We start from the raw sequence: 230,686 nt of genomic DNA on the forward strand, positions 1-230,686 counted from the left end.
TAGCGCGGTGGTCCCACCTGACCCCATGCCGAACTCAGAAGTGAAACGCCGTAGCGCCGATGGTAGTGTGGGGTCTCCCCATGCGAGAGTAGGGAACTGCCAGGCATCAAATTACGAAGAATGGCACTGACCTTTGAGGCAGTTCACTACTCGATAAGAGAGTAGGACAAAAGCGAAAGCTTTTGAACGTTGCGAAGCAACGGCCCGAAGGGTGAATCGCGAAGTGATTCATAAACTGCCAGGCATCAAATTAAGCGTGCTGATATGGCTCAGTTGGTAGAGCGCACCCTTGGTAAGGGTGAGGTCCCCAGTTCGACTCTGGGTATCAGCACCACTTTTTAGGTTAAAGTTCGGCAGATTAGAAAAGAATTTGTCTGGCGGCAGTAGCGCGGTGGTCCCACCTGACCCCATGCCGAACTCAGAAGTGAAACGCCGTAGCGCCGATGGTAGTGTGGGGTCTCCCCATGCGAGAGTAGGGAACTGCCAGACATCAAATAAAACAAAAGGCTCAGTCGGAAGACTGGGCCTTTTGTTTTATCTGTTGTTTGTCGGTGAACACTCTCCCGAGTAGGACAAATCCGCCGGGAGCGGATTTGAACGTTGCGAAGCAACGGCCCGGAGGGTGGCGGGCAGGACGCCCGCCATAAACTGCCAGACATCAAATCAAGCGAAAGGCCATCCGAAAGGATGGCCTTTTTGCGTTTCGAATCCATGTACAACTTAATGGATAACCTGCGATAAAAATGCCCTCGTACGCTCCGATTTAGGATGCGCAAAAAATTCATCAGGTGTAGCTTGTTCCACTATCTCCCCACGATCCATAAAAATCACCCGATCAGCGACGGTTCGCGCAAACCCCATCTCGTGCGTTACGCACAACATTGTCATACCTGACTGCGCCAGCCCAATCATTGTATCCAGCACTTCTTTCACCATCTCCGGATCGAGCGCAGACGTAGGTTCGTCAAACAGCATGATCTTTGGTTTCATACAAAGTGAACGTGCTATGGCAACGCGTTGCTGCTGACCACCAGAAATCTGTCCCGGAAACTTCTGGGCATGTTCGGCAATTCTCACCCGCTCAAGGTAATGCATCGCCAGAGCTTCAGCCTCTTTTTTAGGCATCTTGCGTACCCAAATCGGTGCCAGGATACAGTTCTGTAGAACGGTCAGATGAGGGAAGAGATTGAAATGCTGAAAGACCATTCCCACTTCCTGCCTGACGCGCTCAATATTGCGGATATCTTCATTAAGTTCGATGCCATCCACCACGATCCGTCCCTGTTGATGTTCTTCCAGATGATTAATACAACGAATGGTTGTCGATTTACCGGAACCAGAAGGGCCACACAGAACGATCCGTTCTCCCGGTTGCACGGTTAAATTTATATTTTTCAAAACATGGAATTGCCCATACCATTTATTGACGTTTTCCAGCGTAATCATCGCGTTAGCAGGTTGCAGTAAAATTTGGCTCATAGTGTCCTCAATGCGGTGTACGCCCGGTGTTAAAACGTTTTTCCAGATGTTGGCTATAACGTGACATGCTGAAACAGAAGATCCAGTAGATCAGTGCGGCGAAAACATACCCTTCCGTCGACATACCCAACCAGGCGGGATCAACGGTTGCCTGCTGAACGCTACTGAAAAGATCGAACAACCCGATGATGATCACCAGGCTGGTATCTTTGAAGAGTGCGATGATGGTATTTACCAGCCCAGGAATCACCAGCTTCAACGCCTGTGGCAGAATAACCAGCCCCTGGGTTTTCCAGTAACCCAACGCCAGCGACTCTGCCGCTTCATATTGCCCTTTAGGCAGCGCCTGTAATCCGCCTCGCACGACTTCCGCAACATATGCTGACTGAAACAGGATCACGCCAACCAGCGCGCGGATCAATTTGTCGATACTGGTGCCTTCTGCCATAAACAACGGCAGCATGACCGAAGACATAAACAGAACGGTAATCAGCGGTACACCGCGCCAGAACTCGATAAAAATGACCGATAAGATACGCACAATCGGCATATGGGAGCGGCGACCTAACGCCAGTAAGATCCCCCACGGCAGCGCCCCCGCAATCCCAACTGATGCAATAATTAAAGTGAGCGTCAGCCCGCCCCATTGCCTGGTTTCAACCCGCTCAAGACCAAGAAACCCGCCATACATCAGCCACCAGACAATCAGTGGGTAAATCACCGCCCAGACCGCAATATAGCGACCTCGATGCGGGAGTATTTTCCAGAACATTGGCACGATAGAAACAAGGCCAATCAGTAAAGCCAGGTTAATTCGCCAGCGTTGGTCGTGTGGGTAGAGCCCATACATAAATTGACCAAATCGTTCGTGGATGAAGACCCAACAAGCCCCGGCGTTTGTGCAGTCGGCACGCGTTGAGCCAACCCAATTAGCCTGCAAAAATGCCCAGTTCAGCAATGGTGGGATCAGTTCCCACATCAACCATATGCAGCCAATAGTCAGCAGGCTATTGCTCCAGCTGGAGAACAGATTTTTCCGCACCCACACCATCGCGCGGCTTGAGTTATGGCTCGCCGGGCGCGGGGGATGAGACAGCAATACTTTTGTCATCATGACTCCTTAGCGTTCAACGATCGCGATGCGGCGGTTATAAATATTCATCAGCAGCGAGATAGTCAGACTGATAATCAGATAGACCGACATGGTCATGGCTATCGTCTCGATGGCTTGCCCAGTCTGGTTCAGCACGGTGCCAGCAAACAGCGAAACCATATCGGGATAGCCAATAGCGGCGGCAAGAGAGGAGTTTTTGACGATGTTGAGATACTGGCTGGTTAACGGTGGAATAATCACTCGCAGTGCCTGAGGAATAATGATCTGGCGTAGCGTAACCGGGTTGGGTAATCCCAGTGACCGAGCCGCTTCATGTTGACCATAAGGCACTGCCTGGATCCCCGCGCGGATAATCTCGGCGATAAATGCAGAGGTATAAACCGAAAGCGCCAGCGTTAAGGCTGCCAGTTCAGGAATTAAAACCATCCCGCCACGGAAGTTAAAGCCTCGTAGGGCTGGAACATCCCAGTGTAGTGCTGCGCCAAAAAGCCATTGCGCCAGTAAAGGCAAACCGATGATCAACACAACGGCGACCGGCCAGGTTCGGCGCAATTGTCCGGTCTTTATCTGGTACGTTTTATTAAAACGGAATATTCCAACAGAAATGGCTATAGCAATAACAACAGTTAGGATAAACGCAATAAATCCGTCTCCCAGCTGCGGCGACGGAATATAAAGCCCACGATTGCTCAAAAAGGCCAGATCAAACGCACTCACTGCCTGGCGTGGTCCGGGCAAATTGCGCAACACGGCAAAGTACCAGAAGAAGATTTGCAGTAGCGGCGGAATATTACGGAAGATCTCAATATAAATTGTGGAAAGCTTTCGTAGCAGCCAGTTATCCGAAAGTCGTGCCAGACCGATAAAGAAGCCCAGAACAGAAGCGAATACAATACACAATGCAGAAACCAGCAGCGTATTGAGTAAGCCAACAATGAAAACGCGTCCGTAGGTATCACCCTGCTGGTAATCGATCAAATGCTGGACAATACCGAAGCCAGCGCCGCGATCCAGAAAGGCAAAACCCGAAGTAATGCCACGATTACTGAGATTCGTCACAGTGTTGTGAAATAGCCAACCAACAATGCCGACAACAGCAACAACGGCAAGGATCTGGAATAACCAGGCGCGAACCGTAGGGTTGGCAAAGGAGAGTGAGCCTTTAACGGTTGAGCGGCGATGAGACATAGAAACCTCGGAAAGCATAACGCTGAAGAGAGCGCCGCCGTAGCGACGCTCGTTACCTCACACCGACTTAACGCACGGGCGGCGCGTACTGAATACCGCCGTTATTCCAGAGATTATTTTGCCCACGTTTAATCTTCAGGGGGCTTTCTGAACCTACGTTACGCTCAAAAATTTCCGAGTAATTACCCACCTGTTTGATGATGTTGTAAGCCCATTTATTATCCAGCTTCAGATCTTTACCGTAATCGCCCTCTTTACCCAGCAGATGCGCCATATCAGGCGTTGCAGGATTAGCCGCTTTTTCATCAACGTTTTGCGAATTAACGCCCATCTCTTCAGCATTCAGCATGGCGAAAAGCGTCCAGCGCACTATAGAGAACCATTCATCATCGCCACGACGAACTACCGGCCCAAGCGGTTCTTTAGAGATAACTTCCGGTAAAACAATCCATTCAGCTGGGTTGCTTAATTTGATGCGCAGGGCATACAGTTGTGATTGATCCGAGGCCAGCGTATCGCAGCGACCAGATTCCAGTGCCTTCGCGGATTCGTCAGAGCGATCGAAAGTCACTGGTGTGTACTTCATATTGTTTGCCTTGAAGTAATCGGCGACGTTGAGTTCGGTATCAGTACCCGCCTGAATACAGACTGTTGCGCCATCAAGTTCTTTCGCGCTTTTTAATCCCGCTTTATCGTGCGTCAGGAAACCAATGCCGTCATAATAAGTGACGCCAGTAAATGCCATTCCCATACCGGCATCGCGAGAGGAAGTCCAGGTCGTATTACGGGAGAGCAAATCCACCTCCCCTGACTGTAAAGCCGTGAAGCGTTCTTTTGCAGTGAGCGGGGTATATTTCACTTTCGTGTCGTCACCAAATACAGCTGCCGCAACACCACGACAAACATCTACATCAATACCTGAAAACTTACCGTCAGCATCGGCATAAGAGAACCCAGGTAATCCATCACTGATCCCGCATTGCACAAAACCTTTTTTCTGAACGGCATCAAGCGTCGCGCCAGCATGCGCCTGATTTGCAACGGCAAGCAGCACGCTGGCGGCAGCCAGTGTGGCTATCATCATCTTTTTCATAATGCTTCCTGTGAGGCGAAAATTATCGTTATAGGACGTTTGGGAAACGTCTTTTACCTGTCTGTGGCCATCCTCTTATAAGCAAAAGTAGTGCCAGCTTTTGCGCACGATTTCGCGTCGCAATAAGCTGAGTGTAGACAGGAAATAATAAAAACAGCGCCCCGCAATGGTGCGAAAATGAAACATGCGCCACATTTTGGCGCAAAATATTTACGCATTTTTACTAAGCAGAATAATGATTGTTAGCGTGAGTATATTTCTGGTAGGAAGTGTGAAAATTAAATTGATGCGTTATTTCGAAAGCAGCGAAATAACGCGATATAACATGCTAAATCAGTAGGGAATTACCCAGCAGAATATAGCAATATTTTATCTTATGGAGAGATACTGTATCGTTAAACAGAGCGCGGTACTCCGCGCCCTGTTCAGTTATTTCGACAGAGCGATGATCCCCATCGTCAGGCCAGCAACAGCTGCTGCCCCGCCAGCAATAGCCCCAGCCGTTTCCCAGTTATCCTGAGTCGTGCCTTTCATACAGGTATTGGTGTGAACCAGTCGACCCTGATCGTCATAAACCGGAACGCAGGGCGAATCGTGAGCACAGCCCGCCAGCAATGCGGTGAGCAATGCTACAGGAATTAATCTTTTCATGGTGTTACCTCAGTAATAAACGCTAACGCTTAATAAGTTAACTCTCTTATTAACGAGCTGAATGCCATTTTATCACTGGAGGTTATAAATCTTGCGGCATGAATAATGACAAATTATGTGAATTGTAAAAATAGTGAAGGGAGCGGGAACTATAGAAAGTTTTTAAAGAGTGAGTAGAAGAATATCTTATTAATTTTTATGGGTTTCACTGAAAATAATAAAGGCACCCGAAAGCGCCTTTATGTTTCTGATTTATCCTTTAAAGCAACGGCGGATAACCACAAAGAACACCGGCACGAAGAAGATTGCCAGCAACGTTGCAGAGACCATCCCGCCCATTACCCCGATACCTACTGCGTTCTGCGCGCCACTGCCGGCACCGTTACTGATAGCTAGCGGTAATACGCCGAGAATAAAGGCGAGAGAGGTCATCAGGATAGGACGCAGACGCATACGTACTGCCACCAGTGTCGCTTCAACAACACCTTTACCCTCTTTCTCCATGAGATCTTTAGCGAACTCAACAATCAAAATAGCGTTTTTGGCCGACAAGCCAATTGTCGTTAGCAAGCCCACCATAAAGTAGACGTCATTTTTTTGATTAAAGAGTGTCGCCGCCAGTAGCACGCCGACAATCCCTAACGGCACGACTAACATAACCGAGACAGGAATTGACCAGCTTTCATAGAGTGCAGCAAGGCACAGGAAAACAACCACAAAGGAAATTGCTACCAGAGCGGGAGCTTGGTTTCCCGATAAGCGTTCCTGATATGACATACCCGTCCAGTCATAACCAATGCCAGCTGGTAATTGTGCTGCAAGGTTTTCCATCAACGCCATGGCATCGCCGGAACTGGTTCCTGGCGCGGCTTCCCCCTGAATCTCCATTGACGGCAGACCGTTGTAGCGCTCCAGTCGCGGAGAGCCATACACCCAATGTGCAGTGGTAAAGGCAGAGAATGGCACCATTTCGCCGTTGGCGCTGCGGACATAAAGTTTATCGACATCTTCTGGCAGCATACGGAATTTGGCATCCGCCTGAACATACACCTTTTTCACGCGACCACGGTCAATGAAGTCGTTAACGTAAGTCCCACCCAACGCCGTTGAAATGGTCTGATTGATGTCAGAAAGTGAAACACCTAATGCCTGCGCCTTTTCCTGGTCAACTTCCAGTTTAAACTGCGCGGTGTCTTCCAGACCATTAGGACGCACGCTGACTAAGCTGGCAGGATGTTGCGCCGCCATGCCAAGCAACTGGTTACGGGCCTGGGTCAGGGCATCGTGACCCAGCCCAGCCTGATCAATTAACTCAAAGTCGAAACCCGTTGCCGTGCCCAGTTCAACAATGGCTGGCATATTGAATGGAATGACAAAACCGTCGCGGATCTTGCCCAATTCCATTTTGGCACGATGGATTACCGCTTCCGCACTGTTTTCGTCACCACTACGCTCTTCCCACGGTTTCAGACTGACGAAAGCCATACCGGCATTTTGTGCCTGGCCGCTGAAGCTAAAGCCGTTAACCGTAAAGACACTTTCTACGTTCGCTTTCTCGTTCTTCAGATAGTAATCCGTCACTTGATCCAACACTTTTTGCGTCCGCTCTTGCGTCGCGCCAGCGGGTAACTGAATCATAGTCAGAAAGACACCCTGATCCTCTTCAGGTAAGAAGGAAGACGGAAGACGTAAAAACAACACCACCATTCCAGCAACAATTAGTGCATAGATCAGTAAATATCGTCCTGTGGAACCGAGGATTTTGCCGACGCTGTTGGTGTAGTGGTTAACGCTATGATCGAAGGTGGTATTAAACCAGCCGAAGAAACCGCCCTTATTTTCGTGATGCTCAGCAGAGACGGGTTTGAGCAGTGTTGCACATAACGCTGGGGTAAGAATCAATGCCACCAGAACAGAAAGCGCCATTGCCGAAACGATGGTGATAGAGAACTGGCGGTAAATTGCCCCAGTAGAACCGCCGAAGAATGCCATTGGAATAAATACCGCTGACAGCACCATCGCGATACCCACCAGTGCGCCCTGGATTTGCGACATTGATTTTTCCGTCGCTTCTTTTGGCGGGAGCTTATCCTCCATCATCACGCGCTCGACGTTCTCCACCACCACTATCGCATCATCGACGAGCAGCCCGATGGCAAGCACCATCCCGAACATAGTTAGTGTATTGATGGAGTAACCAAAAGCGGCGAGGATGGCAAACGTCCCTAACAACACCACGGGTACCGCAATGGTGGGGATCAGCGTTGCTCGCATATTCTGCAAGAACAGATACATCACCAGGAACACCAGCATAATGGCTTCGAACAGCGTTTTTACCACTTCGTGAATAGAAAGCTGGACGAATGGTGTGGTGTCATAAGGGTAGAGAACCTTCATTCCCTGCGGGAAGAATGGCTGTAATTCCGCCAGTTTTGCCTTAATGGCTTTCGCGGTATCGAGAGCATTCGCGCCGGTTGCCAGCTTAATACCCAGGCCCGCCGCCGGTTTACCGTTGATGCGAGCGATAACGTTATAGTTTTCACCGCCAAGTTCAACCCGTGCGACATCTTTCAGGCGTACCACCGAGCCGTCACTGTTTACGCGCAGGGTCACTTTGCCGAATTCTTCCGGATTTTTTAACCGCGTCTGAGCAATAATCGAGGCGTTCAACTGTTGCCCTGGTAACGCTGGCGTTCCGCCCAACTGTCCGGCAGCGATCTGATCGTTCTGTACCTTCAACTGGTTAATCACATCAACCGGCGTCAGTTTATATTTGTTTAGCAGATCGGCGTCCAACCAGATACGCATCGCATACTGTGCGCCGAAAAGCTGTACGTCACCGACGCCATTCAGACGGCTAAGCGTATCTTTAACGTTAGAGGCCACATAGTCCGAGATATCGTCCTGTGTGGTGCCTGGGTTATCAGAGACAAAGCCCGCCACCATCAAATAGCTGCTACTGGACTTTTCAACACTGATCCCCTGCTGCTGAACCTCTTGCGGCAGCAACGGCGTGGCGAGCTGGAGTTTGTTCTGTACCTGCACTTGCGCGATATCAGGATCGGTCCCGGACTGGAAGGTAAGGGTAATTGTCACGCTACCGGCGGAATCGCTGGTGGAGGACATATACATCAGGTTATCGATACCATTCATATTCTGTTCGATAACCTGCGTCACCGTATCCTGCACGGTCTGCGCATCAGCGCCCGGATAGTTTGCCGAAACAGAAACTGCAGGCGGCGCAATGGTTGGGTATTGGGCGACGGGCAATTGTAGGATCGCCAGTACACCCGCCATCATCAGAATAATGGCCAGCACCCATGCAAATATCGGTCGTCGAATAAAAAAGTTTGCCATGTCAGATTGCCTTACTTCGATGCAGTATCTGCGGGGGTATCGGTAGTGGCTTTAACCTGCTCTCCCGGACGCGCTTTTTGCAGGCCGCTGACAATGACTTGATCGCCAGATTTCAGCCCTTCGCTAATCAACCATTTATCGCCAATCGCCTGGCTGGCAACGACAGGGCGCGCTTCAACCTGACTTTTATCGTTAACAATCAGCACGGTTGCATCACCACGCGGTGTGCGGCTAACGCCTTGTTGCGGGATAAGAATGGCATCAGGTTGGACGCCTTCATCAATCCGTGCGCGCACAAACATACCAGGTAAAAGCGTATGTTGCGGGTTAGGGAAGACGGCACGTAGGGTTATGGAGCCGGTGCTTTCATCAACGGTAACATCGGAGAATTGCAGCGTACCTTTCAGGGGATAGGTTTGACCGTTCTCCATGACCAACTCTACGTTGCTGGTGGCGTTCTCCTTATGCAAATTTCCTTGCTCTACGGATTGCTTCAGCCTCATAAAATCGTTGCTGGATTGGGTCACATCAACGTAGATAGGATCGAGCTGCTGGACAGTCGCCAGTTCAGTCGTTTGCCCATTAGTGACAAGAGCGCCTTCGGTCACAGTAGATTTGCCGATACGTCCGCTAATTGGCGCAGTCACTTTGGTATAAGCGAGATTGATGCGAGCGCTTTCGACCGTGGCTTTTGCGGCAATCACGGCGGCATCGGCCTGGCGAGCATCAGCAATGGCCTGGTCGTACTCCTGCTGACTGATGTATTTCGTACCCACGAGCGGAATGTAACGTTTTACCGTCAAATGCGCGATGGCGGCGGCGGCTTCACTTTTCGCCAGTTCGCCTTTCGCGCTGTCATAACTTGCCTGATAGGTCGCGGGATCGATCTGGTACAGAGACTGGCCTGCTTGCACATCGCTGCCTTCAGTGAAATTGCGACTCAGTACGATCCCGCTAACCTGTGGGCGAACTTCGGCTATACGGTAAGCATTGGTGCGGCCTGGTAATTCAGTCTTAACTTCTAACGGGGCCGTTTTCACAATATGAACGGTAACCTGCGGTTCACCGACGTGAGCTTTCTCTTCTCCCTTATCGTTACAACCGGCGATTAAAGCCGCGGAGATCAGAATAAAGGAGGGCAGGAGGAAAAACCTGGCATGTTTCGTCATTACTATTCCTCAAAAAACCAAAAGCGCGTTATTTACCCAAAAAGGCAACGCGTTAACTCGCAGAAAGAAAAATACAGTTCGCTATCCTACAAATTATCATTCGTCGATGTAAGGAATAGTTATGAATACTGGCGTCTCAAGGCACATAAACACAAAAAAAGATTAATATTTTACTGTTTTATTTTGACGCGGGTTGAAAGAGGTAGAATCAAATCCTCGTAAATTGAAATATATATTGATAGAGTGAATGTATTTTAGGTAAATAATAAATGTTATTTATTTGACGATTTATAGCAACTCAATATTAGCCTCTCGTATAAATATACATTAGGTGATAGATTAACCTTCGCTATTTTCTCATCCTGTGTCGAATATATTTATTTCCTGAATAATTAATCATGGCAAAAAGAACCAAAGCTGAAGCCCTGAAGACCCGGCAAGAACTGATTGAAACTGCCATCGCCCAGTTTGCGCAGCATGGCGTAAGCAAGACGACGCTCAACGACATTGCCGACGCCGCTAACGTTACGCGTGGCGCTATCTACTGGCACTTCGAGAACAAGACCCAACTGTTTAATGAGATGTGGTTGCAACAGCCTTCATTGCGGGAGTTAATCCAGGATCACTTGACTGCTGGGTTAGAGCATGACCCGTTTCAGCAATTGCGTGAAAAATTGATTGTTGGCTTGCAATATATTGCCAAAATTCCCCGCCAGCAGGCGTTGCTGAAAATCTTATATCACAAATGTGAATTTAATGATGAGATGCTGGCAGAGGGAGTGATACGCGAAAAGATGGGCTTTAATCCGCAGACTCTCCGCGAAGTATTGCAGGCATGTCAGCAACAAGGTTGTATAGCAAATAATCTCGATTTAGATGTTGTGATGATTATTATTGATGGTGCCTTCAGCGGAATTGTTCAAAACTGGTTAATGAATATGGCGGGTTATGATCTTTATAAACAAGCACCCGCATTAGTCAATAATGTATTAAGAATGTTTATGCCAGATGAAAACATAACTAAATTAATTCATGAAACAAATGAATTAGGTATCGTATAAAGTTACATTCTATTGTGAAAATCCAGTTCGTCACAGTTAACCAGTTTTAGCGGATTAACCGAGTTCATATTGCGACATTTGTCTGTTTCTGTTGCCAGCAGTTCAATCCACTGCATCAGTAAGGTATCAAACAGAAAAACAGAGATAGCGAAAACGACGAGCCACCAATACTTGCGAATCATTACCTGAGCCTGCGCATGTTTAACCAAGTCTGGCAGGAAATATACACGAAATGAATAATCTGAAAACCAGGCTTACACTTCCTTTACTTTGCAATGAGATCGGGGTCAACTTCGCTTAACCGGCTTCGTTTTGACAGGTTGCCGGTCTTTCTTTTTTTCACTTTCGCCAGTTCTTCCGCAGAGTAATGCGACGCGACATCCAGCCGTCGAAGCCCCATCTTGATGTACTCACTGTTAATCTCAATACCAATAAATTTTCGCCCGCAGGCGGCGGCTACGGCACCGGTAGTAAAGCTACCGGCAAACGGGTCGAGAACGATATCGCCTGGGTTGGAAGAGGCGAGAATAATGCGTTTCAGTAAGGCTTCCGGTTTTTGCGTCGGGTGATTCTCATATTCATCCATCAAATAACGCACGCGCGGAAAATCCCAGACGTTACCCGGTACTTTTTGATGATTGTAAGGCTGTGGAGGATTTTTGCGATAATCGATCAACGCGCGCTGCGATCCGGTTTTGGCTTCTACCAGAATAGCATCACCGTTGAACGTGTAGTTCTTTGCGTCTTTCACCATCATCAGGATGGGTTCGTACATGGAGCCGTAGTGTTTTTTCGCCTGCACTCCAGAACTGTCATATGACCAGACGATGCGACTTTTGATGGTAAAAAGCTTGCGGCACTGGAGATCGATAAAGGGCATGTTTTCCGTGCTGTTCATGATGTACATGCTGCCCTGCTTTTTCAGAACGCGGTGGCACTCTGCAATCACTTCAAACAGCCAGTCGATAAACAGATCTTCTTTCCAGGCTTCGATCAGACCATCAAAATTTTTACCGATGTTATACGGTGGGTCGGCAAAGATTAGATCTACACTTTCGGCGGGGATCTTTTTAAGTTCGGTTAATGCATCACCCTGGATGATGGTCTTTGCTTCATTACCAAATCGGGTCGGTTCACATCCTGTTCTCATGGTCACTCCCTTTGTGACACTTATAAAAAAGGCGCTTCCCCATGCCGAGTAGCGCCTTTTTAATCAAGCATTTAGCTAACCTGAATTAGTTCATGCCGTATTTTTTCAATTTTTTACGCAGCGTACCACGGTTGATGCCCATCATCAGCGCAGCACGGGTCTGGTTACCACGGGTGTATTGCATCACCATGTCCAACAGGGGCTGTTCTACTTCAGCCAGTACCAGCTCATAGAGGTCATTCACATCCTGACCATTCAGTTGAGCAAAATAGTTCTTCAGTGCCTGTTTAACCGAGTCACGCAGGGGTTTTTGGGTTACCTGATCCTGAGAGTTAACGGTAGAAACGGTCAGTACGTCAGAATTTACGCGTTGTTCGAACATAGTTCTGTCAGCTCTTTATTTCTGTTTACGCAAAATTTTCGAAGTATGCCTCCAACGCCTCCAGCTGTTCGCTGGCATCCTCAATGGCGTTGAATGTGCGCCGAAACTGGTCATTTGGAGCGTGTTCCTGGAGATACCAGGAAACGTGTTTACGTGCAATTCGGTACCCTTTTGCCGGACCATAAAAGTCATGCAGTTCCCGAACGTGCGCGCAAAGCAAGCGCTTAACCTCTGCCAAAGGCAGCGGGGGCAGCAACTCCCCAGTGTCCAGATAATGCTGGATTTCCCGAAAGATCCAGGGTCTTCCCTGAGCTGCGCGGCCTATCATCAGGGCATCCGCCCCTGTATAGTCGAGCACAGCTCTGGCTTTAAGCGGGTCAGTAATGTCGCCATTCGCGATAACCGGAATGGAAACTTTCTGCTTAACTGCCCGAATACTGTCGTACTCAGCTTCTCCATTGAACAAACAGGCGCGTGTTCGGCCATGAATGGTCAGAGCCTGAATGCCACAGTCTTCAGCCAGTTGGGCAATCTCTTCGCAGTTACGGTGTTCCGGCGCCCAGCCGGTGCGAATCTTCAGGGTAACAGGAACGTCCACTGCATTGACGACCTCGGTAAGGATCGATTTAACGACATCCGGGTACTGCAAGAGGGCTGAACCTGCGAGCTTGCGATTCACTTTTTTAGCCGGGCAACCCATATTGATATCAATAATCTGGGCACCGCTTTCCACGTTAATACGTGCTGCATCTGCCATTTCTTTCGGATCGCTACCAGCAATTTGCACGGTGCGAATACCGGGTTCATCAATGTGCACCATCCGTAAACGAGATTTGTCGCTTTCCCAAACCTGTGGGTTAGAAGACATCATCTCGGATACTGTCAATCCGGCTCCCATCTCGTAGCACAACGTCCGAAAAGGTCTGTCTGTAATGCCAGCCATGGGCGCTGCGATCAGGCGATTTCTGAGCTGATATTGTCCGATGCGCATGAGTTAAGAAATGACCATACTGTGACTGCAAGGCGGCGTATATTACGCATTTTTTGCACGAGATGAAAGGCCAAACTTTGACCAATCCTCTGAGATGGATCAAAGAATTGCATTTAAAATGAGCTTAGCGCGATAATTACTCATAAAAATCATTATATTAGAAAATAGTGACTAAAATTTACACTCCAAGAAATTTGAGTAAGTTCTCAATTTTTCTTTATGAATGAAAATTTTGGCACGCAAATCTGCGTAAATAATCGGCAAATTAACGTGCCTTTTGTGACCTTGCTCGCACTTCGCCTTGCGTCACCATACGGCGATGCGAAGGTTAATTCTTACGACCGGTAATGCGGCACCACTCTTCTTTTTCCACGACCGGGTCCAGAGCGAAGCTGTCGGCATAAGCTTCACAAACGCTCTCTGCCTGGCTTGCCAGAATACCGGAAAGGCCCAGCAAGCCACCTGAAACCGGCAGGACGCTGATTAACGGTGCCAGTTCACGTAATGGGCCTGCAAGGATGTTAGCGACCACCACGTCGGCTTTCATTTCTTCTGGCTGATCTTTAGGTAGGTAGAGCTCCAGACGGTCAGAAACGCCATTACGTTCGGCGTTGTCGCGGCTGGCCTGAATCGCCTGCGGATCAATATCAATACCAATGGCTTTTGCTGCACCCAGTTTCAGCGCCGCGATAGCCAGAATGCCGGAACCACAGCCAAAGTCGATGACCGTTTTACCGGTTAAATCGAGGCTGTCGAGCCATTGCAGGCACAGAGAGGTGGTTGGATGAGTCCCTGTACCAAACGCCAGCCCTGGGTCTAACATCACGTTAACGGCGTTTTCGTCCGGCACATCACGCCAGCTTGGGCAGATCCACAGTCGTTCACCAAAGCGCATCGGGTGGAAATTATCCATCCATTCGCGCTCCCAGTCTTTATCTTCCAGTTGTTCGATTTTGTGCGCGAAGCCTGCGCCGAGCAGCGGATGATTCTCCAGAATCGCCACTACTTCATTCATGTCGGTTTCAGCATCGAACAGACCAATCACATCGGTGTCGCCCCACAGGCGCGTTTCGCCCGGAAGCGGCTCAAATACAGGCGTATCGTGGGTATCCTGAAAAGTGATAGAAACGGCACCCGCTTCCATCAGCGCATCGCTAAGATCTTCAGCATTCGCGCCGGTAGTGTTCAGTTTCAGTTGGATCCAAGGCATGGCAAAACTCTTTATTTATCAGTAGTCAAAACGGTAGCTTGCGGGACGGACGTACCGAAACGGTTTCCGACCAGGAAAGCCAGCAAACTTAGCAGTAACGAGGGCACGATAGGGTGGAAGCCCAGGTACTGAATATTCAGGGTCGCAAGTACGGCATACAGCACGCCGCCAACGATCATCGCACTTAGCGCGCCTTTGGCGTTAGCGCGTTCCCAGTAAAGACCCAGCACCAGCGGCCACAGGAAGACAGCTTCCAGCCCACCGAAGGCCAGCAAATTCAGCCAGATGATCATTTCAGGCGGCTTCCATGCAGCAAGCAGCAGCAACGCGCCGAGAATCAACGTAATCACCGCCGACATCCGCTTCAGGCGCGTCTCGTTTTGCATTTGATCCGGACGGATATTCAGATAGAGATCTTTAATGATCGTAGCGGAACTTTGCAGCAATTGGGCGTTGATCGTCGACATGATCGCAGCCATAGGAGCTGCAAGGAAGATCCCGGCAGCAAATGGTGGCAGCACTTTTACCATCAACGTCGGGATCACCAGGTCCGGTACGGTGAGAGCGGGGATCACTGCACGACCTAATGCTCCGGCCAGGTGCATACCGAACATCAGGATTGCGACCACAATCGTACCGATGATGATCCCCCGATGTACGGCTTTGCTGTCTTTATAAGAGATACAGCGCACCGCAGTATGCGGCAGGCCAATCACGCCAAAACACACCAGCACCCAGAACGACGTCATAAACGCAGGTGACAGAATATCGTCAGCGCCTTGTGGCGTAACCAGTTGCGGATCGATGGTTTGCAGCGTCTCTACTGCATTGCTTAAGCCGCCAGCAGCATGGACCACGCCAATAAGCAGCACAATGGTGCCAATCAGCATCACCAGCCCTTGCATGGTGTCGTTCAGCACGCTGGCGCGAAAGCCGCCAAAGGCGGTGTAGAGCGCAATGCTGATGCCAAAAATCAGCAAACCTGTTTCATAAGGGATACCCGCCGCGGTTTCCAGCAGGCGCGCACCGCCGATAAACTGCACGGTCATCGCACCAACGAACGCAACCAGCAAACTCAAACTCGCCAGCCACACCAGCAGGCGACTCTGGTAGCGGGCAAACAGCATATCGTTCAGCGTCACCGCATTGTAGCGGCGCGCGAGAATCGCGAACTTCTTGCCGAGAATACCGAGCGAAAGCCAGACCGCAGGTAGCTGAATCATTGCCAGCAATACCCAACCCAGGCCGTATTTATAAGCAGCTCCTGGCCCGCCGATAAACGAACTGGCACTGATATAGGTCGCGGTGAGCGTCATCGCCAGCACAATACCGCCCATAGAACGGCTGCCGAGGAAATACTCATTGAGGAAGGTGCCGGTGTTCCGTTTACGCATTGCATAAACTGAAATCCCGAACACCACCACCAGATAGGCGACCAGCGGTAGAATCACTTCAAGCTGCATCGTCATCCTCCAGCGGGATATCGCGATAGATAAATTTCACCATCGCCCAGCACAGTCCAATAAACAGCAGCGGCGTCAGGATGCAAGCCATCTCAAACCAGCGTGGAAAGCCGGTAAAACCGGAGGTAACGCCAGGTAAGTAAGCGGCTACTAACCATACCGCCAGATACAAAAGGGTCAGCCCCAGCGCCCAGCGCGCCTCTTTATGGGCCTGAACAAAACGAGTGTCCACGGAAGGGGTCCTCCTCATGGGGGGATACGAGAAACGGGCAATTCTACGGCAACTCTTCAGGCAGGGAAAATAATCTGACAGAAAATTGCCGTTCAGTGCTCCTGCAAAAAGTCTTCAATGTCAGCCAGTGAGGATACCCCTTCCATCGGACCTTGCTGCATTACCGCGAGCGCGCCGCTGGCATTTGCATATTGCAGCGCCTTGTGTGCCGGGATACCGGATAAGAAAAGAGTGACAAACGTTGCGCCAATGCAGTCGCCTGCACCCGTTGGATCGATTATTTCGATATCGTGGCCTGCAACATGCTTGGCGTGTAATGTTCCGTTTTTAAGCTTGTAATAGCTGGCCCCACGCTGGGCGCGTTTTATCGCCACATGTTTTACGCCGCCGTGGAGAAGATCGCTAACAATCTGTTCTTCTGACAGATTTTTGTGACGCGCGAAGAAAGGGAGTTCGCTTTCGCTGGGGATAAAAATATCCGTATATTCAATCAAATAATCGAGAGCCTGCGCCATTTCAGGAATACTCAGCATCTCTTTGCGAATATTGGGATCGAAAGAAACGGTGCCGCCAGCCGATTTGATCGTCGTTATTGCTTTACGCATGACATCGATCATGCGAAATGAGAACAATGATGAGCCCACAATATGCAGATGGTTACACTGTTTTAGCAGATCCTTATCAATGTGCTCGGCAGTAAACAAACCGCAGGCGCTGTTAGGGATATTAAAGACGAAATCCCGCTGCTGTGGATTTTGATAACTTACGAACGCCGTACCTGTCACGGCATTGTTCATCACGTGGATCCCATCGGTAATGACACCTTCATGACGAAGACGTTCTACAATGAGTCGGCCAAAATCATCATTACCAACACATCCGAAGAAGATGGCCCGATGGGACAGTTTTGCCACTTGAGCTGCAAAAATTGCAGGCGCACCGCTAGGAAATGGCCCGATAAACTCCCCCGGCTGAGTGAATTTTTGATGTGGGTTGCGGGACAAAAACTCGGCCAGCAATTCGCCCATAGCGCAGATAGTTATTGTCACAAAACCCCTCTCATTCCTGAAGCCTTTCGCGATTGGACCAGGTAAAGCACTCATTACTGGTATAAAGGATAACGAAATCAGCCGACTGCAATTGTTGCTGATATTGTTCGTTAATGCTGCGGCTGACGATCACATTTTCTGCCTGATGCAAATGTCCAATGGCAGCCGTTGATGGCGCAGGATCGGCGGCAACGATAACCGTCTTATTCTGGGCATTATCGAAACAGAGCTGCCAGGCAGCGGCAAGTCTGGGAGCGTTGGTATTTAAAGTACCATCAGTATCCAGATGGCTGATTTCCAGAATGCTATGTGTAATGGTGAAATGCTGAAGTGCCTGTTCGAGCGGTTTTCCGGCCAGTGCGGTGTCGGGGCGTAGCATTTCACTGCCAGCCAGTATTATTTCGCCATCAATAAACTGATTTGCCAGCAGCGCATGTTCGGGATCGTTGGTGATCAGACGCAGTTTTTTCACTTCGCTGAGCAAGGGAATGATCTTACGGCAGATTATGCCATGTCCAAGAAATAGCGTGTCACGATCGCGAATTAACCGTGCGCAATGTCGCGCTATTTCCATTTGTTGTGCCAGAGACAACGGCGCAATCGGTTGTATCGCTTCTGGTTCAGAGGAGAGGGGGGTTGCAATAGCACCGCCAAAAGAACGCTTTAAATATCCCTGTTGCTCCAGATAACTGAGATCGCCGCGGATCGTCACGCCAGAGACACCAAGTTGAGCAGATAAGTCATCAACTTTGATTTCACCCTGGGTGGCAACAATTTCTGCAATTTTTAATCTTCGTTTCAGTAGGTTAGACGATTTTCTCGGCACGTTAACACTCTTCATTGGCCTTTAATGCGTAACACTATAGCCCCTTGTATTTTTCTTTGAAAGTTACCCTTCAATAATATCGACAATTCGAAAATAAAAGCATAGGGCAAAAATTGCAGCAAAAATAGCTTAATGCATTGAAAATAAATGAATATTTCCATATCTGTCCAAAGGCATCATTGGTTTCATTTTCAAAGTGAAAAATAAATTAAGTTATTTTTTGTAAGTTATTTTGATGATATTCGACATGCATCACGCTTTTTACCGCTTTTGCTGTGCTAGTTTGCTTTCAAAATGAAAGTGAAGATTCTCTTTCTTCATTTTGTAAGGTGAACGACAAATATCAGGAGCTGCGATGTACATCATTTCAAGCAAAAACATGCTGAAAAAAGCCCAGTCAGAGGGATATGCCGTCCCTGCTTTCAACATTCATAACCTTGAAACTTTACAGGTAGTTGTTGAGAGCGCTGCACAACTTCGCTCTCCCGTTATGCTGGCGGGAACACCGGGTACTTATCGTTATGGCGGCGTGGGAAGTTTGATTTCGTTAGTACAATCGCTGGCTCGCGAGTACAACCTACCGTTAGTCCTGCATCTCGATCATCATGAAGAGTGTGATGACATTTTTAACAAGGTCCGCGCAGGGATCCGTTCTGTCATGATTGATGGTTCCCATTTGCCATTTGAAGACAACATTGCGCGAGTGCAAGAAGTTACCGCCTTTTGCCATCGCTTTGATGTTAGCGTTGAGGCCGAGCTAGGGCGTCTTGGCGGTCAGGAGGACGATCTGCTGGTGGATGAAAAAGATTCAGCTTATACCTCACCAGCCGCAGCTGCAGAGTTTGTTCAACGTACCCAAATTGACTCTCTGGCGGTAGCAATAGGCACTGCACATGGTTTATATGCGCATGAACCACGTCTGGATTTTGTGCGGCTGGAACAAATTCGCCAGCTGGTGGAAATTCCGCTGGTGTTGCATGGAGCTTCAGGCCTATCGGAACAGGACGTTCAGCTCTGTATTCGCCACGGTATTTGTAAAGTAAATGTCGCGACAGAATTGAAAATTGCGTTTGCCGATGCATTAAAAGGATATTTCTACAACAATCCAGCGGCAAATGATCCTCGTCATTATATGCAGCCGGCAAAGGCCGCTATGAAGGAAGTTGTAACCCGCATTATTGGCGTCTGTGGCAGTGAAGGAAAAATTTAAGACGTTGTACCCTACAAAAACAATGAGGATTGTTTATGAAAAATATTAAATTACTTGGTTCAGCTATGTTGGTGAGCCTGGCATTATTCTCGCAAAGTTCATTGGCAAAAGAGTATAAAATTGGTGCGTCATTATTAACACAGCAACATCCTTTCTATATTGATCTTGCGAATGCCATGAAAGAAGAGGCAAAAAAAGACAATGTCAATTTAAGTGTCTCTATTGCCAATCAGGATTTAAACAAACAACTTTCTGATGTTGAGGATTTTATTACTAAAAAAGTGGATGCCATTATTATCTCTCCGGTTGATTCGAAAGGCGTCCAGGCGGCGATAATTAAAGCCGATAAGGCCGGTATTCCCGTTATCACCGTTGACGTCGCTGCGGAAGGCGTTCCGGTCGTATCGCACGTTGCGACCGATAACTATGCGGGAGGCGTTGAAGCAGGCAAGTTAATGGGCAAACTTTTGAATGGTAAAGGTACTGTAGCCATTATTTCTTATCCGGCACTACAATCGGTGGTTGCGCGCGTTGATGGTTTTAAGAAAGGGTTAAGCGAGACACCGGATATTAAAATTGTTGCTGAACAGCCAGGTATAACGCGGGCTGAAGCGTTAACGACTGCGCAAAACATTATGCAGGCCAACGCCAACCTGAATGGTCTGTTTGGCTTTGGTGATGATGCGGCGTTGGCAGCGGTTATCGCAGCGAAATCTGCGCATAACGACAACATCAAAATCATTGGTTTTGACGGCATGAAAGAAGCGCGTGATGCCGTTGACAGTGAAAAAACGTTTGCGGCCGTGATTCGGCAATATCCCGATCAAATGGGTGCTAAAGCCATTGATGCCGCTGTTGATCACCTCAATGGTAAACCGGTAGAAAAAATGATCCCGGTACAACCCGGCGTTTATACAGGTAAATAATAAACATCTTCATTTCACAACAAAACGTTATCGACGTTTTGTTGTGACACCGAGGTCATTATGACGGATGTTATTCTTGATGTTTCGCATATTGCGAAGACATTTGGTCATGTTCAGGCATTAAAAGATATTACACTCTCTTTACGTAAAGGGCGGGTACATACTTTATTAGGTGAGAATGGTGCCGGTAAATCGACATTAATGAAAATACTCGCCGGTGTTTATCCGCCAACCCAGGGAACGATAACACTACGTGGTGAAACCATCACCATTAATAATCCGCAGCATTCTCGCCAGTTAGGGATTGCGATTATTTTTCAGGAACTGAGCCTGAGTAATAATATGACCGTGGCGGAAAATATTTATGCCAATAATGAACCGCGACGTTTTGGCATTATTAACGATAAAAAAATGCTCGCAGATTGCCAGAGTCTCCTCACGGAACTGGGCATCCCACTGGATCCGCTGGAAATGGTCGGCAATATGTCGATGGCACATAGGCAACTGGTAGAAATTGCCAAAGCCTTAAGCTATGCAGCAGATGTCGTGATTATGGATGAACCGACATCTTCGCTAAGTGATAATGAAGCAGAGATTCTGTTTAACATTATTGAGAAATTAAAGCAGCGAGGTTGTGCGGTTATTTATATCTCTCATCGCATGGATGAAATTATGCGGATTTCAGATGATATTTCGGTGATCCGCGACGGTGAGTATATCGCTACGCATGAAAAGAAAAACAGTGATATCCAGCATTTGATTGCCCAAATGGTTGGTCGGGAAATGAAAAATATTTGGCCAGCACGTCTTGGGGAAAAGCCGGATGAAAATGTTCCTGCAAAACTGGAAGTAAAAAACCTTTCCCATCCTTCGCTTTTTAAAGAGGTCAGTTTCGCTGTGCGTCCGGGGGAAGTCCTCGGATTTTTTGGCCTGGTGGGGGCCGGGCGTTCCGATGTGATGAAGGCGCTATTTGGCCTCGTTTCGTATCACGGGACTGTGTTGATCGATGGCAAGGAAGTCAGGATCGCTAATCCCAAACAGGCCATTGATCATGGCATTGCATTTGTGACCGAAAACCGCAAGGAAGAAGGGTTAGTGCTGATGCACGACGTCAATATGAACACGCACCACGTGGCGTTTCAATATAACGCTTCGCGGATGGGACTCATCAATCACCGACAAGAAGAGGCGAAGACGCTGCAATCTATTGCCAGAATGAACACTAAAGTGAGTTCTGTACATCAGGCAGTGGGAGCGCTGAGCGGCGGTAATCAACAGAAAATCGTGTTATCGAAGTGGCTGGAGAAGACTCCGCGTATTTTATTGCTCGATGAGCCAACGCGCGGAGTGGATGTCGGCGCAAAATTTGAAATCTATAACGTGATACGTCAACTGGCTGCGGCAGGGACAGCAATTATTCTGGTGTCCTCTGAACTGCCAGAAGTCATGGCACTTAGCGATCGTCTGGTGGTAATGCGTAATAAAACGATTGCCGATATTTATTCATGTGAAAATTTAACGCAGACACAGGTAATGACCGCTGCAACAGGAGTACGTTAAATGACAGAGAAAACTCTTGCCAGTCCGAAATCTTCGGAAATTCCCATTGCAAATAATTTTAAAAAAGTCTTCAGGCAATATGGCGGTATCCTCAGTGGAATGGTGGTGTTAATCATTCTGTTCAGTCTTATTAATGACAGTTTTTTTACTGCCAATAACATTACTAATATTATTCTTCAGGTTTCGATAATTGCAATTACCGCCTATGGAATGACTTATGTGCTTTTGCTTGGCGATATTGATTTATCGGTCGGTTCAACCATTGCATTGATTGGCACATTTGCTGCGCTTGGGGCTTCATGGGGAATTCCATTTATTTTATTGGTCCCATTATCCATTATTGCAGCCCTGGCTCTGGGGATGATAAATGGTGGCTTGACGGCTATAGCGGGTATCCCTTCGTTTATTGTCACCGTTGCTACAATGGGGATCTTCCGTGGTATCGCTTATATAGTGACCGATGGTATGCCCATCATGATTAAAGATGATGCCTTTCTGGCGCTGGGGAATGGAGAATTTCTCTATATACCGATTCCTATCTGGATATTAATGATCTTATTGCTGATTAATCATTTCATCCTTACTAAAACAACCTTTGGACGAAAAATTTATATCACTGGTGGTAATAAAGAAGCGGCAGTCTATTCAGGGATAAATGTCACCCGCTTGAAAATTAAAGTCTTTATGATTACTGCAGTGCTGGCAGGTATCAGCGGGATGATCCTCGCCTCACGCCTCTATTCCGGGCAACCGAATTCCGCGTTGAGCTACGAACTGGATGCTATTGCCGCGGCTGTACTGGGAGGCACCAGCCTGAACGGCGGCTATGGAACGGTGGTGGGGACGGTGATCGGCGCATTAACCATCGGCGTTATTAATAATGGCATGAACTTAATGAATGTTCCCTATTTTTACCAGATGGTGGTTAAAGGATTAGTCATTCTTGTAGCCGTTTATTTTGACGTAAGAAATAAAAGAAAACGCAGCTAATCATTTCAAGGAATTAATCATATGAGTAAGGTCTTCACAATTGGAGAAATTCTGGTTGAAATTATGGCGAGTAAAATCGGCCAGCCATTTGATCAACCAGGTATCTGGAACGGCCCTTATCCCAGTGGTGCGCCCGCTATTTTTATCGACCAGGTGACACGTCTTGGCGTTCCGTGCGGCATCATTAGCTGTGTGGGGAATGATGGCTTTGGTGATATTAATATACATCGTCTGGCTGCTGACGGTGTGGATATCAGGGGGATTTCAGTCTTACCTCTGGAAGCCACCGGTAGTGCCTTTGTTACTTATCATAACTCTGGCGATCGCGATTTTATTTTTAATATCAAGAATGCCGCTTGCGGTAAATTATCGGCGCAGCATGTTGATGAAAATATTCTGAAGGACTGTACCCATTTTCATATTATGGGTTCATCCCTGTTTTCATTCCATATGGTAGACGCAGTAAAGAAAGCGGTAACCATTGTAAAGGAGAATGGTGGCGTTATTTCTTTCGACCCTAATATTCGGAAAGAGATGCTCGATATTCCAGAAATGCGTGACGCCCTCCACTTTGTTCTTGAGTTAACAGATATCTATATGCCCAGCGAGGGAGAAGTGTTGCTCTTGTCGCCACACTCGACACCGGAGCGTGCAATCGCTGGTTTTCTTGAAGAAGGTGTTAAAGAGGTGATTGTGAAGCGCGGCAATCAAGGTGCCAGTTACTACTCCGCGAATGAGCAGTTTCATGTTGAGAGCTATCCGGTGGAAGAAGTTGACCCGACCGGTGCGGGAGACTGCTTTGGTGGCGCGTGGATTGCCTGCCGCCAGCTAGGGTTTGACGCCCATCGGGCATTACAATATGCCAACGCCTGCGGTGCACTGGCGGTAACCCGACGTGGCCCAATGGAGGGAACGTCTCGCCTTGCGGAAATCGAAGCGTTCATCCAGCGCCATGACATGTCCATTCGGGAAGCAGCACAATGAAAAACGAAATTTGGTCGTGGATTGGCGATCTCTCGCAGGTTGCCGGAATTAAACACTATGAGTTACGTAGTGGCAGATCAAAGGGGACAGAAGCGTTTGATGTCCGTACTGGTGCGGGATTGGCATTTACGGTGGTAAAAGATCGCGCGCTGGATATTGCATGGGCCAGCTACAAGGACACTGCGCTCTCTTTTATCACCCCCAACGGCATTGTTGCCCCCGCTTTTTTTGAGTCTCAGGGCAACGGGTTTTTACGTAGCTTCTACGCGGGGTTACTGACTACCTGCGGACTTAGCTACATTGGCACGCCCTGTGAGGATAACGGAGAAACGCTGGGGTTACACGGGCGTTTGGCTGCGACTCCAGCAGAAGAGGTGGGGTATCGCACAGAACGGACCGACGACGGCATTGAATTTGTCATCAATGGCAAATTACGGGAAACGCGATTGTTCGGTGAAAATCTGACGTTGGAAAGGACCATTCGCTGCCGCTATGGCGAAAATGTGCTGCGCATTGAAGACAAGGTGACTAATCATGGTTTCACCCGCCAGCCGCTGCAAATTCTTTATCACTTTAATTACGGCTGGCCTTTATTATCGCCACAGGCAGAAATCTTGCTGTCGGCTAAAAGCGTAACGCCACGAACCCCGCATGCGGCGGAAGGGTTAACCAGTCATCTGGAGATTTGTACCCCACAGCCCGGTTTTGACGAGCAGGTTTACTATCTCACGTTGAATAGCGACAGTCAGGGGATGAGTAAAGTTGCGCTGGTGAACGCCGAACTGGGGTGGGGAATTTACGAGAAATTCGACACCATGCAGCTACCCAACTTTATCCAGTGGAAAAATTTAGGCGCGGGTGAATATGTTATGGGGCTGGAGGTCAGCAATAGTTTTCCTGACGGTCGTGATAAAGAACGAGCGCAGGGGCGTCTGCCCTTTATAGAGCCAGGGGAAACAAAGACATACTGCTTTGAGCTGGGAATTGTTGATGGCGATGCTGAAATTAGCGCGTTGAAAGCGGAAATTGCAAGCTACCGTTAGCTAACGGCAATAAAAACGCCGGGCAGCGTTAACAGGCCCGGCGTTGATTACGTTCTTTGCTAAGCGCGATGAAAACACCGCGCGTCACAAATTATTTTTCCTGAAGACCGAGTTTTTTCTCCAGATAGTGGATGTTAGTGCCACCATGCTGGAAGTTCTCGTCATTCATGATGCGGATCTGCAGATCAACGTTGGTTTTGATACCGTCGATGATCAGCTCCTGCAGCGCATTCTTCATGCGGGCAATCGCCACGTCACGGTTTTCACCGTAGCAAATCAGCTTACCGATCATTGAGTCATAGTACGGCGGTACGGTGTAGCCCGCGTAGATATGAGACTCCCAACGCACGCCAAAACCGCCAGGTGCGTGGAAACGGGTGATTTTGCCCGGGCTTGGCAGGAAGGTGTTCGGATCTTCGGCGTTAATACGGCATTCCACCGCATGGCCGCGAACGTGAACTTCTTCTTGCTTGATCGACAGTGGCTGACCAGCAGCAATACGCAGCTGTTCTTTGATCAGGTCAACACCGGTGATCATTTCAGTAACCGGGTGTTCTACCTGAATACGGGTGTTCATTTCGATGAAATAGAACTCGCCGTTTTCGAACAGGAACTCGAAAGTACCTGCACCGCGATAGCCGATATCAACACACGCTTTAGCGCAACGTTCGCCGATGTAGCGACGCAGTTCCGGGGTAATGCCCGGTGCTGGTGCTTCTTCGACCACTTTCTGGTGGCGGCGCTGCATAGAGCAGTCACGTTCCGCCAGATAGATAGCGTTGCCCTGACCGTCCGCCAGTACCTGGATCTCGACGTGGCGAGGATTTTCCAGGTATTTCTCCATGTAAACCATGTCGTTATTGAAAGCGGCTTTCGCTTCCGCACGGGTCATGGAGATGGATTGTGCCAGTTCAGCGTCGCCGCGTACTACACGCATACCACGACCGCCGCCGCCGCCGGAGGCTTTGATAATCACCGGGTAACCAATGCGTTTTGCAATGGCGCGGTTTTTATCCATATCGTCGCCCAGCGGGCCGTCAGAACCTGGTACGCAAGGAACGCCCGCTTTTTTCATCGCGGCGATTGCGGATACTTTGTCACCCATCAGGCGAATGGTGTCTGCTTTCGGGCCGATGAAGATAAAGCCGGAGCGTTCAACCTGCTCGGCAAAATTGGCGTTCTCGGAGAGGAAGCCGTAACCCGGATGGATTGCTACTGCGCCGGTGATTTCAGCGGCGCTGATGATTGCCGGGATGTTCAGATAACTTTTTACTGACGGAGCAGGACCGATACAGACCGTTTCGTCTGCCAGTAATACGTGTTTTAGATCGCGATCCGCACTGGAGTGCACAGCGACAGTCTTAATGCCCAGTTCTTTACAGGCACGAAGAATACGCAATGCAATCTCGCCGCGGTTGGCAATAACAATTTTATCCAGCATGTTCGCCTCGTTACTCGATGACGACCAGCGGCTCGTCAAATTCTACCGGTTGTCCACTTTCGACCAGAATTGCTTTCACGGTACCGGATTTATCCGCTTCGATCTGGTTCATCATTTTCATGGCTTCAACGATGCACAGGGTATCGCCCACGTTGACTTTCTGACCCACTTCGATGAACGCTTTTGCGTCCGGGCTTGGGGTGCGGTAGAAAGTACCAACCATCGGGGAACGTACGATGTGACCACTGATTTCCGCTGCTGCTGGCGCTTCCATGGAAGGAACGGTCGCCGGAGCTGCTGCGTTAGATTGAGCTGGCTGCTGCATCATTGGTGCAGCGTAAGCTTGTTGCATCACAGGGAAACTTGCGGCAGGAGCTGCACGGCTGATGCGTACTGACTCTTCGCCTTCGGAGATTTCCAGTTCGGAGATGCCTGATTCTTCAACCAGCTCGATCAGTTTTTTAATCTTACGAATATCCATGAGTGGGTTCCGTACTCTTTGTTTAGTGTGATTGTGACAGGCGTTTCACCGCCGTCTGTAAAGCGTATGCCCCGACAGCTGTATGCATAGCGATAAATTCCAGCAGGCCGGGACGCCGGTCTATTTTGCCCCAGAGTGTCAATGTTTAGACTTGACGGACATTGTGCAGCGATCTGCTGCTATCCTCCGGCAAAAAACAAAATATACCTTCGTTGCGCCAATGTCACCTTTTCCGCAGCGCAAAAACTGCGTCAGGGAGGACGAGGTCGCACATTATAACGATTTCGTAGCAATTGGCAGCTAAATACTGGTCTTATCAGGGAAGATAATCAACAGCTAACATGTAAATAACCTTCAACACCGTGTAATTTGCAACAAGCCGCACAATTCACGAAATTAGCGCTATCGTCGACGGAACTTCTTATAACGTAAGGCTAAAAGCTGTAAAGCCAGCCCTGCGAAGATGAGGGGCTGCAATGAGATAATCTTCACAGACCACAAATAATGTAGGGATGCCAGGATCGCGACAAGATAGACGACATTACGCAGCGGTTGCTGGGGATTGCCCAATTTTCACTGCATCGTCTGGATAAACATGAATGCTAAAGCGCGCAAAATCAACAAACTGACAATGCTCAGCATCAAATAGTTTTGAGTGGTTAATTTATAATCAAATAAAATCAGATTATTCACCCCATGGTACCAGAAATCAGTAACAGGTTAAGCGTAGCGCGTCGCCCTGGCAAAGCACCATAAACCTAACAGGCGACGGAGGCGTATCAATAATGGCTGTTTAGTGGAGTAACAATGCGCATCAATTTATGGTCAGTCGAAATCATGACTTTCCAGTTTGGATGATGTTGTACAACTTCATGACCAAGATGTTCGACGAAAGCTGTCCGGCTAACCGCTTTTCCCGTTAACCGATTGAATAATGATTTCAAAATGAGTTCCCTCTCTTATTATTCCCTGCTAAATGGTTAGTTAACCTTGACCAGCGTGCGACCCTGGATCTGGTTATTAATGATGGCCTCGGCAAATTTCGGTGCCTCTGCCAGAGATATCTCTTTTGCCGCCTGGGTATAGAATGATTCCGGTAAATCGGCGACCAGTCGCTGCCAGGCTTGTGCGCGGCGTGCTGGTGGCGTCATCACTGAATCCACCCCCTGTAAACGGACATTACGCAGAATAAATGGCATGACCGTGGTTGGCAGAGTAAAACCACCCGCCAGACCACAGGCCGCCACGCAGCCGCCATAATTCATTTGCGCCAGCACTTTCGCCAGCACTTTGTCGCCAACGGTGTCAATTGCCCCAGCCCAGAGTTGTTTTTCCAGAGGACGGGATTCGGCAAACTCATCGCGAGGGAGAATACGGCTGGCACCTAAACTTTTCAGATATTCATGGGTACTTTCGCGACCGGAAACGGCAACGACCTGATAACCCAACTTATGCAGCAGCGCCACGGCGGTACTGCCGACGCCACCACTGGCACCCGTTACGACAATCTCGCCGTCCTGCGGGCGAACACCGGCATCTTCCAGCGCCATCACACACAGCATGGCGGTAAAACCGGCAGTACCGATAATCATTGCTTTACGCGCGTCCAGCCCTTGCGGCATGGCAACCAGCCAGTCACCTTTCACTCGCGCCTGCTCCGCCAGCCCACCCCAGTGGTTTTCACCAACGCCCCAGCCAGTGAGTAATACGTCCTGACCGGCATGAAAACGCGGATCTTCGCTGGTGCGTACAGTTCCGGCAAAATCGATCCCAGGAATCATCGGAAAATTACGGATGATTTTTCCCTTACCGGTAATTGCCAGCGCATCTTTGTAGTTCAGGCTCGACCAGTGAACATCAACCGTGACATCGCCCTCCGGCAGGCGACTTTCGTCCAGAGTCTGTACCGATGCGAGAGTTTTGCCGTCCTGCTGTTCTAAAAGTAACGCCTGCATAAGTGGTCCTCATGTGCATGATGGATTGGAAAATAATTTCTGAAGACTATACTCGCTAATGGAAAAGCAAAGCCGATGAAGCGCAATAAATTGCGAGATAAATCTGATTTGCTAGTATGCCCGCTTCCTCACTATCGGAGTTAACACAAGGATGAGATTAACGACGAAATTTTCGGCCTTTGTTACGCTGCTCACCGGGTTAACAATTTTTGTGACTTTGTTGGGCTGTTCGCTAAGTTTCTACAACGCCATTCAGTATAAGTTTAGTCATCGCGTTCAGGCGGTGGCGACGGCGATTGATACCCACCTTGTGTCGAATGACTTCAGCGCATTAAGGCCACAAATTACCGAATTAATGATGTCAGCAGATATCGTTCGTGTAGACCTGCTGCATGGTGATAAACAGGTTTATACCCTCGCCAGAAATGGTAGTTATCGTCCGGTTGGCACCAGCGATCTGTTTCGCGAACTGAGCGTTCCGTTGATAAAGCATCCGGGGATGTCGCTGCGTCTGGTTTATCAGGATCCGATGGGCAACTATTTCCATTCGTTGATGACCACCGCGCCGCTCACGGGGGCGATTGGCTTTATCATTCTTATGCTCTTCCTGGCGGTACGCTGGTTACAACGGCAACTTGCCGGGCAAGAATTGCTGGAAACCCGGGCTACTCGTATCTTAAACGGTGAGCGTGGCTCTAATGTGTTGGGAACCATCTATGAATGGCCGCCCAGAACCAGCAGTGCGCTGGATACGCTGCTTCGTGAAATTCAGAACGCACGCGAACAACACAGCCGTCTTGATACGCTGATCCGCTCTTATGCCGCCCAGGACATGAAAACCGGCCTCAATAACCGACTCTTCTTCGATAATCAGTTAGCAACGTTACTGGAAGATCAGGAGAAAGTAGGTACCCACGGGATCGTGATGATGATTCGTCTACCGGATTTCAATATGTTGAGCGATACCTGGGGGCACAGCCAGGTTGAAGAACAGTTCTTCACTCTGACGAATCTGCTGTCGACATTTATGATGCGCTACCCTGGCGCACTGCTGGCGCGTTACCACCGCAGTGATTTTGCTGCGCTGTTGCCGCACCGGACGTTAAAAGAGGCTGAGAGCATAGCCAGTCAGTTAATCAAAGCCGTCGATACCTTGCCGAATAATAAAATGCTCGATCGCGACGATATGATCCACATTGGTATCTGTGCCTGGCGTAGTGGTCAGGATACCGAGCAGGTAATGGAACATGCAGAGTCTGCCACGCGTAATGCGGGATTGCAGGGCGGCAATAGCTGGGCTATTTACGATGACTCGTTGCCTGAAAAAGGACGCGGTAATGTTCGCTGGCGTACGCTTATCGAGCAAATGCTCAGTCGCGGCGGCCCGCGCCTTTATCAAAAACCGGCGGTTACTCGCGAAGGTCAGGTTCATCATCGAGAACTCATGTGCCGCATCTTCGATGGTAATGAAGAGGTTAGCTCGGCGGAGTATATGCCGATGGTCTTACAATTTGGCTTATCGGAAGAGTATGACCGCCTGCAAATCAGCCGTCTTATTCCACTATTGCGTTACTGGCCGGAGGAAAATCTGGCGATTCAGGTTACCGTTGAGTCGCTGATTCGCCCGCGTTTTCAGCGTTGGCTGCGCGATACGTTAATGCAATGTGAAAGATCGCAACGAAAACGCATAATTATTGAACTTGCAGAGGCCGATGTAGGTCAACATATCAGTCGTTTACAACCTGTTATTCGTTTAGTGAATGCTTTAGGGGTGCGGGTAGCCGTCAACCAGGCTGGTTTGACGCTGGTAAGCACCAGTTGGATCAAAGAACTTAATGTTGAGTTACTCAAGCTCCATCCGGGGCTGGTCAGAAACATTGAGAAGCGAACGGAGAATCAGCTGCTGGTTCAAAGCCTGGTGGAAGCCTGCTCCGGGACCAGCACCCAGGTTTACGCCACCGGCGTGCGTTCGCGAAGCGAGTGGCAGACCCTGATTCAGCGCGGTGTTACAGGTGGGCAAGGGGATTTTTTCGCGTCCTCACAGCCACTTGATACTAACGTGAAAAAATATTCACAAAGATACTCGGTTTAACCTGCCGTTTAATCCGTTTTCACGTAGAATAACGCGCGCTGCGTCTCATGGGAGTGTGCTTGTCTGCTCGCCAGATTGTTGCAGCACATATGCAGATGAATGACCTTACGCGGTTGCAAACAGGCGAGGAATGCTGCTGATGCATTAAGCCTTTCTGGACTCAGGCAGAGATTTGTAACAAAGGAAACGAACTGCACTAATTTTCACCGTAGCAGATGATTTTTGCGCCTTGTCGCTGCTGCGTGTGGTTGGTAAAGTAAGCGGATTTTCTTTTCCGCCCCAGCTTTCAGGATTATCCCTTAGTATGTTGAAAAAATTTCGTGGCATGTTTTCCAATGACTTGTCCATTGACCTGGGTACTGCGAATACCCTCATTTATGTAAAAGGACAAGGCATCGTATTGAATGAGCCTTCCGTGGTGGCCATTCGTCAGGATCGTGCCGGTTCACCGAAAAGCGTAGCTGCAGTAGGTCATGACGCGAAGCAGATGCTGGGCCGTACGCCGGGCAATATTGCTGCTATTCGCCCAATGAAAGACGGCGTTATCGCCGACTTCTTCGTGACTGAAAAAATGCTCCAGCACTTCATCAAACAAGTGCACAGCAACAGCTTTATGCGCCCAAGCCCGCGCGTTCTGGTTTGTGTGCCGGTTGGCGCAACCCAGGTTGAACGCCGCGCAATTCGTGAATCCGCGCAGGGCGCTGGTGCCCGTGAAGTCTTCCTGATTGAAGAACCGATGGCTGCCGCAATTGGTGCTGGCCTCCCGGTTTCTGAAGCGACCGGTTCTATGGTGGTTGATATCGGTGGTGGTACCACTGAAGTTGCTGTTATCTCCTTGAACGGCGTGGTTTACTCCTCTTCCGTGCGCATTGGTGGTGACCGTTTTGATGAAGCTATCATCAACTATGTGCGTCGTAATTACGGTTCTCTGATCGGTGAAGCCACCGCAGAACGTATCAAGCATGAAATCGGTTCGGCTTACCCGGGCGATGAAGTCCGTGAAATCGAAGTTCGTGGCCGTAACCTGGCAGAAGGTGTTCCACGCGGTTTTACTCTGAACTCCAACGAAATCCTCGAAGCACTGCAGGAACCGCTGACCGGTATTGTGAGCGCAGTAATGGTTGCACTGGAACAGTGTCCGCCGGAACTGGCTTCCGACATCTCCGAGCGCGGCATGGTGCTCACCGGCGGTGGCGCACTGCTGCGTAACCTTGACCGTTTGTTAATGGAAGAAACCGGCATTCCAGTCGTTGTTGCTGAAGACCCGCTGACCTGTGTGGCGCGCGGTGGCGGCAAAGCACTGGAAATGATCGACATGCACGGCGGCGACCTGTTCAGCGAAGAGTAATCGGATACAGGCAGGGGAAGCGTCTGTTTACCCTGCCTGGTCTGATACGAGAATACGCATAACTTATGAAGCCAATTTTTAGCCGTGGCCCGTCGCTACAGATTCGCCTTATTCTGGCGGTGCTGGTGGCGCTCGGCATTATTATTGCCGACAGCCGCCTGGGGACGTTCAGTCAAATCCGTACTTATATGGATACCGCCGTCAGTCCTTTCTACTTTGTTTCCAATGCTCCTCGTGAATTGCTGGATGGCGTATCGCAGACGCTGGCCTCGCGTGACCAACTAGAACTTGAAAACCGGGCGTTACGTCAGGAACTGTTGCTGAAAAACAGTGAACTGCTGATGCTTGGACAATACAAACAGGAGAACGCGCGTCTGCGCGAGCTGCTGGGTTCCCCGCTGCGTCAGGATGAGCAGAAAATGGTGACTCAGGTTATCTCTACGGTTAACGATCCTTATAGCGATCAAGTTGTTATCGATAAAGGTAGCGTTAATGGCGTTTATGAAGGCCAGCCGGTCATCAGCGACAAAGGTGTTGTTGGTCAGGTGGTGGCCGTCGCTAAACTGACCAGTCGCGTGCTGCTGATTTGTGATGCGACCCACGCGCTGCCAATCCAGGTGCTGCGCAACGATATCCGCGTAATTGCAGCCGGTAACGGTTGTACGGATGATTTGCAGCTTGAGCATCTGCCAGCGAATACGGATATTCGTGTTGGTGATGTGCTGGTGACTTCCGGTCTGGGCGGTCGTTTCCCGGAAGGCTATCCGGTGGCGGTTGTCTCTTCCGTAAAACTCGATACCCAGCGCGCTTATACTGTGATTCAGGCGCGTCCGACTGCGGGACTGCAACGTTTGCGTTATCTGCTGCTGCTGTGGGGCGCGGATCGTAACGGCGCTAACCCGATGACGCCGGAAGAGGTGCATCGTGTTGCTAATGAACGTCTGATGCAGATGATGCCGCAGGTATTGCCTTCGCCAGACGCGATGGGGCCAAAGTTACCCGAACCGGCAACGGGGATCGCTCAGCCGACTCCGCAGCAACCGGCGACAGAAAATGCAGCTACTGCGCCTGCTGCGCCGACACAGCCTGCTGCTAATCGCTCTCCACAAAGGGCTACGCCGCCGCAAAGTGGTGCTCAACCGCCTGCGCGTGCGCCGGGAGGGCAATAGTGGCGAGCTATCGTAGCCAGGGACGCTGGGTAATCTGGCTCTCTTTCCTCATTGCGCTGTTGCTGCAAATCATGCCCTGGCCGGACAACCTGATTGTTTTCCGGCCAAACTGGGTGTTGCTTATTCTGTTGTATTGGATCCTGGCCTTGCCCCATCGCGTAAATGTGGGCACAGGTTTTGTGATGGGTGCCATACTGGATCTGATTAGCGGCTCGACGCTTGGCGTACGCGTGTTGGCGATGAGCATCATTGCTTACCTGGTGGCGCTGAAATATCAGCTTTTCCGCAACCTCGCATTATGGCAGCAGGCGCTGGTCGTCATGTTGCTTTCGCTGGTGGTGGATATTATTGTTTTCTGGGCAGAGTTTTTAGTGATTAACGTCTCTTTCAGACCGGAAGTGTTCTGGAGTAGTGTAGTCAATGGAGTGCTCTGGCCGTGGATTTTCTTGCTGATGCGTAAAGTCCGTCAGCAGTTTGCAGTGCAATAAAGGTTTCTATGACTTCTCTGTATTTAGCTTCCGGTTCTCCGCGTCGTCAGGAGTTACTTGCGCAACTTGGCGTGACCTTTGAACGTATTGTTACGGGCATTGAGGAGCAGCGTCAGCCGCAGGAGAGCGCGCAGCAATATGTTGTGCGTCTGGCGCGCGAGAAAGCACAGGCGGGTGTCACGCACACGGCGCAGGATCTCCCGGTGCTGGGTGCGGATACTATCGTTATCCTGAATGGAGAAGTGCTGGAGAAACCGCGCGACGCAGAACATGCGGCGCAGATGTTGCGCAAATTATCGGGCCAGACCCATCAGGTGATGACGGCAGTGGCGTTGGCCGACAGTCAGCACATTCTCGATTGCCTGGTGGTCACCGATGTGACGTTCAGAACGTTAACAGACGAAGACATCGCGGGCTATGTCGCCAGCGGAGAACCGTTAGATAAAGCAGGTGCATACGGTATTCAGGGGTTGGGTGGCTGTTTTGTCAGGAAGATAAATGGCAGCTATCACGCCGTAGTCGGCTTACCGCTGGTTGAAACGTATGAATTATTAAGTAATTTTAACGCACTGCGTGAGAAAAGGGATAAACATGACGGCTGAATTGTTGGTAAACGTAACGCCTTCGGAAACGCGAGTGGCGTATATTGATGGCGGTATTCTGCAGGAAATTCATATTGAACGTGAGGCGCGACGCGGAATAGTAGGCAATATCTACAAGGGTCGTGTAAGTCGTGTACTTCCGGGTATGCAGGCGGCTTTTGTAGATATTGGGCTGGATAAAGCCGCGTTTCTTCATGCATCCGACATCATGCCGCATACTGAGTGTGTGGCGGGTGAAGAGCAAAAGCAATTCACGGTGCGCGACATCTCGGAACTGGTCCGTCAGGGGCAAGATCTGATGGTGCAGGTGGTGAAAGATCCGCTTGGTACTAAAGGTGCGCGCCTGACCACCGATATCACTCTGCCATCTCGCTATCTGGTTTTTATGCCAGGTGCTTCTCATGTTGGGGTTTCCCAACGTATCGAAAGCGAATCCGAACGTGAACGCCTGAAAAAAGTGGTCGCGGAGTATTGCGACGAGCAGGGCGGGTTTATCATCCGTACTGCAGCGGAAGGTGTTGGTGAGGCTGAACTGGCCTCCGATGCCGCTTATCTGAAACGTGTCTGGACCAAAGTCATGGAGCGTAAAAAGCGCCCGCAGACCCGTTATCAGCTATACGGCGAACTGGCGTTGGCGCAGCGTGTTCTGCGTGATTTCGCCGACGCCGAGCTGGACCGCATTCGCGTTGACTCGCGCCTGACTTACGAAGCATTGCTGGAGTTTACCTCGGAGTACATTCCCGAGATGACCAGCAAGCTGGAGCATTACACAGGCCGCCAGCCGATTTTCGATCTCTTTGATGTTGAAAACGAAATCCAGCGGGCGCTGGAACGCAAAGTTGAACTAAAATCCGGTGGCTATCTGATTATCGACCAGACCGAAGCGATGACCACCGTGGACATCAATACCGGGGCGTTTGTCGGTCATCGCAATCTGGACGACACCATCTTCAATACCAATATTGAAGCGACGCAGGCTATTGCTCGCCAGTTACGGTTGCGTAACCTGGGCGGGATCATCATTATTGATTTCATCGACATGAATAATGAAGATCACCGTCGCCGCGTGTTGCATTCGCTGGAGCAGGCGTTGAGCAAAGACCGGGTGAAAACCAGCGTTAATGGTTTTTCGGCGCTGGGGCTGGTGGAGATGACGCGTAAACGCACTCGCGAAAGCATTGAGCACGTACTATGTAACGAATGCCCAACCTGTCACGGTCGCGGAACGGTGAAAACCGTGGAAACGGTATGCTATGAAATCATGCGCGAGATTGTTCGTGTACACCATGCTTACGATTCCGACCGTTTCCTGGTCTATGCTTCTCCGGCAGTAGCCGAAGCCTTGAAAGGCGAAGAGTCACACTCGCTGGCGGAAGTGGAAATTTTCGTTGGCAAACAGGTTAAAGTACAAATTGAACCGCTCTATAACCAGGAGCAGTTTGACGTCGTAATGATGTAAACAGATGCTGGGCCGCCATCCGGCAAAGGGTTTTTGAGTCACATTTTTAGCAGACAAGGAGTGACGGGTGAGGCGATTGCCGGGGATTTTACTGCTTACTGGAGCCGCGCTCGTTGTGATCGCTGCCCTGCTGGTTAGCGGCCTGCGTATTGCTTTACCGCATCTTGACGCCTGGCGTCCGGAAATCCTCAACAAAATAGAATCCGCGACTGGCATGCCGGTTGAAGCCAGTCAGCTCTCAGCCAGCTGGCAGAATTTTGGCCCGACGCTTGAAGCGCACGACATCCGTGCAGAACTAAAAGATGGCGGCGAATTTTCGGTTAAACGCGTTACTCTGGCGCTGGATGTCTGGCAAAGCCTGTTACATATGCGCTGGCAGTTTCGTGATCTCACTTTCTGGCAGCTGCGCTTTCGCACCAACACTCCTATCACCAGCGGTGGTGGTAATGATAGCCTGGAAGCCAGTCACATCAGCGATCTGTTTCTTCGTCAGTTCGACCATTTCGATCTCCGCGACAGTGAAGTCAGTTTCCTGACGCCATCCGGTCAGCGTGCCGAGCTGGCGATCCCACAACTCACCTGGCTGAACGATCCACGTCGACACCGTGCGGAAGGCCTGGTAAGCCTCTCCAGCCTTACCGGACAGCACGGCGTGATGCAGGTGCGCATGGATTTGCGCGATGATGAGGGGTTGTTAAGCAATGGTCGCGTCTGGCTCCAGGCGGATGACATCGACCTGAAGCCGTGGCTCGGTAAATGGATGCAGGACAATATTGCGCTGGAAACGGCACAGTTCTCCCTTGAAGGCTGGATGACGATCGACAAAGGCGATGTAACCGGCGGTGACGTCTGGCTGAAACAGGGCGGTGCCAGCTGGTTGGGCGAGAAGCAAACGCATACGCTGTCGGTGGATAATCTTACCGCGCATATTACGCGTGAAAACCCGGGCTGGCAGTTCTCTATTCCCGACACACGGATCACGATGGACGGCAAACCCTGGCCGAGCGGAGCATTGACGCTGGCCTGGATACCGGAACAGAACGTTGGCGGCAAAGACAATAAACGCAGTGACGAACTCCGGATTCGCGCCAGTAATCTGGAGCTGGCAGGCCTGGAGGGCGTACGCCCGCTGGCCGCGAAACTTTCACCTGCGCTGGGTGATGTTTGGCGCTCCACACAACCGAGCGGCAAGATTAACACTCTGGCGCTGGATATCCCGCTTCAGGCGGCAGACAAGACCCGTTTTCAGGCATCGTGGAGCGATCTGGCCTGGAAGCAATGGAAATTATTACCGGGTGCGGAACACTTCTCCGGGACGCTTTCCGGCAGCGTAGAAAATGGTTTGCTTACCGCGTCGATGAAGCAGGCAAAGATGCCTTACGAAACGGTATTCCGTGCGCCACTGGAAATCGCAGACGGCCAGGCTACGATAAGCTGGCTGAACAATGACAAAGGTTTCCAGCTGGATGGGCGTAATATTGACGTTAAAGCCAAAGCCGTCCATGCGCGCGGCGGTTTTCGTTACCTGCAACCTGCTAACGATGAACCCTGGCTGGGTATTCTGGCTGGCATCAGTACCGATGATGGTTCACAAGCCTGGCGCTATTTCCCGGAAAACTTGATGGGTAAAGACCTGGTTGATTACTTAAGTGGCGCGATTCAGGGCGGTGAAGCGGATAACGCGACGCTGGTTTATGGTGGCAATCCGCAACTCTTCCCCTATAAACACAACGAAGGTCAGTTTGAAGTGCTGGTGCCGCTGCGCAAAGCGAAGTTTGCCTTCCAGCCGGACTGGCCTGCGTTAACGAACCTCGATATTGAACTGGACTTTATTAACGACGGTTTATGGATGAAAACCGATGGCGTTAATCTGGGCGGTGTGCGGGCCACTGATCTCACCGCAGTGATCCCTGACTACTCAAAAGAAAAACTGCTGATTGACGCTGACATTAAAGGTCCGGGTAAAGCCGTTGGCCCTTACTTTGATGAGACACCGTTGAAAGATTCTCTGGGTGCGACCCTGCAAGAACTCCAGCTCGACGGCGATGTGAATGCTCGCTTACATCTCGATATTCCGCTTAACGGCGAACTGGTTACCGCGAAAGGTGAAGTGACGCTGCGTAACAACAGTCTGTTTATCAAACCACTCGACAGCACCCTGAAAAATTTGAGTGGCAAATTTAGCTTTATCAATGGCGACCTGCAAAGTGAACCACTGACAGCGAACTGGTTTAATCAGCCGTTGAACGTGGATTTTTCCACCAAAGAAGGGGCAAAAGCCTACCAGGTCGCGGTGAATCTCAACGGTAACTGGCAACCAGCGAAAACCGGCGTTCTGCCTGCAGCGGTGAACGAAGCATTAAGTGGCAGCGTGGTGTGGGATGGTAAAGTGGGCATTGAGCTGCCTTATCATGCTGGCGCGACGTATAACGTAGAGCTAAACGGCGATTTGAAGAATGTGAGCAGTCACTTACCTTCACCGTTAGCCAAACCTGCGGGTGAACCACTGCCGGTAAACGTTAAGGTTGATGGCAATCTCAACAGTTTTGATTTAACCGGACAGGCTGGTGCGGATAACCATTTCAATAGCCGCTGGTTGCTCGGTCAAAAGCTGACGCTCGACCGTGCTATTTGGGCGGCAGACAGTAAAACGCTCCCGCCGTTGCCGGAACAAAGTGGTGTTGAACTCAATATGCCGCCGATGAATGGTGCCGAGTGGCTGGCCCTGTTCCAGAAAGGTGCGGCGGAGAGTGTCGGTGGTGCAGCGAGTTTCCCACAACACATAACGTTACGTACGCCTATGTTGTCGCTGGGAAATCAGCAATGGAATAACCTGAGTATTGTTTCGCAACCGACGGCAAATGGCACCCAGGTTGAGGCGCAAGGGCGTGAAATCAACGCCACGCTGGCGATGCGTAATAACGCGCCGTGGCTGGCGAATATCAAATATCTTTATTACAACCCGAGCGAGGCGAAAACTCGTGGTGATTCAACGAATTCATTATCTCTCCCGACAACGGAGCGCATTAGCTTCCGTGGCTGGCCGGACGCGCAAATACGTTGCGCAGAGTGTTGGTTCTGGGGGCAAAAATTCGGTCGCATTGACAGTGATATCACTATTTCTGGCGATACGTTAACACTGACTAATGGACTGATTGATACTGGTTTTTCGCGGCTCACTGCCGATGGTGAATGGGTTAACAATCCGGGAAATGAACGCACCTCGCTGAAAGGAAAACTGCGCGGGCAGAAAATTGATGCCGCCGCAGAATTTTTTGGTGTCACGACGCCCATACGCCAGTCGTCATTTAATGTGGATTACGATTTACACTGGCGCAAAGCACCCTGGCAGCCAGATGAGGCGACGTTGAATGGCATCATTCATACTCAACTGGGCAAAGGCGAAATTACCGAAATCAACACCGGACATGCCGGGCAATTGCTGCGCCTACTGAGCGTTGATGCCCTGATGCGTAAGCTGCGTTTTGATTTCAGAGACACCTTTGGCGAAGGGTTCTATTTTGACTCCATTCGCAGCACCGCGTGGATTAAAGACGGCGTTATGCACACCGACGACACGCTGGTGGATGGCCTGGAGGCGGATATCGCCATGAAAGGGTCGGTAAATCTGGTACGTCGCGACCTGAATATGGAAGCGGTTGTCGCACCAGAGATTTCTGCGACGGTGGGTGTGGCTGCGGCCTTTGCGGTTAACCCCATTGTTGGCGCGGCAGTGTTTGCCGCCAGTAAAGTGCTGGGACCGCTGTGGAGCAAAGTCTCCATTTTGCGCTATCACATTTCGGGTCCGCTGGACGATCCGCAAATCAACGAAGTGTTGCGCCAACCGCGTAAAGAAAAAGCGCAATGATTTGACGAGGGCGCGTAATTGCCCCAATCTCATATGATAATCGTTGCCAAAGGCCAACGAGCCGGAACATAACCGTAGGCCGGATAGGGCGTTCACGCCGCATCCGGCAGCCGTAAAAAATCCTCTACTGCAGTAACTAACGAGTAGCAAAAACGATGAGTCTGAACCTGGTAAGTGAACAATTGCTAGCGGCGAACGGCCTGAAACATCAGGACTTGTTCGCGATCCTCGGTCAACTGGCCGAACGTCGCCTTGATTATGGCGATCTCTATTTTCAGTCGAGCTATCACGAATCCTGGGTTTTAGAAGACCGCATTATTAAAGATGGTTCTTACAACATCGATCAGGGTGTTGGTGTGCGTGCAATCAGCGGTGAAAAAACCGGATTTGCTTACGCAGACCAAATCAGCCTGCTGGCGCTGGAACAGAGTGCGCAAGCGGCGCGCACCATCGTTCGTGATAGTGGTGATGGCAAAGTACAGACGCTGGGCGCGGTAGAGCATAGCCCGTTGTATACCTCGGTAGATCCGCTGCAAAGCATGAGCCGTGAAGAGAAGCTGGATATCCTGCGTCGAGTCGATAAGGTTGCCCGCGAAGCGGACAAGCGCGTACAGGAAGTGACTGCCAGCCTCAGCGGCGTTTATGAATTAATTCTGGTTGCGGCCACCGACGGCACGCTGGCGGCGGATGTTCGTCCGCTGGTGCGTCTTTCCGTGAGCGTTCTGGTCGAAGAAGATGGCAAACGCGAACGCGGTGCCAGTGGCGGCGGCGGTCGTTTTGGTTATGAGTTCTTCCTTGCCGATCTCGACGGTGAAGTCCGTGCGGATGCGTGGGCAAAAGAAGCAGTGCGTATGGCGCTGGTCAATCTTTCTGCCGTCGCCGCACCAGCAGGCACCATGCCGGTAGTACTTGGCGCAGGTTGGCCGGGCGTGCTGTTGCATGAAGCGGTGGGGCACGGTCTGGAAGGCGACTTCAACCGCCGTGGCACTTCAGTATTTAGTGGACAGGTCGGGGAGCTGGTGGCTTCTGAACTGTGTACCGTGGTTGATGACGGCACGATGGTCGATCGCCGTGGTTCGGTGGCGATTGATGACGAAGGTACGCCAGGCCAGTACAACGTGCTGATTGAGAATGGCATCCTGAAAGGCTATATGCAGGATAAACTCAACGCGCGTTTGATGGGAATGACGCCGACTGGCAACGGTCGCCGTGAATCTTACGCTCATCTGCCGATGCCGCGTATGACCAACACCTATATGCTGCCGGGTAAATCGACCCCGCAAGAAATTATTGAATCTGTTGAGTACGGTATCTATGCACCGAACTTTGGTGGCGGTCAGGTGGATATTACATCCGGCAAATTCGTTTTCTCCACTTCAGAAGCGTATCTGATTGAAAACGGTAAAGTAACGAAGCCGGTGAAAGGCGCGACGTTGATTGGTTCCGGTATCGAAACCATGCAGCAGATTTCGATGGTGGGCAACGACCTGAAACTGGATAACGGCGTGGGTGTCTGCGGTAAAGAAGGGCAAAGTTTACCGGTTGGCGTGGGCCAGCCAACGCTGAAAGTTGATAACCTGACTGTTGGCGGTACCGCGTAATAATTTCAGTATTTTCAGAAGGATAATTAATCCTTCCACGTGCATGAACGGTCCCCTTGCCCCTCTGTGGAGAAGGTTAGGGGAACCCGTTGGCACAGGTTTGTACAACGTAACAGTACAATATGAATTACTTCTCTTTCCCGCGCCCGTGCATTTCCTGAAACAATTTACCGACCTCAACAAAATAATCCGTCAGTGAGTTGATCACGACCTGTACCTTCAGCGGCAGCTTATCTTTTTCGGTATACAACGCATAAACCGGGCGTGGATCTGACTGGTAACGCGGCAGCAGGATCTCGAGTTCCCCGCGATTGATCTCGTTGATCACCCACATCAGCGGCACGTAGGCGATCCCAGCGCCTGCAGTCAGCCAGCGCACCAGCGTCATCGGATCATTAGTCACAAATCTCCCTTGCGGGATCAGGCGAGTCGAGATCCCTTCCGGTGCGATCAGTTCAAATTCATTGTCGGGCCGCACGCTGTATTCAAGCCATGAATGGCTACTTAAATCGGCGGGTTTTTCCGGTATGCCGTATTGTGTGAGATAGCTTTTTGCGGCGCACACCACCATTGGCATCGCGCCCAGACGGCGGGAAAACAGGCTGGAATCTTGCAACGCGCCGACGCGGATCACCACATCCAGACCGTCGGCAATCAGGTCGGGGGCAGGAATTCCGGTAACCAGATTAACGCTCAAACCTGGGTATTCTTTCAGCATTTTGGCTGTTAGCCCGGCGAGAACATTTTGTGCCATAGTTGAAGAACAGCCAATGCGCAGCGTCCCGATGGGGGTGTTATTGAAGGCATACAGTTGCTCATGAACATCCTGCACTTCATGGAGCATCCGACGGCAGCCCTGGTAGTAAATTCTACCGGCTTCGGTCAGGCCAATGCTGCGTGTGCTACGGTTTAACAGCTTTACCTGCAACTCATCTTCCAGTTTTGACACCGTCTGACTGATGGACGAAACGCTCATCTGTAGCTGTCTGGCGGCGGCGGTAAAAGAGCCAAATTCAACTACTTTGGCAAACACCGACATGCGTTTTAGTCGTTCCATTATTCACTCTGACTTAAAAGTGATTTAGATCACATAATATAGATAACAGCATAACAGTTACGTTAATATATTAAATATCAATCTACAGCAATGTTGCTCTCGCCCGGCTTTCCATGCCCTTCTCTGCGGCGACAGATGCTGAAAATAATAACGCCTGCTCTCTCTATACAACCAAGGTCAACATGAGTCTGTTTCCCGTTATCGTGGTGTTTGGGCTGTCCTTCCCACCGATATTTTTCGAATTGCTTTTATCACTGGCGATTTTCTGGCTGGTGCGCCGGGTACTTGTGCCAACAGGTATCTACGACTTTGTCTGGCATCCGGCGTTGTTCAACACCGCGCTCTATTGCTGCTTGTTTTATTTGATATCGCGACTGTTCGTTTGAGGTTGAAGTGAAAACACTAATAAGAAAATTCTCCCGTACGGCCATCACGGTCGTATTAGTCATTCTGGCCTTCATCGCAATTTTTAATGCCTGGGTCTATTACACCGAATCCCCGTGGACGCGTGACGCGCGCTTTAGCGCTGACGTCGTTGCGATCGCGCCGGACGTTTCTGGACTCATTACCCAGGTGAATGTTCATGATAACCAGCTGGTGAAAAAAGGACAGGTACTGTTCACCATCGACCAGCCGCGTTATCAAAAGGCGCTTGAGGAAGCGCAAGCCGATGTTGCTTATTATCAGGTACTGGCACAGGAGAAACGCCAGGAGGCCGGACGTCGTAACCGTCTCGGTGTGCAGGCGATGTCTCGCGAAGAGATCGATCAGGCCAACAACGTACTACAAACGGTTCTGCATCAGTTAGCGAAAGCGCAGGCGACCCGCGATCTGGCAAAACTGGATCTTGAACGCACGGTGATCCGCGCGCCAGCAGATGGCTGGGTGACCAACCTCAACGTCTATACCGGTGAGTTTATTACCCGTGGATCAACGGCGGTTGCGCTGGTGAAACAGAACTCCTTCTATGTACTGGCCTATATGGAAGAAACTAAGCTGGAAGGGGTGCGCCCTGGGTATCGTGCAGAGATCACGCCGCTTGGCAGTAACAAAGTGCTGAAAGGGACTGTTGATAGTGTTGCCGCTGGGGTCACCAACGCCAGCAGCACGCGTGACGACAAAGGGATGGCGACCATCGACTCTAACCTTGAATGGGTGCGTTTGGCGCAACGTGTTCCGGTTCGTATTCGTCTCGACAACCAGCAAGAGAACATCTGGCCTGCGGGCACCACTGCTACAGTGGTGGTCACTGGCAAACAAGATCGCGACGAAAGCCAGGATTCGTTCTTCCGTAAAATGGCCCATCGCCTGCGTGAGTTTGGTTAATCACGATGGGTATTTTCTCCATTGCTAACCAACATATTCGCTTTGCGGTAAAACTGGCGACCGCCATTGTACTGGCGCTGTTTGTTGGCTTTCACTTCCAGCTGGAAACGCCACGCTGGGCGGTACTGACAGCGGCGATTGTTGCCGCCGGTCCGGCCTTTGCTGCGGGAGGTGAACCGTATTCTGGCGCTATTCGCTATCGTGGCTTTTTGCGCATCATCGGCACATTTATTGGCTGTATTGCCGGACTGGTGATCATCATTGCGATGATCCGCGCACCATTATTGATGATTCTGGTGTGCTGTATCTGGGCCGGTTTTTGTACCTGGATATCCTCGCTGGTACGAATAGAAAACTCGTATGCGTGGGGGCTGGCCGGTTATACCGCGCTGATCATTGTGATCACCATTCAGCCGGAACCATTGCTTACGCCGCAGTTTGCCGTCGAACGTTGTAGCGAGATCGTTATCGGTATTGTGTGTGCAATTATGGCGGATTTGCTCTTTTCTCCGCGATCGATCAAACAAGAAGTGGATCGAGAGCTGGAAAGTTTGCTGGTCGCGCAATATCAATTAATGCAACTCTGTATCAAGCATGGCGATGGTGAAGTTGTCGATAAAGCCTGGGGCGATCTGGTGCGACGCACCACGGCGTTACAAGGTATGCGCAGCAACCTGAATATGGAATCTTCCCGCTGGGCGCGGGCCAATCGACGTTTAAAAGCGATCAATACGCTATCGCTGACGCTGATTACCCAATCCTGCGAAACTTATCTTATTCAGAATACGCGCCCGGAATTGATCACTGATACTTTCCGCGAATTTTTTGACACGCCGGTAGAAACCGCGCAGGACGTCCACAAGCAGCTCAAACGCCTGCGGAGAGTTATCGCCTGGACCGGGGAACGGGAAACGCCTGTCACCATTTATAGCTGGGTCGCGGCGGCAACGCGTTATCAGCTTCTCAAGCGCGGCGTTATCAGTAACACAAAAATCAACGCTACTGAAGAAGAGATCCTGCAAGGCGAACCGGAAGTCAAAGTAGAGTCAGCCGAACGTCATCATGCGATGGTTAACTTCTGGCGAACCACACTTTCCTGCATTCTGGGGACGCTTTTCTGGCTGTGGACGGGCTGGACTTCCGGCAGTGGTGCAATGGTGATGATTGCGGTAGTGACGTCACTGGCAATGCGTTTGCCGAATCCACGCATGGTGGCGATCGACTTTATTTATGGGACGCTGGCGGCGCTGCCGTTAGGGCTACTCTACTTTTTGGTGATTATCCCTAATACCCAACAAAGCATGTTATTGCTGTGTATTAGCCTGGCAGTGCTGGGATTCTTCCTTGGCATTGAAGTACAGAAACGGCGATTGGGCTCGATGGGGGCGCTGGCCAGCACCATAAACATTATCGTGCTGGATAACCCGATGACTTTCCATTTCAGTCAGTTTCTCGACAGCGCATTAGGGCAAATCGTCGGCTGTGTGCTCGCGTTCACCGTTATTTTGCTGGTGCGGGATAAATCGCGCGACAGGACTGGACGTGTACTGCTTAATCAGTTTGTTTCTGCCGCTGTTTCCGCGATGACTACCAATGTGGCACGTCGTAAAGAGAATCACCTCCCAGCACTTTATCAGCAGCTGTTTTTGCTGATGAATAAGTTCCCAGGGGATTTGCCGAAATTTCGCCTGGCACTGACGATGATTATCGCGCACCAGCGCCTGCGTGATGCGCCGATCCCGGTTAACGAGGATTTATCGGCGTTTCACCGACAAATGCGCCGCACAGCAGACCATGTGATATCTGCCCGTAGCGATGATAAACGCCGTCGGTACTTTGGCCAGTTGCTGGAAGAACTGGAAATCTACCAGGAAAAGCTACGCATCTGGCAAGCGCCTCCGCAGGTGACGGAACCGGTACATCGGCTTACGGGTATGCTCCATAAGTATCAACATGCGTTGACCGATAGTTAAGTCAAAACCGACGCCAAAAGCGTCGGTTTTTTCATGGCTATACTTAGCAATGAACGGCAGAACTCGCCGCGAAACGTGACGGTGGCAACAGATGAATATTTATACCTTTGATTTTGATGAGATTGAGAGTCAGGAGGATTTTTATCGCGACTTTAGCCAAACCTTTGGTCTGGCAAAAGATAAAGTACGCGATCTCGACTCTCTATGGGATGTGTTAATGAACGATGTCCTGCCGCTACCACTTGAGATTGAATTTGTTCATCTGGGAGAGAAAACGCGTCGCCGTTTTGGCGCATTAATATTGCTGTTTGATGAGGCAGAGGAAGAGCTGGAAGGGCATTTGCGTTTTAATGTTCGTCATTAGCGCAAAAAAAAGCCCCCGAACCGGGGGCAATATCGTCGGACAAGACGATGAGGGTTTATTTGTACAGTTCAGCCGTAGCGTGCCAGGTGTCACCGCTACGAGCTTCAGTAATCTGGTAGGCCGTTGCGCCTTTCTCTTCCGCTTTTTTGTTCAGCATTTCACGCATATCCATTGGCGAAGACGCCACACCACTTACGGATACGGTCCCGATTGCTTCACGATTTTGTGCTTGTGCAGCATCAATGGAGTCGGCAGCGAATGCACCGAAAGAGAGAACAGAAAGTACGCTTAATGCAGCAACAGTGGTTTTGATTTTCATGATTTTTACCTCGACATAATCTTTTAGCTGGGCCTTTGTTTCGTGACCCATATCACAGAATCAAGTATACACTAATTATTGAGCTAATTAATATCGCGCTAACTGTTTCGGTTGATACCAAGTGTTAAAAGTGTGAGTTTTAATAACAAAAAAGAATTAAAAACACGGTTATTTATTATTAATTCTATTATTTTCAATTAGATAATGAATTTTGCATAATGTGCTTTTTTTAACTCATGTATTCATTATGTGAATGATGTGTCGCGCTAAAACGCACTATTCGTTAAATTAATCGTAGGAGAAAGCAGGGGGATGAGAGGGAAAAGCAACATTTTCCCCGCCGCCAGAAGCGACGGGGCAGATATTAAAGCTCCTGGTCGAACAGCTCTAAAATCGCTTCGTACAGGTCTTTGACGGTGAAACCGTTAGCAGGGGTAGTAAAGATGGTGTCATCGCCAGCGATGGTGCCCAGAATACCTTCTGCTTTGCCCAGTGAGTCCAGCAGGCGAGCAATTAACTGCGCCGCGCCAGGGCTGGTATGAATCACGACAACTGCATCGTTGTAGTCTATATCCAGCACCAGATTCTTCAATGGACTGGAGGTGGTTGGTACACCCAGTTCAGCTGGCAGGCAGTAAACCATTTCCATTTTGGCATTGCGTGTACGTACAGCACCAAACTTGGTCAACATCCGCGAGACTTTAGACTGATTAATATTGTCAAAGCCTTGCTCCTGCAACGCGGCGACGATTTCGCCCTGGGAGCTAAATTTCTCTTCTTTAAGTAATGCTTTAAATGCTTTAACTAGTTCTTCTTGCTTAGCCGAGCTTCGCATAAGTCACCCGATATGGTGGTTGATACAACATTATTGTGCATACAGATGAATTTTTATGCAAACAGTCAGCCCTGAAGAAGGCTGAAATAATGTTATGAAAGAGCGGGATTTTATCAAATTTCGTTATTGAGAAACATGCCTGCGTCACGGCATGCAAATTCTGCTTAAAAGTAAATTAATTGTTATCAAATTGATGTTGTTTTGGCTGAACGGTAGGGTATATTGTCACCACCTGTTGGAATGTTGCGCTAATGCATAAGCGACTGTTAATTACGTAAGTTAGGTTCCTGATTACGGCAATTAAATGCATAAACGCTAAACTTGCGTGACTACACATTCTTGAGATGTGGTCATTGTAAACGGCAATTTTGTGGATTAAGGTCGCGGCAGCGGAGCAACATATCTTAGTTTATCAATATAATAAGGAGTTTAGGATGAAAGTCGCAGTCCTCGGCGCTGCTGGCGGTATTGGCCAGGCGCTTGCACTACTGTTAAAAACCCAACTGCCTTCAGGTTCAGAACTCTCTCTGTATGATATCGCTCCAGTGACTCCCGGTGTGGCTGTCGATTTGAGCCATATCCCTACTGCTGTGAAAATCAAAGGTTTTTCTGGTGAAGATGCGACTCCGGCGCTGGAAGGCGCAGATGTCGTTCTTATCTCTGCAGGTGTAGCGCGTAAACCGGGTATGGATCGTTCCGACCTGTTTAACGTTAACGCCGGCATCGTGAAAAATCTGGTACAGCAAGTTGCGAAAACCTGCCCAAAAGCGTGCATTGGTATTATCACTAACCCGGTTAACACCACAGTTGCGATTGCTGCTGAAGTGCTGAAAAAAGCCGGTGTTTATGACAAAAACAAACTGTTCGGCGTTACCACGCTGGATATCATTCGTTCCAACACCTTTGTTGCGGAACTGAAAGGCAAACAGCCGGGCGAAGTTGAAGTGCCGGTAATTGGCGGTCACTCTGGTGTTACCATTCTGCCGCTGCTGTCACAGGTTCCTGGCGTTAGCTTTACCGAGCAGGAAGTGGCTGAACTGACCAAACGTATCCAGAACGCGGGTACTGAGGTGGTTGAAGCGAAAGCCGGTGGCGGGTCTGCAACCCTGTCTATGGGCCAGGCAGCTGCACGTTTTGGTCTGTCTCTGGTTCGCGCACTACAGGGCGAACAAGGCGTTGTCGAATGTGCCTACGTTGAAGGCGACGGTCAGTACGCACGTTTCTTCTCTCAACCGCTGCTGCTGGGTAAAAACGGCGTGGAAGAGCGTAAATCTATCGGCACCCTGAGCGCATTTGAACAGAACGCGCTGGAAGGTATGCTGGATACGCTGAAGAAAGATATCGCCCTGGGCGAAGAGTTCGTTAATAAGTAATTGATTAGCGGATAATAAAAAACCGGAGCACAGACTCCGGTTTTTTGTCTTTCACGTTGGCCTTAATTGGTTGCCGGATATTCCTGAATGGTGACCTGCAGCGTTAACTGCTTATCATCACGCATCACTACAACCGGGATCACCGAGCCAGGGCGAATTTCCGCCACCTGATCCATCGTCTCCAGAGCAGAGATGGCCGGTTTGTTATCCACCGAAATAATCAAATCATTGACCTGAATACCCGCATTCGCCGCCGGGCCGTCAGGTGACACTTCATTAACCACGATCCCTTGCAGTTGATCTATACCACCGCCCTGCGCGTGCAGTGGTGCGATCTCACGTCCGCCGATACCAATGTAGCCGCGGATCACGCGACCATCGCGGATCAGCTTATCCATAATTTTGGTTGCTAACTGGAAAGGAATCGCAAAGCCGATACCTTCCGGCGTTTCGCCATCGTTACTCTTATCAAACGACAGCGTGTTAATGCCCATCAGTTCGCCCAGCGAGTTCACCAGCGCGCCGCCAGAGTTACCGTGGTTAATGGAAGCATCGGTTTGCAGGAAGTTTTGCCGCCCGGTCGGGTTCAGACCAATTCGACCCGTGGCACTAATAATCCCCTGGGTAATGGTCTGCCCGAGGTTGTACGGGTTACCGATCGCCAGTACCACGTCACCAATGTGCGGTACGCGACGTGCATTGATTGGAATGGTAGGTAAACCGCCAGTGGCATTAATTTTAAGTACCGCCAGATCGGTTAGAGAGTCAGATCCCACCAGTAATGCTTCAAATACACGACCATCCTGTAAGGCGACGATGATCTGATCGGCGTCGTTGATGACGTGTTTATTGGTGATGATATAACCGCGTTGATCCATGATTACACCGGATCCCAGGGTGCGGATCTCAAGCTGGTTGTGAGAGTTGGTGTTCAAACCACGGTTGTAAACGTTAACCACCGCTGGCGCGGCGCGGCGAACCGCCAGATTATAGCTGGCAGGCGTCTCATCGGTACTGTCAAATTGCGGAGTGGAAAGCGGGTTAAGGCTGCGCAGTGAAGGCATGGCAACCAGCAGAATAGCGCCGACAATTAATCCAATCGCAACGGAACGTAAGAGCTTCACAAACATGATGGAGGCGTCATTAAAAAAGGGAACGGCAGCAGCATACCACGAGTTAACCGGACATCACACGTCAGCCTGATGCCCGGTTTACCACATTAACGCATCAGCAGATAGATGCTTTCATTGCCGCGTACAATTTGCAGGGCGATGATGGCCGGTTTTGCCGCCAGCACTTTACGCATTTCAGCAATCGAGTTCACCCGATCGCGGTTGACGCCAATGATCACATCGTCTTTTTGCAAACCAGCCTGAGCGGCTGGGCTACCTTTGACTACTTCATCGATCTTAATGCCTTTGCCGCCATCTTTTAGCTGACCATCGCTCAACGTTGCACCTTCCAGCGCTGGCGTGATCATTTCAGCACTGGCTGACGAAGAGGTACTGGTATCGAGCGTCACTTCTACTTCCAGTGGTTTGCCATTACGCAGCAGGCCGAGCTTTACTTTCGTGCCCGGCTCGGTGGTTGCGATACGAGAGCGCAACTCAGCAAAGCTATTCAGTGGTTTGCCGTTGAGGCTGGTAATAATATCGCCCGCTTTGACGCCCGCTTTTGCCGAGCCAGAACCTGGCAGCACTTCGCTGACAAACGCGCCACGCTGTACGTCAAGGTTGAAGGCTTTGGCGATATCGGCACTCATCTCGGTGCCTTTGATGCCTAACAGACCGCGTTTGATTTCACCAAAGTCGATAAGCTGCTGCGCCAGTGTTCGCGCCATATTACTGGGGATGGCAAATCCAATCCCGACGCTCCCACCGCCAGGCGCAAGGATTGCAGTGTTGATGCCAATTAACTCACCGTTAAGGTTTAACAGTGCACCGCCGGAGTTACCGCGGTTAATGGAAGCATCTGTCTGGATAAAGTTTTCAAGACCTTCAAGATTCAACCCGCTGCGGCCTAATGCGGAAACAATGCCAGAGGTGGCGGTTTGCCCAAGGCCAAATGGGTTACCGACCGCCACGGCAAAATCACCGACGCGCAATTTATCGGAGTCGGCAATAGCGATTTGCGTTAATTTGCTCGGGTTTTGAATTTGTAACAGGGCGATATCGCTCTGGTCATCGCTACCAATCAGTTTTGCATCAAACTCGCGCCCATCATTGAGCTGAATACTGATTTTCTGTGCCTGATTAATCACATGGTTGTTAGTCAGCACATAGCCTTTACTGGCGTTGATGATGACACCGGAGCCTAAACCTTCGAAGGGTTGTGCAGGTTGATCCGGTAAATCATCACCAAAAAACTTTTTGAATTCTTCCGGGATTTTCTGTCCCTGACTGGCCGTTCCTTCCACCCGTACGCTCACCACTGCCGGAAGCACTTTTTCCAGCATTGGGGCCAGACTGGGAAGAGGGGCCTGATCGGCAACCTGGCCTGGAATCGACGCAACGGCCTGAAATGACGCCGAGAGAGTTAACCCGACACTTAACGCTAATGCACTCAACAGCTGGGTTTGTTTTTTCATTATTCCTGCTCTCGTACCTGAATGATAAGAAAAGAGATTCAAAACAGTTTGATGTTATTGAATTTTCAGACGGCTAACAATGAGACACCAGATTAAATGATAGTCGGGGAGGGAAAGAAGAGGAGGGCGCAATGGCTGCGCCCGAAAAATAAATTAGTCGCGCTTCGCGCCAGTACGCAGCAGGCCTGACGCGCCTTCAGAATAGTCGCGAGGCATCTGCACCGGTGCCTGATCGTTGCTGGCTTCAGACTCTGCCAGACGATTACGGAACGGGTTTGCTTCAGCAGACAGTTCCGGCAGCAGGCTGCTGGAGCTTTTCGCCATGTGTTGATACAGCTGGCGATAGTCGTGCGCCATGGTATCCAGTAATTCCGCGCTGCGGGCAAAGTGGCTAACCAGCTCTTCGCGATACTCGTCCAGTTCAGCTTTATTCTTTTCCAGTTCGTACTGCAACGCCTGTTGCTGGCGTAGTTTACGATTACCAAAACGCATGGCCACAGCACCAATAATGATGCCGACGACTAACCCAATTAGCGCATATTCCCAGGTCATGAACATCTCCCGTTGTCTTTTGTTTCCGTAGGGTGTTGGCTTCAGGCTCCATGCCTGCGGCTGATTATGCCACTATAACCGTTAATTCCACAGAAGTGGAATCCCGACTGCATATCGCGTAGTGTAGAACGGCCTTTTTTTCGTCAACCGTGAACAACGGCGCACCGATTATTCAAGGAATAACAATAAGATCATGCAAAGCGTTACCCCAACATCGCAATACCTGAAGGCGCTCAATGAAGGCAGCCATCAACCCGACGACGTTCAAAAAGAGGCCGTCAGCCGCCTGGAAATTATTTATCAGGAACTCATCAATAGTACGCCTCCAGCCCCCAGGACGAGTGGGCTAATGGCGCGGGTCGGTAAGCTGTGGGGTAAACGCGAAGACACACAGCATACGCCAGTGCGTGGCTTATATATGTGGGGCGGGGTAGGACGCGGAAAAACCTGGCTGATGGACCTTTTCTATCAAAGCCTGCCGGGAGAGCGGAAACAGCGTCTGCACTTTCACCGTTTTATGCTGCGGGTACATGAAGAGCTAACTGCTTTGCAGGGGCAGACCGATCCGCTGGAAATTATTGCCGATCGCTTTAAAGCAGAAACTGACGTGCTCTGTTTTGACGAATTTTTTGTTTCTGATATTACCGATGCCATGCTACTTGGCGGCCTGATGAAAGCCCTGTTCGCCCGCGGTATTACCCTGGTAGCGACGTCAAATATTCCGCCGGACGAACTTTATCGAAATGGCCTGCAACGTGCGCGTTTTTTGCCTGCAATCGATGCCATTAAACAGCATTGTGATGTAATGAACGTGGACGCCGGTGTTGATTATCGACTGCGTACGCTCACTCAGGCGCACCTGTGGCTTTCGCCACTCAACGATGAAACCCGGACGCAAATGGACAAACTATGGTTGGCGCTGGCGGGGGCGAAACGAGAAAATTCACCGACGTTAGAAATCAACCATCGGCCATTGGCGACAATGGGCGTCGAGAACCAGACGCTGGCGGTCTCTTTTACTACGCTGTGCGTCGACGCCCGTAGTCAGCATGACTATATTGCGCTCTCACGCCTCTTTCACACGGTCATGTTGTTTGATGTACCAGTTATGACGCGGTTGATGGAGAGCGAAGCGCGGCGCTTTATTGCGCTGGTGGATGAGTTTTACGAGCGCCATGTCAAATTAGTGGTGAGTGCAGAAGTGCCGCTGTATGAAATTTATCAGGGCGATCGGCTGAAGTTTGAGTTCCAGCGTTGCCTGTCACGTCTGCAAGAGATGCAAAGCGAAGAGTATCTGAAGCGCGAGCATTTAGCGGGTTAAAACCTGCCACAAATCACAAAAAGGGGTCGATCTTTGACCCCGACTTCTCTATAATCCTGCGACCCCACGTTACAAGAAAGTTTTTTTCCCAAAACTTTTTGTGTGCTGGCATAGGCTATTCGAAGGGGTAGGTTTGCCGGACTTTGTCGTGTGAACCTCAACAATTGAAGACGTTTGGGTGTTCACCAACGTGTAACTATTTATTGGGTAAGCTTTTAATGAAAACTTTTACAGCTAAACCAGAAACCGTAAAACGCGACTGGTATGTTGTTGACGCGACCGGTAAAACTCTGGGCCGTCTGGCTACTGAACTGGCTCGTCGCCTGCGCGGTAAGCACAAAGCGGAATACACTCCGCACGTAGATACCGGTGATTACATCATCGTTCTGAACGCTGACAAAGTTGCTGTAACCGGCAACAAGCGTACTGACAAAGTGTACTATCACCACACCGGCCACATCGGTGGTATCAAACAAGCGACCTTTGAAGAGATGATTGCTCGCCGTCCTGAGCGTGTGATTGAAATCGCGGTTAAAGGCATGTTGCCAAAAGGCCCGCTGGGTCGTGCTATGTTCCGTAAACTGAAAGTTTACGCGGGTAACGAGCACAACCACGCGGCACAGCAACCGCAAGTTCTTGACATCTAATCGGGATTATAGGCAATGGCTGAAAATCAATACTACGGCACTGGTCGCCGCAAAAGTTCCGCAGCTCGCGTTTTCATCAAACCGGGCAACGGTAAAATCGTAATCAACCAACGTTCTCTGGAACAGTACTTCGGTCGTGAAACTGCCCGCATGGTAGTTCGTCAGCCGCTGGAACTGGTCGACATGGTTGAGAAACTGGACCTGTACATCACCGTTAAAGGTGGTGGTATCTCTGGTCAGGCTGGTGCGATCCGTCACGGTATCACCCGCGCTCTGATGGAATACGACGAGTCCCTGCGTTCTGAACTGCGTAAAGCTGGCTTCGTTACTCGTGACGCTCGTCAGGTTGAACGTAAGAAAGTCGGTCTGCGTAAAGCACGTCGTCGTCCGCAGTTCTCCAAACGTTAATTGGTTTCTGCTCCGGCAGAAAACAATTTGCGAAAAAACCCGCTTCGGCGGGTTTTTTTATGGCTAAAATCTGAATCAGCGTAAAAAAAGGAATGTTGATTTTTGCTGTCGCCTGACAGACAGAAAACAAAAACCACATCGCCGATAAGGGACTAAGTCAACCATTTCAGACTAAAGCGCATCTCTTTTTCCCCATTTCCGGCATCGACTCACCACAAAGGTCACAAAATCTGGTAAACTATCATCCAATTTTCTGCCCAAATGTCGGGTATTGCTCATTTTTTGTTTGATTTTCGAACAAAGAGAGTCGTTCCTTACTGGGTAACACAACTTCTGACTGGCCACCTGGTGGCTGGTAGCAGTAAAAATTCTGACTATACCTGGAGGTTTTCATGGCTGTCGCTGCCAACAAACGTTCGGTAATGACGCTGTTTTCCGGTCCTACTGACATCTATAGCCATCAGGTCCGCATTGTGCTGGCTGAGAAAGGTGTAAGTTTCGAGATCGAACACGTGGAAAAGGACAATCCGCCTCAGGATCTGATTGACCTCAACCCGAATCAGAGCGTTCCGACCCTGGTGGATCGTGAGCTGACCCTGTGGGAATCTCGCATCATTATGGAATATCTGGATGAGCGTTTCCCGCATCCGCCACTGATGCCTGTTTACCCGGTAGCTCGCGGTGAAAGCCGTCTGTACATGCATCGCATCGAAAAAGACTGGTACACGCTGATGAACACCATCATCAACGGTTCAGCTTCTGAAGCAGATGCCGCACGTAAGCAACTGCGCGAAGAACTGCTGGCGATTGCGCCGGTCTTCGGTCAGAAGCCGTACTTCCTGAGCGATGAATTCAGCCTGGTCGATTGCTACCTTGCTCCGCTGCTGTGGCGTCTGCCGCAACTGGGCATCGAGTTCAGCGGTCCGGGTGCGAAAGAGCTGAAAGGCTATATGACCCGCGTCTTTGAACGTGACTCTTTCCTTGCTTCTTTAACTGAAGCAGAACGTGAAATGCGTCTGGGCCGGAGTTAATCTGTATGGATTTGTCACAGCTAACACCACGTCGTCCCTATCTGCTGCGTGCATTCTATGAGTGGTTGCTGGATAACCAGCTCACGCCGCACCTGGTGGTGGATGTGACGCTCCCTGGCGTGCAGGTTCCTATGGAATATGCGCGTGACGGGCAAATCGTACTCAACATTGCGCCGCGTGCTGTCGGCAATCTGGAACTGGCGAATGATGAGGTGCGTTTTAACGCGCGCTTTGGTGGCATTCCGCGTCAGGTTTCTGTGCCGCTGGCTGCCGTGCTGGCTATCTACGCTCGTGAAAATGGCGCAGGCACGATGTTTGAGCCTGAAGCTGCCTACGATGAAGATGCCAGCATCATGAATGATGAAGAGGCATCGGCAGACAACGAAACCGTTATGTCGGTTATTGATGGCGACAAGCCAGATCACGATGATGACACTCATCCTGACGATGAACCACCGCAGCCACCACGCGGTGGTCGACCAGCATTACGCGTTGTGAAGTAATACTAAAACAGGCCCTGGCGGCCTGTTTTGTCTTTTTAATCGCTTAATAAAATAGCGTGATAGTGGCAATCATATTCACCACGAAACCGACTGACATGGGGATCGCTGTCCGCTTCACCACTGCAAAAGGCGAAACACCTGCAATTCCTGATGTAACGACCACCACCGCAGTAATCGGCGAAACAGCGCGCGCTAGCGTCGTGGCAAAATGCATCGGCATAATCATTACAACCGCTGGTACATGTAGTCCGGCTGCGATATTCGGAATAAGACTGGCAAATGACATAAATGGCGCATTGCCTGAGCCCATCACAATGGCACAAATGGCAATGACCAGCGCCATAATAATCATCACGCCAATACCGCCCAGACCAGAATGCTCCGCACCCCTGATAACCGCATCGACAGTGCCAATCGTCGTTAAGCCTTTCGCAAATATTTCACCCGCGACCACCAGCGTTACCACGTTGGCAAACTGCGTACCCATGCCGTCAAAAAACGCCTGCACATCGTCCATTGTTTCGCGCAAGTTATGCTTGCGGAAAAACTCAACAAACATCGTCACCGTCAAACTCAGTAACATCACCACCACCAGATGCAGTTCTAACTGCATCAGCCCGACGTGGGCGAGGAACAGCGAGCCGAGCATCAGGATTAACGGCATCACCGGTAAAATGGCGTAATAGAGCGGCGGGACATTATCGAGAGCTTTTTGCTCTGCCTGTTCGTGATTGATATTTTTGTCTTTTTTGTCGAAAGCGCGTTGCACGAAAAAGTGGGAGATCGCCACCGAGATAATGACGCAAGAGGCGACCGGAAGCTGGTAGTGGAAGAAGTAAGTGGCAATTTTCATTCCTGCCACCTGGGCCGCAAAAATAGAGTTCGTTTCCAGAATCCCCCACTCAATGGACATCGTGGTTGCGATAACTGCCACCGCAGAGAGTCGACTTACTCCCAGACTCACTAGTGTTGGAAATAAGGTGACCATCAGCAACATACCCAGACCGGAGGCGCTGGTAATAAACTGCGCCATGATTTGGCCGATAACGTAAGTTGCCGACAGAATAAGATACGGCGAGCGAATGAGTTTTAACGGGCGGCTTAACAAGCTCACCATCGCCCGACTGGCTCCTATGCGCTCCATGTAGCGGGCATACCCGCCCACCGCCATAATCGACAACCCTAACCCGGCAATGCGGTTGGACAGCATGCGCAGGATTTCATTATAAATATCGACGATCAAGTAGCCGCTGCTTTTGGCGGGATCGAGTACTCCACCGAATCCTAACCAGACACCGCACATCATCAGGAAGATACCTGCGGCAGCCAGCACCACTTGAGGTTTGTAGTTTTTCAGGATCAAATAGCCCATCGTCATTAATACGATGACAGATATAATTATGCCGAACATTGTTGAACTCCGTGTCAAAAGAAAACGGTCAATCCCATAAACGGCAGATTGAAAACAATGATGTTATATTTTTTGCAAGGCTATTTATGGTGCGGATGTCGTGTTTTTAATTGTAGGTGAGGTGATTTTTCATTAAAAAATATGCGCTTATGATTATTTTGTAAGAACACATTCATAATATTCATAATACTTGTTAATAGTCTTATGAATAATTCAATCGTGATGTTTTTATCTGCGTTACATTAATTTTTCGCAATAGTTAATTATTACGTTAATTATGATAATAATGAGACACAAAGAGAAAAAACCGCCATTTCCCCCTACTTTCAATCCTGTGATAGGATGTCACTGATGATGTTAATCACACTGACCTTACAGAATGGGCCTTATGAACGCATTTGATTCGCAAACCGAAGATTCTTCACCTGCAATTGGTCGCAACTTGCGCAGCCGCCCGCTGGCGCGTAAAAAACTCTCCGAAATGGTGGAAGAAGAGCTGGAACAGATGATCCGCCGTCGTGAATTTGGCGAAGGTGAACAATTACCGTCTGAACGCGAACTGATGGCGTTCTTTAACGTCGGGCGTCCTTCGGTGCGTGAAGCGCTGGCAGCGTTAAAACGTAAAGGTCTGGTGCAAATAAACAACGGCGAACGCGCTCGCGTCTCACGTCCTTCTGCGGACACCATCATCGGGGAGCTTTCCGGCATGGCGAAAGATTTCCTTTCTCATCCTGGCGGAATTGCCCATTTCGAACAATTACGTCTGTTCTTTGAATCCAGCCTGGTGCGCTATGCGGCTGAACATGCCACCGATGAGCAAATTGATTTGCTGGCAAAAGCACTGGAAATCAACAGTCAATCGCTGGATAACAACGCGGCATTCATTCGTTCAGACGTTGATTTCCACCGCGTGCTGGCGGAGATCCCCGGCAATCCGATCTTCATGGCGATCCACGTTGCCCTGCTCGATTGGCTGATCGCCGCACGCCCAACCGTAGCTGATCAGGCTCTGCACGAGCATAACAACGTTAGCTATCAACAGCATATTGCGATCGTTGATGCGATCCGCCGCCACGATCCCGATGAAGCCGATCGCGCGTTGCAATCGCATCTCAACAGCGTCTCTGCTACCTGGCACGCCTTCGGTCAGACCACCAACAAAAAGAAATAATGCCACTTTAGTGAAGCAGATCGCATTATAAGCTTTCTGTATGGGGTGTTGCTTAATTGATCTGGTATAACAGGTATAAAGGTATGTCGTTTATCAGACAAGCATCACTTCAGAGGTATTTATGGCAACGAATTTACGTGGCGTAATGGCCGCACTCCTGACTCCTTTTGATCAACAACAAGCACTGGATAAAGCGAGTCTGCGTCGCCTGGTTCAGTTCAATATTCAGCAGGGCATTGACGGCTTATATGTCGGGGGGTCGACCGGTGAAGCCTTTGTACAAAGCCTTTCCGAGCGTGAACAGGTACTGGAAATCGTCGCCGAAGAGGCGAAAGGCAAGATTAAACTCATCGCTCATGTAGGTTGCGTCAGCACTGCTGAAAGCCAACAGCTTGCGTCTTCAGCCAAACGTTATGGCTTCGATGCCGTCTCCGCCGTCACGCCGTTCTACTACCCTTTCAGCTTTGAAGAACACTGCGATCACTATCGGGCAATTATTGATTCGGCGGATGGGTTGCCGATGGTGGTGTACAACATTCCGGCGTTAAGCGGCGTTAAACTGACCCTGGATCAGATTAACACTCTGGTTACGTTGCCTGGTGTCGGCGCGCTGAAACAGACCTCTGGCGATCTCTATCAGATGGAGCAGATCCGTCGTGAACATCCGGATCTGGTGCTCTATAACGGTTACGACGAAATCTTTGCTTCTGGTTTGTTGGCGGGCGCTGATGGTGGTATCGGCAGTACTTACAACATCATGGGCTGGCGTTATCAGGGTATCGTGAAGGCGCTGAAAGAAGGCGATATCCAGACCGCGCAGAAGCTGCAAACCGAATGTAATAAAGTCATTGATTTGCTGATCAAAACGGGCGTATTCCGCGGCCTGAAAACGGTCCTGCATTATATGGATGTCGTTTCTGTGCCGCTGTGCCGCAAACCGTTTGGTCCGGTAGATGAAAAATATCTGCCAGAACTGAAAGCGCTGGCCCAGCAGTTGATGCAAGAGCGCGGGTGAGTTGTTTCCCCTCGCTCGCCCCTACCGGGTGAGGGGAAATAAACGCATCTGTACCCTACAATTTTTATACCAAAGCGTGTGGGCATCGCCCACCGCGGGAGACTCACAATGAGTACTACAACCCAGAATATCCCGTGGTATCGCCATCTCAACCGCGCACAATGGCGGGCATTTTCCGCTGCCTGGTTGGGATATCTGCTTGACGGTTTTGATTTCGTTTTAATCGCCCTGGTACTCACCGAAGTACAAGGTGAATTCGGGCTGACGACGGTACAGGCAGCAAGCCTGATCTCCGCAGCCTTTATCTCTCGCTGGTTCGGCGGCCTGATGCTCGGCGCTATGGGTGACCGCTACGGACGTCGTCTGGCAATGGTCACCAGCATCGTTCTCTTCTCGGTCGGGACGCTGGCCTGCGGTTTTGCGCCAGGCTACATCACCATGTTTATCGCTCGTCTGGTCATCGGCATGGGGATGGCGGGTGAATACGGTTCCAGCGCCACCTATGTCATTGAAAGCTGGCCAAAGCATCTGCGTAACAAAGCCAGTGGTTTTCTGATTTCAGGCTTCTCGGTGGGTGCCGTCGTTGCCGCTCAGGTCTATAGCCTGGTGGTTCCGGTCTGGGGCTGGCGTGCGCTGTTCTTTATCGGCATTTTGCCAATCATCTTTGCTCTCTGGCTGCGTAAAAACATCCCGGAAGCGGAAGACTGGAAAGAGAAACACGCAGGTAAAGCACCAGTACGCACAATGGTGGATATTCTCTACCGTGGTGAACATCGTATCGCCAATATCGTGATGACACTGGCGGCGGCCACTGCGCTGTGGTTCTGCTTCGCTGGTAACCTGCAAAATGCCGCAATCGTCGCTGTTCTCGGGCTGTTATGTGCCGCAATCTTTATCAGCTTTATGGTTCAGAGTACGGGCAAACGCTGGCCAACGGGCGTAATGCTGATGGTGGTCGTGTTGTTTGCTTTCCTCTACTCATGGCCGATTCAGGCGCTGCTGCCAACGTATCTTAAAACTGAACTTGCTTATAACCCGCATACTGTCGCCAATGTGCTGTTCTTTAGTGGCTTTGGTGCGGCGGTGGGGTGCTGCGTCGGTGGCTTCCTCGGTGACTGGCTGGGAACCCGCAAAGCGTACGTTTGTAGTCTGCTGGCCTCGCAGCTGCTGATTATTCCGGTATTTGCGATTGGCGGCGCAAACGTCTGGGTGCTCGGTCTGTTACTGTTCTTCCAGCAAATGCTTGGTCAGGGCATCTCCGGGATTTTACCGAAACTGATCGGCGGTTATTTCGATACCGACCAGCGTGCGGCGGGGCTGGGCTTTACCTACAACGTTGGCGCATTGGGTGGTGCACTGGCCCCAATCCTCGGCGCGTTGATCGCTCAACGTCTGGATCTGGGCACTGCCCTGGGATCGCTTTCGTTCAGTCTTACATTTGTGGTGATCCTGCTGATTGGGCTGGATATGCCTTCTCGTGTTCAGCGTTGGCTGCGCCCGGAAGCACTGCGTACTCATGACGCTATCGATGGCAAACCATTTAGCGGTGCCGTGCCGTTTGGCAGCGCCAAAAACGATTTAGTCAAAACCAAAAGTTAATCCTGTTGCCCGGTCTCTGTACCGGGCCTTTCGCTAAGGGAAGATGTATGTCGTTACTTGCACAACTGGATCAAAAAATCGCTGCTAACGGTGGCCTGATTGTCTCCTGCCAGCCGGTTCCGGACAGCCCGCTCGATAAACCCGAAATCGTCGCCGCCATGGCATTAGCGGCAGAGCAGGCGGGCGCGGTTGCCATTCGCATTGAAGGTGTGGCAAATCTGCAAGCCACGCGTGCGGTGGTGAGCGTGCCAATTATCGGGATTGTGAAACGCGATCTGGAGGATTCTCCGGTACGCATCACGGCCTATATTGAAGATGTTGATGCGCTGGCGCAGGCGGGTGCGGACATTATCGCCATTGACGGCACCGACCGCCCGCGTCCGGTGCCTGTTGAAACGTTGCTGGCACGTATTCACCATCACGGTTTACTGGCGATGACCGACTGTTCCACGCCGGAAGACGGCCTGGCATGCCAAAAGCTGGGAGCCGAAATTATTGGCACTACGCTTTCTGGCTATACCACGCCTGAAACGCCAGAAGAGCCGGATCTGGCGCTGGTGAAAACGTTGAGCGACGCCGGATGTCGAGTGATTGCCGAAGGGCGTTACAACACGCCTGCTCAGGCGGCAGATGCGATGCGCCACGGCGCGTGGGCGGTGACGGTCGGTTCTGCCATTACGCGTCTTGAACACATTTGTCAGTGGTACAACACAGCGATGAAAAAGGCGGTGCTATGACCACACTGGCGATTGATATCGGCGGTACTAAACTTGCCGCCGCGCTGATTGGCGCTGACGGGCAGATCCGCGATCGTCGTGAACTTCCTACGCCAGCCAGCCAGACACCAGAAGCCTTGCGTGATGCCTTATCCGCATTAGTCTCTCCGTTGCAAGCTCATGCGCAGAGGGTTGCTATCGCTTCAACCGGAATTATTCGCGACGGCAGCTTATTGGCGCTAAATCCGCATAATCTCGGTGGATTGCTACACTTTCCGTTAGTCAAAACTTTGGAACAACTTACCGATTTGCCGACCATTGCCATTAACGACGCGCAGGCCGCAGCGTGGGCGGAGTATCAGGCGCTGGAAGGCGATATAACCGATATGGTGTTTATCACCGTTTCCACTGGCGTCGGCGGCGGTGTAGTGAGCGGCGGCAAACTGCTTACCGGCCCTGGAGGTCTGGCGGGGCACATCGGGCATACGCTTGCCGATCCGCATGGTCCAGTCTGCGGCTGTGGACGCACAGGTTGCGTGGAGGCGATTGCTTCTGGTCGCGGCATTGCGGCGGCAGCGCAAGGGGAGTTGGCTGGTGCGAATGCGAAAACTATTTTCACGCACGCCGGGCAGGGCGATGAGCAGGCGCAGCAACTGATTCACCGCTCCGCACATGTGCTGGCAAGGCTGATCGCTGATATTAAAGCCACAACTGATTGTCAGTGCGTAGTGGTCGGTGGCAGCGTTGGTCTGGCAGAAGGGTATCTGGCGTTGGTGGAAACGTATCTGGCGCAGGAGCCAGCGGCATTTCATGTTGATTTACTGGCGGCGCACTACCGCCATGATGCAGGTTTACTTGGGGCTGCGCTGTTGGCCCAGGGAGAAAAATTATGATGATGGGTGAAGTACAGTCATTACCGTCTGCCGGATTACATCCTGCGTTACAGGACGCGTTAACGCTGGCATTAGCTGCCAGACCGCAAGAAAAAGCGCCGGGTCGTTACGAATTACAGGGCGATAATATCTTTATGAATGTCATGACGTTTAACACTCAATCGCCCGTCGAGAAAAAAGCGGAATTGCACGAGCAGTACATTGATATCCAGCTGTTATTAAACGGTGAGGAACGGATCCTGTTTGGCATGGCAGGCACTGCGCGTCAGTGTGAAGAGTTCCACCATGAAGATGATTACCAGCTTTGCAGCGCCATTGAGAATGAGCAAACCATCATCCTGAAACCGGGAATGTTCGCCGTGTTTATGCCTGGAGAACCGCATAAGCCGGGATGCGTTGTCGGCGAACCTGGTGAGATTAAAAAGGTTGTGGTGAAGGTTAAGGCTGATTTAATGGCTTAAAACTTAGTTCGTTTTAAAGATTCTGCAGACACTGTCTGCAGAATTCGAAACCGCTGAAATTAACGGCGTCTATAGCCTTCCTCTAGCACCGCCTGTGTTCGAACGAGTTCATCCGCGAGTCGTTTTTCATCAGGTAGTTGCATCTTATATTCGCTTGCCAGAACGGTGTTAGGCAAACCTGCCAGCGCATAATGCGCTTCTCCGGCTCCTTTCTCTGCACAGAGAACCAGACCGATGGGCGGATTTTCATCCGGTAGCGTCCAGTGCTCTTTGGCGTAGTTGAGATACATATTCATCTGTCCGGCATCGCTATAGCTGAATTTGCCCACTTTTAGATCGGCGATTAGCAGGCAGCGTAAACGGCGGTGGAAAAACAGCAGATCGACACGAAACCAGTTGTCATCAATGCGTAACCTTCGCTGTCGACCAACAAAGGCAAAATCATCCCCAAGTTCCAGCATGAAATCCATCAGGTGATTGATCAGCGCCTCCTCAAAATCAGATTCTGAGTATTCATCTTTCAACTCCAGAAATTCGAGCACAAAGGGATCGCGTATCGCCTGTTGCGGAAGAATATGCATCTCGGCAGGAGCGTGTTGTTGCAGCATGGCTGATTTGTCATGTGACAGTAGTGTTCGCTCATAAAATTGGGTCGCAATTTGCCGTTCTAGCTGGCGAACAGACCAGCCACAGCGGAGCGTCTCTTTTTCATAAAAGCTGCGGGCGTCAGCGTTTTTAACGGAAAGTAGACGGACGTAGGTGGACCAGGGCAGGGGGAACGATTTGGCAGACAGCGTCTGCCAAATCTTTGCCGATGGGAATTCTGCAGACGGTGTCTGCGGAATTCCCAATGGTGTTAATTCGCCAGACACTGTCTGGCGAATTTCAACATGTTGAAAAAAGAGGTAAAAAAGCCTCATTTGGCGTAAGTTTTTTGCAGAGAACCCACGCTTATACCTTAGACTTAAATCCTTTGATAGTCGCTTGATTAGCTGCGCACCATACGCAGCTCTGGCCTCGCCACCTTGTTCAAATTCGACAATTCGTCGGCCAATTTCCCAGTATGTCGCGGTCATCAGCGCGTTAACACTACGTACCGTTTCCGTCCTGGCGCTATCGACCAGATGAATAATGCCGTCGTGGATTTGCTGGTAGCCTGCTGTGGTTCCTTCTGAGAGCGATTCCATTATCTTTCCCTTTATATGGCGCAGTGTTGAATAATGGAATCAGCTATACGCCGGGCATCTGCCGGTAACAATCCAGATGTGCGTATTACATTGGTTTTCTTCAGATTATGCGAGGCGCTTTCCAGAACGAAAGGAGAATTTCAGCGCCGACTCTTTTCTGAGGAGGCGGCGCTGGGACAGAGCTTAAACTTCCAGCCAGTTCATGATCCCATCTGCCGCCTTACGACCTTCGGCAATAGCGGTTACCACCAGATCAGAACCACGGACGATATCGCCGCCAGCAAAGATTTTCGGGTTGCTGGTCTGGAAGGCATTTTCGTTGCCTTCCGGTGCGATAATTCGGCCCTGAGAATCCAGCTCGACGCTGTGTTTCGCCAGCCATTCCATGCTGTGTGGGCGGAAACCAAACGCCATGATCACCGCATCTGCCGGAACGATATGTTCGGATCCTGCCACGATCTCTGCGCGGCGACGGCCTTTGGCATCCGGTTCGCCCATTTCTGTGCGCACCATTTTCACGCCGCTGACTTTGCCGTTGCCGTTCACTTCAATACCCAGTGGCTGGACGTTGAATTTGAACTCAACACCTTCTTCCCGCGCGTTTTTCACTTCGCGGCGGGAACCCGGCATATTCTCTTCATCACGACGATAGGCACAGGTGACGTGTTTTGCCCCCTGGCGTACAGACGTGCGTACGCAGTCCATCGCGGTATCGCCACCGCCAAGTACCACCACGCGTTTGCCTTCCATGCTGACGAACGGTTCTTCGCGGGTTTCGCCAAAGCCCATTAACTGTTTGGTGTTGGCGATGAGGAACGGCAGCGCTGCGTACACGCCATCGGCGTCTTCGTTTTCCAGTCCGCCACGCATTGATTGATAAGTCCCGACGCCAAGGAATACGGCATCATAATCACTCAGCAGATCGTCCAGCTGTACGTCGCGGCCCACTTCGGTATTGAGTTTGAATTCAATACCCATGCCAGTGAAGATTTCACGGCGGCGCGTCATTACCTCTTTTTCCAGCTTGAAGGCCGGAATACCGAAGGTCAGCAGGCCGCCGATTTCCGGGTGACGGTCGAAGACGACCGCTTTCACACCGTTGCGTGTCAGGACATCCGCACACGCCAGACCTGCCGGGCCTGCGCCGATAATCGCCACTTTTTTACCGGTTTGCTTCACGCCGGACATATCCGGACGCCAGCCCATTTCGAACGCTTTATCATTGATATAACGCTCAATGTTGCCGATGGTCACCGCGCCAAACTCATCGTTCAGAGTGCAGGAACCTTCGCACAGACGGTCCTGCGGGCAGACACGTCCGCATACTTCTGGCAGAGTGTTGGTCTGGTGCGACAGTTCTGCCGCTTCAAAAATACGCCCCTCGTTGGCGAGCTTCAGCCAGTTCGGGATGTAGTTGTGTACCGGGCATTTCCACTCGCAGTATGGGTTGCCGCACGACAGACAGCGGTCAGCCTGCGCTTTGGCCTGACCTTCGGAAAACGGCTCGTAAATTTCAACAAACTCAATTTTGCGGATCTTCAGCGGTTTCTTTGGCGGATCAACGCGCTGCAGGTCGATAAATTGATAAACATTCTGACTCATTGTTGCTACCCCTTACTGCGCCTGCACGCGCAACTCTGCTGCGCTACGACTACGGTGACCCAGCAGTGCTTTTACATCACTGGACTTCGGTTTAACCAGCGCAAATTTCGTGGCGAAGGTTGACCAGTTAGCCAGAATCTCTTCACCACGCTGGGAACCGGTATGCTGAACATGCTCGGTGATAAGACCACGCAGATGCTCTTCATGGATCGCCAGGGAGTCAACGCTTAAGACCTCGACCAGTTCCGGGTTAACGCGTTTGCGGAAATCGCCGCTTTCATCGAGAACGTAAGCGAAGCCGCCGGTCATGCCCGCGCCGAAGTTAACGCCGGTTTTACCCAGAATACAGACAATACCGCCCGTCATATATTCACAGCCGTTGTCGCCAATGCCTTCTACCACGGTGATAGCACCGGAATTACGCACGCCGAAACGTTCACCCGCGCGGCCTGCGGCATACAGACGACCACCGGTCGCGCCATACAGGCAGGTATTGCCGATAATGCTTGCTTCATGGCTGCGGAAGGCTGAGCCAACCGGAGGACGAATGGCGATTAAGCCGCCCGCCATGCCTTTACCGACATAGTCGTTGGCATCACCGGTCAGGTACAGTTCCACGCCGCCCGCGTTCCACACACCGAAGCTCTGGCCTGCGGTGCCGTTGAAGTACGCTTTGATCGGATCGGCTGCCAGACCCTGATCGCCGTGCGTCTGGGCGATATAGCCCGAAAGCGATGCACCCACGGAACGGTCGGTGTTGCGAATATCGAACCAGAAGGTTTTGCTCTGACGCTCATCGACAAACGGTTTCGCCTGTTGCAGCAACTGCGCGTTTAGCAGGCCATTATCAAACGGCGGGTTGTTTTCGGTGCAGTAGAGCGCCTTACCTGGATGCGGCTCGGCAGTCTCCAGCAGCTTCGACAGTGCCAGTTTCTGCTGTTTGGCGGTGAAACCGTCCAGCTCTTTCAGCAGGTCGGTGCGACCAATCAGATCCACCAGGCGCGTTACGCCCAGTTGCGCCATCAGCTCGCGGGTTTCACGGGCGATAAATTCAAAGTAGTTGGTCACCTTGAACGGCAAGCCGTGATAGTGGTTCTTACGCAGTTTGTCATCCTGAGTTGCTACACCGGTGGCGCAGTTGTTCAGGTGGCAGATTCGCAGGTATTTACAGCCGAGCGCCACCATCGGGCCAGTGCCGAAGCCGAAGCTTTCTGCGCCGAGAATCGCCGCTTTGATGATATCGACACCTGTTTTCAGGCCGCCATCGACCTGCAAACGGATCTTATGACGCAAGCCGTTGGCAACCAGCGCCTGTTGTGTTTCAACAAGCCCCAGTTCCCACGGGCAGCCTGCGTATTTCACCGATGAAAGCGGACTTGCGCCAGTGCCGCCGTCATAGCCTGCGATGGTGATTAAATCGGCATAAGCTTTCGCTACACCTGTGGCGATGGTACCAACGCCCGGTTCGGACACCAGCTTCACGGAGATCATCGCTTTCGGGTTAACCTGCTTGAGGTCGAAAATGAGCTGCGCTAAGTCCTCGATAGAGTAGATATCGTGGTGCGGCGGCGGGGAGATCAGCGTCACTCCGGGCACCGAATAGCGCAGTTTGGCAATGTAAGGAGTGACTTTGTCGCCCGGCAACTGACCGCCTTCGCCCGGCTTCGCGCCTTGGGCGACTTTAATCTGAATGACGTCAGCATTGACCAGATACGCCGGAGTAACACCGAAGCGACCGGACGCCACCTGCTTGATGCGCGACACTTTGTTAGTGCCGTAGCGCGCCGGATCTTCACCCCCTTCACCGGAGTTCGAGTTACCGCCGATGCTGTTCATCGCTTCCGCCAGCGCCTCGTGGGCTTCCGGGCTTAATGCGCCGATAGACATCGCGGCGGTATCGAAGCGTTTAAACAGTTCGCTTGCCGGTTCAACATCAGCAATGTTGACCGCGTTTTCACCCGGCGTAATTGCCAGCAGATCGCGCAGCGTGGTTGCCGGACGCTCATTAACCAGCTTCGCGTATTCCTGATAGTCGCTATACTCACCGCTCTGTACCGCCTGTTGCAGCGTGCGCACCACGTCCGGGTTGTAGGCGTGGTATTCGCCACCGTGCACATATTTCAATAGCCCGCCCTGGCTGATGGGCTTGCGCGCCAGCCAGGCACGTTTCGACAGATTCAGCAGATCCTGCTGGAAGTCTTCAAAGCTTGCCCCACCAATGCGGCTAACCGCGCCCTGGAAGCACAGGCCCACTACATCATCGTGCAGACCGACCGCTTCAAACAGTTTCGAGCAGCGGTAAGACGCGATGGTGGAGATGCCCATTTTGGACATGATTTTGTACAAGCCTTTGTTGATGCCGTTACGGTAGTTGAGCATCACGGTACGATAATCTTTGGCAATCGCGTGGGTGTCTACCAGGCGGCCCAGCGTTTCATAGGCCAGGTACGGATAAATAGCCGTCGCGCCGAAGCCCAGCAACACGGCGAAGTGGTGCGGGTCGCGGGCGCTGGCGGTTTCGACGATGATATTGGCATCGCAACGCAGGCTTTGATCGACCAGACGAGTCTGGATCGCGCCAACCGCCATCGGAGCCGGAACCGGCAGGCGATCTTTAGCGATATTCCGGTCAGAAAGCACCAGCAGCACGGTGCCGCTGCGCACCATCTGTTCTGCTTTGTCGCACAGCTCTTTGACCGTCGCTTCGAGCGTGGTTTTAGTGACGTCAAAGGTGATATCCAGCGTATTTGCGCGGTAGTGCTCCTCTTTCATCGTCGTGAGCTGTTTGAAATCGGAGTAGAGCAGAATCGGCGATTTAAAGCTTAAACGGTGCGCCTGGCCTTCTGCTTCACAGAAGACGTTCATTTCACGCCCGATGCTGGTGGCGAGCGACATAACATGCGCTTCACGTAGCGGGTCGATTGGCGGGTTAGTGACCTGCGCAAACTGCTGGCGGAAGTAGTCGTAAATAATGCGCGGCTGGCTGGAGAGCACGGCGAATGGGGTGTCGTCGCCCATCGAACCGACGGCTTCCTGACCGTTTTCACCCAGGACGCGGATCACCGAATCCAGCTCTTCCGCGCTGTAGTTAAACTGTTTCTGGTAGCTGGCAAGCGTGTCGTCGTCCAGTTCGCGGCTACCCACTTCTTCATCGGGCAAGTCTTCAAACGGCACCAAACGGCGGACGTTTTTCTCCATCCACTCTTTATAAGGATGGCGGCTTTTCAGGTCGTCATCGGTTTCAGCCGAGTGCAGAATACGCCCACTGCGGGTGTCGATCACCATCAGTTCACCCGGCCCTACGCGGCCTTTTTCGACCACTTCGTCAGGCTGATAATCCCAGATGCCCACTTCAGAGGCGCAGGTGATGAGCTTATCTTTGGTGATGACATAGCGCGCCGGACGCAGACCGTTACGGTCGAGGTTACAGGCGGCAAAACGACCATCGGACATCACGATGCCCGCCGGACCATCCCACGGCTCCATATGCATGGAGTTAAAGTCGAAGAAAGCGCGCAGCTCCGGGTCCATATCCGGGTTGTTCTGCCAGGCGGGTGGCACTAACAGACGCATGGCGCGGATGATATCCATCCCGCCCGCCAGCAGCAGTTCCAGCATGTTATCCATGGAACTGGAGTCAGAACCGGTTTCGTTGACGAACGGCGCGGCGTCGTGCAGGTCAGGGATCAGCGGTGTCTGGAATTTATAGGTACGCGCGCGCGCCCATTGGCGGTTACCGGTGATGGTGTTGATTTCACCGTTATGCGCCAGGTAGCGGAACGGCTGCGCCAGCGGCCAGCGCGGTACGGTGTTAGTGGAGAAGCGCTGGTGGAACAGGCAGATGGCCGATTCCAGACGCAGGTCCGCGAGGTCCAGGTAGAAGCGCGGCAGATCCGCCGGCATACACAGACCTTTATAGATGTTCACCAGATTCGACAGGCTACAGACGTAGAAGTCTTTGTCAGCTTCGAGACGCTTTTCAATGCGGCGGCGGGCGATAAACAGACGGCGCTCCATATCGCGCGGACGCCAACCTGCCGGGGCGTTCACAAAAATTTGCTCAATGCGTGGCAGAGAGGAGAGGGCGATTTCACCCAGCACGCCTTCGTTAGTGGGGACATCACGCCAGCCGACAATCGACAACGTTTCGCGTTGCAGCTCTTCTTCAACGATGCGGCGTGCGGTCGCGGCGAGTTCAGGATCTTTATTCAGGAAAAGCATCCCGACGGCGTAGTTTTTCGCTAAACGCCAGCCTCGCTCCTGCGCAACAATGCGAAAAAAGCGATCCGGTTTTTGTAACAGCAAGCCGCAACCGTCACCGGTTTTACCATCGGCGAGAATCGCGCCACGGTGCTGCATACGGGCCAGTGCGTGTATTGCAGTACGCACTACCTTGTGGCTAGGTTCGCCTTCTATGTGGGCGATCAGGCCGAAACCACAGTTATCCCTCTCAAGGGATTTATCGTACAACATATCGTGAACCTCCCCCAGGCTCTGCGGGAACCCCACTTCCGAACCGCTGCGCACGGGCACAGAAAGAGCGTGGCGACGGGGTTTGCGTTTCATACGCGCGCCTCGCATTCGCCCCCTTGTTGTCCTTTTCGCATCGATTAATACGGTGAAGAGGGGATCTCAATTACTGCATAAATATGATGAGCAGGCTGCTCATCCAGAAAGCTTCCAGCGGATTTCCAACTTATCGGGAAAGCTGATACAGGTCAAATGGCAAGCTTATTGGTACAGAAATGTGCTTTAGCGCAAAATTCTTTATTAATTGTCTGAAATTAAAATAGATTTTCTCTTTACGGCTAAAAGGGGAGTCGTTAGAGAAACTGCCAACTCCTGACTGTCATAAAGGCGTGTTAACCCTTATCCTGCCTTGAACTGATGAGAAAACCAGCATTTTATACTGCCTTAATTGGTAATGACGTTTCATGCTACTGTTTTTGCCTAAAATCCATAAGGAGATAAAAAAATCTGACACAAGATAAGCAAAAGTGATTTATGTGATTATGAATGAAATCTCGGTAATTTTGATTGATTATGCATTTGATAAAGGCAGGCCGGGACGATTGATCCAGGTCATCGCCGAATTGAGCTAAAAATGGCAGGCTTTGGCCTCTTTTCAAGGCGCGGTCTATCAGATTATGCAGTTACAGAAATTAGTCAATATGTTTGGTGGTGATCTCACCCGTCGTTATGGGCAAAAGGTGCATAAGCTGACGCTGCACGGCGGTTTTAGCTGCCCTAACCGTGACGGTACCATCGGGCGTGGTGGCTGCACATTCTGTAATGTTGCCTCGTTTGCCGATGAAGCGCAGCAGCATCATTCCATTGCCGAGCAACTGGCGCACCAGGCGAATTTAGTTAACCGCGCTAAACGCTATCTGGCCTACTTTCAGGCGTATACCAGCACCTTTGCGGAAGTTCAGGTGCTGCGTTCTATGTATCAGCAGGCGGTGAGCCAGGCCAATATTGTCGGTTTGTGTGTTGGTACCCGCCCGGACTGCGTGCCGGATGCGGTGCTGGATCTGCTTTGCGAATATAAGGACCAGGGCTACGAAGTGTGGCTGGAGCTGGGGCTACAAACCGCCCACGACAAAACGCTGCATCGCATCAATCGCGGTCATGATTTTGCCTGCTATCAGCGCACGACCCAGCTGGCGCGTGAGCGCGGGCTGAAGGTGTGTTCTCACTTAATTGTCGGCCTGCCTGGCGAAGGGCAGGCTGAATGTTTGCAAACGCTGGAGCGAGTGGTTGAAACCGGCGTGGACGGTATAAAGCTGCATCCGCTGCATATTGTGAAAGGCAGCATTATGGCGAAAGCCTGGGAAGCGGGGCGTTTGAATGGTATTGAACTGGACGATTACACGGTCACCGCCGGAGAAATGATTCGCCATACGCCACCGGAAGTGATCTACCACCGCATTTCCGCCAGCGCCCGTCGCCCGACGTTGCTTGCTCCGCTGTGGTGCGAAAATCGATGGACGGGAATGGTCGAGCTGGATCGCTATCTGAATGAACATGGCGTACAGGGATCGGCGCTGGGACGTCCGTGGCTACCTCCAACGGCGTAGGCCATTGAGGGGAATTCCGCATTTCTCACACAATTTATAACGTAACTGTCAGAATTGGGTATTATTGGGGCAGGTTGTCGTGAAGGAATTCCCTAATGAAGCAAATTCGTCTGCTGGCGCAGTATTATGTTGACCTGATGATGAAGTTAGGTCTGGTGCGCTTCTCAATGTTGCTGGCGCTGGCCCTCGTCGTTCTTGCCATTGTGGTACAAATGGCAGTGACCATGGTGCTGCATGGTCAGGTCGAAAGCATTGATGTTATTCGTTCTATCTTCTTTGGTTTGCTGATTACGCCGTGGGCGGTCTACTTTCTATCGGTGGTCGTCGAGCAACTGGAGGAGTCACGACAACGTCTGTCACGGCTGGTGCAAAAACTGGAGGAGATGCGCGAGCGCGATTTGAGCCTCAACGTTCAGTTAAAAGATAATATTGCCCAGCTAAATCAGGAAATTGCCGTTCGTGAAAAAGCGGAAGCAGAACTGCAGGAAACCTTCGGCCAACTGAAAATTGAAATTAAAGAGCGCGAAGAGACACAAATTCAGCTCGAGCAGCAATCCTCATTCTTACGTTCCTTCCTTGATGCTTCACCCGACCTAGTTTTTTATCGTAACGAAGATAAAGAGTTTTCCGGCTGTAACCGCGCGATGGAGCTGCTGACCGGAAAAAGCGAAAAACAACTGGTTCACCTGAAACCTGCTGATGTTTACTCACCGGAAGCCGCTGCGAAAGTCATTGAAACCGATGAAAAAGTGTTCCGTCATAATGTGTCACTGACCTATGAGCAGTGGCTGGATTATCCCGACGGACGCAAAGCCTGCTTTGAAATCCGTAAAGTGCCGTACTACGACCGCGTGGGTAAACGTCACGGTTTAATGGGTTTTGGTCGCGACATTACCGAGCGTAAGCGGTATCAGGATGCACTTGAACGCGCCAGCCGCGACAAAACAACGTTTATCTCCACCATCAGTCACGAATTGCGTACACCGCTGAACGGTATCGTCGGCCTGAGCCGCATTCTGCTGGATACTGAACTTACCGCTGAGCAGGAAAAATATCTCAAAACCATCCATGTTTCTGCCGTCACGCTGGGGAATATCTTCAACGATATTATCGACATGGATAAGATGGAACGGCGCAAGGTCCAGCTTGATAATCAGCCAGTTGATTTCACCAGCTTCCTTGCCGATCTGGAAAATCTCTCCGCATTGCAGGCGCAACAGAAAGGGTTGCGCTTTAATCTGGAACCGACGCTGCCATTACCGCATCAGGTCATTACTGATGGGACGCGTTTACGGCAGATCCTGTGGAACCTCATCAGTAACGCCGTCAAATTTACCCAGCAGGGCCAGGTTACCGTGCGCGTGCGCTACGATGAAGGCGATATGCTGCATTTTGAAGTGGAAGATTCCGGCATTGGCATTCCTCAGGATGAACTGGATAAAATTTTCGCCATGTATTACCAGGTGAAAGACAGTCATGGCGGTAAGCCCGCCACTGGCACCGGTATTGGTCTGGCCGTTTCTCGTCGTCTGGCGAAAAATATGGGCGGCGATATTACGGTTACCAGCGAACAGGGCAAAGGTTCCACCTTTACGTTGACGATCCACGCACCGTCGGTGGCTGAAGAGGTCGATGATGCGTTTGACGAAGACGATATGCCTTTACCGGCGCTGAATGTGCTGCTGGTGGAGGACATTGAACTGAACGTGATTGTCGCGCGTTCTGTGCTGGAAAAATTAGGAAACAGCGTTGATGTCGCAATGACCGGCAAGGCGGCGCTGGAGATGTTTAAACCGGGTGAATACGACCTGGTGTTGCTGGATATTCAGTTGCCAGATATGACCGGGCTGGATATCTCTCGTGAACTGACGAAGCGATATCCGCGCGAGGATTTACCACCGCTGGTAGCCTTAACCGCTAACGTACTGAAAGACAAACAAGAGTACCTCAATGCTGGAATGGATGATGTGCTGAGTAAGCCGCTTTCTGTTCCAGCGCTAACCGCGATGATCAAGAAATTCTGGGATACCCAGGATGATGAGGAGAGCACGGTGACGACAGAAGAGAACAGCAAATCTGAAGCATTACTCGATATTCCCATGCTGGAACAGTATCTCGAACTTGTAGGACCGAAGCTGATTACCGACGGGTTAGCGGTGTTTGAGAAGATGATGCCGGGCTATGTGAGTGTACTGGAGTCGAACCTGACGGCGCAGGATAAAAAAGGCATCGTCGAGGAAGGGCATAAAATTAAAGGCGCGGCGGGTTCAGTGGGGTTACGCCATCTGCAACAGCTGGGTCAGCAAATTCAGTCTCCTGACCTTCCTGCGTGGGAAGATAACGTCGGTGAATGGATTGAAGAGATGAAAGAAGAGTGGCGTCACGACGTAGACGTGTTGAAAGCGTGGGTGGCAAAAGCCACAAAAAAATGACCCCGGCTAGACCGGGGTGCGCGAATACTGCGCCAACACCAGGGAAATCTTGGCTGCGCCGTAAATTTTTATGATGAGTTACAAGGGCACAGCACTTTTTTTCAGGCCGCACGCAGTTAAGATAGCAAAACTTAAATGATTTGTTACATGAATCAGTTAAATGTGTGATGCGTAGCATTTTTATTAAAAAAATTAATGTGTTTCAGTCAATTGCGAAAGGATGATCACAATGAAGAAAATTGGCGTAATTCTGAGCGGATGCGGCGTCTATGACGGTTCTGAAATTCATGAAGCGGTGTTGACGTTGTTAGCTATTTCACGCAGCGGTGCGCAGGCGGTCTGCTTTGCACCGGATAAGCAGCAGGTTGATGTTATCAACCATTTAACTGGCGAAGCGATGACGGAAACGCGCAATGTGCTGATTGAAGCGGCACGAATAACGCGCGGTGAAATCCGTCCTCTGGCTCAGGCCGATGCCGCTGAACTGGATGCGTTGATTGTGCCGGGGGGGTTTGGCGCGGCGAAGAATTTAAGCAATTTTGCCAGTCTTGGTAGCGAATGCACCGTTGACCGTGAATTAAAGGCGCTGGCACAAGCGATGCATCAGGCCGGAAAACCGCTTGGTTTTATGTGTATTGCCCCGGCGATGCTGCCGAAAATTTTCGATTTCCCGCTGCGTTTGACCATCGGTACTGATATCGATACCGCAGAAGTGCTGGAAGAGATGGGCGCGGAGCATGTGCCGTGTCCTGTCGATGATATCGTGGTTGATGAAGACAATAAGATTGTCACCACCCCGGCATATATGCTGGCGCAGAACATTGCAGAAGCGGCGAGCGGCATTGATAAGCTGGTTTCCCGCGTGCTGGTTCTGACTGAATGAGTAAAAGCCGCTTAACGGTGTTTAGTTTCGTTCGCCGTTTTCTTCTACGGTCAATGGTTGTCTTCGCCGTTTTCTGGGGCGGGGGCATCGCGTTGTTTAGCGTTGCGCCTGTTCCTTTCTCAGCGGTAATGGCCGAGCGACAAGTCAGCGCCTGGCTGCATGGCAATTTTCGTTACGTGGCACATTCTGACTGGGTCAGTATGGATCAAATCTCGCCGTGGATGGGACTGGCGGTGATTGCCGCAGAAGATCAGAAGTTTCCTGAGCACTGGGGCTTTGATGTCGCTTCCATTGAGCAAGCCCTGGCGCACAACGAGCGCAATGAAAACCGTATTCGCGGCGCATCAACGATTTCTCAGCAAACAGCCAAAAATCTCTTTTTATGGGATGGACGTAGCTGGGTACGAAAAGGGTTGGAAGCCGGATTAACGCTGGGGATAGAAACAGTCTGGAGCAAAAAGCGTATCCTGACGGTTTACCTGAATATCGCCGAATTTGGCGACGGTGTGTTTGGCGTCGAAGCTGCGGCACAACGTTATTTCCACAAACCCGCGAGCAAACTTACCCGGTCGGAAGCTGCGTTACTGGCTGCCGTATTACCTAATCCACTGCGTTTCAAAGTCTCCGCGCCATCGGGCTATGTGCGTAGCCGTCAGGCGTGGATTTTACGGCAGATGTATCAGTTAGGCGGTGAGTCATTTATGCAACAACACCAGCTGAATTAAGCTTCGCGCGAAGTGAGGGCCAGCGTTTTGCTCTCACGTGGTTGCAGATCTTTCTGTAGGGCAATAGCCAGTGCCGGCTGGGCGATAAACCGTTTCCATAACCGCTCTTGCTTTCGCTGACAACACCACTTTGACCAGGTCGCCAGTGGAATCAACGTGCTTTCACCAATGTTGTCGCAGACGACGGGGATAACCTCTGACTCACTGATGCGGTGACAGAGGATATTCTGCGGCTTCAACGACATCGTCACGATATGGTTATCCTGCAAATAACGTTTCAGCTGTTTCAGTAACTGGCGCAGCTGTGCAACGTCTTCTTCGTAACGGCATTGTTCTGCAAATTCGGTCAGCGTAACGGAGGGCTTACCGTCGAAATCGGCAATCACATCGTAGACATAACCCGTTCCGCAATCCGTCTCCACGGTACCGTGATAGCGCGGTATTCCACTCCAGTCTTTTAACCGGCGACCAAGATGCGCGTAATACTTTAACTCACGGCGGATCTCTTTATCACCACCATCACCACGGTGGTAGACAATCTTGATACAGCGTTGGGCATCTTCCGGATGCGCATAGCATTTCCGATGTCTTCCGGTGCCCAGGGGATTTTGTTCAGATAAGCGAATCATACCATCTCCTGGAAATATTTTCTGACGATCTCCAGTATGGTCGAATAACTTAAACAAAACCTAAACAATGCCTCTTAAGGTTTTCTTAAGGTTCTTCTGAAAGTGAAAAGCGCACAAAATGTACAATTTCCGTCATTAATAACGATTTCAGTACGCGCTTTTTTTATTGTCGGGGGGAGCTTGAAGGGATTTGTATGTCAAAGTGATGAAAATTAATCTTCATCAAAACCAGAGTTAAAGAGGGCGATAACGGCGGCCAGTGCTTCCTCTTCCTGTGGACCGGTCGCTTCGACTTCAATCTGCCGTCCTTTGGCAGAATCCAGCATCAGCAGCGCAATAACGCTGTTGGCTTCAGCTTCAGTGCCTTCATCGTTACGTAACAGCACTTCAGCGTCAAAACCCTGCATTAATTCAAACAGCTTCATTGCAGGCCGGGCATGCATGCCCAGCTTGTTTGTGATTTCAACAGTTTGCTTGACGGTCATGGTTTACGTTTTTCCAGCGTACGATGGCGTGACTGGACGTTTTTACCGCGTGAACGGAAGTAGTCTGCCAACTGCTCTGCAATATACACCGAACGGTGCTTCCCGCCAGTACAACCAATGGCGACCGTCAGGTAGCTACGGTTGTTGGTTTCCAGCATAGGTAACCATAGCTCAAGATAGCTTCGCGTCTGGTAAATAAAATTGTGTACTTCTGTGTGGCGGTCGAGGAACGCGGCGACAGGCTTATCAAGACCTGTCATCGGACGCAGTTTTGGATCCCAGTGCGGGTTCGGCAAGAAGCGCACGTCAAAGACGTAATCTGCATCGATAGGGATACCGTGTTTGAAGCCGAAAGACTCAAAGACCATGGTCAGTTCGCGTTCACGTTTACCCAGTAAACGGGTACGCAACATTTCTGCCAGCTCGTGAACGGACATTTCTGAGGTATCGACAATCAGATCCGCTCGCGAACGCAGTGGTTCCAATAGATCGCTTTCTTTGTCGATAGCACTTTCCAGCGACAGGTTTTTGCTGGAAAGCGGATGCAGGCGGCGCGTGTCACTGTAACGACGAATTAAGGTATTACGGTCGGCATCCAGGAACAGGAGTTGCGGTGAGAAAGCGTCAGGTAGGTTACTCATCGCCTGTTCGAATATTTCTGGTGACTCCGGCATATTACGAACATCAATGCTGACGGCGGCAGAAATCTCGCGATCGGCCAGAGTTCGAGCCAGATCGGGTAACAACACTACGGGGAGGTTATCCACGCAGTAAAAACCCATATCTTCCAGCGCACGAAGGGCGACAGATTTACCTGAACCTGAACGTCCGCTGACGATCATCAGTACCATGTACTGTTTCTCCTCACAACGTCTAAAAGAGACATTACCGAATAACTACGCTTCATCCGGAGTACCTTCGGTATCCGTAATGATTTGATACAGCTCTTCATCGCTCTGGGCTGCGCGTAAACGGCGGCAGATGGTTTTATCCGCCAGACGTTTCGCCACCAGCGACAGAGTATGCAGGTGCGTTTTGGTTTGGTCAGCCGGAACCAGCAACGCAAACAGTAAATCTACCGGTTGGTTGTCAATGGCATCGAAAGCTATGGGCGTTTCGAGCTGAACGAAAACGCCAACGGCGCGCAGAGTATCTTCTTCCAGTTTGCCATGCGGAATGGCTATACCATTGCCGATACCGGTACTGCCCATTTTTTCCCGCGTCAGGATAGCTTCAAAAACCACCTGAGGCGGCAGGCTAAGTTGTTTCGCCGCCAGCTCGCTGATGATTTCCAGGGCGCGTTTTTTGCTCTGACAGTGGACGCGGCTTCGCGTACATTCCCTGTTAAGAACAGTGCTAAGCTGTAGAGTTGTATCATTATTTGTCATAATTTCACCTAAGAACCTGCTCACTCAAACGGTGGAACAGGTTCGGAGCATTAACTGTACAAATGGCCCGTTGTGCCGCACAACAGGCCGCCATGCACATGCTAATTGCCCGGACAATTAGTGTTGTTTCAGTTTATCTTTATGTTTGGTCAACTGGCGTGCCAGCTTATCAATTAAGCCATCAATGGCAGCGTACATGTCCTGACCTTCCGCGCTGGCATGAATTTCACCACCGTTTACATGCAGTGTTGCATCTGAGGTATGGGTGACTTTCTCCACTTTCAGAACAACATAGACCTGGTTGATTCGGTCAAAATATTGCTCAAGTTTGGCAAATTTAGCAGTAACAAATTCGCGCAGTGCCTCGGTGATCTCGACGTTATTTCCGGTAATGTTGAGCTGCATAGTGTCTTCCTTATCGGTTGGGTCAAACGAGCTGTTTACGCTGGTTTGACGGCGGAATGGATAAAGACTCTCGGTACTTCGCAACAGTGCGGCGTGCCACCATGATACCTTGTTCCGACAGCAAAGAGGTTAACTTGCTGTCGCTCAACGGTTTCGCTGGGTTTTCCGCCGCGATTAATTTCTTCACCAGCGCACGAATTGCCGTTGAGGAAGCTTCGCCGCCGCCCTCGGTATTGACGTGACTGGAAAAGAAATACTTCAGTTCAAAAATGCCTCGTGGACTATGCAGGTATTTTTGCGTGGTCACGCGAGATATCGTCGATTCATGCATTTCGACAGCCTGGGCGATATCGGCCAGTACCATCGGTTTCATATATTCTTCGCCTTGCTCAAAGAAGGCTTGCTGCTGTTCAACGATACAGCGACTCACGCGTAGTAGCGTATCGTTACGGCTTTCCAGACTCTTGATCAACCATTTGGCATCCTGCAGATTGCTGCGGATAAACTGGCTGTCACCGTCGTTGCGCGCGTTATTGCACATCGAGGCGTAGTGCTGGTTGATTTGCAGACGCGGAATGCTGTCGCTGTTGAGTTCTACTGTCCAGTGACCGTTATGCTTACGCACCAGTACATCTGGAATAACATACTCCGGTTCACCAGTCTGGATCGACTGTCCGGGGCGTGGATCGAGCGACTGGATCAGATTGACGGCTTCTTTCAGCACATCTTCTTTCAGTCGCGTGACGCGCATTAAGGTACGGAAGTCGTGATTGGCTAACAGATCGAGATGATCGCTAATGATCAGTCTCGCCTCTTCCAGCCACGGCGTAGTTTTATCGAATTGGGAGAGTTGGATCAGCAGGCAGTCACGCAGATCTTTCGCCGCTACGCCGACCGGATCAAACCGTTGGATCCGCTTCAGGACGGCTTCAACTTCATCGATGTCGATTTCTTCATCGCCCATACTTTCGAGAATATCTTCCAGCGGAACAGTCAGATAACCGGTGTCATCAACGGCATCGACGATAGAGGTAGCAATAGCGCGGTCAGTGTCGGAAAACGGTGTCAGCTCGACTTGCCACATCAGGTAATCTTGCAAGGTCTGCGTTGTTTCGCCCTGATAGACCGGCAGCTCGTCGTCAATGTAGTCACCGCTGGTGCCGGAGGGTGTACCAGCGGTGTAAATGGTGTCCCAACTGGCATCGAGCGGCAGCTCTTCCGGCATCTCTTTTTGTTCGAGTGCGTCGGCGGTGTCCAGTGTTTCACTGTCTTGCGTTTCGCGGGTGTCGATTTCTTCATGAGTGTCGATTTGCTCAAGCAGCGGATTACTCTCCAGCGCCTGCTGTAGCTCCTGCTGAAGTTCCAGCGTCGACAACTGCAACAGACGAATAGCCTGTTGGAGCTGTGGCGTCATCGCCAGTTGTTGGCTAAGCCTGAGTTGCAAACCTTGCTTCATGTTCAGAATCGTACTCTCCTGATAAAACGTCGCAAACTTCTACCCTATCAGAGTCTGAAGTCTTCCCCAAGGTATACACGCTTAACATGTTCGTCTTGTAAGATTTCTGTAGGCGTGCCGTGGGCGATCAAATGCCCCTGACTGACGATATAAGCGCGTTCACAAACCGCCAGCGTTTCACGCACGTTATGGTCGGTGATCAGCACGCCCAGGCCGCTGTCGCGCAAGTGCTCAATGATGCGTTTGATGTCGATAACCGAGATCGGGTCAACCCCGGCAAACGGTTCATCAAGCAGAATAAATTTCGGATTCGCAGCCAGTGCACGGGCAATTTCTACACGGCGACGTTCACCCCCGGAGAGTGACTGCCCCATGCTGTCACGCAGGTGTTCGATGTGAAACTCTTCCATCAGCTCGTTCGCGCGGTCTTCACGTTGTTCAGCAGACAAGTCGTCACGAATTTGCAGTACCGCCATCAGGTTATCGTAAACGCTGAGGCGACGAAAAATGGAGGCTTCCTGCGGCAGATAGCCGATACCGCGGCGCGCGCGCGTATGCAGAGGCAGCAGACTGATATCGTCATCATCAATAATGATATTGCCCGCATCGCGCGGCACAATGCCAACAACCATGTAGAAAGTGGTGGTCTTACCGGCACCGTTTGGCCCCAGCAGACCGACAATTTCCCCGGAGTTGACGGTCAGGCTGACGTCTTCTACCACGCGGCGGCCTTTATAGGCTTTTGCAAGGTTCTTTGCAGTTAATGTTGCCATAACGAATTAATTACCCTTCTTCTGTGCCGGGGTCTGGCCTTTGTTGTTTTTGTCCTGCAGCTGCGACGGCACCAGAACGGTGGTTACGCGCTTGCCTTTGTCGCTGAACGCCTGCATTTTCTGCTCTTTCACCAGGTAAGTGATCTTATCACCCTTAATGTTGCTATCGACCTGCTGCAGATAAGCATTACCCGTCAGAACGACAAAATCTTTTGCCAGTTCGTAGTGCATCTGGGAAGCGTGACCTTCAACGGGTTTACCGTTGTCCTGCATCTGGTAGAACGTTGCCGGTTTACCGTAGCCGTCAATCACTTCTTTACCTTGTTCGCCGCCCGGACGGGTAACGACCACTTTGTCGGCATTAATTTTGATGGTGCCCTGGGTGACGATGACATTACCGGTAAAGGTAACCACGTTGCCTTGCATATCAAGAGATTGCTGGTCCGATTCAATGTGGATCGGCTGATCAGTGTCTCCGGTTACGGCAAATGCCGGAATGCTGGCGGCCAGAAGTGAGCTGGCAAGCACAAGATTAAGGCTGAGTTTGTTTGTTTTGAATTTCATAGGATGTTCTAACCTTTTCAATCAGCTCGGCGTTCTTGCTGCGTAAGTTGCCGCGCATTTTCAGACCGCTGGAGTTAAATGTTGTTCCGTATAACGTGACAAGGTCTTCAGAGGTAACATCCTGCGTCACCAGATTGATCTGCGCGTTATCCGTCGTGATTCTGCGAAGTTGAGAGTCCGGCACGAGTGCGTTGACTTCAACGTGTCCATATAAATAGAGCATCCGGTCATTGGTCAGCTTGGCTTTATCTGCTTTTACGGACCATGTCGGGATTTTATCCTTATCAAACGTGGTAAGTACCGGCTGCGTAAACCACGAAACGGCCTGATCGGAATAATATTCAACGTGTTGAGCAATCAATCGATAGCTTAGTGCCCCTTCTGGGTTATAGACGAGCGTGTCCGTATGCTCGCTTTTATAGGTGGGATCATTATTGTTGACGACCACCTGGGCGGTATCGTCTTTTTCGGCCATATTAATGCCGATCATCACCAGAACCGCCAGTGATAGCACAATGATAACCCAACGTCTGGCTTTACTCATATCGATTGCCCTTTGGCTTCATCCAGTTTGCCCTGCGCCAGGAGTAATAAGTCGCAAACTTCTCGCACTGCGCCACGACCGCCAGCAATGCGCGTTACGTAATCGGCGCGCGGGAGCAACAGTGGATGCGCATCGGCCACGGCGACGCTTAAACCCACTTTTTCCATTACCGGCCAGTCGATGAGATCATCGCCGACATAAGCCACATTTTCCGGGGCAATCGCCAGTTTTTCCAGCAGATCGCTAAAGGCGATCAGTTTGTTTGACTGCCCCTGATACAAGTGAGTGATCCCCAATGTGGCACAACGATCTTCTACCAGTTTAGCCTTTCGCCCGGTAATGATAGCGACTTCAATATCAGAGGTGAGCGCACAACGAATGCCATAACCGTCACGAACGTTGAACGCTTTCAGCTCTTCGCCGTTATTACCCATATAAATCAGGCCATCTGACAGTACGCCATCAACGTCGAGGATCAGCAGACGAATGTTCTCTGCTTTTGCCATAACGTCGGCGCTGACAGGGCCGTAACAGGTCGCAAGCGACGCACCTGCTTTGCTCATTGTTGTTTATCCTTGAATCTTTACACTACGCCTGCACGCAGTAAATCATGCATATGTAACACACCGAGTAAATGGTCGCCATCGGCAACCATCACGGAGGTGATATGGCGGGACTGCATTAAGTTCAGTGCCTCAACGGCCAGAATGCCAGGGCGTACACGTATTCCCCCCGGCGTCATCACATCGGCAATACTTAACTGACGAACATCCACACCCATATCGAAGACACGGCGTAAATCACCGTCGGTAAAGATGCCTTCAATCATCATATTGTCATCGCAAATGACCGTCATACCAAGATTTTTGCGGGTAACTTCCAGCAACGCGTCGCGCAGGCTGGCCGTTTTCTTAACATGCGGGATCTCATCGCCCGTATGCATAATATCGTTTACGCGCAGCAGAAGTTTACGACCCAGTGCGCCGCCGGGGTGTGAGAGCGCAAAATCTTCAGCAGTAAAGCCGCGTGCTTTTAACAGCGCGACAGCGAGCGCATCGCCCATAACCAGCGTGGCGGTCGTGCTGCTGGTCGGTGCCAGCCCTAACGGACAGGCTTCTTTCGCTACTTTAACACACAGATGCACATCTGCGGCGCGCGCCATGCTGCTCTCCGGGCGACCGGTGATGCAGATTAACGGCACGTGAAGACGCTTAAGCACTGGAATTAAGGCCGTGATTTCGCTGGATTCACCGGAGTTAGAGATAGCAATCACCACGTCCTGCGGGGTGACCATACCCAAATCACCATGAGCAGCTTCACCTGGATGGACGAAAAATGAAGGTGTACCAGTGCTGGCAAACGTTGCCGCCATTTTGCGCCCAATATGCCCCGATTTCCCCATCCCCATGACGACAACTTTCCCTTTACACCAGAACATCTTTTCACAGGCAAGCGTGAAATTCTGATTGATGTATTGATCAAGCTCCGCCAGGCATTCACGTTCAATCGCCAGGACTTCTTTACCTGCTTGCTGAAAGTCAAAACCCGGTTGTAACTCTACGTGCGACATAATGCGTTTCCAGTTATTCAACGAGTATTGGCGATAACCAGTACAACATCGCCAGCCATACGATAAATCCGCCAGTTAATAATACCCCTACACCACGGCCCGGTTGCGGGGAGCGCCGCCAGCACAGCAACGCAAAAATAATGCTCACCAGCAACATCACGCTGTAGTCACGACTGTACGCCAGTGGATCAATCTCTCCAGGCGTTATCAGCGCGGGTAAACCCAGCACGATGACAATATTAAAAATGTTTGCGCCAATGATATTCCCGACAGCAATGTCGTTTTCACCTTTGCGAACCCCCGCGATTGCGGTTGCCAGTTCTGGCAGACTGGTTCCGATAGCAATTGCCGTCAGCCCCATCGTCAACTCGCTGATGTCAAAGTAATTCGCCAACACCGTGGCGTTATCAACCACCATCCGCGTGACCACTGGCATGATGATCAGCGCAATGCCGAGCCATAAAAACGCGACGGGCAATCCGCCCTCACGCGGCAGCTCTGCAAGCTGCTCTCTGGTCAGGCTGTCAGTCCCCTGACGTTCAGCCAGACGTGCAAGTTTAACAATGAACAGCAGCCATAGCACAGCCAGAAAGAGGAGAAAGATACCATCGCTGCGACTAAGTTGTCCGTCATAGAGTACGGAACCGGCCACCACACTGACCAACAACATTAAGGGTAATTCGCGGCGCAGAACATCGGAATGGACGGTAAAAGGACGTACCAGCGCAGCCAGACCGAGGATCAGCAAAATATTGATAATGTTTGATCCGAGGGCTACACCAACGGCTAAATCGCGTTGTTCGTGCAGTGATGCGGCAAGCGAAACGATGATTTCTGGTAACGATGTGCCAATACTGACCACCGTCATGCCGATGATCAGTGGCGGTATGCCAAAGGATCGGCAAAGAATGGACGCGGCAAATACCAGGCGGTCGGCACTGTAAACGACCAAAAGTAAACCAACAATTAACAGTGCCGTAGCTAAAAGCATCTAACGTCCTTTCTTCAGGTATACTCGCCGGTCCGCTGAAGATTTTCAGAAAGCCGTAACGGATTCTTAATTTTGACTTTATGCGGCTAAAAAGTAAAACAAATGCCAGCTTTCGCTAACCACGGCGGGTAATATTCTGTAAATATGTTGGGTTCAAGGTTAAATTGAGCGCCATGCTTAGAAAATCAACGCAAGACGAAGGGTGAATTATGGAGCAGTCTGTGGCGAATTTAGTCGATATGCGCGATGTCAGTTTTACGCGTGGCAATCGCTGCATCTTCGATAATATTTCCCTGACCGTGCCGCGAGGGAAGATCACGGCGATCATGGGACCATCGGGCATCGGTAAAACGACGCTACTCCGTCTGATTGGCGGGCAAATCGCACCAGATCATGGTGAGATCCTTTTCGATGGTGAGAATATTCCGGCGATGTCTCGTTCGCGACTGTATACAGTGCGCAAACGGATGAGCATGTTATTTCAGTCCGGGGCGTTGTTCACTGATATGAACGTATTTGACAACGTCGCCTATCCACTGCGCGAACATACTCAACTTCCCGCGCCATTGTTGCATAGTACGGTGATGATGAAGCTGGAGGCCGTGGGGCTGCGTGGAGCGGCTAAACTAATGCCTTCTGAACTTTCCGGTGGGATGGCGCGGCGTGCAGCGCTGGCGCGAGCAATTGCGCTGGAGCCGGATCTCATCATGTTTGATGAACCCTTTGTTGGGCAAGATCCTATCACCATGGGCGTACTGGTGAAGCTGATTTCTGAGCTGAACAGCGCGCTGGGCGTGACCTGCGTGGTGGTTTCTCACGATGTGCCGGAAGTGTTAAGTATTGCGGATCACGCCTGGATCCTGGCGGACAAAAAAATTGTCGCTCATGGCAGCGCCCAGGCGTTGCAGGCGAATCCTGATCCGCGCGTACGTCAGTTTCTGGACGGGATAGCTGACGGGCCTGTTCCGTTCCGCTATCCTGCCGGCGATTATCACGCTGATCTTTTACCAGGGAGTTAAGCCACTCATGCTGTTAAATGCGCTGGCGTCGCTCGGACATAAAGGGATTAAAACCCTGAGAATGTTCGGGCGGGCCGGGTTAATGTTATTCAATGCGCTGGTCGGCAAACCGGAATTTCGCAAACATGCGCCACTGCTGGTACGTCAGCTCTATAATGTTGGCGTCCTGTCGATGCTGATTATTGTGGTTTCTGGCGTGTTCATCGGAATGGTGCTGGGGCTGCAAGGTTATCTGGTTCTGACCACTTATAGTGCGGAAACCAGTCTGGGTATGCTGGTGGCGTTATCACTACTGCGTGAACTGGGGCCGGTGGTTGCCGCGTTGTTGTTTGCCGGACGTGCCGGTTCGGCGTTAACCGCAGAAATTGGCCTGATGCGCGCCACAGAGCAACTCTCCAGTATGGAGATGATGGCGGTGGATCCGTTGCGTCGGGTTATTTCTCCCCGTTTCTGGGCTGGGGTTATTTCATTGCCACTGCTGACGGTCATCTTCGTCGCCGTGGGGATCTGGGGCGGATCACTGGTCGGCGTCAGTTGGAAAGGTATTGATAGCGGGTTCTTCTGGTCGGCAATGCAAAATGCCGTCGACTGGCGTATGGATCTGGTCAACTGTCTGATTAAGAGCGTGGTGTTCGCCATCACGGTGACGTGGATTTCGTTGTTTAACGGCTACGACGCCATCCCGACGTCTGCCGGGATTAGCCGGGCAACCACTCGCACCGTTGTCCACTCGTCTCTGGCTGTTCTGGGGCTGGATTTTGTGCTGACCGCATTGATGTTTGGGAATTGAGTTCATGCAAACGAAAAAAAATGAAATTTGGGTGGGTATCTTTTTATTAGCAGCACTGCTGGCGGCGCTGTTTGTTTGCCTGAAGGCGGCGAACGTGACGTCCATACGTACTGAACCGACCTATACGCTTTATGCGACGTTCGATAACATTGGCGGCCTGAAAGCGCGCTCTCCGGTCAGCATTGGTGGCGTTGTTGTGGGCCGGGTGGCGGATATTACGCTGGACCCGAAAACTTATCTGCCACGCGTAACGCTGGAAATTGAACAACGTTATAACCACATTCCTGATACCAGTTCGCTGAGCATCCGTACTTCCGGCCTGCTGGGGGAACAATATCTGGCATTAAACGTCGGTTTTGAAGACCCGGAACTGGGGACTGCTATCCTGAAGGATGGCGATACAATCCAGGACACTAAGTCTGCGATGGTGCTGGAAGATCTCATTGGTCAGTTCCTTTACGGTAGTAAAGGCGATGACAATAAGAATAGTGGCGATGCGCCAGCTGCTGCGCCAGGTAATAATGAAACCACTGAACCTGTGGGTACAACGAAATAATTTCAGGAGAACCGACGCATGTTTAAACGTTTAATGATGGTCGCTTTGCTGGTGATTGCACCGCTGAGTGCGGCAACCGCGGCAGACCAGACCAATCCGTATAAGCTGATGGACGAGGCGGCGCAGAAAACGTTCGATCGCCTGAAGAATGAGCAACCGCAAATTCGGGCCAACCCGGATTATCTGCGTACCATTGTTGATCAGGAACTGCTGCCATATGTACAGGTGAAATATGCCGGGGCTCTGGTTCTGGGCCAGTATTACAAGAGTGCGACCCCAGCTCAACGTGATGCTTACTTTGCCGCTTTCCGTGAGTACCTGAAGCAGGCTTACGGTCAGGCGCTGGCGATGTATCACGGTCAAACCTATCAGATTGCGCCAGAACAGCCGCTGGGTGATAAAACCATTGTGCCTATTCGCGTGACCATTATTGACCCGAATGGCCGCCCGCCGGTGCGTCTGGACTTCCAGTGGCGTAAAAACTCCCAGACGGGCAACTGGCAGGCTTACGACATGATTGCTGAAGGCGTCAGTATGATCACCACCAAACAAAACGAGTGGGGAACGCTGCTGCGTACCAAAGGTATCGACGGCCTGACTGCGCAACTGAAATCGATTTCTCAACAGAAAATCACTCTGGAAGAGAAAAAATAATGAGCGAGTCACTGAGCTGGATGCAGACGGGTGACACGCTGGCGTTATCCGGAGAGCTGGATCAGGACGTTCTGCTACCGCTTTGGGAAATGCGTGAGGAAGCGGTGAAGGGGATTACCTGTATCGATCTTAGCCGTGTATCCCGCGTTGATACAGGTGGACTGGCGCTGCTGCTCCATCTTATCGATCTGGCGAAAAAGCAGGGCAACAATGTGACGCTTCAGGGGGTAAACGACAAAGTGTATACCCTGGCGAAATTGTATAATTTGCCTGCTGATGTTCTGCCTCGTTAAATTTTTTCAGGCCGGATAAGGCGTTAACCGCCTGTCCGGCAAACCTGCCTGCAAGTTGAGCCTTGTCTGATTTATCAGCGAGGCTTTTTGCTTATTTATGCCAGCGCAACTTTGCTCTAAGATGTTTCGCTGGTTTATTAACTGATGATTGAAGATCCCATGGAAAATAATGAAATTCAGAGCGTGTTGATGAACGCTCTCTCCCTCCAGGAAGTCCACGTTTCCGGCGATGGCAGCCACTTTCAGGTTATTGCCGTGGGTGAGTTGTTTGACGGCATGAGTCGGGTTAAAAAACAGCAGACGGTCTATGGTCCGCTGATGGAATATATTGCGGATAACCGCATTCATGCTGTGTCGATTAAAGCGTATACCCCTGCGGAGTGGGCGCGCGATCGCAAACTGAACGGCTTTTGAGCTATGGGCGATTCGCCGGTAGCGGATATGAATTGTTAACTGAGAACAAACTAAATGGATAAATTTCGTGTTCAGGGGCCAACGAAGCTCCAGGGCGAAGTCACAATTTCCGGCGCTAAAAATGCTGCTCTGCCTATTCTTTTTGCCGCACTACTGGCGGAAGAACCGGTAGAGATCCAGAACGTCCCGAAACTGAAAGACGTTGATACATCAATGAAGCTGCTAAGCCAGCTGGGTGCGAAAGTAGAGCGTAATGGTTCTGTGCATATTGATGCCCGCGAGGTTAATGTATTCTGCGCACCTTACGATCTGGTTAAAACCATGCGTGCCTCTATCTGGGCACTGGGGCCGCTGGTAGCGCGCTTTGGGCAGGGGCAAGTTTCACTGCCTGGCGGTTGTACGATCGGTGCGCGTCCGGTTGATCTACACATTTCTGGCCTCGAACAATTAGGCGCGACCATCAAACTGGAAGAAGGTTACGTTAAAGCTTCCGTCGACGGTCGTCTGAAAGGCGCACATATCGTGATGGATAAAGTCAGCGTTGGCGCAACGGTGACCATCATGTGTGCTGCAACCCTGGCGGAAGGCACCACGATTATTGAAAACGCAGCGCGTGAACCGGAAATCGTCGATACCGCGAACTTCCTGATTACGCTGGGTGCGAAAATTAGCGGTCAGGGCACCGATCGTATCATCATCGAAGGTGTGGAACGTTTAGGCGGCGGTGTCTATCGCGTGCTGCCGGATCGTATCGAAACCGGTACTTTCCTTGTGGCTGCGGCGATCTCTCGCGGCAAAATTATCTGCCGTAACGCACAGCCAGATACTCTTGACGCTGTGCTGGCGAAATTGCGTGACGCTGGAGCGGACATTGAAGTCGGCGAAGACTGGATTAGCCTGGATATGCATGGCAAACGGCCGAAAGCTGTTAACGTACGTACCGCGCCGCATCCGGCATTCCCGACCGATATGCAGGCCCAGTTCACACTGCTGAACCTGGTGGCAGAAGGCACCGGATTCATCACCGAAACGGTCTTTGAAAACCGCTTTATGCACGTACCAGAGCTGAGTCGTATGGGCGCGCATGCCGAAATTGAAAGTAATACCGTTATTTGTCACGGTGTTGAAAAACTTTCTGGCGCACAGGTTATGGCAACCGATCTACGTGCTTCAGCAAGCCTGGTGCTGGCTGGTTGTATTGCGGAAGGGACAACGGTGGTTGATCGTATTTATCACATCGATCGTGGCTACGAACGTATTGAAGACAAACTGCGCGCTTTAGGTGCAAATATTGAGCGTGTGAAAGGCGAGTAATCGTCCGAGAGCTGGCAGCCCCGTTCGCGGGGCTACCGCCAGACCACTCATTTTTTCGGTTTAGTGTAGCTACGCATCAACTGCGTTCTGTCGATAAACTCATGGGTCTGCGGATCATGGTAGCGTGATGGCCAGATAACCCAGGGGTCAGTTCCCAGTGCTTTCGCAATAATCATCTCTCCTTTTGGCCATGGGCGCGATAATGCGTTCGCCAGCGTTGAGGAACTCAAACCATTTCTGCGAGATTCCGCCGCCATTGACGTTCCTTTCTTGCGTAAACCCGCAATGATGTCAGCGGGATGCCAGTCAATGAAATTACTTTCCATCTTTCCTCACTCCTTAAGTTAGTCGCTTTCATTCAGAACACTTCTTCTGTAGAGCATCACTATACTCCTGATGGCCTATTGCTCTAAACAGTTCCTGTAAAGAGTGTGAATATTCAGAATATATAAAGATACATACACTGGTTTTTCAGGCGTTATTACGCTGAATAAGTGTTTTTATGGAACTTATTGGAATCATCCCGCGCACTGCGCGGGATGAGGGGGAGGGGATTAACGATCGCGTTGAACAGCGATGTGCGCGAGGCCGATGAGTGCTTCTCGCCACGGGGTGTCCGGGAGCACCTGTAACGCTGCGATGGCTTTGTCTGCTTCTTCCTCGGCACGCTGACGCGTCCATTCAAGAGAGCCACAAGCGTTCATTGCTTCCAGAACCGGTTCCAGAAGATGACGACCGTTACCCTGTTCGATGGCGGTACGAATCATCTGTGCCTGTTCTGGTGTGCCATGATGCATTGCATGCAGCAGCGGCAGCGTCGGTTTACCTTCGTTCAGATCGTCGCCGACGTTTTTACCTAACTGTTCGCCATCGGCATTGTAATCGAGTAAATCGTCGATCAACTGGAAAGCGGTGCCGAGATAACGCCCATAATCCTGCAGGCCTTTCTCCTCCTCCGGCGTACAGCCAGCCAGAATCCCGGAACACTGCGCGGCAGCCTCAAACAGACGCGCGGTCTTGCTGTAGATAACGCGCATGTAGTTTTCTTCAGTGATGTCCGGGTCGTTAACGTTCATCAGTTGCAGAACTTCACCTTCTGCGATGACGTTTACGGCTTCAGACATCACTTCCAGCACTTTGAGCGAACCGAGGCTGGTCATCATCTGGAACGCGCGGGTATAAATAAAATCGCCTACCAGCACACTGGCAGCATTGCCAAACGCAGCGTTGGCGGTAGCTTTACCCCTGCGCATATCTGATTCATCCACTACGTCGTCGTGTAGCAGAGTCGCCGTGTGGATAAATTCGATCAGGGCTGCAATGGTGACATGCGCATTTCCCTCATAGCCAACAGCTCGTGCAGCCAGTACAGCAATCATCGGACGAATACGTTTACCGCCGCCGCTGACGATGTAATAGCCTAACTGATTGATCAGTTGGACGTCGGAATTAAGCTGCTCGAGAATTGCCGCATTAACACCCGCCATATCTTGCGCGGTTAACTCATTGATTTTTTCTAAATTCATCGCAAAAGCCGGGCTTTTCGCCCCGATTACCTTACTGTGAACAAAGGCAACTTAGGGTTTATGGTTAGGAATATAGGGTGATTGTACTGAAAAAATGGCACAGATAAACGTTACCGTACAAGTTGTGTTTTTTTTCTTCGTGTATTGACTGTAGCACTTGTCAAAGGCGTGCGTTTTGCGTAATATTCGCGCCCTATTGTGAATATTTATAGCGCACTCTGAATCATTGAAAAGGTGTGCGCGGAAGCGGAGTTTTATATGTACGCGGTTTTCCAAAGTGGTGGTAAACAACACCGAGTAAGCGAAGGTCAGACCGTTCGCCTGGAAAAGCTGGACATCGCAACTGGCGAAACTGTTGAGTTCGCTGAAGTGCTGATGATCGCAAACGGTGAAGAAGTCAAAATCGGCGTTCCTTTCGTTGATGGCGGCGTAATCAAAGCTGAAGTTGTTGCTCATGGTCGTGGCGAGAAAGTTAAAATCGTTAAGTTTCGTCGTCGTAAACACTATCGTAAGCAGCAGGGCCATCGTCAGTGGTTCACTGATGTGAAAATTACTGGCATCAGCGCCTAAGACCTGAGGAGAGATTTCAAATGGCACATAAAAAGGCTGGCGGCTCCACACGTAACGGTCGCGATTCAGAAGCTAAACGCCTGGGCGTTAAGCGTTTCGGTGGCGAATCCGTTCTGGCGGGTAGCATCATCGTTCGTCAACGTGGTACCAAATTCCACGCAGGCGCTAACGTAGGTTGCGGTCGTGACCACACTCTGTTTGCTAAAGCAGACGGTAAAGTGAAATTCGAAGTTAAAGGCCCGAAAAACCGTAAATTTATCAGCATCGAAGCTGAATAAGTTTTTCGCGTCCCGGTAACGGATGAAAGCCCCGCAACACGTTGCGGGGCTTTTTACATTCGATAACCGGTAAAAATGCGCATTGTGCGGCGTTAACTCGCAAATGCGTTTTGCAGGGAATACGGTATGAAGCAGCAGGCAGGCATTGGCATTCTTTTGGCGCTCACCACAGCAATTTGCTGGGGGGCGTTGCCAATTGCAATGAAGCAGGTGCTGGAGGTGATGGAACCTCCGACAATCGTGTTTTACCGTTTCTTGATGGCGAGTATTGGCCTTGGCGCCATTCTTGCGGTGAAGAAGAGGTTGCCGCCATTACGCGTGTTTCGTAAGCCACGCTGGTTGATTTTGTTGGCAGTGGCGACCGCCGGGCTGTTTGGGAACTTCATCCTGTTCAGCTCTTCCTTGCAATACCTGAGTCCGACCGCTTCGCAGGTGATTGGGCAACTCTCGCCAGTTGGCATGATGGTTGCCAGCGTATTTATCCTCAAAGAGAAAATGCGCAGCACCCAGGTTGTGGGGGCATTGATGCTCCTGAGCGGCCTGGTGATGTTTTTTAACACCAGTCTGGTTGAGATATTTACAAAGCTCACCGATTACACCTGGGGAGTTATCTTTGGGGTCGGTGCGGCGACGGTTTGGGTGAGTTATGGCGTAGCGCAGAAGGTTTTATTGCGTCGGCTGGCCTCACCGCAGATCCTGTTTTTGCTGTACACTTTATGTACAATTGCGCTCTTCCCTCTGGCAAATCCTGGAGTGATAGCGCAGCTTAGCCACTGGCAGCTCGCATGTTTAATTTTTTGCGGACTGAATACATTGGTAGGATATGGCGCCCTGGCGGAAGCGATGGCTCGCTGGCAGGCAGCGCAGGTGAGCGCGATCATTACGCTCACCCCACTGTTTACGCTGTTTTTTTCAGATCTTTTATCACTGGCCTGGCCCGATTTCTTCGCCAGACCGATGTTAAACCTTTTAGGTTATCTCGGTGCGTTTGTCGTGGTTGCGGGCGCGATGTATTCCGCCATTGGTCATCGTATTTGGGGCGGTTTACGTAAGCATACAACGGTGGTATCGCAACCCCGCGCAGGCGAATGATTTACGGAGAATAAAATGAAGTTTGTTGATGAAGCATCGATTCTGGTCGTTGCAGGTGATGGCGGTAATGGTTGCGTGAGCTTCCGCCGCGAAAAGTATATTCCGAAAGGCGGCCCGGATGGCGGCGACGGCGGTGACGGTGGTGACGTATGGATGGAAGCCGACGAGAACCTGAACACGCTGATCGATTATCGTTTTGAAAAATCTTTCCGTGCAGAACGCGGTCAGAACGGCGCAAGCCGCGATTGTACCGGTAAGCGCGGTAAAGACGTCACGATTAAAGTGCCGGTAGGTACGCGTGTTATCGATCAGGGTACCGGTGAAACCATGGGCGATATGACCAAACACGGTCAGCGTCTGCTGGTTGCCAAGGGCGGCTGGCACGGTCTGGGCAATACCCGCTTCAAATCGTCCGTTAACCGTACGCCACGGCAGAAAACCAACGGTACGCCGGGCGATAAGCGCGAGCTGCTGCTGGAGCTGATGCTGCTGGCTGACGTCGGTATGCTGGGAATGCCGAATGCGGGTAAATCGACCTTTATCCGCGCGGTCTCGGCGGCTAAACCGAAAGTGGCGGATTATCCGTTTACCACTCTGGTACCGAGCCTGGGTGTGGTTCGTATGGATAACGAAAAGAGCTTCGTTGTTGCCGATATTCCAGGACTGATTGAAGGCGCTGCGGAAGGCGCAGGTCTGGGCATTCGCTTCCTGAAACACCTGGAACGTTGCCGCGTCTTGTTGCACCTCATCGATATCGATCCGATTGACGGTACCGATCCGGTTGAAAACGCGCGTATTATTATCAGCGAGCTGGAAAAATACAGCCAGGATTTGGCGGCAAAACCACGTTGGTTAGTCTTCAACAAGATCGACCTGCTGGATAAGGCAGAAGCTGAAGAGAAAGCCAAAGCGATCGCGGAGGCGCTGGGCTGGGAAGATAAATATTATCTGATCTCTGCGGCGAGCGGACTGGGCGTGAAAGATCTCTGCTGGGATGTGATGACTTTTATCATTGAAAACCCAGTTGTGCAGGCCGAAGAAGCGAAACAGCCAGAGAAAGTCGAATTCATGTGGGATGATTATCACCGTCAGCAGCTTGAAGAGATTGCTGAAGAGGATGATGAAGACTGGGATGACGACTGGGACGAAGACGACGAAGAAGGCGTTGAGTTCATTTACAAGCGTTAATCAGCTAAACCCCGGCCATGTGCCGGGGTTTCTCTTTAGACTAATTATTCTGATAAATATCTTTATACAAACGGCTTTCAAAACGCACTAACGGAATGCGGCGATTACGCTGATCCGCGGGTTCTACCGCATAGCCAGAAAGATATTGTACAAACGCCATTCGTTGCCCGCTCGCTGTGGTAATGAATCCCGCCAGGTTATATACCCCCTGCAAAGAGCCGGTTTTTGCTGAGACCTTTCCGTCCACGCCAGCCTGATGCAGGCCCGCACGGTACTGCAAAGAGCCGTCATAGCCTGCCAGCGGCAGCATAGAGATAAAGTTAAGTTCATTGTCATGTTGGGCAATGTATTGCAGCACCTGCATCATGGTGGCAGGTGCAATCAGGTTATGCCGCGAAAGCCCTGAACCATCGGCAATAATCGTGTTACCAATATCGATACCAGCTTGCTGACGCAGGATCTGACGTACGGCATCCGATCCGGCCCGCCATGTTCCGGGCACATTGAAGCGCGCATGGCCTATCATGCGGAAAACCGTATCGGCAATCATGTTGTCTGACTTTTTCAGCATAATCTTAAGCAGATCGTGCAACGGGGCCGACTGTTTACTGGCAACTACCGTTCCGGGTTCATTAACCTGAGTCTGGCGCAGTAGTGTTCCGCTCCAGGTGATACCTGCCTGTTTTAACTCATCTTTCAGAATTGCACCGGCATAGCTGGCTCCATCCTGTATGGCAAAAGCCAACGGGAGCGGCTCAGAACGTTGTGGCAGGCATCCGGTCAGCGTAAAGCGGTTCAGGTCGCCTGGCACCACATCCAGCTCGCAATATTGCGCTTCGGCAGAACCACGGGGGAGGGTGCGTACCTGGCTGAACATCGTAACAGGGTAATAAGATGCCACGCGTATAAAGGCCATATCACCGGGTTTTTGGGCACTGTAGAGCGAGACGGAGAAACAGTTGCGGTCAACTATGGCGGCGGCAGGCGGAGCGCTAAAGCATTGTGTCATGTCATTCCACGGCCAGCCGGGGGCTTTATCGTGGCTGGCAAAAATGGAGGTGTCTATCAACACATTACCATCAATTTGGTTGACGCCAGATTTTTTCAAAGTCGTGACCATATTGCGAATATCCTGACGTTTTAACGTCGGATCGGCACCAAATCGCGCCACTAAGTCACCCTTGAGTACGCCGTTTTCCACATTGCCTTTGGTTTCAAGCGTAGTAGTAAAACGAAAATCGGGGCCGAGTTGAATCAACGCCGCCAGCGCAGTAATCACTTTCTGCGTACTGGCGGGCAGCGCCATCTGCTGACTGTGGTAATCAATAGCGGGGGCCGATGCGCCGACTTTTTGCACCATCAGGGCAAGGTTGGCACCAGCGGGGAGTTGAGTAATGTACTCATCAACATTCGCGGCCTGAACACTGAACGCTATACAGCTGGTCAATCCGATGATAAATCTGGAAAATCGCATAATCTCGCGCTAACAACCTGGAATCGAGCCGTCATACTACGGCGCAACGCCCTATAAAGTAAACGATGACCCTTCGGGAACTTCAGGGTAAAATGACTATCAAAATGTGAATTGTAGCTGACCTGGGACTTGTACCCGGGTCGGTATTTTTTTGCTTCTGGTCCCGGTGAGGAGTTATGCCGGGCAGGCCGAACAGCTGGGGTGGGTGGAGACTCGCCCCATCAGGAATATTCAAGAGGTATAACAAATGCAAGCTATTCCGATGACCTTACGCGGCGCTGAAAAATTACGCGAAGAGCTGGATTTTCTGAAATCTGTGCGCCGTCCTGAAATTATTGCTGCTATCGCGGAAGCGCGCGAGCATGGCGACCTGAAAGAAAACGCCGAATACCACGCAGCTCGTGAACAGCAGGGTTTCTGCGAAGGTCGTATCAAAGATATTGAAGCCAAACTGTCGAACGCCCAGGTGATTGATGTCACCAAAATGCCTAACAATGGGCGCGTTATTTTTGGTGCTACCGTAACGGTGTTGAATCTGGATTCTGACGAAGAGCAGACTTATCGCATCGTTGGCGATGACGAAGCTGACTTTAAACAGAACCTGATTTCTGTAAACTCGCCTATTGCCCGTGGCCTGATCGGCAAAGAAGAAGATGATGTTGTGGTCATCAAAACGCCGGGCGGCGAAGTAGAATTTGAAGTAATTAAGGTGGAATACCTGTAAGAATTACCCAATACTCAAGATGTTGATGTATTGTAAAGAAAGGAAAAAGGCCGCTATGCGGCCTTTTATCAACGAACAGAGCGTGGCATTTTGCTCTCCTGCCTGCGGAAAACCCCTCGTTTTACACAGCAAATGTGTGTAACTTTAGGATAATCTTAGCGCGGCAGCGAGATTTTACGTTCTTTAGTTGGGCGATAAAGCACCAGCGTTTTACCGATGACCTGTACATTACAGGCGCCGGTTTCGCGCACGATAGCTTCCACGATCAAGGTTTTAGTTTCGCGATCTTCGGTGGCGATTTTCACCTTGATGAGTTCATGGTGCTCTAACGCTTGTTCAATCTCGGCCAGCACCCCTTCGGTCAAACCATTACTGCCAAGCAGAACAACTGGCTTGAGCGGATGTGCCAGACCTTTCAGGTGCTGTTTTTGTTTAGTACTCAGATTCATCGTATTTTTTGCTTACGTTGGGATTGAAAACGGGTCATTCTACCGCCATCTCCCATATATCACCAAATAGGCGCGTAAAAATTTACGCAATTGGTTACGATGAGTTATCCCAATGGGAAAGTTAAATGACAGGTAAGAAGCGTTCTGCCAGCTCCAGCCGCTGGCTTCAGGAACACTTTAGCGATAAATATGTTCAACAGGCACAGAAAAAGGGGTTACGTTCCCGTGCCTGGTTTAAACTTGATGAAATACAGCAAAGTGACAAACTCTTTAAACCGGGAATGACGGTTGTCGACCTTGGTGCTGCTCCGGGTGGTTGGTCACAATATGTGGTCACCCAAATTGGCGGCAAAGGCCGCATCATCGCTTGCGATCTTTTACCTATGGATCCTATCGTTGGTGTGGACTTTCTTCAGGGCGATTTTCGTGATGAACTGGTGATGAAAGCACTGCTGGAGCGCGTTGGCGACAGCAAAGTCCAGGTTGTCATGTCCGATATGGCACCAAACATGAGCGGAACACCGGCGGTGGATATCCCCCGTGCCATGTATCTGGTGGAACTGGCGTTAGAAATGTGTCGTGATGTATTAGCGCCAGGTGGCAGTTTTGTAGTGAAGGTGTTCCAGGGCGAAGGTTTCGATGAGTATCTAAGGGAAATTCGCTCCCTGTTTACGAAGGTCAAAGTTCGTAAGCCGGACTCTTCTCGTGCACGTTCGCGGGAAGTGTATATTGTAGCGACCGGGCGTAAACCCTAACCGGGAGATTTCAGACGAAAGTTTGAAAGATGCTGGATATAGAGTATCCTGACGCTGTTTTTAACACAGTTGTAATAAGAGGTTAATCCCTTGAGTGACATGGCGAAAAACCTAATACTCTGGCTGGTCATTGCCGTTGTGCTGATGTCAGTATTCCAGAGCTTTGGGCCCAGCGAGTCTAATGGCCGTAAGGTGGATTACTCTACCTTCCTACAAGAGGTCAATAACGACCAGGTTCGTGAAGCGCGTATCAACGGACGTGAAATCAACGTTACCAAGAAAGATAGTAACCGTTATACCACTTACATTCCGGTTCAGGATCCGAAATTACTGGATAACCTGTTGACCAAGAACGTCAAGGTTGTCGGTGAACCGCCTGAAGAACCAAGCCTGCTGGCTTCTATCTTCATCTCCTGGTTCCCGATGCTGTTGCTGATTGGTGTCTGGATCTTCTTCATGCGTCAAATGCAGGGCGGCGGTGGCAAAGGTGCCATGTCGTTCGGTAAGAGCAAAGCGCGCATGCTGACGGAAGATCAGATCAAAACGACCTTTGCTGACGTTGCGGGCTGCGACGAAGCAAAAGAAGAAGTTGCTGAACTGGTTGAGTATCTGCGCGAGCCGAGCCGCTTCCAGAAACTCGGCGGTAAGATCCCGAAAGGCGTCCTGATGGTCGGTCCTCCGGGTACCGGTAAAACGCTGCTGGCGAAAGCGATTGCAGGCGAAGCGAAAGTTCCGTTCTTTACTATCTCCGGTTCTGACTTCGTAGAAATGTTCGTCGGTGTGGGTGCATCCCGTGTTCGTGACATGTTCGAACAGGCGAAGAAAGCGGCTCCGTGCATCATCTTTATCGATGAAATCGACGCCGTAGGCCGCCAGCGTGGCGCAGGTCTGGGCGGTGGTCACGATGAACGTGAACAGACTCTGAACCAGATGCTGGTTGAGATGGATGGCTTCGAAGGTAACGAAGGTATCATCGTTATCGCTGCGACTAACCGTCCGGACGTTCTCGACCCGGCGCTGCTGCGTCCTGGCCGTTTCGACCGTCAGGTTGTGGTTGGCTTGCCAGATGTTCGCGGTCGTGAGCAGATTCTGAAAGTTCACATGCGTCGCGTACCATTGGCACCCGATATCGACGCGGCAATCATTGCCCGTGGTACTCCTGGTTTCTCCGGTGCTGACCTGGCGAACCTGGTGAACGAAGCGGCACTGTTCGCTGCTCGTGGCAACAAACGTGTTGTGTCGATGGTTGAGTTCGAGAAAGCGAAAGACAAAATCATGATGGGTGCGGAACGTCGCTCCATGGTGATGACGGAAGCGCAGAAAGAATCGACTGCTTACCACGAAGCAGGTCACGCGATTATCGGTCGCCTGGTGCCGGAACACGATCCGGTGCACAAAGTAACGATTATCCCGCGCGGTCGTGCGCTGGGTGTGACCTTCTTCTTGCCTGAGGGCGACGCAATCAGCGCCAGCCGTCAGAAACTGGAAAGCCAGATTTCTACGCTGTACGGCGGTCGTCTGGCAGAAGAGATCATCTACGGGCCGGAACATGTTTCTACCGGGGCGTCCAACGATATTAAAGTTGCGACCAACCTGGCGCGTAACATGGTTACCCAATGGGGCTTCTCTGAGAAACTCGGTCCGCTGCTGTATGCGGAAGAAGAAGGTGAAGTGTTCCTCGGTCGTAGCGTAGCGAAAGCGAAACATATGTCCGATGAAACGGCACGCATCATCGACCAGGAAGTGAAAGCACTGATCGAGCGTAACTATAATCGTGCGCGTCAGCTTCTGACCGACAATATGGATATTCTGCATGCGATGAAAGATGCTCTCATGAAATATGAGACTATCGACGCACCGCAGATTGATGACCTGATGGCACGTCGCGATGTACGTCCGCCAGCGGGCTGGGAAGAACCAGGCGCTTCTAACAATTCTGGCGACAATGGTAGCCCAAAGGCTCCGCGTCCGGTTGATGAACCGCGTACGCCGAACCCGGGTAACACCATGTCAGAGCAGTTAGGCGACAAGTAAGTTCCCGCATTAGATGACTGTATTTGTACTGAAAACCCCGGGGCGTGCTCCGGGGTTTTTTCTTATCAATTCATACCAGGGATAACATCATGAAACTCTTTGCCCAGGGCACTTCACTGGACCTTAGCCATCCTCACGTAATGGGGATCCTCAACGTTACGCCTGATTCCTTTTCGGATGGTGGCACGCATAACTCGCTGATAGATGCGGTGAAACATGCGAATCTGATGATCAACGCTGGCGCGACGATCATTGACGTTGGTGGCGAGTCCACGCGCCCAGGGGCGGCGGAAGTTAGCGTTGAAGAAGAGTTGCAACGTGTTATTCCTGTGGTTGAGGCAATTGCTCAACGCTTCGAAGTCTGGATCTCGGTAGATACTTCCAAACCAGAAGTCATCCGTGAGTCAGCGAAAGTTGGTGCTCACATTATTAACGATATTCGCTCTCTTTCCGAACCTGGCGCTCTGGAAGCTGCTGCAGAAACCGGTTTGCCAGTTTGCCTGATGCATATGCAGGGAAATCCAAAAACCATGCAGGAAGCCCCGAAGTATGACGATGTCTTTGCGGAAGTGAATCGCTACTTTATTGAGCAGATAGCTCGTTGTGAGCAGGCGGGTATCGCAAAAGAGAAATTGTTGCTCGACCCCGGATTCGGTTTCGGTAAAAATCTCTCCCATAACTATTCATTACTGGCGCGCCTGGCTGAATTTCACCATTTCAACCTGCCGCTGTTGGTGGGTATGTCACGAAAATCGATGATTGGGCAATTGCTGAACGTGGGGCCGTCCGAGCGCCTGAGCGGTAGTTTGGCCTGTGCGGTCATTGCCGCAATGCAAGGTGCGCACATCATTCGTGTTCATGACGTCAAAGAAACCGTAGAAGCGATGCGGGTGGTGGAAGCCACTCTGTCTGCAAAGGAAAACAAACGCTATGAGTAATCGTAAATATTTCGGTACCGATGGGATTCGTGGTCGTGTAGGGGATGCGCCGATCACCCCTGATTTTGTACTTAAGTTGGGTTGGGCCGCCGGTAAAGTGCTGGCGCGCCACGGCTCGCGTAAGATCATTATTGGTAAAGACACGCGTATTTCTGGCTATATGCTGGAGTCAGCACTGGAAGCGGGTCTGGCGGCTGCGGGCCTTTCCGCACTCTTTACAGGCCCGATGCCTACACCTGCCGTGGCTTATCTGACGCGTACCTTCCGCGCAGAGGCCGGGATTGTAATTTCTGCATCGCATAACCCATTCTACGATAACGGCATAAAATTCTTTTCTATTGACGGTACTAAGCTGCCGGATGCAGTTGAAGAAGCCATCGAAGCGGAAATGGAAAAAGAGATCAGCTGTGTTGATTCGGCAGAACTGGGTAAAGCCAGCCGTATCGTTGATGCTGCGGGTCGCTATATCGAGTTTTGCAAAGCCACGTTCCCGAACGAACTTAGCCTCAGTGAACTGAAGATTGTGGTGGATTGCGCAAATGGCGCGACTTATCACATCGCGCCGAACGTGCTGCGTGAACTGGGGGCGAACGTTATCGCTATCGGTTGTGAGCCGAACGGCGTAAACATCAATGCCGAAGTGGGGGCAACAGATGTTCGTGCGTTACAGGCGCGCGTACTGGCTGAAGAAGCAGATCTTGGGATCGCCTTTGACGGTGACGGCGACCGCGTGATTATGGTTGACCATGAAGGCAATAAAGTCGATGGCGACCAGATTATGTATATCATCGCGCGCGAAGGTCTTCGTCAGGGCCAACTGCGTGGTGGCGCGGTGGGTACATTGATGAGCAACATGGGGCTGGAACTCGCCCTGAAACAGCTAGGAATTCCGTTTGCTCGTGCGAAAGTGGGCGATCGCTACGTACTGGAAAAAATGCAGGAGAAAGGCTGGCGTATCGGTGCAGAGAACTCTGGTCATGTGATCCTGCTGGATAAAACCACAACCGGTGACGGCATCGTTGCTGGTTTGCAGGTGCTGGCGGCGATGGCGCGTAACCATATGAGCCTGCACGATCTTTGCAGCGGCATGAAAATGTTCCCGCAGATTCTGGTTAACGTGCGTTACACCGCAGGTAGTGGCGATCCGCTGGAGCATGAATCAGTCAAAGCCGTGACCGCAGAAGTTGAAGCTGCGCTGGGCAGCCGCGGACGTGTGCTGTTGCGTAAATCCGGCACCGAGCCATTAATTCGCGTGATGGTGGAAGGCGAAGACGAAGCGCAGGTGACTGAATTTGCACACCGCATCGCCGATGCAGTAAAAGCCGTTTAACGCGTTAGATAACTGGCTAAAAAGGCGGCGATTGTCGCCTTTTTTCTCAGCGAACACATCGGTTTTGCTGTTTTTTTCCGCAGTTGATACAATGCGATAAAATTGCCCTTGCGAAGGTCATTCGCTTTGGTTAGTATTCACACCCGCTTCAGTGGGAAAGATTAAAAACTCCCGCTTTATTGGTTGAAGCATTGGTACGCGGCAACTCCGCAAGGAACAGGTTGATTATGTACGAAGCTCTTTTAGTAGTTTTCCTTATTGTGGCAATTGGCCTTGTTGGTCTGATCATGCTGCAGCAAGGTAAAGGCGCTGATATGGGAGCCTCCTTCGGAGCAGGCGCTTCCGCTACGCTGTTTGGTTCAAGTGGTTCTGGTAACTTCATGACCCGCATGACGGCGCTGCTGGCAACGTTATTCTTCATCATCAGTCTGGTGCTGGGTAACATCAATAGCAACAAAACCAATAAAGGTAGTGAATGGGAAAACCTGAGTGCACCGGCCAAAACCGAACAAACTCAGCCAGCTGCTCCGGCTAAGCCGACCAGCGATATCCCGAACTAAAAAGTAGTATCCGTGCCGAGGTGGTGGAATTGGTAGACACGCTACCTTGAGGTGGTAGTGCCCAATAGGGCTTACGGGTTCAAGTCCCGTCCTCGGTACCAAATTCCAGAAAAGAGACGCTGAAAAGCGTCTTTTTTCGTTTTGGTCCTGGTCTGAGGAATGGTTGTCAGGTATCTGTATCTCGTCCAGTTGCTTTACTCGTAGCTGGTACTTTGAAACGATGGTGCCGGTACGCCTTAGTTATAAACTTTTCCCTACTGCTGACATAATTGGCACTTTATTGTGTCAACTCCAGTTCCGGTACGAATACGGATATGTTTACTTCTCGATAAACCATCCTGCTCCTGTCAGTATAACTACTGATGGCTACGTTCTGCGTAATGTTTAGAGACGCATTGATAATGTTATTTAATTACTGAGAACAATGGCCGCATCATTTAAAAAGAAAAAACTAACAGTGTTTCGGTCTGATATGGCTCAGCGTTGAAAAACATGTCTGATATAAAATTGAACATTGTTGATAATTGTTTATATTGGTTGTGAACTTGGATTTCTGGATGACAGTATTCAACAAATTTGTTAGAAGTTTTAAATCTCATTGGTTGTTGTATCTTTGTGTTATTGTTTTTGGTATTACGAACTTAGTCGCCTCTTCCGGAGCGCATATGGTTCAGCGATTGCTGTTCTTCGTTCTGACCATCCTGGTTGTTAAACGTATATCATCCCTTCCGCTTCGCCTGCTTGTTGCCGCACCATTTGTGTTACTGACAGCGGCAGACATGAGTATTAGCCTCTATTCATGGTGTACCTTTGGTACAACTTTCAATGATGGATTTGCGATTAGTGTGCTGCAGAGTGATCCGGATGAAGTTGTCAAAATGCTGGGGATGTATATCCCTTATCTATGTGCTTTTGCCTTTTTATCCCTTCTTTTTTTGGCAGTAATAATAAAATATGATGTTTCCTTGCCGACGAAAAAAGTGACAGGAATATTATTGCTGATTGTCATTTCGGGCAGTTTATTTTCCGCTTGTCAATTTGCTTATAAAGATGCAAAAAATAAAAAAGCGTTCAGTCCATATATACTAGCGTCGCGATTTGCTACCTATACACCGTTTTTCAATCTCAATTATTTTGCTTTAGCAGCGAAAGAGCATCAAAGATTACTCTCAATTGCAAACACGGTGCCGTATTTTCAATTATCAGTCAGGGATACAGGTATTGATACCTACGTGTTGATTGTGGGGGAGTCTGTACGTGTCGACAATATGTCTTTGTATGGATATACACGCTCTACGACACCGCAAGTCGAAGCACAAAGAAAACAGATCAAACTGTTTAATCAAGCAATAAGCGGTGCACCTTACACTGCGCTGTCGGTTCCCCTTTCTTTAACTGCTGATTCTGTTTTGAGTCATGACATTCATAATTACCCGGACAACATTATTAATATGGCTAATCAAGCAGGATTTCAGACTTTCTGGCTAAGCTCGCAATCCGCTTTTCGGCAGAATGGTACAGCAGTTACCAGTATCGCCATGCGCGCCATGGAAACAGTCTATGTCAGAGGATTTGATGAATTGTTGTTGCCGCATTTATCGCAAGCGTTACAGCAAAAGACGCAGCAAAAGAAACTGATTGTTCTTCATTTAAATGGAAGCCATGAACCGGCTTGTAGCGCCTATCCGCAATCCAGCGCCGTGTTTCAACCACAGGACGATCAGGATGCCTGCTATGACAACTCCATTCATTACACAGATAGTTTGCTAGGTCAGGTTTTTGAATTATTAAAAGATCGCCGAGCCTCGGTCATGTATTTTGCCGACCATGGCCTGGAACGCGACCCGACGAAGAAGAACATTTATTTTCATGGAGGCAGGGAGGCCAGCCAGCAGGCATATCATGTTCCGATGTTTATCTGGTATAGCCCCGTTCTTGGGGATGGCGTGGATCGCACAACGGAAAACGATATCTTTTCCACTGCTTACAATAATTACCTTATTAATGCGTGGATGGGGGTAACAAAGCCGGAACAGCCGCAAACGCTGGAGGAAGTGATTGCACACTATAAAGGAGATTCACGGGTTGTAGATGCAAACCATGATGTTTTCGATTTTGTGATGCTAAGAAAGGAGTTTACTGAGGATAAGCAAGGTAACCCCACCCCTGAAGGGCAGGGTTGATGTCGAATTACTGGCCTTTATTTTCCAGATTCTCCACCTGCGGCACGCCCGAAGCGGCAGAGGAGGAAAGCAGGCCAGTTTTGGCATAGCCGAAAAGTTTCTCGCGGGTATCGGTGATATCCAGGTTGCGCATGGTCAGTTGACCGATACGATCGTCTGGCGAGAACACCGAGTCGCCTTTTTCCATCGTCAGACGCTCTGGCTTGTAGGTCAGATTCTCTGAGACGGTATTAAGGATGGAGTAATCGTTCCCGCGGCGTAGCTCCAGGGTAACTTCACCAGTGATCTGACTGGCAACCCAGCGTTGCAGGGAGTCACGCAGCATCAGCGCCTGGGAATCAAACCAACGTCCCTGGTACAGCAAACGGCCCAACTGACGACCATGCGCGTGATACTGCTCAATGGTGTCTTCGTTGTGAATACCGGTCAACAGACGTTCATAAGCGATATGTAGCAGCGCCATCCCCGGAGCTTCGTAAATACCACGGCTTTTCGCTTCGATGATACGGTTTTCGATCTGGTCGCTCATGCCCAGGCCATGACGACCGCCGATGCGGTTAGCTTCCAGCATCATTTCTACGTCATCGCTAAAGGTTTTACCGTTCAGCGCCACCGGATGACCTTGCTCAAAGCGTACTGTGACTTCTTCTGCCGGGATCTTCACACTCTCATCCCAGAACTTCACGCCCATAATCGGGTTGACGATTTTGACGCTGGAGTTGAGGTATTCCAGATCCTTCGCTTCGTGTGTTGCACCAAGCATGTTAGAGTCCGTGGAGTAGGCTTTTTCGACAGACATTTTGTAGTCGAAACCGCAGGCAATCATAAATTCAGACATTTCATGACGGCCGCCCAGTTCATCAATAAAATCAGTATCAAGCCACGGTTTGTAAATCTGAAGTTCAGCATTGGTCAGCAGACCGTAACGATAGAAACGTTCGATATCGTTTCCTTTATAGGTACTGCCGTCTCCCCAGATATTCACGCCATCTTCTTTCATGGCCGCAACCAGCATTGTGCCAGTCACGGCGCGGCCCAGCGGCGTCGTGTTGAAATAGGTCAGGCCGCCGGTGGTGTTATGAAATGCGCCACACTGAATAGCGGCAATACCTTCGGCAACCAGTTGTTTGCGGCAGTCGATCAGACGTGCGTTCTCCGCGCCGTATTCCATGGCACGACGAGGGATCGCATCATAATCCTCTTCGTCTGGCTGGCCCAGGTTTGCAGTATATGCATAAGGAACCGCTCCCTTTTGTCGCATCCACAGCAGTGCGGCACTGGTGTCCAGACCGCCGGAAAAAGCGATACCAATACGTTGACCTACCGGGAGATGCTTGAGAATCGTCGTCATAAAATAACACCCTGCTTAATTAACTGATGATGAGCCTGGATTTCCGCTCTCACTGAATTTTTATGCAAAATAAATGAGTTTTCATTTAATCATCTTTTATCGGTGACAGGAAGAGTTTAGTGTGTTTTTTGTAAAATAATGCGCTTAAGGAGGAGCAGTAGAGGGCAAAAGTATTCGACAAACGAAAGTGAACTGGATATTCATTCACGCGATTAGCAATAAATGTTGACAAAATGTGGCGTGGATCACTATAATGCCTGCAGATTTTACGTCCCGTCTCGGTACACCAAATCCCAGCAGTATTTGCATTTTTTACCCAAAACGAGTAGAATTTGCCACGTTTCAGGCGCGGGGTGGAGCAGCCTGGTAGCTCGTCGGGCTCATAACCCGAAGGTCGTCGGTTCAAATCCGGCCCCCGCAACCACTTTCCCTTAGAGTCCTTTTTCAAATATACTGTGAAGACTTCGGCCTTCGTAGTGGGATTTGAAAAAATCCTTCTGGAAAGTGCTCCAGACCGCAGTTGCGGTTATAGGGTTCAGTTATATAAAGCCCCGATTTATCGGGGTTTTTTGTTATCTGACTACAGAATAACTGGGCTTTAGGCCCTTTTTTTATGTCTTGGGGGTGGGCTTGTCCACATTAGAGCAAAAATTAACAGAGATGATTACTGCGCCAGTTGAGGCCCTGGGTTTTGAACTGGTTGGCATCGAGTTTATCCGCGGTCGCACATCCACACTGCGCATCTATATTGATAGTGAAGATGGCATCAATGTTGATGATTGTGCTGATGTGAGCCACCAGGTAAGTGCTGTGCTGGATGTCGAAGATCCCATCACCGTTGCTTATAACCTGGAAGTCTCCTCACCGGGTCTCGATCGTCCACTGTTCACGGCTGAACACTACGCCCGTTTCGTCGGAGAAGAGGTGACTCTGGTTCTCCGTATGGCGGTACAAAACCGTCGTAAATGGCAGGGCGTTATCAAAGCGGTAGACGGTGAAATGATCACAGTTACCGTCGAAGGTAAAGATGAAGTGTTCGCGCTGAGTAATATCCAGAAGGCGAACCTGGTTCCCCACTTTTAATAGTCTGGATGAGGTGAAAAGCCCGCGATGAACAAAGAAATTTTGGCTGTAGTTGAAGCCGTCTCCAATGAAAAGGCGCTGCCTCGCGAGAAAATTTTCGAAGCGTTGGAAAGCGCGCTGGCTACAGCAACCAAGAAAAAATACGAACAAGAGATCGACGTTCGCGTACAAATCGATCGCAAAAGCGGTGATTTTGACACCTTCCGTCGCTGGCTGGTAGTTGATGAAGTCACCCAGCCAACGAAAGAAATCACTCTTGAAGCTGCGCGCTTTGAAGATGAAAGCCTGAATCTGGGCGATTACGTTGAAGATCAGATTGAGTCTGTTACCTTTGACCGTATCACCACCCAGACGGCAAAACAGGTTATTGTGCAGAAAGTGCGTGAAGCCGAACGTGCGATGGTGGTTGATCAGTTCCGTGAACACGAAGGTGAAATCATCACCGGCGTGGTGAAAAAAGTGAACCGCGACAACATCTCTCTGGATCTGGGCAACAACGCTGAAGCCGTGATCCTGCGTGAAGATATGCTGCCGCGTGAAAACTTCCGCCCTGGCGACCGCGTTCGTGGCGTGCTCTATTCTGTTCGCCCGGAAGCGCGTGGCGCACAACTGTTCGTCACCCGTTCCAAGCCGGAAATGCTGATCGAACTGTTCCGCATTGAAGTGCCGGAAATCGGCGAAGAAGTGATTGAAATTAAAGCAGCGGCTCGCGACCCGGGTTCTCGTGCGAAAATCGCGGTGAAAACCAACGATAAACGTATCGATCCGGTAGGTGCTTGCGTAGGTATGCGTGGCGCGCGTGTTCAGGCGGTTTCTACTGAACTGGGCGGCGAACGTATCGATATCGTCCTGTGGGATGATAACCCGGCGCAGTTCGTGATTAACGCAATGGCACCGGCAGACGTTGCTTCTATCGTGGTGGATGAAGATAAACACACCATGGATATCGCCGTTGAAGCCGGTAATCTGGCGCAGGCGATTGGCCGTAACGGTCAGAACGTGCGTCTGGCTTCGCAGCTGAGCGGTTGGGAACTCAACGTGATGACCGTTGACGACCTGCAGGCTAAGCATCAGGCAGAAGCGCACGCAGCGATCGACACCTTCACCAAATATCTCGACATCGACGAAGACTTTGCGACTGTCCTGGTAGAAGAAGGCTTCTCGACGCTGGAAGAACTGGCCTATGTGCCGATGAAAGAGCTGTTGGAAATCGAAGGCCTTGATGAGCCGACCGTTGAAGCACTGCGCGAGCGTGCTAAAAATGCACTGGCCACCATTGCACAGGCCCAGGAAGAAAGCCTCGGTGATAACAAACCGGCTGACGATCTGCTGAACCTTGAAGGGATAGATCGTGATTTGGCATTCAAACTGGCCGCCCGTGGCGTTTGTACGCTGGAAGATCTCGCCGAACAGGGCATTGATGATCTGGCTGATATCGAAGGGTTGACCGACGAAAAAGCCGGAGCACTGATTATGGCTGCCCGTAATATTTGCTGGTTCGGTGACGAAGCGTAATAAACTGTAGCAGGAAGGAACAGCATGACAGATGTAACGATTAAAACGCTGGCCGCAGAGCGACAGACCTCCGTGGAACGCCTGGTACAGCAATTTGCTGATGCAGGTATCCGGAAGTCTGCTGACGACTCTGTGTCCGCACAAGAGAAACAGACTTTAATTGACCACCTGAATCAGAAAAATTCAGGCCCGGACAAATTAACGCTGCAACGTAAAACCCGCAGCACCCTTAACATTCCTGGTACCGGTGGAAAAAGCAAATCGGTACAAATCGAAGTCCGCAAGAAACGCACCTTTGTGAAACGCGATCCGCAAGAGGCTGAACGCCTTGCTGCGGAAGAGCAGGCGCAGCGTGAAGCGGAAGAGCAAGCCCGTCGTGAGGCAGAAGAATCGGCCAAACGCGAGGCGCAACAAAAAGCTGAACGTGAGGCCGCAGAACAAGCTAAGCGTGAAGCCGCTGAACAAGCGAAACGTGAAGCTGCGGAAAAAGACAAAGTGAGCAATCAACAAGACGATATGACTAAAAACGCCCAGGCTGAAAAAGCCCGCCGTGAGCAGGAAGCTGCAGAGCTCAAGCGTAAAGCTGAAGAAGAAGCGCGTCGTAAACTCGAAGAAGAAGCACGTCGCGTTGCTGAAGAAGCACGTCGTATGGCGGAAGAAAACAAATGGACTGATAACGCGGAACCGACTGAAGATTCCAGCGATTATCACGTTACTACTTCTCAACATGCTCGCCAGGCAGAAGACGAAAGCGATCGTGAAGTCGAAGGCGGCCGTGGCCGTGGTCGTAACGCGAAAGCAGCGCGTCCGAAGAAAGGCAACAAACACTCTGAATCAAAAGCTGATCGTGAAGAAGCACGCGCAGCAGTACGTGGCGGTAAAGGCGGGAAACGTAAAGGTTCTTCGCTGCAGCAAGGCTTCCAGAAGCCAGCTCAGGCCGTTAACCGTGACGTTGTGATTGGCGAAACCATCACCGTTGGCGAACTGGCGAACAAGATGGCGGTTAAAGGTTCTCAGGTCATCAAAGCGATGATGAAACTGGGCGCAATGGCAACCATCAACCAGGTTATCGATCAGGAAACCGCACAGCTGGTTGCTGAAGAGATGGGCCACAAAGTTATCCTGCGTCGTGAAAACGAGCTGGAAGAAGCGGTAATGAGCGACCGTGACACGGGTGCTGCGGCTGAACCGCGCGCGCCGGTTGTGACCATCATGGGTCACGTTGACCACGGTAAAACCTCTTTGCTGGACTACATTCGTTCAACGAAAGTGGCCTCTGGCGAAGCGGGCGGCATTACCCAGCACATTGGTGCATACCACGTTGAAACTGAAAACGGCATGATCACCTTCCTGGACACCCCGGGGCACGCCGCGTTTACTTCAATGCGTGCACGTGGTGCGCAGGCAACGGACATCGTAGTCCTGGTTGTTGCTGCCGACGACGGCGTAATGCCGCAGACCATCGAAGCAATTCAGCACGCGAAAGCGGCAGGCGTGCCGGTTGTGGTTGCAGTGAACAAGATCGACAAACCAGAAGCCGATCCAGATCGCGTTAAGAACGAACTCTCCCAGTACGGCATCCTGCCGGAAGAGTGGGGCGGTGAAAGCCAGTTCGTACACGTGTCTGCGAAAGCAGGTACCGGTATCGATGAACTGCTGGACGCTATCCTGTTGCAGGCAGAAGTTCTGGAACTGAAAGCGGTACGTAAAGGTATGGCGAGCGGTGCGGTTATCGAATCCTTCCTCGATAAAGGTCGTGGTCCGGTTGCTACCGTTCTGGTACGTGAAGGTACTCTGCACAAGGGCGACATCGTTCTGTGTGGTTTCGAATACGGTCGTGTTCGCGCAATGCGTAACGAAATGGGTCAGGAAGTGCTGGAAGCAGGTCCGTCCATTCCAGTAGAAATCCTTGGCTTGTCCGGTGTTCCGGCTGCGGGTGACGAAGTTACCGTAGTGCGTGACGAGAAGAAAGCTCGTGAAGTTGCACTGTATCGTCAGGGCAAATTCCGTGAAGTTAAACTGGCACGTCAGCAGAAATCGAAACTCGAGAACATGTTTGCCAACATGACTGAAGGCGAAGTTCACGAAGTGAACATCGTTCTGAAGGCAGACGTTCAGGGTTCCGTGGAAGCGATCTCCGACTCCTTGCTGAAACTGTCTACTGACGAAGTTAAAGTGAAGATCATCGGTTCTGGCGTAGGTGGTATCACCGAAACCGACGCTACCCTGGCTGCGGCGTCCAACGCCATCCTGGTTGGCTTCAACGTACGTGCTGATGCCTCTGCACGTAAAGTGATTGAAGCGGAAAGCCTGGATCTGCGTTACTACTCCGTCATCTATAACCTGATCGACGAAGTGAAAGCGGCGATGAGCGGTATGCTGTCTCCGGAACTGAAACAGCAGATTATCGGTCTGGCGGAAGTTCGTGATGTGTTCAAATCACCGAAATTTGGTGCCATCGCAGGTTGTATGGTTACTGAAGGTGTGGTTAAACGTCACAATCCGATCCGCGTTCTGCGCGACAACGTGGTTATCTACGAAGGCGAGCTGGAGTCCCTGCGCCGCTTCAAAGATGACGTTAACGAAGTCCGTAACGGTATGGAATGTGGTATCGGCGTTAAGAACTACAACGACGTCCGCACTGGCGATGTGATCGAAGTATTCGAAATCATCGAGATCCAACGTTCCATCGCTTAAGGTTTTTAGGGTTCTATGCGGGATAAGGCGTTTACGCTGCATCCGGCATGGATTGCCTGATGCGACGCTGGCGCGTCTTATCAGGCCTACGTGAACAGCCCTTCCACCTGAAATTAATTTTAAAAAGGGGCTAACAGCCCCTTTTTTGTCAGGAGAATTTATTATGGCGAAAGAATTTGGTCGCCCGCAGCGCGTAGCGCAGGAAATGCAAAAAGAGATCGCTCTCATCCTGCAACGCGAAATTAAAGATCCTCGTCTGGGCATGATGACCACCGTTTCCGGTGTCGAAATGTCTCGTGACTTGGCGTATGCAAAAGTATATGTGACGTTCCTTAACGACAAAGATGAAGACGCGGTTAAAGCGGGCATCAAAGCATTACAAGAAGCCTCTGGTTTCATCCGCAGCCTGTTGGGGAAAGCGATGCGACTGCGCATCGTGCCGGAACTGACCTTCTTCTACGACAACTCACTGGTTGAAGGGATGCGTATGTCAAACCTGGTGACCAGCGTGGTCAAACATGACGAAGAACGTCGTGTTAACCCGGACGACAGCAAGGAGGACTAATGAGTCGTCCTCGTCGTCGCGGTCGCGACATTAACGGCGTTTTGTTGCTGGATAAACCACAGGGTATGTCCAGCAACGATGCGCTGCAAAAAGTGAAACGGATTTATAACGCCAACCGTGCCGGACACACTGGCGCGCTGGATCCGCTGGCGACCGGCATGCTGCCGATTTGCCTCGGGGAAGCCACCAAGTTTTCCCAGTATCTGCTGGACTCCGACAAACGCTATCGGGTGATTGCGCGTCTTGGACAGCGTACCGATACTTCTGATGCCGACGGACAAATCGTTGAAGAACGTCCGGTAACCTTTAGTGCAGAGCAACTGGCGGCGGCACTGGATACTTTCCGTGGTGATATCGAACAGATCCCATCGATGTATTCAGCACTGAAATACCAGGGCAAAAAACTGTACGAATATGCGCGTCAGGGAATTGAAGTCCCGCGTGAAGCACGCCCGATTACCGTTTATGAATTGCTGTTTATTCGCCACGAAGGCAATGAACTGGAGCTGGAAATTCACTGCTCAAAAGGCACATATATCCGCACTATCATTGACGATCTCGGCGAAAAACTCGGCTGTGGCGCGCATGTTATTTACCTGCGTCGCCAGGCTGTAAGTAAATATCCGGTTGAACGGATGGTGACTCTGGAACATCTGCGTGAACTGGTTGAGCAAGCCGAGCAGCAGGATATTCCGGCAGCGGAGTTACTTGATCCATTACTGATGCCAATGGACAGTCCAGCTTCGGACTATCCGGTGGTGAATCTTCCGTTAACGTCTTCTGTTTACTTCAAAAATGGTAACCCGGTTCGTACATCCGGTGCGCCGCTGGAAGGACTGGTTCGCGTTACAGAAGGTGAGAACGGCAAGTTTATCGGTATGGGCGAAATTGACGATGAAGGCCGCGTTGCGCCTCGTCGCCTGGTGGTTGAATACCCGGCGTAATGTTAACCGTCTTGCGATAACAAGTCGCTACGAGTAGAATACTGCCGCTTAACGTCGCGTAAATTGTTTAACACTTTGCGTAACGTACACTGGGATCGCTGAATTAGAGATCGGCGTCCTTTCATTCTATATACTTTGGAGTTTTAAAATGTCTCTAAGTACTGAAGCAACAGCTAAAATCGTTTCTGAGTTTGGTCGTGACGCAAACGACACCGGTTCTACTGAAGTTCAGGTAGCACTGCTGACTGCACAGATCAACCACCTGCAGGGCCACTTTGCAGAGCACAAAAAAGATCACCACAGCCGTCGTGGTCTGCTGCGCATGGTTTCTCAGCGTCGTAAACTGCTCGACTACCTGAAACGTAAAGACGTAGCACGTTACACCCAGCTCATCGAGCGCCTGGGTCTGCGTCGCTAATTCTTGCGAGTTTCAGAAAAGGGGCCTGAGTGGCCCCTTTTTTCAAACTGACGGCAGCAATTCACTGGAAACTAATGTATTGTTGCTATGAATGATCTTCCGTTGCAGAGGTTCGCGCGGCTAATGAGAGGCTTTACCCACATTGGGCTGGGTTAGGGTTGTCATTAGTCGCGAGGATGCGCAGAAGATCGGGTATTAACACCAGTGCCGTAAGGTGCTGTCTAAGAAAGAGAAAGGATATTACATTGCTTAATCCGATCGTTCGTAAATTCCAGTACGGCCAACACACCGTGACTCTGGAAACCGGCATGATGGCTCGTCAGGCAACTGCCGCTGTTATGGTTAGCATGGATGACACCGCGGTATTCGTTACCGTTGTTGGTCAGAAAAAAGCCAAACCAGGTCAGGACTTCTTCCCGCTGACCGTTAACTATCAGGAGCGTACCTACGCTGCTGGTCGTATCCCAGGTAGCTTCTTCCGTCGTGAAGGCCGCCCAAGCGAAGGCGAAACCTTGATTGCGCGTCTGATTGACCGCCCGATTCGCCCGCTGTTCCCGGAAGGCTTCGTCAACGAAGTTCAGGTTATCGCCACCGTGGTTTCTGTTAACCCGCAGGTTAACCCGGATATCGTTGCGATGATTGGTGCTTCCGCAGCACTTTCTCTGTCTGGTATTCCGTTCAATGGTCCGATTGGTGCTGCCCGCGTAGGTTACATCAATGACCAGTACGTACTGAACCCGACTCAGGACGAACTGAAAGAGAGCAAACTGGATCTGGTTGTTGCCGGTACAGAAGCTGCCGTGCTGATGGTTGAATCTGAAGCTGAACTGCTGAGCGAAGACCAGATGCTGGGCGCAGTGGTGTTCGGTCATGAACAACAGCAAGTTGTTATTCAGAACATCAATGAACTGGTGAAAGAAGCCGGTAAACCGCGTTGGGATTGGCAGCCGGAGCCGGTAAACGAAGCGCTGAACGCGCGCGTTGCTGCGCTGGCTGAAGCTCGTCTGAGCGATGCTTATCGCATCACCGACAAACAAGAGCGTTATGCGCAGGTTGATGTCATCAAATCTGAAACCATCGCGACGCTGCTTGCTGAAGACGAAACCCTGGACGAAAACGAACTGGGTGAAATTCTGCACGCTATCGAGAAAAATGTTGTTCGTAGCCGCGTACTGGCAGGCGAACCGCGTATCGACGGTCGTGAAAAAGATATGATCCGTGGTCTGGATGTGCGTACTGGCGTGCTGCCGCGTACTCACGGTTCTGCGTTGTTCACCCGTGGTGAAACGCAGGCACTGGTTACCGCAACGCTGGGTACTGCACGTGACGCACAGGTTCTTGATGAACTGATGGGCGAACGTACTGACACCTTCCTGTTCCACTACAACTTCCCTCCGTATTCCGTAGGTGAAACTGGCATGGTCGGTTCTCCGAAGCGTCGTGAAATTGGTCACGGTCGTCTGGCGAAGCGCGGCGTGCTGGCAGTAATGCCGGATATGGACAAATTCCCGTACACCGTACGTGTAGTGTCTGAAATTACCGAATCCAACGGTTCTTCTTCTATGGCTTCCGTGTGCGGTGCGTCTCTGGCGCTGATGGACGCAGGTGTGCCAATCAAAGCTGCTGTTGCGGGTATCGCAATGGGTCTGGTGAAAGAAGGCGACAACTACGTTGTACTGTCTGACATTTTGGGCGACGAAGATCACCTGGGCGATATGGACTTCAAAGTTGCGGGTTCCCGCGACGGTATCTCTGCACTGCAGATGGATATCAAAATTGAAGGTATCACCAAAGAGATCATGCAGGTTGCGCTGAATCAAGCTAAAGGTGCGCGTCTGCATATCCTGGGCGTCATGGAGCAGGCGATCAACGCGCCGCGTGGTGATATCTCTGAGTTCGCTCCGCGTATCCATACCATCAAGATCAATCCGGACAAGATCAAAGACGTTATCGGTAAAGGCGGTTCTGTTATCCGTGCCCTGACCGAAGAAACTGGCACCACCATCGAAATCGAAGATGACGGTACTGTGAAGATCGCAGCGACCGACGGCGAGAAAGCGAAACACGCTATTCGTCGTATCGAAGAAATCACCGCAGAAATCGAAGTGGGTCGCGTCTACAATGGTAAAGTGACCCGTATCGTTGACTTTGGCGCGTTTGTTGCCATCGGCGGCGGTAAAGAAGGTCTGGTCCACATCTCTCAAATCGCCGACAAGCGTGTTGAGAAAGTGACCGACTACCTGCAGATGGGTCAGGAAGTACCGGTGAAAGTTCTGGAAGTCGATCGCCAGGGCCGTATCCGTCTGAGCATTAAAGAAGCGACTGAGCAGTCTCAACCTGCTGCAGCACCGGAAGCTCCGGCTGCTGAACAGGGCGAGTAAGGTTGCCATTTGCCCTCCGCTGCGGCGGGGGGCTTTTAACCGGGCAGGACGCCTTGTTAGCAACCGGGAACAGGACGTTCATTCAACCGTGGTCTTCGGGAGTGGGAAATGAAGCCTTTTTTGCGCTGGTGTTTCGTTGCGACAGCACTTACGCTTGCAGGATGCAGTAATACTTCCTGGCGTAAAAGTGAAGTCCTCGCGGTACCATTGCAACCGACTTTGCAGCAGGAAGTGATTCTGGCACGTATGGAACAAATCCTTGCCAGTCGGGCTTTAACCGATGACGAACGCGCACAGCTTTTATATGAGCGCGGAGTGTTGTATGATAGTCTCGGTCTGAGGGCATTAGCGCGTAACGATTTTTCGCAAGCGCTGGCAATCCGACCGGATATGCCTGAAGTATTCAATTACTTAGGCATATATTTAACGCAGGCAGGCAATTTTGATGCTGCCTATGAAGCGTTTGATTCTGTACTTGAGCTTGATCCAACTTACAACTACGCGCACTTGAATCGCGGGATCGCATTATATTACGGCGGTCGTGACAAGTTAGCGCAAGATGATCTGCTGGCGTTTTATCAAGACGATCCCAATGATCCTTTCCGTAGTCTGTGGCTTTATCTCGCCGAGCAGAAGCTCGATGAGAAGCAGGCTAAAGAAGTGTTAAAACAGCACTTCGAAAAATCGGATAAGGAGCAGTGGGGATGGAACATTGTCGAGTTCTACCTGGGCAACATTAGCGAACAAACGTTAATGGAAAGGCTCAAGGCGGACGCAACGGATAACACCTCGCTCGCTGAGCATCTCAGTGAAACCAACTTCTATTTAGGTAAGTACTACCTAAGTCTGGGGGATTTGGACAGCGCCACGGCACTGTTCAAACTGGCGGTTGCCAACAACGTTCATAACTTTGTTGAGCACCGATACGCATTGTTGGAATTATCGCTCCTGGGCCAGGACCAAGATGACCTGGCAGAATCGGACCAGCAATAGCTGACGTACACATCAGCCCGTAATCTTTTTTGATTGCCATCACCTTAACGGGTGAGGGCGTTGTTGTTCGTTAATACACCTACTTTGAGCCGGTTCACACTTTTCAATGAAAATTGCTGATCAATTTCATGATGAGTTATGTAGACTGGCCGCCATTAATTTTGAGGCACACGTACTACATGGCTGAATTCGAAACCACTTTTGCAGATCTGGGCCTGAAGGCTCCTATCCTTGAAGCCCTTAACGATCTGGGTTACGAAAAACCATCTCCAATTCAGGCAGAGTGTATTCCACATCTGCTGAATGGCCGCGACGTTCTGGGTATGGCCCAGACGGGGAGCGGAAAAACGGCAGCATTCTCTTTACCTCTGCTGCAAAATCTTGATCCTGAGCTGAAAGCACCACAGATTCTGGTGCTGGCACCGACCCGCGAACTGGCGGTACAGGTTGCTGAGGCAATGACGGATTTCTCTAAACACATGCGCGGCGTAAACGTGGTTGCCCTATACGGCGGCCAGCGTTATGACGTGCAATTACGCGCCCTGCGTCAGGGGCCGCAGATCGTTGTCGGTACTCCTGGCCGTCTGCTGGACCACCTGAAACGTGGCACTCTGGACCTCTCTAAACTGAGCGGTCTGGTTCTGGATGAAGCTGACGAAATGCTGCGCATGGGCTTCATCGAAGACGTTGAAACCATTATGGCGCAGATCCCGGAAGGTCATCAGACCGCTCTGTTCTCTGCAACTATGCCGGAAGCGATTCGTCGTATTACCCGCCGCTTTATGAAAGAGCCGCAGGAAGTGCGCATTCAGTCCAGCGTGACTACCCGTCCTGACATCAGCCAGAGCTACTGGACTGTGTGGGGGATGCGTAAAAACGAAGCACTGGTTCGTTTCCTGGAAGCGGAAGATTTTGATGCGGCGATTATCTTCGTTCGTACAAAAAACGCGACTTTGGAAGTGGCAGAAGCTCTTGAGCGTAACGGCTACAACAGCGCTGCACTGAACGGTGACATGAACCAGGCGCTGCGTGAGCAGACGCTGGAACGCCTGAAAGATGGTCGTCTGGATATCCTGATTGCGACCGACGTTGCGGCCCGTGGCCTGGACGTTGAGCGTATCAGCCTGGTAGTTAACTACGATATCCCGATGGATTCTGAGTCTTACGTTCACCGTATTGGTCGTACCGGCCGTGCGGGGCGTGCTGGTCGTGCGCTGCTGTTCGTTGAGAACCGCGAGCGTCGTCTGCTGCGCAACATTGAACGCACCATGAAGCTGACCATTCCGGAAGTAGAACTGCCGAACGCAGAGCTGCTGGGCAAACGCCGTCTGGAAAAATTCGCCGCTAAAGTACAGCAGCAGCTGGAAAGCAGCGATCTGGATCAATACCGTGCACTGCTGAGCAAAATTCAGCCGACTGCAGAAGGTGAAGAGCTGGATCTCGAAACTCTGGCAGCCGCACTGCTGAAAATGGCACAGGGTGAACGTACTCTGATCGTGCCGCCAGATGCGCCGATGCGTCCGAAACGTGAATTCCGTGACCGTGATGACCGTGGTCCGCGCGATCGTAACGACCGTGGCCCGCGTGGCGACCGTGAAGATCGTCCGCGTCGTGAACGTCGTGATGTTGGCGATATGCAGCTGTACCGTATTGAAGTGGGCCGCGATGATGGTGTTGAAGTTCGTCATATCGTTGGCGCGATTGCTAACGAAGGCGACATCAGCAGCCGTTACATCGGTAACATCAAGCTGTTTGCTTCTCACTCCACCATCGAACTGCCGAAAGGTATGCCGGGTGAAGTGCTGCAACACTTTACGCGTACTCGCATTCTCAACAAGCCGATGAACATGCAGCTGCTGGGCGATGCACAGCCGCATACTGGTGGTGAGCGTCGTGGTGGTGGTCGTGGTTTCGGTGGCGAACGTCGTGAAGGCGGTCGTAACTTCAGCGGTGAACGCCGTGAAGGTGGTCGTGGTGATGGTCGTCGTTTTAGCGGCGAACGTCGTGAAGGCCGCGCACCGCGTCGTGATGACTCTACTGGTCGTCGTCGTTTCGGTGGTGATGCGTAATCAACGCTGAACAGCGAACACAATCTGTAAAATAATATATACAGCCCCGATTTTAACCATCGGGGCTTTTTTTCTGTCTTTTGTACTCGTGTACTGGTACAGTGCAATGCATAACAACGCAGTCGCACTATTTTTCACTGGAGAGAAGCCCTCATGGCAACACTAACCACCACCCAAACGTCACCGTCGCTACTTGGCGGCGTGGTGATCATCGGCGGCACCATTATTGGCGCAGGGATGTTTTCTCTGCCAGTGGTCATGTCCGGTGCGTGGTTCTTCTGGTCAATGGCGGCGCTGATCTTTACCTGGTTTTGTATGCTGCATTCCGGCTTGATGATTCTGGAAGCTAACCTGAATTATCGAATCGGTTCGAGTTTTGACACCATAACCAAAGATTTGCTGGGCAAAGGCTGGAACGTGGTCAACGGCATTTCCATTGCCTTTGTGCTCTACATCCTGACTTACGCCTATATTTCTGCCAGCGGTTCGATTCTGCATCACACCTTCGCGGAGATGTCGCTGAATGTTCCGGCACGAGCTGCAGGTTTTGGTTTTGCGCTACTGGTGGCGTTTGTGGTGTGGTTGAGCACCAAAGCCGTAAGCCGGATGACGGCGATTGTGCTGGGGGCGAAAGTTATTACCTTCTTCCTCACTTTCGGCAGTTTGCTGGGGCATGTGCAGCCTGCGACATTGTTTAACGTCGCGGAAAGCAATGCGTCTTATGCACCGTATCTGTTGATGACCCTGCCGTTCTGTCTGGCCTCATTTGGTTATCACGGTAACGTGCCGAGCCTGATGAAGTATTACGGCAAAGATCCGAAAACTATCGTGAAATGCCTGGTCTACGGTACGCTGATGGCGCTGGCGCTGTATACCATCTGGTTGCTGGCGACGATGGGCAACATCCCTCGTCCGGAGTTTATCGGAATCGCCGAGAAGGGCGGTAATATTGATGTGCTGGTACAGGCGTTAAGCGGCGTGCTGAACAGTCGTAGTCTGGATCTGCTACTGGTCGTGTTCTCAAACTTTGCGGTAGCGAGTTCGTTCCTCGGCGTAACGCTGGGTTTGTTTGACTATCTGGCAGATCTGTTTGGTTTTGACGACTCTGCCCTGGGCCGCTTTAAAACGGCGTTGCTGACCTTTGCACCGCCTGTCGTGGGTGGCCTGCTGTTCCCGAACGGATTCCTGTACGCCATTGGTTATGCTGGCTTAGCGGCTACCATCTGGGCTGCAATTGTTCCGGCGCTGTTGGCCCGCGCATCGCGTAAACGCTTTGGCAGCCCGAAATTCCGTGTCTGGGGCGGCAAGCCGATGATTGCACTGATTCTGGTGTTTGGTGTTGGCAACGCACTGGTGCATATTTTATCGAGCTTTAATTTGCTGCCGGTGTATCAGTAATTAGCGGTGCCTTATCCGACATTTCTACTGCCTACACAATGCCTGATGTGCTTCGCTTATCAGGCCTACGTAGGACAGCGTTGCCAGCTCGGATAAGGCTTCCCACGTTAAAACACACTATCCCAGTAACTCTTCCTTAACATCCATCGCCAGCTCAAACGAATGCAGGCGCGCCTGGTGATCGAAAATCTGCCCGTTAACCATAATCTCATCCGCGTCGGTTTCGCGCAGGATCGACTGCAAACCATGACGCACTTTCGCTTTATCACCCACCAGCGACATACTCAGCGCCTGCTGCACGCCATACTGCTCAGACGGTGACCAGAACTGATCCATATTTTGAATCGGTGGCGGCAGTTGCCCGGTTTCACCGCGGCGCAGCTTCACAAAGGCTTGCTGCATCGAGGTAAACAGGAATTCGGCGTCGCGGTTGCTGTCGGCGGCGATAATATTGATGCACACCATCGCGTACGGTTTCTCCAGCCGCGCTGACGGTTTGAAGTTGCTGCGATAAAGATGCAGCGCCTGGAACAGCATATCCGGCGCGAAGTGTGAGGCAAACGCGAACGGCAGACCAAGCTGCGCCGCCAGTTGCGCACTGTAAAGGCTGGAGCCTAACAACCACACGGGGATTTTCTCGCCATAGCCTGGTACCGGGCGCACATGCGGATTGGGATCGCGGGCGTCAAACCAGTCCACCAGCTCCGCGACATCGCGGGGGAAATTATCAATATCGCCGCTCATATGGCGACGTAGTGCCATCATTGTCCGTTGGTCACTACCTGGCGCACGACCCAGCCCCAAATCGATTCGCCCCGGATAGAGCGTATTGAGCGTGCCGAACTGTTCGGCAATCACCAACGGTGAGTGGTTTGGTAACATCACGCCGCCAGACCCCAGATGCAGCGTTGTAGTATTTGCCGCCAGATAGCCAATCAATACTGATGTTGCAGCACTGGCAATGCCGGTCATATTGTGGTGTTCCGCCAGCCAGTAGCGATGATAGCCGCGCTTTTCAGCCAGACGGGCGAGGTCGAGAGAGTGGGAGAACGCTTCTCGCGCTGAAGAGCCTTCGGGGATGGGGGCCAGATCGAGTAGCGAAAACGCAATGGTTTTATCAGTCATAACAGCTCACTTTGTTACCGATTAATCTTTAATACTGCATTAAAGAGTAGTTAAAGTTGTTAACAAAGTGAGCTATTTGCTTAGGCTTGCAGTTCCAGCCCAGCCAGCCGTCTCCAGTAGCCGTTACAGTCGCTGTTTGCCGTCAACGGGAGTGGTGCAGCGCCATTTTCATTAGCGCGGAAGGCGTCGAGCATAGCGAAAGTGTCAGTACCCTGCGGTGACAGGCGGACCACATCAACCAGCCCCTGCATGGATGCCAGCTCGTTACCGAGGTTGTACACGTAGCCGCTCATGGTCTGAATGCCATTGAGCACAAACACTTGTTGGTTTTCCTGCGACAGCACGTTGCGCCCGTTCGGATACTTAATGCAGCAGGTTTCACACTCATCTTTTGGGCGGTCTTCCGAACGCGCGGTAAAGCAGCGGGCGGAGTAGGCCAGCGGCAGATGACCGTAGCTCAAGACTTCCACTTCAAACTGGTTGCGAATGCCCAGTTCATCGCACTGATTAAGCAGATTCACCAGCCAGTCGCGGGAAAGTTCCACCGGCATACACCAGCGCATCATGCCCTGTTTGAGCAATATTTTCAGCGTCACCGCGTTGTAGCAGTTCAGCGCGTGTCCGGCGACGAACGGCAGTTTGCGCTCAGCGCACATATTCACCACACCAAGATCGCTGGCTTCAATCAGAAACTCACCGTTCTCAACATAGCGTTTCAGTTCGCCCAGTTCGGAGGATGCCTGCACCAGCGCCAGCGTGGAGAGTACAATCTGCTTGCCACTTCCGGCGAGCGATTTTGCCATCTCTAGCCAGTCGCCAACTTTGGTTGCCCGGCGTTTGCTACAGACCGCTTCACCGAGATAAATCACGTCTGCGCTGCTGGCGGCGGCCTGCTGATAAAAATCTTCCAGCGTCTCTTTTGGCCAGTACCACAGCACCGGCCCTAAGGAATATTTCATTACTTTTCTCACTGCCATTTACGGTGATACGCGCCAAGAGTGGTTTGTGTGCCTTCGGACATCGACCCGAGCGTCTCCATCCACGCGCTTTGCGGCACGAAGTTTTGCGGATCGGCCTTACAACGGTCGATAGCCTGACGCCAGACTTTCGCTACCTGGCTGACATACGCCGGGCTACGCTGGCGGCCTTCAATTTTCACCGAAGCGATATTCGCCGCCATTAACTCCGGCAGTAGCTCAAGGGTATTGAGACTGGTTGGTTCTTCCAGCGCATGATAGCGCTCGCCGTCCACCAGATAACGCCCTTTACACAGCGTCGGATAACCTGCGTTTTCGCCGTCCTGATAACGGTCGATCAGCACTTCGTTCAGGCGGGATTCCAGCCCCTGCGGCGTTTGCTGCCAGCGCACGAAACGGGCCGGAGAACATGCCCCCACGGTGTTGGGCGACTCACCCGTCAGATACGACGACAGATAGCAACGACCTTCCGACATAATGCACAGACTGCCGAAAGCGAACACTTCCAGCGGTACAGGCGTGGCCCGCGCCAGTTGTTTCACCTGATGAATCGATAACACGCGCGGCAGCACCACGCGGGCAACGTCAAAATGGCGATGATAAAAGTGAATCGCCTCTTCATTGGTCGCCGAAGCCTGCACTGACACATGACGCTCAATATGCGGGTATCGCTGGGCGGCGTACTCCAGCATGGCGAGGTCGGCGAGGATCAGCGCGTCGGCACCCAGCTGCGCCGCCATATCCACGGCGCGCTGCCAACGGGCGTAACCGTCCGGATGCGCAAAAGTGTTAATCGCGATGTGAAGTTTGCGGCGATGTTGATGGACAAAACTCACCGCTTCCTGCAATTTTTTCTCGGTAAAGTTAAGGCCGGCGAAGTGACGGGCATTGGTATCATCTTTTAGCCCGATATAAACAGCATCTGCGCCGTTTTCGATGGCCGCCTTAAGCGCCGGGAGATTTCCGGCAGGGCAGAGCAGCTCCATAATTTTTCCTGAAGGGTGCGCTATCAAAACGCAAAAATGTTAACGAACTGGGATTTTAGTTAACCTTGCAGCGACAATTTTTGATTTAAGGCAGTTAAAGTTGTATTGGTGGTAGCAGCAATTTCATATGGAATTGTTGATTTATACCGCTATGTTATTTTTCTGATATGGCAAAATAGGATGATTGTTGAAACAGGGAGTAAAACTCGTGTTGGATAAACTGCGTTCCCGTATTGTGCATTTGGGGCCATCTCTGTTGAGTGTACCGGTAAAACTGACGCCATTTGCGCTAAAACGCCAGGTTCTTGAGCAGGTCTTAAGCTGGCAATTCCGCCAGGCGCTGGATGATGGCGAGCTGGAGTTTCTTGAAGGGCGCTGGTTAAGTATTCATGTGCGTGATATTGACCTGCAATGGTTTACCTCGGTGGTGAATGGCAAACTGGTCGTTAGCCAGAACGCGCAAGCTGATGTGAGTTTTAGTGCCGACGCCAGCGATCTGCTGATGATTGCGGCGCGTAAACAAGATCCGGATACGCTCTTCTTCCAGCGTCGGCTGGTGATTGAAGGCGATACGGAGCTGGGGCTGTATGTGAAAAACCTGATGGACGCCATTGAACTGGAGCAAATGCCGAAAGCCTTACGCATGATGCTGCTGCAACTGGCGGATTTTGTTGAGGCGGGAATGAAAACCGCGCCTGAAACCAAACAGACATCGGTAGGTGAACCATGCTAATTCGAGTAGAAATTCCCATTGATGCGCCGGGTATTGATGCCCTGCTGCGTCGTTCATTCGAAAGCGATGCGGAAGCGAAGCTGGTTCACGATCTGCGTGAAGATGGCTTTCTGACGCTGGGGCTGGTGGCGACAGATGACGAAGGTCAGGTCATTGGCTATGTGGCATTTAGTCCGGTTGATGTGCAGGGCGAAGACCTGCAATGGGTCGGCATGGCACCGCTGGCGGTAGATGAAAAATACCGTGGACAGGGGCTGGCACGCCAACTGGTCTATGAAGGACTCGATTCGCTTAATGATTTCGGCTATGCCGCAGTGGTGACGCTGGGCGATCCGGCGCTGTACAGTCGTTTCGGCTTTGAGCTGGCGGCGCATCACGATCTGCGTTGTCGCTGGCCGGGCACTGAAAGCGCCTTCCAGGTACATCGTTTAGCGGATGACGCGCTGAACGGCGTAACCGGTCTGGTTGAGTATCACGAGCACTTCAATCGCTTTTAATCTTCGGGGTTTGCAGGCTGCTCAACAGTTCTGCAAACCCTGCGCCTTCCGCTACCAGACGTTCTTTTTGCCGTTTGGTCAGTTGTTTAACGCGATATTCCGCCCGTAGTGCCAGCGAACGGTCGCCCACTGGCGCGGAAAATGCCAGCGTCAGTTCACCTTTCCCACGCAGTGCTTTTGCGCCTTTGCCGCTTTGATGTTGCTGATAGCGGCGTTCGACATCCGTGGTGATCCCGGTATAAAGCTTATTGTCGGCGGTACGGATCAAGTAAAGAAACCAGGGTGTCATCGTCTGCGTCACATGTTAAGGTCAGGCCCACAGTATAAAAGAGAACAGCTATGGAAACACTCACCGCCATCAGCCGTTGGCTGGCAAAACAACATGTTGTCACCTGGTGTGTGCAGCAGGAAGGGGAATTGTGGTGCGCCAATGCCTTTTATCTTTTTGATGCACAGAAAGTTGCCTTCTACATTTTGACGGAGGAAAAAACGCGTCACGCGCAGATGAGTGGGCCGCAGGCGGCAGTTGCTGGAACGGTAAACGGTCAGCCGAAAACGGTAGCGTTAATTCGCGGCGTGCAGTTTAAAGGTGAGATCCGCAGACTGGAAGGTGAGGAAAGCGACCTTGCGCGCAAGGCGTATAATCGTCGCTTTCCGGTTGCCAGAATGCTGTCGGCGCCAGTGTGGGAAATCCGGCTTGATGAAATCAAATTCACTGACAACACGCTGGGCTTTGGTAAAAAAATGATTTGGCTACGTAGCTCAGGCACCGAGCAGGCGTAACGCCTCGCGGTTAAACGCGGGCAAATCGTCCGGTGTCCGACTGGTAACCAGCTGATCTTTATCGACCACGACTTCCTGATCGTAAAATTCCGCGCCCGCGTTTTTAACATCAATCACAATCGGTTTAACCGCAGTCAGTTTGCGTCCCCGAATCACATCGGCGCTGATCAGCAGCTGCGGACCGTGGCAAATGGCAAACACCGGTTTGCCGCTATTCACAAAATCACGGGTAAAGGTGACAAAACGGTTGTCGCCACGCAGATAATCCGGTGAATGGCCGCCCGGTAGCAGCAGGGCATCAAACTCGGCTGGCGTCACTTCATCGATGGATTTATCGATGGTCACGCTGGCTTCTCCTTTTTTCCCTTTCACCGTTTTACCCGCTTGTTTTTCAATGGTAATCACTTCGTGTCCGGCTTTACGGAACTCGTCTGCGGGTGAAGTAAATTCTGAATCCTCAAATTCATCAGTGATTAAAACGGCAATTTTCTTACTCATGCTTCCTCCGCGTTGTTGCATTGGATGAGGCGAATTTCTCACAATCGGGGATAATTACCTCATGGTCTATTAAGCCTGGTGCATGAGCCGGGGAGCGCAAGGCAGACAATTCTGTAAAGGAGCGAAGATGAGTCAGGTACTGATTACAGGCGCAACGGGGCTGGTGGGCGGTCACCTGCTGCGGATGTTGATTAACGAACCGAAAGTTAACGCTATTGCTGCACCGACGCGACGTCCGTTGGGAGATATGCCAGGAGTGTTCAATCCCCATGATCCGCAACTGACCGACGCGCTGGCACAGGTCACTGATCCTATCGACATTGTGTTTTGTTGTCTCGGCACCACGCGGCGGGAAGCGGGGAGCAAAGAAGCGTTTATTCATGCCGATTACACGCTGGTTGTGGATACCGCATTAACCGGACGGCGACTGGGTGCTCAGCATATGCTGGTAGTCAGTGCTATGGGGGCCAATCCCCACTCGCCGTTTTTCTATAACCGCGTCAAAGGGGAGATGGAAGAAGCGTTAATCGCCCAGAATTGGCCGAAACTGACCATTGCCCGTCCGTCGATGTTGCTGGGCGATCGCAGCAAGCAGCGGATGAACGAAACGCTTTTTGCACCGTTGTTTCGTCTGCTACCGGGTAACTGGAAATCCATTGATGCGCGAGACGTGGCGCGGGTCATGCTGGCAGAGGCGATGCGGCCTGAGCATGAAGGTGTGACTATTTTAAGCTCTTCAGAATTACGCAAAAGAGCTGAATAATTATTCCCAAGAATTGATAGTGAGCGTAATATTCACGCGCTCAATTATCATAACTTATTCCTGGGGAATGCTATGACTGGTCAGTCTTCATCTCAGGCGGCAACGCCCATTCAGTGGTGGAAACCCGCGCTTTTCTTTCTCGTTGTCATTGCCGGTCTCTGGTATGTGAAATGGCAACCTTACTACGGCAAAGCGTTTACCGCCGCCGAAACTCACAACATCGGTAAATCAATACTCTCACAGGCGGATGCTAATCCGTGGCAAGCTGCGTGGGACTACGCGATGGTCTATTTCCTCGCGGTATGGAAAGCGGCGGTGCTAGGGGTGATCCTCGGTTCGTTGATTCAGGTGCTGATCCCGCGTGACTGGTTGCTGCGTACGCTTGGGCAATCGCGCTTTCGCGGCACGCTGCTGGGAACGCTGTTTTCGCTGCCGGGCATGATGTGTACTTGCTGTGCGGCACCGGTCGCGGCGGGGATGCGTCGCCAACAGGTGTCGATGGGCGGGGCGCTGGCATTCTGGATGGGCAATCCGTTGTTAAACCCGGCGACGCTGGTGTTTATGGGGTTTGTCCTCGGCTGGGGCTTTGCGGCGATTCGTCTGGTGGCGGGACTGGTGATGGTGTTGCTGATTGCGACCCTGGTGCAAAAATGGGTGCGTGAAACACCGCAAACACAGCCACCGGTCGAAATTGACATGCCGGAAGTGCAGGGCGGATTCTTTAGCCGCTGGGGTAGGGCGCTATGGACGCTTTTCTGGAGTACGATCCCGGTATATATCCTTGCCGTACTGGCGTTGGGTGCCGCTCGCGTCTGGTTATTCCCCCATGCCGATGGTGCTGTCGATAACAGCCTGATGTGGGTGATTGCGATGGCGGTAGCGGGATGCTTGTTTGTCATTCCCACGGCAGCAGAAATTCCGATTGTACAAACGATGATGCTGGCAGGTATGGGAACCGCTCCGGCGCTGGCATTGTTGATGACGCTTCCTGCTGTAAGTTTGCCGTCGCTGATAATGTTGCGTAAAGCGTTCCCGGCGAAAGCCTTATGGCTGACGGGTGCGATGGTGGCGGTGTCTGGTGTGATTGTCGGCGGGCTGGCGCTGTTGTTCTGATTTGAGGGAAAACATGTCGGATGCGGCGTAAACGCCTTATCCGACCTACGGTTTGCATCGTTGTAGGCCTGATAAGACGCGGCAAGCGTCGCATCAGGCATTACAAGGTGCTGCTATTTAATAAACGTAAACGCTGTGGTTACACGTTTTACGCCGCTTACCCGGCTGGCAATATCTGCCGCCGCTTTCGCTTCACGTTCAGTCACCAGCCCCATCAGGAACACTTCACCATTTTCAGTGGTCACTTTCACGTTGGAGGATTTCACCAGATCGCTGGTTAACAGCTGCGAACGCACTTTGGTGGTGATCCACGTATCGTTAGACGCTTCGCCCAGACCAATCGGCTGGCCCTGACGAATCTCGTTATACACTTCGTTGGCACCGTCTACGCCCATAGCAATCTGTTTGGCACGAGCCGAAAGTTCAGCGTTTGGTGACTGCCCAACCAGCAGCACTTTGCCCTGATACGCCGTGACATTAATACGGGTTTCTTTCTTAATCTGTTCGTCTTTAGACAATGCGCTGTTCACGCGCACTTCCAGGGTTCCATCGTCCACCTGGGTGCCGACACTGCGTGGGTCAGTTGCGGCTTTGGTACCCACAGCCGCGGTACCCACTACGGCGGCAGCAACGCAACCTTGCAACAGCAGTGCGGAAATAAGGACTGCGATTGGCGATAATGCCTTCATGTATTCTCCTTAAACATCCTGGTGAGGGAAAAGCGTGTTATCGATCAGATCGCACAAGCAATTTACCGTCAGCATATGCATTTCCTGAATGCGAGCACTACGATGCGAAGGAATGCGGATCTCCACATCCTGTGGCCCTAACAACCCTGCAAGTTCACCGCCATCGTAGCCGGTTAATGCCACAATGGTCATATCACGCGTAACAGCAGCTTCTACTGCTTTTACGATATCGCGGCTGTTGCCACGGGTGGAAATGGCTAACAACACATCTCCCGCATGCCCCAGCGCCCGCACTTGTTTTGCATACACTTCGTCATGTAAGCGATCGTTGGCAATCGCCGTTAAGACAACATTATCAGTATTTAGTGCAATGGCAGGTAAGCTGGGCCGCTCCGTTTCGAATCGGTTGATCATGCTGGCAGCAAAATGCTGTGCATTGGCAGCGGAAGTTCCATTACCACAACAGAGGATTTTGTTGCCATTGAGCAGAGACTGAACCAGCGTCATGGCTGCACGGGAGATGGCATCCGGAAGCGCCTCTGCTGCCGCAATTTGAGTTTGAATGCTTTCAGTGAAGCAAGCTTTAATTCGTTCTTGCACGCTAATCCTTAAACCTTAATTATGAGTGGTCATTAAAGGCATCCTTAATCCACTCAACTTCATTCCCGGTGAAGGCTACCACATCGAACCGGCAATCCACAGTATCAAAACTCCCATTATGACGCGCGAGCCACAAGCGGGCAGTCTGTAATAATTTGTGTTGTTTGCTGCGGGTCACACTGGCTGCCGCACCACCGTAAAGGGCTGAGCGGCGGTAACGCACCTCGACAAAAACGGTGGTCCTGCCTTCACGCATTATCAGATCGATCTCGCCGCCACGCTCGTTCACGTTAGCGGCGACAAACCGCAGTCCTTTGCTCTCCAGCCAGCGACGCGCTTGTGCCTCCCACGCATCGCCGGTCTGTTTAGTGGTTAACTGGCGGGGACTACCTGACCTTGTTGGTACTGTAGCCATGATAACTTCCTGTTAATTACGCAATCCGGGTTAGCCGTCAGACTTCCGGTATTACCGTTGATTTCGAAACCCTGAACCTGGCGCATTTGTGAGAAATGATTTGCCAACGACCAGGCATCAACGCCCATCGCATACATGCGAGCCAGCGAATAATCGTTATTCACCGCACTGAGCGCCTGCTGCATTAATGGCAGATTACCGCCTGCCAGCATCGGGATTTCGCTATATTGCAAACCTTCCATTTCCAGACGGAAATCCGGACCCGCGGTGCCTTGTGCGCTTCGGGAGCTTGCGTACAGCGTTGCACCGCTCTGGCTACCGTTACGCATGGCGATCATCGGTTTGATAAAAGCGATTTCACCCGGCGTTGCCACAATGTACACCGCATCGACACGACCGCCATTATTGGTGAACTGATCATCGGTTGGCGTGGTTTGCAGCGTTGGATTGTTGGTCGTCATGCCGGGGTCGGTTGTTTCTCTGGGAGTAATCGGGCTACCCGTTAAAGCGATACCCGAACCGCCGTTAACACCCGCGCGTAATTCGCTGGCGGAACCAAATTTTTGTTGCAAAACGGTACCGCCGCCCAGCTTCTGCCACTCTTGCGCAAACGCATTGGCTACGCGATCGCCCAGCGAACTGCGAGGGATCAGCACCAGTGGCGCTTGTTTACCCTGGTCACGAATATGACGCGCTGCATCGCGCGCTTCGTCTTCCGGTGAAAGCGCGAAGTAACAAATATTGACGCGGTTTTCGATATTTTCTGGCTGGTTCAGTGCCAGCACGTTCAGCGGGGTGTTGCTTTTCAGTAACTCTTCAACGTTATTTTTCAGCAACGGACCGACCACAATACTCGCGCCATCCTGCTGAACCTGGTTGAGGATCTGGCTAAGCGGTTGTGATGAGGTATCATAAATTTTCAGCTCTGCGGATGGATTCGCGGGGGCGCTTACCGCCGCAGTGCTTGCCGCTGGGGCGCTTACAGGCACTGGTTGAGCCGCGGTTTCTTCGCCTGTCAGATCGCTAACCGAGGCTTGTGCCGGGCTGGCAACGCCATCCACGGTTTGCGGCTGGGGTTGTTCTGCAACGTCTGCGATTGGTGCGGCAGTTGCCTGTGCCGCCACTGGCTGAGTGCCGATATTTTTCGCCGCTTCAAAGCCTTGCTGAATAGTGCGGCCAAATACTGCGGCCTGACCATTCAACGGCAATAACAGGGCTATTTTGTTGGTTGACGCTGGTTTAAATGCTTTTACGTTTACCAACTGCGTAGGCAGCATTTTCGCGCCCGGGTTGTTCGGATAACGTTTCTGCCAGTCGGCGATCCCAGCTTTCATCATGTCGGGATCGTTACGGTTATCAAACCAGACGCGCTGCAGATCAAGCCAGCCTTGCAGAATATTTTCGTCGGCGTTGATCACCAGCGTATTCGCCTGGTCCTGAGTCATGGAGGAGAGTGCCTGCCATGTAGCATCAATATTCTGTTGCTTTTCTTTCGCGCCGAGCAGGGGTTCCTGAGCAATTAAGGCGCGCAGTAAATCAATGGAAGGACGCCCCTGACTGGCATCGATTTTTGCCTGCCAGTAACGCGCCTGCTGGTATTGATCTAAATCGGCAGGTGTGATTTTCGCCAGCAGGGTTTGTGCGCCAGCAAAATCTTTCTGCGCCAGCTTAATTTCTACTGCCAGAAGAGTTTTCTCGCGACGCTGGTAATCGTTCAGTTCCTGCGGCAGTTGGTTAAACAGCTCCACCGCCTGCCCGGTTTTACCTTCTTTCACCAGTGCACGAATGGCGAGTAATTGCCAGTTGATCCTGGTATCATCAGCGCTTTGCTGCATCTGCTGAAGATAAAAGGCAGAATCAGCCTGCGCCGTGCCCTGCATATAGGCAGTGGACTGATCGGGAGTATGGGTGCCACAACCGGCGAAAATCAGGGCTGCCAGAACAACAGGCAGACAACGTGCGGCTTTCAAACGAGAAAATGTTGAGGGTACCATAATGTATCCAGTGATATTTTTTTTACGCAATGCTCAATATTAAATCGGCAATACGGACGACACAATGAAACAACACCAATCGGCGGATAATTCTCAGGGCCAGCTTTACATTGTACCGACGCCAATCGGCAATCTGGCGGATATCACCCAGCGTGCGTTAGAGGTATTACAGGCCGTTGATCTGATTGCCGCCGAGGATACTCGTCACACCGGTTTATTGCTGCAACATTTTGGGATTAATGCCCGGTTGTTTGCGCTGCACGACCATAACGAACAACAGAAAGCCGAAACGTTACTGGCGAAGCTGCAGGAAGGGCAAAACATTGCGCTGGTGTCCGATGCCGGAACGCCACTGATTAACGATCCCGGCTATCATCTGGTGCGTACCTGCCGAGAAGCGGGGATTCGCGTGGTGCCACTACCGGGGCCGTGTGCTGCTATCACTGCATTAAGTGCTGCGGGTTTACCATCCGATCGTTTTTGTTATGAAGGTTTCCTGCCTGCCAAATCAAAAGGCCGTCGTGATGCGCTAAAAGCCATTGAAGCGGAGCCGCGTACGCTGATTTTTTATGAATCCACCCACCGTCTGTTAGATAGCCTGGAAGATATCGTTGCTGTGCTGGGTGAGTCCCGTTACGTGGTGCTGGCGCGTGAGCTCACCAAAACCTGGGAAACCATTCACGGCGCGCCCGTTGGCGAGCTGCTGGCGTGGGTAAAAGAAGATGAAAACCGTCGCAAAGGCGAAATGGTGCTGATTGTTGAAGGCCATAAAGCACAGGAAGAAGACTTACCCGCCGATGCCCTGCGCACGCTGGCGTTGTTACAGGCTGAGCTTCCGCTGAAGAAAGCGGCGGCGCTGGCGGCAGAGATTCACGGCGTGAAAAAAAACGCGCTGTATAAGTATGCGCTGGAACAGCAGGGGGAGTGATTACAGGCGTCGCAGCAAGAATAGAGCTGCAACGCCTACACCGGGCGATTTAACGACGACACATCTCATCAATCATGCATGTGAAATAGTTATGCAGCCATAAAAACGAAGCCGGGATAGCGGTAGAGACTTTAGCCGTGAGAAAACGTTCTGTCGCATCCTGCTTTCCTTCGCCAGTTATCAGTAACAAAACTTCGCGGGCATTGAGAATATCCTTCAGGCCTAAAGTGATCCCACGAGTCACGGGACGGCCCGCGGTTTTTAACATCTCATGTTGCTGTGTTCTGGTATCAAGCTGGCTGATATGGCTTGCTGGTTGCAGACTTTCTCCCGGTTCGTTCAGCCCAAGATGGCCGTTTTTTCCCAATCCGAGAACGCATAAATCCAGACCGCCTTTGCGCGCAATCAGGTTCGTTACCCGTTCGCACTCTGTCTCATTTATCTCTTCAGAGCGAAAGCTGATGAGCTGGTCTTCACGTAGCCCCAGCGGCTGCACGATATGCTGTTGAAGGAAAGTTTCGCAGGTGCCAGGCATCGTTAATGGCAGATCCACCCATTCGTCGAGCTTCACGAAGGTCAGTTGGCTGACATCAACCTGCTGCTGGTGGATTTTTTCTACCAGATAATGATACGTCAGTAATGGCGTGGCTCCGGTCGCCAGGCAAATCACAGCATCCGGTTTGCTACGGATCACGGCCAATAAATATTCGCTGGCACGTTCACTTAACGCCGTATAGTTTTCAACTTGTTGAAGGGTTTGCACAGGATGAAATTCCTTTAGTAAAGAGGCACCACCAGACGCAGTGCCTCGTTCCATTTACAAAATGCCGAATGCGGAACAAACAATAGAGAGCACAAAAGTCACGCCGATTAACAGCACCGGATGCGCTTTTTTCACCCGCAGGAAGTAATACATCAGCAGGGTGTAGGCCATCGGTAAAATGTTCGGGAAGACTTTATCGAAGAAATCCTGCTGCAGCGCGACGCTGTGGGTACTGTCGATGGCAAACGACGTCACCACGTTAATATGCACATACGAAGCGATCAGCCCGCCGATTACCGTGATCCCGAGGATGGTTGCCGAACGGGCAATCATCTGCGAGTTCTCTCGTACTTTATCGATCGCCTTCACGCCGACTGAATAACCGACGTGGGTCCAGCCGACGCGCAGGAAAAAGATAAGCAGGTAAACGGCGAAAAATAGAATCGGCCCCAGCAGGTTTCCCTGACTGGCAAACGATGAGCAAATCCCCGCCATAATCGGCAACAAAGTAAACCAGAAAATCGCATCACCAATCCCGGCGATTGGGCCAAACAGCGCCACTTTGAGGCCTTTAATGGTGTCGCGGTTTTCTCCTTTTTCTTCCATCGAAATGAGTAATCCCATCAGGAATCCGACCAGATTCGGGTGGGTATTAATAAATTCGAGGTTATCTTTCATCGCCGCGCTTAAACCCGGCTTGTCATCCTTATAAATTTTTTTCAGGATCGGCAACATCGCCCAGGTAAAGCCGCCCGCCTGCATCCTTTCGTAGTTAAAGCTCGCTTGCAGGAGTGACGAACGAAAGCCCAGACGGGTGATATCTTTTTTACTGATTTCAGATCCCATTGCTGTAGTCCTCTTCTTCATTTTTACTGGCAACGGGCTGCGGTTGCGCTTGCTGCCGGGATTTCGCATTGAAAAACTCATACACCGCAAAGCCTGCGCCCAGTACGGCAACCGGCAACAGGTTGCTGACCTGGATGTAGCAAACAAACAGGAAACCGGCGATCAGGTAAGGGATATATTGCGCTTTGAACATTACGCGCAGCAGCAAGCCAAAACCAACGGCAGGCAGAATACCGCCAGCCACTTCAAAGCCGTGGGTCAGCCAGGCGGGCATCGCTTTCACCAGCGCCTGCATCGCCCCCTGTGCCAGGTAAGTACAGAGGAAAGCAATCACCGCATACGCTGAAGCGACGATGAGCATCGTTGTCCAGTTAAGTCGGGAAAACGCTGCCGTATCCGCCTCTTTCGCACATTTATCGGCTTTGGTCATAAATAATGAGAAAGCGGAATAGAAGAACAGAATGACGTACTGCATTAACAAACTAAACGGCAGGCCAAGACCAATTGCCGTTTTGGCATCGACGCCCGTAGACCATGCAATGACGGTGGTCATCAGACCCGCCATAATTGGGTTGGGCGGCTGAACACCACCTGCGGGGGTTAATCCGGCGAAAGCCAGTTCTGTCAGGCCACCGGTAATTAAGCCAATCTGAATATCACCGAGAATAGCACCTGTAAGGGTACAAACGATTATCGGGCGGAATAAAAATAAGGCTTCCAGCCAAAAATCAATCCCCAGAACGAAAACTAACGCCGCCAGGGATAATCCCTGAATTAGGGTTATTTCATGCATTTTTATTACCTCAAACCAATATTAAGGCGATTTTAGATTTAGTCAGGGATTTGTTCTTTTTGATCGCCAGGGACGTCCTGAATAAAAATATTCACACCGCGTTGTTTAATAAAGCGTAAGTCCGCGAGATCTTGATCGTCGATATAAACTTTACTGCTGATTTGCTTTTTACCTTCCGAGAAATGCATATTGCCGACGTTGACATCTTTCAGGTCAATGCCACCTTCTATCAATTTACGTACCGTTTGCGGCGTACGGCAAATCAAGAAGATTTTCTGATGCGGTGCAGCTTTGCCGATGACGTTAATGGTTTTTTCGATAGTAAAGAAACGAATGCCAAAGCCGTAGGTTTCCGCGGTAATACCCATTAATTTCTGTTGAATATCATCGTTAGCGACAACATCATCCACGACTACCAGCAGATTTGCACCGATGGTAGATGTCCAGGTCACACCAACCTGACCGTGAACCAGACGGTTATCAATACGGGTTAAGAGAATATTTGGACTGCTCATTGTGTAATCCTCACCATAAAGTTGAATAATATAATTTTTTTAAATATATTATTGTTGCGATATTTTACTGATGTATTTATTAAGGTTTAGTTATCTCCTTTACCATTAAGGCACTCCCCGATATTAATCGGGAAGTACATTGGGATAAATCATAAAAAACTAATGATTATGCTGAAATTCGATTCGCTGAGCCACAGACATTAATTTTATTTCTGACAACTTCTTTCATCGCATCCATACCGACGCGCATATAATAACGAGGATCATTACCCTGCGGATTTTCCGCAAACCAGGCTTTAACCGCGCCAGCGAAGGCTATTTTTAATTCTGTGGCAACGTTCACTTTTGTGACGCCAAGTTCAATAGTGCGACGGACAAATTCATCCGGGACATCGCTGGCACCATGCAGCACCAGAGGAACATCCACCACTTCACGAATTTCCGCCAGCCGCTGGAAATCAATCTTCGGCGTTTTGCTGTATAAGCCGTGCGCCGTACCAATCGCTACCGCCAGGCTGTCGACGCCAGTCAGTTCGACAAAGCGTTTAGCTTCTTGTGGATCGGTCAGGAATGCACTTTCGGCGTCAACGCTCATGTCATCTTCAACACCGCCCAGGCGGCCCAGTTCTGCTTCCACGCTGCAATCCTGTGAGTGGCAGAAGTCGACAACCGATTTCACCAGCTTCACGTTCTCGTCAAACGGGAAGTGGCTGCCGTCGATCATCGCACTGCGCACGCCTGCGTGGACTTTACGGCGAATATCATCGAGTGATTCGTGGTGGTCGAGATGCAGCGCCAGTGGCATGTTGTAGGTTGTGGAATAGGCGCTACACAGGGCGTAGATCTCTTCCAGCGCGATATGTTTAAAGGTCCCCGGCGTTCCGGCGAGGATCACCGGCGATCGCATTTCACTGCACACTTCGAGGATCGCCTGGATCGTCTCGGCGTTATGAATGTTAAAAGCAGGCACCGCGTAGCCATTGGCCTGGGCGTCCTGTAACAGATATTTGGTGGAGATAATGCTCATAATGCGATCCTCTTATGCCTGCCACGGATGAATGATTACGCCTTGCACCACACGGTTAACGGTGCCGCTGGCTGATGGGGTATCCGGCGTATTGCCCATGTGCAGCGACTGCATCAGTGCAAACGTCTGGGCGTACATCAGGAAGCAAAATGCCTGCTCAACGTCGATAAAGTGACGTGACGGCGGCAGGATGATATGTGGACCGGCGGTAATAACGTCGTTGCCTTCCGCGGCGATGGCGATTACGCGCATTGCCTGGTTGTCACGGCGGAGTTCTGCCAGCAGATCAAGATCATACTGACGCGTATAGGGGTGGCTGGAGACAAACACCACCACCAGCGTTTCGTCATCGACCAGTGATTTAGGCCCATGACGGAATCCGGTCGGGGAATCATAAAAGGCCGCCAGTTTACCCGCCGTTAGTTCAAGCACTTTCAGCGCCGACTCGCGTGCTGCTCCCTGTAATCCACCACTGCCGAGATAAACGATCCGTTTCCACGGTGCGTAACCAAACACACCTTCGCTGAAATCGCCCAGTGAGGTCAGGATCGCCTGGCAACGATCCGCTACGTCGCGGAAGGTCTGGCTATTGATTGTCTCAGGTGCGAAAACCGCGAGGCAGCTGGCCATCATAGTGGTAATGCTACTTGTCATCGCAAAGCCGCGATCGTGCGTTTCTGCGGGCATCAGCAGGGCAAACGCGTTGTCGCTGTTGATCGCGTTTTGGTAAAGAGCGCCCGCTTCGTTGCAGGTGATCGGCAGGTGATAGCATTCCGGTACAAACTGATTCGCCAGTTCCACGGCGGCGACACTTTCCGGGCTGTTGCCGGATCGACCGAAGGAGATCAACAGCAGTGGATGCGCTGGGTTCAGGTATTCCATTGGATTGGTGACCAGATCGGTGGTCGGTACGGCGCTGACGTTTTTGCCGGTATGGCTGGCAAGCCACGGCGCGATGATGTCACCGATAAATGCCGAGGTTCCGGCTCCGGTCAGGATGATCCGCAGATTCTCTTTGCGCAGTAACGGTTCAAGGAAGTTATTGAGCGCTGTACGTAACGCGTCGATGTTGGTGAGTGAACGGATCCATGCGCGAGGCTGATGGCGGATCTCTTCTTCAGTCCATGTGCCGGTGGTGGCGGCCGCTGGGGTGTAATTTTCTGGCATAACTCAATCCTTAGTCTGATGAACTTGACTTCCGGCATTGCAGGTTTCGCTTGCCTTTCGTTTCATTTCACTTGGTGATTCGTTTCGTTGATTAAAATCTATAGAAAAGAAATCGAAAGTTCAATGGAGAAAAAAGAAATAAAACGAAATTTGTGATCGTTGAAAGAAAAGACAAGGGAAGATTAAAGGATTGCGTGATGACGTCGCTATGTGTACCGATTGCTGGAAGCGGCGTACCGTAGAGCGGATAAGACGCGCCAGCGTCGCATTCGACACCACTGCACAGATTAAAACGAAAGAAAAAGAAAGGCCTTACGGGGGAAGTGAAGGCCCAATAAAGGAGCAAACCATCAAAACGAAGCTAATTGACCCTGAATCCAGATTTGTTGCACATGCAGTCCGCTATCCAGCGCAACGACGCTGGCGCGTTTGCCCGGTTTAAGTGATCCCAAAACACCATCAACACCCAGCATTCGCGCCGGATGCAGCGACGCCATATGGATGGCTTCCGCTGGCGTTACGCCCGTCAGCTCGACCATATTGCGAACAGCCGCATCAACAGACAGCGTACTGCCCGCCAGTCCACCGGACGCGGTACGGACAACGCCGTCGTGCATCTGCACCTCTTCACCACATAACGTATATTGACCATCCGGCATCCCGGCTGCCTGCATCGCATCAGTTATCAGCACGATTCTCTCTTTCGCGCAGCAACAACACAGCGACATCGCCGCCGGATGTACATGATGCCCATCGGCTATCAATTCCAGCCAGGCGCGCTTGTCCGTTAAACCCGCGCCAACCATTCCCGGTTCGCGGTGATGTAATCCTGTCATCCCGTTATAGCAATGCACCAGGCCGTCGGCACCAACATCAAATGCGGCGCGGGTTTGTTGCCAGGTTGCTGCGCTATGTCCCAGCATTACCCGCACGTTCTGCTGTTTAAGATGACGAATGGCTTGTAACGCGCCCGTTTTTTCCGGTGCCAGCGCCACCACGCGCAAGGTATGCCGTGAAACAGCAATCAATTGATCCAGCTCGGCAATTTCCAGCTCGCGAAACAGCTCCGGCGGATGTGCGCCTTTATTCTGCGGCGTGAAGTACGGTCCTTCGAGATAACTCCCCAGCACTTGCGCACCAGGCCCGCCGCGCTGGCAGCGTAGAGCAATACGTTCCAGCGCCGCATGAATGGTATTAAGCGGCGCGGTTACGGTAGTCGGCAACCAACTGCCGACACCTTCCCGTGCCTTGTGCATTGCCAGCTTGTCGAGCACATCCGGCGCGTCATCCATAACATCAACGCCCGCACCACCGTGTACATGGGTATCGATATAAGCGGGGCAGAGCAGTTCCGCATCGCGTTCAGCCACGCCCACTGGAATCGGTTCGATTGCTGCAATTACACCGTCAGCAATACACAACTGATGGTCATCGAGCCATCCCTCTTCAGTCAGCAGCCTTCTGGCGCGCAGAACGTGTGTCATATTCCTTCCTCGACCGGACATTCTTCATGGCAGCGGCCTAACTCGTCTACCAGACTGGTCAGCCCACGGTGTCCACACTCCAGCGCCTGCACACGGAATTCTTCACCGCTTAACCCTTCGCGCTCCAGCACCATTTCCAGTAACAGTTGCAAATTGGTGCCGGTGATCACTTCATAGCCCGGTTTTTGCATCGCCAGCGTTGAAGCCACGCGAAACGGTGTGCCGCCCAGCAAATCTGTCAGAAAAACAATGCCGTCTTCACAATCCAGTTGGGCGATGGCCTCTTCAAGCTGCGATGTAAGCAGCGCAGTGCTTGAGGTTTCCGGAAAATCAATGGCGATAAACTGCGACTGCTCGCCGAGGATTTGCTTCATTGCTTTTTCCATGCCGCTGGCAAATCCGCCATGCCCTGTCAAAATAATACTTAACATCTAATACCTCATTGTATTTAAAGGAAATGACAGAATTTACCGACGATGCCAAGAACCACGGTAACCGCAATCAGGCGCAGCGGACTCCAGCCGCGGCGTACCAGCCAGAACATGGTCAGGGTGTAGACTAGCGGTAAGAAGGCAGGCATCAGTTTGTCGATAACGTCAGCCTGCAGCTTAACCACTGCGTCGCCCGCCGTGATTTCCAGCGTGGTGCTTAAACGAACATAGGTTGCCACCAGCGCGCCGATTACCGTCATCCCAACGATTGACGCAGCATGGCCGACTTTTTTGGTATTCGCTTTAATGAGTGGAATCGCCGCCACGCCCATGCGGTAAGCATAATGCGCCAGACCAAAACGCAGCCCCAGGTGTACCACGTTGAACAGCACAATAAACACGACTGCGCCAAGAATAGAGCCTTGTAGCGCGAGGCTTGCGCCTATCCCGCCACAAATCGGCAGTAGCGTTAGCCAGAACATCGCATCGCCAATCCCGCCGAGCGGCGCACCGACGGCAATTTTGGTGCTCTGAATACTGTTAACGTCCTGCTTAGAACGCTCCATCGCAAGGATAATGCCGATAACAAACGTCACCAGAAACGGATGGGTATTGAAGAAACCCATATGTCCCTTCATGGCGCGCGCCAGGTCGCGTTTATTAGTGTGGATCTTTTTCAGAGCAGGCAGCAGACCGTACAACCAGCCGGAAGCCTGCATACGCTCGTAGTTAAAAGAAGCTTGTAACAGCATGGAACGCCAGGCGACGCGGTTGATATCTTTTTTTGTTAGCTCCGCGCCAATGCTCTGATCTTCATACACGTTTTCATTGACGCCTGTCAGCAGTGTTTCTTCGTTTTCACTGACGTTCGGCAGGGTAGTTTGATTAGATGCCATCTTCAAATTCCTCTTTCTGTGCCGCAGGTTGAGTCGGTTCAGGAGATTTACGCAGCAAGTCGATCAGCGCCATCGCCAGCGCGGCGGCAGCAATAGCCAGCACCGGTAACTTGAGCCAGGCTGCGGCAACGAAGCCCAGGATGAAGTAGGGGATATAGACGTTTTTCATCATGATTTTCAGCAGCACGGCAAAACCGATTGCTGGCATGATGCCGCCCGCGACGCCAAGGCCGTCGATTAACCGTTGCGGCAGGACATCAATGATGGTTTTTGCATGCTCCGCGCCGAAGTAGATAGGCAGGAAAGCGCAGAGAAAATAGAACGTGCCGAGTGCCAGCAATGCCAGATAGTTCACGCGTTCAATGCCGCGAGTATCGGCGTTCTCCGCCATCCGGTCGCAGCGGGACATCACGCCAGACATCACCGAGAACAGGAAGGTAATCCCCATCTGTACTGCGACAGCGAAAGGTACGGCGACACCGACCGCGACATCCGGTTTCACGCCAGTAGTAATGGCAAACGCCGTGCCGACGATAGTTCCGATAATCACGTTAGGCGGCTGTGCGCCCGCCAGTGGTGCCAGCCCCATCCACACCAGTTCCAGCGTACCGCCGGTTAAAATACCGGTATGCAGATCGCCAAGCACCAACCCAACTAACGGGCCGAGGACCACCGGGCGGTGCATATGGGTCAAGCCGTTAAACATATCCAGGCCAGCGATAAAGGCGATAATGCCCAACGCAAATGCCTGCAACAGACTGATTTCCATAATGAATCCCTCAAAGTAATTTAAAGAGGTCCACAGCAGGTTCTGTCGGAACGCCCTGAACGAAGCATTCCACCCCAGCGGCTTTCAGGTCGTTAAATGCCGCGATATCGCTCGCATCCACAGAAACCGTTTTGGCAATTTGCTGCTTGCCATTGGCATAGTGCATGTTGCCAACGTTAATGCGACTCACCGGGACCCCACCTTTAACCAGCGTCAGGAAATCGGCAGGTGTTTTACAAACCAGCAGGATTTTCTGCCGATCGGCGGCGCGGTGGATGTTGTCGATCACCTTTTGCAGCGTCCAGAAACGTACGGCGATCCCTTCAGCCAGTACCATTTCCATCAGGTTTTGTTGTACCGGATCTTCGGCAACCTCATCATTGGCTACCAGCACCAGATTTGCCCCCGCAAATCCGACCCACTGAACGCCGACCTGACCGTGAATCAAGCGTTCATCAATCCGGCTTAAAACAATATTTGGCATAGCGTGTTCCTCTTTGTTTTGCTTATTGGCCTTCACAGGCTGTGTGGTACTGCGCCAGGATGTCCTGAATATGGTTGATAATGAGTTCCCGTGGCGTTGGCTGCAGCTCGCCGGAGCGAACTTTCACGTATTGCAGCGGCAGGTACTGACTGATGAGCGGCAGCGGAATCGGTGAATCCGCCAGATTACGAACCAGATGAGCGAAAGCGTCATCAATCTGGCTGTCCGGCCAGTAATAGCGCACGCGATCCGAGTAGCTATAACCACGCGCCAGACGACGCGCGTTGCCATCACCGTGGTAGTGGCTTTGCCAGTATTCTGGGCGGTCGAGCATCACGTTTTCCAGCACCTGACGCAGACCGGAACAGGCTTTTGCTGGCACCAGTTCTTCTTCAATCGCTGCCAGTGAAAACAGTGCTTCACGCAGGGCGAAGGTCAGCGCTGGGCCAACTTTCAGAATGGAAAAGTGGTCAATCACCAGCTGGCGCAGCGATTGCGGCGTTTGATAATCGGTAGAGTGCGCTTCGAAAATCAGCGTTTCGTAGTTTTCGACCATCTGGCTTAAGGCGGTCGCTTTAGCTGGCTGATAATCAATAACGTTGGTGTGATCGAATTCGACGCCGGGTTGTACCACCAGAGCAATGATGCGTGGCCAGATGGCATTCAGACCTTGCTTTTCAAAGGCGTGACGATGGGCTTCCAGCGTGGCGCGGGCGGCATCCGGCGTGGTGACCGCCAGCTCGCTTAAGGTTTCATGCGCGCCGCCAGGTACCGGCACTTCGGTACCAATGACATAGACCAGATCGGCTTCGCCAAAGTGTTCACGGCAGGTTTCTTCCGCGACTTTAGCCAGTCGGGCGGCGCGTTCAGCCACGATGTCATCGGTTAAGGGAACCGGATCGTCCTGACAGGACATGCTGCAATCAAGGTGAATTTTTTTGAATCCTGCCGCCACGTAGCTTTTAATCAAATCATCGGCATTGGCCATCGCCTGAGCTGCAGGCAGGTTTTGCCAGCGGTTTGGCCCCAGATGATCACCACCCAGAATCAACGCGTCTTGTGGGAAATTCAATGAGTCGGCGAGCTGACAAACAAAGCCGCGAAAATCGGCGGGTGTCATTCCGGTATAACCGCCGAACTGGTCCACCTGATTGGATGTCGCTTCAATCAGTAACGGTGTTTGGTTTGCACTGGCGTAGCGGATTGCAGCTTCCAGCACCAGCGGGTGTGCGGAACAAACGGCATAAATCCCATTTGTTTTGCCCTCTTTGTGCTGCCTCACCATTTCTGTCAGATGTTTCACTTTCCTCTCCAGTTCAGATTGCTGCGATATTAATCTTTCGTTTTGTTTCAGTTGATACTGCGTCATAGTGAGATAAAAATAAAACGAAAGATAATAGTTTTCTGATCTGATTCACAAAAGAAACATAATGAAAGTCTCTAAAACGAGAGTAGCTTGCGGCTGGGGGCAATGTGGGCTTGCATTTGCTTAATAGAAAGGCGTTAATAGGCAAAACGAAATGAAACGAAAGTTTTACGAAAGGACTTACTATGAGTAATACCGACGCTTCAGGCGAGAAGCGAGTGACAGGCACCAGCGAGCGACGAGAACAAATCATTCAGCGCCTGCGACAGCAAGGGAGTGTGCAGGTTAACGATCTGTCGGCATTGTATGGCGTATCTACTGTGACGATCCGCAACGATCTGGCGTTTCTGGAAAAGCAGGGGATCGCTGTGCGGGCCTATGGCGGCGCGTTGATCTGCGATAGCACGACGCCGTCAGTCGAGCCATCAGTGGAAGATAAAAGCGCGCTGAACACTGCGATGAAACGCAGCGTTGCTAAAGCTGCCGTTGAGTTGATTCAGCCAGGTCATCGGGTGATCCTCGATTCCGGGACCACCACGTTTGAGATTGCTCGTCTGATGCGCAAGCACACCGACGTAATTGCGATGACCAATGGTATGAACGTAGCCAATGCACTGCTGGAAGCAGAAGGCGTTGAACTTCTTATGACCGGCGGGCATCTGCGGCGTCAGTCGCAATCTTTTTACGGCGATCAGGCTGAACAATCGCTACAAAATTACCACTTTGATATGCTTTTTCTCGGCGTAGATGCTATCGATCTGGAGCGCGGCGTCAGCACGCATAATGAAGATGAAGCCCGTTTAAACCGTCGGATGTGCGAAGTTGCGGAACGGATCATTGTGGTCACCGATTCCAGTAAGTTCAATCGTTCCAGTTTACATAAGATCATTGATACTCAACGTATCGACATGATCATTGTTGATGAAGGCATTCCTGCGGATAGTCTGGAAGGACTGCGAAAGGCTGGGGTTGAAGTGATTCTGGTCGGGGAGTGAGAAAGGATGCCCGCTGGTCAACACCAATGCGTTCGGCGGGCATTGTGAACACCATCAATGGTTTTCTTCTGTCTCTTGGGCGAGGCTTTCCCAGTCGGCAGGAGGATGTCCTCTTTTTAACATTTTACTGAATACGGTATAGGCATCTGTTTTTTTACCGTAGGTGCGCAGCGTGTTTTCATCGTTCATCCATCCCAGAATGATGACTTTCTCTTTTTCACTGTAACGAAAGAAGAGACGATAGCGACCAGCACCAAATTTTACCCGTGACCAGTCTTTATTTTTCCCAGAGCCTAACGACTTGCCATGACGGAATGCCGGTGATGATGGATTGACCGTGATATGCTCCTCAATCACTTTATGGACCACCGCCAATAACTTTGTGGCAGCTTTTCTCTGATAATTTTCAGGATCTTTTCCCTTTAATGCCTCGACTTCGGCAACTAAAGCATCGTAGGTTTCCTGAAAACAGGGATGAGCATATAGCGCCCAACCATTAACCCTTTGTGGAAAATCCATTATTCGTCGTCGCCAATCTCATCGTCAATGTTGACGTCCATGCCAGCGACAAGTTTCTTTCCTTGTTGAATGTCGAATGGACGAGTTTTTTGCGGGTTGTTCTGGATATCTGCATCCAGAAAACGCAAAAATGCATTCATAGTATGATCCTCCTGTTCATCTCCCAGTCGGCACATAAATACTTGCCCACCAGGCAGAATTTCGTAATGAATGCTGTCCAGGCCTGGCTTCAGTTTTAAGGCCTCACGCACTGGCGCGGGGATAGTTGTTTGTCCGCGTATCGTGACCTTTGATTCAGTGGTCAGTACAGCGTTAGAGCGAGCATTAGCGGGCATTATTTACTGTCCTTTTACAGCCTGTTTTCTGCTCAAATTATAAGCTTGAACTAAGGTAATGCAAATGCATTATTAATGGATGTGTGGACTTTAAACAATAAAAACATGGCACTAAGGCCATGTTTTGCGAGGGACGTTCCAAAAGAAATCAAGTCACCGGTGCCGGGTTAAACACCGCCAGCTGGTTATGCAGTCCCCATTGATCTGAGAAGGTTTTCTTCTTCCCGCTGGCGACGTCGAGAATAAAATGGAACAACTTACAGCCCACCTCTTCAATAGTTTCTTCGCCGGTGGCGATAGTGCCTGCGTTGATATCCATTAAGTCAAACCAACGGTTTGCCAGTTCGGTGCGGGTCGCCATTTTAATGACGGGTACTGCCATCAGGCCATATGGCGTGCCGCGACCGGTCGTAAACACTTGCACGGTAATCCCTGATGCCACCTGTTGCGTGCCACAGACAAAATCGCTGGCTGGCGTCGCGGCGTAAATTAATCCGCGTTTAGTCGGGCGTTGACCGGGCGATAGCACTTCAACAATTGCGCTTTTACCCGATTTAGCAATGGAGCCGAGCGCTTTCTCCACCACATTTGCCAGACCGCCTTTCTTGTTGCCCGGCGAAGGGTTGGCGCTGCGGTCGGTTTTTCCCATATTGAGATAGTTATCGTACCACTCCATCTCCTCCAGCAGCCGTTTGCCGACCTCTTCGTTCACTGCGCGTGGTGTCAGCAGATGGATCGCGTCACGCACTTCTGTGACTTCTGAAAACATCACCGTTGCGCCGCAGCGCACCAGTAGATCAGACGCATACCCAACCGCCGGGTTTGCCGTTACGCCAGAAAACGCATCGCTGCCACCGCACTGCATGCCGACAACCAGTTCTGAAGCCGGACAGGTTTCTCGCTGACGTTGATTCAGTTTTTGTAGATGGCGTTCGGCGACCTGCAAAATATCCTCGACCATGGACTGAAAACCGACATGCTTTTCATCCTGCAAACTGACAATGCTGGCGCTTTCTACTGGAATAGCTTGCACATCATCCGTTCCAGTCAGCAGGCGCTCAGGCTGCAACTTTTCACAACCCAGACCAATCACCATTACTTCGCCGCCAAAGTTAGGGTTCAGCGAAATATTGTGAATGGTACGAATAGGCACAACTGCCGCCGGTGCGTTAATCGCCACGCCACAACCGTACAAATGATTCAGCCCCACCACGCCATCGACGTTCGGGTATTTCGGTAGCAGATCGCGTTCAATGATTTTTACTACGTAGTCCACCACGCCTGCCACACAGTGGACGCTGGTGGTGATGCCGAGCAGGTTTTTGGTGCCCACGCTGCCATCAGCATTGCGATAGCCCTCAAAGGTGTATCCTTCCAGCGGCGGTAAGGGTTCCGGGACTTTGGTTGCCAGTGGCAGCGTGTGTAACGGCGGCGCTTCCGGTAGTACAACCATTGATTCGTCGATCCAGCTTCCGCGTGGGATTGCGCGCACGGCGTAACCAATCACTTCACCATAACGAATAATTTCACCATTAGCCGGAATGTCCAGCAATGCGACTTTATGCCCCTGGGGAATATGTTCAATTAATTCCAGCCCATCCGGAAAACGCGTTCCTGCTTTCAGGCCATTATCATTAACAATAATTGCCACATTATCTGTGTCATGAACTTTTATATAAAACGCAGTTGGCGTTTCTTGTCTGATTTCGATGTTGGCCATTGTGCAATATTCTCCAGCCAGGGGTTATTAAAATGAGGATCTGGTCTCATTTAAAAATAAATGACTTCATTGGGTGAAATAAGAATGTCAGGAGTTTAAACGCAGAAATGTGATCAATGTCAATCATTTCAGGGATTGCAGTGCCGCCCGGCAGGGTAAAGCGCAAATCTGTGCTTTAGCGCGCAACCTTATGTGCATATGCTCAAAATAATATTTAAATAGTAATAATTAAATTAGCATTTGCACAATGATTATTATTCTCTCGCTGCTTATACTAATTCCTGAGTTCATTGTCGTAACGGCATAAATAAAACTCATAAATAACACCTTCCCCATAATAATAAAAATCAGCATAAGTACCCGAGGTAAATAAAATGATTCTGGACACCGTTGACGTAAAAAAGAAAGGCGTGCATACCCGCTATTTAATATTACTGATTATTTTTATTGTTACCGCCGTTAACTACGCCGATCGTGCAACGCTGTCTATTGCTGGTACCGAAGTGGCAAAAGAGTTGCAGTTAAGTGCGGTTTCGATGGGTTACATCTTTTCTGCTTTTGGCTGGGCCTACTTGCTGATGCAAATCCCCGGCGGCTGGCTGCTTGATAAGTTTGGCTCGAAAAAAGTTTACACCTACAGCCTCTTTTTCTGGTCGCTATTCACCTTCCTGCAAGGCTTTGTTGATATGTTCCCGCTGGCCTGGGCAGGGATCTCCATGTTCTTTATGCGCTTTATGCTCGGCTTCTCGGAAGCGCCATCATTCCCGGCGAACGCCCGTATTGTCGCCGCCTGGTTCCCGACGAAAGAACGTGGTACTGCCTCCGCCATCTTTAACTCGGCGCAATATTTCTCACTGGCGCTCTTTTCGCCTCTGCTTGGCTGGCTGACTTTCGCCTGGGGATGGGAGCACGTCTTTACCGTTATGGGGGTGATTGGTTTTGTGCTGACGGCGCTGTGGATCAAGTTGATTCATAACCCGACAGATCACCCACGTATGTCTGCGGAAGAGCTGAAGTTTATATCTGAAAATGGCGCGGTGGTCGATATGGACCACAAAAAGCCGGGCAGCGCGGCAGCAAGCGGTCCCAAACTGCATTACATCAAGCAATTGCTCTCTAACCGCATGATGTTGGGCGTATTTTTCGGACAATATTTTATCAACACCATCACCTGGTTCTTCCTCACCTGGTTCCCGATTTATCTGGTGCAGGAAAAAGGCATGTCGATTCTGAAAGTGGGTCTGGTCGCCTCGATTCCGGCACTGTGTGGTTTTGCGGGCGGCGTGCTGGGAGGTGTCTTCTCGGATTATCTGATCAAACGCGGTTTGTCCCTGACCCTGGCACGTAAGCTACCGATTGTGCTGGGAATGTTGCTGGCTTCCACCATCATCTTATGTAACTACACCAATAACACCACGCTGGTGGTCATGCTGATGGCGCTGGCTTTTTTTGGCAAAGGATTTGGTGCGCTGGGCTGGCCGGTGATTTCTGACACCGCGCCGAAAGAGATAGTTGGCCTCTGCGGCGGCGTCTTTAACGTCTTTGGCAATGTTGCCTCCATTGTCACTCCACTGGTGATTGGCTACCTGGTGAGTGAACTGCACTCCTTCAATGCGGCACTGGTCTTCGTGGGATGTTCGGCGCTGATGGCGATGGTCTGCTACCTCTTCGTAGTTGGCGACATTAAACGTATGGAATTGCAGAAATAAGCAAAGGTATAAGCGATGAATAACGATGTTTTCCCGAATAAATTCAAAGCCGCACTGGCTGCGAAACAGGTACAAATTGGTTGCTGGTCAGCACTCTCTAACCCGATTAGCACTGAAGTTCTTGGTTTGGCTGGGTTTGACTGGCTGGTGCTGGATGGCGAACATGCGCCAAACGATATCTCCACGTTTATTCCGCAGTTAATGGCCCTGAAAGGCAGCGCCAGCGCGCCAGTAGTGCGAGTGCCGACCAACGAGCCGGTAATTATAAAGCGTCTTCTGGATATCGGTTTCTATAACTTCCTGATTCCTTTTGTAGAAACAAAAGAGGAAGCAGAGCAGGCGGTGGCATCAACCCGTTACCCACCGGAAGGCATTCGCGGCGTCTCCGTTTCTCACCGCGCCAATATGTTTGGCACCGTGGCGGATTATTTCGCTCAGTCGAACAAGAACATCACCATTCTGGTCCAGATAGAAAGTCAGCAGGGCGTAGATAACGTCGATGCCATTGCCGCTACCGAAGGTGTAGACGGTATCTTCGTCGGCCCCAGCGATCTGGCTGCGGCATTAGGCCATCTCGGCAATGCCTCGCACCCGGATGTACAAAAAGCAATCCAGCATATTTTTAACCGTGCCAGTGCGCACGGCAAACCCAGCGGTATCCTCGCGCCGGTCGAAGCCGATGCGCGTCGTTATCTGGAATGGGGCGCGACGTTTGTGGCTGTCGGCAGCGATCTCGGCGTCTTCCGCTCTGCCACTCAGAAACTGGCTGATACCTTTAAAAAATAACCACCACCGCAACAAGAGAGATGATTGATATGACTATGAAAGTTGGTTTTATTGGCCTGGGGATTATGGGTAAACCAATGAGTAAAAACCTTCTGAAAGCAGGTTACTCGCTGGTGGTTGCTGACCGTAACCCAGAAGCTATTGCTGACGTGATTGCTGCAGGTGCAGAAACAGCTTCTACGGCTAAAGCGATCGCTGAACAGTGCGACGTCATCATAACCATGCTGCCAAACTCCCCTCATGTGAAAGAGGTGGCGCTGGGTGAGAATGGCATTATTGAAGGCGCGAAGCCAGGTACGGTATTGATCGATATGAGTTCTATTGCACCGCTGGCAAGCCGTGAAATAAGCGAAGCGCTGAAAGCGAAAGGCATTGATATGCTGGACGCCCCGGTGAGCGGCGGTGAACCGAAAGCCATCGACGGTACGCTGTCAGTGATGGTGGGCGGCGACAAGGCTATTTTCGACAAATACTATGATTTGATGAAAGCGATGGCGGGTTCCGTGGTGCATACCGGGGAAATCGGTGCAGGTAACGTCACCAAACTGGCAAATCAGGTCATTGTGGCGCTGAATATTGCCGCGATGTCAGAAGCGTTAACGCTGGCAACCAAAGCGGGCGTTAACCCGGATCTGGTGTATCAGGCAATTCGCGGTGGACTGGCGGGCAGTACCGTGCTAGATGCCAAAGCGCCGATGGTGATGGACCGCAACTTCAAGCCGGGCTTCCGTATTGATCTGCATATTAAGGATCTGGCAAATGCGCTGGATACTTCCCACGGCGTCGGCGCGCAACTGCCGCTCACAGCTGCGGTTATGGAGATGATGCAGGCACTGCGTGCCGATGGTTTAGGAACGGCGGATCATAGCGCCCTGGCGTGCTACTACGAAAAACTGGCGAAAGTCGAAGTTACTCGCTAATGACGTCGTGCCCGGATGGCGTATTGCAATCCGGGCCTGGAATCCAGGCCGAATAAGAGAAACGCCCTCCGGCGTCATGTGGTAACAGGCATAGATATGAAAATCGTAATCGCCCCAGACTCTTATAAAGAAAGTTTATCTGCCAGCGAGGTTGCGCAGGCGATAGAAAAAGGATTTCGGGAAATTTTTCCTGATGCACAGTATGTTTCCGTTCCGGTTGCCGACGGTGGTGAAGGAACGGTGGAAGCCATGATTGCAGCCACCCAGGGGGCTGAACGTCACGCCTGGGTTACAGGGCCGCTGGGCGAGAAAGTGAATGCCAGTTGGGGGATCTCCGGCGATGGCAAAACCGCGTTTATCGAAATGGCGGCGGCCAGTGGGCTGGAACTGGTACCTGCGGAAAAACGCGATCCACTTGTGACCACTTCACGCGGTACTGGCGAGTTAATCCTGCAGGCGCTGGAGAGCGGCGCGACAAACATTATTATCGGCATTGGCGGCAGCGCCACCAACGACGGCGGCGCAGGCATGGTGCAGGCGCTGGGGGCGAAATTATGCGATGCCAACGGCAATGAAATTGGTTTTGGCGGCGGTAGCCTTAATACTCTGAATGATATTGATATTTCCGGCCTCGATCCGCGCTTAAAAGATTGTGCTATTCGCGTCGCTTGTGATGTCACCAATCCGCTGGTGGGCGATAACGGCGCATCGCGCATCTTTGGCCCACAAAAGGGAGCCAGTGAAGCGATGATTGTCGAGCTGGACAATAACCTCTCTCACTATGCCGATGTCATTAAAAAAGCGCTGCATGTTGATGTGAAAGATGTCCCCGGCGCAGGAGCTGCGGGCGGTATGGGCGCGGCGCTGATGGCGTTTCTTGGTGCGGAACTGAAAAGTGGTATTGAAATCGTCACGACGGCGCTGAATCTGGAGGAACATATTCACGATTGTACGCTGGTGATCACCGGTGAAGGGCGTATTGACAGCCAGAGTATACACGGCAAGGTTCCGATTGGCGTCGCAAACGTGGCGAAAAAGTACCATAAACCGGTGATTGGCATTGCGGGTAGCCTGACCAATGATGTTGGCGTTGTACATCAGCATGGCATTGATGCGGTCTTCAGCGTATTGACCAGTATTGGTACGTTGGATGAAGCATTCCGTGGGGCTTATGACAATATTTACCGTGCTTCACGTAATATCGCCGCGACACTGGCGATTGGAATGCGCAACGCGGGGTGACAAGGGCGCGCAAACCCTCTATACTGCGCGCCGAAGCTGACCAGACAGTCGCCGCTTCGTCGTCGTCCTCTTCGGGGGAGACGGGCGGAGGGGAGGAAAGTCCGGGCTCCATAGGGCAGGGTGCCAGGTAACGCCTGGGGGGGAAACCCACGACCAGTGCAACAGAGAGCAAACCGCCGATGGCCCGTGCAAGCGGGATCAGGTAAGGGTGAAAGGGTGCGGTAAGAGCGCACCGCGCGGCTGGTAACAGTCCGTGGCACGGTAAACTCCACCCGGAGCAAGGCCAAATAGGGGTTCATAAGGTACGGCCCGTACTGAACCCGGGTAGGCTGCTTGAGCCAGTGAGCGATTGCTGGCCTAGATGAATGACTGTCCACGACAGAACCCGGCTTATCGGTCAGTTTCACCTATTTTAACCAAAACCCGCCAGCGTAAACTGGCGGGTTTTTGCTTTTGAGGAGGGTGGTCGGAAAGATGAACGTCTTATCTGGCCTACAAAACAACGAAAATTCAATATATTGCACAGAGGCAATGTAGGCCTGATAAGCGTAGCGCCTCAGGCAATTTTGTGTTTATCATCAGTCTCGAACCTGCTTCGGCAAGCTTTTACTTTTGGTGCAGACGGAAAGATGAACGAATATCTAAGCTATTAATAATAGACTTTGCAAGAAATCATTACATTTATATTTCATTTAAAAGATCGTAATCATACGTATATTCTTTGCTAATAAAACGACACTCGTTGAAGCTAAATTCATCGTCTGAAAAGGAATTGTCAACAGAATCTCTTTCTTCCTCCAGGCTATTATCTGAAAGCAAGTCGTTTGAGTTAGTATAATCCAGGTTGTAATCGACAGTATAATTAATTTCTGGATCGGTTTGGTAATCATTTTTTTTGACGCAATCATATTCTTCAATAATTTTATCGATATAATCATATGCTTTTTCTAATGAGAAGTTTTTCATCTCTGGTAATTTAACTTTGCTCAAATAATTATTAATTTTTGAGGAGTTTTTATATATGCTTTTTGTTAATTCTTTTTCTAATTTGTCTGTTATATTTGCTGTTGGTATGGATTTTATAATCGCATATCTCATGATTTTTAATTGATCTTCGGTTAAATCTCCAAGCTCATTTAAACAACTTTCGACAAAGTTGATTTTTTCTCTGGAATAATTATCGCTGATACTTGTTAACGCTGGGGTGATTTTTAATAAAGAATTCCATGAGATAGTACCATTGTGTGTCGAACGCATAAAATTTATATTGTACATATTGGTTTTAGTAAACTTTGTTGCAAACAATGTAAAGGGATCTAAAGTCGCGTAAGCCATATGTTTATTTGAAAAATCATAACCAGTTAAATCGACGTTATGCAAGTCCAGATAGGATAAATCTACTACATCACCTGCTCCAGAGCTAAAGATTACATTTAATCTTCTGATTTCATTGTAAATTTCCTCTAATGAACAATTTATGTTCATGATGTCTGCTGAAATTTTTATGTTATTTAACGGTTCACAAATTATAAGCTCGCAGGTATTGTCTGATCGTTGCGTTATTTGGGCATTATAACCTAAAAAGTCTATGCGAAGAGACGAGTCATTATAAAGTATTACATTTTTTAAGTATGCTAATTCTTGTTGAAAATCACCATCGATAATACATGTTCCACCAGGTTGCAACGCGCAGATTAACGTGAGCATTTGATTAGAAGTCTGTTTTAGTTTTACTACACCTGGTGCTAGTGCTTTGAGGTCATTTATTATGGGGGTTTCAGGAATGTCATTCATTTTTATACGTACTAAATCATTACCTAAGTCATTACCTATTGATGAAACCGGGAACATTATTTTATCCTTTTTAAATAATCAATGAGAATCATGATTAAAATGATCTGGTGAAAAAAAGAGAATTTGCCAACAATCTGAAACATTGTCAGTTTTATTAAAATGATTAAATTCCGTTAAGATAACTTCTTTTTGCGTGAACTTTGCGCAAAACTTAAAAATTGTCTCCTTGATACACTCCAGATCTTTTCTATTGATGGCTGAACAAGTACATTTTTCGCCAAAAGGTGAAAATGTGCCTACATCTAAAGTTTGTATTATATAATCATCATTTACTCCTGTAGAAATATCTATGATGAATGGACTTCTATTTTCCGGTTGGATTCGGATCATTACAGAAGAAACATCACCTTTATAGACATTCAATGCAGTAATCGCAGATAATATTCTCCGCAATTCATTGCTTATGCTGTAAATTTCATTAACGTCATTTGTCGATATAATCTCGGCAAATTTTATTTTTACCTTCCAATAATCAATGTTTCTATTATAAGTGTTAACAGTTTCGTACATTGGTGGTATCGAAGGGGGTAAAAAATGTGAAACCGAATAACCTTTCATTGATGCCTGCCTTGTCATCATGACAAACAATAATCAATGCTTATTTTCCTTGCACGGTTCGCTCACAACTATCAAAAAACGCTCAATTACCCGGCATTACAGTCAACGAAGCAAAATTCTGTGGTCTACAACGATGTAAAGCACAACGAAAATCCTCCTTGTTCTCTTATTCTGACCGTATAGCGATGAACATCAATTATTCGTTTTGTGATCATCAACACAAAATGCTATTTAGTAACTATGGTGACAGTAGAAACGAGGGGAAACGATTGCATTCACAAAATGACGTCCTGTAAGAAGGGTGAAAGTTGATGTTAATCAATTGTTCGAGATGATCAATATCTGTATTCGAAATTTTAAAACATTGATAAAATAAATGTTTGCCCTCCAACAAATAGCGAGAAAAAATGTGACGTGCCGCATTATTTATCGCTGAAAATGATTTATTTATAATAAAATTTGATAACTTGCTCATAAAATTTAACTCAAAATTTGCCTGGTAATTATCCGCTAATTGCTTGAAATATGGTCGCAGCTGCTTTTTTTTATTAACCACATAACGAATGATGTTATCGCCATAAAATATGGTTATCCCTGTCATTTTTTTTGACAAAAATCAGGGTTTATGCTGATTTATATACTTTAACTTATTGATATATAAAAGCATTTAATTGATACAGTGATATCCAGAAAAGTATTGAAAGTTAATTTGTGAGTGGTCGCACATATCCTGTTCATTTCATTTTGATACACTTCATGCCGTCAATGAGGTTATTAACGTAGGTAGTTATGAGCACTATTCTTCTTCCGAAAACGCAGCATCTGGTAGTCTTTCAGGAAGTCATTAGAAGTGGCTCTATCGGCTCGGCTGCAAAAGAATTAGGGTTAACTCAACCCGCCGTCAGTAAAATCATTAACGATATTGAAGACTATTTTGGTGTGGAATTAGTGGTGCGGAAAAATACCGGTGTAACATTAACACCTGCCGGTCAATTGTTACTCTCCCGTTCCGAATCCATTACCCGTGAAATGAAAAATATGGTGAATGAGATAAGCGGTATGTCTTCTGAGGCGGTGGTGGAAGTCTCGTTTGGTTTTCCTTCATTGATTGGTTTTACTTTTATGTCCGGGATGATCAACAAGTTCAAAGAGGTGTTCCCGAAAGCGCAGGTTTCTATGTATGAAGCGCAACTGTCTTCGTTCCTACCGGCAATCCGCGACGGTCGCCTGGATTTTGCGATTGGTACGTTAAGCGCAGAAATGAAGCTTCAGGATTTACATGTTGAGCCGCTGTTCGAGTCCGAGTTTGTGCTGGTAGCCAGTAAGTCCCGAACATGCACCGGCACCACCACGCTGGAGTCGTTGAAGAACGAACAGTGGGTGTTGCCACAAACCAATATGGGGTACTACAGCGAGCTGCTCACCACGTTACAAAGAAATGGCATCAGTATTGAAAACATCGTTAAAACCGACTCAGTCGTGACAATTTATAATCTTGTTCTCAATGCTGATTTCTTAACTGTAATTCCTTGTGATATGACGTCACCTTTTGGTTCTAATCAATTTATTACTATTCCGGTTGAAGAAACATTACCTGTGGCACAATATGCCGCGGTATGGTCGAAAAATTATCGTATTAAAAAAGCAGCATCGGTTTTGGTGGAATTAGCCAAAGAGTATTCATCTTATAATGGGTGTAGACGAAGGCAATTAATTGAAGTTGGTTAGTTATTTGTTTTTATTTAAACATAAATAATCCACCTGTCTGTTTTGCAGGTGTCGGTTACGGTTACCTACATATTTAATTCAGGCTAAGAGGTTTTATAATGCATATTACATACGATCTCCCGGTTGCTATTGATGACATCATTGAAGCAAAACAACGACTGGCTGGGCGAATTTATAAAACAGGCATGCCTCGCTCCAACTATTTTAGTGAACGTTGCAAAGGTGAAATATTCCTCAAATTCGAAAACATGCAGCGTACCGGTTCATTTAAAATTCGTGGCGCATTTAATAAATTAAGTTCACTGACCGATGCGGAAAAACGTAAAGGTGTAGTGGCCTGCTCTGCGGGCAACCATGCGCAAGGGGTTTCGCTCTCCTGCGCGATGCTGGGTATCGACGGTAAAGTGGTGATGCCAAAAGGCGCGCCGAAATCCAAAGTAGCGGCAACGTGCGACTACTCCGCTGAAGTTGTTTTGCATGGTGATAACTTCAACGACACTATCGCTAAAGTGAGCGAAATTGTCGAAATGGAAGGCCGTATTTTTATCCCACCTTATGATGATCCGAAAGTGATTGCCGGTCAGGGAACGATTGGTCTGGAAATTATGGAAGATCTCTATGATGTCGATAACGTGATTGTGCCAATTGGCGGTGGCGGTTTAATTGCTGGTATTGCGGTAGCGATTAAATCAATTAACCCGACTATTCGTGTTATTGGCGTACAGTCAGAAAACGTTCACGGCATGGCGGCTTCTTTCCACTCCGGAGAAATAACCACGCACCGAACTACCGGCACCCTGGCGGATGGTTGTGATGTCGCCCGCCCGGGTAATTTAACTTACGAAATCGTTCGTGAATTAGTCGATGACATCGTGCTGGTCAGCGAAGACGAAATCAGAAACAGTATGATTGCCTTAATTCAGCGCAATAAAGTCGTCACCGAAGGCGCAGGCGCTCTGGCATGTGCTGCATTATTAAGCGGTAAATTAGACCAATATATTCAAAACAGAAAAACCGTCAGTATTATTTCCGGCGGCAATATCGATCTTTCTCGCGTCTCTCAAATCACCGGTTTCGTTGACGCTTAATTAATTCGTTGAGGATAGGATATGAGTACTTCAGATAGCATTGTATCCAGCCAGACAAAACAATCGTCCTGGCGTAAATCAGATACCACATGGACGTTAGGCTTGTTTGGTACGGCAATCGGCGCCGGGGTGCTGTTCTTCCCTATCCGCGCAGGTTTTGGCGGACTGATCCCGATTCTTCTGATGTTGGTATTGGCATACCCCATCGCATTTTATTGCCACCGGGCGCTGGCGCGTCTGTGTCTTTCTGGCTCTAACCCTTCCGGCAACATTACGGAAACGGTGGAAGAGCATTTTGGTAAAACTGGCGGCGTGGTTATCACGTTCCTGTACTTCTTCGCGATTTGCCCACTGCTGTGGATTTATGGCGTTACTATTACCAATACCTTTATGACGTTCTGGGAAAACCAGCTCGGCTTTGCACCGCTGAATCGCGGCTTTGTGGCGCTGTTCCTGTTGCTGCTGATGGCTTTCGTCATCTGGTTTGGTAAGGATCTGATGGTTAAAGTGATGAGCTACCTGGTATGGCCGTTTATCGCCAGCCTGGTGCTGATTTCTCTATCGCTGATCCCTTACTGGAACTCTGCAGTTATCGACCAGGTTGACCTCGGTTCGCTGTCGTTAACCGGCCATGACGGTATCCTGATCACTGTCTGGCTGGGGATTTCCATCATGGTTTTCTCCTTTAACTTCTCGCCAATCGTCTCTTCCTTCGTGGTTTCTAAACGTGAAGAGTATGAGAAAGACTTCGGTCGCGACTTCACCGAGCGTAAATGTTCACAAATCATCTCTCGCGCCAGTATGCTGATGGTTGCAGTGGTGATGTTCTTTGCCTTTAGCTGCCTGTTTACGCTGTCTCCGGCGAATATGGCTGAAGCGAAAGCGCAGAATATTCCAGTGCTTTCTTATCTGGCTAACCACTTTGCGTCCATGACCGGTACCAAAACAACGTTTGCAATTACACTTGAATATGCAGCTTCCATTATCGCACTCGTGGCTATTTTCAAATCTTTCTTCGGTCACTATCTGGGGACGCTGGAAGGTCTGAATGGTTTGATTCTGAAGTTCGGTTATAAAGGTGACAAAACCAAAGTGTCGCTGGGTAAACTGAATACTCTCAGCATGGTTTTCATCATGGGATCCACCTGGGTTGTTGCCTACGCCAACCCGAACATCCTCGACCTGATTGAAGCTATGGGCGCGCCGATTATCGCATCCCTGTTGTGCCTGTTGCCGATGTATGCCATCCGTAAAGCGCCGTCTCTGGCGAAATACCGTGGTCGTCTGGATAACGTGTTTGTTACCGTGATTGGTCTGCTGACCATCCTGAACATCGTATACAAACTGTTTTAATCCGTAACTCAGGATGAGAAAAGAGATGAATGAATTTCCGGTTGTTTTGGTTATTAACTGTGGTTCGTCTTCGATTAAGTTTTCCGTGCTCGATGCCAGCGACTGTGAAGTATTAATGTCAGGTATTGCCGACGGTATTAACTCGGAAAATGCATTCTTATCCGTAAATGGGGGAGAGCCAGCACCGCTGGCTCACCACAGCTACGAAGGTGCATTGAAGGCAATTGCATTTGAACTGGAAAAACGGAATTTAAATGACAGCGTGGCCTTAATTGGCCACCGCATCGCTCACGGCGGCAGTATTTTTACCGAGTCTGCCATTATTACCGATGAAGTCATTGATAATATCCGTCGCGTTTCTCCACTGGCACCCCTGCATAATTACGCCAATTTAAGTGGTATTGAATCGGCGCAGCAATTATTCCCGGGCGTAACTCAGGTGGCGGTATTTGATACCAGTTTCCACCAGACGATGGCGCCGGAAGCTTATTTATACGGCCTGCCGTGGAAATATTATGAAGAGTTAGGTGTACGCCGTTATGGTTTCCACGGTACGTCGCACCGCTATGTTTCCCAGCGCGCACATTCTTTGCTGAATCTGGCGGAAGATGACTCCGGCCTGGTCGTGGCGCATCTTGGCAATGGCGCGTCAATCTGCGCAGTTCGCAACGGTCAGAGTGTTGACACTTCAATGGGAATGACGCCGCTGGAAGGCTTGATGATGGGTACCCGCAGTGGTGATGTCGACTTCGGGGCGATGTCCTGGGTCGCCAGCCAAACCAACCAGAGCCTGGGTGACCTGGAACGCGTAGTGAATAAAGAGTCGGGATTATTAGGTATTTCCGGTCTTTCTTCGGATTTACGTGTTCTGGAAGAAGCCTGGCATGAAGGTCACGAACGCGCGCAACTGGCAATTAAAACCTTTGTTCACCGAATTGCCCGTCATATTGCCGGACACGCAGCTTCATTACGTCGCCTGGATGGAATTATATTCACCGGCGGAATAGGAGAGAACTCAAGTTTAATTCGTCGTTTGGTCATGGAGCATTTGGCTGTATTAGGCGTAGAGATTGATACAGAAATGAATAATCGCTCTAACTCCTTTGGAGAGCGAATTGTTTCTAGTGAAAATGCGCGTGTCATTTGCGCCGTTATTCCGACTAACGAAGAAAAAATGATTGCTTTGGATGCCATTCATTTAGGCAAAGTGAACGCGCCCGCAGAATTTGCATAATTTAGTTGAAGTATTGTAGAGAGATTATTTTTCATGAAGGTAGATATTGATACCAGCGATAAGCTGTACGCCGACGCATGGCTTGGCTTTAAAGGTACGGACTGGAAAAACGAAATTAATGTCCGCGATTTTATTCAACATAACTATACACCGTATGAAGGCGATGAATCTTTTCTCGCCGAAGCAACGCCAGCCACCACGGAATTGTGGGAAAAAGTGATGGAAGGCATTCGTATCGAAAACGCAACCCACGCGCCGGTTGATTTCGATACTAATATTGCTACCACCATTACCGCTCATGATGCGGGATATATTAACCAGCCGCTGGAAAAAATAGTTGGCCTGCAAACGGATGCGCCATTAAAGCGCGCGCTGCATCCGTTCGGCGGTATTAATATGATTAAAAGTTCATTCCACGCATATGGCCGTGAAATGGACAGCGAATTTGAGTACATCTTTACCGATCTGCGTAAAACCCATAATCAGGGCGTATTTGATGCGTACTCACCGGATATGCTGCGCTGCCGTAAATCGGGTGTACTGACTGGTTTGCCAGACGGTTATGGTCGTGGGCGTATTATCGGTGACTACCGCCGCGTGGCGCTTTACGGCATCAGTTATCTGGTACGTGAACGCGAACTGCAATTTGCCGATCTCCAGTCTCGTCTGGAAAAAGGCGAAGATCTCGAAGCCACTATCCGTCTGCGTGAGGAGCTGGCGGAACATCGTCGTGCGCTGTTGCAGATTCAGGAAATGGCGGCGAAATACGGTTTTGATATCTCCCGTCCGGCGCAGAATGCGCAGGAAGCGGTGCAGTGGCTCTACTTCGCTTACCTGGCGGCAGTGAAATCACAGAACGGCGGCGCAATGTCTCTTGGCCGTACGGCATCGTTCCTCGATATCTACATTGAGCGCGACTTTAAAGCTGGCGTGCTCAATGAGCAGCAGGCACAAGAACTGATCGACCACTTCATTATGAAGATCCGTATGGTGCGCTTCCTGCGTACGCCGGAATTTGATTCGCTGTTCTCTGGCGACCCGATCTGGGCGACGGAAGTGATCGGTGGGATGGGGCTGGACGGTCGTACGCTGGTGACCAAAAACTCTTTCCGTTATCTGCACACCCTGCACACTATGGGGCCAGCACCGGAACCAAACCTGACCATTCTGTGGTCGGAAGAATTACCGATCGCCTTCAAAAAATATGCCGCGCAGGTGTCTATCGTCACCTCTTCCTTGCAGTATGAAAACGACGATCTGATGCGTACTGACTTCAACAGCGACGATTACGCGATTGCCTGCTGCGTTAGCCCGATGGTGATTGGTAAGCAAATGCAGTTCTTTGGTGCACGCGCTAACCTGGCGAAAACGCTGCTCTACGCAATTAACGGCGGGGTGGACGAGAAGCTGAAGATTCAGGTCGGCCCAAAAACAGCACCGCTGATGGACGACGTGTTGGACTACGACAAAGTGATGGACAGCCTCGACCACTTTATGGACTGGCTGGCGGTGCAGTACATCAGCGCGCTGAACATCATCCACTACATGCACGACAAGTACAGCTACGAAGCCTCGCTGATGGCGCTGCACGATCGTGATGTCTATCGCACTATGGCGTGTGGCATCGCGGGCCTGTCAGTGGCGACGGACTCCCTGTCTGCCATCAAATATGCCCGCGTGAAACCAATCCGTGACGAAAACGGCCTGGCGGTGGATTTCGAAATCGACGGTGAATATCCGCAGTACGGCAACAACGACGAGCGCGTAGACAGTATTGCCTGCGACCTGGTTGAACGTTTTATGAAGAAAATTAAAGCGCTGCCGACCTATCGCAACGCCGTCCCTACCCAGTCGATTCTGACTATCACTTCTAACGTGGTGTACGGGCAGAAAACCGGTAACACGCCGGACGGTCGTCGCGCCGGAACACCGTTCGCACCGGGCGCTAACCCGATGCACGGTCGTGACCGTAAAGGTGCCGTGGCCTCGCTGACGTCGGTGGCGAAACTGCCGTTCACTTACGCCAAAGACGGTATCTCGTACACCTTCTCAATTGTCCCGGCGGCGTTGGGCAAAGAAGATCCAGTACGTAAAACCAACCTTGTCGGCCTGCTGGATGGGTATTTCCACCACGAAGCGGATGTCGAAGGCGGTCAACACCTCAACGTCAACGTAATGAATCGGGAAATGCTGCTGGATGCCATCGAGCACCCGGAAAAATATCCTAACCTGACAATCCGTGTCTCTGGCTACGCCGTGCGCTTCAACGCACTGACCCGTGAACAGCAACAGGATGTTATTTCACGTACTTTTACCCAGGCGCTCTGACGCCGGAGGATGTATGAAAAAGATTATCGAAACGCAACGTGCCCCAGGCGCAATCGGCCCTTATGTTCAGGGTGTTGATTTAGGCAGCATGGTCTTCACCTCCGGGCAAATTCCGGTTTGCCCGCAGACAGGTGAGATCCCGGCTGATGTGCAAGATCAGGCGCGTTTAAGCCTCGAAAACGTCAAAGCGATCGTGGTTGCTGCCGGGCTGAGCGTGGGCGATATCATCAAGATGACCGTGTTCATCACCGATCTGAATGATTTTGCCACCATCAATGAAGTCTATAAGCAGTTCTTCGATGAGCATCAGGCGACCTACCCGACCCGGAGCTGTGTGCAGGTCGCGCGTTTGCCGAAAGATGTGAAGCTGGAAATTGAAGCCATCGCAGTACGTAGTGCGTAAAGCCTCGTGAGCGGGACGGTCGCAAGGTCGTTCCGCTCCACTTCACTGAACGGCAATCCGAGGGTGTGGATATGATTAGTGCATTCGATATTTTCAAAATTGGGATTGGACCCTCCAGTTCGCATACCGTGGGGCCGATGAATGCCGGAAAAAGTTTTATTGATCGGCTGGAAAATAGCGGCTTATTAACCGCGACGAGCCATATTATGGTCGATCTGTACGGGTCGTTGTCACTGACGGGCAAAGGCCATGCCACGGATGTCGCCATCATCATGGGACTAGCAGGAAACAGTCCGCAGGATGTTGTTATTGATGAGATCCCTGCATTTATTGAGTTAGTGACGCGCAGCGGGCGGTTGCCGGTGGCTTCTGGGGCGCATGTTGTTGATTTTCCTGTAGCAAAGAACATTGTTTTCCATCCTGAAATGTTGCCTCGTCATGAGAACGGGATGCGGATTACTGCCTGGAATGGGCAGAAAGAGCTATTAAGCAAAACTTACTACTCAGTCGGTGGCGGATTTATCGTTGAAGAAGAACACTTCGGTCTGTCGCACGCTGTCGAAACCCTCGTACCTTACGATTTTCACTCAGCAGGTGAACTGCTGAAAATGTGTGATTACAACGGCCTGTCTATTTCTGGCCTAATGATGCACAACGAGCTGGCGCTGCGCAGCAAAGCGGAAATTGATGCCGGGTTTGCCCGTATCTGGCAAGTGATGCACGACGGCATTGAACGCGGGATGAATACCGAAGGCGTGCTGCCAGGACCGCTTAATGTGCCTCGTCGTGCCGTTGCGTTGCGTCGCCAGCTGGTTTCCAGCGATAACATCTCTAACGATCCGATGAACGTCATCGACTGGATCAACATGTACGCGCTGGCAGTGAGTGAAGAAAACGCAGCCGGTGGGCGCGTAGTAACAGCGCCGACCAATGGGGCGTGCGGCATTATTCCGGCTGTGCTGGCTTATTATGATAAGTTCCGTCGCCCAGTAAATGAGCGGTCGATTGCCCGCTATCTACTGGCAGCGGGGGCTATTGGCGCGCTGTATAAAATGAACGCTTCCATTTCTGGCGCGGAAGTCGGCTGTCAGGGGGAAATTGGCGTGGCCTGTTCAATGGCGGCGGCAGGGTTAACTGAACTACTGGGCGGCAGTCCTGCGCAGGTATGCAATGCGGCGGAAATTGCTATGGAGCATAACCTTGGGCTGACCTGCGATCCGGTTGCCGGACAGGTGCAAATCCCATGTATTGAACGTAATGCCATTAATGCCGTGAAAGCAGTAAACGCTGCGCGGATGGCGATGCGCCGCACCTCGGCACCGCGTGTTTCACTCGATAAAGTTATCGAGACGATGTATGAAACCGGCAAAGATATGAACGATAAATACCGCGAAACATCACGCGGAGGACTGGCCATTAAAGTGGTCTGCGGCTGACATTGCTGTCAGCTTTCATCCTTGGGTGCACAAATGTGCACCTTTTTTTTTGTGATCTGCCGCAAATAGAGAATGAATATTCTCTTGTGATTAATTTAGTAGAAAATTCTTATCCATCTCCGTTATTTCAAAGTCTTGATTGTGAAGATTTTCTCTGACCTCGCGCGTATCATTTCTTTATTCTAATAACTCGCCTGCAAAAACGTAGACCGCATATCGCCTTGATGCGGCTCGGAAAAAAATAATAAGCCCTACAAAATATTGAGCGAGAAATTATGGAAATTGCATCGAATAAAGGCGTCATTGCAGACGCTTCGACCCCGGCAGGTCGTGCTGGAATGAGTGAGAGCGAGTGGCGAGAAGCGATCAAATTCGACAGTACTGACACCGGCTGGGTGATTATGAGTATCGGGATGGCGATTGGCGCAGGGATTGTTTTTCTCCCGGTGCAGGTCGGTTTGATGGGATTGTGGGTATTTTTGCTCTCATCGGTGATTGGTTACCCGGCAATGTATCTGTTTCAGCGGTTGTTTATTAATACGCTGGCAGAATCACCAGAGTGTAAAGATTACCCCAGCGTCATCAGCGGTTATTTAGGTAAAAACTGGGGCATCCTGTTAGGTGCGCTCTATTTCGTGATGCTGGTGATCTGGATGTTCGTCTATTCCACTGCCATCACCAACGATAGTGCTTCCTACCTGCATACCTTCGGCGTGACGGAAGGGTTGCTGTCAGACAGTCCCTTTTATGGTCTGGTACTGATTTGCATTCTGGTGGCGATCTCCTCACGCGGCGAGAAATTGTTATTCAAAATTTCGACCGGCATGGTGCTGACTAAGCTGCTGGTGGTTGCGGCGCTGGGCGTGTCGATGGTCGGAATGTGGCATCTGTACAACGTCGGTTCGCTGCCGCCGCTGGGGCTGCTGGTGAAAAACGCCATTATTACGCTGCCGTTTACCCTGACGTCGATTCTGTTTATCCAGACGTTAAGCCCGATGGTGATCTCTTATCGCTCACGGGAAAAATCCATTGAAGTGGCGCGGCATAAAGCATTGCGGGCAATGAATATCGCGTTTGGCATTTTGTTTGTCACCGTCTTTTTCTACGCCGTGTCGTTCACGCTGGCGATGGGACATGACGAAGCGGTAAAAGCCTACGAGCAGAATATTTCTGCGCTGGCAATTGCCGCACAGTTTATTAGCGGTGACGGCGCAGCGTGGGTGAAAGTGGTCAGCGTCATTCTCAATATCTTTGCAGTAATGACCGCGTTTTTTGGCGTCTATTTAGGCTTTCGCGAAGCAACGCAAGGGATCGTAATGAACATCCTGCGTCGCAAGATGCCTGCCGAGAAGATTAACGCAAATCTCGTTCAGCGCGGCATCATGATTTTCGCCATTTTACTGGCCTGGAGCGCCATCGTACTGAACGCACCGGTGTTGAGCTTCACCTCTATCTGTAGCCCGATTTTCGGCATGGTAGGGTGCTTGATCCCGGCGTGGCTGGTTTACAAAGTACCGGCATTGCACAAATACAAAGGGATGTCTCTGTACCTGATTATCGTCACTGGTTTGTTGCTTTGTGTATCTCCGTTCCTGGCATTTTCTTGATTTACCTGAAATTTTAAGGTTTTTATAATGTTTGATTCGACTTTAAATCCGTTATGGCAGCGTTACATCCTCGCCGTTCAGGAGGAAGTAAAACCGGCGCTGGGATGTACTGAACCGATTTCACTGGCGCTGGCGGCGGCGGTTGCTGCGGCAAAACTGGAAGGTCCGGTTGAACGTGTAGAAGCCTGGGTTTCGCCAAATCTGATGAAGAACGGTCTGGGCGTCACCGTTCCTGGCACGGGAATGGTGGGGCTGCCGATTGCGGCGGCGCTGGGAGCGTTAGGTGGAAATGCCAACGCCGGGCTGGAAGTGCTGAAAGACGCAACGGCGCAGGCAATTGCCGATGCCAAAGCGTTGCTGGCGGCGGGGAAAGTCTCGGTTAAAATCCAGGAACCTTGCGATGAAATCCTCTTCTCACGCGCCAAAGTCTGGAACGGTGAGAAGTGGGCGTGTGTCACCATCGTTGGCGGGCATACCAACATTGTGCATATTGAAACGCACAATGGCGTGGTTTTTACCCAGCAGGCAAGTGTTACAGAAGGTGAGCAAGAGTCGCCGCTGGCAGTGCTCTCCAGAACGACGCTGGCTGAGATCCTGAAGTTTGTCAATGAAGTGCCGTTTTCGGCGATCCGCTTTATTCTCGATTCCGCGAAGTTAAATTGCGCGTTATCGCAGGAAGGTTTGAGTGGTAACTGGGGGCTACATATTGGCGCGACGCTGGAAAAACAGTGTGAACGCGGTTTGCTGGCGAAAGATCTCTCTTCATCCATTGTGATTCGTACCAGCGCGGCATCCGATGCGCGTATGGGCGGTGCTACGCTTCCGGCAATGAGTAACTCCGGTTCTGGCAATCAGGGGATCACCGCAACAATGCCTGTGGTGGTGGTCGCAGAACACTTCGGGGCCGATGATGAACGGCTGGCGCGTGCGCTGATGCTTTCGCATTTGAGCGCGATTTACATCCATAACCAGTTACCGCGTTTGTCTGCGCTTTGTGCCGCAACGACCGCAGCAATGGGGGCCGCCGCCGGGATGGCATGGCTGGTGGATGGGCGTTATGAAACCATCTCGATGGCGATCAGCAGTATGATCGGCGATGTCAGCGGCATGATTTGCGATGGTGCGTCCAACAGCTGCGCGATGAAGGTTTCGACCAGTGCTTCGGCTGCGTGGAAAGCAGTGTTAATGGCGCTGGATGATACCGCTGTGACCGGTAATGAAGGTATTGTGGCGCATGATGTTGAGCAGTCGATTGCCAACCTGTGTGCGCTGGCAAGCCATTCGATGCAGCAAACGGATCGGCAGATTATCGAGATTATGGCGAGCAAGGCCAGATAAACACCTGGTTTTGGGTATCGTGTCGGATGCGATGCTGGTGCATCTTATTTGGCCTACGAGTTGTGCAATTTGTTGATGTTGCTGGTTTTGTAGGCCGGATAAGGCGTTTACGCCGCATCCGGCAACCTGTCTTTACGCGGTAGCTTCATCCTCGGCTAAACGCGTTTCAGCATCCGCGACAATGGCTTCCAGTTCGCTCAACATCTCTTCATAGCCAAAATTATTGGCGGTGCGAGCCGGTTCCTTCGCCACCACGGGCTTCACCGGCTGACGCTTTTTGGCCGATTTTTTACTCATCTTCATCTCCCTGTAAAAACAACTAGACAGGCAAATCTATCAGCAAAGCGCGCAGTGGGGAATCGGCAACCAGCGTAATGTTAGCCTCGTCACGAATAAACGCCCCATCACCGCAGGTCAGCGCCGCTTTCTCTTCATGATGCGTAAGCGCATGAAATTGCCCGTGAATCGATTGCAAATACGCGCGTGGCCCATGCAACTGGAAATTCGCACTTTCGCCTTTGTCTAGCACGATATGATGCAGCCACACTTGCTGGCGCAACTGCAGGCTTCCCATCGCCCCCTCTGGCGAGGCGATTAATTGCTGCTTGCCCATATCAAGCGCCAGTTTTTGAATCAGCGGATTCTCTCGCTGCGGGCAGGCATCCAGCCAAAGCTGCATCCGTGTTAACGGTTTGTCTTTGCTGAGATTGTGTTCGCTATAGCTGATACCCGGCTGGGTAGAGAGCAGCAACGCTTCACCTGCGTAGGCCTGAATATGATTGCCTTCGCTGTCACGATACTCAGCTTCTCCATCCAGAATCACATTTAAAATATCGACTTTAGGATAGGTACGCGGCTGGAAGGCGGCACCTGGGGCCAGAACTTCCTGGTTAAGCACACGCAGGGAGGCATAACCTAACAATTTCGGGTCGAAGTAGTGTCCAAAGGAAAAAGTATACCGGGCCTGCAACCATCCGTAGTCTGCTTGTCCACACTGCCTGGCAGTTCGGGTAGTAATCATAATTCTTGACCTCTCTTTACTTCCTTTTATGGTAAGGGGCTGGACGCTACATTGTTAGCCAGATATTCTGCCCGGTATGTTCAAATTTCCTGAATGAGAACGAAATGGCCAAAGAAAGGGCATTAACGCTGGAAGCACTACGGGTTATGGATGCGATCGATCGCCGGGGCAGTTTTGCGGCGGCGGCGGATGAGCTGGGACGCGTGCCTTCCGCACTTAGCTACACCATGCAAAAACTAGAAGAAGAGCTGGATGTGGTGTTGTTTGACCGCTCGGGCCATCGCACCAAATTCACCAATGTCGGGCGAATGTTGCTGGAGCGAGGGCGCGTTTTGCTGGAAGCCGCAGATAAACTGACTACCGATGCGGAAGCCCTCGCGCGCGGTTGGGAAACGCATCTCACCATTGTGACTGAGGCGCTGGTACCGACACCCGCCTTTTTCCCGTTAATCGACAAACTGGCGGCAAAAGCCAATACCCAACTGGCAATCATCACCGAAGTGCTGGCGGGGGCGTGGGAACGGCTGGAGCAGGGGCGCGCGGATATTGTTATCGCGCCGGATATGCATTTTCGCTCCTCGTCGGAGATCAACTCGCGCAAACTCTATACCTTAATGAACGTCTATGTTGCCGCGCCTGATCACCCGATTCATCAGGAGCCGGAACCGTTATCTGAAGTGACGCGCGTGAAATATCGTGGAATTGCGGTGGCGGATACCGCTCGTGAGCGCCCGGTGTTGACCGTACAGCTGCTGGACAAACAGCCGCGCTTAACGGTGAGCACGATTGAAGATAAACGTCAGGCATTACTGGCGGGGCTTGGCGTGGCGACGATGCCGTATCCGATGGTTGAAAAAGATATTGCGGAAGGACGGTTGCGTGTCGTCAGCCCGGAATCGACCAGCGAGATCGATATTATTATGGCCTGGCGTCGTGACAGTATGGGGGAAGCGAAATCCTGGTGTCTGCGGGAAATTCCCAAACTTTTTAGCGGAAAATAATATTTGTTATTTTTAATAAAAAGGGGCGAAATATCGCCCCAATTCTAAGATTAATTTGAACCAAACTTCGGATCGTTTCCGTAACGATTGCTGCCAGAATTGCCTTCTAAACAGGCAAATACAAACAGAACTAACCAGCCAATGACCGGTACCAGATAGAGAAGCGCCCACGCACCTGAACGGTCAGTATCGTGCAGACGACGAACGCACAGAGCAATGACCGGAATGATTGTTGCTGCCAGGTAAATGAGAGAAAGGAATGGAAACTCTAAACCTAAAATCAATTGAATGACATTGATAATAGTGCCGACGATGGCGTTAATCAGAGTAAACATCCAGTACTCTTTACGACGTGCACGACCAGAGAAACCAACATAATTTTTTAATACGGCTAAATACCACTGCATAAAAACATCCCTTTAATTAAAAGTTGCGAAAGTCTATTCCGGGGATGGAGTAAATGCTATTCGTATCTTTCTTTTTCGGATGTTATAAAGGTTTTGATATTTAAGATAAATACATGGCCGTTTTTTATATGTAATTTATATAACGACATTGAAATAATTTAAATAAACATTAGTAGATTATTTATTCATCAACATGATGATAAAAGCCGGATGAGTCAGACATCCGGCGAGGAGATTTGTTTTAAGGTTCCAGTTTCGGATCTGGTCCAAAGCGGTTTTCGCCTGGCGTACCTGCCTGGCAGTTAAAGACGATGATAATCAGCCAGCCGATAAACGGAATTAAGAACAGCAGTGCCCACCACGCCGAGCGGTCGGTGTCGTGCAGGCGGCGGAACTGAACTGCCCACCATGGTAAAAACACCAGAATACCGTAGATTGTCGTCAGGATGCCTTCGCCACCGGCGCGTTGCCAGCCTAACATTTTATCCAGCAGCCCCAGCACGAACGTAAAGATGATGTTGACCAGAATAAACATCCAGTACTCTTTGCGCCGCGCACGGCCCCGGAAACCGACATATTTTTTTAGTACTTTCAGATACCAGTCCATTTTTGCCTCAATTTTGCTCAATCACTTGTTTTTAAAGCAGCAAATTAAGAATAGACGTGAATGAAATGGCAGTAAATATTATCTCGATGAATTAATAAGGCGCTGTGAAGGATAAGGGCAAGCGCAAAATTGCCAGATGCGCTACGCTTATCTGGCCTGCGCGGTCATTGCAACATATTGAATATAAATGTTTTGTAGGTTTGATAAGGCGTTTACGCCACATCCGACATGAACAACACGCACTTAGCTAATTATCAGAGGCACCTCGTAAGGTGCCTTTTTTTAACCGAAGCGAACATCTCGTCCGTGCGGTTCATCGAGATCCTGCCACGGACCAATTGAAATAATCCCCGTAGGGTTGATGGTCTTATGGCTGCAGAAGTAGTGATTACGGATGTGAGCGAAATTGACTGTTTCGGCAATTCCCGGCATCTGGTAGATATCGCGCAGGAAGCCATACAGATTCAGGTAATCGCTGATGCGGTGCTTATCACACTTAAAGTGGGTCACATACACTGGATCAAAACGCACCAGTGTGGTCCACAGGCGAATATCGGCTTCGGTTAGCTGGTTGCCGGTCAGGTAACGATGCTGACCTAAAATCTGTTCCAGCCGCGCCAGCGATTCAAACACTTTCACCACTGCCTCGTCGTAGGCTTCCTGGCTGGTGGCAAAACCGGCTTTATACACGCCATTGTTAACGGTGTCGTAAATCCAGCCATTAAGTTCGTCAATTTTCGTTTGCAGGGCTGAAGGGTAGTAATCACCGGCTTTCGCGCCCAGCGCATCAAATGCAGTATTGAACATGCGGATGATTTCCGCTGATTCGTTGCTGACAATGGTGTGGTTCTTCTTGTCCCAGAGTACGGGAACAGTGACACGTCCGCTATAGTGTGGATCGGCGTGGAGATAAAGCTGATACAGAAACTCATGTTGATAGAGTGTATCGCCGGTTGCTCCCGGAAAACTGTCATCAAAGGTCCAGCCGTTTTCCAGCATTAACGGGTTCACTACGGAAACGGAAATAAACGGTTCCAGTCCTTTGAGTTTACGCATGATCAGCGTGCGGTGCGCCCACGGGCAGGCGAGTGAAACATAGAGATGATAACGATCTTTCTCTGCGGCAAAACCGCCTTTGCCAGTGGGGCCTGGCGCGCCATCGGCAGTGAGCCAGTTACGAAATGCGGAAGCTGAACGTTGAAATTTACCGCCGGTGGATTTGGTGTCGTACCAGGTGTCATGCCAGACGCCGTCAATCAGTTGACCCATTTTTCTCTCCTCCAATAGCAAAAACGAGGAGCGTTTCTCCTCGTTTGAGACTGATGGCAAACGCAAAACTGCCTGATGCGCTATGCTTATCAGGCCTACGAGGTTTCTGCAATGTATTGAATTTGCATGTTTTTGTAGGCCGGATAAGGCGTTCACGCCGCATCCGGCATGAACAACGCGCACTTTGTCAACAATCTGAAACGAGGAGTGTTTCTCCTCGTTTGAGACTGATGGCAAACGCAAAACTGCCTGATGCGCTATGCTTATCAGGCCTACGAGGTTTCTGCAATGTATTGAATTTGCATGTTTTTGTAGGCCGGATAAGGCGTTCACGCCGAATCCGGCATGAACAACGCGCACTTTGTCAACAATCTGAAACGAGGAGTGTTCCCCCTCGTTTTTTATCGTTAAGTATAGCGCGTACTTACCACTTTTTATTCAACAGACGGTCGATGCTATACGCGCCCGGACCGGTAATCGCCAGCAGCAGGAATCCGCCAGAAATAGTCAGGTTTTTCATAAACATCAGCGAGTTCATGCCTTCTGCAAAATTGCTGTGAAATAAAAATGCCGTCAGCAGCGTAAAGCCCGCAGTAAACAGGGCAGTGGTACGTGTCAGGAAACCGAACAGGATTGCCAGACCACCACCAAACTCAAGCAGAATCACCAGTGGCAACATAAAGCCAGGGACACCCATCGCTTCCATATATTGTTGCGTACCCGCGTAGCCAGTAATTTTTCCCCAACCTGCCGTAATAAACAGAATCGGCATTAAAATGCGTGCGACCAGTACCCCAACATCTTCTAATTTTTTCATCTTACTCTCCACTGCGCCGCTCAGGCTGCTGATTGTTTTTTTGTGCAAGGGCGCGGTATTAGCGTCGTTGCTTTCGATGGAGAGAATCATAAACGTGGCGAAGCGTGATTGTTAGCAAGGAAAACTGTCAAATATTTTCAAAAAATTTGAGGAATAAGGCCGGAATGTCTCCGGCCAGAGAGGAAGTTAACCGCGAAGCTGTTGTTGCTTGAGGGTTGTTTTCACCAGACGCCAGGCGCTCCATACACCAAAACCGCGTCTGGCCCAGCGGACCAACATATTGGGATGACGAATCGTCCAGATAGCCATCACACTACTGCCAACCAGCGCCCAGGAGCGCAGACTCAGCAGCATATTCCAGCGACGATCATAAGCGCCTGTCGCCTCCAGCCATTCACGACGACTGGCGGAAAGATCCAGCCGTTGTTGCTGGATCTGGCTAAGCAGTTGCGCCTTACGTCGTTCACGTTCGACTTTACTGCTCACGGGACTCCTCCTCGAGCAGTTGCCGATCGTTTGCCAGCTCATGGCGCGTATGGCGCAGTAAGGTGGATTTACGCGATTTACGTAACGTCCAGATACCGCCAATGAGTGCCAGTAGCAGCAACACCACGGTGGTGGCAATCATCGCATTCAGGCGATATTGCGGATCAACCGCCCAGATAATCAGCACCATCAGGCTCATAAGACCAAATGCAGCGAAAAGCATCGTCAGGCCCAGCATCAGTAAAAGCTGAAAGAGATTGGCTTTTTCCTCTTCCAGCTCCACCACCGCCAGCCGCAGACGTGTCTCCACCATTTCAACCATGATGGAAACAATTCGCTGCCCGATGCCCAGAACGCTTTTACCGGGCCCTTGCGCGTGATGAGTGTCCGCCATAATTAACGACGCGACAGCAGAACGCCGAGCACTACACCGATTGCAGCGCCAATGCCCACGCCCGTCCACGGATTTTCACGCACATACTCATCGGCACGCGCCGCCGCGACACGGGTTTGTTTGGCAATGGCATCACCGGTTTCACCCAGGCGATAACGGCTCTGTTTCAGTGCCTGCTCCGCTTTGCTACGAATCTTACTCAACTCTTCTTTCGACTTCTCGCCAGATGAGCTAAGCACCTCTTCCAGCGTATCGGAAAGGGATTTCAACTCAGCACGCAGATGTTCCGTAGTGTGTTCTTTCGACATAGTTTTCTCCAGGTGAGTAAGTAGTGACTATTGTGAGTTAGTAGTCGCGCGCTTCCAGCTTTTTCAGCTCTTCCTGCGCTTCTGCCAGTTTCCGTTCGCGTTTGGCAATCTTATCGGCATCGCCTTTTTGCTTCGCCTCGGCTAAATCTTGCTGGCGTTCCGCCACCTCATCTTTCTGCTTTGCGATTTTCTTCTGATGATCGGCACGCAGCTGGCTATCTGAACAGTTGGCCCGGACTTCACTCAGGGCTTTATTCAGACCGTCAATACGATTCTGGTTTTGGTGTTTTTCGGCATAGCTGATCTCCTTAAGGATATTTTGCTCCTTTTCCTGACACAGGGTAGTGGCATAACTACCGGTACTAAGAGCAAAAAGAGAAACAGCTAAAGCGATGCGGTATTTCATTCTTGAACCTTCCATTGTGATTCGGACCTATTACAAAGGAACGATTGTCCAGACAACGAAGCGGTAGTGTTGACCACCGCCTCATTAATCATAGACAGTTACGGTGAAATCACCAAAGTGAGTGATCTGTTTCGGATAACAGGAAGTTATCCGAAGCGATGAGAGTTATCCCGCAATCGGGTTAGCCACTGCATAGCCTGACTATTATTGTCCTGCTGCGCAATGATGTAGCCATGGGGCAATGTTCTGTCGAGAACCGCTTTTGCTGCGGCACTCTGGTCGCTGGAGTCAAACGTAATTAACAGAGTGTCGTTTTTAGGGGTGATGCTTTTGAAAGGAATGCCGTGAGCGTCAAGGTGATGCCAGATTGAAAAACCGTCTGGCATCGTTGTGCCTTGATGAACGGCACGAATCGCCAGCGTAGACTCTTGCTGGCGAACCGCGGACCAGGCCAGCAACAGCGTGCCGACCAGAAGTAAAACAGCGCCGGACCAGGTTAGCTGGCGAAGCGACATGCGAGGTATTTGCATCCCTTACCCCCGATTTCCATATTTCTTTTTCCATAACACGACCAGAGAACCTGCCAGGCCAAACACCAGCAGCACCACCGGGAGCAGCATCAGGCATGACATCAGCTGGTCCTCGTACTTTAAAAATACCGGCGTTTTGCCGAGCATGTAACCCAGAGTTGTCAGGATTAATACCCACAGCAGACCGCTCATCCAGTTGAAGAACTGAAAGCGCGCGTTATTCAGCCCTGATAACCCGGCAATCGTCGGCAGCAGTGTTCTGACAAACGCAATAAAGCGACCAATTAACAGCGCCGATAAACCGTGTTTATGAAAAAGATGGTGTGCGCGTTGATGATAATGCGCGGGTAAATGAGATAGCCAGTTTTGTACGGTGCGGGTATTGCCCAGCCATCGCCCCTGAATATAGCTGACCCAGCAGCCGAGGCTGGCGGCAACGGTCAGTAGCAGAATTGTTTGCGGATAGCCCATCGCGCCTTTCGCAATCAATACGCCGACCAACACCAGTAAACTGTCGCCCGGTAAAAAGGCTGCCGGAAGCAAGCCGTTTTCAAGGAACAAAATTACAAATAAAACAAAATAGAGCATGCCAATCATCGACGGATTGGCCAGGGTTTCAAAATCCTGCGCCCACAGGGCTTGCAGCAATTGGGTCAAAAGTTCCATTCATTATTCCTGGTGAATCGGTTAACGCCACGCTGGTTTTAAAAGATGCACTACCGCAATGTTATTGCTGTTTTGGTATGTTCTGCGGGTTTGATACATCAACACAGCCTGAACTATTCCCTGTTAAATCGTGAGATAAGAAAGCATTCAAAAGCATAAATTCAAATTGAATCTAATTGTAACAAAGGTCAACGTTGTTCGTTATCAAAATTACATGTCCGTGGAGTCTGATTTTGCTGAATGCAGGGGAGGGAGGCGAGAGGATTTACACAGGCTGACACTTTATACTTTTCGCTTACCGACGAGGCAAACAGGCGCGTCGTTGCGCCTGCCGAATGGGGATTTCATTTGCTGCCGCTGGTGGCCGTATCAAGATGCACAACGGGATTTTCGGCGAACAGATAGCGGTCGGCATTGAACTCGAAATCGTCGCTGGTTTCGTTAAATAACATGATCTTGGTGTTTTCCAGATGCTGCCACATTGCCAGCTTCGCGGCATGGGGATCTTTACGAATTAACGCTTTGAGGATCTGATCGTGGTCATCGCACCAGTTATCGACAGTACGGGCATCAATATGCTCGTGCAGTTTTTTCCAGTATGGGTTATGGCTACGTTGGGTCCACATTTTTTCAACGATGGCTGCCAGGGCGGAGTTCTGCGTCGCCAGGGCAACCTGAATATGGAACTGCAAATCCCATTCGGAATCACGGAAGCATTGTTCGCCGCGCGCCTGCTCCTGGATGGCCATCAGTTTCATGATGTCCTGTTTGGTTACCTGGGTCGCTGCGAACTCGGCAATATTACTTTCGATGAGCTGACGTGCCTGAAGCAGCTCAAACGGACCGTAATTGGCGAATTCCATATTAGTGTCAGCAGACTGCTGATGGCGCGGCTGGTTGGAAACCACATGAATACCCGAGCCTTTACGCACCTCTACATAGCCTTCAACTTCAAGCATGATGATGGCTTCACGAACCACGGTGCGACTGACGTTCTTTTCATCGGCAATAAAGCGTTCAGCAGGCAGTTTATCACCCACCAGATAGACGCCCTGTTCGATGCGCTCTTTCAGATCAGCGGCAAGTTGTTGATACAAACGGCGTGGTTCAGTGATTTCCATATGCGCTCCAGGCATGATACGGCAGACTATATTTGTTATACCACTTTTGCGAGTTTAGCTCTACTCGCAGTGATGAAAAAGCCGCCTGAGAAGGCGGCTTTGAAGGGAAACTAAAACTTACACGAAGCCTTAATGTTGCGGTGCGGGATCGTTATGTGATTCCTGCGCCACCTCAATCGCCGGTTTGTTCTGCAACACAGTCCAGATAACCAGCGCACCCAGCAGGTCGAATACTGCCAGAACTGCGAACAGCGGGCTGAAGCCGATGGTGTCAGCCAGTGCACCGACTACCAGTGCAAACAGCGTACTTGCCAGCCATGCGGACATCCCGGTTAAACCGTTCGCCGTCGCCACTTCGTTACGACCGAACACGTCAGAAGAGAGCGTAATCAGTGCGCCAGACAGGGCCTGGTGAGCAAAACCACCGATACACAGCAGCATAATCGCGACATACGGGTTAGTGAACAGACCGATCATACCTGGGCCAATCATCAGCACCGCACCCAGCGTTACTACCATCTTACGGGAAACGATCAGGTTCACGCCAAACCAACGCTGGAACAGCGGCGGCAGGTAACCACCGAGGATACAACCGAGGTCAGCAAACAGCATCGGCATCCAGGCGAACATCGCGATCTCTTTCAGGTTAAAGCCGTAAACTTTAAACATGAACAGCGGGATCCACGCGTTAAAAGTACCCCAGGCAGGTTCAGCCAGGAAACGCGGTAGCGCGATACCCCAGAACTGACGGTTACGCAGGATCTGACCAACGGACATTTTCTTCGCTGTGTCAACCTGGTGCTGGGCTTCCTGACCATTAATAATGTAGTCACGTTCTTCATCGGTCAGATGTTTCTGGTCGCGCGGATGCTTGTAGAAAATCAGCCATGCCATCGCCCAGATAAAGCTCAACGCACCGGAGATGATAAATGCCATCTGCCAGCTGTGCATCACGATTGCCCATACCACCAGCGGCGGCGCAATCATCGCACCAATCGAAGAACCTACGTTAAAGTAGCCGACCGCGATGGAGCGCTCTTTTGCCGGGAACCATTCGGAACTGGCTTTCAGACCCGCCGGGATCATCGCCGCCTCTGCAGCACCTACCGCACCACGAGCAACCGCCAGGCCACCCCAGCTACCTGCCAGCGCGGTTGCGCCACAGAACACAGCCCACAGTACAGCAAACATTGCGTAACCGATTTTCGTACCCAGCACATCCAGTACATAACCTGCTACCGGTTGCATGACCGTATAAGCAGCAGAATAGGCTGCGATGATATAGGAATACTGTTGGGTGGAGATGTTTAACTCTTCCATCAGAGTTGGCGCAGCTGCCGCCACAGTGTTACGCGTCAGGTAACCAAGCACGGTGCCGAGCGTCACCAGTGCGATCATATACCAACGTAACCCTTTAATTTTACGCATGTAAAACCTCATCGTTTTGTTATATCCGCAGGAAGCGCGGCCATCATCCCGCCAGAGGCTGAAGATGTTAGTTACGACCGGGTAACCGAAAAAAAACCGGCACGCCCCGAACGTTGCCATGAAAGTTTCGTGCTAATTCGGCTTCCGTACCGGTTAACCCGATTCATCTAACAAATGAATGAATCGGCAATTTGCATTCCGTCGACTTATGATTTGCGACGGCAGAAAGATAACTTGTCATACAACTTTAAAAGGTGAGAGCCATCACAAATGTGGGAATATTTGTAGGGACATTACCTGATGACAGCGAGGCCAGTACTGGCGCGGCTTGCAGCGAGATTTACCACTTTGAGAGTAATTTTTTTAACTACGTTTATTGATCTATCTCACGAAAATATCTTCGGACTCTGGAAATTGGTGTGATAACTTTGTCAGCATCGCACCATAAGCAAGCTAGCTCACTCGTTGAGAGGAAGACGAAAATGACTCCGTTTATGACTGAAGATTTCCTGTTAGATACCGAATTTGCCCGCCGTCTGTATCACGACTACGCAAAAGACCAGCCGATTTTCGATTACCATTGCCATTTGCCGCCGCAGCAGATTGCGGAAGACTATCGTTTTAAAAACCTGTATGACATCTGGCTGAAAGGTGATCATTACAAATGGCGTGCTATGCGCACTAATGGCGTGGCTGAGCGTCTGTGTACCGGTGATGCGTCTGACCGTGAAAAATTTGACGCCTGGGCGGCGACCGTTCCGCACACTATCGGCAACCCGTTATACCACTGGACGCACCTCGAACTGCGTCGTCCATTTGGTATTACCGGCAAATTGCTTTCCCCGTCTACCGCTGACGAAATCTGGAACGAATGTAACGAACTGCTGGCGCAGGATAATTTCTCTGCGCGCGGCATCATGCAGCAGATGAACGTGAAAATGGTCGGCACTACCGATGACCCGATCGATTCACTGGAGCATCACGCTGAGATCGCCAAAGACGGCTCTTTCACCATTAAAGTGCTACCGAGCTGGCGTCCGGACAAAGCCTTCAACATCGAACAGGCGACCTTTAACGACTACATGGCGAAGCTGGGTGAAGTCTCTGATACCGACATCCGTCGTTTTGCTGACCTGCAAACTGCCCTGACCAAGCGTCTGGATCACTTCGCCGCTCACGGCTGTAAAGTGTCTGATCATGCGCTGGACGTGGTGATGTTTGCCGAAGCGAACGAAGCGGAACTGGATAGCATTCTGGCGCGCCGTCTGGCAGGCGAAACCCTGAGCGAGCACGAAGTGGCACAGTTCAAAACTGCGGTGCTGGTGTTCCTTGGCGCTGAATATGCACGTCGCGGCTGGGTACAGCAGTACCACATTGGCGCACTGCGTAATAACAACTTGCGTCAGTTCAAACTGCTGGGGCCGGATGTAGGCTTTGACTCCATCAACGATCGTCCGATGGCAGAAGAGCTGTCTAAGTTGCTGAGCAAGCAGAACGAAGAAAACCTGCTGCCGAAAACCATTCTCTACTGCCTGAACCCGCGCGATAACGAAGTGCTGGGCACCATGATCGGTAACTTCCAGGGCGAAGGTATGCCGGGCAAAATGCAGTTCGGTTCCGGCTGGTGGTTTAACGATCAGAAAGACGGTATGGAACGTCAGATGACCCAACTGGCGCAGCTCGGTCTGCTGAGCCGCTTTGTCGGTATGCTGACTGACAGCCGTAGCTTCCTGTCATACACCCGTCACGAATACTTCCGCCGCATTCTGTGCCAGATGATTGGCCGCTGGGTGGAAGCGGGCGAAGCACCGGCGGACATCAACCTGCTGGGCGAGATGGTGAAAAATATTTGCTTTAACAATGCGCGTGACTACTTCGCCATTGAACTGAACTAAGGTCTGGGGTTGATATGCAATACATCAAGATCCATGCGCTGGATAACGTCGCGGTTGCTTTAGCAGATTTGGCGGAAGGCACAGAAGTCAGTGTCGATAACCAGATTGTTACGCTGCGCCAGGATGTTGCTCGTGGACATAAATTTGCGTTAACGGATATCGCAAAAGGGGCCAACGTCATTAAATATGGCCTGCCGATTGGTTATGCATTGGCGGATATTGCGGCGGGGGAACACGTTCACGCCCACAATACGCGCACGAATCTGAGCGATCTGGATCAGTATCGCTATCAACCTGATTTTCAGGATCTGCCTGCGCAAGCGGCAGATCGTGAAGTGCAGATCTATCGTCGCGCGAACGGCGATGTCGGGGTGCGTAATGAGCTGTGGATCCTGCCAACCGTGGGTTGTGTTAACGGCATCGCGCGGCAGATCCAGAACCGTTTCCTGAAAGAGACCAACAACGCCGAAGGTACTGACGGCGTGTTCCTCTTCAGCCACACCTACGGCTGCTCGCAGCTGGGCGACGATCACATCAATACCCGCACCATGCTGCAAAATATGGTGCGCCACCCGAACGCGGGCGCAGTGCTGGTGATTGGTCTGGGCTGTGAAAACAACCAGGTTGCCGCATTCCGTGAAACGTTGGGCGATATCGATCCTGAACGCGTTCATTTCATGATCTGCCAACAGCAGGATGATGAGATCGAAGCCGGGATCGAGCATTTGCATCAGCTGTATAACGTGATGCGCAACGACAAGCGCGAGCCAGGCAAACTCAGCGAACTGAAGTTTGGTCTGGAGTGCGGTGGTTCTGACGGTCTTTCTGGTATTACTGCTAACCCGATGCTGGGGCGTTTCTCTGACTACGTGATTGCTAACGGTGGTACTACCGTACTGACCGAAGTGCCGGAGATGTTCGGCGCAGAGCAGTTGCTGATGGACCATTGTCGTGACGAAGCAACGTTTGAAAAACTGGTCACCATGGTCAATGACTTCAAGCAGTACTTTATTGCCCATGACCAGCCGATCTACGAAAACCCATCACCGGGGAACAAAGCGGGTGGTATCACCACGCTGGAAGATAAATCCCTTGGCTGTACGCAAAAAGCCGGTTCCAGTGTCGTGGTTGACGTGCTGCGTTACGGCGAGCGTCTGAAAACGCCGGGGCTGAACTTGTTAAGTGCGCCAGGTAACGATGCCGTAGCGACCAGCGCCCTGGCGGGTGCGGGCTGCCATATGGTGCTGTTCAGTACTGGTCGTGGCACGCCGTATGGTGGATTTGTGCCGACGGTGAAAATCGCCACCAACAGTGAACTGGCGGCGAAGAAAAAACACTGGATCGACTTTGACGCGGGTCAGCTGATCCACGGTAAAGCGATGCCGCAGTTGCTGGAAGAATTTATCGATACCATCGTTGAGTTTGCCAACGGTAAGCAAACCTGCAACGAGCGTAACGACTTCCGTGAACTGGCGATCTTTAAAAGCGGCGTAACGCTATAAAGTCGAAATGAGTTGTTAATAAAAAACGGCGTTTCATAATGTGAAGCGCCGTTTGCTTTTCCATACCTGCTAAGGATTTATCATGACCGCGTATTGGCTGGCCCAGGGCGTGGGTGTCATCGCCTTTCTGATTGGTATCACAACATTTTTCAACCGTGACGAACGTCGCTTCAAAAAGCAGCTTTCGGTCTATAGCGCCGTTATTGGCGTGCATTTTTTTCTTATGGGCACCTATCCCGCTGGTGCCAGTGCCATTCTTAATGCCATTCGTACGCTGATTACCTTACGCACGCGCAGCTTATGGATAATGGCGATCTTCATCGTGCTGACTGGCGGAGTTGGCCTGGCGAAGTTCCATCATCCCATGGAGCTGCTGCCGGTTATCGGCACGATTGTCAGTACCTGGGCGCTGTTCCGTTGTAAAGGGCTGACCATGCGCTGCGTGATGTGGTTTTCTACTTGTTGCTGGTTAACTCACAACATTTGGGCCGGGTCGATTGGTGGCACAATGATTGAAGGCAGTTTTCTGCTGATGAATGGCCTGAATATCATTCGTTTTTGGCGTATGCAGAGAAGGGGAATTGATCCGTTTAAAGTGGAGAAAACCCCTTCCGCCGTAGACGAAAGGGGCTAAGTATTAGTTACGCAGGGCGCTATTTGCCAGACGATCGTCTTCCGCCTGGCAAGCTGCTGCAGTGAACAGCACGTCAGTTGAAGAGTTCAGCGCGGTTTCGCAAGAGTCCTGCAATACGCCGATGATAAAGCCGACGGCAACCACCTGCATGGCGATATCGTTCGAAATACCGAACATATTACAGGCCAGCGGGATCAGCAGCAGAGAACCACCTGCCACGCCGGACGCACCACAGGCGCACAGAGAAGCCACTACGCTCAACAGCAGCGCCGTTGGTAGATCCACCGGAATACCCAGCGTATTAACCGCAGCCAGCGTCAACACGGTAATGGTGATTGCTGCGCCCGCCATATTGATCGTTGCACCTAGCGGAATAGAAACGGAATAGGTATCACGATCCAGATTCAGCTTTTCACACAGCGCCATATTCACCGGAATGTTCGCCGCAGAGCTGCGGGTGAAGAAGGCGTACACGCCGCTTTCGCGCAGGCACAGCAGCACCAGCGGGAACGGGTTACGACGAATTTTCCACCACACCAGCAATGGGTTAACCACCAGCGCCACCAGTAACATACAGCCAACCAGCACCACCAGCAGTTGCGCGTAGCCCCACAGTGTGGAGAAACCGGTGGTTGCCAGGGTAGAAGAAACCAGACCAAAAATACCGATCGGTGCGAAACGAATGACCAGTTTCACCATAAAGGTGACGGCATTCGACATATCATTGACCAGGTTTTTAGTGGTTTCGTTACCGTGACGCAGTGCAAAACCGAGGCCAATTGCCCACACCAGAATCCCGATGTAGTTACCTTTCAGCAACGCGTCGATGGGGTTGGAAACCATGCTCATTACCAGCCCACGCATCACTTCTACAATGCCTGACGGTGGCGAAATATCACTCGCGCTACTGGACAAGTGCAGGGTAGAAGGGAAGGCAAAGCTGAAGACTACCGCGGCCAGAGCAGCAGAGAAGGTGCCCAGCAGATAGAGGAACAGAATAGGGCGAATGTTGGTTTTCTGCCCGTGCTGGTGGTTAGCAATAGATGCCATTACCAGCATCAGCACCAGAATCGGCGCTACAGCTTTCAGGGCACCAACGAACAAAGTACCTAACAGACCGACAGCTTCAGCCGCCGGTTTTGAGATCCATGCCAGAAGAATCCCCAGAACAAGGCCGACCAGAATTTGTTTTACCAGGCTGCCATGAGCCAGACGCCGGAATAGCCCCGGTGAACGTTGCGTAGTCATTTTTCGATCCTTTCATTGTGTTGTCGCACATCCCTGGTGCGTTCTGTCGACGCATCTTTCAGGATGTAACAAAGTGTTTGCAAGGTCGAGTATAAGGAAAGTTACAGCTTCGGGAAGCGAAAAATGCTGGATTTTAAAGAGAGGTCATATTTTGCAACTTAATGGTTACATTTATTTGACATAAACAGAGGGAAGGACTGGTTACTGAGACTGATTAGATAACATATAGGCAAAACTATTTGGCATATGAGAACTGTTGCGCTCCTGTGATGTGCGATGCCACATAAAGTCACTGGCGCAGGGAGCGGCCAATCGCCGCTGCCCCGGCCTCCAGGGAACGCTTCGGTGATATTGACGCCACTAACACCCAAGCGATCTTTTTGTAAAGAGCTATAAGTCGGTTACATACTTAATCGCTCATCTTTGTCTGGAATGAGTTATCACCCGTAGTGGCTTAATATACAGCGAATTATCCCACCCGCTGCTTATCATGCCGATAATTCACCCAGGCGTTGATAATAAACGTCATCACCAGAATGCCAAACACCACGCCCAGCGAAACGGCGATCGGAATATGGTAGAAATCGACAATCAGCATCTTGATACCGATAAACACCAGAATTACCGCCAGACCATATTTGAGCATCGAGAAACGTTCTGCTACGCCCGCCAACAGGAAATACATCGCACGCAGGCCGAGGATCGCAAACAGGTTTGAGGTCAGCACAATAAACGGATCGGTGGTCACGGCGAAGATAGCCGGAATGCTATCCACGGCGAAAATCACGTCGCTCAACTCCACCAGAATCAGTACCAGCATCAGCGGCGTGGCATACAACAAACCATTCTTACGCACAAAGAAATGCTCGTTGTCGATGGTGTCGGTCATGCGCAAATGACCGCGCAGCCAACGCACCAGCGGCTTGTCACCAATACCTGATTCATCTTCATGAGCCAGCGCCATCTTCACGCCAGTAAACAGCAGGAAGGCACCGAAGATATACAGGATCCAGTCGAACTGCGAAATCAGCCAGCTGCCAGTGAAGATCATGATGGTACGCAGAACAATCGCCCCGAGTACGCCATACACGAGCACGCGGCGTTGTAATGCCGCCGGAACAGAGAAATAGCTGAACAACATCAGCCAGACGAAGACGTTATCGACCGCCAGTGATTTCTCAATCAGATAACCCGTGAGGAAGGCCAATGCCTGAGGGTCCGCGACTTCGCGCCCCTGTGTCTGCGCCAGATACCACCAGAAAGCGGCATTAAACAATAACGACAATGTCACCCAGACCAGCGACCAGGCCGCAGCCTGTTTCATGGTCATGGCATGTGCCCCGCGACGCCCCTGCAACAACAGGTCGATAGCCAGCATAATGACGACAACAACAGCGAATCCGCCCCATAGCAACGGCGTGCCGACAGTATTCATAGAAGTTCCTTACACATAAAAAAACGGCCAACGTCGGAAGACGTCAGCCGCTGCTTTTTATGCATAGACCTCGCCTTCCGGCAAGGTCTCACTTACAACAAAAAAGGAATACGTCTGCGTATTCCTTTCGGGTTGCCCGGTGACCGGATGTGGTTTTTCACACATCGTAATGACGATCGACCGGCAATGAAGTTACTCCCCTTTGCAGGTAACAAAGTATGACAGACCATTCGGTCAGTCAATGGTCTGTTACATCCCTTTTACACTGTTTTACTTTGGCTATTATAGTTTTACGCTATCTGCCGGAAAAATCACCCCGGTCTGGCGGCGGATCTCGGTCAGCAGCCTGGCGGTGATACGACTGACCGCCAGCCCTGGATGATCTACCAGATGTTCATCCACCAGGGTAGCGAACAGCTCTGCTTCGTACAGCATGGTATTAATATGCTGCGGTTGGGTAAGATCCTGCATCTGGCTGCCGCGCGGCACATAGCAAACTTTCTGGCATTCAGACAGTTTTTCAATCACCAGCGATCCCGCTTCGCCCTGAATCTCACTTGCCAGCACAGAATCACTGACCTTTGAGTGCTGCAAGGTAACGCTGAAATCACCGTAATCCATCACCACCACGCCGTGGGCATCCACACCACTTGCCAGCAAACTGGCGGTTGCCTGCACGCTTTTCGGTTCACCAAATAACGCCACCGCCGACGCCAGACAGTAAAAGCCGATATCCATAATTGAACCGTTGGAGAATGCCGGATTGAAGGTGTTGGGATTCTCGCCGTCCAGATAACGTTGATATCGCGAGGAATATTGGCAATAGTTGAAAAAGACTTTACGCAATTTGCCAACTTTCGGCAGTACCTGGCGTAACAAATGGAAATTCGGCAGGCTGGCGGTTTTAAATGCCTCAAACAGCACCACCTGATTTTCCCGCGCACAGGCAATGGCGGCATCCACTTCCGCCAGATTCGACGCCAGCGGTTTCTCGCAAATCACATGAATTTTATGGCTAAGGAAAAGTTGTGTCTGGGAAAAGTGCAGGGAATTCGGGCTGGCAATATACACCGCGTCAATGGCATCGCTTTCAGCCATCGCTTCCAGCGATGTAAACAGATGCTCGACAGAAAAATCATTGGCGAAGTGCTGGGCCTGTTCAAGGCTGCGGGAATAGACAGCGGTTAACTTGTATTTACCGCTCTCATGGGCGGCCTCGACGAACTGGCGGGTGATCCAGTTCGTGCCAATCACAGCGAAACGTATCATAACGCGTGGATACTCCATAAAGGGATTCTGCCGTCAATGTAGCACGCCTTTTTCATCTTCGACGTGCGCAGATACGCATTATTCTTTCGCCGGACAGCCATGCTCGCTAAACGGCCCAATCATGACCGACGGCCCGAGATATTTCGGCTGTCGATGGAGGATTTTCGCGTCAATCACTGCGCTGACGCGAGCGAGTTTCTCCCGCAGCTGAGTATAAAAACCATGTTTCATATTCAGGTCTGGTGCGTTAAACTCGATGGCATCGATGCCGTACTGTTTTGCCAGCCAGATGGCGCGTTGGTTATGAAATTCTTGCGAAATAATAGTGATATGGCTTTCACCAAACACCTTTTTGGCACGCACCACCGAATCAAGCGTTGAGAATCCGGCATAGTCGCAGAAGATGACTTTTGCGGGTACGCCTTTAGCGATCAAAGCCTGCTGCATGCCTGAGGCTTCATCGTAATTTTTACGTCCGTTATCGCCGCTCACTAGTAGCCATTTCACTTTTCCGGCGTGGTACAACTCTGCTGCGGTATCAATACGTCGGGTAAAGTAGCGATTACCCGGCCTCGCCCCCAGCAATAAACCCACGTTACGCGCCGGAACGGCGTTAACATCGTTCCAGGTCAGCTGCTTGCTGGCGTTGACCATTGCGCGATCGGCGATAAAAATTGTCGCTCCTGCCACAAGTAACAGTAAGCAGGCAAGCTTTAGAGTCCGGCGAGAAAAACAAATACGGAGAAGAAGGCGGGCAAAGGCGCGCAGCATGGTCGTTATCCTTAACGAAAGGGGGGAGGTCGATTTTAGGCGCTAAAGGAAGAAAAGATAACGCCTGACATCATTTTCAGATTTTGTCCTGCCCAAGCGACAACTGCGTTAGCCACAGCCGGGTGTCGAACTCAAGCTGGTGGTACTGCGGTTCCATATGACAGCACAACTGGTAAAACGCTTTGTTGTGCTCTTTCTCCTTCAGGTGCGCCAACTCGTGCACCACGATCATGCGCAAAAACGGTTCCGGCGCGTTGCGAAACACGGTAGCGACGCGGATCTCTGCTTTTGCTTTCAGCTTGCCGCCCTGCACACGCGAAACAGCGGTATGTAACCCGAGCGCGTTTTTCAGCACATGGATCTTGTTGTCATACATCACTTTATTGATCGGCGGGGCATTGCGCAGAAACTGATTCTTCAGATCCTGAGTATATTGCCAGAGGGCTTTATCGGTGGCGTAGTCGTGCGTTCCTGGATAGCGTTTTGCCAGCACATCGCCCAGACGCTGTTCATTAATCAGCGTGCGCACCTGGGAAAGCAACTGTTCGGGATAACCCTGAAGATAAGTAAGATTGCTCATAACCGCCCACGAAAAAGAGAAAAAGGGTATACTCACGCACCCTTTTCAGGGGCAACGTCGAAATTTTATCATTCAGGAGGGCCGATGAGCCACTTAGACAACGGTTTCCGTTCACTGACACTACAACGTTTTCCGGCGACGGATGACGTTAACCCGCTACAGGCGTGGGAAGCGGCAGATGAATATTTGCTGCAACAGTTGGACGACACAGAAATCCGCGGCCCGGTGTTAATCCTGAATGATGCCTTTGGGGCGTTAAGTTGTGCGCTGGCGGAACATAAGCCATACAGCATTGGCGACTCATACATCAGCGAACTGGCGACGCGCGAGAATTTACGCCTCAACGGGATTGATGAATCGAGCGTGAAGTTTCTCGACAGCACCGCTGACTACCCGCAGCAGCCGGGGGTGGTACTGATCAAAGTGCCGAAAACACTGGCATTGCTGGAACAGCAACTGCGCGCATTGCGCAAAGTAGTCACGCCGGATACACGTATTATTGCCGGTGCTAAAGCCCGTGACATTCACACCTCCACGCTGGAACTGTTCGAAAAAGTGCTCGGCCCGACCACCACCACGCTGGCATGGAAGAAAGCGCGCCTGATTAACTGCACTTTCAACGAGCCGCCGCTGGTTGATGCACCGCAGACCGTTAGCTGGAAGCTGGAGGGTACTGACTGGACTATCCACAACCATGCGAATGTCTTCTCACGCACCGGGCTTGATATTGGCGCGCGCTTCTTTATGCAGCATCTGCCAGAGAATCTCGAGGGTGAGGTTGTCGATCTCGGTTGTGGTAACGGCGTTATTGGCCTGACGCTGCTTGATAAAAACCCGCAGGCGAAAGTGGTGTTTGTCGATGAATCACCGATGGCGGTTGCTTCCAGCCGTTTGAATGTTGAAACCAACATGCCAGAGGCGTTGGATCGCTGCGAGTTTATGATCAACAACGCGCTCTCCGGCGTGGAGCCGTTCCGCTTTAATGCTGTGCTCTGCAACCCGCCGTTTCACCAGCAACATGCACTGACCGATAACGTTGCCTGGGAAATGTTCCACCACGCGCGCCGCTGCCTGAAAATCAACGGCGAGCTGTATATCGTTGCCAACCGTCACCTGGATTACTTCCATAAACTGAAGAAAATTTTTGGCAACTGCACCACCATTGCCACCAATAATAAATTTGTGGTGCTGAAAGCGGTGAAGCTGGGGCGTCGTCGGTAAGTCTTGTTTGTAATGCCGGATTGCGGTTGAAATGCCCGATCCGGTAAATAAGTTCATCGCTATATCATTATTTCTAATCTATTTTTCAGAATAAAATTGTTCTAAATACGAAAGGTCCGTTTAAGGACTTTTTTGTCAATTTGCTACTCTATATTATTAACAATCTTTTTCAGCATTACATCGAACGGAATAATTATGGATAAATATACTTTGCTAGGACTTGCTGTTACTGTTCCTGTTGCTCTTACATGGGCTTGGTTAGATGTAAAAAGAAAACGTAAAAAAAGAGATAATGCTCCGTTGTTAAATGATACGATGCGATTTGTTAATGGAACGCACCTTGTAATCACTGTATTAAACGGCGGTGATTATCGGTTATTAGCGGGCCATGAGTATAATAAAGATAACCGCCTTACTGCAAAAGGTCGTTGTAAACGCTTCTGGGGAGTAGAAGACATATCAGCGGGTATGGAGATGCTCCAGTCGCTTGTTGATGGTCGACATAACGAACAATTTCTTCAAGAGCTTAAACACATAACTGAAAATGTCATAAATTTAGAGACAGAGCAAAACTGGCAAACATTATTCACAAATATCACTGATAAAAAAATGCTTACTAAAATGAGAGTAATGCATGATGCGCATCTTGATTTTGGCAATAATGCGATTCTTGCATGGGATTTAAGTCGGGCAAATCATTTATTAGCAGATTATTATTTGGCTGGGTGGATAGATGAACAACGTTATATAAAAGAAGTCTTTGATGTAACATCGAAAATTCAGAAAAATTTTTCTTCATGGGACGAGTTTAATAAAAGCTATTTATATGGTTATCTTTGGTGGAGTGGGGAAGATCAACAACATGAACTTAAAAAATTAGGCTGCTATCATAATAGGGTAATGATTATAAATAAACAGAAGGATGTGGCTAATAGTCCCTTTAAATTAGACTGGGATACACCATTAAAAATAGAAACGTCACCCTACGCTTGAGCCAATTACATAAGGGCGAAAATGATTGCGATTGCCGACATCTTGCAAGCAGGAGAAAAGCTAACTGCTGTGGCACCTTTTTTGGCGGGTATTCAGAACGAGGAACAATACACCCAGGCGCTGGAACTGGTAGATCATCTGCTGCTCAACGATCCTGAAAACCCCTTGCTGGATCTGGTGTGTGCCAAAATAACCGCGTGGGAAGAATCAGCGCCCGAATTTGCTGAATTTAATGCCATGGCTCAAGCCATGCCTGGCGGTATAGCTGTGATTCGTACCCTTATGGATCAATATGGTTTAACCCTTTCCGATCTGCCGGAAATTGGCAGTAAATCGATGGTGTCACGCGTTTTGAGCGGGAAGAGGAAATTAACGCTGGAACACGCTAAAAAACTGGCAACGAGATTCGGCATTTCTCCCGCCTTGTTTATTGATTAACGCGACGTGCCGGATGCGGCGCATCCGGCGCTTCAAACAACGATTTAAATCTCCAGCGCCAACCGTGTTCCCTGGGCAATTGCCCGTCGAGCGTCCAGCTCCATAGCCACATCGCAGCCGCCAATTAAATGCACGGTTTTCCCGCTATCAATGAGCGGTTGTGCCAGCGTGCGGTTTGGCTCCTGCCCCGCGCAGATCACCACATGATCTACCGCCAAAATTTGCGGTTCGCCGTTGATCACCACATGCAGCCCGTCATCGTCGATCTTCTGGTAACTTACGCCTGGGATCATTTTCACGCCGCGCGCGAGCAGGGTGGTGCGATGGATCCAGCCCGTAGTTTTGCCCAACCCTTGCCCTGGTTTGCTGGCTTTGCGTTGAAGCATCACAATCTGTCGCGGGCTACGGGGGATCTGCATTCCCTGCGGGCTTAACCCACCACCCTGTTGCAGGCTACTGTCGATTCCCCACTCATTACAAAACTCGGTGATATTCTGGCTGGTGGACTCCCCTGGCTGACTTAAATACATCGCTGTATCAAAGCCAATCCCACCACAACCAATGATGGCGACGTTGTTGCCCACCGGCGCTTTGTCGCGCAGTGCGTCGAGATAACTCAACACCTTCGGATGATCGATCCCGTCGATGGGCGGAATGCGCGGTACGATCCCACTGGCGAGGATCGTTTCATCGAACGCCTTTAACTGATCTGCGGTCACGGTGTGATTAAGTTTCAGTGTCACGCCAGTCACTTCGATCATCCGGCGGTAGTAGCGCAATGTTTCGTAAAATTCCTCTTTGCCGGGGATCTGTTTGGCGATATTAAACTGCCCGCCGATCTCGCTATGTGCATCAAACAACGTTACCTGATGACCACGCGCTGCCGCATTGATGGCAAACGCCAGCCCCGCCGGACCTGCGCCGACCACCGCCAGATTTTTTTTCTGCACGGCGGGAAGGATCGGCATTTTGGTTTCGTGGCAGGCGCGAGGATTCACCAGGCACGAGGTGACTTTGCCGACAAAGATCTGATCGAGACAGGCCTGATTGCAGCCAATGCAGGTGTTGATCTCATCGGCTCGCCCCGATTGCGCTTTTGACAGCAGCTCCGCATCAGCAAGAAACGGTCGCGCCATCGATACCATATCGGCATCACCGCGCGAGAGAATATCGTCGGCAACCTGCGGATCGTTAATCCGGTTGGTGGTCACCAGCGGCAATGAGACGTGACCTTTCAGTTTGCGTGTGACCCAGCTAAATGCGCCGCGCGGCACTGGCGTAGCGATGGTCGGAATCCGCGCTTCGTGCCAGCCTATTCCAGTGTTGATAATGGTTGCGCCCGCCGCTTCAATGACCTGCGCCAGTTCTACCGTTTCGGTAAAAGTCCCGCCGCCTTCTACCAGGTCGAGCATCGACAGCCGATAGATAATAATGAAGTCGTTGCCGACGCGCTCGCGCACCGCACGCACTACTTCGACGGCAAACCGCATCCGGTTGCGGTAATCGCCGCCCCACTGGTCGCTACGCTGGTTGGTGCGCAGAGTCAGAAATTCGTTGATCAAATACCCTTCGGAACCCATCACTTCGACGCCATCGTATCCGGCCTCCCGCGCCAGTTGCGCGCAGCGGGCGAAATCGTCGATCAGTCGCAGGATCTCTTCATGGGTGAGTTCATGAGGAACGAAACGGTTGATGGGGGCCTGCAACGCGGAGGGCGCTACCAGATGCGGTTGGTAGCTGTAGCGTCCGGTATGCAAAATTTGCAGGGCGATTTTGCCGCCTTCCTGATGTACCGCTTCGGTAATGGTGCGATGGTGCGGGATCTGGCTGACGTCATTGAGCATTGCACCGCCTTCCATGCCAACGCCTGTTAAATCAGGTGCAATACCGCCGCTAACGATCAGCGCCACGCCGTGACGGGCGCGTTCAGCATAAAACGCCGCCAGCCGCTCGGCACCGTCCGGGTATTCCTCCAGCCCGGTGTGCATTGAACCCATCAACACGCGGTTTTTTAACGTGGTAAAACCTAAATCAAGCGGGGCAAACAGCGACGGGTAGCTCATAAATTATCCAGTATGTAAAATAATTGTTATGTGGTCGGATGAGTTCTAATTTAGCCGTCGCCGGGGAAAAGGGAAAAGGGGAATGCGGGGTTTGTGATGGGAATCAAAAAGAATAGGCTGGTGGTAATGCCGGATGCGACGCTTGCCGCGTCTTATCCGGCCAGGGGGAACGCACATGTAGGGCGGATAAGGTGTCCACGCCGCATCCGCCAGTGGCGCGGTGCAGATGCCGGATGCGACGCTTGCCGCGTCTTATCCGGCCTACGGAACGCACATGTAGTGCGGATAAGGTGTTTACGCCGCATCCGCCAGTGGCGCGGTGCAGATGCCGGATGCGACGCTTGCCGCGTCTTATCCGGCCTACGGAACGCACATGTAGTGCGGATAAGGCGTCCACGCCGCATCCGCCAGTGGCGCGGTGCAATTGCCGGATGCGATGCGTGCCGCGTCCTATCCGACCAGGGGGATTGCACATGTAGGGCGGATAAGGCGTTTACGCCGCATCCGCCAGCCGTTGCAAATTACTGCTTACGGAAAAAATCGTTATACAACATATACAAATGTGCGGCACTCCAGGAGAAATTGGGTGCCCCTTGCTGCGCACCAGTCAGAGGGTTGTAATTTTCCTGAATCGGACCGTCGGCGGTTAATCCTTTGGCATGCTGGAAGAACGTATCCGCCAGTTTCAGGGCATCATCGCGATAACCGTAACGCTCCATTCCTTTCAGACCAAACCAGAACTGATCTACCCATACGCGCCCGCGCCAGTAGATATCCGCGCCAAAAGCCGGGTTGGTTAACGCCGCCGTTCCCAGCGGTACAAAGGTGTTGAACTCTTTGGTGTCCAGCATCACCTTCACCACCGCGTCGGCATTGGCCTGCGTTGCAGCACCGTTAAACAGCGGCGACCAGCCTTCAGGCCCTTTACCGCGCTCAACAATCGGTTTGCCCGCACAGCCGTTCGCCAGCGGTTTATCTTCAATGCGCACGTCATAGTAGAACTGCGTGGTCGGGTCGAACATACAGGTATTGATGTAGTCCGCGAGCTGCTGCGCCAACTGGCGATAGCGTTTGGCCTCTGCCGGCTTACCGAGGATAGTTGCCATCTCTGCCAAATAATGGTTATCGCTGTACATATAGCTGGCCTGATCCACCGACTCCTGCAATAGCGAGTAGCCCAGCAACGTTCCGTCCTGGCTGCGGTTCTCGGCGAATTTCACCGTCCAGTCGCTACGTTTGCCGCCGTTAGCGACATATTTATCCAGCTGTTCCTTGTCGATAAACCCAAAGACGGCGGCGTCATCACGGCCCGATTCCCACGACGCAGCAACTTGTGCCGGAATTTCCAGACTGTCGTACTGGCCTTTCTCCACCACGCGGGCGTAGTTGTTCAGCCCAGACAGCGTCTCTTCTTTATCGCCTTTTTTCACCGTAAACAGCATCTCGCCGCTCTTGGTGTTATGGGCTTTATCGTGGGTCGCGCCATATTCCGGCACGCCGTTGCCGTTATGATCGCGGTTACGTAACCACCAGTCGTGATAGGCCACCAGTTTCGGGTACATCTCTGCCAGCCAGGTTTTATCCTGGGTGACGTTGTACACTTCCATCACCGACCAGGCGGCAAGGCTGGGCTTGGTATTGCGTTCGTTCCAGTTGCCGCCATCGCCGCCACGCTCGGGGCTAAGGTTCCACGCAATCAGGTCGGGGACAAATCCCACATCCTGTGGACGCACGGTGTCGCCAGGTTGGATCTGCCAGGAGAAGACCGCGCGGATATTCTCTTTGGCGATCTCCGGATTGAAATGCGCCATCGCAAACGCCTGTTTCCAGGTATCCCACGGCCAGGTCTGATTGCCGGAGAACCAGCGCCCGGTCACCGACGGTGTGACGGTATTAAATTTCACCGCCCCGCCCGGTGAGCGCCAGTTACCGTTGAGTGTTTCGATGGCTTTCACCGCGACGCGCGTCTGTTCCGGCGTCGCATCCGGATTGGTTAACCCTTTCTTCAGGTACTCTTCCCAGCGTTGCTGCGAGGCGGTGAGATAAAACGCCGGACGCGCCAGAATATCGCGGATCTGCATTTGCTCTTTGCTAACTTCCTGAGCGGTCAGCAGGTGGGAGTAGGTGGTATAGAGCGTCGTCGACCCGTTGATATGCGCCTTATTGGTAAAGTGATTACCGTTGATTTCAGTCTGCACTGGCAGGGATTTATGCACCTGATATTCTGATTCGCCGGAGGTCAGCAGATCCCAGGTGGCGCGCACTTTGCCAAAGGTGACTTTCAGGCCATCACGGGTGGCGCTGATTTTGCGCTGATAATCAGGGTACTCGCCAGCAATGGTTTTATCGGAAATCGGTTTCCCTTCATTCGCTTCCAGTTTTTCCAGCAGCTCGCCGTCCCACACCAGATCCAGCGGTTTATTGCTGGTGATTTTGGTTTCCAGTAGTGACGTGCGCGGCGTGGCGAAGCGAAGAGTCATTTCAACCTGCACATCTTTTGCTGTCAGTTTTTGCACCAGCGCGCCGGGAATACTGTATGCCTCCAGCGTGAAGTCGACTTTCTTGCCGTCCTGCCAGACGGTCAGGCGGTCGAAATTGCTGGCCATAAAGTTGATGTATTCTTCTGTCAGCAGCGCAACGCCTGGAAAACCGCCCATGGTGTTCGGGCCGTCTGGCAACAGATGGCCATGCCAGGATCCGAGATCGAAAAACGGATTAAAACGCTGGTGATCGTCGTAATCGTAATCCTTCATGTACTGCGGTGCGCCGATACGGTTAATCACGTTTTTGTAATTGTCGGCATTAGCGGCATGGGCGGAAAAACTCATCAGTAGAGCGCAGGCTACTGGCGTTAAAATAGTTTTGATTTTCATGAGATTATTGTCCTTTTACCAGTAGAAATATTGCATCAGGAAGAGTTGGTCGCTGGGATCGTTAGAGGCATTTTTCATGTAGAAGCGGCTATCAAAAGCCGTTGCGAAACGTCCGCCGCCGTATTCGTACCAGATACCAAACTGCATGAAAGAGGTGGTTTCATCGTCAGCGTGGTCAGGGCGATGTTTGGCGTACGTGTAAGCGGTAGAGAGATAAATCCCCTTGAACGCTTCATACATGGCGCTCACCATCATCCCACTTTCACTTCCCGGTACGTCCAGCCCGTCGGCGCGTCCGGTATGGTGCCAGGCGCGAGCGGCAAAGTTAGGGGTAAGCAGGCCAGTGAGATAGAGTTGTCCGGTACCGTCGGTGATTTCCAGACCGTTCATCCAGGTGATGCCTTCGGCAAGATCATACTGGATGTAACCGTTCATCATTGCCGGATAGGTGTATTTGTCGTCGTAGCGATCGTATTTGCCAAAATGTAGCCAGGCTTTGCTTTCGTCATGATGTCCGGCTGGTGTGGCGGTGACGCTATAACGAAAGTTGCCGGTTAAGTTCTGCACCTTCAGCGCGGTCATAATGTCGCGGGTATTGGGAATGACGTAGCCCAGATCGGGCGTGAAATCGCCCCACCATTGCAGGTCATCCAGCGAGGAATCCTGACGCAGACTGAGCATGATTTCGGTGCCATTGTGGGTACGATAACCACCATAGAAACGATTAATTCCGCCCTCGAAACCACCCCAGCTATGGTCAGGCACCCAGGCATTGCCGTCGTGGTCGGCCTGCACGGTCCAGCCTTCGCCGTAAATCAGGCCGAACCAGGAGCCGTACTTCATCTCCAGGCCACCCTCTATATAGGTGCCATCGCTGTATTTATGTTTATTCTCACCCTCTAAATCCATATACCCACCAACCCCTAATTCACCGTAAAAACGAAATGAAGGAGAAGATGTCGAGGTAATTGCGGGTGTTTTTGTGTCGTCATGTTCTGCCGGACGTGCTTCTTCAGCGGCCGCAGAAAAGGCGTAGCAAAACGGCAGAGCAAGTAATGCTCTGCATGGTGCAGTGATTAATTTCATTGTGTTAATCCATGAGCTAAAGAAAAAGTACAGTCTTTTATCGTTGTAATTATAAAAATATAAAGGCATAAACTATTTTCCCTCTCCCCATCCAGGAAGAGGGAAAATGCCTGCTCATTTTTTATTATTCTGCTTAATCAACATTGCTGGCTGGCGTCGCTTCAATATGGCGCTCTTCAGCCGTTAATCCCTTTATATATTTACTGTATTTCCACCACGCAAAGCCGAGGAAGATAACAATACCGCCGACGTTATAAAAAATGATGGTCAGAATATTCGCGCCAGTCGGGAATGTCGAAGCGACAAACCCTACGGCAAATATCGCAATCAGCATTGAAACAACGATAATACCTGTGCGGCGGGAGCCCATACGGAAATCGCGTGGCAGGTGATCTAATTTGGCGCGTAAATTCAGGTAAGCCAACATGATGAATAACGGTGGAAGCATGGATGCTGCGGCAGTCATATTAATAATAGTATTCATCAGATCCTGCACGGTATTGGAACCGAGCATCGGGATAATCATCAGCGGGATGACGATCAGGAACTGGATCCACGCTGCGCGCGCCGGAACGCCGTTTTCGTTCAGTTCGACGGTTTTCTTACCAAAGATGCCTTCCGGGATTTCGGAGAAGAAAATTTTTACCGGCGTAGCGGTCCACATCAGCAGGGAGCCGAACATCGCGGTAAAGGACACCAGGCCAACAAAGCGATTCATCAATGCTTCCGGCAGACCAAAATACGCCGCCATGCCATGGAATACCTGCACCGATCCGCCGGTAAACTTCAACTCTTTGCTGCTGACGAAGACGTTAATTAGCACCGAGGAGACGGAATACAGTACACCGATAAAAATCCCGGCGAGAATGATCACTTTAACAAACGATTTTGAACCGCCTTTGACGTCGTTAACGTACACCGCGACAGATTCCGCGCCACCTGCGGCCATAAAGATCCAGGTAGTAACGCCGAGGAACGCCCAGTTAAAGTTCGGGATCATCGCGTCAACGGTGATCGGATCGGCAGGCTGTACGCCGCCAACCAGCGCCGTGCCTGCCAGTAAAATGTAGGAGAGCGTTAACAGCAGCATCAGCGTTGAAGTGACGGAGGTGATTGGCCCCAGCATTTTCGCCCCGTTGGTGGAAACCCAGGTGGAGAAGGCGAACAGCACCATACTGATAATGGTGGTGGCAACCGGTGTCATAATATATTCGTAGCCGAGGAAAGCATACGAGGCGTAAGCAATAACGCGCGGCAATAATGAGGTGAAAAAGAACAAGTTTACGAACCAGTAGGTATAGGCAGTAATAAATGCCCAACGTCCGCCCAGCGAACTTTTTACCCACGCGTAGACACCGGCTTCCGAGTTTTTATTTAACGAAACAAATTCTGCGATGATCAGACAGAAGGGAATAAAATAAAAAATCGTCGCGAGGAAAAACATTGGTGCCGAGGCCAGTCCAAGCTCAATATTATTATTGATAACGTTGTTAAAGCTGTAAACGGCGGCAAAAGTCAGCGAGAGCAAGCCGAATTTGCCGATTGTATTACGTTTGGTATCAGACATAACACATCTCCGAAAATGAGTAGGGTAGCGGTGGCGGCAAACTCCTTATGCCGCCGTAATTGTTATTTGTTATGGAAATAACCATCTTCGATGGTGACTTTGAGAACGACTTTTTTGACCGCGTTATTACAGATAAATCGATACGCTTCATGGATATCACAAATAACGATTTGCCCTTCGTGGACCTCAACGGCTTCTCCGCAGCCTTTTAGATATTCACGGTCAGTTTCATCACGATAATATTCCACTACCTGTAATGTCTCTTTCGGCGCATATTCAATTTTTTGTTGTCCTTGCAGGTAGTAATGTACTTCAAAATAGCGTCGATGCCCGGTAAATAGCGCATCGGTCGCGGAGTCTGTCTCCACGCGGTAAGTCAATGAGTCACCGATGGAGTGGGCGACGCCAGGCTGAATGTTGTCGATATTTTCAATCGCTTCAACGCAGCGTTGCCACTTTTTGCCAGAGGCGTAAATCTGGCGGAACTGTTCTAAGTTATCGATGATCCTCATTGCTTATTCTCGCTGTGCAAATTCGTGGAAAAGAACCCTGCGCCGAACTCATACGACGCCAGGCTTTGCGCGGTAGCTTCCCCGCCAGAAACTGGCAGCAACGTAAAGCCGTAGCTGAAGTCACGGAACCTGACGCGCCAGGTGTCCAGCACTTCGCTGCCCCAGGAGTTAGAGCCGAGGCCAAGCAGTTGGTGGTCAAGATTCAGGGTGATGTCATCACTGCGCTGCAGTTCGTTACAGTGCTGGGCAGCGTGGATGTTTTCCTGGGTGTAGTGCCAGGCGCTGAAGTTAATGGGGCGCTGCGGAACCACCAGCAGACCGTTGCCGTGGCGATTAGTGAGTGCCGTCCAGCGGACATGCTGACGGTTGCCGTTGTTCTGCGGGAAGGGATAGTTCTCGAACATGGCATCGACGGTACTGCGCCAGATATCAATGATGTTAGCCTGCTGGCTGTCGGCGTAGTTTTCGCCCGGTCCACGTCCGTAATATGCTACCTGGTCGTATTCGCCGTTAATCCCCATGGTGAAACCGATGCACGGAATGATGTGCGGATAGTCGCCGTAACGTTCGCCGGAAAGCGCCACATTAACCTGACCATCGGCAGCGATGCGCCAGATGTAGGTACAGCGCATCCCGAAGTCAAACACCGGCGGGGCAATAACCGTGCGGCTGATGATCAACACTTCATCATCACTTTGCTCAACGGCAAAGTCGCGCAGATGTTCCTGCATAATCTGCAAATGGTTCGGTTGCCACAGTCCTTCGTACTCCTGCTTGTGGTTGTCGATCATTGGCTTGAAGAAGTTGATCTTTGGTTCGCGGGTCAGCAGTGACTCGCCATTCACCTGCCAGGATGTCGGTTTGCCACTCATTTTTGAGAAGGTGATCGCGAAGTTGTAGCCGCGAATGGTGCAGCCCAAGCGATCGTCTTCCAGCGTCAGCGGACGCGCATTATTTGGTGCGAAAGGCACTGGCTGCGCGGTATTTTCCTTCAGCGGGAACTGATAAGTGGCGATAGGGTGCCCGGCGTCGCTGTAGCGGGTGCGGGAATCCTTGGTCACTGTAATGTTGAGGAACGCTTCACGGGCGTCCAGTTGCGGCAGCGTAATGTGCAAGGGCGCTTCGCTGTTCGGTGCAACGTCGCGCAGTTTAATCTGCTGCGTCGCGAGTGTTTCACCTTCGGCGCGCACTTCTGCGTGCAGAGTGTAGTCATCAAGCGTGGTAAACCACAGTTTATTTTCTACTTTCAGCTCGCCGCGAGTCAGATCCAGCGCGTGGATTTTTACCGGCGCGATAACCTGTTTGTACTCTTTCAGTCCCGGCCCCGGCGTCTGATCGGAATAGATCAAACCATCAAGACAGAAGTTATAGTTGTTGGGATAGTCGCCGTAGTCACCGCCGAATTTATACCAGACATTGCCGTTGTCATCCTGCGCCTGGATCCCGTGGTCGCACCATTCCCAAACATAATGTCCCTGAATGCAATCGTGCTTATAGAATACGTTTTGGTACTCCGTCAGCCCGCCCGGACCGTTCCCCATCGCATGGGCGTATTCACAGATGATGCGCGGCTTCGGATGCGGATATTCACCAAACTCATTCATCAGCGGCACGCGGGTGTACATGGTGGAAATAATATCGACCACTTCAGCATCGCGATCTTCTTCGTAATGCACCAGTCGCGTGTCATCCAGCGCCTTCGCTGCGTGGTACATCGCGCGGATGTTACAGCCATAGCCGGATTCATTGCCCAGCGACCAGATGATGATCGACGGATGGTTTTTCTGCGCGTGGATATGGCGAACAATGCGCTCGACGTAGACTTTTTCCCACTGCGGATCGTCGGTAATACGGCTGATATCGCCGACATTAGCAAAGCCGTGCGATTCGACGTCGGTTTCCGCCATCACAAACAGGCCGTAGATATCACACAGTTCGTAAAAACGCGGATCGTTCGGGTAGTGAGCGGTACGCACGGAGTTGATGTTGTGCTGCTTCATCAACTGGAGATCTTTCTCGACGCGATCCATTCCAACGGCGCGGCCTTTGCGATGATCGTTGTCGTGACGGTTGACGCCGTGCAGCATCACATAACGGTTATTGATCCAGAACAGACCGTCGCGCACTTTGATATCACGGAAGCCAACGCGTTGTGGCACCACTTCCAGAACGTTGCCGTCGGCGTCTTTCAGCGTCATGACCAGATGGTAAAGATAAGGGGATTCTGCTGACCATTGCTGCGGCTGTTCGACAGTAAAAGCAAAGCTGGCGCTGGTCAGTTTTTCAATTGCCAAATGATCAATGGTGCTGCTGTGCACCACGCGTTCGCCATCAAACAGGGTATATTCCAGCGTCGTTACGACAGGGGAGGCGGCGAGATTTTCCAGCACCACTTCGCAGGAAAGCGTGGCATCGCAATAGGCTTCGTCAAAGTCGGTACGCACGGTGAAATCGTTAATATGCGTGAGTTGTTTACCGACCAGATAAACATCGCGGAAGATCCCCGCCGACCACCACATATCCTGGTCTTCCACGTAGGTAGAGTCCGCCCACTGCATCACGCGCACACACAACAGGTTGTCGCCGGTTTTAACCATCGCGCTGATGTCAAACTCTGCGGTCAGGCGACTGCCCTTGCTGAAACCCACATACTGACCGTTAACGTAGACTTCAAAATAGGTTTCGACGCCGTCAAATTTAATCAGCGTCTGTTTACTCTGCCAGCCGTCACTGAGGGTGAAAATACGTTGATAGGCACCGGTTGGGTTATCGCTGGGAACAAACGGCACATCGATAGGGAACGGAAAACCTTCGTCGGTATATTGCAGTTTGCCGTGGCCTTCCATTTGCCACATGGCGGGGACGGTAATATGCCCCCAGTCAGCCATTAACTCAGAGGTGAAGGCTTCTGGCACTTGCAGCGGATGGTCAAAAAAGTGGAAATTCCACTGACCACTTAAGGGCAGAAACAGGCTGCTGGTTTCGCGGGCAAAGGTACGCGCTTGCGCAACAGAATCATATGAGAAAAAGTACGCACGCGGCGCAAGTCGGTTTTCGTGGGTGAGCTGAATGTTTTCCCAGCGATTCATAGGGCCTCCCGGTAGAGAGAAATCGGAACCATTCATGGTGATGGTAGTTTGTGTAATTGCTGGGGAGTTTAGTAAAATTTTTACTAAAATATAGCGAGTAAATGCATTTACTTTAACTGGATCACGAAAATAAACGGCAGCGCTGTCCGGCAAAAACGATTGCCGGACAGTGTGTAAGGGGATTTAACGGGTCGTGCCGCGCAGTTTTAATTTGCTGGGAACGAAGACTAACAGCGGCAGCGCGCGACCATCCCGGGCTTTTTCATACACCAGGTTAACGCCCTGGCTTCCCATCATCTCGGAGTGGATGCGCACGGTGGAGAGCGGCGGAAAGGTAAATCGCGCGGTGGGGATGTCGTTAACGCTGATAAGTGAAATATCCTGCGGGATGTTCAGACCACGTTCATGAATTGCCCGCAGTACGCCAATAGCAATGGAATCGGAAGCAACAAACAGTGCCTTCGGATAGTCTTCCTGCGCCAGCATCTGTTTTGCCAGTTCATAGCCCGACGAACTGGAAAAACCGCCGCGCCAGATATCCTCTTCGCGTACCACTTGTTTCAGTCGGCCATATTCCGCAAAGGCGACCTCACGAATATCCGCCTTGCCAGGCTCATCTTCACCGCCAATAAAACCAATACGATTAACGCCCTGGTTGATATAGAAGTCGATGATTTCTTTACTGATACGTGCCAGATCGATATCCACCGCATCGTAACCGCTGCCGGGTTCGTGAAAGTCGATAAAACAGATATTGTCGGTCAACGCGCTGGCAGCGGCGCGCAGGGCGGGCGTGGGTTTGCCGACAATTAAAATACCGGTGACGTTTTTAATGTCTGGTAAGCCGCTGTGTTCATAACAGTTGGTGAGCTCGATGCCCAGCTTTTCGCACTGGGTTTCAATGCCGTGGCGGATCGCCAGATAGTAAGGATCGTTGATCTCCAGCTCCTGCTGGTAGCTATAGATAGCCAGAATATGGTGCTGGTTGACTGCACCTGTCTGGAGTTTACGGGCACTACTGGTCTTGTACTCCAGCTTTTCGGCGATCTCGAGAATGCGATGTTTCGTCTCTTCTTTCACATTCAATGTCGGATCGTCATTTAAGACCCTGGATACTGTCGCCAGGGATACGCCAGCTTCGATTGCGATGTCTTTTAGTGTTGCCATGTTTACCTTTTTTACTTTCCCTGATGTGCGCCCCCATTGTAGAGGAAGTGCTTATCGGGTCACCTGTTTTCAGTAAATAAAGCGCGTTTCTTTGACGCTGTAACGGTAACACAGCGGCTCACGAATGTGATCACGCCTGCATTCTCCATTTTTAGCCTACAGGATTGAGAAAATTTTTTGCTATAGTTTAGTAAAATTTTACTTGAAGAGGGATAACAATGGAAACCGTGGCTTATACCGATTTCGCGCGTCTGGAAATGCGCGTTGGAAAGATTGTGGAAGTTAAACGCCATGAAAACGCCGACAAGCTGTACATCGTACAGGTTGATGTTGGTGAAAAAACGCTGCAAACCGTGACCAGCCTGGTGCCGTACTACAGCGAAGAAGAGCTGATGGGGAAAACGGTGGTGGTCTTATGCAATCTGCAAAAAGCAAAAATGCGTGGTGAAACATCGGAATGCATGCTGTTGTGTGCGGAAACCGATGATGGCAGTGAAAGCGTGCTGTTAACGCCGGAGCGGATGATGCCTGCGGGCGTACGTATCGTATAAAACAATCGGATGGCGACATCGTATCGCCATCCGATTTGATATTACGCTTCTTCGACACTTACTCGCATGGCCGCCAGCGCCTTACGCGCCGCTTTGATCACCAGTTCGCACTGTTCAATGGTCAGTGTCAGTGGCGGTTCAATGCGGATCGTTTTGGCGTTATTGAGCGTTCCGGCCACCAGGACGCGCTGGCGGAACATCTCGCTGGCAAAGTTATAGCCGATTTCGTTATCAACAAACTCAATCGCCATCAACATCCCTTTACCACGCGCTTCCTGTACCAGATCGGGATATTCCCGCGCCAGTTGACGGAAACCGTCCAGCAACATATCGCCTTTTTGCTCAGCCTGAGCCGGTAAGTTCTGCTCCAGCAACACATTGATGGTCGCCAGCGCCGCCGCACAGGCCAGCGGGTTGCCGCCAAAGGTGGTGGTATGCAGGAACGGGTTGTCGAACAGAACTGAGAACACCTCTTCAGTGGCGATGGTTGCGCCAATCGGCATCACGCCGCCGCCGAGGGCTTTTGCCAGACACAGAATGTCCGGCTGAACGTTCTCATGCTCGCAGGCGAACATCTTGCCCGTGCGCCCCATGCCCGTTTGTACTTCATCGAGGATCATCAGTGCGCCGAACTCATCGCACAGCTTACGCACGGCGGTGAGATAGCCCGGCGGCGGCAGAATTACGCCACCTTCGCCCTGAATCGGCTCAAGGATCACTGCGGCAACATCGTCACCGGTTTTTTTGCACTCGTTAAGAGCCGTGCGCATGGCTTCGATATTGCCAAACTGTACATGACGGAAGCCCGGCAGTAACGGCATAAACGGTTTGCGGAAGGTCGATTTCGCCGTGGCCGACAGCGCGCCAAGCGATTTACCGTGGAACGCGCCGCTGGTGGCAATAAAAGTAAACTTGCCGCGCGGCGACTGATAAGCCTTCGCCAGCTTCAGCGCTGCTTCAACGGACTCGGTGCCGCTATTACAGAAGAAGCTGTATTTCAGTTTACCTGGCGTTAGCGCAGCAAGGGTTTTCGCCAGCATCGCCCGTAACGGATCGAGCAGCTCCTGGCTGTGCAACGGTTGTTTCGCAAGTTGATTCTGTACGGCGGAAACCACAACTGGATTACGGTGCCCCACGTTGAAAATTCCAAAACCTCCAAGGCAGTCGATAAACTCCTGTCCCTGGGTGTCGACAAGCGTATTTAAACCTCCCGCTTGCCACTCTACGGCTCCGTAATCCCCGCCGGCGGTAACAGATTTGCGATACTCTAAAAACCCCGGATTGACATGCTCTTTGAAGTATTCAATGACCTCTCGGTTAAGTGCTTTCATCTCCTCATGATCCAGCGTTCGCTTCTCAATGAGATTCAGGGCGTGGGCGCTGCACGCTAAAGCCGATGCGCTCGAAGGTAACCTGTTCAAAATATGCTCCGGAGGCTCGCGTATCACATGATACCGATTTAAGTATTGCAGGGATTGCGCCACTCCGGCTGCAATCGCGAAAATCGGGATAAACACAAATGTGGTTATCATTTACGCAATATTTAATGCTATTTGTTAACATTTGCTGTTATTTTGCACGGTCTATATTGGGTATGGATGTGGCGATCGCTGCGCAAATGCACGCTTTCAGGACAATAAATGCCTGATTTTTGGGCAAGATAATTAACGTTTTCGTATAGTAACAGAGTGAAAGTATTTTAAATCAAGGAATTAGATTTGTGCTTTAATCGCAAATTGCGATCTAAATCAAATTAATCGGTTAAAGATAACCGCAGCGGGGCCGACATAAACTCTGACAAGAAGTTAACAACCATATAACCTGCACAGGACGCGAACATGTCTTCTCATCCGTATGTCACCCAGCAAAATACCCCGCTGGCGGACGATACCACTCTGATGTCCACTACCGATCTGCAAAGCTATATCACTCATGCTAATGACACTTTTGTGCAGGTGAGCGGCTATACCTTGCAGGAGTTACAGGGGCAGCCGCACAATATGGTGCGTCATCCCGATATGCCAAAAGCGGCGTTTGCGGATATGTGGTTCACCCTGAAAAAAGGGGAGCCCTGGAGCGGCATCGTGAAAAATCGCCGCAAAAATGGCGACCATTATTGGGTGCGGGCCAATGCGGTACCGATGGTGCGCGAGGGAAAAATCAGTGGCTATATGTCGATTCGTACCCGGGCGACGGATGAAGAGATTGCGGCGGTGGAGCCACTGTACAAAGCGTTGAACGCCGGACGTACCAGTAAGCGTATTCATAAAGGCCTGGTGGTGCGTAAAGGCTGGCTGGGAAAACTGCCTTCATTGCCGCTTCGCTGGCGGGCGCGTGGAGTGATGACGCTGATGTTTATCTTGTTGGCGGCTATGCTTTGGTTTGTTGCTGCCCCGGTGGTGTCGTATTTCCTCTGTGCATTAGTGGTATTGTTAGTAAGCGCCTGTTTTGAATGGCAGATTGTGCGCCCGATAGAAAATGTCGCCCGTCAGGCACTGAAGGTGGCGACCGGAGAACGTAATAGTGTTGAGCATCTGAATCGCAGCGATGAGCTGGGGCTGACATTACGCGCGGTAGGGCAGCTTGGCCTGATGTGCCGTTGGCTAATTAACGATGTCTCGAGCCAGGTGTCCAGTGTCAGAAACGGCAGCGAGACGCTGGCGAAAGGCACTGATGAACTGAACGAACATACCCAACAGACGGTTGATAATGTTCAGCAAACGGTGGCGACCATGAACCAGATGGCGGCGTCGGTGAAACAGAACTCTGCCACGGCGTCGGCTGCCGATAAACTTTCGATCACCGCCAGTAATGCGGCCGTGCAGGGCGGGGAGGCGATGTCCACGGTGATCAAAACGATGGACGATATTGCTGACAGTACCCAGCGCATTGGCACCATTACTTCGCTGATTAACGATATTGCGTTTCAGACCAATATTCTCGCCCTGAATGCGGCGGTGGAAGCGGCGCGTGCCGGAGAACAAGGCAAAGGTTTTGCAGTGGTGGCAGGGGAAGTGCGTCATTTAGCCAGCCGCAGTGCTAATGCCGCCAACGATATTCGCAAGCTGATTGATGCCAGTGCTGATAAGGTGCAATCCGGTTCGCAGCAGGTACACGCCGCCGGACGGACGATGGAAGATATTGTGGCGCAGGTAAAAAACGTCACCCAGTTGATAGCTCAGATTAGCCATTCAACGCTGGAACAGGCCGATGGGCTTTCCAGCCTGACCCGTGCGGTGGATGAGCTTAACCTGATCACCCAGAAAAACGCCGAGTTAGTGGAAGAGAGTGCGCAGGTGTCGGCGATGGTGAAACACCGCGCCAGCCGACTGGAAGACGCGGTGACGGTGCTGCATTAATCGATATGCCGCATCCGGCGGTTGGCGAACAATGCCTGATGCGATGCTGGCGCATCTTATCAGGCCTACGGGGGCGTAGGCGGATACGGCGTTCATGCTGCATCCGGTGGTTGGCGATTAATCCAGTTGGGTAATATCAAAAGCGGCGCGGTCGATCACCGCAATGATCTTTTTTATTTGTGCATCAGTGATATCGCTCTGGTTGACGCGTAAATCCAGCACCGCTTTAAAATTATCCAGCGCCCGCTTCATTTGCGGGTTCTGGCGCAGCGCAGCGCCAACGCAACGCGCTTTGATGCGCTCTTCAATCATCTCCACCTGTTCGCGGTTTTCTTCCAGCCACTGCGCGCCTTGTTCGGTCAGCGCAATCTGCTTCTTACCACCTTCCTCTTCGCGGATGGTAATCAGCGACTGCTCCTGCAGAAAATCCAGCGTCGGGTAGATGACGCCCGGGCTTGGGGTGTAATTTCCCTGGGTCAGATTTTCAATCGCTTTAATCAATTCGTAACCGTGGCTGTCATCGCGCGAGAGAATATCCAGAATCACCAGACGCAATTCGCCGTGACCAAAGAAACGTTGCCGACGACCGCCGCCGCGACCGTGGCGACCACCACAGCATTGACCGTGTTCATGCTGGTGACCGTGTCCACAGTGTTCATGTTCTGATTTCTCACCTTTGCAGCAGCCTTCATGGCGTGGCTGGCCTTCATGTTTACAACACCCTTCGTGATGATGGCTCATATCAGCCTCCTTTTGCTTAATTAGATATATCTAATTTATATCTGATGTAAGCATTAGTGCAAGTGTAAAAATGATTTTTAAACGTGGACTCATCTCACACGTAGGCCGGATAAGGCGTTCACGCCGCATCCGGCGTTGAGTAATGATGCCTGAGAAGAGGCGGTTCGTCTTATCAGACTATAGACATATCAGTTCTACAAATCGCTTGCATTTATCACGATTAACAATCATTATCATTTAATAATTTTATTTAGATATATCTGATTATCATCACGAAGGCGATAACAATGAATAACACCCCCAGCTACCCACAGCGCGTTCGCAATGATCTGCGCTTCCGTGAACTGACTGTGTTACGCGTTGAGCGTATCAGTGCCGGTTTTCAGCGCATTGTCCTCGGCGGCGAGGCGCTGGACGGTTTTACATCGCGCGGCTTTGACGATCACAGCAAACTCTTCTTTCCTCAATCTGACGTTCACTTTGTGCCGCCAACGGTAACGGAAGAGGGGATCGTCTGGCCGGAAGGACCACGCCCACCGTCGCGTGACTATACGCCACTGTATGACGAACAACGTCATGAACTGGCGATCGATTTCTTTATTCACGACGGCGGAGTCGCCAGCAGCTGGGCAATGCAGGCGCAACCGGGCGATAAACTCACGGTGGCAGGTCCGCGCGGTTCGCTGGTGGTGCCGGAAGATTACGCGTATCAGGTGTATGTTTGCGATGAGTCCGGAATGCCGGCACTGCGCCGCCGCCTGGAAACGTTGAGTAAACTTGCCGTTAAACCGCAAGTTACCGCGCTGGTCAGCGTACAGGATAACGCCTGTCAGGATTATCTCGCGCACCTTGATGGTTTTAATATCGAATGGTTGGCGCATGATGAGCAGGCGGTAGACGCACGCCTGGCGCAGCTGCAAATCCCTGCCGATGATTACTTCATCTGGATAACCGGCGAAGGCAAAGTCGTTAAGAATTTAAGCAGCCGCTTTGAAGCGGAACAGTATGACCCACAGCGGGTACGCGCAGCGGCTTACTGGCACGAAAAGTAACTGATATATAAAAAGAAAAAGGCTGACGATTTCTCGTCAGCCTTTGCTATATCTGGTGGCCCCTGCTGGACTTGAACCAGCGACCAAGCGATTATGAGTCGCCTGCTCTAACCACTGAGCTAAGGGGCCATGGTAGCGGATTATAAAGTAACTCCGTGTCGCAATCCAGCCATTACCGCTCGCCTGCTGTTTTTATAAACAATGTATTTTCAATCCGTTATACTTTTCCTGGTGATGTTAGAAAGGAGTAAATATGGTTGAGGATATTTTGGCTCCAGGGTTACGGGTTGTGTTTTGCGGTATCAATCCTGGTCTTTCATCCGCCGGAACTGGTTTTCCCTTTGCTCATCCGGCAAATCGCTTCTGGAAGGTGATATATCAGGCTGGGTTTACCGACCGTCAGTTGAAGCCGCAGGAGGCACAGCATCTGCTGGATTATCGTTGTGGTGTCACCAAACTGGTAGACCGTCCAACGGTGCAAGCCAATGAAGTTTCAAAGCAGGAGCTGCACGCAGGCGGGCGTAAGCTGATTGAAAAAATTGAGGATTATCAACCACAAGCGTTGGCGATCCTCGGCAAACAGGCTTATGAGCAGGGCTTTAGCCAGCGCGGCACGCACTGGGGGAAACAAACGCTCACTATTGGTTCGACGCAGATTTGGGTACTGCCAAATCCCAGCGGTTTAAGTCGCGTTTCACTGGAGAAACTGGTTGAGGCGTATCGGGAACTGGACCAGGCGTTGGTAGTGCGTGGGCGATAAAAAACGCCACCGAAAAGGTGGCGTTTGTGCAAAGGGAAAAGTGCCGGATGTGGCGTAACGCCTGATCCGACCTACCGATTAATCGTCCAGGAAGCTACGCAGCACTTCAGAACGGCTCGGGTGACGCAGTTTACGCAGCGCCTTCGCTTCGATCTGACGGATACGTTCGCGGGTAACGTCGAACTGTTTACCCACTTCTTCCAGCGTGTGGTCGGTGTTCATGTCGATACCGAAACGCATACGCAGAACTTTCGCTTCACGCGCGGTCAGGCCAGCCAGCACGTCGTGCGTTGCCGCACGCAGGCTTTCAGTGGTCGCAGAATCCAGCGGCAGCTCGAGGGTGGTATCCTCGATGAAATCCCCCAGATGCGAATCTTCATCATCACCGATCGGCGTTTCCATGGAGATTGGCTCTTTGGCGATTTTCAGCACTTTGCGGATCTTGTCTTCCGGCATCAGCATACGTTCAGCCAGTTCTTCCGGCGTCGGCTCGCGGCCCATCTCTTGCAGCATCTGGCGAGAAATACGGTTGAGCTTGTTGATAGTCTCAATCATATGCACCGGAATACGGATGGTGCGCGCCTGATCCGCGATAGAGCGGGTGATCGCCTGACGGATCCACCAGGTTGCGTAGGTGGAGAACTTGTAACCACGGCGATATTCGAACTTATCTACCGCTTTCATCAGGCCGATGTTACCTTCCTGAATCAGGTCAAGGAACTGCAAGCCACGGTTGGTGTATTTCTTGGCGATAGAAATAACCAGACGTAAGTTCGCTTCAACCATCTCTTTCTTCGCACGGCGGGCTTTCGCTTCACCGATGGACATACGACGGTTGATATCTTTAACCTGCTCGATGGTCAGGCCTGTTTCTTCTTCAATCTGCTGCAGTTTCTGCAGGGCGCGATGCACTTCTTCAGAGACATCGTGCAGTTTTTCCGACCACGGCTTGTTCATTGCAATTGCCGCGTTGAACCAGGTATCGCTGGTTTCGTTGCCGGTAAACAGGGTAATGAAGTTTTTCTTCGGCATTTTGCACTGTTCAACGCAGAGCTTCATGATCAGACGTTCTTGCGTACGAACGCGGTCCATCATGACGCGCATGCTGTTGACCAGGTAGTCAAACTGCTTCGGCACCAGGCGGAACTGTTTGAATACTTCAGACAGTTTCAGGATCTCTTCCTGAGCGGCAGCGTGACTGCGACCTTTCGCTTTGATGGTGTCACGCGTTACAACGTACTGAGCGCGCAGTTCCGCAAATTTTTCGCGAGCCAGTTCCGGGTCGATGCTGTTGTCATCATCGGCGCTATCGTCATCGCCATCTTCTTCGTCTTCATCTTCGTCATCGTCCAGATCTTCCTGGGAAAGCTCAGAACCGACGTGAGTGGCGGTAGGTGCCAGATCTTCTTCTGCGTTCGGGTCAACAAAGCCGGTGATCAGATCGGACAGACGCGCTTCTTCTGCTTCAACACGATCGTACTGTTCCAGCAGATAGGTGATCGCTTCCGGATATTCAGCAACGGAGCATTGAACCTGGTTGATCCCGTCTTCAATGCGCTTAGCGATGTCAATTTCGCCTTCGCGGGTCAACAGTTCAACGGTGCCCATTTCACGCATGTACATGCGTACCGGGTCAGTCGTGCGCCCGATTTCAGATTCCACGCTGGAAAGCACCTGCGCGGCGGCTTCGGCAGCATCTTCGTCCGCGGTGTTTTCAGCCAGCATCAGATCATCGGCATCCGGTGCTTCTTCCATCACCTGAATGCCCATGTCGTTGATCATTTGGATGATGTCTTCGATCTGATCTGAATCGACGATATCTTCCGGCAGATGGTCATTGACCTCGGCATAGGTCAGATAGCCTTGCTCCTTACCACGGGTGACAAGAAGTTTCAGCTGTGACTGCGGGTTTTGCTCCATAAGACGGTATCCACACTTATTTCATGAGGTTGGTGTTGGGCGATTGACCCGCTGTCCTTCAGCCGTTAACGCTGAAATCCAACGGTTATTTACCGCCAACGATAATTACGAGGGCGTACTTATATATTTGCCGCTGCCTCTCAGTGCGGCTGTCGGGGGCTTCCCGATCGCTCTTCGGCACTTAAGCCGTTAAATTACTTTTTCGCCAGCTCTTGGTTTAATGTCCAGAGCTCCAGGCGTTCTTCGTTGCTTAAACCATGCGTGCGCTCACGAGCGATTAACTCTTCCTGGCGCAGTTCAAGCAGCGAATCAAACATATGGTTGAGTGAGTCGGTGAAGGTTTGCTCAGCAATATTCCTATCTGCTATATCGTCCCACATCGACAGTTTTTCAAGGGTGGCAGCATTATTTGTACCACGATAGTGCTCTAAAAGTTGCCCGGTGGTCAGACCTGGCTGAGAGAGACAAGTGTTGACCAGTTCTCTGAATAAGCCAAGTCCAGGGAGCTTATTTTCATCCAGATTCTCAAGCGGCGGGACCAACGTCGCTAATTCTGGATTTTGCACCAGCAACCCTATAAGTATACGCATGGTCGTGCGTTTTAGCTGTGGAACAGGGCGAGAAACGCTGCTCTCCGCCGCTTTTGGCATTAATCGTTCAAGCTGGCTGTCATCAAGTATGCCTAATTTGTTGCCTAATTCCTGACGAAGATATATTCGCAGCGTTTCGCCCGGCACCTGCGATATCAATGGCAGTGCCAGCGTACTCAAACGTGCGCGCCCGTCAGGGGTACTCAGATCAACTTGCGGCATCAGACTGTTAAACAGAAAAGCGGAGAGCGGCATCGCCTGCTCCATCCGCGCTTCAAACGCTTCTTTACCTTCTTTGCGCACCAGCGTGTCAGGGTCTTCGCCATCAGGCAAAAACATAAAACGTAGCTGCCGTCCGTCTGTCATGTAAGGCAACGCCGTTTCCAACGCTCGCCAGGCAGCATCGCGACCTGCACGGTCGCCGTCATAACAGCAAATGACATTGTTGGTCGCGCGGAACAACAACTGAATGTGATCGGCAGTGGTTGACGTGCCTAACGACGCGACAGCGTAATTAATGCCGTATTGCGCCAGCGCCACCACGTCCATATAGCCTTCGACCACAAGCAGACGATTGGGTTCAGCGTTATCCTGCTGCGCCTCATAAAGACCGTATAGCTGGCGGCCTTTATGGAAAATATCGGTTTCCGGCGAGTTCAGGTATTTGGGGGTATCGTTGCCCAGCACGCGCCCGCCAAAACCAATTACCCGACCGCGTTTATCGCGAATGGGGAACATCACCCGCTCGCGGAAACGATCGTAACTACGCCCCTGATCGTTGGTGACCAACATGCCCGCATCAATCAATGACTGACGATTTTCTGGATTACCGCCAAACCGTTTCAGGACGTTGTCCCAGCCGGGGGGCGCAAAACCAATCGCAAAGCGGGCGATAACCTCGTGGCTTAGTCCGCGTTTTTCCAGATACTGGCGCGCAGACGTGGCAACAGGTTGCTGTAAAGATTGTTGGTAAAACGTATTCAGACCGTCCATCAACTGATAAAGCGTTTGCCGTTGATGGCGTTCGATCTGACTGGGGCCGCTGCCTGCTTCAAATGGCACTTCAAGATTGTGCATTGCCGCCAGCTCTTCGACCGTTTCGACGAACTCGAGCTTGTCATAGTTCATCAGGAAGTCGATCGCGTTGCCGTGCGCGCCACATCCAAAGCAGTGGTAAAACTGTTTCTCACCGTTAACGGTGAATGACGGGGTTTTCTCGTTGTGGAATGGACAACACGCGTGAAAATTCTTGCCCTGCTTTTTCAGCTTTACACGGGCATCGATCAGATCGACGATGTCAGTGCGTGCCAGCAGATCATTAATGAATACGCGTGGGATTCGTCCAGCCATAGGCCCCGATTTTTAGCAATTCATAAACGAAAATAAGCCGCGCATTCCTTTCGGAAGCACGGCCTTACAACTACAACTCGGTCTGATCGGAGAGCAACGCTCTCGGGGAATTAGTACAGACGAGTGCGGCGTGCGTTTTCGCGAGCCAGTTTCTTCGCGTGACGTTTCACTGCAGAAGCTTTAGCGCGCTTACGTTCGGTAGTCGGTTTTTCATAGAACTCACGACGACGAACTTCCGCCAGAACACCTGCTTTTTCGCAGGAACGCTTGAAGCGACGCAGAGCTACGTCGAACGGCTCGTTTTCACGTACTTTAATTACCGGCATGTGCCTCTCACCTTTGATTAATTCGGTTTGCCGCTGGCATCAACGCCAGCTTATTTCAAAATGGTGCGGAATTTTACTGCAATTGCTGCTGCTTTGTAAAGCACCGCGGCCTTTTTTGAAAGGGACTTTTATAAGGGTGAGGAGTATACACGAGGCTTTCTCCAGGGGCGAACAAAGTTTTACATCAACCCGCATTGGTCCTACACTGCGCGGTAATAAAGCGAGGTAAAACAAGTCATGCGTGTACTGGGTATTGAAACTTCCTGCGATGAAACCGGCATCGCCATTTACGACGATGAAAAAGGTTTGTTAGCCAACCAATTGTATAGTCAGGTGAAATTGCACGCTGACTACGGCGGCGTCGTGCCTGAACTGGCCTCCCGCGATCACGTGCGTAAAACCGTACCGTTGATCCAGGCGGCGCTGAAAGAGTCCGGTTTAACGGCAAAAGACATTGACGCCGTGGCCTATACTGCAGGCCCTGGATTAGTCGGTGCGCTGTTGGTTGGCGCAACGGTCGGGCGTTCGCTGGCATTTGCCTGGGGCGCTCCGGCGATCCCGGTACACCATATGGAAGGGCATCTGTTAGCGCCGATGCTGGAAGATAACCCACCGGAATTTCCGTTTGTCGCGCTGCTGGTTTCCGGCGGTCATACGCAGTTAATCAGCGTGACTGGCATTGGTCAGTACGAGCTGCTCGGAGAGTCTATCGATGATGCCGCCGGGGAAGCGTTTGATAAAACCGCGAAGCTGCTGGGGCTGGATTATCCTGGCGGGCCATTACTGTCGAAAATGGCGGCTCAGGGTACTGCCGGGCGCTTTGTCTTCCCGCGTCCGATGACCGACCGTCCGGGGCTGGATTTCAGCTTTTCTGGTCTGAAAACCTTTGCGGCGAACACGATTCGTGACAACGGCACCGACGACCAGACGCGTGCTGATATCGCCCGCGCCTTTGAAGATGCGGTGGTCGATACGTTGATGATTAAGTGTAAGCGAGCGCTGGATCAGACAGGCTTTAAGCGACTGGTAATGGCAGGCGGCGTGAGTGCTAACCGCACGTTACGGGCGAAGCTGGCTGAAATGATGAAAAAACGCCGTGGCGAAGTGTTCTACGCGCGTCCGGAATTTTGTACTGATAACGGCGCGATGATCGCCTATGCCGGAATGGTGCGGTTTAAAGCAGGCGCGACGGCGGATCTCGGCGTTAGCGTGCGTCCGCGCTGGCCGCTGGCAGAGTTACCGGCCGCGTAAAACTATTAGGTGCCGGAGAGTCACTTCCGGCACCGTCCTCACTTAAAGCAACACCACGGGCATCCACAGTAAGCCGGTAATCACCAGCAACACGAGGAATATCAGCCCAAAAATTGCACCCAGTCGCCAGTAATCCACCGTTGGCAGATAACCACTACCGTAGTAAATTGGACTGGGTCCGGTGGCGTATGGCGTAAGAATGCTCCCCAGACCAATTGCCGCGCCAACCATCAGGCAGAACACGGGAAGCGGGATTTCCGGCATCGCCAGCGCGGCGGCAATCATCATCGGCGCGAGAGCGGAGGTATACGCCGTGGCGCTGGCAAAGAAGTAGCGTAGCAGATAAAAGACCACAATCAACGCCACCATCACCATCGTTGGCGAATAACCGCTTAAGCTGCCTGCTAACAGTTTGCCAAACCAGCTAATAAAACCGGTGTTGTTGAGTCCGGTAGCGAGGGTGATAAGCGAGGCCAGCCAGAAGAAAACGTTCCACGCCGCTTTATTACTGACAATATCGTCCCAGCAGATAATGCGCAGAAGCAGCATCAGTGCCACCACGCTGTAACCGACCATCGCGGCATCGATATAATCACCGCCGAAAATCCACAGCACCAGTGCGCCTACCATCAGCCCCAGCATCCGTTTTTCACGAGAACAGAGCGGGCCCATTGCGTGCAGTTCCGTCTCTGCCCAGCGCGGCACCTGATCACCAGACTTCAGTACCGGCGGGTACAGCACGTAAGCCAGCCAGGGAACCAGCAGAACCAGTAAAATGCTGAGCGGCAACATGCCGAGAAACCAGTCGCCCCAACTCAGCGTGGCGTGAGATGCGCTTTTCATCAGTCCAATTAACAGCAAGTTTGGTGCCATCGCCGTCAGGAAAATGGCGCTGGTCACGCAGTCGGCAACAATCCCCATCCACATGATGTACGAGCCAATGCTGCGCGAACTGCTGTCGTTTGGTTGTGATTGATAGAGCGGTGGCAGGTTACGGATGATGGGATAGATAATCCCCGCACCGCGCGCCGAGTTGGACGGTGTTACAGGTGCCAGGATCAGCTCGGAGAACATCACCGCATAGCCGAGAAACAGCGTACTATGCCCCATCTTTTTCACCAGAATCAGCGCGATACGTCGCCCCAGCCCGGTTTTTTCATAGCCTGTGCCAAACATAAAGGCGGCGAAAATCAGCCAGATAACCGAATTAGAAAAACCAGAAACCGCCCAGGAGAGGGATTTGGCGGTGAACTTAAAACCTGGCTGGGCGAGCTGCTCCGGGCTAAACAGCAGCCACGGCGAGAGAATGGCGATAATGGAGATACCCACCATCGCCACCACGGCACCCGGCACGGGTTCGAGGATCAGTCCAACGATCACGCCAGTAAAAACGGCAAAGTAGAGCCAGGTATGACTCTCCAGCCCTGCGGGAACCGGAATTAGAGCAATAATGGCGATGACCGCCAGCGGCGCAAGGTATCGCCACCATTCAGTGGAAGGTTTCATCGTGTTATGCCTGCGAAAAAGGAGAGGGGGTGAGCCTCTCCGGGAGGGTTATTTGATGTAGTGGACGTGCTCGCAAATCTCTTCCACGATGGGATCGCGGCGTTCGGCGAACAGCTTTTTGTTTTCGGCTATCAGGTTGTTGCCGTGGGTATCAATAGAGACAATCAGCGGACCGAACTCTTTGACCCGGCAGACCCACAGCGACTCCGGCATCCCGAGTTCTGTCCAGTGCACCTCTTCAATCTCTTCCACCTGGGTTGCCGCCAGTACTGCGCAGCCTGCCGGGAAAATCACATGCAGCGCCTTGAATTTCTGGCAGCCTTCTTCGGTCAGCGGCCCCATTCCGCCTTTGCCGACCACCAGTTTCACGCCGGTCTGTTCGATAAATTCACGTTCAAAACTTTCCATACGCATACTGGTTGTCGGGCCGACGGATACCATCTCCCATTTGTCGCCGTTTTTGCGCACGATGGGGCCAGCGTGGAAAATCGCTTTGCCGTTGAGATCGTAAGGGATCGGACGTTTGAGTTCGATCAAGCGACGGTGACAAACGTCACGGCAGGTTACCAGCGTACCGGTCAGGTAGATCACATCGCCGACGCGAATATCTTGCAGATCTTCAGCTTTGATCGGGGTTGTCAGGATCTTTTTCATAACGCGCTCCGGGTGTGAGACAGATTTTCAAAGGTGAGATCGGCATGAACCAGCAGTGTGCCGCGACGATGCGCCCAGCAGCCGGTAGAAACAGCAACGCCGATGGTTGACGGATGGCGGGCGGCAGATTCGATATGTACGCCCATCACTGAACTGTTGCCAGTCAGCCCCTGTGGACCAATCCCCAGATGGTTGAGTCCTTCTTCCAGGCGTAGTTCCAGCTCTGCCGCTTTTGGATTGGGATGGCGGCTGCCAATCGGGCGCAAAATGGCTTTACGTGAGAGCACAGCGGCGGTTTCCACCGAGGTGGCGATGCCCACGCCTACCAGTACCGGTGGACAGGCGTTTACGGCGAGGGTGGAGATATTTTCGAAGACGAATTTCACTACGCCTTCGTAGCCTTCCGACGGCATTAACACTTTCGAACGACCAGGCAACGTGCAGCCGCCGCCTGCCATGTAAACTTCGATTTCCGCATCGTCACCGTCGGGGACGATATCCCAGGTGACCCACGGTACGCCGCTGCCGGTATTTTTGCCGGTGTTCACTTCGTCAAAAATTTCTACCGCATTGTGACGCAGTGGCGCTTTGACGGTTGCCTCTTCCACGGCTTGCTTAAGAATGCTTTGCAGCTCGCCAAGCAGTGGGAAACGGGAACCGACCTTAACAAAAAACATGATTTCGCCGGTGTCCTGACAGGCAGGACGATTCAGGTCGATTGCTTTTTGCATGTTGTCGAACATCGTGTGGTAGATGATTTTCCCCATCGACGACGTTTCGGCATCCTTTAGCTGTTTTAGTTTGTCCACCACGTCATCGGGCATTCGGGTAGAAATCATGGCGGTAAAGTTAGCGACAATCTCCGTCAACTTATTCACTGCCTGTTGCTTATTACTTTCGCTCATCATGGCAACTCCAGTTTATGTATTTGTCTGGAAAAATTCACTGCTACAAACTACCACTAAAAATGTGGTTTTATATTTTTTGCCGCCGTGAATATGTAATTCACAGTTCGTGAATCAACGCGAAAATAAGAATGAATATTGCGCCAGAGCAGGGAATGGCAATGTTTTGCGAAATACACTGCGCTTATCACAACTGCGGATAATTAACGATGCTGAATAGCTGGCCTTTAGCCAAAGATTTGCAGGTACTGGTAGAAATCGTCCACAGCGGGAGTTTTAGTGCTGCAGCGGCGACGCTTGGGCAAACGCCTGCATTTGTCACCAAGCGGATCCAACTCCTTGAAAATACGCTGGCAACAACGCTGCTGAACCGCTCCGCCCGCGGCGTGGCGCTGACTGAAAGTGGCCAACGTTGTTACGAGCATGCGCTGGAAATCCTCACCCAATATCAGCGACTGGTCGATGACGTCACGCAAATCAAAACGCGCCCGGAGGGGATGATTCGTATTGGCTGTAGTTTTGGTTTTGGGCGCAGCCATATTGCGCCAGCTATTACCGAACTGATGCGCAATTATCCTGAGTTACAGGTGCATTTTGAATTGTTCGATCGGCAAATTGATTTAGTGCAGGATAATATTGATCTGGATATTCGTATTAATGACGAAATTCCTGATTATTATATTGCGCATCTTTTGACAAAAAATAAACGAATATTATGTGCAGCGCCTGAGTATCTGCAAAAATATCCGCAGCCACAATCCTTGCAGGAATTAAGTCGTCATGACTGTCTGGTGACCAAAGAGCGCGATATGACCCACGGAATATGGGAGTTGGGGAACGGTCAGGAGAAAAAATCGGTGAAGGTAAGCGGGCACCTTTCCTCCAATAGCGGCGAGATTGTGCTGCAATGGGCGCTGGAAGGAAAAGGAATTATGCTGCGTTCTGAGTGGGATGTTTTACCGTTTCTGGAGAGTGGCAAACTGGTGCGAGTATTGCCGGAGTATGCACAAAGCGCCAATATCTGGGCTGTTTACCGGGAGCCGCTCTATCGCAGCATGAAATTACGTGTCTGCGTGGAATTTCTGGCGGCATGGTGCCAGCAGCGGCTGGGCAAGCCCGACGAAGGCTATCAGGTTATGTAGACTCGCGAAAAATCACTCAGGATCCTTTTCGCGCTTTCTTTTGAATTTCGTCCAGATTTTTGTCTCCTGACGACGCCACAGACGCTGGATGTTGTCATGATGGCGCAGCAGGATCAGGCATGAGAGCATCGAAACCGGGAAGGTGAATTGTGGCTTAAACCACCAGACGTAAAATGGAGCAATCAGTGCGCTGACAATCGCTCCCAGCGACGAGTATCCGCTCAATAGCACGGTCAGTAACCAGGTTCCCGCCATTACTCCGGTGAGATCCCAGCCAATTGGTGCGATGGCACCAAAAGCGGTAGCAACGCCTTTTCCTCCTTTAAAACCGAAGAAAACGGGCCAGATGTGTCCAAGGCAGGCGGCGATGGCAATTAAGCCTAGCCAGAAGGGGCTGACACCTAATTCATACGCGCCCCAGACGGGCAACATTCCTTTCAGAACGTCGAAAATCAGTACTGCTACGGCTGCTCCCTTGCCACCGATACGTAACACATTGGTTGCGCCAGGATTACCGGAGCCGCTGGTTCGCGGATCGGGCAGCCCACACAAGCGGCAAACCAGAATGGCACTGGAAATGGAGCCGCAGAGGTACGCGATGAGGATCATTCCAGGCGCGATTGCACTCATAAGCTGTTCCGTTTTGAAAATTCGTGTTCAACGATGAATCTGTGGATAATACGCACATTTCGCCGGAAGTGGTATCCGGTTAGCCAAAAAGCAGGCAGGACGTGATGGATATTGTATTTATAGAGCAACTTTCGGTAATCACCACTATTGGTGTTTACGACTGGGAGCAGACCATCGAACAGAAGTTAGTGTTCGATATCGAAATGGCGTGGGATAACCGTAAAGCGGCGAAAAGTGATGATGTGGCGGATTGCCTCAGTTACGCTGACATTGCAGAAACGGTAGTCAGCCACGTCGAGGGCGCGCGTTTTGCGCTGGTGGAACGTGTGGCGGAAGAGGTGGCGGAGCTGCTGTTAGCACGCTTCAACTCGCCGTGGGTGCGTATCAAACTCAGCAAGCCAGGCGCAGTGGCGCGGGCGGCGAATGTTGGCGTCATCATTGAGCGTGGCAATAATCTGAAAGAAAATAATTAATTTTACAGCTGTTAAACCAAACGGTTATAACCTGGTCATACTGCAGTAGTTTGGACAAGCGTTACATTTTTATAATTTAGGGGTTTATTGATGAGCGATATGCACTCGCTGCTGATAGCGGCAATATTGGGTGTGGTCGAAGGATTGACAGAATTTCTGCCGGTATCCAGCACGGGCCATATGATTATTGTCGGTCACTTGTTGGGATTTGAGGGCGACACGGCGAAAACCTTTGAAGTCGTGATCCAGTTAGGATCAATTCTGGCGGTAGTAGTGATGTTCTGGCGGCGTCTGTTTGGCCTGATTGGCATTCACTTTGGTCGTCCGCTGCAACACGAAGGAGAAAGCAAAGGCCGTTTAACGCTGATCCACATTCTGCTTGGCATGATCCCAGCGGTAGTACTGGGGCTGTTGTTCCACGACACGATTAAGTCGTTGTTTAATCCAATAAATGTGATGTATGCGCTGGTCGTTGGCGGTCTGTTGCTGATTGCCGCCGAATGCCTGAAACCAAAAGAACCGCGTGCGCCGGGTCTCGATGATATGACCTATCGTCAGGCGTTTATGATTGGCTGCTTCCAGTGTCTGGCGCTGTGGCCAGGTTTCTCCCGTTCCGGGGCGACCATTTCAGGTGGGATGCTGATGGGTGTGAGCCGTTATGCGGCTTCTGAGTTCTCGTTCCTGCTGGCGGTGCCGATGATGATGGGCGCAACGGCGCTCGATCTCTACAAAAGCTGGGGCTTCCTGACAACCGGCGATATCCCGATGTTTGCCGTTGGGTTTATCACCGCTTTTGTGGTGGCGCTGATAGCGATTAAAACCTTCCTGCAATTGATTAAGCGCATTTCGTTTATCCCTTTCGCCATTTATCGCTTTATTGTGGCGGCTGCGGTGTATGTCGTGTTCTTTTGATTGAGGAATAGTGTCGGATATGACGCTTGTGCGTCTTATCCGACCTGGCCGGTGTTTGCAATAAATTGAAATTCAAGTGCTTAATCAGGCTTTGGACAACGTTGTTCCTTCCAGCTGGCTACCGCCGCAATCCGCCGTCGGGTCAGCTCTTCGCGAATCTCCACACCTTTAAATCCCGCTTCAACGACGGCTTTTGTCGGCACTGACTGTGCCACTTCCCAGGCTTCGCGCAACCAGCGGCCTTGCGGGTAGTCCGCTGATTCAAAACCGGTTCTGCCGCGCACATCAGCCTCGCTGGTCAGCGCCAGTTGCTCGACACGCTGCGGTTTACGCCAGGCGTCGATGGAATCAAATAGTTTGACGATGGTTTTTGGGTTCAGCATTGGGAAGGTGTGGATGAGATCGTGAAACTCAGCCACCAGTCTGGCTAAATCGCGAATTTCATTTGGCACGCGCAGACGCTGGCATAGTTGTTCCACTAACTTCACACCCGCCGGGCCATGACCATGATGACGCGGCCAAAGTTCTGGCGGCGTCAGTCCTTTACCGAGATCGTGGCATAGCGTTGCGAAACGGACATCGACCTGCGGACTTAGCATCGTCGCCATTGAGAGCGTCATTAAGGTGTGAATACCGGTGTCGATTTCCGGATGCCACTTGGCAGGGGCCGGAACGCCAAACAGGGCGTCAATTTCCGGGAATAAAACGCGCAGTGCGCCGCAATCGCGCAGTACCTGGAAGAACACCTGGGGATTGCGGGTAGTGAGGGCGCTTTCCGTCTCTTTCCACACCCGTTCAGGCGTCAGGTGTTCCAGTTCACCCGCGTGGGTCATCTCGCGCATCAGCGCCAGAGTTTCATCGGCAATACGAAAACCGAGGTGGGCATAACGCGCAGCAAAACGCGCCACGCGCAATACGCGTAACGGATCTTCGCCAAAAGCGGGGGAAACATGGCGCAACAGACGATTTTGCAGATCGCCCAGACCGTTGTACGGGTCGATAATCTCGCCGTTATCGTCCTGGGCCAGCGCATTAATGGTCAGATCGCGCCGCTTAAGATCATCTTCCAGCGTGACATCCGGTGCGGCATAGCAGGTAAAACCGGTGTAACCGGAACCGGATTTCCGTTCGGTACGTGCCAGCGCATACTCTTCATGCGTTTGCGGATGCAGAAAAACAGGAAAATCGCGGCCTACCTGCTGGTAGCCCGCGTCGAGCATCTCCTGTGGCGTACTACCGACTACCACCCAATCTCTGTCTTTGACCGGTAGCCCTAACAATACATCCCGAACAGCACCACCGACCAGATAAATCTTCACGCCATCTTCCCTTCGTCAAATACACAATTCCTAATAATAAGACAGTGCAACGAAGAAGGCGATTTAGTTCATCCAGCGATCTTTACGTTTGCGCGTTGGGATCAGGTGCGGCAGTACCAGACCGAGCAGCAAGCCAAGCCCCAGCACGCCGCCACCATACATAAACCACTGCATGATGATGGTGCGCTGTTTGTCATCCAGCTGTACGCTGGCGGCATCGACCTTTTTCTGCGCGACAATCAGCTCGTTTTTCAGTTTCTGGTTTTCTTCTTTTAACCCGTTGATCACGCTGTCGCTCTGCGCCACTTTTTGCTGCATTTCTGCGGTGCGCTGATTCCAGGTGTTATCGATATTGGTGAGCTTATCGGTCAGGGTTTTGACCTGATTTTCCAGATCTGGCACACGGGAGCGCAGGCTTGGCTCTGTGCTAAGTTGTTTCAACGGGATCCAGGCGGTACGGCCAGAGCTGTCTTTCACCTGGGCATAATTGGTGTTGGCGTCAGTTTGTAATAAGGTCACTTCCTCGCCGGCGTTAACCGTGCCCACGAGGCGATAATGGTCTCCCGGACCGCTACGGACCCAGGTATTCAGTTCGTCAGAAACATAGCGCGTTTCTTCAGCGTGTGAGACGGCAGTCGCGCTAAGTGCGAGTAAAGTTAATCCGATCAGGCGTAATTTTGGCATCAGGCTGTCGTTATTGTCATGGAAAGTGGAACGATAGTAGTGGCATCAGTGTCGCTACGCAAAGCATTCGACATCAATCGGAATCCTCTGTGTCAGGTCTTGCCACTGCTTCAAACTTTTACGCCCGTCAAATTGCCCGTTGCATGGCAATTTGGCGCAAAATACTATCTACTGACAAAAAAGATCGCATTAAGTTCGCCGTTCATCGTCACTTATGTGACATAACCGATAAGTAAAGGCCTTGACATCCTCCCCCACCTTCGCGCAAAGCGACTCAGGAGGGGGATTCCCTTGTCAGGGTAGCAATACGTTGCCGCATTGCCCGGTTCATCGCTCGACGGCTTACGCCGCCTTACGGGCGCGTCCTTTACGGACTGACGGCAATATTTGTCCTGCCGCCATGACTTCAAAACCTGCTGTTAATATATTTCGAGCGCCGTTTACATCGGCGTTTGCCGTATAGCCGCACGCGGTACAGATAAAGCTCGCCTGCGCCCTGCGGTTATTTTTCGATGTATGCCCACAACATGCGCATTTCTGACTGGTGTACGCCGGATTAATCGCCAGCACATCACCGCCGCGCCATGCCTGCTTATATTCGAGCTGGCGGCGCATTTCTGCCCAGCCCTGATCCAGTATCGCCCGGTTAAGACCTGATTTTGCCGCGACGTTGCGCCCCGGCTGGTCTACCGTACCCGTTGCTGATTTTGACATGTTCGAAACCTTTAAATCCTCAATGACTATCATCGCGTGGTTTTTGCTGATCGTCGTCGTGGTTTTATGAAGGTAATCGCGGCGGATGTTTGCGATATGAGAGTGGAAACGGGAAATCTTCGCTTTCTGCTTTTTCCAGTTGGCGGAGAATTTAACCTTCCGGGCCAGATGGCGCTGTAAGCGAGCCAGCTTATCCTGATTTTTTTTAAAGCTGTTTACCGGTTCAAAGACCGTGCCGTCTGAAAGTGTTGCCAGCTTCGTTATACCTGCATCCAGGCCTATTGCGCTGGTCGATGCGTGAATCGGATCGGTAACAGCTAATTCGACCTGAAAAGACACATACCAGTGTCCGGCATGCTGGCTGATGGTGCAATTTTTAATGACGCCTTCAATCTTCCGGGACTGACGAAATTTAACCCAGACCAGTCCTGACGGGAGTTTCACACGGCCATAATCCAGCTCACAATATTTGCTGAAATTGACGAACCGGATAGAGTCGCAGCCTTTGGTTTTCTTTTTGAAAACGGGCTTTTCAGCCGTCAGGGATTTATCAAAACAGCGATCCCATGCGCTCCGCAGGTCTTTCAGTTTCTGCTGGAGGTTGTCAGTGTAACCCTCAGCAAGAAAGGCCAGCTCAGGGAGTTTTTTCCAGCCCGTAAGTCGTTTATTCAGGTCGAAAGCTGACGGAATTTTTCCGCCCGCGTCATGAATGCTCAGTGTTTCATTCAGTGCATAGTTCCAGACAAAGCGAGCGCAACCGCACAACTGACGCAACCTTTGCGCCTGCTGGTCAGTGGGGTAGAGCCTGTATTTATATGCTTTCTGGATTAACATTTTGCATTCAGTATGTGGTTATTTAGAATGTACAATATATCCACATTTTTTTGGGAGGATCAATACGTGTGCGAAATCAATCGTTCACGCTATTCAGCTTACCTGTTGCATGTTCACGTTGTTTTTATGACAAAATACCGCCGTCCAGTTTTTGGTGAATTGCATCATGCAAACATGCGTCAGTATGTAGCGGAGGTATGCGCGGACTTTGGCGCCGAGTTAAAGGAATGTGACGGCGAGGCAGATCATGTTCACATGCTGATTGAATACCCACCGTTGGTGCAACTCACAAAGCTGGTAAACAGCCTTAAGTCCGTTACCAGTAGGCGGCTGCGGAATGATTTTATTGATTTGCGCGCCGCGTATTCAAAGCCCGTACTCTGGTCACGCTCTTATTTCATCGGTTCATGTGGTGGAGCACCGCTGGAAGTTGTGAAAAAGTATATTCAGAATCAGCGTGGCTGATAAACTGCGGGCTTAACAGCCCAAATTCCCCTCCCGCCTACGTTGGGGGGGAGTACCCAGTGGAGGAAGGATGGCTCAGGAAATCGAATTAAAGTTTATTGTTAATCACAGTGCCGTTGAGGCGTTGCGTGACCATCTCAATACGCTGGGCGGCGAGCACCATGACCCCGTGCAGTTGCTGAATATTTACTACGAAACGCTGGATAACTGGCTGCGTGGGCACGACATGGGCTTACGTATCCGTGGCGAAAACGGTCGCTATGAGATGACCATGAAAGTTGCAGGAAGAGTGACAGGCGGCTTACACCAGCGCCCGGAATATAACGTGGCGTTGAGCGAACCGACGCTCGAGCTGGCGCAGTTACCGACGGAAGTCTGGCCGAACGGCGAATTGCCTGCCGATCTCGCTTCCCGCTTACAACCGCTGTTCAGCACCGATTTTTATCGCGAAAAGTGGCTGGTAGAGGTCGATGGTAGCCAAATTGAAATCGCTCTCGATCAGGGCGAGGTGAAGGCAGGCGAATTTGCTGAGCCTATCTGCGAGCTTGAACTGGAACTGCTTAGCGGCGACACGCGCGCGGTGCTGAAACTGGCGAACCAACTGGTATCGCAAACCGGATTACGTCAGGGCAGCCTGAGCAAAGCCGCGCGCGGCTATCATCTGGCGCAGGGCAATCCCGCGCGTGAAATCAAACCCACCACCATTTTGCATGTTGCGGCAAAAGCCGATGTGGAACAGGGGCTGGAAGCGGCGCTCGAGCTGGCGTTAGCGCAATGGCAGTATCATGAAGAACTGTGGGTCCGCGGCAACGATGCGGCGAAAGAGCAAGTGCTGGCTGCCATTGGCCTGGTCCGTCATACGCTGATGCTGTTCGGCGGTATTGTGCCGCGTAAAGCGAGCACTCACTTACGTGATTTGCTGACTCAATGCGAAGCGACCATCGCTTCAGCGGTGTCTGCCGTAACGGCGGTCTACTCTACCGAAACGGCGATGGCGAAGCTGGCGTTGACCGAATGGCTGGTAAGCAAAGCCTGGCAGCCGTTTTTAGATGCCAAAGCGCAGGGCAAAATCAGCGATTCTTTCAAACGCTTTGCCGATATCCATCTTTCCCGCCATGCCGCTGAACTGAAAAGCGTTTTCTGCCAGCCATTAGGCGATCGCTACCGTGACCAATTGCCGCGCCTGACGCGTGACATTGACTCAATATTGTTGCTGGCGGGTTACTACGATCCTCTCGTCGCGCAAGCCTGGCTGGAGAACTGGCAGGGACTGCGTCATGCCATTGCGACCGGGCAACGCATTGAAATTGAACATTTCCGTAATGAGGCAAACAATCAGGAACCGTTCTGGTTGCACAGCGGAAAACGTTAATCAGGCAAGGATAAAATCGCTTATGAAGCCGCTCTCTTCACCGTTACAGCAGTACTGGCAGACCGTTGTTGAGCGGCTGCCAGCGCCTTTAGCCGAGGAATCACTTAGCGCACAGGCGAAGTCAGTACTTACTTTCAGTGATTTTCTGCAGGACAGCATAATTGCGCATCCAGAGTGGCTGACGGAACTGGAAAGCCAACCGCCGCAGGCCGACGAATGGCATCATTACGCAGCATGGTTGCAGGAGGCGCTCAGTAATGTGAGTGACGAAGCCGGGTTAATGCGCGAGCTGCGGCTATTCCGGCGGCGCATTATGGTGCGCATCGCCTGGGCGCAAACGCTGGCACTGGTTACTGAAGAGAGCATTTTGCAGCAGCTCAGTCATCTGGCGGAGACGCTGATTGTTGCGGCGCGTGACTGGCTGTATGACGCCTGCTGCCGCGAATGGGGAACGCCGTGCAATGCGCAGGGCGAAGCGCAACCGCTGCTGATTTTAGGCATGGGTAAGCTGGGCGGTGGGGAGCTGAATTTCTCCTCAGATATCGATCTGATTTTTGCCTGGCCGGAACATGGTTGTACGCAGGGCGGACGCCGGGAACTGGATAATGCGCAGTTTTTTACCCGCATGGGCCAGCGGCTGATTAAAGTGCTGGATCAACCAACGCAGGATGGCTTCGTCTATCGCGTGGATATGCGACTGCGTCCGTTTGGCGAAAGTGGCCCGCTGGTGCTGAGCTTTGCGGCACTGGAAGACTATTACCAGGAGCAGGGGCGCGACTGGGAGCGATACGCCATGGTCAAGGCGCGGATTATGGGCGATAGCGACGGCGTCTATGCTAACGAGTTGCGTGCGATGCTGCGCCCGTTTGTTTTCCGCCGTTACATCGATTTCAGCGTGATCCAGTCGCTGCGCAACATGAAAGGGATGATTGCCCGTGAAGTGCGCCGACGCGGTTTGACCGACAACATCAAACTTGGCGCGGGTGGCATTCGCGAAATTGAATTTATCGTCCAGGTGTTCCAGCTCATTCGCGGCGGGCGCGAACCGTCGCTGCAATCGCGCTCTTTACTGCCAACGCTCAGCGCCATTGCCGCGCTGCATCTGCTTTCTGAAAACGATGCTGAACAATTGCGAGTGGCGTATCTCTTCCTGCGGCGTCTGGAAAACCTGCTGCAAAGCATTAACGACGAACAAACCCAGACACTTCCTTCTGATGAGCTTAACCGTGCGCGGCTGGCGTGGGCGATGGACTTTGCTGACTGGCCGCAACTGACCGGGGCGCTGACCGTACATATGACCAATGTGCGCCGGGTGTTTAATGAATTGATTGGCGACGACGAAAGCGAAACTCAGGAAGAGTCGCTGTCGGAACAGTGGCGTGAGCTGTGGCAGGATGCGTTGCAGGAAGATGACACTACGCCAGTGCTGGCGCATCTTAGCGAAGATGATCGCAAACAGGTGCTGACGCTGATTGCTGATTTCCGCAAAGAGCTGGATAAGCGCACTATTGGGCCGCGAGGACGTCAGGTGCTCGACCATCTGATGCCGCATCTGCTAAGTGATGTCTGTGCGCGTGAAGACGCTGCTGTCACGCTGTCGCGCATTACCGCCTTGCTGGTGGGGATTGTTACCCGCACTACCTATTTAGAATTGCTTAGTGAATTCCCCGCGGCGCTTAAGCATTTGATTTCTCTGTGTGCCGCATCGCCGATGATTGCCAGCCAACTGGCGCGTTATCCATTATTGCTGGACGAACTGCTCGATCCAAACACTCTCTACCAGCCGACGGCGACGGATGCCTACCGTGATGAACTGCGCCAGTATTTGCTGCGCGTGCCGGAAGATGACGAAGAACAACAGCTTGAGGCGCTGCGTCAGTTCAAACAGGCGCAACTGTTACGTATTGCGGCAGCGGATATCGCCGGTACGCTACCGGTAATGAAAGTGAGCGATCACTTAACCTGGCTGGCGGAAGCTATGATAGATGCCGTCGTTCAGCAGGCGTGGGTTCAAATGGTTGCCCGCTACGGTAAACCGAATCACCTGAACGAACGCGAAGGGCGTGGTTTTGCGGTGGTCGGCTACGGCAAGCTGGGCGGCTGGGAGTTAGGCTACAGTTCCGATCTTGACCTGATCTTCCTCCATGATTGCCCAATGGATGCGATGACTGACGGCGAGCGGGAAATCGACGGACGACAGTTTTATCTGCGTCTGGCGCAACGCATTATGCATCTGTTCAGTACGCGCACCTCTTCCGGCATTTTGTACGAAGTGGATGCGCGGCTGCGTCCGTCCGGGGCGGCGGGAATGCTGGTGACATCTGCAGACGCGTTTGCCGATTATCAGAAAAACGAGGCCTGGACGTGGGAGCATCAGGCGCTGGTACGTGCGCGCGTAGTATATGGCGATCCACAGCTCACCGCGCACTTTGACGCGGTACGTCGCGAGATAATGACACTGCCGCGCGAAGGCAAAACCCTGCAAACAGAAGTGCGGGAAATGCGCGAGAAAATGCGCGCGCATCTTGGCAATAAACATCGCGATCGCTTTGATATCAAAGCCGATGAAGGTGGAATTACTGATATCGAATTTATTACCCAATATCTGGTGTTGCGCTACGCTCATGAAAAACCAAAGTTAACGCGCTGGTCAGACAACGTGCGTATTCTGGAACTGCTGGCGCAAAACGACATTATGGAAGAGCAGGAAGCGATGGCGCTGACCCGTGCTTACACGACGCTGCGCGATGAACTTCATCATCTGGCATTACAGGAATTGCCGGGTCATGTGCCGGAAGATTGCTTTACCGCAGAGCGTGAACTGGTGCGGGCAAGCTGGCAGAAGTGGCTGGTGGAAGAATGAAGTATGGTATTATCGCGCGCAAATTTTGAATCTCTCAGGAGACAGGAATGAAAGTAACGCTGCCAGAGTTTGAACGTGCAGGAGTGATGGTGGTTGGTGATGTGATGCTGGATCGTTACTGGTACGGTCCCACCAGCCGTATCTCACCGGAAGCGCCAGTACCCGTGGTTAAAGTGAATACCATCGAAGAACGTCCGGGCGGCGCGGCCAACGTGGCGATGAACATCGCTTCTCTCGGTGCAAACGCACGCCTGGTCGGGTTGACGGGCATTGACGATGCGGCGCGCGCGCTGAGTAAGTCTCTGGCCGACGTCAACGTCAAATGCGACTTCGTTTCTGTACCGACGCATCCGACCATCACCAAACTGCGGGTGCTTTCCCGTAATCAACAGCTAATCCGCCTGGATTTCGAAGAAGGTTTTGAAGGCGTTGATCCGCAACCACTCCACGAGCGGATTAATCAGGCGTTGAGTTCGATCGGTGCGCTGGTACTTTCGGACTACGCGAAAGGTGCGCTGGCAAGTGTGCAGCAGATGATCCAACTGGCACGTAAAGCAGGCGTTCCGGTACTGATTGATCCAAAAGGGACCGATTTTGAGCGCTACCGCGGCGCTACGCTGTTAACGCCGAATCTCTCGGAATTTGAAGCTGTTGTTGGTAAATGTAAAACAGAAGAAGAGATTGTTGAACGCGGCATGAAACTGATTGCCGACTACGAACTCTCTGCGCTGCTGGTAACCCGTTCCGAGCAGGGGATGTCGCTCCTGCAACCGGGTAAAGAGCCGCTGCATATGCCAACCCAGGCGCAAGAAGTGTATGACGTCACCGGTGCGGGCGATACGGTGATTGGTGTGCTGGCAGCAACGCTGGCGGCGGGTAATTCGCTGGAAGAAGCCTGCTTCTTTGCCAACGCGGCGGCCGGTGTGGTGGTTGGCAAACTGGGAACATCCACGGTTTCGCCGATCGAGCTGGAAAACGCAGTACGTGGACGTGCAGATACCGGCTTTGGTGTGATGACCGAAGAGGAGCTGAAGCTGGCGGTAGCGGCGGCGCGTAAACGCGGTGAAAAAGTGGTGATGACTAACGGCGTCTTTGACATTCTCCACGCCGGGCATGTCTCCTATCTGGCAAACGCCCGCAAGCTGGGTGACCGCCTGATTGTCGCCGTCAACAGCGATGCCTCCACCAAACGGCTGAAAGGGGATTCCCGCCCCGTTAACCCTCTCGAACAGCGTATGATTGTGCTGGGGGCACTGGAAGCGGTCGACTGGGTGGTGTCGTTTGAAGAAGACACGCCGCAGCGCTTGATTGCCGGGATCTTGCCAGATCTGCTGGTGAAAGGCGGCGACTATAAACCAGAAGAGATTGCCGGGAGTAAAGAAGTCTGGGCCAACGGTGGCGAAGTGTTGGTGCTCAACTTTGAAGACGGTTGCTCAACGACCAACATCATCAAGAAGATCCAACAGGATAAAAAAGGCTAACCGGAAAGTGGTTCACAGTTCTCGCGTTGTGCCGGATAGACCTATTGACGCTGTTGTTTTTTCAACCTAAAGTAAAGGAACAAGGGTAAGGGAGGATTTCTCCCCCCTCTGAATGGCCGTTAATAAGCGTGGAAACTTATCAGTAACAGCACAATCAGTATGATGACGAACTTCATCATAACCCTTTCCTTATACAAGGCCCCTTCTTCGGGAGGGGCTTTCCCGTTTCAGCCCCTTGCTGATTCCCCGATTGTTGATGAGCGCCAGACCCCGCGCAATGCTTTCCCTGATGCACTTTTCTCTTCCCCGAGTCGGCTCGCAAAACGCTGTAACAACCTGATCATTTGTACTTTTTAGCGGAACGCAGATATAAAAAATCCCCGGCTTTTTGGGCCAGGGATATGTGTTAATGAAACCTTCTTGACGCTGATTTTTTTTCAACCTAAAGTAAAGGAACAAGGGTAAGGGAGGATTTCTCCCCCCTCTGAATTGTTTGTTAGTAAGTCGGGAAACTTAACAGTAACAACACAATCAGTATGATGACGAACTTCATCATAACCCTTTCCTTATGCAAGGCCCCTTCCTCGGGAGGGGCTTTCCCGTTTCAGCCCCTTGCTGGCTCCCCGATTGTTGATGAGCGCCGGACCCCGCGCAATGCTTTCCCTGATGCAGTTTTCTCTTCCCCGAGTCGGCTCGCAAAACGCTGTAACAACCTGATCATTTGTACTTTTTAGCGGAACGCAGATATAACAAATCCCCAGCTTTTTGGGCCAGGGATGTTCATGGTTGAAAATTTATTCTATGTTTTCTGCGACGGGAGTTGTTGAGGTTAAGGGTGAAGTCAATGCCGCTAGCGAGCCGCCTGAAACACCAATTTCATTGAGCAAGGAGTCAATCAGCGGTGCCTGTGTGCGGTAAGAAAGCGCGGCTGATAACGCTTGTTCCGCCAGATTTCCTCCACCAACGCTACCTGATATTGCATCCCCTGCGGTACCACCACGGTTCAGACCATCGACCTGAATAATCTTAATACCGTCGATAGACTTCATTGGTTCCACAGATTTCTCAATTACCGCAGGGAGCGCCTGCAACAATGCCAGTTTGAATTTAAGGCTGGTTTGCTCGTCAGAAAGTACGTTGATAGCATCGTTCAGCGCACGTTGCGCTTCTGCTTCCGCCAGGCCTTTTTTACGCGTAGCTTCGGCTAACTCAACGATCGCCGCCGCCTGCATCTCTGCGGCTTCTTTTTCTGCTTTCGCCCGCACGGTCAGTTCAACCGCTTTGGTTTCTGCATCCTGCGCGGCAGCGATTAGGGCAACTTGTTTAGCACGATCGGCTTCTGCGGTCTGGCGAGTGGTTTCTACGTTTTGCTGGGCGCTTACCGCTTCTGCAAGTGCAAGGTTGGCACGCGCTTCCGCTTGTGACTGCTGTTCCGATTTGGCGGCAATAGCGATCGATTTCGTCTGGTTGGCGATTTCGGTGACCTGCTGCTGTTCGATCTCTTTAATGCGAACTTCACGTTCAGCTTCAACTTTTCTGGAACGGACGGCCTGTTCGCGGTCGATTTCCGTTTCCTGAATCTGTCGTTCAGCCAGAATTCGCGTCTGCTCTGCTTCCCGACGACGCTCGGCCTCAAAAGCCGCAATTTTCGCATTCTGCTCAGCGGTACGGGTTTTAACCTGCTGCTCCTGCTCAAGCGTCATAAACGCTTCTTGCTGTTCAATCTCCAGCTTCCGCGAAAGCGCATCACGGTTTTTCTCACGCACCGCAACT

Annotated in this window: 218 protein-coding genes, 4 tRNA genes, 2 rRNA genes and 1 other RNA gene (1 of these 225 cut by a window edge); 109 read left to right on the top strand and 116 right to left on the bottom strand. The window is 51.1% G+C overall.

Going from position 1 to position 230,686, the window contains the following annotated elements; genetic code table 11:
* From rrf (BEB42_RS03935) to rrf (BEB42_RS03945), 3 genes are all read left to right on the top strand, one after another.
* Positions 1–105: ribosomal RNA gene (gene rrf, locus BEB42_RS03935) — 5S ribosomal RNA — on the top strand; the annotation flags it as partial.
* A gap of 153 nt (positions 106–258) precedes the next feature.
* Positions 259–334, top strand: a tRNA-Thr gene (locus BEB42_RS03940).
* Between the two features lie 39 nt (positions 335–373).
* Positions 374–489: ribosomal RNA gene (gene rrf, locus BEB42_RS03945) — 5S ribosomal RNA — on the top strand.
* A gap of 231 nt (positions 490–720) precedes the next feature.
* On the opposite strand, the gene BEB42_RS03950 is transcribed toward rrf (BEB42_RS03945), so the two are convergent.
* The 7 genes from BEB42_RS03950 to acrE form a co-directional block, all read right to left on the bottom strand.
* A complete protein-coding gene (locus tag BEB42_RS03950; protein WP_000078336.1) occupies positions 721–1,479 on the bottom strand; it encodes an amino acid ABC transporter ATP-binding protein in 759 nt (252 codons plus the stop codon).
* Positions 1,480–1,486: 7 nt separating this feature from the next.
* Positions 1,487–2,590 (bottom strand): amino acid ABC transporter permease, encoded by a 1,104-nt coding sequence (locus BEB42_RS03955; RefSeq protein ID WP_001352897.1) that lies wholly within the window; start codon positions 2,588–2,590, stop codon positions 1,487–1,489.
* 9 nt (positions 2,591–2,599) lie between these two features.
* Positions 2,600–3,781: an amino acid ABC transporter permease gene (locus BEB42_RS03960; RefSeq protein WP_001352898.1), complete on the bottom strand. Its 1,182-nt coding sequence runs from the start codon at positions 3,779–3,781 to the stop codon at positions 2,600–2,602.
* Positions 3,782–3,848: 67 nt separating this feature from the next.
* Positions 3,849–4,874 carry an amino acid ABC transporter substrate-binding protein gene (locus tag BEB42_RS03965; protein WP_000738584.1) on the bottom strand — a complete coding sequence of 342 codons (1,026 nt, stop codon included), beginning with the start codon at positions 4,872–4,874 and terminating at the stop codon, positions 3,849–3,851.
* A gap of 429 nt (positions 4,875–5,303) precedes the next feature.
* Positions 5,304–5,525: a membrane protein gene (locus BEB42_RS03975; RefSeq protein ID WP_000825639.1), complete on the bottom strand. Its 222-nt coding sequence runs from the start codon at positions 5,523–5,525 to the stop codon at positions 5,304–5,306.
* A 252-nt stretch (positions 5,526–5,777) separates the two neighbouring features.
* The gene (acrF, locus tag BEB42_RS03980) at positions 5,778–8,882 is read right to left on the bottom strand and encodes a multidrug efflux RND transporter permease subunit AcrF (RefSeq protein ID WP_105267168.1); all 3,105 of its coding nucleotides are present in this window, start codon (positions 8,880–8,882) and stop codon (positions 5,778–5,780) included.
* 11 nt (positions 8,883–8,893) lie between these two features.
* Positions 8,894–10,051, bottom strand: a complete 1,158-nt coding sequence (acrE, locus tag BEB42_RS03985; protein WP_105267169.1) for a multidrug efflux RND transporter periplasmic adaptor subunit AcrE — start codon at positions 10,049–10,051, stop codon at positions 8,894–8,896.
* Between the two features lie 398 nt (positions 10,052–10,449).
* On the opposite strand from acrE, the gene acrS reads away from it, so the two are divergent.
* A complete protein-coding gene (gene acrS, locus BEB42_RS03995; protein ID WP_105267170.1) occupies positions 10,450–11,112 on the top strand; it encodes a multidrug efflux transporter transcriptional repressor AcrS in 663 nt (220 codons plus the stop codon).
* Between the two features lie 2 nt (positions 11,113–11,114).
* On the opposite strand, the gene BEB42_RS04000 is transcribed toward acrS, so the two are convergent.
* The 9 genes from BEB42_RS04000 to BEB42_RS04040 form a co-directional block, all read right to left on the bottom strand.
* Positions 11,115–11,294, bottom strand: coding sequence for a DUF2556 family protein (locus tag BEB42_RS04000; RefSeq protein WP_105267171.1), 180 nt, complete (start codon positions 11,292–11,294; stop codon positions 11,115–11,117).
* An 83-nt stretch (positions 11,295–11,377) separates the two neighbouring features.
* Positions 11,378–12,262, bottom strand: coding sequence for an adenine-specific DNA-methyltransferase (gene yhdJ / locus BEB42_RS04005; protein WP_105267172.1), 885 nt, complete (start codon positions 12,260–12,262; stop codon positions 11,378–11,380).
* A gap of 85 nt (positions 12,263–12,347) precedes the next feature.
* Positions 12,348–12,644 carry a DNA-binding transcriptional regulator Fis gene (gene fis, locus BEB42_RS04010; protein ID WP_000462905.1) on the bottom strand — a complete coding sequence of 99 codons (297 nt, stop codon included), beginning with the start codon at positions 12,642–12,644 and terminating at the stop codon, positions 12,348–12,350.
* 25 nt (positions 12,645–12,669) lie between these two features.
* Entirely contained in the window at positions 12,670–13,635 is a 966-nt protein-coding gene (gene dusB / locus BEB42_RS04015; RefSeq protein WP_001219652.1) for a tRNA dihydrouridine synthase DusB, read from the bottom strand.
* Positions 13,636–13,963: 328 nt separating this feature from the next.
* Positions 13,964–14,845 carry a 50S ribosomal protein L11 methyltransferase gene (gene prmA / locus BEB42_RS04020; protein ID WP_001145840.1) on the bottom strand — a complete coding sequence of 294 codons (882 nt, stop codon included), beginning with the start codon at positions 14,843–14,845 and terminating at the stop codon, positions 13,964–13,966.
* An 11-nt stretch (positions 14,846–14,856) separates the two neighbouring features.
* A complete protein-coding gene (gene panF, locus BEB42_RS04025) occupies positions 14,857–16,308 on the bottom strand; it encodes a sodium/pantothenate symporter (protein ID WP_105267173.1) in 1,452 nt (483 codons plus the stop codon).
* Positions 16,298–16,540, bottom strand: a complete 243-nt coding sequence (locus BEB42_RS04030) for a YhdT family protein (protein ID WP_001352900.1) — start codon at positions 16,538–16,540, stop codon at positions 16,298–16,300. Before BEB42_RS04030 ends, panF begins: the two co-directional genes overlap by 11 nt.
* Positions 16,541–16,632: 92 nt before the next feature.
* Entirely contained in the window at positions 16,633–17,568 is a 936-nt protein-coding gene (locus BEB42_RS04035; protein WP_105267174.1) for a sugar kinase, read from the bottom strand.
* A 31-nt stretch (positions 17,569–17,599) separates the two neighbouring features.
* Positions 17,600–18,430, bottom strand: coding sequence for a DeoR/GlpR family DNA-binding transcription regulator (locus tag BEB42_RS04040; RefSeq protein WP_000843965.1), 831 nt, complete (start codon positions 18,428–18,430; stop codon positions 17,600–17,602).
* 340 nt (positions 18,431–18,770) lie between these two features.
* On the opposite strand from BEB42_RS04040, the gene BEB42_RS04045 reads away from it, so the two are divergent.
* Genes BEB42_RS04045 through BEB42_RS04070 form a run of 6 tightly spaced genes read left to right on the top strand, consistent with a single transcriptional unit; the run spans position 18,771 to position 25,128 of the window.
* A complete protein-coding gene (locus tag BEB42_RS04045; RefSeq protein WP_000275531.1) occupies positions 18,771–19,625 on the top strand; it encodes a tagatose bisphosphate family class II aldolase in 855 nt (284 codons plus the stop codon).
* 35 nt (positions 19,626–19,660) lie between these two features.
* On the top strand, positions 19,661–20,551 hold the full coding sequence (locus BEB42_RS04050) for a substrate-binding domain-containing protein (RefSeq protein WP_001361192.1): 891 nt from the start codon (positions 19,661–19,663) through the stop codon (positions 20,549–20,551).
* 60 nt (positions 20,552–20,611) lie between these two features.
* The gene (locus BEB42_RS04055; protein WP_105267175.1) at positions 20,612–22,111 is read left to right on the top strand and encodes a sugar ABC transporter ATP-binding protein; all 1,500 of its coding nucleotides are present in this window, start codon (positions 20,612–20,614) and stop codon (positions 22,109–22,111) included.
* Positions 22,112–23,101, top strand: coding sequence for an ABC transporter permease (locus tag BEB42_RS04060; protein WP_105267176.1), 990 nt, complete (start codon positions 22,112–22,114; stop codon positions 23,099–23,101).
* A gap of 21 nt (positions 23,102–23,122) precedes the next feature.
* Entirely contained in the window at positions 23,123–24,085 is a 963-nt protein-coding gene (locus BEB42_RS04065; RefSeq protein ID WP_000048617.1) for a sugar kinase, read from the top strand.
* Positions 24,082–25,128, top strand: coding sequence for an aldose 1-epimerase family protein (locus BEB42_RS04070; RefSeq protein WP_105267177.1), 1,047 nt, complete (start codon positions 24,082–24,084; stop codon positions 25,126–25,128). Before BEB42_RS04065 ends, BEB42_RS04070 begins: the two co-directional genes overlap by 4 nt.
* 91 nt (positions 25,129–25,219) lie before the next feature.
* On the opposite strand, the gene accC is transcribed toward BEB42_RS04070, so the two are convergent.
* From accC to acuI, 3 genes are all read right to left on the bottom strand, one after another.
* A complete protein-coding gene (gene accC, locus BEB42_RS04075) occupies positions 25,220–26,569 on the bottom strand; it encodes an acetyl-CoA carboxylase biotin carboxylase subunit (RefSeq protein ID WP_000884620.1) in 1,350 nt (449 codons plus the stop codon).
* 10 nt (positions 26,570–26,579) lie between these two features.
* Positions 26,580–27,050 carry an acetyl-CoA carboxylase biotin carboxyl carrier protein gene (accB, locus tag BEB42_RS04080; protein ID WP_000354622.1) on the bottom strand — a complete coding sequence of 157 codons (471 nt, stop codon included), beginning with the start codon at positions 27,048–27,050 and terminating at the stop codon, positions 26,580–26,582.
* Positions 27,051–28,030: 980 nt separating this feature from the next.
* Positions 28,031–29,005 carry an acrylyl-CoA reductase (NADPH) gene (acuI, locus tag BEB42_RS04085; protein ID WP_001148460.1) on the bottom strand — a complete coding sequence of 325 codons (975 nt, stop codon included), beginning with the start codon at positions 29,003–29,005 and terminating at the stop codon, positions 28,031–28,033.
* A gap of 151 nt (positions 29,006–29,156) precedes the next feature.
* On the opposite strand from acuI, the gene csrD reads away from it, so the two are divergent.
* From csrD to tldD, 8 genes are all read left to right on the top strand, one after another.
* Entirely contained in the window at positions 29,157–31,097 is a 1,941-nt protein-coding gene (csrD, locus tag BEB42_RS04090; RefSeq protein WP_001241406.1) for an RNase E specificity factor CsrD, read from the top strand.
* Between the two features lie 304 nt (positions 31,098–31,401).
* Positions 31,402–32,445 carry a rod shape-determining protein MreB gene (gene mreB / locus BEB42_RS04105; RefSeq protein ID WP_000913396.1) on the top strand — a complete coding sequence of 348 codons (1,044 nt, stop codon included), beginning with the start codon at positions 31,402–31,404 and terminating at the stop codon, positions 32,443–32,445.
* Positions 32,446–32,510: 65 nt separating this feature from the next.
* The gene (mreC, locus tag BEB42_RS04110; RefSeq protein WP_105267178.1) at positions 32,511–33,614 is read left to right on the top strand and encodes a rod shape-determining protein MreC; all 1,104 of its coding nucleotides are present in this window, start codon (positions 32,511–32,513) and stop codon (positions 33,612–33,614) included.
* On the top strand, positions 33,614–34,102 hold the full coding sequence (gene mreD / locus BEB42_RS04115) for a rod shape-determining protein MreD (RefSeq protein ID WP_000179409.1): 489 nt from the start codon (positions 33,614–33,616) through the stop codon (positions 34,100–34,102). Before mreC ends, mreD begins: the two co-directional genes overlap by 1 nt.
* Before the next feature lie 8 nt (positions 34,103–34,110).
* On the top strand, positions 34,111–34,704 hold the full coding sequence (yhdE, locus tag BEB42_RS04120; RefSeq protein ID WP_000203103.1) for a nucleoside triphosphate pyrophosphatase YhdE: 594 nt from the start codon (positions 34,111–34,113) through the stop codon (positions 34,702–34,704).
* Positions 34,694–36,163: a ribonuclease G gene (gene rng / locus BEB42_RS04125; protein ID WP_000123197.1), complete on the top strand. Its 1,470-nt coding sequence runs from the start codon at positions 34,694–34,696 to the stop codon at positions 36,161–36,163. Before yhdE ends, rng begins: the two co-directional genes overlap by 11 nt.
* A 67-nt stretch (positions 36,164–36,230) precedes the next feature.
* Entirely contained in the window at positions 36,231–40,031 is a 3,801-nt protein-coding gene (gene yhdP / locus BEB42_RS04130) for an AsmA2 domain-containing protein YhdP (protein ID WP_001253575.1), read from the top strand.
* Positions 40,032–40,186: 155 nt separating this feature from the next.
* On the top strand, positions 40,187–41,632 hold the full coding sequence (gene tldD / locus BEB42_RS04135) for a metalloprotease TldD (RefSeq protein WP_000055909.1): 1,446 nt from the start codon (positions 40,187–40,189) through the stop codon (positions 41,630–41,632).
* A 127-nt stretch (positions 41,633–41,759) separates the two neighbouring features.
* Here the strand turns inward: tldD and aaeR are convergent, their stop codons facing one another.
* On the bottom strand, positions 41,760–42,689 hold the full coding sequence (gene aaeR / locus BEB42_RS04140; RefSeq protein WP_000440317.1) for an HTH-type transcriptional activator AaeR: 930 nt from the start codon (positions 42,687–42,689) through the stop codon (positions 41,760–41,762).
* 182 nt (positions 42,690–42,871) lie between these two features.
* On the opposite strand from aaeR, the gene aaeX reads away from it, so the two are divergent.
* From aaeX to BEB42_RS04160, 4 genes are all read left to right on the top strand, one after another.
* Positions 42,872–43,075 (top strand): p-hydroxybenzoic acid efflux pump operon protein AaeX, encoded by a 204-nt coding sequence (aaeX, locus tag BEB42_RS04145; protein WP_000051841.1) that lies wholly within the window; start codon positions 42,872–42,874, stop codon positions 43,073–43,075.
* A gap of 7 nt (positions 43,076–43,082) precedes the next feature.
* Positions 43,083–44,015, top strand: a complete 933-nt coding sequence (gene aaeA, locus BEB42_RS04150) for a p-hydroxybenzoic acid efflux pump subunit AaeA (protein WP_000854033.1) — start codon at positions 43,083–43,085, stop codon at positions 44,013–44,015.
* A gap of 5 nt (positions 44,016–44,020) precedes the next feature.
* Entirely contained in the window at positions 44,021–45,988 is a 1,968-nt protein-coding gene (gene aaeB, locus BEB42_RS04155) for a p-hydroxybenzoic acid efflux pump subunit AaeB (RefSeq protein ID WP_000510964.1), read from the top strand.
* A gap of 91 nt (positions 45,989–46,079) precedes the next feature.
* Positions 46,080–46,352: a barstar family protein gene (locus BEB42_RS04160; protein WP_001029013.1), complete on the top strand. Its 273-nt coding sequence runs from the start codon at positions 46,080–46,082 to the stop codon at positions 46,350–46,352.
* Between the two features lie 55 nt (positions 46,353–46,407).
* Here the strand turns inward: BEB42_RS04160 and yhcN are convergent, their stop codons facing one another.
* Together yhcN and argR are read right to left on the bottom strand one after the other, a co-directional pair.
* Complete coding sequence (gene yhcN / locus BEB42_RS04165) at positions 46,408–46,671, bottom strand: peroxide/acid stress response protein YhcN (protein WP_000695690.1); 264 nt, start codon at positions 46,669–46,671, stop codon at positions 46,408–46,410.
* Positions 46,672–47,035: 364 nt separating this feature from the next.
* Entirely contained in the window at positions 47,036–47,506 is a 471-nt protein-coding gene (argR, locus tag BEB42_RS04170) for a transcriptional regulator ArgR (RefSeq protein ID WP_001257846.1), read from the bottom strand.
* Between the two features lie 434 nt (positions 47,507–47,940).
* On the opposite strand from argR, the gene mdh reads away from it, so the two are divergent.
* Positions 47,941–48,879 (top strand): malate dehydrogenase, encoded by a 939-nt coding sequence (mdh, locus tag BEB42_RS04175; RefSeq protein ID WP_001352905.1) that lies wholly within the window; start codon positions 47,941–47,943, stop codon positions 48,877–48,879.
* Between the two features lie 62 nt (positions 48,880–48,941).
* On the opposite strand, the gene degS is transcribed toward mdh, so the two are convergent.
* The 3 genes from degS to zapG all read right to left on the bottom strand — a co-directional run bounded on the left by degS (position 48,942) and on the right by zapG (position 52,018).
* Positions 48,942–50,009, bottom strand: a complete 1,068-nt coding sequence (degS, locus tag BEB42_RS04180) for an outer membrane-stress sensor serine endopeptidase DegS (protein WP_000497723.1) — start codon at positions 50,007–50,009, stop codon at positions 48,942–48,944.
* 89 nt (positions 50,010–50,098) lie between these two features.
* Positions 50,099–51,466 (bottom strand): serine endoprotease DegQ, encoded by a 1,368-nt coding sequence (gene degQ, locus BEB42_RS04185; protein WP_001295271.1) that lies wholly within the window; start codon positions 51,464–51,466, stop codon positions 50,099–50,101.
* Between the two features lie 153 nt (positions 51,467–51,619).
* Positions 51,620–52,018 carry a Z-ring associated protein ZapG gene (zapG, locus tag BEB42_RS04190; RefSeq protein WP_001295270.1) on the bottom strand — a complete coding sequence of 133 codons (399 nt, stop codon included), beginning with the start codon at positions 52,016–52,018 and terminating at the stop codon, positions 51,620–51,622.
* Between the two features lie 193 nt (positions 52,019–52,211).
* Here zapG and zapE point away from each other — a divergent pair, with 193 nt between their 5' ends.
* The 5 genes from zapE (at position 52,212) to sspB (ending at position 55,928) form a co-directional block, all read left to right on the top strand.
* Positions 52,212–53,339, top strand: a complete 1,128-nt coding sequence (zapE, locus tag BEB42_RS04195; RefSeq protein ID WP_001192355.1) for a cell division protein ZapE — start codon at positions 52,212–52,214, stop codon at positions 53,337–53,339.
* Between the two features lie 218 nt (positions 53,340–53,557).
* Positions 53,558–53,986, top strand: coding sequence for a 50S ribosomal protein L13 (gene rplM / locus BEB42_RS04200; protein WP_000847559.1), 429 nt, complete (start codon positions 53,558–53,560; stop codon positions 53,984–53,986).
* Positions 53,987–54,001: 15 nt separating this feature from the next.
* Entirely contained in the window at positions 54,002–54,394 is a 393-nt protein-coding gene (rpsI, locus tag BEB42_RS04205) for a 30S ribosomal protein S9 (RefSeq protein ID WP_000829818.1), read from the top strand.
* A 392-nt stretch (positions 54,395–54,786) separates the two neighbouring features.
* Positions 54,787–55,425 (top strand): stringent starvation protein SspA, encoded by a 639-nt coding sequence (gene sspA / locus BEB42_RS04215; RefSeq protein WP_000257293.1) that lies wholly within the window; start codon positions 54,787–54,789, stop codon positions 55,423–55,425.
* 5 nt (positions 55,426–55,430) lie between these two features.
* Positions 55,431–55,928, top strand: coding sequence for a ClpXP protease specificity-enhancing factor (gene sspB / locus BEB42_RS04220; protein ID WP_000366126.1), 498 nt, complete (start codon positions 55,431–55,433; stop codon positions 55,926–55,928).
* A 43-nt stretch (positions 55,929–55,971) separates the two neighbouring features.
* Here sspB and dcuC read toward each other — a convergent pair whose 3' ends face one another.
* Positions 55,972–57,339, bottom strand: a complete 1,368-nt coding sequence (dcuC, locus tag BEB42_RS04225; RefSeq protein ID WP_000467032.1) for an anaerobic C4-dicarboxylate transporter DcuC — start codon at positions 57,337–57,339, stop codon at positions 55,972–55,974.
* Between the two features lie 379 nt (positions 57,340–57,718).
* Between dcuC and nanR the strand changes: the two genes are divergently transcribed.
* The 6 genes from nanR (at position 57,719) to nanQ (ending at position 63,194) form a co-directional block, all read left to right on the top strand.
* Entirely contained in the window at positions 57,719–58,510 is a 792-nt protein-coding gene (nanR, locus tag BEB42_RS04235) for a transcriptional regulator NanR (RefSeq protein WP_000523844.1), read from the top strand.
* Positions 58,511–58,631: 121 nt separating this feature from the next.
* Entirely contained in the window at positions 58,632–59,525 is an 894-nt protein-coding gene (nanA, locus tag BEB42_RS04240) for an N-acetylneuraminate lyase (protein WP_000224719.1), read from the top strand.
* A gap of 108 nt (positions 59,526–59,633) precedes the next feature.
* A complete protein-coding gene (nanT, locus tag BEB42_RS04245; RefSeq protein WP_000108486.1) occupies positions 59,634–61,124 on the top strand; it encodes a sialic acid transporter NanT in 1,491 nt (496 codons plus the stop codon).
* A 47-nt stretch (positions 61,125–61,171) separates the two neighbouring features.
* Positions 61,172–61,861 (top strand): N-acetylmannosamine-6-phosphate 2-epimerase, encoded by a 690-nt coding sequence (locus tag BEB42_RS04250; protein WP_000054239.1) that lies wholly within the window; start codon positions 61,172–61,174, stop codon positions 61,859–61,861.
* The gene (nanK, locus tag BEB42_RS04255) at positions 61,858–62,733 is read left to right on the top strand and encodes an N-acetylmannosamine kinase (RefSeq protein WP_000208998.1); all 876 of its coding nucleotides are present in this window, start codon (positions 61,858–61,860) and stop codon (positions 62,731–62,733) included. The genes BEB42_RS04250 and nanK overlap by 4 nt, the downstream gene beginning before the upstream one ends.
* Positions 62,730–63,194, top strand: a complete 465-nt coding sequence (gene nanQ, locus BEB42_RS04260; RefSeq protein ID WP_000979880.1) for an N-acetylneuraminate anomerase — start codon at positions 62,730–62,732, stop codon at positions 63,192–63,194. Before nanK ends, nanQ begins: the two co-directional genes overlap by 4 nt.
* A gap of 59 nt (positions 63,195–63,253) precedes the next feature.
* Here the strand turns inward: nanQ and BEB42_RS04265 are convergent, their stop codons facing one another.
* The 3 genes from BEB42_RS04265 to gltB form a co-directional block, all read right to left on the bottom strand.
* Positions 63,254–64,381, bottom strand: a complete 1,128-nt coding sequence (locus BEB42_RS04265; protein ID WP_000445122.1) for a PDDEXK nuclease domain-containing protein — start codon at positions 64,379–64,381, stop codon at positions 63,254–63,256.
* 183 nt (positions 64,382–64,564) lie between these two features.
* On the bottom strand, positions 64,565–65,983 hold the full coding sequence (gene gltD / locus BEB42_RS04270; protein WP_000081681.1) for a glutamate synthase subunit GltD: 1,419 nt from the start codon (positions 65,981–65,983) through the stop codon (positions 64,565–64,567).
* Positions 65,984–65,995: 12 nt separating this feature from the next.
* A complete protein-coding gene (gltB, locus tag BEB42_RS04275) occupies positions 65,996–70,456 on the bottom strand; it encodes a glutamate synthase large subunit (protein WP_032185238.1) in 4,461 nt (1,486 codons plus the stop codon).
* Between the two features lie 674 nt (positions 70,457–71,130).
* Here gltB and BEB42_RS04290 point away from each other — a divergent pair.
* The 4 genes from BEB42_RS04290 to mtgA all read left to right on the top strand — a co-directional run bounded on the left by BEB42_RS04290 (position 71,131) and on the right by mtgA (position 76,100).
* Positions 71,131–72,060 carry a TIGR01212 family radical SAM protein gene (locus BEB42_RS04290; protein ID WP_024218604.1) on the top strand — a complete coding sequence of 310 codons (930 nt, stop codon included), beginning with the start codon at positions 71,131–71,133 and terminating at the stop codon, positions 72,058–72,060.
* A 95-nt stretch (positions 72,061–72,155) separates the two neighbouring features.
* Positions 72,156–74,492, top strand: coding sequence for an aerobic respiration two-component sensor histidine kinase ArcB (gene arcB, locus BEB42_RS04295; RefSeq protein WP_000809772.1), 2,337 nt, complete (start codon positions 72,156–72,158; stop codon positions 74,490–74,492).
* Between the two features lie 229 nt (positions 74,493–74,721).
* The gene (elbB, locus tag BEB42_RS04300) at positions 74,722–75,375 is read left to right on the top strand and encodes an isoprenoid biosynthesis glyoxalase ElbB (protein ID WP_001352908.1); all 654 of its coding nucleotides are present in this window, start codon (positions 74,722–74,724) and stop codon (positions 75,373–75,375) included.
* Positions 75,372–76,100 (top strand): monofunctional biosynthetic peptidoglycan transglycosylase, encoded by a 729-nt coding sequence (gene mtgA / locus BEB42_RS04305; protein WP_000047108.1) that lies wholly within the window; start codon positions 75,372–75,374, stop codon positions 76,098–76,100. The genes elbB and mtgA overlap by 4 nt, the downstream gene beginning before the upstream one ends.
* Here the strand turns inward: mtgA and yrbL are convergent.
* The 12 genes from yrbL to BEB42_RS04365 form a co-directional block, all read right to left on the bottom strand.
* Positions 76,097–76,729 (bottom strand): PhoP regulatory network protein YrbL, encoded by a 633-nt coding sequence (gene yrbL / locus BEB42_RS04310; RefSeq protein ID WP_000620388.1) that lies wholly within the window; start codon positions 76,727–76,729, stop codon positions 76,097–76,099. The two genes, mtgA and yrbL, sit on opposite strands and share 4 nt — an antisense overlap.
* A 212-nt stretch (positions 76,730–76,941) precedes the next feature.
* Positions 76,942–77,214, bottom strand: a complete 273-nt coding sequence (gene npr / locus BEB42_RS04315) for a PTS phosphocarrier protein NPr (protein WP_000216791.1) — start codon at positions 77,212–77,214, stop codon at positions 76,942–76,944.
* Positions 77,211–78,065, bottom strand: coding sequence for an RNase adapter RapZ (rapZ, locus tag BEB42_RS04320; RefSeq protein ID WP_000243741.1), 855 nt, complete (start codon positions 78,063–78,065; stop codon positions 77,211–77,213). Before rapZ ends, npr begins: the two co-directional genes overlap by 4 nt.
* Positions 78,066–78,110: 45 nt before the next feature.
* Positions 78,111–78,602, bottom strand: coding sequence for a PTS IIA-like nitrogen regulatory protein PtsN (gene ptsN / locus BEB42_RS04325; protein WP_000183679.1), 492 nt, complete (start codon positions 78,600–78,602; stop codon positions 78,111–78,113).
* Positions 78,603–78,719: 117 nt separating this feature from the next.
* On the bottom strand, positions 78,720–79,007 hold the full coding sequence (gene hpf / locus BEB42_RS04330) for a ribosome hibernation promoting factor (protein ID WP_001176599.1): 288 nt from the start codon (positions 79,005–79,007) through the stop codon (positions 78,720–78,722).
* Positions 79,008–79,029: 22 nt separating this feature from the next.
* The gene (gene rpoN / locus BEB42_RS04335) at positions 79,030–80,463 is read right to left on the bottom strand and encodes an RNA polymerase factor sigma-54 (protein WP_000809051.1); all 1,434 of its coding nucleotides are present in this window, start codon (positions 80,461–80,463) and stop codon (positions 79,030–79,032) included.
* Between the two features lie 47 nt (positions 80,464–80,510).
* Entirely contained in the window at positions 80,511–81,236 is a 726-nt protein-coding gene (lptB, locus tag BEB42_RS04340; protein WP_000224103.1) for an LPS export ABC transporter ATP-binding protein, read from the bottom strand.
* Between the two features lie 6 nt (positions 81,237–81,242).
* Positions 81,243–81,800, bottom strand: a complete 558-nt coding sequence (gene lptA / locus BEB42_RS04345) for a lipopolysaccharide ABC transporter substrate-binding protein LptA (protein ID WP_000669785.1) — start codon at positions 81,798–81,800, stop codon at positions 81,243–81,245.
* A complete protein-coding gene (gene lptC, locus BEB42_RS04350; protein ID WP_000030537.1) occupies positions 81,769–82,344 on the bottom strand; it encodes an LPS export ABC transporter periplasmic protein LptC in 576 nt (191 codons plus the stop codon). Before lptC ends, lptA begins: the two co-directional genes overlap by 32 nt.
* Positions 82,341–82,907 carry a 3-deoxy-manno-octulosonate-8-phosphatase KdsC gene (gene kdsC, locus BEB42_RS04355; protein WP_042003648.1) on the bottom strand — a complete coding sequence of 189 codons (567 nt, stop codon included), beginning with the start codon at positions 82,905–82,907 and terminating at the stop codon, positions 82,341–82,343. Before kdsC ends, lptC begins: the two co-directional genes overlap by 4 nt.
* A gap of 20 nt (positions 82,908–82,927) precedes the next feature.
* Positions 82,928–83,914, bottom strand: a complete 987-nt coding sequence (gene kdsD, locus BEB42_RS04360; RefSeq protein ID WP_001295557.1) for an arabinose-5-phosphate isomerase KdsD — start codon at positions 83,912–83,914, stop codon at positions 82,928–82,930.
* 13 nt (positions 83,915–83,927) lie between these two features.
* Positions 83,928–84,905, bottom strand: coding sequence for a calcium/sodium antiporter (locus BEB42_RS04365; RefSeq protein ID WP_105267179.1), 978 nt, complete (start codon positions 84,903–84,905; stop codon positions 83,928–83,930).
* Positions 84,906–85,114: 209 nt separating this feature from the next.
* Between BEB42_RS04365 and mlaF the strand changes: the two genes are divergently transcribed.
* The 7 genes from mlaF (at position 85,115) to murA (ending at position 89,945) form a co-directional block, all read left to right on the top strand.
* Positions 85,115–85,924: a phospholipid ABC transporter ATP-binding protein MlaF gene (mlaF, locus tag BEB42_RS04370; RefSeq protein ID WP_000438245.1), complete on the top strand. Its 810-nt coding sequence runs from the start codon at positions 85,115–85,117 to the stop codon at positions 85,922–85,924.
* 7 nt (positions 85,925–85,931) lie between these two features.
* Complete coding sequence (gene mlaE, locus BEB42_RS04375) at positions 85,932–86,714, top strand: lipid asymmetry maintenance ABC transporter permease subunit MlaE (RefSeq protein WP_105267180.1); 783 nt, start codon at positions 85,932–85,934, stop codon at positions 86,712–86,714.
* 4 nt (positions 86,715–86,718) lie between these two features.
* Entirely contained in the window at positions 86,719–87,270 is a 552-nt protein-coding gene (gene mlaD, locus BEB42_RS04380) for an outer membrane lipid asymmetry maintenance protein MlaD (RefSeq protein WP_001296448.1), read from the top strand.
* A gap of 18 nt (positions 87,271–87,288) precedes the next feature.
* Positions 87,289–87,924: a phospholipid-binding protein MlaC gene (gene mlaC, locus BEB42_RS04385; RefSeq protein WP_000476484.1), complete on the top strand. Its 636-nt coding sequence runs from the start codon at positions 87,289–87,291 to the stop codon at positions 87,922–87,924.
* Positions 87,924–88,217: a lipid asymmetry maintenance protein MlaB gene (mlaB, locus tag BEB42_RS04390; RefSeq protein ID WP_000004488.1), complete on the top strand. Its 294-nt coding sequence runs from the start codon at positions 87,924–87,926 to the stop codon at positions 88,215–88,217. The genes mlaC and mlaB overlap by 1 nt, the downstream gene beginning before the upstream one ends.
* A gap of 159 nt (positions 88,218–88,376) precedes the next feature.
* A complete protein-coding gene (gene ibaG, locus BEB42_RS04395) occupies positions 88,377–88,631 on the top strand; it encodes a BolA family iron metabolism protein IbaG (protein WP_000429656.1) in 255 nt (84 codons plus the stop codon).
* Positions 88,632–88,685: 54 nt separating this feature from the next.
* Positions 88,686–89,945 (top strand): UDP-N-acetylglucosamine 1-carboxyvinyltransferase, encoded by a 1,260-nt coding sequence (gene murA, locus BEB42_RS04400; protein ID WP_000357278.1) that lies wholly within the window; start codon positions 88,686–88,688, stop codon positions 89,943–89,945.
* 47 nt (positions 89,946–89,992) lie between these two features.
* On the opposite strand, the gene sfsB is transcribed toward murA, so the two are convergent.
* On the bottom strand, positions 89,993–90,271 hold the full coding sequence (gene sfsB, locus BEB42_RS04405) for a DNA-binding transcriptional regulator SfsB (RefSeq protein WP_000445413.1): 279 nt from the start codon (positions 90,269–90,271) through the stop codon (positions 89,993–89,995).
* A gap of 228 nt (positions 90,272–90,499) precedes the next feature.
* Positions 90,500–91,471, bottom strand: a complete 972-nt coding sequence (gene ispB / locus BEB42_RS04410) for an octaprenyl diphosphate synthase (protein ID WP_001047336.1) — start codon at positions 91,469–91,471, stop codon at positions 90,500–90,502.
* A 258-nt stretch (positions 91,472–91,729) separates the two neighbouring features.
* Here ispB and rplU point away from each other — a divergent pair, with 258 nt between their 5' ends.
* The 4 genes from rplU to cgtA all read left to right on the top strand — a co-directional run bounded on the left by rplU (position 91,730) and on the right by cgtA (position 94,599).
* On the top strand, positions 91,730–92,041 hold the full coding sequence (gene rplU, locus BEB42_RS04415; protein WP_000271401.1) for a 50S ribosomal protein L21: 312 nt from the start codon (positions 91,730–91,732) through the stop codon (positions 92,039–92,041).
* 20 nt (positions 92,042–92,061) lie between these two features.
* Positions 92,062–92,319 carry a 50S ribosomal protein L27 gene (rpmA, locus tag BEB42_RS04420; RefSeq protein WP_000940595.1) on the top strand — a complete coding sequence of 86 codons (258 nt, stop codon included), beginning with the start codon at positions 92,062–92,064 and terminating at the stop codon, positions 92,317–92,319.
* A gap of 126 nt (positions 92,320–92,445) precedes the next feature.
* Positions 92,446–93,411: a DMT family transporter gene (locus BEB42_RS04425; protein WP_000813040.1), complete on the top strand. Its 966-nt coding sequence runs from the start codon at positions 92,446–92,448 to the stop codon at positions 93,409–93,411.
* A gap of 15 nt (positions 93,412–93,426) precedes the next feature.
* Positions 93,427–94,599, top strand: a complete 1,173-nt coding sequence (cgtA, locus tag BEB42_RS04430) for an Obg family GTPase CgtA (protein ID WP_000673561.1) — start codon at positions 93,427–93,429, stop codon at positions 94,597–94,599.
* A 40-nt stretch (positions 94,600–94,639) separates the two neighbouring features.
* On the opposite strand, the gene dacB is transcribed toward cgtA, so the two are convergent.
* A complete protein-coding gene (dacB, locus tag BEB42_RS04435) occupies positions 94,640–96,073 on the bottom strand; it encodes a serine-type D-Ala-D-Ala carboxypeptidase (RefSeq protein WP_001212632.1) in 1,434 nt (477 codons plus the stop codon).
* Between the two features lie 247 nt (positions 96,074–96,320).
* Here dacB and greA point away from each other — a divergent pair, with 247 nt between their 5' ends.
* Positions 96,321–96,797, top strand: coding sequence for a transcription elongation factor GreA (gene greA / locus BEB42_RS04440; protein ID WP_001148001.1), 477 nt, complete (start codon positions 96,321–96,323; stop codon positions 96,795–96,797).
* A gap of 155 nt (positions 96,798–96,952) precedes the next feature.
* On the opposite strand, the gene yhbY is transcribed toward greA, so the two are convergent.
* Entirely contained in the window at positions 96,953–97,246 is a 294-nt protein-coding gene (yhbY, locus tag BEB42_RS04445; RefSeq protein WP_001054420.1) for a ribosome assembly RNA-binding protein YhbY, read from the bottom strand.
* Positions 97,247–97,371: 125 nt separating this feature from the next.
* Between yhbY and rlmE the strand changes: the two genes are divergently transcribed.
* The 7 genes from rlmE to BEB42_RS04480 all read left to right on the top strand — a co-directional run bounded on the left by rlmE (position 97,372) and on the right by BEB42_RS04480 (position 105,046).
* A complete protein-coding gene (rlmE, locus tag BEB42_RS04450) occupies positions 97,372–98,001 on the top strand; it encodes a 23S rRNA (uridine(2552)-2'-O)-methyltransferase RlmE (protein ID WP_000145975.1) in 630 nt (209 codons plus the stop codon).
* Between the two features lie 99 nt (positions 98,002–98,100).
* Positions 98,101–100,035: an ATP-dependent zinc metalloprotease FtsH gene (gene ftsH / locus BEB42_RS04455; protein WP_001107467.1), complete on the top strand. Its 1,935-nt coding sequence runs from the start codon at positions 98,101–98,103 to the stop codon at positions 100,033–100,035.
* 89 nt (positions 100,036–100,124) lie between these two features.
* Positions 100,125–100,973: a dihydropteroate synthase gene (folP, locus tag BEB42_RS04460; RefSeq protein ID WP_000764731.1), complete on the top strand. Its 849-nt coding sequence runs from the start codon at positions 100,125–100,127 to the stop codon at positions 100,971–100,973.
* Positions 100,966–102,303, top strand: coding sequence for a phosphoglucosamine mutase (gene glmM / locus BEB42_RS04465; RefSeq protein ID WP_105267181.1), 1,338 nt, complete (start codon positions 100,966–100,968; stop codon positions 102,301–102,303). Before folP ends, glmM begins: the two co-directional genes overlap by 8 nt.
* 227 nt (positions 102,304–102,530) lie before the next feature.
* The gene (gene secG, locus BEB42_RS04470) at positions 102,531–102,863 is read left to right on the top strand and encodes a preprotein translocase subunit SecG (protein ID WP_001295556.1); all 333 of its coding nucleotides are present in this window, start codon (positions 102,531–102,533) and stop codon (positions 102,861–102,863) included.
* Between the two features lie 14 nt (positions 102,864–102,877).
* A tRNA-Leu gene (locus tag BEB42_RS04475) sits at positions 102,878–102,964 on the top strand.
* 456 nt (positions 102,965–103,420) lie between these two features.
* On the top strand, positions 103,421–105,046 hold the full coding sequence (locus BEB42_RS04480; RefSeq protein WP_077760079.1) for a phosphoethanolamine transferase: 1,626 nt from the start codon (positions 103,421–103,423) through the stop codon (positions 105,044–105,046).
* A gap of 7 nt (positions 105,047–105,053) precedes the next feature.
* Here BEB42_RS04480 and argG read toward each other — a convergent pair whose 3' ends face one another.
* Complete coding sequence (gene argG / locus BEB42_RS04485) at positions 105,054–106,397, bottom strand: argininosuccinate synthase (protein ID WP_000207680.1); 1,344 nt, start codon at positions 106,395–106,397, stop codon at positions 105,054–105,056.
* A gap of 347 nt (positions 106,398–106,744) precedes the next feature.
* Between argG and BEB42_RS04490 the strand changes: the two genes are divergently transcribed.
* The 12 genes from BEB42_RS04490 to mtr all read left to right on the top strand — a co-directional run bounded on the left by BEB42_RS04490 (position 106,745) and on the right by mtr (position 120,460).
* A tRNA-Met gene (locus BEB42_RS04490) sits at positions 106,745–106,821 on the top strand.
* A gap of 206 nt (positions 106,822–107,027) precedes the next feature.
* Complete coding sequence (rimP, locus tag BEB42_RS04495) at positions 107,028–107,480, top strand: ribosome maturation factor RimP (protein WP_001300397.1); 453 nt, start codon at positions 107,028–107,030, stop codon at positions 107,478–107,480.
* A gap of 27 nt (positions 107,481–107,507) precedes the next feature.
* A complete protein-coding gene (nusA, locus tag BEB42_RS04500) occupies positions 107,508–108,995 on the top strand; it encodes a transcription termination factor NusA (protein ID WP_001031046.1) in 1,488 nt (495 codons plus the stop codon).
* 24 nt (positions 108,996–109,019) lie between these two features.
* Complete coding sequence (gene infB / locus BEB42_RS04505) at positions 109,020–111,692, top strand: translation initiation factor IF-2 (protein ID WP_000133051.1); 2,673 nt, start codon at positions 109,020–109,022, stop codon at positions 111,690–111,692.
* A gap of 163 nt (positions 111,693–111,855) precedes the next feature.
* The gene (gene rbfA / locus BEB42_RS04510; protein WP_001040205.1) at positions 111,856–112,257 is read left to right on the top strand and encodes a 30S ribosome-binding factor RbfA; all 402 of its coding nucleotides are present in this window, start codon (positions 111,856–111,858) and stop codon (positions 112,255–112,257) included.
* The gene (gene truB, locus BEB42_RS04515; RefSeq protein WP_000089707.1) at positions 112,257–113,201 is read left to right on the top strand and encodes a tRNA pseudouridine(55) synthase TruB; all 945 of its coding nucleotides are present in this window, start codon (positions 112,257–112,259) and stop codon (positions 113,199–113,201) included. Before rbfA ends, truB begins: the two co-directional genes overlap by 1 nt.
* A 148-nt stretch (positions 113,202–113,349) precedes the next feature.
* Complete coding sequence (rpsO, locus tag BEB42_RS04520; protein ID WP_000059466.1) at positions 113,350–113,619, top strand: 30S ribosomal protein S15; 270 nt, start codon at positions 113,350–113,352, stop codon at positions 113,617–113,619.
* A 245-nt stretch (positions 113,620–113,864) separates the two neighbouring features.
* Positions 113,865–116,000, top strand: a complete 2,136-nt coding sequence (gene pnp, locus BEB42_RS04525; protein WP_001298330.1) for a polyribonucleotide nucleotidyltransferase — start codon at positions 113,865–113,867, stop codon at positions 115,998–116,000.
* Between the two features lie 108 nt (positions 116,001–116,108).
* Entirely contained in the window at positions 116,109–116,993 is an 885-nt protein-coding gene (gene nlpI / locus BEB42_RS04530) for a lipoprotein NlpI (RefSeq protein WP_000802080.1), read from the top strand.
* 106 nt (positions 116,994–117,099) lie between these two features.
* On the top strand, positions 117,100–117,180 hold the full coding sequence (yrbN, locus tag BEB42_RS04535) for a protein YrbN (RefSeq protein WP_010723222.1): 81 nt from the start codon (positions 117,100–117,102) through the stop codon (positions 117,178–117,180).
* Positions 117,173–119,062 (top strand): ATP-dependent RNA helicase DeaD, encoded by a 1,890-nt coding sequence (gene deaD / locus BEB42_RS04540; RefSeq protein WP_001295553.1) that lies wholly within the window; start codon positions 117,173–117,175, stop codon positions 119,060–119,062. The genes yrbN and deaD overlap by 8 nt, the downstream gene beginning before the upstream one ends.
* A gap of 153 nt (positions 119,063–119,215) precedes the next feature.
* Entirely contained in the window at positions 119,216–120,460 is a 1,245-nt protein-coding gene (gene mtr, locus BEB42_RS04545; RefSeq protein ID WP_000224337.1) for a tryptophan permease, read from the top strand.
* 117 nt (positions 120,461–120,577) lie between these two features.
* Here the strand turns inward: mtr and BEB42_RS04550 are convergent, their stop codons facing one another.
* From BEB42_RS04550 to ubiU, 3 genes are all read right to left on the bottom strand, one after another.
* Positions 120,578–121,585, bottom strand: a complete 1,008-nt coding sequence (locus BEB42_RS04550; RefSeq protein ID WP_000130380.1) for a luciferase-like monooxygenase — start codon at positions 121,583–121,585, stop codon at positions 120,578–120,580.
* 80 nt (positions 121,586–121,665) lie between these two features.
* Positions 121,666–122,544, bottom strand: coding sequence for a U32 family peptidase (locus BEB42_RS04555; RefSeq protein WP_001296442.1), 879 nt, complete (start codon positions 122,542–122,544; stop codon positions 121,666–121,668).
* Between the two features lie 8 nt (positions 122,545–122,552).
* Entirely contained in the window at positions 122,553–123,548 is a 996-nt protein-coding gene (gene ubiU / locus BEB42_RS04560) for a ubiquinone anaerobic biosynthesis protein UbiU (protein ID WP_001352911.1), read from the bottom strand.
* Positions 123,549–123,756: 208 nt separating this feature from the next.
* On the opposite strand from ubiU, the gene ubiT reads away from it, so the two are divergent.
* Both ubiT and BEB42_RS04570 read left to right on the top strand, forming a co-directional pair.
* Positions 123,757–124,281, top strand: coding sequence for a ubiquinone anaerobic biosynthesis accessory factor UbiT (gene ubiT, locus BEB42_RS04565; RefSeq protein ID WP_001295552.1), 525 nt, complete (start codon positions 123,757–123,759; stop codon positions 124,279–124,281).
* A complete protein-coding gene (locus BEB42_RS04570) occupies positions 124,275–124,778 on the top strand; it encodes a GNAT family N-acetyltransferase (RefSeq protein ID WP_105267182.1) in 504 nt (167 codons plus the stop codon). Before ubiT ends, BEB42_RS04570 begins: the two co-directional genes overlap by 7 nt.
* Here the strand turns inward: BEB42_RS04570 and yhbQ are convergent.
* Positions 124,765–125,067: a DNA damage response exodeoxyribonuclease YhbQ gene (gene yhbQ / locus BEB42_RS04575; RefSeq protein WP_000189315.1), complete on the bottom strand. Its 303-nt coding sequence runs from the start codon at positions 125,065–125,067 to the stop codon at positions 124,765–124,767. The two genes, BEB42_RS04570 and yhbQ, sit on opposite strands and share 14 nt — an antisense overlap.
* A gap of 50 nt (positions 125,068–125,117) precedes the next feature.
* Here yhbQ and BEB42_RS04580 point away from each other — a divergent pair, with 50 nt between their 5' ends.
* On the top strand, positions 125,118–125,561 hold the full coding sequence (locus BEB42_RS04580; protein ID WP_000449454.1) for a YhbP family protein: 444 nt from the start codon (positions 125,118–125,120) through the stop codon (positions 125,559–125,561).
* On the opposite strand, the gene yhbO is transcribed toward BEB42_RS04580, so the two are convergent.
* Positions 125,541–126,059, bottom strand: a complete 519-nt coding sequence (yhbO, locus tag BEB42_RS04585; protein WP_000037614.1) for a protein/nucleic acid deglycase — start codon at positions 126,057–126,059, stop codon at positions 125,541–125,543. The genes BEB42_RS04580 and yhbO overlap by 21 nt on opposite strands.
* A gap of 127 nt (positions 126,060–126,186) precedes the next feature.
* On the opposite strand from yhbO, the gene BEB42_RS04590 reads away from it, so the two are divergent.
* Complete coding sequence (locus tag BEB42_RS04590; protein WP_001352912.1) at positions 126,187–126,822, top strand: NAD(P)H-binding protein; 636 nt, start codon at positions 126,187–126,189, stop codon at positions 126,820–126,822.
* Between the two features lie 72 nt (positions 126,823–126,894).
* On the top strand, positions 126,895–127,935 hold the full coding sequence (locus tag BEB42_RS04595) for a permease (protein ID WP_000147590.1): 1,041 nt from the start codon (positions 126,895–126,897) through the stop codon (positions 127,933–127,935).
* 113 nt (positions 127,936–128,048) lie between these two features.
* On the opposite strand, the gene dolP is transcribed toward BEB42_RS04595, so the two are convergent.
* Genes dolP through lpoA form a run of 4 tightly spaced genes read right to left on the bottom strand, consistent with a single transcriptional unit; the run spans position 128,049 to position 131,633 of the window.
* Positions 128,049–128,624 (bottom strand): division/outer membrane stress-associated lipid-binding lipoprotein, encoded by a 576-nt coding sequence (gene dolP / locus BEB42_RS04600; protein WP_000646043.1) that lies wholly within the window; start codon positions 128,622–128,624, stop codon positions 128,049–128,051.
* Positions 128,625–128,633: 9 nt separating this feature from the next.
* Complete coding sequence (gene diaA, locus BEB42_RS04605; RefSeq protein ID WP_001158035.1) at positions 128,634–129,224, bottom strand: DnaA initiator-associating protein DiaA; 591 nt, start codon at positions 129,222–129,224, stop codon at positions 128,634–128,636.
* A 19-nt stretch (positions 129,225–129,243) separates the two neighbouring features.
* Positions 129,244–129,639 carry a YraN family protein gene (locus tag BEB42_RS04610; RefSeq protein WP_000246844.1) on the bottom strand — a complete coding sequence of 132 codons (396 nt, stop codon included), beginning with the start codon at positions 129,637–129,639 and terminating at the stop codon, positions 129,244–129,246.
* Positions 129,597–131,633, bottom strand: coding sequence for a penicillin-binding protein activator LpoA (gene lpoA, locus BEB42_RS04615; RefSeq protein WP_000249092.1), 2,037 nt, complete (start codon positions 131,631–131,633; stop codon positions 129,597–129,599). The genes BEB42_RS04610 and lpoA overlap by 43 nt, the downstream gene beginning before the upstream one ends.
* A 64-nt stretch (positions 131,634–131,697) precedes the next feature.
* Here lpoA and rsmI point away from each other — a divergent pair, with 64 nt between their 5' ends.
* On the top strand, positions 131,698–132,561 hold the full coding sequence (rsmI, locus tag BEB42_RS04620; RefSeq protein WP_000809263.1) for a 16S rRNA (cytidine(1402)-2'-O)-methyltransferase: 864 nt from the start codon (positions 131,698–131,700) through the stop codon (positions 132,559–132,561).
* Positions 132,562–132,610: 49 nt separating this feature from the next.
* Here the strand turns inward: rsmI and BEB42_RS04625 are convergent, their stop codons facing one another.
* The 12 genes from BEB42_RS04625 to kbaZ all read right to left on the bottom strand — a co-directional run bounded on the left by BEB42_RS04625 (position 132,611) and on the right by kbaZ (position 143,039).
* Positions 132,611–133,378: a galactosamine-6-phosphate isomerase gene (locus BEB42_RS04625; protein ID WP_072157066.1), complete on the bottom strand. Its 768-nt coding sequence runs from the start codon at positions 133,376–133,378 to the stop codon at positions 132,611–132,613.
* On the bottom strand, positions 133,379–134,170 hold the full coding sequence (gene agaD / locus BEB42_RS04630) for a PTS galactosamine transporter subunit IID (protein ID WP_000534351.1): 792 nt from the start codon (positions 134,168–134,170) through the stop codon (positions 133,379–133,381).
* A complete protein-coding gene (gene agaC / locus BEB42_RS04635; RefSeq protein WP_000544464.1) occupies positions 134,160–134,963 on the bottom strand; it encodes a PTS galactosamine transporter subunit IIC in 804 nt (267 codons plus the stop codon). Before agaC ends, agaD begins: the two co-directional genes overlap by 11 nt.
* A gap of 38 nt (positions 134,964–135,001) precedes the next feature.
* Positions 135,002–135,478 carry a PTS galactosamine transporter subunit IIB gene (gene agaB, locus BEB42_RS04640; protein ID WP_000098011.1) on the bottom strand — a complete coding sequence of 159 codons (477 nt, stop codon included), beginning with the start codon at positions 135,476–135,478 and terminating at the stop codon, positions 135,002–135,004.
* Positions 135,479–135,644: 166 nt separating this feature from the next.
* The gene (gene kbaY / locus BEB42_RS04645) at positions 135,645–136,505 is read right to left on the bottom strand and encodes a tagatose-bisphosphate aldolase subunit KbaY (RefSeq protein ID WP_000022773.1); all 861 of its coding nucleotides are present in this window, start codon (positions 136,503–136,505) and stop codon (positions 135,645–135,647) included.
* A gap of 12 nt (positions 136,506–136,517) precedes the next feature.
* Positions 136,518–137,672 carry an AgaS family sugar isomerase gene (locus tag BEB42_RS04650; RefSeq protein WP_001114898.1) on the bottom strand — a complete coding sequence of 385 codons (1,155 nt, stop codon included), beginning with the start codon at positions 137,670–137,672 and terminating at the stop codon, positions 136,518–136,520.
* A 350-nt stretch (positions 137,673–138,022) separates the two neighbouring features.
* Positions 138,023–139,156, bottom strand: a complete 1,134-nt coding sequence (gene nagA, locus BEB42_RS04655; RefSeq protein WP_105267183.1) for an N-acetylglucosamine-6-phosphate deacetylase — start codon at positions 139,154–139,156, stop codon at positions 138,023–138,025.
* Positions 139,153–139,587 carry a PTS galactosamine/N-acetylgalactosamine transporter subunit IIA gene (agaF, locus tag BEB42_RS04660; RefSeq protein WP_032303830.1) on the bottom strand — a complete coding sequence of 145 codons (435 nt, stop codon included), beginning with the start codon at positions 139,585–139,587 and terminating at the stop codon, positions 139,153–139,155. The genes nagA and agaF overlap by 4 nt, the downstream gene beginning before the upstream one ends.
* Positions 139,588–139,604: 17 nt before the next feature.
* Positions 139,605–140,483, bottom strand: coding sequence for a PTS N-acetylgalactosamine transporter subunit IID (gene agaE / locus BEB42_RS04665; RefSeq protein ID WP_001295548.1), 879 nt, complete (start codon positions 140,481–140,483; stop codon positions 139,605–139,607).
* Positions 140,473–141,252, bottom strand: coding sequence for a PTS N-acetylgalactosamine transporter subunit IIC (gene agaW / locus BEB42_RS04670; RefSeq protein WP_000406214.1), 780 nt, complete (start codon positions 141,250–141,252; stop codon positions 140,473–140,475). Before agaW ends, agaE begins: the two co-directional genes overlap by 11 nt.
* Positions 141,253–141,262: 10 nt before the next feature.
* Entirely contained in the window at positions 141,263–141,736 is a 474-nt protein-coding gene (gene agaV, locus BEB42_RS04675; protein WP_032303829.1) for a PTS N-acetylgalactosamine transporter subunit IIB, read from the bottom strand.
* Between the two features lie 22 nt (positions 141,737–141,758).
* Complete coding sequence (kbaZ, locus tag BEB42_RS04680) at positions 141,759–143,039, bottom strand: tagatose-bisphosphate aldolase subunit KbaZ (RefSeq protein WP_001360987.1); 1,281 nt, start codon at positions 143,037–143,039, stop codon at positions 141,759–141,761.
* 248 nt (positions 143,040–143,287) lie between these two features.
* Here kbaZ and agaR point away from each other — a divergent pair, with 248 nt between their 5' ends.
* Positions 143,288–144,097: an aga operon transcriptional regulator AgaR gene (gene agaR / locus BEB42_RS04690; protein WP_000072187.1), complete on the top strand. Its 810-nt coding sequence runs from the start codon at positions 143,288–143,290 to the stop codon at positions 144,095–144,097.
* Positions 144,098–144,151: 54 nt separating this feature from the next.
* Here the strand turns inward: agaR and yhaV are convergent, their stop codons facing one another.
* From yhaV to garD, 3 genes are all read right to left on the bottom strand, one after another.
* Complete coding sequence (gene yhaV, locus BEB42_RS04695) at positions 144,152–144,616, bottom strand: type II toxin-antitoxin system ribonuclease toxin YhaV (protein ID WP_000347250.1); 465 nt, start codon at positions 144,614–144,616, stop codon at positions 144,152–144,154.
* On the bottom strand, positions 144,616–144,951 hold the full coding sequence (prlF, locus tag BEB42_RS04700) for a type II toxin-antitoxin system antitoxin PrlF (RefSeq protein WP_001296435.1): 336 nt from the start codon (positions 144,949–144,951) through the stop codon (positions 144,616–144,618). Before prlF ends, yhaV begins: the two co-directional genes overlap by 1 nt.
* A gap of 148 nt (positions 144,952–145,099) precedes the next feature.
* Positions 145,100–146,671, bottom strand: a complete 1,572-nt coding sequence (garD, locus tag BEB42_RS04705; protein WP_105267185.1) for a galactarate dehydratase — start codon at positions 146,669–146,671, stop codon at positions 145,100–145,102.
* 374 nt (positions 146,672–147,045) lie between these two features.
* On the opposite strand from garD, the gene garP reads away from it, so the two are divergent.
* The 5 genes from garP (at position 147,046) to rnpB (ending at position 151,737) form a co-directional block, all read left to right on the top strand.
* Positions 147,046–148,380: a galactarate/glucarate/glycerate transporter GarP gene (garP, locus tag BEB42_RS04710; protein ID WP_000599651.1), complete on the top strand. Its 1,335-nt coding sequence runs from the start codon at positions 147,046–147,048 to the stop codon at positions 148,378–148,380.
* A 15-nt stretch (positions 148,381–148,395) separates the two neighbouring features.
* Positions 148,396–149,166 carry a 2-dehydro-3-deoxyglucarate aldolase gene (gene garL, locus BEB42_RS04715; protein WP_001058227.1) on the top strand — a complete coding sequence of 257 codons (771 nt, stop codon included), beginning with the start codon at positions 148,396–148,398 and terminating at the stop codon, positions 149,164–149,166.
* Positions 149,167–149,195: 29 nt separating this feature from the next.
* Positions 149,196–150,086: a 2-hydroxy-3-oxopropionate reductase gene (gene garR, locus BEB42_RS04720; protein ID WP_001303675.1), complete on the top strand. Its 891-nt coding sequence runs from the start codon at positions 149,196–149,198 to the stop codon at positions 150,084–150,086.
* 96 nt (positions 150,087–150,182) lie between these two features.
* Positions 150,183–151,328 (top strand): glycerate 2-kinase, encoded by a 1,146-nt coding sequence (gene garK / locus BEB42_RS04725; RefSeq protein WP_001352915.1) that lies wholly within the window; start codon positions 150,183–150,185, stop codon positions 151,326–151,328.
* A 32-nt stretch (positions 151,329–151,360) separates the two neighbouring features.
* Positions 151,361–151,737: RNase P RNA component class A (rnpB, locus tag BEB42_RS04730), an RNA gene on the top strand.
* 272 nt (positions 151,738–152,009) lie between these two features.
* Here the strand turns inward: rnpB and BEB42_RS04735 are convergent.
* From BEB42_RS04735 to tdcR, 3 genes are all read right to left on the bottom strand, one after another.
* Entirely contained in the window at positions 152,010–153,179 is a 1,170-nt protein-coding gene (locus BEB42_RS04735; RefSeq protein WP_000484646.1) for a hypothetical protein, read from the bottom strand.
* Positions 153,180–153,200: 21 nt separating this feature from the next.
* Entirely contained in the window at positions 153,201–153,740 is a 540-nt protein-coding gene (locus BEB42_RS04740; protein WP_001352916.1) for a hypothetical protein, read from the bottom strand.
* Positions 153,741–153,978: 238 nt separating this feature from the next.
* On the bottom strand, positions 153,979–154,215 hold the full coding sequence (gene tdcR / locus BEB42_RS04745; protein ID WP_050009867.1) for a transcriptional activator TdcR: 237 nt from the start codon (positions 154,213–154,215) through the stop codon (positions 153,979–153,981).
* 314 nt (positions 154,216–154,529) lie between these two features.
* Here tdcR and tdcA point away from each other — a divergent pair, with 314 nt between their 5' ends.
* From tdcA to cyuA, 9 genes are all read left to right on the top strand, one after another.
* Positions 154,530–155,468, top strand: a complete 939-nt coding sequence (gene tdcA, locus BEB42_RS04750) for a transcriptional regulator TdcA (protein ID WP_000104211.1) — start codon at positions 154,530–154,532, stop codon at positions 155,466–155,468.
* A 98-nt stretch (positions 155,469–155,566) separates the two neighbouring features.
* Positions 155,567–156,556: a bifunctional threonine ammonia-lyase/L-serine ammonia-lyase TdcB gene (gene tdcB, locus BEB42_RS04760; RefSeq protein ID WP_000548345.1), complete on the top strand. Its 990-nt coding sequence runs from the start codon at positions 155,567–155,569 to the stop codon at positions 156,554–156,556.
* 21 nt (positions 156,557–156,577) lie between these two features.
* Positions 156,578–157,909: a threonine/serine transporter TdcC gene (gene tdcC / locus BEB42_RS04765; protein ID WP_105267186.1), complete on the top strand. Its 1,332-nt coding sequence runs from the start codon at positions 156,578–156,580 to the stop codon at positions 157,907–157,909.
* 25 nt (positions 157,910–157,934) lie between these two features.
* Positions 157,935–159,143, top strand: a complete 1,209-nt coding sequence (gene tdcD / locus BEB42_RS04770) for a propionate kinase (protein ID WP_001352917.1) — start codon at positions 157,935–157,937, stop codon at positions 159,141–159,143.
* Between the two features lie 33 nt (positions 159,144–159,176).
* Positions 159,177–161,471, top strand: a complete 2,295-nt coding sequence (gene tdcE / locus BEB42_RS04775) for a 2-ketobutyrate formate-lyase/pyruvate formate-lyase (protein ID WP_105267187.1) — start codon at positions 159,177–159,179, stop codon at positions 161,469–161,471.
* A gap of 13 nt (positions 161,472–161,484) precedes the next feature.
* Positions 161,485–161,874, top strand: coding sequence for an enamine/imine deaminase (locus BEB42_RS04780; RefSeq protein WP_000719990.1), 390 nt, complete (start codon positions 161,485–161,487; stop codon positions 161,872–161,874).
* A gap of 71 nt (positions 161,875–161,945) precedes the next feature.
* Positions 161,946–163,310 carry an L-serine ammonia-lyase gene (gene tdcG, locus BEB42_RS04785; protein WP_000622094.1) on the top strand — a complete coding sequence of 455 codons (1,365 nt, stop codon included), beginning with the start codon at positions 161,946–161,948 and terminating at the stop codon, positions 163,308–163,310.
* A 275-nt stretch (positions 163,311–163,585) separates the two neighbouring features.
* Positions 163,586–164,917 carry an amino acid permease gene (locus tag BEB42_RS04795; protein ID WP_000401594.1) on the top strand — a complete coding sequence of 444 codons (1,332 nt, stop codon included), beginning with the start codon at positions 163,586–163,588 and terminating at the stop codon, positions 164,915–164,917.
* 27 nt (positions 164,918–164,944) lie between these two features.
* Positions 164,945–166,255, top strand: coding sequence for a cysteine desulfidase (gene cyuA, locus BEB42_RS04800; protein ID WP_000460539.1), 1,311 nt, complete (start codon positions 164,945–164,947; stop codon positions 166,253–166,255).
* Between the two features lie 132 nt (positions 166,256–166,387).
* Here cyuA and yhaL read toward each other — a convergent pair whose 3' ends face one another.
* Positions 166,388–166,552 (bottom strand): protein YhaL, encoded by a 165-nt coding sequence (yhaL, locus tag BEB42_RS04805; RefSeq protein WP_001306007.1) that lies wholly within the window; start codon positions 166,550–166,552, stop codon positions 166,388–166,390.
* 22 nt (positions 166,553–166,574) lie between these two features.
* Entirely contained in the window at positions 166,575–167,276 is a 702-nt protein-coding gene (locus tag BEB42_RS04810; RefSeq protein ID WP_000633563.1) for a pirin family protein, read from the bottom strand.
* 104 nt (positions 167,277–167,380) lie between these two features.
* Between BEB42_RS04810 and yhaJ the strand changes: the two genes are divergently transcribed.
* Positions 167,381–168,277, top strand: coding sequence for a DNA-binding transcriptional regulator YhaJ (gene yhaJ / locus BEB42_RS04815; RefSeq protein ID WP_001041010.1), 897 nt, complete (start codon positions 167,381–167,383; stop codon positions 168,275–168,277).
* A gap of 50 nt (positions 168,278–168,327) precedes the next feature.
* On the opposite strand, the gene BEB42_RS04825 is transcribed toward yhaJ, so the two are convergent.
* From BEB42_RS04825 to exuT, 13 genes are all read right to left on the bottom strand, one after another.
* Positions 168,328–168,684 (bottom strand): DUF805 domain-containing protein, encoded by a 357-nt coding sequence (locus tag BEB42_RS04825; protein WP_001198788.1) that lies wholly within the window; start codon positions 168,682–168,684, stop codon positions 168,328–168,330.
* A 241-nt stretch (positions 168,685–168,925) separates the two neighbouring features.
* Positions 168,926–169,291, bottom strand: a complete 366-nt coding sequence (locus BEB42_RS04830) for a DUF805 domain-containing protein (RefSeq protein ID WP_001352918.1) — start codon at positions 169,289–169,291, stop codon at positions 168,926–168,928.
* Positions 169,292–169,573: 282 nt separating this feature from the next.
* Positions 169,574–170,560 (bottom strand): glutathionyl-hydroquinone reductase YqjG, encoded by a 987-nt coding sequence (gene yqjG, locus BEB42_RS04835; RefSeq protein ID WP_000531184.1) that lies wholly within the window; start codon positions 170,558–170,560, stop codon positions 169,574–169,576.
* Positions 170,561–170,984: 424 nt separating this feature from the next.
* On the bottom strand, positions 170,985–171,377 hold the full coding sequence (locus BEB42_RS04840; RefSeq protein WP_000732238.1) for a DoxX family protein: 393 nt from the start codon (positions 171,375–171,377) through the stop codon (positions 170,985–170,987).
* A gap of 186 nt (positions 171,378–171,563) precedes the next feature.
* Positions 171,564–171,863, bottom strand: coding sequence for a YqjK-like family protein (locus BEB42_RS04845; RefSeq protein ID WP_000096086.1), 300 nt, complete (start codon positions 171,861–171,863; stop codon positions 171,564–171,566).
* Complete coding sequence (locus BEB42_RS04850) at positions 171,853–172,257, bottom strand: phage holin family protein (protein ID WP_000785722.1); 405 nt, start codon at positions 172,255–172,257, stop codon at positions 171,853–171,855. Before BEB42_RS04850 ends, BEB42_RS04845 begins: the two co-directional genes overlap by 11 nt.
* Before the next feature lie 2 nt (positions 172,258–172,259).
* Entirely contained in the window at positions 172,260–172,565 is a 306-nt protein-coding gene (locus BEB42_RS04855; protein ID WP_000031415.1) for a DUF883 family protein, read from the bottom strand.
* A 37-nt stretch (positions 172,566–172,602) separates the two neighbouring features.
* Positions 172,603–172,971: a DUF1090 family protein YqjC gene (yqjC, locus tag BEB42_RS04860; protein ID WP_001352920.1), complete on the bottom strand. Its 369-nt coding sequence runs from the start codon at positions 172,969–172,971 to the stop codon at positions 172,603–172,605.
* Positions 172,972–173,117: 146 nt separating this feature from the next.
* Complete coding sequence (mzrA, locus tag BEB42_RS04865; RefSeq protein ID WP_001166773.1) at positions 173,118–173,501, bottom strand: EnvZ/OmpR regulon moderator MzrA; 384 nt, start codon at positions 173,499–173,501, stop codon at positions 173,118–173,120.
* Positions 173,502–173,504: 3 nt separating this feature from the next.
* Complete coding sequence (gene yqjA, locus BEB42_RS04870; protein ID WP_000422149.1) at positions 173,505–174,167, bottom strand: DedA family general envelope maintenance protein YqjA; 663 nt, start codon at positions 174,165–174,167, stop codon at positions 173,505–173,507.
* A gap of 21 nt (positions 174,168–174,188) precedes the next feature.
* Positions 174,189–174,272, bottom strand: a complete 84-nt coding sequence (gene yqiM, locus BEB42_RS26650) for a protein YqiM (protein WP_211180508.1) — start codon at positions 174,270–174,272, stop codon at positions 174,189–174,191.
* Positions 174,273–174,511: 239 nt separating this feature from the next.
* Positions 174,512–175,288: a transcriptional regulator ExuR gene (gene exuR, locus BEB42_RS04875; RefSeq protein WP_000406496.1), complete on the bottom strand. Its 777-nt coding sequence runs from the start codon at positions 175,286–175,288 to the stop codon at positions 174,512–174,514.
* 129 nt (positions 175,289–175,417) lie between these two features.
* Complete coding sequence (gene exuT / locus BEB42_RS04880; RefSeq protein ID WP_001298326.1) at positions 175,418–176,716, bottom strand: hexuronate transporter ExuT; 1,299 nt, start codon at positions 176,714–176,716, stop codon at positions 175,418–175,420.
* 482 nt (positions 176,717–177,198) lie between these two features.
* Here exuT and uxaC point away from each other — a divergent pair, with 482 nt between their 5' ends.
* From uxaC to BEB42_RS04895, 3 genes are all read left to right on the top strand, one after another.
* Complete coding sequence (gene uxaC, locus BEB42_RS04885; RefSeq protein ID WP_000187442.1) at positions 177,199–178,611, top strand: glucuronate isomerase; 1,413 nt, start codon at positions 177,199–177,201, stop codon at positions 178,609–178,611.
* A 14-nt stretch (positions 178,612–178,625) separates the two neighbouring features.
* Positions 178,626–180,113 carry an altronate dehydratase gene (gene uxaA / locus BEB42_RS04890; RefSeq protein WP_001199344.1) on the top strand — a complete coding sequence of 496 codons (1,488 nt, stop codon included), beginning with the start codon at positions 178,626–178,628 and terminating at the stop codon, positions 180,111–180,113.
* Positions 180,114–180,195: 82 nt separating this feature from the next.
* Positions 180,196–180,747 carry a YgjV family protein gene (locus tag BEB42_RS04895; RefSeq protein WP_000128150.1) on the top strand — a complete coding sequence of 184 codons (552 nt, stop codon included), beginning with the start codon at positions 180,196–180,198 and terminating at the stop codon, positions 180,745–180,747.
* Between the two features lie 3 nt (positions 180,748–180,750).
* Here the strand turns inward: BEB42_RS04895 and sstT are convergent, their stop codons facing one another.
* From sstT to BEB42_RS04920, 5 genes are all read right to left on the bottom strand, one after another.
* Complete coding sequence (gene sstT, locus BEB42_RS04900; RefSeq protein WP_000211662.1) at positions 180,751–181,995, bottom strand: serine/threonine transporter SstT; 1,245 nt, start codon at positions 181,993–181,995, stop codon at positions 180,751–180,753.
* 469 nt (positions 181,996–182,464) lie between these two features.
* The gene (gene alx / locus BEB42_RS04905) at positions 182,465–183,430 is read right to left on the bottom strand and encodes a TerC family membrane protein Alx (RefSeq protein WP_001098830.1); all 966 of its coding nucleotides are present in this window, start codon (positions 183,428–183,430) and stop codon (positions 182,465–182,467) included.
* 282 nt (positions 183,431–183,712) lie between these two features.
* Positions 183,713–184,699 (bottom strand): Gfo/Idh/MocA family protein, encoded by a 987-nt coding sequence (locus BEB42_RS04910; RefSeq protein WP_001352921.1) that lies wholly within the window; start codon positions 184,697–184,699, stop codon positions 183,713–183,715.
* Positions 184,700–184,777: 78 nt separating this feature from the next.
* A complete protein-coding gene (locus BEB42_RS04915) occupies positions 184,778–185,470 on the bottom strand; it encodes a SanA/YdcF family protein (RefSeq protein ID WP_105267188.1) in 693 nt (230 codons plus the stop codon).
* Between the two features lie 76 nt (positions 185,471–185,546).
* Positions 185,547–186,050, bottom strand: a complete 504-nt coding sequence (locus BEB42_RS04920; protein WP_001295542.1) for a M48 metallopeptidase family protein — start codon at positions 186,048–186,050, stop codon at positions 185,547–185,549.
* 84 nt (positions 186,051–186,134) lie between these two features.
* On the opposite strand from BEB42_RS04920, the gene rlmG reads away from it, so the two are divergent.
* From rlmG to higA, 3 genes are all read left to right on the top strand, one after another.
* Positions 186,135–187,271, top strand: coding sequence for a 23S rRNA (guanine(1835)-N(2))-methyltransferase RlmG (gene rlmG, locus BEB42_RS04925; protein ID WP_000018675.1), 1,137 nt, complete (start codon positions 186,135–186,137; stop codon positions 187,269–187,271).
* A gap of 195 nt (positions 187,272–187,466) precedes the next feature.
* Positions 187,467–188,264 carry a DUF1266 domain-containing protein gene (locus tag BEB42_RS04930; RefSeq protein WP_000362256.1) on the top strand — a complete coding sequence of 266 codons (798 nt, stop codon included), beginning with the start codon at positions 187,467–187,469 and terminating at the stop codon, positions 188,262–188,264.
* 21 nt (positions 188,265–188,285) lie between these two features.
* Entirely contained in the window at positions 188,286–188,702 is a 417-nt protein-coding gene (higA, locus tag BEB42_RS04935; RefSeq protein WP_000560266.1) for a type II toxin-antitoxin system antitoxin HigA, read from the top strand.
* 44 nt (positions 188,703–188,746) lie between these two features.
* On the opposite strand, the gene fadH is transcribed toward higA, so the two are convergent.
* From fadH to ebgR, 7 genes are all read right to left on the bottom strand, one after another.
* The gene (fadH, locus tag BEB42_RS04940; RefSeq protein ID WP_000121498.1) at positions 188,747–190,765 is read right to left on the bottom strand and encodes an NADPH-dependent 2,4-dienoyl-CoA reductase; all 2,019 of its coding nucleotides are present in this window, start codon (positions 190,763–190,765) and stop codon (positions 188,747–188,749) included.
* A 521-nt stretch (positions 190,766–191,286) separates the two neighbouring features.
* The gene (gene ygjK / locus BEB42_RS04945; RefSeq protein WP_105267189.1) at positions 191,287–193,638 is read right to left on the bottom strand and encodes an alpha-glucosidase; all 2,352 of its coding nucleotides are present in this window, start codon (positions 193,636–193,638) and stop codon (positions 191,287–191,289) included.
* 15 nt (positions 193,639–193,653) lie between these two features.
* Positions 193,654–194,724 carry a protein YgjJ gene (ygjJ, locus tag BEB42_RS04950; RefSeq protein ID WP_105267190.1) on the bottom strand — a complete coding sequence of 357 codons (1,071 nt, stop codon included), beginning with the start codon at positions 194,722–194,724 and terminating at the stop codon, positions 193,654–193,656.
* Between the two features lie 133 nt (positions 194,725–194,857).
* Positions 194,858–196,291 carry an amino acid permease gene (locus BEB42_RS04955; protein ID WP_001285446.1) on the bottom strand — a complete coding sequence of 478 codons (1,434 nt, stop codon included), beginning with the start codon at positions 196,289–196,291 and terminating at the stop codon, positions 194,858–194,860.
* 62 nt (positions 196,292–196,353) lie between these two features.
* Positions 196,354–196,803 carry a beta-galactosidase subunit beta gene (locus tag BEB42_RS04960; protein ID WP_001219950.1) on the bottom strand — a complete coding sequence of 150 codons (450 nt, stop codon included), beginning with the start codon at positions 196,801–196,803 and terminating at the stop codon, positions 196,354–196,356.
* A complete protein-coding gene (ebgA, locus tag BEB42_RS04965; RefSeq protein ID WP_001082911.1) occupies positions 196,800–199,892 on the bottom strand; it encodes a beta-galactosidase subunit alpha in 3,093 nt (1,030 codons plus the stop codon). The genes BEB42_RS04960 and ebgA overlap by 4 nt, the downstream gene beginning before the upstream one ends.
* A gap of 183 nt (positions 199,893–200,075) precedes the next feature.
* A complete protein-coding gene (gene ebgR / locus BEB42_RS04970; protein WP_000212473.1) occupies positions 200,076–201,059 on the bottom strand; it encodes a transcriptional regulator EbgR in 984 nt (327 codons plus the stop codon).
* Between the two features lie 218 nt (positions 201,060–201,277).
* Between ebgR and BEB42_RS04980 the strand changes: the two genes are divergently transcribed.
* Entirely contained in the window at positions 201,278–201,610 is a 333-nt protein-coding gene (locus tag BEB42_RS04980) for a tRNA-binding protein (RefSeq protein ID WP_000450598.1), read from the top strand.
* Between the two features lie 41 nt (positions 201,611–201,651).
* On the opposite strand, the gene ygjG is transcribed toward BEB42_RS04980, so the two are convergent.
* The gene (gene ygjG / locus BEB42_RS04985) at positions 201,652–203,031 is read right to left on the bottom strand and encodes a putrescine aminotransferase (protein WP_001352922.1); all 1,380 of its coding nucleotides are present in this window, start codon (positions 203,029–203,031) and stop codon (positions 201,652–201,654) included.
* A 417-nt stretch (positions 203,032–203,448) separates the two neighbouring features.
* Here ygjG and aer point away from each other — a divergent pair, with 417 nt between their 5' ends.
* Positions 203,449–204,969, top strand: a complete 1,521-nt coding sequence (aer, locus tag BEB42_RS04995; protein WP_032185156.1) for an aerotaxis sensor receptor Aer — start codon at positions 203,449–203,451, stop codon at positions 204,967–204,969.
* Between the two features lie 117 nt (positions 204,970–205,086).
* On the opposite strand, the gene nfeR is transcribed toward aer, so the two are convergent.
* On the bottom strand, positions 205,087–205,710 hold the full coding sequence (gene nfeR / locus BEB42_RS05000) for a DNA-binding transcriptional regulator NfeR (RefSeq protein ID WP_000018005.1): 624 nt from the start codon (positions 205,708–205,710) through the stop codon (positions 205,087–205,089).
* 287 nt (positions 205,711–205,997) lie between these two features.
* Between nfeR and nfeF the strand changes: the two genes are divergently transcribed.
* Entirely contained in the window at positions 205,998–206,762 is a 765-nt protein-coding gene (gene nfeF, locus BEB42_RS05005; RefSeq protein WP_105267191.1) for an NADPH-dependent ferric chelate reductase NfeF, read from the top strand.
* Positions 206,763–206,815: 53 nt separating this feature from the next.
* On the opposite strand, the gene BEB42_RS05010 is transcribed toward nfeF, so the two are convergent.
* Positions 206,816–206,891 (bottom strand) — tRNA-Ile (locus BEB42_RS05010).
* 124 nt (positions 206,892–207,015) lie between these two features.
* Between BEB42_RS05010 and mug the strand changes: the two genes are divergently transcribed.
* A complete protein-coding gene (gene mug, locus BEB42_RS05015) occupies positions 207,016–207,522 on the top strand; it encodes a G/U mismatch-specific DNA glycosylase (protein ID WP_000228939.1) in 507 nt (168 codons plus the stop codon).
* Between the two features lie 78 nt (positions 207,523–207,600).
* Here the strand turns inward: mug and rpoD are convergent, their stop codons facing one another.
* The 3 genes from rpoD to rpsU all read right to left on the bottom strand — a co-directional run bounded on the left by rpoD (position 207,601) and on the right by rpsU (position 211,708).
* Positions 207,601–209,442 carry an RNA polymerase sigma factor RpoD gene (gene rpoD, locus BEB42_RS05020; protein WP_000437371.1) on the bottom strand — a complete coding sequence of 614 codons (1,842 nt, stop codon included), beginning with the start codon at positions 209,440–209,442 and terminating at the stop codon, positions 207,601–207,603.
* 194 nt (positions 209,443–209,636) lie between these two features.
* Positions 209,637–211,382, bottom strand: a complete 1,746-nt coding sequence (dnaG, locus tag BEB42_RS05030) for a DNA primase (protein ID WP_000918834.1) — start codon at positions 211,380–211,382, stop codon at positions 209,637–209,639.
* A gap of 110 nt (positions 211,383–211,492) precedes the next feature.
* A complete protein-coding gene (gene rpsU, locus BEB42_RS05035; RefSeq protein ID WP_001144069.1) occupies positions 211,493–211,708 on the bottom strand; it encodes a 30S ribosomal protein S21 in 216 nt (71 codons plus the stop codon).
* A gap of 237 nt (positions 211,709–211,945) precedes the next feature.
* Between rpsU and tsaD the strand changes: the two genes are divergently transcribed.
* On the top strand, positions 211,946–212,959 hold the full coding sequence (tsaD, locus tag BEB42_RS05045) for a tRNA (adenosine(37)-N6)-threonylcarbamoyltransferase complex transferase subunit TsaD (RefSeq protein WP_105267192.1): 1,014 nt from the start codon (positions 211,946–211,948) through the stop codon (positions 212,957–212,959).
* A gap of 42 nt (positions 212,960–213,001) precedes the next feature.
* Here the strand turns inward: tsaD and ttdT are convergent, their stop codons facing one another.
* The 3 genes from ttdT to ttdA are packed head-to-tail and all read right to left on the bottom strand — an operon-like array spanning position 213,002 to position 216,027.
* On the bottom strand, positions 213,002–214,465 hold the full coding sequence (ttdT, locus tag BEB42_RS05050; RefSeq protein WP_105267193.1) for an L-tartrate/succinate antiporter: 1,464 nt from the start codon (positions 214,463–214,465) through the stop codon (positions 213,002–213,004).
* Positions 214,466–214,513: 48 nt separating this feature from the next.
* Positions 214,514–215,119, bottom strand: coding sequence for a L(+)-tartrate dehydratase subunit beta (gene ttdB, locus BEB42_RS05055; protein WP_000722957.1), 606 nt, complete (start codon positions 215,117–215,119; stop codon positions 214,514–214,516).
* Positions 215,116–216,027: a L(+)-tartrate dehydratase subunit alpha gene (gene ttdA / locus BEB42_RS05060; RefSeq protein WP_105267194.1), complete on the bottom strand. Its 912-nt coding sequence runs from the start codon at positions 216,025–216,027 to the stop codon at positions 215,116–215,118. The genes ttdB and ttdA overlap by 4 nt, the downstream gene beginning before the upstream one ends.
* 206 nt (positions 216,028–216,233) lie before the next feature.
* On the opposite strand from ttdA, the gene ttdR reads away from it, so the two are divergent.
* The gene (gene ttdR, locus BEB42_RS05070) at positions 216,234–217,166 is read left to right on the top strand and encodes an L-tartrate utilization transcriptional activator TtdR (RefSeq protein WP_041124135.1); all 933 of its coding nucleotides are present in this window, start codon (positions 216,234–216,236) and stop codon (positions 217,164–217,166) included.
* A gap of 12 nt (positions 217,167–217,178) precedes the next feature.
* On the opposite strand, the gene plsY is transcribed toward ttdR, so the two are convergent.
* Entirely contained in the window at positions 217,179–217,796 is a 618-nt protein-coding gene (plsY, locus tag BEB42_RS05075; protein ID WP_001272796.1) for a glycerol-3-phosphate 1-O-acyltransferase PlsY, read from the bottom strand.
* A gap of 104 nt (positions 217,797–217,900) precedes the next feature.
* On the opposite strand from plsY, the gene folB reads away from it, so the two are divergent.
* Together folB and bacA are read left to right on the top strand one after the other, a co-directional pair.
* Entirely contained in the window at positions 217,901–218,269 is a 369-nt protein-coding gene (gene folB / locus BEB42_RS05080) for a bifunctional dihydroneopterin aldolase/7,8-dihydroneopterin epimerase (protein WP_001295541.1), read from the top strand.
* 90 nt (positions 218,270–218,359) lie between these two features.
* Complete coding sequence (gene bacA, locus BEB42_RS05085; protein WP_001305111.1) at positions 218,360–219,181, top strand: undecaprenyl-diphosphate phosphatase; 822 nt, start codon at positions 218,360–218,362, stop codon at positions 219,179–219,181.
* An 80-nt stretch (positions 219,182–219,261) separates the two neighbouring features.
* Here bacA and cca read toward each other — a convergent pair whose 3' ends face one another.
* The 3 genes from cca to BEB42_RS05105 all read right to left on the bottom strand — a co-directional run bounded on the left by cca (position 219,262) and on the right by BEB42_RS05105 (position 222,732).
* Positions 219,262–220,500 carry a fused tRNA nucleotidyltransferase/2',3'-cyclic phosphodiesterase/2' nucleotidase/phosphatase Cca gene (gene cca, locus BEB42_RS05090; protein WP_105267195.1) on the bottom strand — a complete coding sequence of 413 codons (1,239 nt, stop codon included), beginning with the start codon at positions 220,498–220,500 and terminating at the stop codon, positions 219,262–219,264.
* A gap of 63 nt (positions 220,501–220,563) precedes the next feature.
* Entirely contained in the window at positions 220,564–221,184 is a 621-nt protein-coding gene (locus tag BEB42_RS05095) for a TIGR04211 family SH3 domain-containing protein (protein ID WP_001125332.1), read from the bottom strand.
* Between the two features lie 342 nt (positions 221,185–221,526).
* Positions 221,527–222,732, bottom strand: a complete 1,206-nt coding sequence (locus tag BEB42_RS05105) for an RNA-guided endonuclease InsQ/TnpB family protein (protein WP_105267196.1) — start codon at positions 222,730–222,732, stop codon at positions 221,527–221,529.
* 12 nt (positions 222,733–222,744) lie between these two features.
* Here BEB42_RS05105 and tnpA point away from each other — a divergent pair, with 12 nt between their 5' ends.
* The 4 genes from tnpA (at position 222,745) to hldE (ending at position 228,913) form a co-directional block, all read left to right on the top strand.
* On the top strand, positions 222,745–223,197 hold the full coding sequence (gene tnpA / locus BEB42_RS05110; RefSeq protein WP_000266196.1) for an IS200/IS605-like element ISEc41 family transposase: 453 nt from the start codon (positions 222,745–222,747) through the stop codon (positions 223,195–223,197).
* Between the two features lie 70 nt (positions 223,198–223,267).
* Entirely contained in the window at positions 223,268–224,569 is a 1,302-nt protein-coding gene (gene ygiF / locus BEB42_RS05115) for an inorganic triphosphatase (RefSeq protein ID WP_105267197.1), read from the top strand.
* Between the two features lie 22 nt (positions 224,570–224,591).
* Positions 224,592–227,432 (top strand): bifunctional [glutamate--ammonia ligase]-adenylyl-L-tyrosine phosphorylase/[glutamate--ammonia-ligase] adenylyltransferase, encoded by a 2,841-nt coding sequence (gene glnE, locus BEB42_RS05120; protein WP_105267198.1) that lies wholly within the window; start codon positions 224,592–224,594, stop codon positions 227,430–227,432.
* 47 nt (positions 227,433–227,479) lie between these two features.
* A complete protein-coding gene (gene hldE / locus BEB42_RS05125; protein WP_000869186.1) occupies positions 227,480–228,913 on the top strand; it encodes a bifunctional D-glycero-beta-D-manno-heptose-7-phosphate kinase/D-glycero-beta-D-manno-heptose 1-phosphate adenylyltransferase HldE in 1,434 nt (477 codons plus the stop codon).
* 119 nt (positions 228,914–229,032) lie between these two features.
* On the opposite strand, the gene BEB42_RS05130 is transcribed toward hldE, so the two are convergent.
* The 3 genes from BEB42_RS05130 to BEB42_RS05145 all read right to left on the bottom strand — a co-directional run.
* Positions 229,033–229,092: a type I toxin-antitoxin system Ibs family toxin gene (locus tag BEB42_RS05130; protein ID WP_100733770.1), complete on the bottom strand. Its 60-nt coding sequence runs from the start codon at positions 229,090–229,092 to the stop codon at positions 229,033–229,035.
* 317 nt (positions 229,093–229,409) lie between these two features.
* On the bottom strand, positions 229,410–229,469 hold the full coding sequence (locus tag BEB42_RS05140) for a type I toxin-antitoxin system Ibs family toxin (protein WP_071821827.1): 60 nt from the start codon (positions 229,467–229,469) through the stop codon (positions 229,410–229,412).
* Between the two features lie 238 nt (positions 229,470–229,707).
* Positions 229,708–230,686: the 3' portion of a flotillin family protein gene (locus tag BEB42_RS05145; protein ID WP_032185149.1), read on the bottom strand. It continues 683 nt past the right edge of the window; the window shows 979 of its 1,662 coding nt (coding positions 684–1,662); its start codon lies beyond the right edge, outside the window; its stop codon occupies positions 229,708–229,710.

It is taken from the genome of Escherichia sp. MOD1-EC5990 (assembly GCF_002965285.1).
In the GTDB taxonomy this organism is placed as follows: domain Bacteria; phylum Pseudomonadota; class Gammaproteobacteria; order Enterobacterales; family Enterobacteriaceae; genus Escherichia; species Escherichia coli_F.

Excerpts from the sequence above, each read along its gene's own strand:
- BEB42_RS03950 (WP_000078336.1), bottom strand. The coding sequence starts at position 1,479 with ATGAGCCAAATTTTACTGCAACCTGCTAACGCGATGATTACGCTGGAA.
- BEB42_RS03955 (WP_001352897.1), bottom strand. The coding sequence starts at position 2,590 with ATGACAAAAGTATTGCTGTCTCATCCCCCGCGCCCGGCGAGCCATAAC.
- BEB42_RS03960 (WP_001352898.1), bottom strand. The coding sequence starts at position 3,781 with ATGTCTCATCGCCGCTCAACCGTTAAAGGCTCACTCTCCTTTGCCAAC.
- BEB42_RS03965 (WP_000738584.1), bottom strand. The coding sequence starts at position 4,874 with ATGAAAAAGATGATGATAGCCACACTGGCTGCCGCCAGCGTGCTGCTT.
- BEB42_RS03975 (WP_000825639.1), bottom strand. The coding sequence starts at position 5,525 with ATGAAAAGATTAATTCCTGTAGCATTGCTCACCGCATTGCTGGCGGGC.
- acrF (WP_105267168.1), bottom strand. The coding sequence starts at position 8,882 with ATGGCAAACTTTTTTATTCGACGACCGATATTTGCATGGGTGCTGGCC.
- acrE (WP_105267169.1), bottom strand. The coding sequence starts at position 10,051 with ATGACGAAACATGCCAGGTTTTTCCTCCTGCCCTCCTTTATTCTGATC.
- acrS (WP_105267170.1), top strand. The coding sequence starts at position 10,450 with ATGGCAAAAAGAACCAAAGCTGAAGCCCTGAAGACCCGGCAAGAACTG.
- BEB42_RS04000 (WP_105267171.1), bottom strand. The coding sequence starts at position 11,294 with ATGATTCGCAAGTATTGGTGGCTCGTCGTTTTCGCTATCTCTGTTTTT.
- yhdJ (WP_105267172.1), bottom strand. The coding sequence starts at position 12,262 with ATGAGAACAGGATGTGAACCGACCCGATTTGGTAATGAAGCAAAGACC.
- fis (WP_000462905.1), bottom strand. The coding sequence starts at position 12,644 with ATGTTCGAACAACGCGTAAATTCTGACGTACTGACCGTTTCTACCGTT.
- dusB (WP_001219652.1), bottom strand. The coding sequence starts at position 13,635 with ATGCGCATCGGACAATATCAGCTCAGAAATCGCCTGATCGCAGCGCCC.
- prmA (WP_001145840.1), bottom strand. The coding sequence starts at position 14,845 with ATGCCTTGGATCCAACTGAAACTGAACACTACCGGCGCGAATGCTGAA.
- panF (WP_105267173.1), bottom strand. The coding sequence starts at position 16,308 with ATGCAGCTTGAAGTGATTCTACCGCTGGTCGCCTATCTGGTGGTGGTG.
- BEB42_RS04035 (WP_105267174.1), bottom strand. The coding sequence starts at position 17,568 with ATGGGCGAATTGCTGGCCGAGTTTTTGTCCCGCAACCCACATCAAAAA.
- BEB42_RS04040 (WP_000843965.1), bottom strand. The coding sequence starts at position 18,430 with ATGAAGAGTGTTAACGTGCCGAGAAAATCGTCTAACCTACTGAAACGA.
- BEB42_RS04045 (WP_000275531.1), top strand. The coding sequence starts at position 18,771 with ATGTACATCATTTCAAGCAAAAACATGCTGAAAAAAGCCCAGTCAGAG.
- BEB42_RS04050 (WP_001361192.1), top strand. The coding sequence starts at position 19,661 with ATGAAAAATATTAAATTACTTGGTTCAGCTATGTTGGTGAGCCTGGCA.
- BEB42_RS04055 (WP_105267175.1), top strand. The coding sequence starts at position 20,612 with ATGACGGATGTTATTCTTGATGTTTCGCATATTGCGAAGACATTTGGT.
- BEB42_RS04060 (WP_105267176.1), top strand. The coding sequence starts at position 22,112 with ATGACAGAGAAAACTCTTGCCAGTCCGAAATCTTCGGAAATTCCCATT.
- BEB42_RS04065 (WP_000048617.1), top strand. The coding sequence starts at position 23,123 with ATGAGTAAGGTCTTCACAATTGGAGAAATTCTGGTTGAAATTATGGCG.
- BEB42_RS04070 (WP_105267177.1), top strand. The coding sequence starts at position 24,082 with ATGAAAAACGAAATTTGGTCGTGGATTGGCGATCTCTCGCAGGTTGCC.
- accC (WP_000884620.1), bottom strand. The coding sequence starts at position 26,569 with ATGCTGGATAAAATTGTTATTGCCAACCGCGGCGAGATTGCATTGCGT.
- accB (WP_000354622.1), bottom strand. The coding sequence starts at position 27,050 with ATGGATATTCGTAAGATTAAAAAACTGATCGAGCTGGTTGAAGAATCA.
- acuI (WP_001148460.1), bottom strand. The coding sequence starts at position 29,005 with ATGCAGGCGTTACTTTTAGAACAGCAGGACGGCAAAACTCTCGCATCG.
- csrD (WP_001241406.1), top strand. The coding sequence starts at position 29,157 with ATGAGATTAACGACGAAATTTTCGGCCTTTGTTACGCTGCTCACCGGG.
- mreB (WP_000913396.1), top strand. The coding sequence starts at position 31,402 with ATGTTGAAAAAATTTCGTGGCATGTTTTCCAATGACTTGTCCATTGAC.
- mreC (WP_105267178.1), top strand. The coding sequence starts at position 32,511 with ATGAAGCCAATTTTTAGCCGTGGCCCGTCGCTACAGATTCGCCTTATT.
- yhdE (WP_000203103.1), top strand. The coding sequence starts at position 34,111 with ATGACTTCTCTGTATTTAGCTTCCGGTTCTCCGCGTCGTCAGGAGTTA.
- rng (WP_000123197.1), top strand. The coding sequence starts at position 34,694 with ATGACGGCTGAATTGTTGGTAAACGTAACGCCTTCGGAAACGCGAGTG.
- tldD (WP_000055909.1), top strand. The coding sequence starts at position 40,187 with ATGAGTCTGAACCTGGTAAGTGAACAATTGCTAGCGGCGAACGGCCTG.
- aaeR (WP_000440317.1), bottom strand. The coding sequence starts at position 42,689 with ATGGAACGACTAAAACGCATGTCGGTGTTTGCCAAAGTAGTTGAATTT.
- aaeX (WP_000051841.1), top strand. The coding sequence starts at position 42,872 with ATGAGTCTGTTTCCCGTTATCGTGGTGTTTGGGCTGTCCTTCCCACCG.
- aaeB (WP_000510964.1), top strand. The coding sequence starts at position 44,021 with ATGGGTATTTTCTCCATTGCTAACCAACATATTCGCTTTGCGGTAAAA.
- BEB42_RS04160 (WP_001029013.1), top strand. The coding sequence starts at position 46,080 with ATGAATATTTATACCTTTGATTTTGATGAGATTGAGAGTCAGGAGGAT.
- yhcN (WP_000695690.1), bottom strand. The coding sequence starts at position 46,671 with ATGAAAATCAAAACCACTGTTGCTGCATTAAGCGTACTTTCTGTTCTC.
- argR (WP_001257846.1), bottom strand. The coding sequence starts at position 47,506 with ATGCGAAGCTCGGCTAAGCAAGAAGAACTAGTTAAAGCATTTAAAGCA.
- mdh (WP_001352905.1), top strand. The coding sequence starts at position 47,941 with ATGAAAGTCGCAGTCCTCGGCGCTGCTGGCGGTATTGGCCAGGCGCTT.
- degS (WP_000497723.1), bottom strand. The coding sequence starts at position 50,009 with ATGTTTGTGAAGCTCTTACGTTCCGTTGCGATTGGATTAATTGTCGGC.
- degQ (WP_001295271.1), bottom strand. The coding sequence starts at position 51,466 with ATGAAAAAACAAACCCAGCTGTTGAGTGCATTAGCGTTAAGTGTCGGG.
- zapG (WP_001295270.1), bottom strand. The coding sequence starts at position 52,018 with ATGACCTGGGAATATGCGCTAATTGGGTTAGTCGTCGGCATCATTATT.
- zapE (WP_001192355.1), top strand. The coding sequence starts at position 52,212 with ATGCAAAGCGTTACCCCAACATCGCAATACCTGAAGGCGCTCAATGAA.
- rplM (WP_000847559.1), top strand. The coding sequence starts at position 53,558 with ATGAAAACTTTTACAGCTAAACCAGAAACCGTAAAACGCGACTGGTAT.
- rpsI (WP_000829818.1), top strand. The coding sequence starts at position 54,002 with ATGGCTGAAAATCAATACTACGGCACTGGTCGCCGCAAAAGTTCCGCA.
- sspA (WP_000257293.1), top strand. The coding sequence starts at position 54,787 with ATGGCTGTCGCTGCCAACAAACGTTCGGTAATGACGCTGTTTTCCGGT.
- sspB (WP_000366126.1), top strand. The coding sequence starts at position 55,431 with ATGGATTTGTCACAGCTAACACCACGTCGTCCCTATCTGCTGCGTGCA.
- dcuC (WP_000467032.1), bottom strand. The coding sequence starts at position 57,339 with ATGTTCGGCATAATTATATCTGTCATCGTATTAATGACGATGGGCTAT.
- nanR (WP_000523844.1), top strand. The coding sequence starts at position 57,719 with ATGGGCCTTATGAACGCATTTGATTCGCAAACCGAAGATTCTTCACCT.
- nanA (WP_000224719.1), top strand. The coding sequence starts at position 58,632 with ATGGCAACGAATTTACGTGGCGTAATGGCCGCACTCCTGACTCCTTTT.
- nanT (WP_000108486.1), top strand. The coding sequence starts at position 59,634 with ATGAGTACTACAACCCAGAATATCCCGTGGTATCGCCATCTCAACCGC.
- BEB42_RS04250 (WP_000054239.1), top strand. The coding sequence starts at position 61,172 with ATGTCGTTACTTGCACAACTGGATCAAAAAATCGCTGCTAACGGTGGC.
- nanK (WP_000208998.1), top strand. The coding sequence starts at position 61,858 with ATGACCACACTGGCGATTGATATCGGCGGTACTAAACTTGCCGCCGCG.
- nanQ (WP_000979880.1), top strand. The coding sequence starts at position 62,730 with ATGATGATGGGTGAAGTACAGTCATTACCGTCTGCCGGATTACATCCT.
- BEB42_RS04265 (WP_000445122.1), bottom strand. The coding sequence starts at position 64,381 with ATGGAATCGCTCTCAGAAGGAACCACAGCAGGCTACCAGCAAATCCAC.
- gltD (WP_000081681.1), bottom strand. The coding sequence starts at position 65,983 with ATGAGTCAGAATGTTTATCAATTTATCGACCTGCAGCGCGTTGATCCG.
- gltB (WP_032185238.1), bottom strand. The coding sequence starts at position 70,456 with ATGTTGTACGATAAATCCCTTGAGAGGGATAACTGTGGTTTCGGCCTG.
- BEB42_RS04290 (WP_024218604.1), top strand. The coding sequence starts at position 71,131 with ATGCAGTTACAGAAATTAGTCAATATGTTTGGTGGTGATCTCACCCGT.
- arcB (WP_000809772.1), top strand. The coding sequence starts at position 72,156 with ATGAAGCAAATTCGTCTGCTGGCGCAGTATTATGTTGACCTGATGATG.
- elbB (WP_001352908.1), top strand. The coding sequence starts at position 74,722 with ATGAAGAAAATTGGCGTAATTCTGAGCGGATGCGGCGTCTATGACGGT.
- mtgA (WP_000047108.1), top strand. The coding sequence starts at position 75,372 with ATGAGTAAAAGCCGCTTAACGGTGTTTAGTTTCGTTCGCCGTTTTCTT.
- yrbL (WP_000620388.1), bottom strand. The coding sequence starts at position 76,729 with ATGATTCGCTTATCTGAACAAAATCCCCTGGGCACCGGAAGACATCGG.
- npr (WP_000216791.1), bottom strand. The coding sequence starts at position 77,214 with ATGACCGTCAAGCAAACTGTTGAAATCACAAACAAGCTGGGCATGCAT.
- rapZ (WP_000243741.1), bottom strand. The coding sequence starts at position 78,065 with ATGGTACTGATGATCGTCAGCGGACGTTCAGGTTCAGGTAAATCTGTC.
- ptsN (WP_000183679.1), bottom strand. The coding sequence starts at position 78,602 with ATGACAAATAATGATACAACTCTACAGCTTAGCACTGTTCTTAACAGG.
- hpf (WP_001176599.1), bottom strand. The coding sequence starts at position 79,007 with ATGCAGCTCAACATTACCGGAAATAACGTCGAGATCACCGAGGCACTG.
- rpoN (WP_000809051.1), bottom strand. The coding sequence starts at position 80,463 with ATGAAGCAAGGTTTGCAACTCAGGCTTAGCCAACAACTGGCGATGACG.
- lptB (WP_000224103.1), bottom strand. The coding sequence starts at position 81,236 with ATGGCAACATTAACTGCAAAGAACCTTGCAAAAGCCTATAAAGGCCGC.
- lptA (WP_000669785.1), bottom strand. The coding sequence starts at position 81,800 with ATGAAATTCAAAACAAACAAACTCAGCCTTAATCTTGTGCTTGCCAGC.
- lptC (WP_000030537.1), bottom strand. The coding sequence starts at position 82,344 with ATGAGTAAAGCCAGACGTTGGGTTATCATTGTGCTATCACTGGCGGTT.
- kdsC (WP_042003648.1), bottom strand. The coding sequence starts at position 82,907 with ATGAGCAAAGCAGGTGCGTCGCTTGCGACCTGTTACGGCCCTGTCAGC.
- kdsD (WP_001295557.1), bottom strand. The coding sequence starts at position 83,914 with ATGTCGCACGTAGAGTTACAACCGGGTTTTGACTTTCAGCAAGCAGGT.
- BEB42_RS04365 (WP_105267179.1), bottom strand. The coding sequence starts at position 84,905 with ATGCTTTTAGCTACGGCACTGTTAATTGTTGGTTTACTTTTGGTCGTT.
- mlaF (WP_000438245.1), top strand. The coding sequence starts at position 85,115 with ATGGAGCAGTCTGTGGCGAATTTAGTCGATATGCGCGATGTCAGTTTT.
- mlaE (WP_105267180.1), top strand. The coding sequence starts at position 85,932 with ATGCTGTTAAATGCGCTGGCGTCGCTCGGACATAAAGGGATTAAAACC.
- mlaD (WP_001296448.1), top strand. The coding sequence starts at position 86,719 with ATGCAAACGAAAAAAAATGAAATTTGGGTGGGTATCTTTTTATTAGCA.
- mlaC (WP_000476484.1), top strand. The coding sequence starts at position 87,289 with ATGTTTAAACGTTTAATGATGGTCGCTTTGCTGGTGATTGCACCGCTG.
- mlaB (WP_000004488.1), top strand. The coding sequence starts at position 87,924 with ATGAGCGAGTCACTGAGCTGGATGCAGACGGGTGACACGCTGGCGTTA.
- ibaG (WP_000429656.1), top strand. The coding sequence starts at position 88,377 with ATGGAAAATAATGAAATTCAGAGCGTGTTGATGAACGCTCTCTCCCTC.
- murA (WP_000357278.1), top strand. The coding sequence starts at position 88,686 with ATGGATAAATTTCGTGTTCAGGGGCCAACGAAGCTCCAGGGCGAAGTC.
- sfsB (WP_000445413.1), bottom strand. The coding sequence starts at position 90,271 with ATGGAAAGTAATTTCATTGACTGGCATCCCGCTGACATCATTGCGGGT.
- ispB (WP_001047336.1), bottom strand. The coding sequence starts at position 91,471 with ATGAATTTAGAAAAAATCAATGAGTTAACCGCGCAAGATATGGCGGGT.
- rplU (WP_000271401.1), top strand. The coding sequence starts at position 91,730 with ATGTACGCGGTTTTCCAAAGTGGTGGTAAACAACACCGAGTAAGCGAA.
- rpmA (WP_000940595.1), top strand. The coding sequence starts at position 92,062 with ATGGCACATAAAAAGGCTGGCGGCTCCACACGTAACGGTCGCGATTCA.
- BEB42_RS04425 (WP_000813040.1), top strand. The coding sequence starts at position 92,446 with ATGAAGCAGCAGGCAGGCATTGGCATTCTTTTGGCGCTCACCACAGCA.
- cgtA (WP_000673561.1), top strand. The coding sequence starts at position 93,427 with ATGAAGTTTGTTGATGAAGCATCGATTCTGGTCGTTGCAGGTGATGGC.
- dacB (WP_001212632.1), bottom strand. The coding sequence starts at position 96,073 with ATGCGATTTTCCAGATTTATCATCGGATTGACCAGCTGTATAGCGTTC.
- greA (WP_001148001.1), top strand. The coding sequence starts at position 96,321 with ATGCAAGCTATTCCGATGACCTTACGCGGCGCTGAAAAATTACGCGAA.
- yhbY (WP_001054420.1), bottom strand. The coding sequence starts at position 97,246 with ATGAATCTGAGTACTAAACAAAAACAGCACCTGAAAGGTCTGGCACAT.
- rlmE (WP_000145975.1), top strand. The coding sequence starts at position 97,372 with ATGACAGGTAAGAAGCGTTCTGCCAGCTCCAGCCGCTGGCTTCAGGAA.
- ftsH (WP_001107467.1), top strand. The coding sequence starts at position 98,101 with ATGGCGAAAAACCTAATACTCTGGCTGGTCATTGCCGTTGTGCTGATG.
- folP (WP_000764731.1), top strand. The coding sequence starts at position 100,125 with ATGAAACTCTTTGCCCAGGGCACTTCACTGGACCTTAGCCATCCTCAC.
- glmM (WP_105267181.1), top strand. The coding sequence starts at position 100,966 with ATGAGTAATCGTAAATATTTCGGTACCGATGGGATTCGTGGTCGTGTA.
- secG (WP_001295556.1), top strand. The coding sequence starts at position 102,531 with ATGTACGAAGCTCTTTTAGTAGTTTTCCTTATTGTGGCAATTGGCCTT.
- BEB42_RS04480 (WP_077760079.1), top strand. The coding sequence starts at position 103,421 with ATGACAGTATTCAACAAATTTGTTAGAAGTTTTAAATCTCATTGGTTG.
- argG (WP_000207680.1), bottom strand. The coding sequence starts at position 106,397 with ATGACGACGATTCTCAAGCATCTCCCGGTAGGTCAACGTATTGGTATC.
- nusA (WP_001031046.1), top strand. The coding sequence starts at position 107,508 with ATGAACAAAGAAATTTTGGCTGTAGTTGAAGCCGTCTCCAATGAAAAG.
- infB (WP_000133051.1), top strand. The coding sequence starts at position 109,020 with ATGACAGATGTAACGATTAAAACGCTGGCCGCAGAGCGACAGACCTCC.
- rbfA (WP_001040205.1), top strand. The coding sequence starts at position 111,856 with ATGGCGAAAGAATTTGGTCGCCCGCAGCGCGTAGCGCAGGAAATGCAA.
- truB (WP_000089707.1), top strand. The coding sequence starts at position 112,257 with ATGAGTCGTCCTCGTCGTCGCGGTCGCGACATTAACGGCGTTTTGTTG.
- rpsO (WP_000059466.1), top strand. The coding sequence starts at position 113,350 with ATGTCTCTAAGTACTGAAGCAACAGCTAAAATCGTTTCTGAGTTTGGT.
- nlpI (WP_000802080.1), top strand. The coding sequence starts at position 116,109 with ATGAAGCCTTTTTTGCGCTGGTGTTTCGTTGCGACAGCACTTACGCTT.
- yrbN (WP_010723222.1), top strand. The coding sequence starts at position 117,100 with ATGAAAATTGCTGATCAATTTCATGATGAGTTATGTAGACTGGCCGCC.
- deaD (WP_001295553.1), top strand. The coding sequence starts at position 117,173 with ATGGCTGAATTCGAAACCACTTTTGCAGATCTGGGCCTGAAGGCTCCT.
- mtr (WP_000224337.1), top strand. The coding sequence starts at position 119,216 with ATGGCAACACTAACCACCACCCAAACGTCACCGTCGCTACTTGGCGGC.
- BEB42_RS04550 (WP_000130380.1), bottom strand. The coding sequence starts at position 121,585 with ATGACTGATAAAACCATTGCGTTTTCGCTACTCGATCTGGCCCCCATC.
- BEB42_RS04555 (WP_001296442.1), bottom strand. The coding sequence starts at position 122,544 with ATGAAATATTCCTTAGGGCCGGTGCTGTGGTACTGGCCAAAAGAGACG.
- ubiU (WP_001352911.1), bottom strand. The coding sequence starts at position 123,548 with ATGGAGCTGCTCTGCCCTGCCGGAAATCTCCCGGCGCTTAAGGCGGCC.
- BEB42_RS04570 (WP_105267182.1), top strand. The coding sequence starts at position 124,275 with ATGCTAATTCGAGTAGAAATTCCCATTGATGCGCCGGGTATTGATGCC.
- yhbQ (WP_000189315.1), bottom strand. The coding sequence starts at position 125,067 with ATGACACCCTGGTTTCTTTACTTGATCCGTACCGCCGACAATAAGCTT.
- BEB42_RS04580 (WP_000449454.1), top strand. The coding sequence starts at position 125,118 with ATGGAAACACTCACCGCCATCAGCCGTTGGCTGGCAAAACAACATGTT.
- yhbO (WP_000037614.1), bottom strand. The coding sequence starts at position 126,059 with ATGAGTAAGAAAATTGCCGTTTTAATCACTGATGAATTTGAGGATTCA.
- BEB42_RS04590 (WP_001352912.1), top strand. The coding sequence starts at position 126,187 with ATGAGTCAGGTACTGATTACAGGCGCAACGGGGCTGGTGGGCGGTCAC.
- BEB42_RS04595 (WP_000147590.1), top strand. The coding sequence starts at position 126,895 with ATGACTGGTCAGTCTTCATCTCAGGCGGCAACGCCCATTCAGTGGTGG.
- dolP (WP_000646043.1), bottom strand. The coding sequence starts at position 128,624 with ATGAAGGCATTATCGCCAATCGCAGTCCTTATTTCCGCACTGCTGTTG.
- BEB42_RS04610 (WP_000246844.1), bottom strand. The coding sequence starts at position 129,639 with ATGGCTACAGTACCAACAAGGTCAGGTAGTCCCCGCCAGTTAACCACT.
- lpoA (WP_000249092.1), bottom strand. The coding sequence starts at position 131,633 with ATGGTACCCTCAACATTTTCTCGTTTGAAAGCCGCACGTTGTCTGCCT.
- rsmI (WP_000809263.1), top strand. The coding sequence starts at position 131,698 with ATGAAACAACACCAATCGGCGGATAATTCTCAGGGCCAGCTTTACATT.
- BEB42_RS04625 (WP_072157066.1), bottom strand. The coding sequence starts at position 133,378 with ATGGAACGAGGCACTGCGTCTGGTGGTGCCTCTTTACTAAAGGAATTT.
- agaD (WP_000534351.1), bottom strand. The coding sequence starts at position 134,170 with ATGGGATCTGAAATCAGTAAAAAAGATATCACCCGTCTGGGCTTTCGT.
- agaC (WP_000544464.1), bottom strand. The coding sequence starts at position 134,963 with ATGCATGAAATAACCCTAATTCAGGGATTATCCCTGGCGGCGTTAGTT.
- agaB (WP_000098011.1), bottom strand. The coding sequence starts at position 135,478 with ATGAGCAGTCCAAATATTCTCTTAACCCGTATTGATAACCGTCTGGTT.
- kbaY (WP_000022773.1), bottom strand. The coding sequence starts at position 136,505 with ATGAGCATTATCTCCACCAAATATCTGTTACAGGACGCCCAGGCCAAT.
- BEB42_RS04650 (WP_001114898.1), bottom strand. The coding sequence starts at position 137,672 with ATGCCAGAAAATTACACCCCAGCGGCCGCCACCACCGGCACATGGACT.
- nagA (WP_105267183.1), bottom strand. The coding sequence starts at position 139,156 with ATGACACACGTTCTGCGCGCCAGAAGGCTGCTGACTGAAGAGGGATGG.
- agaF (WP_032303830.1), bottom strand. The coding sequence starts at position 139,587 with ATGTTAAGTATTATTTTGACAGGGCATGGCGGATTTGCCAGCGGCATG.
- agaE (WP_001295548.1), bottom strand. The coding sequence starts at position 140,483 with ATGGCATCTAATCAAACTACCCTGCCGAACGTCAGTGAAAACGAAGAA.
- agaW (WP_000406214.1), bottom strand. The coding sequence starts at position 141,252 with ATGGAAATCAGTCTGTTGCAGGCATTTGCGTTGGGCATTATCGCCTTT.
- agaV (WP_032303829.1), bottom strand. The coding sequence starts at position 141,736 with ATGCCAAATATTGTTTTAAGCCGGATTGATGAACGCTTGATTCACGGT.
- agaR (WP_000072187.1), top strand. The coding sequence starts at position 143,288 with ATGAGTAATACCGACGCTTCAGGCGAGAAGCGAGTGACAGGCACCAGC.
- yhaV (WP_000347250.1), bottom strand. The coding sequence starts at position 144,616 with ATGGATTTTCCACAAAGGGTTAATGGTTGGGCGCTATATGCTCATCCC.
- prlF (WP_001296435.1), bottom strand. The coding sequence starts at position 144,951 with ATGCCCGCTAATGCTCGCTCTAACGCTGTACTGACCACTGAATCAAAG.
- garD (WP_105267185.1), bottom strand. The coding sequence starts at position 146,671 with ATGGCCAACATCGAAATCAGACAAGAAACGCCAACTGCGTTTTATATA.
- garP (WP_000599651.1), top strand. The coding sequence starts at position 147,046 with ATGATTCTGGACACCGTTGACGTAAAAAAGAAAGGCGTGCATACCCGC.
- garL (WP_001058227.1), top strand. The coding sequence starts at position 148,396 with ATGAATAACGATGTTTTCCCGAATAAATTCAAAGCCGCACTGGCTGCG.
- garR (WP_001303675.1), top strand. The coding sequence starts at position 149,196 with ATGACTATGAAAGTTGGTTTTATTGGCCTGGGGATTATGGGTAAACCA.
- garK (WP_001352915.1), top strand. The coding sequence starts at position 150,183 with ATGAAAATCGTAATCGCCCCAGACTCTTATAAAGAAAGTTTATCTGCC.
- BEB42_RS04735 (WP_000484646.1), bottom strand. The coding sequence starts at position 153,179 with ATGTTCCCGGTTTCATCAATAGGTAATGACTTAGGTAATGATTTAGTA.
- BEB42_RS04740 (WP_001352916.1), bottom strand. The coding sequence starts at position 153,740 with ATGAAAGGTTATTCGGTTTCACATTTTTTACCCCCTTCGATACCACCA.
- tdcR (WP_050009867.1), bottom strand. The coding sequence starts at position 154,215 with ATGAGCAAGTTATCAAATTTTATTATAAATAAATCATTTTCAGCGATA.
- tdcA (WP_000104211.1), top strand. The coding sequence starts at position 154,530 with ATGAGCACTATTCTTCTTCCGAAAACGCAGCATCTGGTAGTCTTTCAG.
- tdcB (WP_000548345.1), top strand. The coding sequence starts at position 155,567 with ATGCATATTACATACGATCTCCCGGTTGCTATTGATGACATCATTGAA.
- tdcC (WP_105267186.1), top strand. The coding sequence starts at position 156,578 with ATGAGTACTTCAGATAGCATTGTATCCAGCCAGACAAAACAATCGTCC.
- tdcD (WP_001352917.1), top strand. The coding sequence starts at position 157,935 with ATGAATGAATTTCCGGTTGTTTTGGTTATTAACTGTGGTTCGTCTTCG.
- tdcE (WP_105267187.1), top strand. The coding sequence starts at position 159,177 with ATGAAGGTAGATATTGATACCAGCGATAAGCTGTACGCCGACGCATGG.
- BEB42_RS04780 (WP_000719990.1), top strand. The coding sequence starts at position 161,485 with ATGAAAAAGATTATCGAAACGCAACGTGCCCCAGGCGCAATCGGCCCT.
- tdcG (WP_000622094.1), top strand. The coding sequence starts at position 161,946 with ATGATTAGTGCATTCGATATTTTCAAAATTGGGATTGGACCCTCCAGT.
- BEB42_RS04795 (WP_000401594.1), top strand. The coding sequence starts at position 163,586 with ATGGAAATTGCATCGAATAAAGGCGTCATTGCAGACGCTTCGACCCCG.
- cyuA (WP_000460539.1), top strand. The coding sequence starts at position 164,945 with ATGTTTGATTCGACTTTAAATCCGTTATGGCAGCGTTACATCCTCGCC.
- yhaL (WP_001306007.1), bottom strand. The coding sequence starts at position 166,552 with ATGAGTAAAAAATCGGCCAAAAAGCGTCAGCCGGTGAAGCCCGTGGTG.
- BEB42_RS04810 (WP_000633563.1), bottom strand. The coding sequence starts at position 167,276 with ATGATTACTACCCGAACTGCCAGGCAGTGTGGACAAGCAGACTACGGA.
- yhaJ (WP_001041010.1), top strand. The coding sequence starts at position 167,381 with ATGGCCAAAGAAAGGGCATTAACGCTGGAAGCACTACGGGTTATGGAT.
- BEB42_RS04825 (WP_001198788.1), bottom strand. The coding sequence starts at position 168,684 with ATGCAGTGGTATTTAGCCGTATTAAAAAATTATGTTGGTTTCTCTGGT.
- BEB42_RS04830 (WP_001352918.1), bottom strand. The coding sequence starts at position 169,291 with ATGGACTGGTATCTGAAAGTACTAAAAAAATATGTCGGTTTCCGGGGC.
- yqjG (WP_000531184.1), bottom strand. The coding sequence starts at position 170,560 with ATGGGTCAACTGATTGACGGCGTCTGGCATGACACCTGGTACGACACC.
- BEB42_RS04840 (WP_000732238.1), bottom strand. The coding sequence starts at position 171,377 with ATGAAAAAATTAGAAGATGTTGGGGTACTGGTCGCACGCATTTTAATG.
- BEB42_RS04850 (WP_000785722.1), bottom strand. The coding sequence starts at position 172,257 with ATGGCGGACACTCATCACGCGCAAGGGCCCGGTAAAAGCGTTCTGGGC.
- BEB42_RS04855 (WP_000031415.1), bottom strand. The coding sequence starts at position 172,565 with ATGTCGAAAGAACACACTACGGAACATCTGCGTGCTGAGTTGAAATCC.
- yqjC (WP_001352920.1), bottom strand. The coding sequence starts at position 172,971 with ATGAAATACCGCATCGCTTTAGCTGTTTCTCTTTTTGCTCTTAGTACC.
- mzrA (WP_001166773.1), bottom strand. The coding sequence starts at position 173,501 with ATGCAAATACCTCGCATGTCGCTTCGCCAGCTAACCTGGTCCGGCGCT.
- yqjA (WP_000422149.1), bottom strand. The coding sequence starts at position 174,167 with ATGGAACTTTTGACCCAATTGCTGCAAGCCCTGTGGGCGCAGGATTTT.
- exuR (WP_000406496.1), bottom strand. The coding sequence starts at position 175,288 with ATGGAAATCACTGAACCACGCCGTTTGTATCAACAACTTGCCGCTGAT.
- exuT (WP_001298326.1), bottom strand. The coding sequence starts at position 176,716 with ATGCGTAAAATTAAAGGGTTACGTTGGTATATGATCGCACTGGTGACG.
- uxaC (WP_000187442.1), top strand. The coding sequence starts at position 177,199 with ATGACTCCGTTTATGACTGAAGATTTCCTGTTAGATACCGAATTTGCC.
- uxaA (WP_001199344.1), top strand. The coding sequence starts at position 178,626 with ATGCAATACATCAAGATCCATGCGCTGGATAACGTCGCGGTTGCTTTA.
- BEB42_RS04895 (WP_000128150.1), top strand. The coding sequence starts at position 180,196 with ATGACCGCGTATTGGCTGGCCCAGGGCGTGGGTGTCATCGCCTTTCTG.
- sstT (WP_000211662.1), bottom strand. The coding sequence starts at position 181,995 with ATGACTACGCAACGTTCACCGGGGCTATTCCGGCGTCTGGCTCATGGC.
- alx (WP_001098830.1), bottom strand. The coding sequence starts at position 183,430 with ATGAATACTGTCGGCACGCCGTTGCTATGGGGCGGATTCGCTGTTGTT.
- BEB42_RS04910 (WP_001352921.1), bottom strand. The coding sequence starts at position 184,699 with ATGATACGTTTCGCTGTGATTGGCACGAACTGGATCACCCGCCAGTTC.
- BEB42_RS04915 (WP_105267188.1), bottom strand. The coding sequence starts at position 185,470 with ATGCTGCGCGCCTTTGCCCGCCTTCTTCTCCGTATTTGTTTTTCTCGC.
- BEB42_RS04920 (WP_001295542.1), bottom strand. The coding sequence starts at position 186,050 with ATGAGCAATCTTACTTATCTTCAGGGTTATCCCGAACAGTTGCTTTCC.
- rlmG (WP_000018675.1), top strand. The coding sequence starts at position 186,135 with ATGAGCCACTTAGACAACGGTTTCCGTTCACTGACACTACAACGTTTT.
- BEB42_RS04930 (WP_000362256.1), top strand. The coding sequence starts at position 187,467 with ATGGATAAATATACTTTGCTAGGACTTGCTGTTACTGTTCCTGTTGCT.
- higA (WP_000560266.1), top strand. The coding sequence starts at position 188,286 with ATGATTGCGATTGCCGACATCTTGCAAGCAGGAGAAAAGCTAACTGCT.
- fadH (WP_000121498.1), bottom strand. The coding sequence starts at position 190,765 with ATGAGCTACCCGTCGCTGTTTGCCCCGCTTGATTTAGGTTTTACCACG.
- ygjK (WP_105267189.1), bottom strand. The coding sequence starts at position 193,638 with ATGAAAATCAAAACTATTTTAACGCCAGTAGCCTGCGCTCTACTGATG.
- ygjJ (WP_105267190.1), bottom strand. The coding sequence starts at position 194,724 with ATGAAATTAATCACTGCACCATGCAGAGCATTACTTGCTCTGCCGTTT.
- BEB42_RS04955 (WP_001285446.1), bottom strand. The coding sequence starts at position 196,291 with ATGTCTGATACCAAACGTAATACAATCGGCAAATTCGGCTTGCTCTCG.
- BEB42_RS04960 (WP_001219950.1), bottom strand. The coding sequence starts at position 196,803 with ATGAGGATCATCGATAACTTAGAACAGTTCCGCCAGATTTACGCCTCT.
- ebgA (WP_001082911.1), bottom strand. The coding sequence starts at position 199,892 with ATGAATCGCTGGGAAAACATTCAGCTCACCCACGAAAACCGACTTGCG.
- ebgR (WP_000212473.1), bottom strand. The coding sequence starts at position 201,059 with ATGGCAACACTAAAAGACATCGCAATCGAAGCTGGCGTATCCCTGGCG.
- BEB42_RS04980 (WP_000450598.1), top strand. The coding sequence starts at position 201,278 with ATGGAAACCGTGGCTTATACCGATTTCGCGCGTCTGGAAATGCGCGTT.
- aer (WP_032185156.1), top strand. The coding sequence starts at position 203,449 with ATGTCTTCTCATCCGTATGTCACCCAGCAAAATACCCCGCTGGCGGAC.
- nfeR (WP_000018005.1), bottom strand. The coding sequence starts at position 205,710 with ATGAGCCATCATCACGAAGGGTGTTGTAAACATGAAGGCCAGCCACGC.
- nfeF (WP_105267191.1), top strand. The coding sequence starts at position 205,998 with ATGAATAACACCCCCAGCTACCCACAGCGCGTTCGCAATGATCTGCGC.
- mug (WP_000228939.1), top strand. The coding sequence starts at position 207,016 with ATGGTTGAGGATATTTTGGCTCCAGGGTTACGGGTTGTGTTTTGCGGT.
- rpoD (WP_000437371.1), bottom strand. The coding sequence starts at position 209,442 with ATGGAGCAAAACCCGCAGTCACAGCTGAAACTTCTTGTCACCCGTGGT.
- dnaG (WP_000918834.1), bottom strand. The coding sequence starts at position 211,382 with ATGGCTGGACGAATCCCACGCGTATTCATTAATGATCTGCTGGCACGC.
- rpsU (WP_001144069.1), bottom strand. The coding sequence starts at position 211,708 with ATGCCGGTAATTAAAGTACGTGAAAACGAGCCGTTCGACGTAGCTCTG.
- tsaD (WP_105267192.1), top strand. The coding sequence starts at position 211,946 with ATGCGTGTACTGGGTATTGAAACTTCCTGCGATGAAACCGGCATCGCC.
- ttdT (WP_105267193.1), bottom strand. The coding sequence starts at position 214,465 with ATGAAACCTTCCACTGAATGGTGGCGATACCTTGCGCCGCTGGCGGTC.
- ttdB (WP_000722957.1), bottom strand. The coding sequence starts at position 215,119 with ATGAAAAAGATCCTGACAACCCCGATCAAAGCTGAAGATCTGCAAGAT.
- ttdA (WP_105267194.1), bottom strand. The coding sequence starts at position 216,027 with ATGATGAGCGAAAGTAATAAGCAACAGGCAGTGAATAAGTTGACGGAG.
- ttdR (WP_041124135.1), top strand. The coding sequence starts at position 216,234 with ATGCTGAATAGCTGGCCTTTAGCCAAAGATTTGCAGGTACTGGTAGAA.
- plsY (WP_001272796.1), bottom strand. The coding sequence starts at position 217,796 with ATGAGTGCAATCGCGCCTGGAATGATCCTCATCGCGTACCTCTGCGGC.
- folB (WP_001295541.1), top strand. The coding sequence starts at position 217,901 with ATGGATATTGTATTTATAGAGCAACTTTCGGTAATCACCACTATTGGT.
- bacA (WP_001305111.1), top strand. The coding sequence starts at position 218,360 with ATGAGCGATATGCACTCGCTGCTGATAGCGGCAATATTGGGTGTGGTC.
- BEB42_RS05095 (WP_001125332.1), bottom strand. The coding sequence starts at position 221,184 with ATGCCAAAATTACGCCTGATCGGATTAACTTTACTCGCACTTAGCGCG.
- BEB42_RS05105 (WP_105267196.1), bottom strand. The coding sequence starts at position 222,732 with ATGTTAATCCAGAAAGCATATAAATACAGGCTCTACCCCACTGACCAG.
- tnpA (WP_000266196.1), top strand. The coding sequence starts at position 222,745 with ATGTGGTTATTTAGAATGTACAATATATCCACATTTTTTTGGGAGGAT.
- ygiF (WP_105267197.1), top strand. The coding sequence starts at position 223,268 with ATGGCTCAGGAAATCGAATTAAAGTTTATTGTTAATCACAGTGCCGTT.
- glnE (WP_105267198.1), top strand. The coding sequence starts at position 224,592 with ATGAAGCCGCTCTCTTCACCGTTACAGCAGTACTGGCAGACCGTTGTT.
- hldE (WP_000869186.1), top strand. The coding sequence starts at position 227,480 with ATGAAAGTAACGCTGCCAGAGTTTGAACGTGCAGGAGTGATGGTGGTT.